Here is a 227,333-nt window from a genome sequence, read left to right as displayed (position 1 = left end):
AACTCATCCAGGTCGCGGCCGAATTTGGTTTGCAGGTTCTCGTCTTCCAGCAGCTCCACGCGCAGGCGCAAGCGGGTAATCGGCGTGCGCAGGTCATGGGAGATCGCGCTGAACAACTGGCTGCGCTCGGTCAAGTAACGGCTGATGCGCTCACGCATGGCGTTGAAGGCACGCCCGACTTCCACCACTTCGCTGCCGCCGCCTTCGGCTACCGGCTCCACATCGGCGCCCAGGGACATGTCCCGCGCCGCCCGCGCCAGGCGCTTGAGCGGCCTGCTTTGCCAGTGCACCAGCAGGCCGATGAACAGCAACAGCAAGCCGCTGGTCAGCACGATAAACCACACCTGCTGGGCCGGCAGGCCCTGCTCCTCCAGGCTGGTGTAAGGCTCGGGCAGCAGCGAGGCGATGTACAGCCACTCACCGGGCGCAAGCTGGATCTGAGTCACCAGCACTGGCGGGTTCACCGGTTCCAGGGTCAGTGCGTAATGCGCCCAGGAGCGCGGCAGTTCATCGAGCTTCAAACCGGCGTTGAAAATCCGCAGGTCTTCGGCACTGACGAACTCCACCGAGATATGCACATCGGCGCCCAGGGTCTGGCGCAGCACTTCATCCACCGCCTCAAGCACGGCCTGTTTGCGCGGCGTCTGCGGCAATATCGCCATGTCCAGCGGCCGGTCATTGAGGGTCACCACGAAACGGGTGCCGCCCATGCTGCGCAGTTGGTCGAGCACCAAAGGGCGATAGGCCACGGGCAACGAGCGGAAGTAACTGACGCTGGCGGTCATCGAATGCGCCAGGCTACGGGCACTGGTGACCAGGCCCTCAAGCTGGGTAGCGCGCAATTGCGAGACCCAGATCACGCTGGACAGTGCCTGGGCAAACAGCACCACGAGCAGGGTCAGCAGCAACATGCGCCCCAGCAGCGAACGGGGCACGGGAAAGCGGATGCGGCGCTCGGCCAGACGCTCAGTGGGCATTGCCGGCAACCACGCTGGCTGCCAGTTGATAACCGCTGCCACGCACGGTGCGGATCAGCCGCGGGGGTTTTTCGGTATCGCGCAGACGCTGGCGCAAGCGGCTGACCGCCATGTCGACGATACGGTCCAGCGGCATCAGGTCGCGTCCACGGGTGGCGTTGCCGATGGTGTCGCGGTCGAGAATCTGTTGGGGGTGGTCAAGGAACAGCTTGAGCAGGGCAAAGTCGGCGCCGGAGAGGATCACCTCCTCGCCATCCACATGAAACAGGCGGTGGCTGATCATGTCCAGCCGCCACTCGTCAAACGCCAGAACGTCACCCGCGCCGCTGCGCTCCTGGCCAAACTGGGCACGACGCAACAGGGCCTTGATCCGCGCTTGCAACTCGCGGGGGCTGAAGGGCTTGCCGATGTAATCGTCGGCGCCCAGCTCCAGGCCGATCACCCGGTCGGCTTCGTCGGAACTGGCGGTCAGCATGATGATCGGCACCTGGGCCTGACGTGGGTGCTGACGAACCCAACGACACAGGCTGAAACCGTCTTCGTCGGGCAGCATCACATCAAGAATCACCAGGTCGCATGGTGCCTCGCTCATGGCCTGGCGGAACCCCGCACCATCCGACACGCCACGGACTTGGAACCCGGCGCGGCTGAGGTAGGTTTGCAGCAATTCGCGGATTTCCTGGTCGTCGTCGACGAGGAGAATCGATTTACTGATTACGCTCACGGGGTCCTCCTTGTAGTTATGGCCAAGCTTGAGTCATGTGTTGCTTAGGGCCACCATCGGGAGCAAGCCCCCTCCCACATTTTGAATGTATTCACACATCGAAGTGTGGGAGGGGCTTGCCCCCGATGAGGCCATCAAGGTCTATGCAAAAGCCTGCTCAAGCGCCACACCCGCCCCGGTCAACCCGGAATACGGCGCGGTCACCAACCACACCGGAATACCTTTGAAGTAGTCGCTCATGCAGCCTTTGTCACTGAAGCTCTTGGTAAAACCACTGTTGATGAAGAAGTCGGCAAACCTCGGGATCACCCCGCCCACGATATACACACCGCCGCGCGCGCCGGTGGTCAGCACGTTGTTGCCCGCTACGCGGCCCAACCAGATGCTGAACTGGTTCAAGACTTCCACGGCCACCGGGTCACCGGCCAACCCCGCCGCCGTAATGGCTTCGGGCGTGTCCAGCACCGGCGTATGGCCATCCACCGCACAGATTGCGCGATAGACACGCGGCAGGCCAGCACCGCTCAGGGCGGTCTCGGCGCTGACGTGGCCGATCTCATTGTGGATGTGCTGCCACAGCTGGGTTTCACGCGGGCTGCTCAGGGGCAGGTCGACATGGCCGCCCTCCCCCGGCAACGCCGCCCAACGGCCGCCACCCAGATCCAGCAACGTACCGACGCCAAGGCCAGTGCCCGGGCCGATCACTACCGCAGGGCGAAACGCTTCCGGCGTGCCTTCGCAGACCACGCGAAATTCGTCGGGCTTGAGCCGTGTCATACCCAAGGCCATGGCCGTGAAATCATTGACCAGCAGCAGGTTATCCACCTGCAGGGTTTTACAGAATGCAGTCTTGCTCAGGCGCCAGTGATTGTTGGTGAATTTAAATTCATCACCGCTCACCGGCCCGGCGACCGACAGGCACACCGCGCCGATGTCGCCGATTTGCAGGCCCTCTTCCTTGAGGTAGACCATGATGGCCGCCTCAGGGCTTGAGTGATCCGCCGTGGCGTGCACCCGGATCGAATGCAGCTCCTGATCCTGCCACAACGCAAAACGGGCGTTGGTTCCCCCGATGTCACCGACCAGCGCAAGCTTCACTTAAGCGTCTCCAAGGCAGAGGTAAAGGCGCTGGCGCCCTGCTCTGCGGAGCTTGCGGCCAAGCGCATAAATGCAAACAGTTCACGACCAGCCCCCACGTTGTTGCCCAACAGGCCCGTGGCAGGCGTGCGCGCTGCGAATTCTTCGGCGTCCACCTTAAGCTCCAAGGTGCCCTTCACGCCATCCACGCGAATGATATCGCCATTCTGCACCCGCGCCAGCGGCCCGCCGCTCTGTGCTTCGGGGTTGACGTGGATCGCGGCGGGGATCTTACCTGAGGCTCCGGACATACGCCCGTCCGTAACCAATGCCACTTTGAAGCCTCGGTCCTGCAGCACGCCGAGGAACGGGGTCATTTTATGCAATTCCGGCATGCCGTTGGAGCGTGGGCCCTGGAATCGCATCACCGCGACAAAGTCCTTTTCCAACTCGCCGGCCTTGAATGCGTCGGCCAGGTCCTGTTGGTCCTGGAACACCACGGCCGGCGCTTCGACGATTTGATGCTCCAGGGCCACGGCCGAGACTTTCATCACCCCACGACCGAGGTTGCCTTCCATCACGCGCAAACCGCCCTCGGCCGAGAATGCACGGGCCACGGGACGCAGGATGGTTTCATCGAGGCTCTCGATCGGGCCGTCGCGCCAGATCAACTCGCCGTCGACCAGGAACGGCTCCTGGGTGTAGCGGCTCAAGCCCTTGCCGGCCACGGTGTTGACGTCTTCGTGGAGCAGGCCGGCCTCAAGCAGTTCGCGAATCAGGAACGACATGCCGCCCGCCGCCTGGAAGTGGTTGATATCGGCCTTGCCGTTTGGATACACGTGGGACAGGGTCGGCACTACCTCGGAGAGATCGGCCATGTCCTGCCAGGTGAGAATGATGCCCGCCGACATGGCGATGGCCGGCATGTGCAAGGTGTGGTTGGTAGAACCGCCGGTCGCGTTGAGGGCAACGATGGAGTTGACGATCGACTTCTCGTCGACGATCTCGCCGATCGGCATGAAATTGCCGTTGGCCTTGGTCAGGCGCGTCACTTGATGCGCCGCTTCACGGGTCAGTGCGTCACGCAGCGGCGTGTACGGGTTGACGAACGAAGCGCCCGGCAAGTGCAGGCCCATCACTTCCATCAGCAACTGGTTGGTATTGGCGGTGCCGTAGAAGGTGCAGGTGCCGGGGCTGTGGTAGGACTTCATCTCCGATTCCAGCAGCTCTTCGCGGGTGGCCTTGCCTTCGGCATAGCGTTGGCGCACATCGGCCTTCTGTTTGTTCGAAATGCCCGACGGCATCGGCCCGCCCGGGACGAAGATCATCGGCAGGTGACCATAGCGCAGCGCGCCCATCATCAGGCCTGGGACGATCTTGTCGCAGATGCCCAGCATCAAGGCGGCGTCGAACATGTTGTGGGACAGCGCTACCGCCGTGGACATGGCAATCACTTCGCGACTGAGCAGGCTCAGCTCCATGCCCGGCTCACCCTGGGTCACACCGTCGCACATGGCGGGGGTACCGCCGGCGAACTGGCCGACCGAGCCGACCTCACGCAGGGCTTGCTTGATCTGTTCAGGGAAATGTTCGTACGGCTGGTGTGCCGAGAGCATGTCGTTATATGAGGAAACAATTGCCACGTTGGCGGCATTCATCAAACGCAGACTATTTTTATCTTCAGCACCGCAGCCGGCTACGCCATGGGCAAAGTTGGCGCATTGCAGCTTACCGCGCATCGGACCGTCGCTGGCGGCGCCGCGAATGAGCGCAAGGTAGGCCTCGCGGGTGGCGCGGCTGCGGGCGATAAGCCGTTCGGTGACCTCAAGAACGCGGGGATGCATGTGTAGAACTCCAGGCTAACGGATGTGGCGACCCTCGTTCCTATGTTGACCAAACGCCCGCAGCTCATGGGATGGCAGGGTGTCGTTCGGATCATCGGACCAGTTGATTCAGGTCACTCGTTGTAGATTGAACAAAATATTGCCACTAAAAAGGCTTGTTTTCTATTTTTATGCGAATAATCTTGTAATTCTTACAACAAATCGACGACAGGCACTTCCCAATGACTCTTCGCATCGCAATCAATGGTTTTGGCCGCATCGGCCGTAATGTCCTGCGCGCACTGTATACCCAAGGCTACCGCCAGGATTTGCAGATCGTCGCCATCAATGATCTGGGCGACAGCGCGATCAATGCCCACTTGCTCAAATACGACACCGTGCATGGCACTTTTGAAGCAGAGGTCGCCCACGATCAGGAAAGCCTGACCGTCAACGGCGACCGGATTGCCGTCAGTGCCATTCGCAACCCGGCCGAACTGCCATGGGCCGCGCTGAAAATCGATGTGGTGTTCGAATGCACCGGCCTGTTCACCGACCGTGCCAAAGCTGCCGCCCATGTTACCGCCGGTGCGCGCAAGGTGATCATCTCCGCACCGGCCAAAGGCGCGGACGCCACGGTGGTCTACGGTGTGAACCACGACATTTTGCGTCAATCCCACCAGATCATCTCCAACGCCTCGTGTACTACCAACTGCCTGGCACCGGTCGCCCAGGTGCTGCATCGCGAGCTGGGGATCGAGAGCGGCTTGATGACCACCATTCATGCCTACACCAACGACCAGAACCTGACCGATGTCTACCACACCGACCCGTATCGCGCGCGTTCGGCCACCCAGAACATGATTCCGAGCAAGACCGGTGCGGCCGAAGCCGTCGGCCTGGTACTGCCGGAACTGGCGGGCAAGCTGACCGGCATGGCGGTCCGTGTACCGGTGATCAATGTGTCGCTGGTCGACCTCACCGTGCAGTTGAAGAAAGAAGCCACCGCCGAGGAAGTCAACGCACTGCTCAAAGAAGCCAGCCAACACTCGAAAATCCTCGGCTACAACACCTTGCCGCTGGTTTCCAGTGACTTCAACCACAACCCGTTGTCGTCGATTTTCGATGCCAATCACACCAAGGTCAGCGGCAAGTTGCTGAAGGTGCTGGCGTGGTATGACAACGAATGGGGTTTCTCCAACCGTATGCTGGATAACTGCCTGGCGCTGTGTAACGCCGAATAAGGCGACCTGCAGGTTCCCACGCTTTGCGTCCCGGCCCCAAGGTCGTGACGCGAAGCGTCACAGGATGAATTCCCACGCAGAGCGTGGGAACGATCAAATACCGCACTTGCCATTTCAGTTGATGATAAGCATTATCATTAACTGCAAATCGGTCTGGTATCACTGTGAGCCAATCTCGCTTCAACCAAGTCTTTCTCACCCAACGGGTGATTCTGCTACGCACCTTGCAGCGGATGGTGAATAACCACAGCACCGCCGAAGACCTGCTGCAGGAAACCTACCTGCGCGTCACCCGTGCCCTCAGCGAGCGGCCGATCGATCACCTCGAACCCTTCGTTTATCAGACGGCGCGCAACCTGGCGCTGGATCATCTGCGTGCGCGCAGGATTCAAGCCCGTACGCTGCAGGAAGATGTCCCACTGGATATCCTGCAAAGCGTCGCCGCCCCCATCAGCACCCCGGAAGATGCAACCCAGGCCGAGCAACTGCTTGAACACCTGAGCGTCAGCCTCGGCCAGTTGAGCGCCCGCCAGCAGCAGATCTTTATCCTCAGTCGCCTGCACGGTTGCAGCTATCAAGAGATTGCCGACCAACTCCACGTGTCCTTGAGCACCGTGCAAAAGGAACTGAAATTGATCATGGCCATCTGTGTAGGTGTGGCCGACCGGCTGGATCAGCCTTAAGCTGCATCCGACAGAAATGTTGATCCAGGCTGTAGGAAAGACCAATAAAACGTGGCGAAGCCCCGAGGAACACCGTGACGGACCCGAATAAACTGCGCCCTCATGAGCTGGCTCATGAGGTGCTGCAAGATGCGGCCATGAACCAGGCGCTCGATTGGCTGATCGCCTTGCAGTGCCCACATCCCGGGCAACAGGCCGAGTTCGACGCCTGGTTGGCCAGCGACCCGGCGCACCCGCACGCCTTCGCCAAAGCCGAGGCGGCGTGGGGTAGCGCGCCGGTGCACAGCGCCGCCGTAGCCCTGGCCGCACCCCGCAAGCCGAGTGCCTGGCGCCGCCTCAAGCCGCATTGGAAACCCTTGACCACCGCCGCCGTGCTGCTGCTCGGACTGTTCAGCTTCAGCAATTTGCCCATGCGCCTGCAAGCCGACCACCTGACCGTCGTGGGCGAACGCCAGCGTCTGCAATTGGACGATGGCTCGAAGGTATTGCTGAATACCAATTCGGCGCTTTCCAGCAGCATCAAGGATCACCAGCGCGTCGCACGCCTGTATCAAGGCGAGGCGTTTTTCGAAGTCGTACCCAGCCGCGGCCTGCCCCTGGAGATTGATGCCGGCCCGGTGCGCGCCAGCGTGCGCGACACCGACTTCGCCGTGCGTTACCTCAATGGCGAAGCGCAGGTGCAGGTGCAACGCGGCGATGTCGACCTGAGCACCACCGCAAACGATGCCCGGGTGCGCCTGAGCGCCGGTGAAAGCATCCGCATCGGCCCCCAGGGCTTTGGCCAACCGGCCAAGCTAGATGCCGGCAAGGACCTGGCCTGGGTCCAGGGCCGACTGGTGTTTGAAAACTGCCCGATGGGCGAAGTACTGGCTGAACTGCGCCGCTATTACCCAGGCTGGATCGTCAACAACAACGACAAGCTCGCCAGCGTCGCCGTCACCGGCAATTACCGGCTTGACCAGCCCTTGGACGTGGTGCGCTCCCTGGCGCACATCACCTCGGCCAAGCTTTCGGAGTACCCCGCACTGGTCATCCTGAACTAAATGAGAATTATTTTTACTCGATAGCCTGCAGTGGTACGTCTCGTCTTAGCCAATGCAACTGATTCCTATTTGGTTCAGTGCGCAACTATAAGATTCGTACCTCCGGAGCGCTCTCGATGTCCTCTCGTTTCAACCGCCGGTCTTCCTCGCCCGTCCTGTCCTTGCTGACCGCTGCCATCCTGCTGGCTGGCGCACCCATGACGGTCGCCATGGCTGCAGAGCCCATCGCCCGCAGCCATGGCAATTACACTTTCAGTATCGAGCAGCAACCCCTGGTCTCAGCGCTGAATGCCTTTAGCGCGGTGACCGGCTGGCAAGTCGGCCTGCCGGCGGAACTGGGCCAGGGCGTATCTTCCCCGGGTGTACGCGGCCCGCTGTCAGCGGAAAAAGCCCTGGACCGGCTGTTGGTGGGGACCAACCTGAGCTACCGCAAACTGGGCAATAACACCATCGTCCTGGAAAAACGCGCAGCTGGCAGCACGCTAAATTTGCAACAGGTGACCATCAGCGCCACCCGTAATGAACAGGACGTCAACAGTGTGCCGAGCACCGTCACGGTGCACGACCGCGAGGAACTGGACCGCCAGAACGTCAACACCATTCGCGAACTGGTGCGTTACGAACCTGGCGTCTCCGTCGGCGGCGCCGGCACCCGCTCCGGCAATGCCGGCTACAACATTCGTGGTATCGACGGTGACCGTATCCTCACCCAGGTGGACGGTGTCGAAGTCCCTGACAACTTCTTCAACGGCCCCTACGCCAAGACGCGGCGCAATTATGTCGATCCGGAAATCGTCAAGCGTGTGGAAATCCTCCGCGGCCCGGCCTCGGCCCTGTACGGCAGCAGTGCGATTGGCGGCGCGGTGAGCTATTTCACCCTCGACCCGGACGACATCATCAAGCCCGGCCAGGATGTCGGTGCCCGCCTGAAAACCGGCTACAGCTCCGCCGACGATAGCTGGCTGACCTCCGGCACCGTCGCCGGCCGCGTGCAGGACTTCGATGGCTTGCTGCACCTGAGCCAGCGCAATGGGCACGAAATGGAGTCCTACGACGGCAACAACGCCACCGGCCTGGCCCGCACCGGCGCCAACCCGGAAGAGGCACGCACCACCAATGTCCTCGCCAAGCTGGGCTGGAACTATGGCGATGACAACCGCCTGGGCCTGACCTACGAGAAGTTCAAGGATGACCGCGACGTCAACCTGAAAAATGCCGTAGGCGGCCCGTTCATCGGCGGACGGGGCTTCAACCTGTACCGTGACCGCCGGGGCAACGACACCATCACCCGTGAACGCTTCGGCCTGGAAAACAGCTTGGCCCTGCAATCGCCGATTGCCGACCGCATCAAGACCAGCCTCAATTACCAGATCGCCAAGACCGACCAGACCACGGCTGAGATCTATCAGTCCGGCCGTCGCGTCCTGCGTACCCGCGACACGCTTTACGAAGAACGCCAGTGGGTGTTCGACGCCCAGTTGGACAAGGCTTTCAGCCTCGGCGAGACCGATCACCAGGTGACCTACGGCACCACGCTCAAGCAGCAGAAAGTCACCGGCTCGCGCGAAGGCTCGGCGACCTGCCTGGCCGTCGGCTCCGGCTGCACCGCCATCGGTGCGCCCAGCCCTTCCGCCGGCGACAGCGTGAAAAAGTCCAGTGACTTCCCGGACCCGACCATCAACACCTATTCGCTGTTCGCCCAGGACCAGATCTCCTGGGACAAATGGACCTTCCTGCCGGCCTTGCGCTACGACTACACCCAGCTCAAGCCCAAGCTGACCCAGGAATTCCTCAACACCGTCAACCCGACCGGCCAGGATACGGTCAACGACAAGGACAAAACCTGGCACCGCGTGACGCCCAAGTTCGGCCTGACTTACGCCCTCACCGATCAATACACCTTGTTCGGCCAGTACGCCGAGGGCTTCCGCACGCCATCGGCCAAGGCGCTGTACGGCCGCTTTGAAAACCTCAACCTGGGTTACACCGTGGAGCCCAACCCAGACCTCAAGCCGGAAACCAGCAAAGGCATTGAAACCGGGATTCGTGGCAAGTTCGACGCAGGTTCCTTCGACATCGCGGTGTTCTACAACAAGTACCGCAACTTCATCGACGAAGACAACGCCGTGGTCGGCGGCACCGTCGAACAGTTCCAGGCCGTCAATATCAAGCGTGCCACCATCAAGGGCGCCGAAGCCAAGGGTCGCCTGAACCTGGATGCTTTCGGCGCGCCTCACGGCCTTTACACCCAAGGTTCGGTGTCCTATGCCTACGGTCGTAACGACGAAACCGGCGAGCCGCTCAACAGTGTCAACCCGCTCAAGGGCGTGTTCGGCCTGGGCTACGACCAGGACAATTACGGTGGCCTGCTGAGCTGGACCCTGGTCAAACGCCAGAACCGCGTCGACAGCAGCACCTTCCACGCACCGGATGGCAACGGCCCGTTCAAGACACCAGGCTTCGGTGTGCTCGACCTGACCGGCTACTACAAAGTCACCCGCGATGTGACCCTCAACGCCGGCCTCTACAACCTGACCGACAAGAAGTACTGGAACTGGGATGACGTACGCAGCTACGACAGCGTCGGCGAAGCCGCGGTGACCGGCCCGGCCAACCTGGACCGCCTGACACAGCCTGGCCGCAACTTTGCGATCAACGTGATCTGGGACATCTGATCGAAGCGCCTCACCTCGCCGGCCTCAGTCGCCGGCAGGTGAGGATTTTTTACTGTGCCGCGTCTTCCTGTTCGTCTAGTTGATAACCGCTCTCTTTAGAGCCACAAGGCGCTCCCCCTCTCAAGGACTTTTTCGATGACCGCTTCCCCTACCGCAGAACGCCCAAGCCTGCGCTCCCAGCGCCTGAACCAGATCACCCACGCCCCACATGCCCAGCTCGACGCGCTGGTCAAAGCCCACGCGCCATTCGAAACCCAGGCCAACTTCGCCCGTTTCGTAGTGGCGCAATACCTGTTCCAGTCGGAATTGGTGGCCCTGTACAACGACCCGCAACTGATCGAGATCTTCCCGGACCTGGCCGAGCGCTGCCGTGCCGAAGCCGCCAGGCTGGACTTGGGCGACCTGGACACCGACGTGCCGGCACCGGTCGCAGGCGCAGTGAAGAACCCCAGCAAAGCCCAAGCCCTGGGCTGGCTGTTCGTGTCGGAAGGCTCCAAGCTGGGAGCCGCGTTCCTGATCAAGCGCGCCGTGGGCCTGGGCCTGAGTGAAACCTTCGGTGCCCGTCACCTGGGTGAACCGGCCGGTGGCCGCGCCGAAGGCTGGAAGCGTTTTACCCGCACCCTCGACGGCCTGGAATTGAACGCCGAAGAAGAGGCTGCGGCAGAAAAAGGTGCAATCGATGCATTCGTGCGCTTCACCGTGCTGCTGGAACAGGCGTACGCTAGCGCCCCCGAACTGGCCTGACGCCTGAATTGAAATGCCATCAACCTGTGGGAGGGGCTTGCTCCCTCCCACAGCTAGATCTCATTGCGCCCTGATTTTCTGTGACCATCCCATCCATGACCGGCAAAACCCAATCCCCCTCGAAAATCGCCCGTATCCTGTTCGGCCTGCTAGCCTACGTCAGCCTGGGCATCGGGTTGGTGGCGATTGTCATACCGGGTTTGCCCACCACCGAATTCATCCTGCTCGCCGCCTGGGCCGCCACCAAAAGCTCGCCACGCCTCAGCGCCTGGCTGGAAAACCACCGGCTGCTCGGGCCGATCCTGTTTAACTGGCGCAATGGCAAGATCATCGCGCGTCGCGCCAAAGTCAGCGCCACGGTGAGCATGCTGTTGTGCGCGGGCCTGATGCTGGTGATGCTCGATCATGGCTGGCCGATCTACCTGGCGATTGCCGGAATGAGCCTGGGCAACTTGTGGATCTGGTCGCGTCCGGAACGCCTCGCAACCCCCGTCTAACGCTGCGTGTAGGGTTTTTCCTACCGCTCATCGCCTGCTCCTCATGAATCATCCGACTGCGCCGATGCTCCGGATATAGCGCCGAATGGATTTGGCTTGCCTTGCTTGCATTCCAACACATTCATTCACGAGTGAACCTATGTTCGACACCCTCTCCATTCGCTTGAAAATCGTGCTGCTGTCCGGCCTGTGTCTGTTGGGGGTGATCGCGCTGGTCGTGAGCCTCAACCTCTATAACACCCACCAAAACGACCAATTAGTCAGCGACTCAAGCTCGCGCATGCTCACCTCCAGCGTTGAGCAGTTGCTGCAAGCCAAGGCTGGCGAACAAGCCGCGCAATTGCAGAAAACCTTCAGCGACAGCCTGGTGGCCATTACCGCACTGGCTGACCAGATCAAGGACCTGCGCAACACCGGCGCCAAGCGCGGGCTGGAGGCTGGGGCATTGCGTGAAGAACTCAATCAGAGCCTGAAGACGGCCTTTGAACGCAACCGTGGCGTGTTGGGTGTCTGGCTCTCGTTCGAACCCAATGCCCTGGATGGCAAAGACAGCGAGTTCATCGATGACAAGGCGCGGGTGTCCAACGAAAAAGGGCGTTTTTCCAGCTATTGGAGCCGCGCCGGCGGTGAAGGCTTGAACACCATCATGGTCGAAGAGGATCTGACCAAGACCACCCTCAACCTCAGTGGCATCCCCTACAACAGCTGGTACACCTGCCCACGAGACAGCCGCAACACCTGCCTGCTTGACCCCTACGAGGACACCGTGGCCGGTAAGCCGGTGCTGATGACCACCATTTCCCTGCCGCTGATCGTAGACGGCAAAGTCATCGGCGTGATCGGCGTCGACATCGCCCTCAACGCCTTGCAAGCCAACACCGACGCCGCGCAGAAAAGCCTGTTCAACGGCGCGGCGCACCTGGAATACCTCTCCAGCACCGGTTTGATCGCAGCCTACAGCGGTGAACCCGCCAAGGTCGGCAAGAACCTGATCGATACCCTGGGTGCGGAAGGCAAGGAGATCGTGCAACTGCTGGCCACCGGCAACCCAATGATCCGCGAACAGGACGACACGATTCGCGCCGTCTACCCGTTCAAACCGATTGCCGACGCCAAGAACTGGGGCGTACTCATCAAACTGCCCAAAAGCGTGATGCTCGCCGATAACATCAAGCTGCAAGCGGTACTCGACGAAGCCCAGGCCAGCAGCCTGATCAAGACCTTACTGATCGCCGCCGCCGCCGCGCTGCTGGGCCTGCTGCTGATCTGGCTGACCGCCACCGGCGTCACCCGCCCGATCAACAACGTGGCAGCCATGCTCAAGGATATCGCCAGCGGCGAGGGTGACCTGACCCAGCGCCTGGCGTACGCCAAGAAAGATGAACTGGGCGAACTAGCGAACTGGTTCAACCGCTTCCTCGACAAGCTGCAACCGACCATCGCGCAGATCAAGCAAAGCATCGCCGAAGCCCGTGGTACGGCAGATCAGTCATCCGAGATTGCCCGCCAGACCAGCGAAGGCATGCAAGTGCAGTTCCGCGAAATCGACCAGGTGGCGACGGCGTCCAACGAAATGAGCGCCACCGCCCACGATGTAGCCAACAGTGCCTCCAGTGCCGCCAATGCGGCACGCGGGGCCGACCAGTCGGCGCGTGAAGGCATGTCGATCATCGAGCAGAGCACCCGCGACATCACCACACTCGCCGAAGAGGTCAGCAAGGCGGTGTCTGAAGTGGAAGCCCTGGCGGTGAACAGCGAGCAGATCGGTTCGGTGCTCGAAGTGATCCGCAGCATCGCCGAGCAGACCAACCTGCTGGCGCTCAACGCCGCCATCGAAGCGGCGCGGGCCGGGGAAAGCGGCCGTGGTTTTGCGGTGGTGGCCGACGAAGTGCGCAACCTGGCTAAACGCACCCAAGACTCGGTAGAGGAAATCCGCCAGGTGATCGAGCGCATCCAGAGTGGCACCCGTGGCGTGGTGGCGACCATGCATTCCAGCCAGCACCAGGCCCAGAGCAACGCCGGGCAGATCCATCAAGCCGTGCAGGCACTGGGCAAGATCAGCGATGCGGTGACGGTGATCAGCGACATGAACCTGCAGATCGCCAGCGCCGCCGAAGAGCAGAGCGCGGTGGCCGAAGAGGTCAATCGCAACGTCTCGGCGATCCGCACCGTGACTGAAGCTCTCACCGGCCAGGCGACCGAATCGGCGGCCATCAGCAGCCAGCTCAATGCGCTGGCCGGTCAACAGATGAAGTTGATGGATCAGTTCAAGGTCTGACCCCATGTAGGAGGGGGCTTGCTCCCGATGGCGGTGTGTCAGTCAACTTATTGATAGCTGACACATCGCTATCGGGAGCAAGCCCCCTCCCACATTTAGATCTGTGACAACCTAAACACCGGTCCAGGCGCTGACAAACGGCGCCACATCTTCTTTCGGCGCGGTACGCGGCGGGTTTTGCGGGGTGCCCAGGTAGAGGAAGCCAATCACTTGCTCATCCGCCGTCAGCCCCAGGCCTTTGGCGACGTGGGCCGAGTAGGACAATTCGCCGGTGCGCCACACGGCGCCAATCCCTTGGGCATAGGCCGCCAACAGAATGCCATGGGCCGCACAGGCGGCTGCCAGCAACTGTTCGGACTTCGGCACCTTGAAGTGTTCCTGCAAGCGGGCAATCACCACCACGACCAACGGGGCACGCAACGGGCCGTTCTGGGCTTTGTCGATGACGGCTTGCGGAGCATCGGCATCTTGCAGGCGGGCGGCTTCGGCCAACAACGTGCCCATTTGCTCACGGGCGGCACCTTCCACGGTAAGGAAACGCCAAGGACGCAACTGGCCATGGTCCGGCGCGCGCATGGCGGCGGCGAACAGCACATCGCGCTGCTCCTGGGTCGGTGCCGGCTCAAGCAAACGCGGCACGGAAACACGGTTGAGCAAAGCGTCGAGAGCCTGCATTGGCCACCTCCAGAAATAAATGTGCGGCCATTCTAGCGGGAATGAATCGGGTTCCACCAAACGATAATTGCTCTTATTCAATCCGCCCTGCCCTGTTAGACTTTGCGGCCTCATTTTCCGCCTTGTTCCAGGAAACTCGATGTTCCGTTCGTTTTTTCGCTTGTCGGCAGCGTTGATGGCCTTGAGCCTGACCGCCTGCGATGCCCCACCCAGGTTTACCCAGGCAGAGCCGGGGGAATCGCGGGCCGGCGGCGCGACGACAGTGAACAAGCGCGACCAGAATGCGTTTTCCCTGCCCTCAGCCAACCTGGCGCCGAGCCGTCGTCTGGATTTCAGCGTCGGCAACAGTTTTTTCCGCAGCCCATGGGTGATCGCACCGTCCACCACCACCGCGCGTGATGGCCTGGGGCCTTTGTTCAACACCAACGCCTGCCAGAACTGCCATATCAAGGACGGCCGTGGGCACCCGCCGCTGCCCGACGCGCCGAATGCAGTATCGATGCTGGTGCGCCTGTCGATTCCGCCTGCGCCGATCGATGCCAAGCTTATCGAGCAACTCGGCGTGGTGCCCGAGCCTGTCTACGGCGGGCAATTGCAAGACATGGCCGTGCCGGGCGTGGTCCCCGAAGGCAAGGTGCGGGTGGACTACACGCCGGTCAACGTCAGCTTCAAGGACGGCACGGTGGTTGAGTTGCGTAAGCCCAACTTGCAAATCACCCAGCTCGGCTACGGGCCGATGCATCCAGATACACTTTTTTCAGCGCGAATCGCACCGCCGATGATCGGCTTGGGCCTGCTCGAAGCCATCAGCGACGCCGACATCCTGCGTAACACCGACGCGAAAACCGCCGACCAGGAAGCCCTCGTCGGCCGCGCCAACTGGGTGTGGGACGACGCCCAGCGCAAGACCGTCCTCGGGCGTTTTGGCTGGAAAGCCGGGCAACCCAACCTTAATCAACAAAATGTTCACGCGTTCTCTGGTGACATGGGCCTCACCACGTCCCTGAGACCCTTTGATGATTGCACGGACGCCCAGATTGCCTGCAAACAGGCCCCCAACGGCAATGGCCCCGATGGCGAGCCGGAAGTCAGCGATAACATCCTGCGCCTGGTGCTGTTTTACACGCGCAACCTTGCGGTCCCCGCACGCTGTGACGTCAATACGCCACAGGTGCTGGCCGGCAAAAACCTGTTTTACCAGGCCGGTTGCCAGGGGTGCCATAAACCGACGTTCACCACGTCCGCCTCTGCGTCCGAACCCGAACTGGCCAACCAGACGATCCGCCCCTACAGCGACCTGCTGCTGCACGACATGGGCGAAGGTCTGGCTGACCAGCGTAGCGAATTCAAGGCCGGGGGCCGCGACTGGCGCACACCCCCGTTGTGGGGCATTGGCCTGACGCAAACCGTGAGTGGCCACACCCAGTTTTTACATGACGGCCGCGCCCGCAACCTGCTCGAAGCCGTGCTGTGGCATGGCGGTGAAGCACAGGCGGCGCAACAACAGGTGTTGTCTTTCAACGCCGAGCAGCGCGCCGCGTTGCTGGCGTTCCTGAATTCTCTATAAGCTTCGCCCCAATTACAGAAGGGAGCTCTACATGTTCCGTCCCAAGTTGTTGTTCACCAGCCTGGCCGCACTCGCTCTCGGCGCCTGCTCGCCCCAGGACCCGCAAGCAGTGACCTCGGCGGCCATCGCCAAGCAAGTCATCCTGCCGACCTACAGCCGCTGGGTTGAAGCCGACCGCCAACTGGCCGTCAGCGCCCTCGCCTATTGCCAGGGCAAGGAAAGCCTGGACACCGCCCGCGCCGATTTCCTCCACGCACAAAAAGCCTGGGCCGAGTTGCAACCGCTGCTGGTCGGCCCGCTGGCCGAGGGCAATCGTTCGTGGCAGGTGCAGTTCTGGCCGGACAAGAAAAACCTGGTGGGCCGCCAGGTCGAACAACTGGTCAGCTCCCAGCCGCAGATCGACGCCGCTGCCCTGGCCAAGTCCAGCGTCGTGGTACAGGGCCTGTCGGCCTACGAATACATCCTCTACGACGCCAAGACCGACGTCGCCGATCCAGCGCAAAAGGCGCGCTACTGCCCAATGCTGGTGGCGATCGGCGAGCGCCAGAAAAGCCTCGCCGAAGAGATTCTCGCCAGCTGGAACAGCACCGACGGCATGCTCGCGCAGATGACCAAGTTTCCCAACCAGCGCTACGCCGATTCCCACGAAGCCATCGCCGACCTGCTGCGTGCCCAGGTGACCGCGCTGGACACCCTGAAAAAGAAACTCGGTACGCCGATGGGCCGCCAGGCCAAAGGTATCCCGCAACCGTTCCAGGCTGACGCATGGCGCAGCCAGTCGTCCCTGCAAAGCCTGGAAACCAGCCTTGCCGCCGCGCAAACCGTCTGGGTGGGGGTCGACAACAAGGGCCTGCGCAACCTGCTGCCGTCGGAGCAAAAGCCGCTGGCCGACAAGATCGACGCCGCCTATGCCGCCGCCCTGAAACTGTTCGCCAGCAACCAGCGCACCCTCAGCGAGTTGTTGAACGATGACGCCGGGCGCCAGCAGCTCAATGACCTCTACGACAGCCTCAACGTGGTCCACCGCCTGCACGAAGGTGAGCTGGCCAAGGCGCTGGGCATCCAGCTGGGCTTCAACGCCAACGACGGTGACTGATGATGCTCAGGCGACAGGCTTTGGCGATTGGCAGCGTGCTGCTCAGCGCGCTCACGTTGGGTGGCTGGACGCTATTCAAGCAAAAGGACAAAAGCCCACTGCTGCTCTCGGCACGCGATGATGCCGAGGGCAAGCACTACGCGGTGGGTTTCCGCCTGGATGGCAAGCAGGTGTTTGCCACCCAGGTCGGCCAACGCTGCCACGACATCATCAACCACCCGGCGCTGCCGATTGCGCTGTTTGTGGCCCGCCGCCCGGGCACCGAGAGTTATCTGATCGACCTGCGTGATGGCGCGCTGCTGCAAACCATCACCTCGAACGCCAACCGCCACTTCTATGGCCACGCGGTGATTCACCAGAGCGGCGAATGGCTGTATGCCACCGAGAACGACACCTCCGATCCCGGTCGTGGCCTGCTCGGTGTTTACCGGTTCGAAGGTGAGCGCCTGGTGCACAGCGGTGAGCTCTCCACCCACGGCATCGGCCCGCACCAGGTGTCGTGGATGCCCGACGGCGAAACCCTGGTGGTGGCCAACGGCGGTATTCGCACCGAAGCCGAAAGCCGCGTGGAGATGAACCTCAACGCCATGGAGCCGAGCCTGGTGCTGATGCACCGCGATGGCACGCTGATCAGCAAGGAAACCCTCGGCCAGCAGATGAACAGCGTGCGCCATATGGGCATCGCCAACGATGGCACTGTCCTCACCGGGCAACAATTCATGGGGCCTTCCCACGAACGCTCGGAACTGCTGGCAATCAAGCGGCCGGGGCAACCGTTCGTGGCGTTCCCGGTGGCCGATGAGCAATTGCACGCCATGGGGCACTACACCGCCAGCGTCGCGGTGCACAGCCAATTGCGCCTGGTGGCGCTGACTGCGCCACGGGGCAATCGGTTTTTTATCTGGGATATCGACAGCGGTGAGCTGCGCCTGGACGGCCCTTTGCCCGACTGTGCCGGCGTGGGGGCAGTGGCGGATGGCTTTGTCGTCACCTCCGGCCAGGGACGCTGCCGGTTCTACGATTGCCGTCAGAACCCATTGGTCGCCACACCCTTGGAGTTACCGGCGGGGCTTTGGGATAACCACCTGCATCTGATTTGAAGGCAAAAAAAAGGGCCTCGCATCGCAAGGCCCTGTTTCGGGGGGGTGAATTTTTTAAGGTTCATCTCAACTCTGTGGCCTCATCCCTTGAGACATCCCGAACATGAACAACAGCAGATCATGATCGGGCCTTGCCTTTACGTTCGCCTTGGCGACACGCGGTAACAGGCATTGCCCGTTACCGTCCACCGTACTGAGCACTTGTGTACGAGGTTGCTCCCACGCAGCCAGGGCCAGGGCTGCAATACCCAACGCACCGACCAGAAACAAACCTCGTGCTATTTCTAGCTTCATCTGGTTAAACCCTTGATAGCGCTGCCAAACGCCGTCTCGTAAAAGTAGCTGAGTTTTTTCCAGTCGGCATCGCTCCACGACGAATGGCGACGCAGTTGCAGCATGTCGTGGGAAGCGGCCCGATAGGCGGTCAAACGCTGGCGACACTTCTCGAAGTCCAGCAGCGCAACTTCCACATTGGCCGAATCACCTTCGCCCGTTACCCGCACAAAGATGTGCTTGATATACAGGCAACCGTGCTGCCAACGGCCCTTGTGCATGCGCGCCAGGGTGCCGGCCAGTTCCTTGAGCAGGCGCTCATGGACAAGCTCGCCGTACTGTTCGCGGCCGCCGGCGGCATACCAGTTTTCGATCTCGTCGAAACCGTCCAGGGACGCCGTGACCAGCAGTGCTTTCCATCGGTGTTCCGGGTCGCGACGTGCTTCGCAAAACACCAGCTCTGGTACGCGTACATCGAGTAAACGCAGGCCCTTGAGGGCGTCACGCTCACGTAGCACGGTCGGGCGTCCGAACGGGTGGAGCCAACTGCGGTAGATGTGCCCGGTCTGGCGTTTGCTGTAGAGCAAGCGCCCATTGGGGCTGATGACCCGCTGCACACCACTTTCACCGCCACGCCGACGATTGGGTTCCTCGACCCATTCCCCTTTCAGGCGCCAGAAATAATCAAACCGCTCCTCGGGAGCTACATGACTACCTGCTACGCACTCAACTGCCATCCTGTCACCTCTTACGCAATACATAGACTCGCCACATGGCATAGAGCGGCATGAAGTCCAGGGATTCCTGAACACGGAAACCGGCCTGCTCAAATTCTGCCTCGACAGTAGCCGCCGGTAACACAAACCGATTTTGGTAACCTTCCTGCTCACCTCTTTCGCGACGCCGGGACTCGGCGCGCTTGCGTCTCCAGGCCTTGAAGTTGCCATCGACCCACAGCGAGAGGATCACGCTGTCGCGCGTCACACGCTGAAACTCCTGCAATATCGCCAGCCTATGCTCCGGATCACCAATGTGGTGCATCAAGCGCATGCAGAAAATGCTGTCGACCGAGTTGTCCGGCAAATCGATATCAAAGGCCGATGTCTGCAAAGTGCGTACCCGTTTCACCACGTCCGCCGGTTGGGCGACTGTGGCGACCTTCAACATCGATGCCGAATTATCAGCGCCGATAATCACACGATTGGGTTTTTCGGCCAGTAATGGCCAGAAGCGCCCGGCGCCGCAGGGCAGGTCCAGGACCAGCCCAGGCTCACCGGCCATGGCCAGCGCACCGCGCGCCAATTGCTCGTCGCGTTTGTGGGACAACCGGCGAGCCAGATTGTCCTGATGCTTGAGCAAATAATTTTGCGCGTGTTGGTCGTCGTACTTTTCGGAAAATTCGAGCTTGATCGGGGAAGGCATCTAAACATCTCCAGTTGCTGATGCCTACAACCTTAAGCAGCAAACTGTGAGCGACAGGTCAACTGGTTGTGAAAAACTTGTCCTGTCCAACCCCATACATTTCAAGACTTTACAGACACAAACGGTGGCCTGGGGCCATCTTCGCCGAAAAGCACGCTAACTGCCGCAGCATAGCGGCAGGCTGGCGAGTCAGGGTTTGACCTGGCTCAACTCGACATGAAAGCGGCAGCCGTTGGGCTCCATGGTGCTCAGGCTGACGCTCCAGCCTTGGCTCTCGCAGATGCGTTGCACCAGCGACAAACCCAATCCCAGGCCCTCACCGCGCTTCTCGCTGCCACGCACAAAAGGCTCGAACATCGCTTCACGTTTTTCTTCCGGTATACCGACGCCGGAGTCTTCGACGATAAAACCGCTCGGCTCCAGGGTGAGGCGGATAAACCCTTGCTCGGTGTAATGCAGCGCGTTGCGCAGCAAGTTACCCATCACCGCATGCAAGAACGTGGTGTTGTAGCGGGTCGCCAAGGGGTTGCCAGGAATGTAGATCAACTCAAGCCCTTTTTGCTCGATGGGCTCGCGCCAGATACCGAGCAAGTCATCGGCCACCTGTTTGAGATTGACCTGCGGCGACATGGCAGCATCATCATGTTTGGCACGGGCGAGCATCAGGAAGGTTTGCACCAGCTCGCGCATTTCCTCACTGGCGCGGGCGATGCGCTCGACCTGGGCACGGCCGCGCTGATCAATCGCCGGGTTCTCCAGCAACAGTTCGCAGGAAGTGGCCAACACCATCAAGGGTGTGCGCAATTCATGGCTCACGTCGCTGGTGAACAATTGCTCACGGGACAACGCCTGACGCAAGCGGCCGAGCGTGGCATCGAAAGCCACCGCCAGTTCACCCACTTCATCGGCCGCATAATCCGGGGCCAACGGCGGCGCCAGGCCCAGCAACTGGTCACGGTGGCGTACCTGGCGGGCCAGGCGTACCACCGGTGCCATCACCTTGCGGGCCAACACCCAACCCAGGAACACCGCCAGCGCCAGGCTGAGCACGAACCCCACCAGCACCACCGCAAACAACACGCGCTCACGCTCTTCAAAGTCGCTCTGGTCTTGCAGCAGGACATAACGCCGACCGTCGACCACTTCGACCATGGCGTGGTACGACAGCGCTTCGCGAAACACCTCATGAAAGCCTGGGTCCAGGTGTCGCAAATCCTTGGGCAGTTCGAAATCGCCGCGCCCACCGCTGAAATAGAACAACTGGTCCGGCTCCGGCCGGTGGCTCCAGTCTTCGACGCTGTCCATCAATAGCAACCGTTGCAGGTCGCCACCCAGGCCCGCCGAGATCAGTTTCTCTTCCACCAGGTGCACGGTCGCAACAATGCCCATGGCGAAAGCCCCCGCCACCAGCGCGCTCATCAAGGCAAAGGCGATGATGATCCGCTGGGCAAGGCTTTGCTTAAACTCCATCACGCCCCTCGGCCAGGCGATAACCGACGCCGTGCACCGTCTGCAGCAATGGCTTGGCGAAAGGTTTATCGATCACCTGGCGCAACTGGTGAACGTGGCTGCGCAGGCTGTCGCTGTCCGGGCAGTCATCGCCCCACAGGGCTTCTTCGAGCACTTCGCGGCGCAACACATGCGGACTCTTCTGCATCAGCACCGCCAGCAACTTCAGGCCCACCGGGTTGAGCTTGAGCAGGCGCCCTTCGCGGGTGACTTCCAGGGTATCCAGATCGTAGAACAACTCGCCCACCTGCAAGGCGCGACGACCACCGCCCTGGGCGCGGCGCAGCACAGCTTCAATGCGCGCAGCCAATTCGGACAAGGCGAACGGCTTGAGCAGGTAATCATCGGCACCCGACTTGAAGCCCTGCAATCGGTCATCCAACTGATCGCGGGCAGTGAGCATGATCACCGGTGTGTCACGGCGCGCGTCTTCGCGCAGGCGTTTGCACAAGGTGTAGCCATCAATGCCTGGCAGCATGATGTCGAGCACGATCAGGTCGTAATGCTCGGTGGCCGCCAGGTGCAGGCCCGACAAACCGTCCTGCGCGCAGTCAACGGTATAGCCCTTGAGCCCCAGGTAGTCCGCCAGGTTGGCCAGAATATCGCGGTTGTCTTCAACCAATAGAATTCGCATGAGCAGTGTCTCCGTACTGTCGTGCCAGCCGTGCTGGCTCGCGCAGCTTAAGGCCTGGCGTGGCTCAGGGATAGACCTGTCGGACTTATCGATTAATCTTCTCAACCAACTTTATGATCTAATGAGTTTTTCACTATAGATTCACAGGCCGCCAACAAGGCCTGGCCGAAGATCATCGCCCATTAATAGAAGGATTATGCTGGACATGGGGTTTCTCAAAACCGCGCCTATGCGCTACCTGCTGCTCGTCACCGGCGCATGGTTGGTTATTTTCCTGCTCACCCGCAGCGTCCTGCTACTGACTCACCTGAGTGAAGTCGGAGGCAACGTACTGCCGGTGTTTGGCGTGGGCTTGCTGTACGACTTGGGCTTCCTGACCTATGCAGCCTTGCCGCTGGGCCTGTATTTGCTGCTTTGCCCACCGGGGCTGTGGCGCCGTCGCGGCCATCGCTGGTTCCTGCAAGCGATGTTGACGGTCAGCCTGTTCGCCATGTTGTTTACCTCGGTGGCCGAATGGCTGTTCTGGGACGAGTTCGGCGTGCGCTTCAACTTTATCGCCGTGGATTACCTGGTGTATTCCGACGAGGTGCTGAACAACCTGCTGGAGTCTTATCCGATCGGCAAGTTGCTCAGCCTGTTGGCGATGCTGGCGGTGGTGCTGAGCGTGGCACTGCGCAAACCTTTCAACGCCGCCTTGAATGCACCGCTGCCGCCGATGCGCGGCCGCTTGCTGAGCGCCTTGAGCCTGTTGATCGCCGCCGGCCTCAGCCTGCAACTGATCAGCCAGGACAGCCCGCGCACCCAGGGCGGCAACGCCTACAAGAACGAACTGGCGAGCAATGGCCCGTATCAGTTTTTCGCGGCATTTCGCAATAACGAGCTGGACTACACGCAGTTCTACAAGAGCCTGCCAACCGAGGTGGTCGCCCAGCAGCTACGCACCGAACTCAGCGAGCCCAACGCGCGCTTTATCGGCAAAGACCCGCTGGATATCCGCCGTGCCATCGAGAACCCCGGCACCTTGCGCAAGCCCAATATCGTGCTGGTGACCATCGAAAGCTTCAGCGCCAAATACATGGGCAGCAACGGTGATGGGCGCAACCTTACGCCCAACCTCGATGCGCTGCGCAAGCAAAGCCTGTACTTCAATAACTTCTATGCCACCGGTACGCGTACCGACCGTGGCCTGGAAGCCATCACCCTGGCCATTCCGCCAACGCCAGGGCGCTCGATCGTCAAGCGCATAGGGCGCGAAAGCGGCTTTGCCAGCCTGGGTCAACAACTCAGCGCCATCGGCTACGACAGTGTGTTTGTCTATGGCGGGCGTGGTTACTTCGACAACATGAACGCGTTCTTCAGCGGCAATGGCTATCGGGTCGTGGACCAGAGCAGCGTGGCCGAATCGGATATCTCGTTTAAAAATGCCTGGGGCATGGCCGACGAAGACCTCTACCGGCAGACCCTGAAACTGGCCGACGCCGACTACGCCAAGCAGCAGCCGTTTCTGCTGCAATTGATGACCACCTCCAACCATCGCCCCTACACCTACCCGGACGGGCGTATTGATATCAAGTCCGGCAAGGGCCGAGACGGTGCGGTCAAATACACCGACTACGCCATCGGCCAGTTCCTTGAGGCCGCACGACAGAAGCCCTGGTTCGATAACACGATCTTCGTGTTCGTCGCCGACCACACGGCCGGCAGCGCGGGCAAGGAAGACTTGCCGATCACCAACTACCAGATCCCCCTGTTCATCTACGCCCCGAAATTGATCGAGGCCCGGGAAACCGCGCAACTGGCCAGCCAGATCGACTTGGCGCCCACTTTGCTGGCCCTGCTCAACCTGAGCTACGAGTCCACCTTCTTTGGTCGCAACCTGTTGCAAGACAGCCCATTGCCGCCACGTGTGGTGGTCGGCAACTACCAGCACCTGGGGTTGTTCGACGGCAAGGACCTGGCGATCCTCAGCCCGCGCCAAGGGTTGCGTCGCCATGATCAGGCGCTGGGTGAAAGCCAGGAGTTACGCGTGGGCAGCGATGATCCGTTGATCCAGCGGGCGATCACCTACTATCAAGCTGCCAGCTACGGTTACACACAACAACTGCTCGGCTGGAAAGCCCCCAAGAACGCGGCACCGGCGCTCACCGCCGACTGATAAACCCACGAAGTGCGCGTCCCGCCCTTGCCTCCTCCCAGGCAAGGGCGTAACACTTGCGGCCTTGCTTCGGCGACGGCCCTTTTTCATGTCCGACACCCTCCTGCTGATTGAAGACGACCGCCCACTGGCCGCGCTGACGGCCGAGTTCCTGCGCGCCGAAGGTTTTACCGTTGCGGTGGAGCACCGTGGCGATCATGCAGCCCAGCGCATTCTCGATGAACAGCCGGCGCTGTTGATCCTGGACGTGATGTTGCCGGGTATCGACGGCTTCACTCTGTGTCGACAGATTCGTGATCACTACCCCGGGCTGATCCTGATGATGACGGCATTGGATGAAAACGCCGAACAATTGACCGGCTTCGATGTGGGGGCGGACGACTATGTGGTCAAGCCCGTCGACCCGCTGCTGTTGCTGGCGCGTATCCGCTCACTGCTGCGCCGCCGTCCGCAAACGCCCCGCGCCACTTACCAATGGGGTAGTTTCCGATTGGACTTGAACAGCCATTTCGCTTGGCTCAAAGAAACCCCTTTGCAGTTTTCGGTGGCCGAGTTCGAATTGCTGGCGATTTTCGCCCGCCATTGCGGCGTGTTGCTGACCCGCGAAAAACTCCTCCAGAGCCTGCGGGGCCTGGAGTACGACGGGGTCAACCGCTCCATCGATATGCGCGTGTCGCGCCTGCGTAAAAAGCTGATGAACCTGGCTTGCCCGGTGACCATCCAGACCATCACGGCCCAAGGCTATCTCTTTGTCGAAATCCCACAGGACGGCCAAGATGCTGTCTAAAGTGCGCCCTTGGATGGCGGTCGTGGCGGGCACCGCTTGGGCGGCCTTGACGTGTTATCTGTTGTGGCTGTGCGCCAACGCTTCGGTGTTTGTCGGTGAAGACAGCTTTCTACGCTTGATGGCTGGGCCGGGCTACCTGGTGGCCGAGCAGCTCAAGGCCTTGCCGGCCGACCAACGCGAATCGCACATGGACACCTTGCGCGCACATTTCCAGTACCCGGTGGCACTGGTCGCGCTGGATGACGTCGAGCTGCCGCCGGAAGCCTTGGTGATGCTGGAACATCAACAGCCGGCGCTCAATAGCGACGAAGACATTACCTACTTCCCGCTGGACGATGACACCGTGATCCAGTTCGGCCCCATGTGGGGCACGGCTGAGGTCGATGACCTGCTGAAATTTCCGATTTACTGGATAACAGCAGGCGTCGCTGGCCTGCCGGTGTTACTGCTGCTCTGGCTCGGCTTACGCGCACACAGCCGGCGCGCCAGCGAACTGGGCAAGCTCAATGCCTGCCTCGGTACACTGGCGCACACGCCGAATGTGATGTTGCCCGCGATGGGCAAGGAATGGGCGCCGTTGCTGCAGACGCTGCAACAACATGCCCAGGCCATCAGCGCCATGGGCGAACGCCACCGCGAAGTCTCCCAAGCGGTGTCGCATGAACTGCGCACGCCCCTGGCACGCATGCGCTTTGCCCTGACCCTGCTGGGCAAAAGTGACGACCCGCCCACGCGCACCCGACTTCAGGAGCGCTTGCTCACCGACGTCGAAGAACTGGAAGCCTTGGTGCGGGCCAGCCTGGCTTTCGCACGAATGGCCGGTTCTGCATCAGACCTGCACTACGAGCCCATCCGCATTCGCGAGTGGCTGCATCAGGAATTTGCCTTGCTGGACGGACATCAGCGCCACCTGAGCCTGGAGACCGACCCACCGGAGCTGGAGCTGATCGGCGACCGTGCGCTGTTGCACCTGATCGTGCGCAACCTGCTGAGCAACGCCATCACCTATGCCCGCGACCAGGTATGTGTCAGCGCGGCCTACCATGGCCAACACCATCTGATACTGCACGTCGACGATGACGGCCCTGGCGTCGTGGCGGAAAACCGTGAAAAAATCTTCGAGCCTTTCGTACGGCTGGCCATGGGCGGTGACGCCCCAGGCGGCTTCGGCCTTGGCCTGGCGCTGGCCAAACGGGCGACGCAGTGGCACCGCGGTGAACTCTCGGTGGCCCGCAGCCCGCGGGGTGGCGCACGCCTGAGCCTGGTCCTGCCGCTGCGCCCACCTCAGTAGCGCATAGCGTGTTACAGCCTGTGACAGCGAACAGTTCGTATCGCCCGTAACCTCGCCACCTGAATTCCAGGTTGGAGAGCCCGCCCATGCGTCCCCCGAAAAAGCACCTGCACCGGCTGATGGGGTCATTGTGCATTGCCGCCAGCTCATTGTTCGTCAGCGATGCCTGGGCTTTTGCCCAAGCGGCGCCTTACCACGCCGGCTCGATCAAGCCAAACCACCTGCCCCAGGCGGTCATGGATCAGCAACTGACCCGGTTCTACACAGAATGGAAGGCGCTTTATCTATCCGCCGAATGCGGCAACGGGCGCTATTTCATCAAGGTCAATGCCGACGGCAAGCCGGTGGGCGGCGGCACCGCCCCGCACACCATTACCGTATCCGAAGCCCACGGCTATGGCATGCTGCTCAGCGTGATGATGGCCGAGCAGGACCCGGACGCGCAGCAGATCTTTGATGGCATGGTGCGCTATTTCAAAGACCACCCAGCCAAATCCGATCCCGGGTTGATGGCCTGGAACCAGGTCGAAGGCTGCGGCAACTCCACTGGCCGGTTCCGCGGCAACGCCAGCGCCACCGACGGTGACCTGGATATCGCCTACGCCCTGCTGCTGGCTGACCAGGCGTGGGGCAGCCAAGGTGCGATTGACTACCGCAGCCAAGCCAACCAAGTGCTGGCGGCGATCATGCACCATGAGGTACACCCGCGAACCCATCATCTGCTGCTCGGCGACTGGGCCGGCACCGATGGCGATTCCGAGCTTGAATACGCCACCCGCAGCTCGGATTTCATGCAGTCGCACCTCAACAGTTTTTTTGCGATGACCGGTGACAGGCGTTGGTTGGCTGTTCGTGACAAAACCTACTCGATCATCCACACCTTCACCGAGCGCTACAGCGCAGGCAGCGCCCTGCTGCCAGACTTCATCAGCCACCTCGACACCTCGATCACACCCGCCCGCGCCGACCTGCTGGAAGGCAAGCACGACGGCGATTACGCGTGGAATGCGGCCCGCTACCCGTGGCGGGTCGGCCTGGACTACCTGATGTACGGCGACGTGCGTGCGCTGGAGGCCCTGACTCCGTTCAACCACTGGGCGCGCACAATCACCGGCGATCAGCCCGCGGCGTTCAACAACGGTTACCGGGTCGATGGCAGCGTATTCGACGAAGACCAGGATGACCTGGTGTTTATTTCCGCCTTGGGGGTCAGCGCCATGATCAGCCCCGGCAACCAGCCATGGCTCAATAACATCTGGGACAACCTGCAACACCGTCCACTCAAGGCCCATGACTACTACGCCAATACCCTCAAGTTGCTGGGGATGGTGGTCATGTCCGGCCACTGGGAACGGCCCAGGCCTGCGCCCCCTGAAAGAACCGCGCACCTGCCTGTTCATCAGCCGCTCGACCAAGCTCTATCGCAACCCATGGCCCTCATGTCGAGTACCCGACTGACCTTGGCACGGGGGTTCACGTTCAAGAAACTGCTGAGGCGCCGCTCAATAGGCTGAGCGCTGGCGCTGCATAAAAAAACCCCGCCTGCATCACTGCAGACGGGGTTTTTCAGGTGCCGGGTAAGGCTGGCTTACATCATGCCGCCCATGCCACCCATGCCGCCCATGTCTGGCATACCGCCGCCAGCTGCGCCTTCTTTCTTCGGTGCATCAGCGATAGCCGCTTCGGTAGTCAGGATCAGACCGCCGATGGAGGATGCCGCTTGCAGCGCGGAACGGGTTACCTTGGTTGGGTCCAGGATGCCCATTTCGATCATGTCGCCGTATTCGCCAGTAGCAGCGTTGTAACCGTAGTTACCTTTGCCGTTCTTGACTTCGTTGACCACAACGCTCGGCTCGTCGCCGGAGTTGGCAGCGATCTGACGCATCGGAGCTTCAACAGCGCGACGCAGAACAGCGATACCGACGTTCTGGTCAGCGTTGTCGCCGGTCAGGCCAGTCAGGGCTTCCAGAGCACGGATCAGCGCAACGCCACCGCCAGGTACCACGCCTTCTTCGACGGCTGCGCGGGTTGCGTGCAGGGCGTCTTCAACGCGGGCTTTCTTCTCTTTCATTTCAACTTCGGAACCAGCGCCAACCTTGATCACTGCAACGCCGCCGGACAGCTTGGCCAGACGCTCTTGCAGTTTTTCACGGTCGTAGTCCGAGGAAGTTTCAGCAACCTGGGCACGGATCTGAGCGATACGGGACTCGATGTCGCCGTCAACGCCAGCACCGTCAACGATGATGGTGTTTTCCTTGGAGATGGTCACGCGCTTGGCGCTACCCAGGTTTTCCAGGGTGGCGCTTTCCAGGCTCAGGCCGATCTCTTCGGAGATAACGGTACCGCCGGTCAGGACGGCGATGTCCTGCAGCATGGCCTTGCGACGGTCGCCGAAGCCCGGTGCCTTGACGGCTGCGACTTTGACGATGCCACGCATGTTGTTCACAACCAGCGTCGCCAGGGCTTCGCCTTCAACGTCTTCGGAAATGATCAGCAGTGGGCGACCGGCTTTGGCAACGGCTTCCAGCACTGGCAGCATTTCGCGGATGTTGGAGATCTTCTTGTCGACCAGCAGGATCAGCGGGCTGTCCAGCTCGGCAACCATGGTGTCCGGCTTGTTGACGAAGTAAGGGGACAGGTAGCCACGGTCGAACTGCATGCCTTCTACAACCGACAGTTCGTTTTCCAGGCCGGTGCCTTCTTCAACGGTGATCACGCCTTCTTTACCGACTTTTTCCATGGCTTCGGCAATGATGTCGCCGATGGAGCTGTCGGAGTTGGCGGAGATGGTACCTACCTGAGCGATAGCCTTGGAGTCCGCGCAAGGCTTGGACAGGTTCTTCAGCTCTTTGACGATGGCGATGGTCGCCTTGTCGATACCGCGCTTCAGGTCCATCGGGTTCATGCCGGCAGCGACGGCTTTCAGGCCTTCGTTGACGATCGACTGAGCCAGAACGGTGGCGGTGGTGGTGCCGTCGCCTGCGTCATCGTTGGCACGGGAGGCAACGTCTTTGACCAGCTGCGCGCCCATGTTTTCGAAACGGTCTTCCAGTTCGATTTCTTTGGCGACGGAAACGCCGTCCTTGGTGATGGTCGGAGCGCCGAAGCTCTTCTCGATGATCACGTTACGGCCTTTCGGGCCCAGGGTCGCTTTTACCGCGTCAGCCAGGACGTTGACACCGGTGAGCATTTTCTTGCGGGCGGAATCGCCGAATTTAACTTCTTTAGCAGCCATGATCGATATTCCTTAAATTCTTTGGAGTAACGGAAAAATGAGCGGGGAAATCAGCCTTCCAGTACGGCGAGAATCTCGTTCTCAGCCATTACCAGGAGGTCTTCGCCGTCAACTTTCACAGTGTTGCTACCGGAGTAAGGGCCGAAAACAACCTTGTCACCGACTTTAACGGCCAGCGCACGTACTTCACCGTTTTCCAGAGTCTTGCCTGGGCCCGCAGCGACGATCACACCGTGGTTGGCTTTTTCAGCAGCCGAACCTGGCAGAACGATACCGCCAGCGGTTTTCTTTTCTTCTTCGCTGCGACGGATTACGACGCGGTCGTGCAGAGGACGAAGCTTCATTGTCGATCTCTCCTAATTGTGTTTTTCATCGGCCGGTATCAATTCCGGCGGGTTAAATTCCGGCGGGGCCGGTCGCGGTTCGCAAAGCAAACCGCTGAAGTCTGTCTGGTGTCGCCACCAGAAACCTTGCGGTGACCGTTACATAAGGGCGCCTGGGCTTATTACAAGGGGCCATGAATGAAATTTTTTGTGTCTACGGTCGGGTAAAAGCAACACGGCACCCGAAGGTGCCGTGCCGATAAAGCGCTTATTTGGAGTCGCGGTGTTCGAACTCGCCTTCGATCACGTCACCTTCACGCCCCAGGGGCTGGCGCGGAGCCGGACCGCCACGGGGTTGCAGGTCATCGGCGAAGGCACGCTGGCGAATCGCAGCCTCTTCGGCGCGCTGGCGCATCTTGCCGGCCAGCAGCTTGCGGGTGAACGGCAGCAGCATGACCAGGCCGACCACGTCGCTGACAAAGCCCGGCAGGATCAACAGACCACCGGCCAGGGCCATCATCAAGCCTTCGAGCATGGTCTGGGCCGGCAACTCGCCGCGATTCAGGCTTTCACGGGCACGCAGGGCCGTAGCCAGACCCGCGACGCGCAGTACCAGGACGCCGAGCATCGAGCCGGCAATAATCAGCAACAACGCCGGGAAAAACCCGATTGCGCTGCTGACTTGAACGAATACGAACAGCTCCAGCACCGGGAACAGCAGAAAGAGCAATAAAAAAGGGCGCATCAAATGGTTCCTCAACGCAAGAATGCCTTGCTAGTCCACCTTAGATGACGTCGCCATTTCGTGAATTCAAGCGCCGGCCGCTGCTTTTTTCGGCCAGACCTCGGCGTGAGCCAATGAAACCAAGGCCTCGCGCACTTGTGTCGGAGTATTACAAGGCTCGGCAAACGGCAACCAATGCAACGTTTGGCCGATGCGCAGGTGCATGCCTTCACTGTCGATACCGACCAATTGCGCAGGCTCGGACGTCGGCAAACCGGCCAGGTCGACGTAATGGGCAATCGCTTTGGTGTGATCGCTGTTCATGTGCTCGATCATGCTGCGCTCAGCCTTGCCCGCGAAGGGGTTGGCCAGGGTCAACTGGTCGACCCAGTGAATCGCGCCAAAACCACCGATATAACGGTGGCGTACCGGCTTGAGTACCCAGAAATCAAAATCATGGGCCTTGTGGTAGTTGGCCGATTCGGGGAAGTAGCGGTAATAACGCTCGGCCGCCGCGTCGATCGCCGCCTGATCGTCCAGTTGCTCGGCTTCGGCCAGGTAGGTCAGGCGCCCGACGGCCTGCACGTCATCGGCCTCGCGCTCACCCACCAGCAGCGAGCATTTCGGGTCCTTGTGCAGGTTATGGGTGTGCTGGGCGATGCGGCTGATCAGGATCAGCGGGCGGCCCTGCTCGTCCAGGCAATAAGGCACGACCGAACCGAAAGGGAAGCCGGGCATGGCTTTGGACAGTGTGGAGAGAGCCCCACGGTATTCCTTGAGCAACAGCTCTCGGGCGTTCTTGGCAACGTGCGCGCTCAACGTATGACTCCTCGGGTATTCGGTCGCCCATGGCACATGGGAATGGATCTCAACACAAGGTAATCAATATCCGCGCAGGTTGCCAGCGCCGCCCCGGCAGCTTTTGCCGTGTGGGTTACCAGGCCACGCCAAAGCCCGCGGTGTAGCGCGTCTTGCTCAAACTGCTTTCCGAATCGCCACTGATAATGTCGCGCTCGGCCTTGAGATTGAGCGAAGCCCACTCGGTGACTTTGTAGCGCAGGCCCATTTGCGCATCCACGGAGTATTCGGACGGCCCGGCCAGCGGCTTGCCCAATTCACCGCTGGTGAAGAACTCAACGGTCTTGCCCACCAGGTAGCGGTTGTAGTTCCACTTCATGGCCAGGGAGTAGAAGTTGTCCTTGCCGCCGTCGGCATATTCGTAATCGGTGCGGTTGACCAGGGAGCCGAGGGAGAATGCGCCCAGCTCATCATCCCAGAACTGGTAGCCGGGGCCGGTACCCACGGTGCGTTGCCGCGCCAGGTCTTCCACCTTGTCGCGCTTGTAGGTCAGGCGGCCCTGCCAGAACCAATGTTCGGTGATGAAGCGGTCCAGGTCATATTCCAGGGCCCAGTTGTCGGTGGTGGTGACGTCGTCCTGGAACTCACGGTTGTACTCACCCTTCCCGGTATGGCGCCACTGGCCGTGACGGGCGGTGGTCTTGAAGTCGATGTCGTAATCGTTGGTGTCTTTGTCGGCACGCTTGTAGTCCAGCGCCAGGTCGACATTACCCTTCCACACCAGGTCCTCGATCACCGGCTTGGGCTTGATGATCTGCTGGATGCTCGCCAGGTCCACGGTCTTGGGCGCTTCACCGTTGGCCAGGACCACCTTTCCATCGTCTGCGGCCTTCAGCGACTTGGCTTTCTCACCGGTATAGGCGTCCTGCTTGACCAGCAATTCCTGATCGCTCTCCAGGGTTTTCACCTGCTTCCAGTCCACCGGGATCGAGCCGGCGTAGTCTGTCTGAATCAGCAATTTGCCGCCGTCAAAGACTTTGATCTTGCCGGTCAGCCGGTCGCCGTTCTTCAACCACACGGTGTCGGCGAGCAAAGGGGTGGAGGCGCTTAAAACAGCAAGGCACAGCAGGGTTCTGGACAACATAAGCAGATTCGGGGCTCAAGGTTGGCGAAAAAAGGGCGCTATCGTGTTAGATAGCTACGACTGACTCAAGGATTTATATTGAGTTCAATTCTCATCGCCATGTTTACAGACGTTTCTTACAAATACGCGAAGATCTCAACGGATATATCCACAGTGAATCCACCTGCCGATACGCCGCAAAGCCCCGCCGAGATGCGCCGTACCGCGCTGTACCTGACGCTGGCGCAAGTCCCGCAAGGTTGTGTCGTGAGTTACGGCGAATTGGCGCGCCTGGCCGGCCTGGGTCGGGCAGCACGCTGGGTGGGACGTACCCTCAGCCAACTGCCCGAAGACACTCGACTGCCCTGGCATCGCGTGCTGGGCGCCGGTGGTCGGATAAGTCTGCCGGTGGGCAGTGCTTCAGGCGACGAACAACGTGCGCGTTTACGCAGCGAAGGTGTCAGCATCCTGAACAATCGCGTTGATATTCAGCGTCATGGCTGGCGCCCGGTAGAGCACAGCGGTTAGAGTGCGCGCTTTGTTTCCGCAAATCTGAGGCAGATTCCAGCCCATGCCCCGTAAAACCTGGCGCGCCGCGCTCGCCGCCTATGCCAGCCCTTCGACGTTGGTGCTGTTGTTGCTCGGCTTCGCCGCCGGCTTGCCTTACATGTTGGTGTTCTCGACGCTTTCCGTATGGCTGCGCGAGGCCGGTGTGGCCCGCGAGACCATCGGTTATGCGAGCCTGATCGGCTTGGCCTATGCCTTTAAATGGGTCTGGTCACCGCTGCTCGACCAATGGCGCCTGCCGCTCCTCGGAAAACTGGGGCGACGCCGCTCATGGTTGGTGCTTGCCCAGTCGCTGGTGATCCTCGGATTGATCGGCATGGGGTTCTGCGACCCGCAAAAACACTTGTCCTGGTTGATCGCCATTGCGGTGATCGTGGCCTTCGCCTCGGCCACCCAGGACATCGCCGTAGACGCCTATCGCCTGGAAATCGCCGACGACAGCCGCCAGGCCGCCCTGGCCGCCAGCTACATGTCCGGCTATCGCATTGCAGCCTTGCTGGCCACAGCCGGCGCGCTGTTCTTTGCCGAAGGTTTCGGCTCTACCGGCTTCAACTATAAGCATTCGGCCTGGACCGGCACCTATGTCATGTTCGGCGTGCTGATGATCCCGGCACTCCTGACCACCTTGTTCATGCGCGAACCCGATGTGCCGCTGCGTACCCAACTGCAGGCCGGCCGCTACAGCTTCTCGCACCAACTGGTCTCGGTATTCGTCTTGATCGTGCTGCTGGTGTCGGTCCCGGCGATGTTCACCCAGCTGTACAACACCGATTTCGCCAGTGTGCTGTTCCACGGCGTCACCCTGTGGGAGCTGTTGATGGAAGATCGCGCCTTCCTGCGTGCCATCCTCTATATCCTGCTCACCACCCTGTGCCTGTCGACCATGGGCCGCCGCGGCCTGGCGCCGGTGCTGACACCGGTCAACGACTTTATCCTGCGCTACCGTTGGCAGGCGTTGCTGCTGCTCGGGCTGATCGCGACCTATCGCATGTCCGACACCGTGATGGGCGTGATGGCCAACGTGTTCTATATCGACCAGGGCTTTACCAAGGACCAGATTGCCGGGGTCAGCAAGATCTTCGGCCTGATCATGACCCTGCTCGGCGCAGGCATGGGCGGCCTGCTGATTGTGCGTTTCGGTATCTTGCCGATCCTGTTTATCGGCGGCGCGGCCTCGGCCGCGACCAACCTGCTGTTCGTGATGCTGGCCGATATGGGCCCGGACCTGCAGATGCTGATCTTCACCATTTCCCTGGATAACTTCAGCTCGGGCCTGGCCACTTCGGCGTTTGTCGCCTATCTGTCGAGCCTGACCAACCTCAAGTTCTCCGCCACCCAATATGCGCTGCTCAGTTCGATCATGCTGTTGCTGCCGCGCCTGATTGGCGGGTACTCCGGCGTGATGGTGGAGAAGTTCGGTTATCACAACTTCTTTATCATCACCTGCCTGCTGGGCGTACCGACGTTGTTCCTGATTGCGTTGCACTGGTTTCAGGAAAGTCGACGGGCGCGGTTGAGTCCTCCTGTAGAAGACTGACAAGCACTCCGTGGCGAGGGCGCTTGCCCCCGGTGGGGTGCGCAGCGCCCTCAAAAAAAAAGCGGGCGACTGCTGCGCAGTCGAACGGGAGCAAGCTCCCTCACTACAGACAGCCCTTTATTCTGATACCTGTACGGCGGCGGCTCACGCCCGTACAATCCCAAGTCATTTCAAGTCCAAGCAACCGACAACGGCCTACCATGCGTACCAGTCAATATTTGCTCGCCACACAGAAAGAAACGCCTTCCGACGCGGTTGTGATCAGCCATCAGTTGATGCTGCGCGCCGGCATGATCCGCAAACTGGCCTCCGGCCTGTACACCTGGCTGCCCATGGGCTTGAAGGTGATGCGCAAGGTCGAAGCCATCGTTCGTGAAGAAATGAACGCCGCCGGGTCTCTGGAAGTGTTGATGCCGAGCACCCAACCGGCTGAGCTGTGGCAGGAATCCGGGCGCTGGGAAGAGTATGGCCCTGAGTTGCTGCGCTTCAAGGATCGCCATGGTCGCGACTTCTGCGCCGGCCCGACCCACGAAGAAGTGATCACCGACCTGATGCGCAACGAGTTGAGCAGCTACAAGCAGCTGCCGCTGAACCTGTATCAGATCCAGACCAAATTCCGTGACGAAATCCGCCCACGCTTCGGTTTGATGCGCGGCCGCGAATTCATCATGAAAGACGCCTATTCGTTCCACGCCGACCAGGCGTCCCTGCAGGTCACTTACGACCGCATGCACACCGCTTACTGCAACGTGTTCACGCGTCTGGGCCTGAAATTCCGCCCGGTTGAAGCCGATAACGGCTCCATCGGCGGTGCCGGCTCCCATGAGTTCCATGTGCTGGCCGAGTCCGGCGAAGACGATATCGTATTCAGCAACGGTTCGGACTACGCGGCAAACATCGAGAAAGCCGAAGCCGTGCCACGCGAAACCTCGCGCCCGGCACCGACTGAAGAACTGCGCCTGGTGGACACCCCGGACACCAAGACCATCGCGGCGCTGGTGGAAAAATTCAATCTGCCGATTGAAAAGACCATCAAGACCCTGATCGTGCGCGCCGAAGAAGAAGGCAAGCTGATTGCGCTGGTGATCCGTGGCGACCACGAACTCAACGAAATCAAGGCGGCCCAGCAACCTGGCGTCGCCAGCCCACTGGTCATGGCCACCGATGCCGAACTGCGCGACGCGATTGGCGCCGGCGCCGGCTCCCTCGGCCCGCTGAACCTGCCGCTGCCGATCATCATCGACCGCTCGGTCGAGCTGATGAGCGACTTCGGTATTGGCGCGAACATCGACGACAAGCACTACTTTGGCGTGAACTGGGAACGTGACCTGCCGGTTCCGACCGTGGCTGACCTGCGCAACGTTGTTGCCGGCGACCCAAGCCCGGACGGCAAGGGCTCCCTGGAAATCAAGCGCGGCATCGAAGTCGGGCACATCTTCCAGCTGGGCAACAAGTACAGCAAGGCGATGAAGTGCGAAGTACTGGGCGAGAACGGTAAGCCGATCACCCTGGAAATGGGCTGCTACGGCATTGGCGTGTCGCGCGTGGTGGCCGCTGCCATCGAGCAGAACAACGACGAGAAAGGCATCATCTGGAGTGACGCCCTTGCGCCGTTCCAGATCGCCCTGGTGCCGCTGCGTTATGAAACCGAGCAAGTACGCGAAGCCACCGACAAGCTGTACGCCGAACTGACGGCGGCCGGCTTCGAAGTGCTGCTGGATGACCGGGACAAGAAGACCAGCCCGGGCATCAAGTTCGCCGACATGGAGCTGATTGGCATCCCACACCGGATCGTGGTCAGTGACCGCGGCCTGGCTGATGGCAATCTGGAATACAAGAGCCGGACCGAAGCCGAAGCCCAACCGTTGCCGGTGGCTGACGTGCTGTCTTTCCTTCAGGCGCGTATTCGTCGCTGAAAACCAGATCAAGAGAAGTCATGTTCAAGCGAAACACCAGAGCCCTGGGGGGCGCCGCCTTGTGCGGCGCCCTGCTGGTCAGCGGCTGTGCCAACCATATGTCGCAGCGCAGTGAGCACGAGGAGCGGATCGAGCGCAAGTTGCTCGACCACAGCCTGCAGATCGATGTAGGCGAGCCCAAAGTGCTGGAACTGCCGCAACGCCGGGTTCGGATTCACGAGCAAAAGACCTTTGAGGTCACCGAATTCGAAGTGACCCGCCGTTACGATCGCTATACCCCCTATCAACCCTGGCGCAAGGTCTACGAGATGCCTTTGGGCGCGGTAGCCCTGGTGGCGGGCGCGGGAGCCAACGTGGCGAACATCTTCGCCCTCGGCAACCTGCCCACCAGCATGACCCGTGACTGGCTGAGCTACGGCGTGGACGGCATCAACCCGTTCATGAACGTGCAATCCCATGGCCGTGCGCAACAGAACCTGGCGGGTATCGATGAAGTCCAGCGCGACAAGCGCCTGGAGTATTCGAGCCTGCCTTGGAGCGAACGCCCGGTACAAGTCACCGCCGGCAAGCAAACCCACGAACTGACCACCGACCGCAACGGCGTCTTGCGCCTGAACCTGTTGGACAGTCCGTTTGCCGAGCAAGACCTGAACCGGATCAGCACCCTGAAAATCAGCGTCGAAGATGGCCAGGACGACGTGCACTCAGACTCCACCTTGGCGATCAGCAGCACTCTGCGCAGCAAGTTGCTCGAAGCCCATGGCCTGATCTACGACGACCTTGAAGACGACGAAGTCAACCAGTGGGTGCATCGCGTCAAGCGTCTGTCAGAACTGGGCCTGGAAGAAGAAGCCAGTGAGCTGGAGCAAAGCCTGATCGAGCTGACCCGCAATGATCCTGAATTGCAGCAGGAATTCCTGCAGGCACTGACCAAGGATGCGGGGCGACTTGTCGCAGATCCTGGGACTCGCTGATATTCCTGGGCCAATGTAGATCCAAATGTGGGAGGGGGCTTGCTCCCGATAGCAGTGTGTCAGCTATGCATAAGCTAACTGATAGACCGCAATCGGGAGCAAGCCCCCTTCCACATGTTGCTCCCGGTGTTTACCAGGAGAACTCTAATTGCTCGTTGCCACCACTCAAGTCCAGTAAGCGCACACCTATACCGAGCAAGCGCACCGGTTTCCCACCCCGATTGAACGCCTGCGTCAGCAGCTGTTGATAACTCTCCAAATCCCGCCCTGCCCCCGCCTGCTCCAAGGTCGTCTGGGTAAAGTCATGAAATTTCACCTTAACGAACGGCTTGCCCGCACGGTAGCTGCTGTCGATGCGCGCCATGCGCCCGGCCAGGGTTTCCATCAGCTCAGGGAGTTTTGCCAGACAACTTGAGAGATCCGGCAGGTCCACATCGTAGGTATTTTCCACACTGATGGATTGCCGACGGCTGTCGTTGTGTACCACGCGGTCATCGATCCCACGCGCAAGGCTCCAAAGCCGCTCACCAAAACTGCCGAATTCGCGCACCAGCGCCAGCTTGTTCCACTCACGTAGTTGCAGGCAGTCCTCAATGCCCAGGCGCGCCAATTTGTCGGCCGTCACCTTGCCCACACCATGCAACTTGTTTACCCGCAACTGGGAAACAAAGTCTTCGACCTGGTCTGGGGTGATCACAAACAGACCGTTGGGCTTCTTCCAATCGCTGGCGATCTTCGCCAGAAACTTGTTCGGCGCTACGCCGGCCGACACCGTGATGTGCAATTGGTTGGAGACGCGGCGACGAATGTCCTGGGCTATACGTGTGGCGCTGCCGCCAAAATGCTGGCTATCGGAGACGTCCAGGTAGGCTTCGTCCAGCGACAGCGGTTCGATCAGGTCGGTGTAGTCACGAAAGATCGCCTGGATTTCCTTCGACGCTTCCTTATAGGCATCCATACGCGGCTTGACGATGGTCAGGTCGGGGCACAATTTCAGGGCGTGGCGTGACGACATCGCGGAACGCACCCCGTACGCCCGAGCTTCATAGTTACAGGTAGCGATCACGCCCCGGCGATCGGCGGAGCCACCCACGGCCAGGGGCTTTTGTGCCAGGCTCGGGTCGTCACGCATCTCAATGGCGGCGTAGAAGCAATCACAGTCGATGTGGATGATTTTGCGCTGCGTCATATAAATGGGGGTGTGGCCCAACGGGTGGCCAGTATCGCATTCGTTACTGTATATAGCACCAGTAGTTTGAAACTTCCGTTTGAGCGGTAGGAAATCGCCCAAAGGAATTTATTTTCTCAATCGAATCCAGCGCCCCAATAGAGCTGAAAGCCTCGGCCAGACTGGCCCCGCGCCCATCCAGAGCTGACTTTTCAGAGCTAACCGATTGAACCACAAGCGCTTTTTTTAGAATCACGGGTTGACACGGTGACATTCCTCTGTAGAATGCCGACCCACAGACGCGGGATGGAGCAGTCTGGTAGCTCGTCGGGCTCATAACCCGAAGGTCGTCGGTTCAAATCCGGCTCCCGCAACCAAACATCAAAAAAGGCTACTCGAAAGAGTGGCCTTTTTTGTGCGTGCTGATTTTTCCTTGTTAAGCCACTACGTGCTGCGGCATAACTCTGTAGTAGTGAGCGGGCTTGCCCCGCGCTGGGTGGCGCAGCCGCCCTAAACCCAGCCACCTCGGTCTTTCTGAAATCGCGCGGCGTCCTTGTTGGGGCGGCTACGCCACCCAGCGCGGGGCAAGCCCGCTCACTACAAAGCGTTTTCAATCGCGGGCTTAGGCCAGCCCGAGCGGCTGATTCACACTTATTTGACTCATTAGCCCATTAACGGTTGACACCTCGTCGCTGGACTGTAGAATGCCGCCCACAGACGCGGGATGGAGCAGCCTGGTAGCTCGTCGGGCTCATAACCCGAAGGTCGTCGGTTCAAATCCGGCTCCCGCAACCAAATATCAAGAAAGGCCACTCGAAAGAGTGGCCTTTTTTGTATCCTGTAAAAAAGTTCTTCTGAAACAATGGCATGGCATCTTTCATGAAACCGTACACGGTTTGCAGAGTCCATGTCATTGCAAGCTATGCTCAGTACTCAAGCAAGACCCTCTACGACCAATGGCCGCAGTCGCCGCTCCCGGCGATACGCGTTAATATTTGTAATTATTTTGTCCATAGGGATTGGTAACTTGGCTCGATACCTCCATCCTGTCGCGCACGATCCACGAGGTGATTGATGCGCGCCAACTCGTCTGAACCACAAGACACCGTCACAGCAGAACAACCGATCCCACCCACCCGCTTGCGCTGGATAGATCTGTTGAGCAAGTACCGCCAACCCATCGGGCTGGCCGTCACCCTGTTGCTGTTCGCAATCGCCCTGATCGCCTGCCGACACCTGTTGCTGGAACTGGACCTGTACGCCCTCCACGACTCGATCCTGGAAGTGCCCAAGCCGGCGCTGCTGGGTGCGTTTGCCGCAGCGGTCGCCGGCTTTATCATTCTATTGGGCTATGAATTTTCCGGCGCACGCTATGCCGGCGTGACACTGCCCGCCAAAACCCTGGCCATGGGCGGTTTCACTGCCTTTGCGATCGGCAATGCCATTGGCCTGTCGATGCTCTCGGGCGGTTCGGTGCGCTATCGTTTATATGCCCGCCACGGTATCGGGGCCTCTGAAGTCGCCCACATGACCGTGTTCGCCAGCCTGGCCCTGGGCACCGCCTTGCCGCCGCTGGCCGCATTGGCCACGCTGAGCAACCTGCCGGCGGCGTCCACCTACCTGCATTTGCCGCAAAGCTTGCTGGGCGGTATTGCCGGCGCGGTGCTGGTGCTGTCGGCGGTGCTGTGCATCGGCATTTATCGCCGCCGCCTGCCCGAACAGCCTTACCCGGACAATCTGCTGGTCAAGGCCGGGCGTCGTACTTTGCGCCTGCCAGGCCGTCGCCTGACCTTCCTGCAATTGATCATTACCGCATTGGACGTCGCCGCTGCCGCGACCGTCCTTTATATGCTGTTGCCAGAAGCCCCGCCGTTTGGCCCGTTCCTGCTGGTGTACCTGCTGGCCCTGGCCGCAGGCGTGCTCAGCCATGTACCGGGCGGTGTCGGCGTGTTCGAAGCCATTCTGCTGGCCGCGTTCGCCGACAAACTCGGCGCGGCACCGCTGGCGGCAGCCTTGCTCTTGTACCGCATGATCTACGTGGTACTGCCGCTGTTGATCGCCTGTATCTTCCTGCTGGTCAACGAAGCCCAACGCCTGTTCCAGACCCAGCAGAGCCTGCGGGTGGCATCCGGTCTCGCGGCGCCCGTACTGGCCGTACTGGTTTTTTTGTCCGGCGTGGTCCTGCTGTTTTCCGGCGCAACCCCGGAAATCGACTCACGCCTGGAAAACATCGGTTTCCTGATTCCCCACCGCCTGATTGACGCCTCGCACTTTGGTGCCAGCCTGATCGGCGTACTGTGCCTGCTGCTCGCCCAGGGCTTGCGTCGACGCTTGTCCGCCGCCTGGATGCTGACCATGGTGCTGCTGTTGACCGGCGCCCTGCTCTCCCTGCTCAAAGGCTTCGACTGGGAAGAAGCCAGCCTGATGATCATGACCGCCGTGCTGCTGGCGATCTTCCGTCGTTCGTTCTACCGCGCCAGCCGCTTGACCGAACTGCCGTTCTCGCCGTTGTACCTGGTGGCCAGCGTGTGCGTGCTGGGGGCCTCGATCTGGCTGCTGCTGTTCGCCTATCAAGACGTACCTTACAGCCACCAGTTGTGGTGGCAATTCACCCTGGATGCCAACGCCCCACGCGGCCTGCGCTCGCTGCTGGGCGCGGCGGTGCTGCTGGTGATCGTCTCGCTGACCTGGTTGCTGCGTACCGCACGCCCGGTCATTCACTTGCCGACACCGGATGAACTGGAACGCGCCACCAGGATCCTGATGGCCTCCTCCCAGCCCGATGGCGGCCTGGCACTGACCGGCGACAAGGCGTTGCTGTTCCACCCCAACGACGAAGCCTTCCTGATGTACGCCCGTCGCGGGCGCAGCCTGGTGGCCTTGTATGACCCGATCGGGCCGACCCAGCCGCGTGCCGAAATGATCTGGCAGTTCCGCGACCTGTGCGACATCCATCATGCCCGCCCAGTGTTCTATCAGGTACGTGCCGAGAACCTGCCGTACTACATGGATATCGGCCTCACCGCGATCAAGCTGGGCGAAGAGGCCCGCGTCGACCTGAAACGCTTTGACCTGGAAGCCAAGGGCAAAGAGATGAAGGACCTGCGCTACACCTGGAACCGTGGCACCCGGGATGGTCTGTCCCTGGAGATCTTCGATCAGGGCCAGGCCCCGATGGATGAACTCAAAGTCATCTCCGATGCCTGGCTGACCGGCAAGAACGTACGGGAAAAAGGCTTCTCCCTGGGACGCTTCAGCGACGACTACCTCAAGCACTTCAGAATTGCGATCGTCCGCTTCGAAGGGCGCCCGGTGGCCTTCGCCAACCTGCTCGAGACTTACAACCACGACCTGGCCAGCCTCGACCTGATGCGCGCCCACCCCGACGCGCCCAAGCTGACCATGGAATTCATGATGGTTGGCCTGATTCAACACTATAAGAACCATGACTACGCCCGCTTCAGCCTCGGCATGGTGCCCTTGTCAGGCTTGCAGCCACGCCGCGGTGCCCCACTGACCCAGCGTCTGGGTTCGATGGTGTTCCGTCGTGGCGAGCAACTGTATAACTTCCAAGGTTTGCGCCGCTTCAAAGACAAGTTCCAGCCCGACTGGGAACCCCGTTACATGGCCGTGCCCGCAGGACTTGATCCGCTGGTGGCACTGGCCGATACCGCCGCCCTGATTGCAGGCGGCTTGACTGGATTGGTGAAACGCTGATGATTCGACGCTCCTGGCGGTATGTATTGGCCATCGTAGTGCTGCTCGTCCTGATTGCAGGCGGTGGCTATTGGTACTGGAACCGCCCTGCCCCGCAACCGATCCTGGAACAATTGCCTCAGGCCGATGGTTCGGTGATGACCCGCGTAACCCCCAACGGCACACCGAAAGCCCGCGTGGCGGTAGCCGTGCTGGCCGATGAAGTCCTGAGCGACAGCCAGCTGATTGCCCTGAGCCAGGGCGGCAAGGCACAAATCGTTCAGGTCATCCTGCCAAAGGGTGACTGCACGTTGCAGGAACAAGCGCTGCAAAGCGCTCTGGGCCAGCTTAAAGGCCCGGCGACCCTGGTCAGCGGTATCGGCCCGGGTGCGGCACTGGCATGGCGCTGGCTCGCCACACAGAACGATGACAAGGCCAACGCTATCTCCGTCGGTTTCGCTTTAGTGCAGGAAGGTTGCAAGGACCCGCTGCCGAAAACCGCCGCCCATGGCAACTGGCTGGTGGCCTGGAACGACAACCCCGACGACGAGAGCGCCAGTTTCGTACGTGATACCCCGCGCGCGACCACCAGCATCAGCGACTACGACATTCACTACCCACAAGTGCTGAACAACGAACTGCGCAAGCAACTGGTGGGTTCGGACAACGGCGGCCTGGCGATTCCCGTGGTTGAAGTGCCGGCCGGCCAAGCCAAGGACACCGTCACCCTGTTCCTCTCCGGTGATGGCGGCTGGCGCGACCTGGACCGCGACGTAGCCGGTGAAATGGCCAAGATCGGCTACCCGGTCGTCGGTATCGACACCCTGCGCTACTACTGGCAGCACAAGACCCCTGAGCAAAGCGCCAAGGACCTCACCGAACTGATGCAACACTACCGGCAGAAGTGGGGCACCAAGCGCTTCGTACTGACCGGCTACTCGTTCGGTGCCGATGTGCTGCCTGCCATCTACAACCGCATGCCGGAAAACGAACAGCAACGGGTTGACGCGATCATCCTGCTGGCCTTCGCGCGTACCGGCAGCTTTGAAATCGAAGTGGAAGGCTGGCTGGGCAACGCGGGCAAAGAAGCCGCTACCGGCCCGGAAATGGCCAAGCTGCCGGCTGACAAAGTGGTGTGCATCTACGGCGCCGAAGAAGTCGACGAGAGCGGCTGCACCGACAAGACTGCCGTGGGCGAAGCCGTGAAGCTGCCAGGCGGGCATCACTTTGATGAGAACTACCCGGCACTGGCCAAGCGCCTGGTGGATATCATCGTGAAGCACCAGGCCAAGGACAAAACCGAGTAATTCCTTTACACCCAACAAACTGTGGGAGGGGGCTTGCTCCCGATAGCGGCAAGTCAGTCACATCATCGTTGACTGACACACCGTAATCGGGAGCAAGCCCCCTCCCACTGTTGTTTTGGGGGTGTTGCTCAGATCTAGCGCGGTTCTATGTGCGCAATCATCAACTGCACTGTTTCATTGCCTCGAAACTCGTTCACATCCAGCTTGTAGGCCAACTCAACCCAACGCACGCTCGGGTTCGGCCAGACCTCTCGGTCCACACCAAACGCAATGCCATCAAGCTTCACCGACCCGCATTCGCTCTTGAGCACTACTTTCAGGTGCCGCTCACCGACCACGCGCTGCTCCACCAACTGGAACACCCCGTGAAACAACGGCTCCGGGAAGTGTTGCCCCCAAGGCCCGGCATGTCGCAGTGCGCGTGCCAGCTCCAGATGAAATTCTTCCACCGCCAGCGTGCCGTCAGACAGCAGGCGCCCCGTAAGGTCTTCCTCACGCAGTTGCCGACGTACTTCAGCATCAAACGCTTGGGCAAACAGTGGGAAATTCGCCTCGGGCAACGTCAGGCCAGCCGCCATCGCGTGGCCGCCGTATTTGGTGATCAGGTTGGGATGCTGGCTCGCCACGACGGCCAGCGCATCACGGATATGAAAACCCTGTACGGAGCGCCCAGAGCCCTTGAGCAGCCCATCACCGGCATCGGCAAAAGCGATGGTCGGGCGGAAATAGCGTTCTTTCATGCGTGACGCCAGAATGCCGATGACACCCTGGTGCCACTCCGGGTCGAACAGACACAAGCCATAAGGCATCGACTCCACCGGCAAGTCCTTGAGCTGAGCCAGCGCCTCGCGCTGCATGCCTTGCTCAATGGATTTGCGGTCCTGGTTCATGCCATCAAGTTGCGCAGCCATTTCCCGTGCCGCGGCAAAGTCGCTCGTGAGCAGGCACTCAATGCCCAGGCTCATGTCATCCAGGCGCCCGGCAGCGTTGAGCCGTGGCCCCAGGATAAAACCGAGGTCGGTGGACGTAATGCGCGCGTGATCACGCTTGGCGACTTCGAGGATCGCCTTGATCCCCGGCCGGGCGCGACCGGCACGGATACGCTCCAGCCCCTGATGCACCAGGATGCGATTATTGGCATCCAACGGCACCACGTCGGCGACACTGCCCAAGGCCACGAGGTCGAGCAATTCACCGATATTCGGTTGCGGCTGGCTGTCGTACCAGCCCAGGCTGCGCAAACGGGCGCGCAGGGCCATCAATACGTAAAAGATCACCCCTACGCCGGCCAGCGCCTTGCTGGGAAACTCGCAGCCCGGCTGGTTCGGGTTGACGATGGCATCCGCCGCCGGCAACTCATCCCCGGGCAAGTGGTGGTCAGTGACCAGCACCTTCAAACCCGCCGCCTTCGCCGCCGCCACGCCTTCGACGCTGGAAATGCCGTTGTCCACGGTAATCAGCAACTGCGGCTGACGCTGCAGCGCCACTTGGACAATTTCCGGGGTCAAACCGTACCCATACTCGAATCGGTTCGGCACCAGGTAATCCACATGGGCCGCCCCCAGCAGACGCAGGCCCAGGGTGCCCACGGTGCTGGCCGTGGCGCCGTCGGCATCGAAGTCACCGACGATCAGGATGCGCTGGCGCTGCTCCAGGGCCGTCACCAACAGGTCTACCGCCGCGTCGATGCCCTTGAGCTGCTGGTAGGGAATCAACCGCGCCAGGCTCTTGTCCAGCTCGGCTTGCGACTGCACCCCGCGTGCGGCGTACAGACGGGTCAACAACGGTGGCAAGTCACCGAGAAACGGCAGGACAGCAGGCAACGGGCGAGGATCGATACGCATGGGACGCTTGGGAAATCTCTTTGGGTAAATGAGGAACTGGCTGGCTTGTTTTCAACCGCGCTCGCCGGCCAGCCATTGCAATTGCACTTCGTGCTGCCCACGGTCGTCGGTGACGAACATCGTGCCTTCGCTGATCATCACATCCCACTTGATAACGCGGGGCATGTCCTTGGCCAGGGTCTCGAGGACGTCCTGCGGCACGGCCGCGATATTTACGTTCTTCAGGTTGTTCGCCACCGGGACCACCTTGCCTTCCCACACACGCAGGCTGCCATAGGCCAAAAGGCTGGTGCGCTCGGTACGGCGTGAACACCAGGTCAGGCGGTCGGCGTCAGGTTGGCCGACTTCTATCCAGTGCAGAACACGGTCATCCAGACTTTTTTCCCACAGGGCCGGCTCGTCTACATCTGACAGACCGCGGCCAAACGTCAACTGCTCGTTGTACCAGAGGGCATAGGCCAGCAGGCGTACAGTCATGCGTTCTTCGGTTTCCGAAGGGTGGCGGGCAATGGTCTGCTTGACGTTTTCGTACACCGAACGGTCAAGGTCGGTGAGGTTGAGTTCGAATTTGTAGGTCGTGGACGGCTGGGCCATGAACGGGCTTCTAGTAGACTGGGAAAGGTTGCCAGTCTACCCGATGCGAGGGCCATTCAACGAATACTGCGCTGCATCATCCTTATCCGTGCGCCGCTCGCCTATGTTAAAAGGCATCACACCACCGTCCTGAGCAGACAAGGAACCTCATGTCGTTTAATGCCAAACCACTCGCCGGCCTGAAAGTCATCGAATTGGGCACCCTGATCGCCGGCCCGTTTGCGTCGCGTATCTGTGCCGAATTTGGTGCAGAGGTCATCAAGGTCGAATCTCCGGACGGCGGCGACCCGCTGCGCAAATGGCGCAAGCTGTATGAAGGCACCTCGTTGTGGTGGTTTGTGCAGGCGCGCAACAAGCAGTCACTGACGCTGAACCTCAAGCATCCGGACGGCCTGGCGATCCTCAAGCAGCTGTTGGCGGACGCCGACATCCTGATCGAAAACTTCCGCCCCGGCGTCCTGGAGAAACTCGGCCTCAATTGGGAAACCCTGCACGCACTGAACCCAAAACTGGTGATGGTGCGTCTGTCCGGCTTCGGCCAGACAGGGCCGATGAAGGACCAGCCGGGTTTCGGCGCGGTGGGTGAGTCCATGGGCGGCTTGCGCTACATCACCGGCTTCGAAGATCGTCCGCCGGTGCGTACCGGGATTTCCATCGGTGATTCGATTGCCGCGTTGTGGGCGGTCATCGGCGCGTTGATGGCGTTGCGTCATCGGGAGGTCAACGGTGGCCTGGGGCAGGTGGTGGACGTGGCGTTGTATGAAGCCATTTTCGCGATGATGGAAAGCATGATTCCGGAGTTCGACGTGTTCGGGTTCATCCGCGAGCGCACCGGCAACATCATGCCGGGCATCACACCCTCCTCGATCCATACCAGTGCCGATGGCAAGCACGTACAGATCGGCGCCAATGGCGATGCGATCTTTAAACGCTTCATGGCCGCCATTGGCCGTGAGGACTTGGCCAACGATCCGCAACTGGCCGGCAACGATGGGCGCGACAGCCGTCGTGATGAACTCTACGGCGTGATTGATCGCTGGGTCAATTCGCTGCCGCTGGCTCAAGTGATAGAAGTCCTGAACCAAGCCGAGGTGCCCGCCAGTCGCATCTACAGCGCTGAAGACATGCTGGGCGACCCACAATTTCTGGCCCGCGAGATGTTCCTCAAGGCACAGCTGCCGGACGGCAAGGACTTCAAGATGCCGGGGATCGTGCCCAAGCTCTCGGACACACCGGGCAGTTGTGAATGGGTCGGGCCGCAGTTGGGCGAGCACAACAACACCGTGCTCAATAAGCTGGGCTACGACGCCGCCGCCATTACCCGTCTGCGTGAGGATGGCGCGATCTGATGACTCGCCGCGCCCTGCGCAGGTTCATGTACGCGTGCCTGGCCAGCGTGATAACCCTCAGTTGGCCCCTATCGGCCAGCGCCGAAGACACACTGACTTGGCTGCTGCGCGACCTGCCACCACTGACTATCTTCGAAGGACCGCAAAAAGATCATGGGGCACTGGACCACCTGATACCGATGCTTGAAGCGCAGCTGCCGGAATATCACCATCAGGTGCTGCACGTGAATCGTGCCCGCGGCATGCAGATGCTGCGCAACCCATCATTGACCTGCGACCCCTCAGTGCTGTGGACCCAGGAGCGAGCAGCGTACGTGGCCTTTTCCGAACAGGCATTCGTGGTACTCAGCAATGGGGTGATGATCCGTCGCAGCCAGCGGGAAGCGATGGCACCGTTTATCGTCGATGGGAAGTTTGACCTGCAGGCATTCCTGCAAACCCCCGACGCCCGCCTTGGGGCCATCGCTGAGCGCAGCTACGGACCGGCGATCGACGAGCGCCTCAAGCAGACCGATTCGCACAAGCTCGCCCTGCATTACGGTAATGACGCCCTGGGCAGCCTGCTGCAAATGCAACGCCTGGGCCGGTTGGAAGCCGTGCTTGGTTACTGGACGGAAATCCGCTACCAGGCCACACGACAGGGCATAGCCCCTGATGACCTGATGTTCCTTGCGATAAAAGGCGCTGCGCCTTACCAACGCATCTACATCGGATGTTCGGACACCGTCGAGGGGCGCCGGGCCATCGCGCGGGTCAATCAGGCACTGGAAGGCCTGCCACAGGCCAATGTGCAGAACGCCTATGCGCTATGGCTCGACCCGCACATGCGCGAGCGGTATTTGAAGGACAACCCGCACTTTTTCCAGGTTTCGCCGCTGCCCTGACAAATTTCAGGCAAAAAGAAACCCCGAGCAGTGGGGAGACAACTCGGGGTTAAACGTGGCCTACAAAGACCAGTACAGCAAGCCACAAACACCGGAGCACAATGTTTGCTCTTGCTGTTAAAAAATCTGACCGAACTTGCTGTGGGAAGTTTCCACAGATGAACAATTCTTCATGCGCAGGCTGTGCTGCGGGTCTGGGCAGCGTTGCGCAAGGCCGCGATCACCGACGGCTCCAGGCGCCCCTCAGCAATCTTCAGGTCACGCAGCAGGCAATCCACCACGTCCACCAGGACGCGCTTATCGGTCAATTGTGCGCGATCGACTTCACGCTCCACCACGATGGCGCCGGCAGGGTTCTTCACAGTGACCAGGCACTCGTCCTGCACACCCGCGGTGGTCAACGTAACCTGATAAGGGCTCAGTGCTTCTTCGAGCAATAGGCTGATACTTTCCATCTCGATCACCACTCAATAGTTCGGGAACAATCGTTTCAACGGGAGCTGCATCTATCCTAAGTGACTGGTTGTGACGTAGGAAAGTTCGCTTTTTCGTCTTTATGGGGCCGTTAGGGTGTGACTTGGACCAGCATGCGCTTGCAACATGACAACGAAAAAACGGCCGCACCTAAGTGCTTACGCACGGGGGACTGTTTTTCGGGGTGTCCGAGGACGCCAGAAACAAAAACGCCGCTGACCCAGGGAAGGGAAAGCGGCGTTTTTGCCTACGTGGTTTGCCTTACAGCGGCTTACCGCGGTTGCCATGCTGGCTGACAAACGCCTGTACAGCCTTCAGGTCATTGGCCAACACCGTGCAACGCTCTTCACGCTCGAACAGGTCAGTCAGGTGCGCCGGCAGTTCCAACGCCTTGCCCACCCCGGCCTTCTCCACCGCTTCCGGGAATTTTACCGGGTGAGCAGTGCCGAGGATCACCATCGGGATATCCAGGCTGCGACGGCATTCACGGGCGGCCTTCACGCCGATGGCGGTATGCGGGTCAAGCAGTTCGCCAGTCTGGGCATAGACTTCAGCGATGGTTTCGCAGGTCTGCGCATCGTCCACGGCCAGGGAGTCGAACAGTTTGCGGGTCTCGGTCCAGCGCTCCTGCTCGACGCTGAAACCACCACCGCTTTTGAAGTTGTCCATCAAGCCGGCAATGGCTGCGCCGTTGCGCCCGTGCATGTCGAACAGCAGGCGTTCGAAGTTCGACGACACCATGATGTCCATGGAAGGCGACAAGGTGGCGTGCAGGGTTTCCTTGACGTACTGGTTGCCGCTCATGAAGCGGTGCAGGATGTCGTTGCGATTGGTGGCGACGATCAACTGGTTGATCGGCAAGCCCATATTGCGCGCCAGGTAACCGGCGAAGATGTCGCCGAAGTTGCCGGTCGGCACCGAGAACGACACCGAACGCGTCGGCCCGCCCAACTGCAGGGAGGCGTGGAAGTAGTAGACGATCTGGGCCATGATGCGCGCCCAGTTGATCGAGTTCACTGCCACCAAGCGGGTGCCTTTCAGGAAGCTCTGGTCGGCGAAGCTGTTCTTGACCATTTCCTGGCAGTCATCGAAATTGCCTTCGATGGCGATGTTATGGATGTTGTCACCCAAAATACTGGTCATCTGGCGACGCTGCACCTCCGACACGCGCTTGTGCGGGTGCAGGATGAAGATGTCGACGTTTTCGCAGTGCTTGCATCCCTCGATAGCCGCCGAGCCGGTATCACCGGAGGTCGCGCCGATAATCACCACACGCTCGCCGCGCTTCTCCAGCACGTAGTCGAGCAGGCGACCCAGCAATTGCAAGGCGAAGTCCTTGAACGCCAAGGTCGGGCCGTGGAACAGCTCGAGTACCCACTCGTTGCCGTTCAGTTGACGCAATGGCGCGATGGCGTTGTGGGAAAACACACCGTACGTCTCTTCCAGGATCTTCTTGAAATCCGCGTCCGGAATGCTGCCGGTAACGAACGGGCGCATCACCCGGAACGCCAGTTCGTGGTACGGCAGGCCGGCCCACGAAGCGATTTCTTCCTGGGTGAAACGTGGCAGGTTTTCCGGCACGTACAGGCCGCCGTCAGTGGCAAGGCCCGCCAGCAAAACGTCTTCGAAATTCAGGGCCGGTGCCTGGCCGCGGGTGCTGATATAACGCATGACTGGCTCCTCTAAAACATTCTCGAACAGAGGCCGCCGCACACACGGGGCCTCTGGATCAAATCGGTTAGCTCAAGTGTTCGACACGAATGCGTACCACCGGGCCGACCACGCCCTGCAGGGCTTCCAGCGCGGTGATGGCATCGTTGATATGCTGCTCGAGCACGCGATGGGTCAGCAGGATCATCGGCACCTGGCCGTTCTGTTCCTCGACTTCCTTCTGCATGATCGACTCGATGTTGATACCGCGCTCCGACAGGATGCTCGCCACCTGGGCCAATACGCCCGGGTGATCCTTGGCCTGGATGCGCAGGTAGTAGGCACTTTCGCAAGCCTCGATCGGCAGGATCGGATGTGCCGACAGCGAATCCGGCTGGAAGGCCAGGTGCGGTACACGGTTTTCCGGGTCGCTGGTCATGGCGCGAACCACGTCCACCAGGTCGGCGATCACCGACGAAGCGGTCGGCTCCATGCCGGCGCCAGCGCCATAGAACAGGGTCGAGCCCGCCGCGTCACCGTTGACCATCACCGCGTTCATCACCCCATTGACGTTGGCGATCAGGCGATCGGCCGGGATCAGGGTCGGGTGTACACGCAACTCGATACCGGCCGCAGTGCTGCGCGCCACGCCCAGGTGCTTGATGCGGTAGCCCAGGGCTTCGGCGTAGTTCACGTCGGCGGTGGTCAGCTTGGTGATCCCCTCGGTGTAGGCTTTGTCGAACTGCAGCGGGATACCAAAGGCGATGGACGCCAGGATGGTCAGCTTGTGGGCGGCGTCGATGCCTTCGACGTCGAACGTCGGGTCGGCCTCGGCATAACCCAGGGCCTGGGCTTCGGCCAGCACGTCTTCGAAGGTACGGCCCTTCTCGCGCATTTCGGTGAGGATGAAGTTGCCGGTGCCGTTGATGATGCCGGCCACCCAGTTGATACGGTTGGCGGAAAGGCCCTCACGGATCGCCTTGATCACCGGGATGCCGCCCGCCACGGCGGCTTCGAACGCAACGATCACGCCCTTCTCGCGGGCCTTGGCGAAGATTTCGTTGCCGTGTACGGCGATCAGCGCCTTGTTGGCGGTGACCACGTGCTTGCCATTCTCGATGGCCTTGAGCACCAGCTCACGCGCCACGGTGTAGCCGCCGACCAGTTCGATGACGATATCGATTTCAGGGTTGGTGGCCACTTCGAAGACATCGTTGGTAATCGCGATACCGGTCGTTTGGAACTGAGGCTTTGGCGAACGCGTGGCAATTTGCGCCACTTCAATCCCACGCCCGGCGCGGCGGGAAATTTCTTCGGCGTTACGCTGAAGTACGTTGAAGGTACCGCCACCGACGGTCCCTAACCCACAGATGCCTACTTTGACCGGTTTCACTGAAGAACTCCCCATGAAACGGCCGACGCTAGGTCGGCCGTGGAAAACAGCCGCACGACTGCGGCTTTCAATTTGATGGCCCGTCGATCTGTCGGCGGGCCATGGTCGTCAAAGGTTCGACGACGCTGATTTACTTGGCGCTCAGAGCCAGTTTGGCAACTTGTGGTGCCGGCTGGTAGCCCGGAATTACCTGACCGTCAGCCAAAACGATGGCCGGTGTACCGTTCACGCCGATTGACTGGCCCAGTGCGAACTGCTTGGAAACCGGATTGGCACATTTGGCCGCCTTGATTTCCTTGCCATCGACCATCTTGTCCATGGCCGCCTTCTTGTCGGTCGAGCACCACACCGCCTGCAATTGCTCGTCACCCGGCGAGCCCAGGCCCTGGCGCGGGAACGCGACGTAGCGGACTTCCACGCCGAGCTTGTTCAGCGCAGGCACTTCGGCATGCAGCTTGTGGCAGTACGGGCAGGTGGTGTCGGTGAATACGGTGATGTGGGTCTTGGTCTCGCCAATGGCCGGGTAGACCACGGTTTCAGCCACCGGGATACCGTTGATCAGCTTGGACACACCCAGGCGCTCGGCTTTTTCGGTCAGGTTGACCGGCTTGCCGTCCTTGAGCTGGAACAGGTAGCCCTGGACGATGTACTGGCCATCGGCACTGGCATACAGCACACGGCTGCCCTTGAGCTTGACTTCATACAGGCCGGCCATGGGGCTGGCGCTGATGCTTTCGATCGGGGTGTCGAGTTGCAGGTTGGCCAGGCTTTTGCGGATGGTCTGCTCGGCGGCGTCATCGGCGAATGCGAAGGTGGAAACCAACGCAATGGCTGCGGCGGCAATAATCTGGGTCAAGCGCATGGGAACTCCTGAAGGCAGATGCAGGGACGGGTGCGGAGCACCGCTTGAAGACACCGGGCTATAAACACAGGCGCCGTCCCCCTTACTAACCGGCAAAGCCTACCACAGTTGGGCCGCAGGGCAGCCCGTAGCCGGATAAATTGGCGGTTTTCAGCCACGCGGGTGATGTTTGGCATGCATGTCCTGCAAACGCGCACGCGCGACGTGGGTGTAGATCTGGGTTGTGGATAAGTCGCTGTGGCCCAGCAACATTTGCACGACCCGCAAATCCGCCCCATGGTTGAGCAAATGGGTGGCAAAGGCGTGACGCAATGTATGGGGTGACAACGCTTTGCCAATCCCGGCCACTTTGGCCTGGTACTTGATGCGGTGCCAGAAGGTCTGGCGGGTCATCTGCTCGCCGCGCAGGCTGGGAAACAGTACATCACTGGGCCGCCCACCGAGCAGTTCGCTGCGGGCATCGCGCATATAGCGCTCGACCCACACGATCGCTTCCTCGCCCATCGGCACCAAGCGCTCCTTGCTCCCCTTGCCCATCACCCGCAATACCCCCTGGCGCAGATTGACCTGCTCCAGGGTCAGGCTGATCAGTTCAGTCACCCGCAGGCCGCAGGCATACAGCACTTCGAGCATGGCGCGATCACGCTGGCCGATGGCCTCGCTGAGGTCGGGCGCGGCGAGCAAGGCATCCACATCGGCTTCCGACAAGGATTTGGGAAGAGGCCTACCGAGTTGCGGCATGTCGACCTGCAGGGTCGGGTCGACAGCGATCAGCTTTTCCCGCAGCAAGTAGCGATAAAAACCACGCACACCAGAGAGAAATCGTGCAGTGGACCGCGGCTTGTAGTTTTGCTCCAGGCGCCAGGCCAGATGATCCAGGATCAACTCGCGACCGGCATTGATCAGTTCGAGATTTTTCTCCTGCAACCAGCCATTGAACAGGGCCAAATCGCTGCGGTAGGCCTGGCGGGTGTTGTCCGACAAGCCTTTCTCCAGCCATAAAGCGTCAAGGAAGCGGTCGATCAGCGGGTGGTCAATGGCAGGCATGGGCACTCAAGCGGCGCAGCACAGGGCTTTGCGCGAATTATTTAGTGAACTGTGACAAGGCCCACTAGTCTTTCATAGCCCGCTATTTCAAGGAACAGGGAGCTTCAATGAACGAACAACAGATCCTGCTGGCACTGGGCGGCATTGGTGTAGCCGCACTGGCCTGCCAATGGCTGGCATGGCGCCTGAAACTTCCAGCCATCCTGTTTCTGTTGTTGAGCGGCATCCTGGCGGGCCCGGTGCTGGGCTGGCTCAATCCCCAGGAAATGTTCGGCCCGCTGCTGATGCCCCTGGTATCCCTGGCCGTGGCACTGATTCTGTTTGAAGGCAGCCTCACCCTGCACCTCTCGGAATGGAAGGAAATCGGCAGCGTCGTCCATCGCCTGGTCACGCTCGGCGCCCTGTCGACATGGGCGGTGATTACCGTTGCCACCCATTGGCTGCTGGGGTTCGACTGGCTGCTCGCCCTCTTGTTCGGCACCCTGACCCTGGTCACCGGGCCCACCGTGATTGTGCCCATGCTGCGGGTGGTGCGCCCCAAGGCGTCCATCGCCAATATCCTGCGCTGGGAGGGCATTGTCATTGACCCGATCGGCGCGCTGCTGGCCGTGGTGGTCTACAGCTTCATCATCGCCCGCGCATCGGGCGACGGCCTCAGCCACAGCCTGCTGACCTTCGGTGGGGTCATCCTGTGCGGCAGCCTGTTCGGTATTGCCGGCGGCTGGGTGCTGGGGCAGATCATGCGTCGGCAATGGCTGCCCGAATACCTGCACAACCTGGCCACACTGGCGGGGGTGTTGGGGATATTCATCGCCGCCAACCTGGTGATGCATGAGTCCGGCCTGCTGGCGGTGACCCTCATGGGCATGTGGATGGCCAATATGAAGGGCGTGGATGTGCGGCACATCCTGCACTTCAAGGAAAACCTCAGCGTGCTGCTGATCTCCGGGCTATTCATTCTGCTGGCAGCGCGCCTGGACCTGAATGCCTTGATCGCCTTGGGGCCGCTGGTGCTGATTCTGTTGCTGGTCATTCAATTTATCGCACGCCCCTTGAACGTCGTGCTTTCAACCTGGGGTTCCGGGCTGAATTGGCGCGAGCGTGCGCTGCTGTCATGGATCGCCCCACGCGGGATCGTGGCCGCAGCGGTTTCAGCGATCTTCGCCATTCGCCTGGATGAGGCGGGCCATGAAGGCGCATTACTCCTGGTTCCACTGACGTTCGCCGTGATCATCGGCACCGTGGTCCTGCAAAGCGCCACGGCACGCCCGCTGGCCCGTCTGCTGAAAGTCGCCGAGCCTGCGCCCAGCGGTTTTCTGATCGTCGGTGCGAATGGCCCGGCGCGCATCCTGGGCAAGGCCCTGCAGCAACTGGGCAGCCGCGTGTTGCTGACCGACTCAAGCTGGGAAAACATCCGCGCCAGCCGCATGGAAGGACTGCCCACTTACTTCGGCAATCCTGCTTCACAACACGCCGAATCGCATCTGGATCTGGTTGGGCTGGGGCACCTGTTGGCACTCTCCCCCTCCGGCGAGCTGAATACCCTGGCCGCCATGCGTTTTCGCCACGACTTCGGCCATCGCCTGTTCGCCTTGGCCAGCAGCCAGGAAAGCCGCCGCACCGATAAACACAAGGCCAGCCACGAGCACCGCGGGCACTTGCTGGGCAGTCAACCCTTGAGCTATACCAAACTCGCCAGCCTGTTGGGCCAGGGCGCCGAGCTATACAGCACGCATCTCACGGAGGGGTTTGGGCTGGAGCAGTACCAGGCACTGCATGGTGATCGCGCGACACTGCTGTTTGCCCGCGATACCAGCGGCTGGGTGCACGTCATCACCCCGGACAGCAGCTTGAAGCCCACCGCCGGCTGGACCTTGCTGGCAGTGATCCAACCGCAAACCTGCGCAGCCGGATAAATCAGTCAACAAACCCAGGCAACACCGGCACCGGGCGTTTGTCGGCATCGATCGCTACAAAGCTGAATACGCCCTGGATCGCCTTCTCGCGGCCATCGGCGCTCATGCTCTCGACGAAGACTTCCACTTCGACCTTGAGACTGGTATTGCCCACTTTGATCACGCGGCCGATCAACTCGACGATGGAGCCGGCCGGTATCGCATGGTTGAAGTCAATCCGATCAGTGGAAACCGTCACCAACGGCAGGCGGCAAAAACGCGTGGCGGTGATGAACGACACTTCGTCCATCCAGGCCAAGGCAGTGCCGCCGAACAAGGTGTTGTGGTGATTGGTGGTCGGCGGGAACACCGCCTTGGTGACGTGAGTGACGGACAGGTCGGTGCGGCGCTGGATTTCTTCGAGGCGGGTGGTCATGGACAATACCGGCAAATAGACAAATTTCAGGCACAAAAAAGCAGCCCGTAGGCTGCTTTTTTCTGCATCGGGAAGCTGGACTTAAGCCAGTTTTTCCTTGATGCGAGCTGCTTTACCGGACAGGTCACGCAGGTAGTACAGCTTGGCTTTACGTACGTCACCGCGACGCTTGACGGCCATGCTGTCGATTTGCGGGCTGTAGGTCTGGAAAGTACGCTCTACGCCAACACCGTTGGAGATTTTACGAACAGTGAAAGCACTGTTCACACCACGGTTACGCTTGGCGATTACCACGCCTTCGAACGCTTGCAGACGCGAACGGTCGCCTTCCTTCACTTTCACCTGAACGACAATGGTGTCGCCCGGGGCAAAGGTAGGGATCTCTTTGGTCATCTGCTCTGCTTCGAGTGCAAGGATGATTTTGTTAGTCATGCTGTGCTCCTAAGGTAAGTCAATGGACCTACCATCGATACGTTGTTAACTATCGTCCCGCGCGAGGATGTATTCCTCGAGCAGCTTCTTCTCTTCTCCAGAAAGCGAGCGGCTTTCCAGAAGATCGGCGCGTCGTTCATAGGTCCGACCAAGGGACTGCTGTAAACGCCAACGCCGGATGTGTGCGTGATTGCCACTTAGCAATACGTCGGGAACACGCTGATCCGCATACACCTCCGGTCGGGTGTAGTGCGGGCAATCCAGCAAACCATCCGTGAAGGAATCTTCCTCCGCAGAGTCCACATGCCCTAAAGCTCCAGGCAGCAGTCGTGTAACCGCATCTATCAGGACCATCGCCGGCAGCTCGCCACCAGACAGGACATAGTCCCCAATCGACCACTCTTCATCGACATGAGCTTCAATAAAACGCTCGTCAATGCCTTCATAGCGACCGGCAATCAGGATCAATGCTTCCTCATTCGCCAGTTCGCGTACCGCAGCCTGTTTCAGCTGACGGCCTTGAGGGGACAGGTAAATTACCTTCGCCTTCTCCCCGGCTGCAGCCTTGGCCTGAACCAACGCGTCTTCCAGGGGCTTGATCTTCATCACCATGCCCGGGCCACCGCCAAATGGGCGATCGTCCACAGTGTGATGTCGATCCGTCGTGTAGTCTCGCGGGTTCCAACAGGTAAGCTGCAACAGCCCCTGTTTCACCGCCCGACTGGTGATGCCGTACTCGCTGATGGCAGAAAACATCTCGGGAAACAAACTGATCACTTCAATGCGCAAATTAGCCACGCTTAGAAGTCCGCGTCCCATTCCACCTTCATCTCGCCTGCGACCAGATCGACGGCCAACACGCATTGCTCCGTATAGGGCAACAGACGTTCGCGATCATCCAGGCTGCCAGCGCAAGGCTTGACCACCATTACATCATTGGCGCCGGTTTCCAGAAGATGATCGATTTTCCCGAGCAGTTGCCCAAGTTGATCAATAACCTTCAGACCTTCCAGCTGGTACCAGTAGTACTCGCCGTCGGTCAATTCAGGGAACAGGTTGCGCGGCACGCAGATCTCATAACCGGCCAGAAGACGAGCTTCTTCACGATCATCAAGACCCTTGAGCTTTGCGACCAGGAACTTATCGCTCCCGCGTCCACTGACCAGCTCGACCTGTTTCACACTCCCTTCGCGCTTGAGCGTCCAGGTTTTGTACTGCAACAGGTTTTCAGTCGGATCAGTAAAGGAATACACCTTCACTTCGCCGCGAACGCCATGAACAGAATAAATCTTGCCGATAACGATCAAATCATCAGCAACAGCTGGCGTCGCGCTCATATTGCTCAGGCCGCGGCCTTAGCCGAGTCCTTCAACAGCTGAGCAACACGCTCAGATGGTTGTGCACCAACGCTCAGCCAGTAGGCTACGCGCTCTTGGTTCACGGACAGACGAACTTCTTGACCACGAGCGATCGGGTTGAAGAAGCCAACTTGTTCCTTGTGAGAGCCGTCACGTGGGTTGCGGCTGTCAGTTACGGTCAAGTGGTAAAACGGGCGCTTTTTGGAGCCGCCAAGGGCAAGACGGATTGTTAGCATGTGAACATCGTTCCTGTAGTCGGTGCTGCAAATCTAAATGCACAGCGGGCATAGGTGCCCGAAAGGCCGCATATTCTAAGGAATATCCGGACTTTTGCAAATGTCTTTTTCTGGCGCCTATCGGCGTGCCATTCAGATCTGCTATAGAGCCGTCGGTTAAAACGGCGAGTCAGCCCCCGCCGATGGCGGGTTTGCTGGAGATCCCACGTCCCTGTGGGTCGGAGCAGGAGCACGCTCCCGCTCGAAACTTTTACATTTTTGGCATGCCGCCGCCGGGCAACATACCGCCCATGCCGCGCATCATCTTGGCCATGCCGCCTTTGGCGGAGAACTTCTTCATCATCTTCTGCATCTGCTTGTGCTGCTTGATCAAGCGACCGATGTCCTGCACCTGGGTGCCGGAACCCATGGCGATCCGGCGCTTGCGCGAACCGCTGATCAGCTCAGGGTCGCGGCGCTCGGCCGGGGTCATGGAGTTGATGATGGCTTCCATCTGCTTGAACTGCTTCTCTGCCGCACCCTGGGCATTGCCCATCTGCGCCAGGTTCACACCGCCGATGTTCGGCAGCTTGTCCATCAGGCCGCCAAGGCCGCCCATGTTCTTCATCTGTTGCAGCTGGTCGCGGAAGTCTTCGAGATCGAAGCCCTTGCCCTTCTTCAGCTTCTTGGCCAGCTTGTCGGCCTTGTCCTTGTCGAGGGTGGCTTCGGCCTGTTCGATCAGGCTGAGTACGTCGCCCATGCCGAGGATGCGCGAAGCAATACGCTCAGGGTGGAACGGCTCGAGCGCTTCGCTCTTTTCGCCCATACCGATGAACTTGATCGGCTTGCCGGTAATGGCACGCACCGACAACGCGGCACCGCCACGGGCATCACCATCGACCTTGGTCAGGATCACACCGGTCAACGCCAGCGCGTCACCGAAAGCCTTGGCCGTGTTGGCCGCATCCTGGCCGGTCATGGCGTCGACCACGAACAGGGTCTCGACCGGGTTGATCGCGGCATGCAGCGCCTTGATCTCGCCCATCATCTCTTCGTCGACGTGCAGGCGACCGGCGGTATCGACGATGACCACGTCGATGAATTTGAGTTTTGCTTCTTTAATAGCAGCGTTAGCAATGTCGACCGGCTTCTGGCTCAGGTCGGACGGGAAGAAGGTCACGCCCACTTCGCCCGCCAGCATTTCCAACTGCTTGATTGCCGCCGGACGGTATACGTCGGCCGACACCACCATGACCGACTTCTTCTTGCGCTCTTTAAGGAAGCGCGCCAGCTTGCCGGCGGTGGTGGTCTTGCCCGCACCTTGCAGACCGGCCATCAGCACAACGGCCGGAGGCACGGCGCTGAGGTTCAGATCTTCGTTGGCCGCGCCCATCAGGCTTTCGAGTTCAGCCTGGACGATCTTCACAAAAGCCTGGCCCGGCGTCAGGCTGCGCGACACTTCGGTGCCGACCGCGCGCTCCTTGACCGAGTTGACGAAGTCCTTGACCACAGGCAAGGCCACGTCGGCTTCCAGCAACGCCATGCGTACTTCACGCAAGGTGTCTTTAATATTGTCCTCGGTCAGCTTGGCCTTGCCGGTAACGTGGCGCAGCGTCTGCGAGAGACGGTCAGTCAAGTTTTCAAACATGCGCGATCCTTTCAGGCCCTATTCATCGAAGTGCAATGGTAGACCGAGGTAATGGCAGCCCAGGCTGTGATAAATCGCTATTAAAAACAGCGCTCGGCGAGCCTGCGGCGTGGGCAGATCGCGGATTATAGCGAAGACTGCGCCCATGCACACCCGCTGTCTGGCCCGGGAGTCTTTCGTGGAACGCGGGGGTATGCCAAACTCAACGCCTTTCGGGCTTGTCTATCAGGATTTATGCTCCCTTTGTCACCCAGCTTGCTACCCAGCCTCGCCGCCGCCATCTTGTACGCCGCTGCGACCCTCTATCAGGGCACTCGTCTGGCCCAAGGCACTAAAGCGGACAAACGTCTGCTCGTGGGCCTTGGCGTCCTGGCCCTGCTGGCCCATGCCACGAGCCTGTTCATCCACCTGATGACACCGGTCGGGCTGGGCCTGGACTTTTTCAGCGCCGCCAGCCTGATCGCCGCCGCCGTCATCGCGCTGACCCTGCTGGCGTGCTACCGCATTCCCGTCGAGAACCTGCTGGTCCTGCTATTCCCGCTGGGAACATTGACGGTACTGCTGGCGCACTTCACGCCGACCGGCACCGTGCAGGTCATTGATGAAGGGCCCGGCATCCTGACTCACATCCTGTTGTCGGTCCTGGCCTACGGCATGTTCACCATTGCGGTGTTCCAGGCTCTGCTCCTGCTGTTGCAGGACCACCAGCTGAAAAACAAACATCCGTCCGGGCTGATCAAGAACTTCCCACCGCTGCAAACCATGGAAAGCCTGTTGTTCGGCTTCCTGTGGGCCGGCTGGACGCTGCTGTCGCTGTCACTGATCTCCGGCTGGCTGTTCGTCGAAAACCTGTTCGCCCAGCACCTGGTGCACAAAACCCTGCTGGCGTGCCTGGCCTGGGTGGTGTTCAGCGTGCTGCTGTGGGGGCGCAACCGCCTTGGCTGGCGCGGGCACAAGGCGATCCGCTGGACCCTGGCCGGGTTCTGCCTGCTGATGCTGGCCTATTTCGGCAGCAAGCTGGTTCGCGAATACATCCTGCATATCTGACGGGCAGCAAAAATGGACAACTTGCCCCTGGGGCCGATGCTCGCGGTAATCGCCCTGCTGATTTTATGGGCGGCGCTGTTTACCGCCATCGAAGCCGCACAACAGCACCTGCTGGCCCTGCGCCCCGGTACACGCCAGGGCGACAAGGCCGCCGCCCGCCTGAGCTTCCCGCGTAACAGCCTGATCCTGTGCAACAGCCTGTGCCGCGCTGGCGTGGTGATTCTCTGCACCTTGCTGGCCATCTACGCCTGGGCGCAGAACGGCCCCTGGCTCGGCTGGCTGATTGCCTGCGCGCTGTTGCTGATACTCGCCGACTACCTGCCCCGCGCCCTGGCCACCCGCCAGCCACAGGCCGTATTGGGGTTTGGCAATGCGCTGCTGGGCATCCCCCTGAAAATCCTCTACCCCCTGGCCTGGCTGCTCAATGGCATCAGCCTGTTGCTGCTGCGCCCGTTCGCGCGTAAATCCGGCGTGGTAAAAAACAGCGACCAGCCGTTGCCCGAGCATGACGATGAGCCGCAACCAGACTCGGACGAAGGCCGAACGCCTGGCTTGCCGGGTATCCACGCGCTGGACAACATCACGGTCAACGACATCCTGGTGCCTCGCAGCGAGGTGGACGGGATCAACCTGGACGACTCGACCGAAGAGATCATTGAACAACTGCGCACCTCCCAGCACACCCGCCTGCCGGTGTTCCACAGCGACATCAACCAGGTCGAAGCCGTGCTCAACACGCGGCAGATCCAGCACTTGTTGCCCGATGCCAGCCTGACCAAGGAAGCGTTGCTCGCCGCCTGCCATGAGCCTTACTTCGTACCGGAAAGCACGCCCCTGCAGCTGCAACTGCTGAACTTCCACAAACAGCAACGCCGCCTGGGCATGGTGGTGGACGAATACGGCGAAGTGCTGGGCATCGTCACCCTGGAAGATATCCTCGAAGAAATCGTCGGCGAATTCGAAAGCGAGCAAAGTTCGGACAACCCGCATATCGAAGCCCAGACAGACGGCCGCTACATCATCGACGGCGCCGCCTCGATCCGCGAGCTGAACAAGAGCCTGGGCTGGCACCTGCCCAGCGACGGCCCCAAGACCCTCAACGGTCTGGTGACCGAAGCGCTGGAGACCATTCCCGACTGCGCGGTGTGCCTGAAAATCGGCCGTTATCGCCTGGAAATCCTCGAGACCGAGGACAACCGCGTCAGCAAAGTGCTGATCTGGCACACCAGCCGGGTGCCGGTCGCCGCCTGACCCTCTTGTTGGAACTGCAACCCCCTTCCTATAATCGGGCGGCTTATCCAAGCCCCGCCCGACCGCGTGCTACCCGCACTGAGCGCGTCCAGGCACCGCACCATCCTGTCTGACCGGTGTTTGCTCCCATCCCGAGCCACTCCGCGCACTGCCCTGAACCCTGGGTGTTCGACCAATAAAAATCCGCGTCCAAACGCGCAATGACTGTCAGGGATACTGCCATGAGCACCACCTACAACGAGGCCGCGAGCGCCGCCCCGAGCAACTCGACCGCACGGGTCGCCACGGCGAGCATCGTCGGCACGGCCATCGAATTCTACGATTTCTACATCTATGCCACCGCTGCGGCGCTGGTGATCGGCCCGGTGTTCTTCCCGCAGACCTCCGGTACCGCCCAGATGCTGGCGTCGTTCCTGACCTTCGGTATCGCTTTTATCGCCCGCCCGCTGGGTTCGGCGCTGTTTGGCCACTTTGGCGACCGCATCGGCCGCAAATCCACGCTGGTCGCGTCCTTGTTGCTGATGGGGGTGTGTACCACGCTGATTGGTTTGCTGCCCGGCTATGACAGCATCGGGGCCTGGGCGCCGATCCTGTTGTGCGTGCTGCGTTTCGGCCAGGGCCTTGGCCTTGGCGGGGAATGGGGTGGCGCAGCGTTGCTGGCCACCGAGAACGCGCCGAAAGGCAAACGCGCCTGGTTCGGCATGTTTCCGCAACTGGGGCCTTCGATTGGGTTCCTGGCCGCCAACGGCTTATTCCTGATTTTGGCCATGAGCCTGAGCGACGAGCAATTTCGCAGTTGGGGCTGGCGCATCCCGTTCATCCTCAGCGCCGCGTTGGTAATGGTCGGCCTGTATGCACGCTTGAAGCTGCACGAAACCCCGGTGTTCGCCAACGCCGTGGCCAAAGAGGCCCCGGTGAAAGTGCCGTTGGTGGAGTTGTTCAGCCAGCATTGGGCGCCAGTACTGCTGGGGGCCGCATCGATGGTGGTGTGTTATGCCCTGTTCTATATCACCACCGCATTTTCCCTGAGCTATGGCGTGTCGACACTGGGCTACAGCCGCGAGACATTCCTCGCCCTGTTGTGCTTTGCCGTGCTGTTCATGGGGTTGGCGACGCCACTGGCGGCCCTGGCCAGTGACCGCTATGGGCGCAAGCCGGTACTGATTGCCGGGGCGATCCTGGCGATTTTGTCGGGTTTCACCATGGAGCCGCTGCTGACCCATGGCTCAACCTGGGCCGTGGCGCTGTTCCTGGCGCTGGAGCTGTTCCTGATGGGCGTGACCTTCGCCCCCATGGGCGCACTGTTGCCGGAATTGTTCCCGACCCGCGTGCGTTATACCGGCGCTTCGGCGGCGTATAACCTGGGTGGGATTGTCGGCGCGTCGGCCGCCCCCTTCTTCGCGACCAAGCTGGTGGCGATGGGCGGGCTGAGTTATGTCGGCGGGTATGTCTCGGCGGCGGCGCTGCTCAGCTTGATTGCGGTGCTGTGCCTGAAAGAGACGCGGGATAATGATTTGAACAAGGTCGCCTGATGATCGTTCCCACGCTCCGCGTGGGAATGCAGACCGGGACGCTCTGCGTCCCAAAGCGTGACGCAGAGCGTCACAAGAGGCATTCCCACGCAGAGCGTGGGAACGATCTGTACGCGATTACAGCTCTACAACCACAGCCTGGGAAGCACGGGTCGCCTTGGCCCGAGCGGCTTCAATCGACTCATCCCGCGCCAACGCCACACCCATGCGGCGCTGACCATTCACTTCTGGCTTGCCGAACAGTCGCAACGCCGTGTCCGGCTCGCTCAGTGCGGCGCCCAGGTTGGCGAATGCGGTCTGGGTCGACTGCCCTTCCACCAGGATGACCGCCGAAGCCGAAGGCCCGAACTGACGGATCAACGGGATCGGCAGGCCCAGAATGGCGCGCGCGTGCAGGGCGAACTGCGACAGGTCCTGGGAGATCAGGGTCACCAGGCCAGTGTCATGGGGGCGTGGCGACACTTCGCTGAACCACACCTGATCACCCTTGATGAACAACTCCACGCCAAACAGGCCACGCCCACCCAGCGCCTCGGTGACCGCCTTGGCGACACGCTCGGACTCCGCCAGGGCAATCGGGCTCATCGCTTGCGGCTGCCAGGATTCCTGGTAATCGCCCTTCTCCTGGCGATGGCCAACCGGCGCGCAGAAGGTCGTGCCGCCGATGTGGCGCACGGTCAGCAAGGTGATTTCGTAGTCGAAGTCGATAAAACCCTCGATGATCACGCGGCCTTTGCCGGCGCGCCCGCCCTCTTGCGCGTAGTCCCAGGCTTTCTGCACGTCGTCAGTGCTGCGCAGCAGGCTCTGGCCCTTGCCCGACGAACTCATTACCGGCTTGACCACGCAGGGGAAGCCCAGGTCCTGGACGGCCTTGCTGTAGTCTTCGAAGGTATCGGCGAAGTGGTACGGCGAGGTCGGCAGGTCCAGCTCCTCGGCGGCCAGGCGACGGATGCCTTCGCGGTTCATGGTCAGCGAGGTGGCACGCGCGGTCGGGATCACGGTGAAGCCTTCGGCCTCCAGTTCCACCAGGGTGGCGGTGGCGATGGCTTCGATTTCCGGCACGATGAAGTGCGGTTTCTCGGCCTCGATCACTGCGCGCAGGGCCGCGCCGTCGAGCATGTTGATCACATGGCTGCGATGGGCGACCTGCATGGCCGGCGCGTTGGCGTAGCGATCCACGGCAATCACTTCAACGCCCAGGCGTTGCAGCTCGATCACCACTTCCTTGCCCAGCTCACCGCAGCCACACAGCAAAACGCGGGTCGCGGTTGGCGACAATGGAGTTCCGATTCGGGTCATCTCAGGTCCTCAGGGGAGCGGATCATGGGGGAGAAAGGCCGGCATTTTACATGAACTGTAAAAATTGGCCTCAGTTGGCGACGGCACGCTTGCGCAGGCGCCACGCCATGACCAGCCACACCACCGTGACCCCGGCAAATTTCGACACCAATGCCGTCCCCACCACCGCCGGTGTGAGCGCACCAATCAGGCCGAAGAAAATAAAGGTATCGAGCGGAATGCTCAGCGCCGAACTTATCCACAGGCGATCGTGGAGGGGGCGCTTGGTGATGGTGAACACCAGCCAGTCAATACACTCGGACACCGCGAACGCCGTGGCACTGGCCAGGGCAATCGCCGGGTCGGACGTCACATATGACAGCACCAGCGCCGCCAGCATGGCGACGATCGCGCCATGACCAAAGCGCGTCTGCACCATGTCGCGCAGGATAAACACCAGGCCACCCCAGGCGGACCAGATGACATCCAGGTGCGGGGCGGTGGAAAAGGCGAAATTGATCAGCACGACGCTGCTGATGTAGGCGATCAGGAAAAGCATGGGAAGGGACCTGTGGGTAATGCCACACAGGGTACACAAATAAAGACATATCGTCTGGGAGTGCCTCTTCGCGAGCAAGCCCGCTCCCACAGTTGACTGTGTTCATCCTGTAGGAACGCGGTCAAAATGTGGGAGCGGGCTTGCTCGCGAAAGCGATCTACCAGGCGCCGGATTTGCCGGGCATCATCCACACCAACCCACTCGCTTTCGCCCGCTCATGGCACAGCCCGAGTACCACCCGCCGCTCGGCATTGTCCATGCGGCTCCAGCGGGTGATTTCATCCACGGTGCGCTGGCAGCCGGTGCAAATATCATCATCATCCAGTGCACAAATGCTCACGCACGGTGAGGCGACGGGGCGTTCAACGGGGTTCATTCTGCCTGCTCGACCAGGTCACGCGCATAGCGTTGCGCGTTATGCACATAGTGTGCGGCACTGGCTTCGAGCATGCGTTTCTGCGCCTCGGTCAGCTCACGCACCACCTTGCCCGGCGAGCCCATCACCAGCGAGCCGTCGGGAATCTCCTTGCCTTCGCCAATCAGCGAGTTGGCCCCGATGATGCAATGCTTGCCGATCCTGGCGCCATTGAGGATCACCGCGTTAATGCCGATCAGGCTGTAGTCGTCGACGGTGCAGCCATGCAGCATGGCGTTGTGGCCGATGGTCACGCCGGTGCCCAGGGTCAGCGGGTAGCCCATGTCGGTGTGCATCACACTGCCGTCCTGCACATTGCTGTTCTTGCCGATCAGGATCAGTTCGTTGTCGCCACGCAATACCGCGTTGAACCACACGTTCGCGCCCTCCTCCAGCTTGACCTTGCCCACCAGCGTGGCATTGGGCGCCACCCAGCTGTGGGGATGGGTCTCGACGCGGGCTTCGCCCAGGCGGTATTTCATGGTGTGTCCTCACGGCGTTGCCACTCAAGCGGTGGCTCAGGTGTTGATGAAACTCTTGGGGGGTTGGTGCAGGCTGATCTGGGCGTCGTCGTACAGCAGGTTGATCAGTTCGACAATCATGATCGCCGTCAGGCCCCAGATCTTGTATTCGCCAAACCGATAACTGGGCACGTACCAACTGCGTCCCTGGTAATCGATTCGGTGGGTATGTTCGCGCGGGTCCTGGCGGAAAAACTCCAGGGGCACGCTGAAGACTGCGGCGATCTCGGCATCGTTGGCCAGGTATTCGACGTAATCCGGGATCACCCCGACGTAGGGCGTGACCCGAATGCCATGCAGGGAAATCAATGGACTCAACGGCCCGATCACCTCCACCAGACCAGGTGGCAGGCCGATTTCTTCTTCGGCTTCGCGCAACGCGGTAAAGATCAGGTCGGGGTCTTCCGGATCGCGGCGCCCACCGGGAAAAGCCACTTCACCGCCGTGGGTCGACAGGCCGCTGGCGCGCAAGGTCAGGATCAGCTCCGGTTCGTCACTGCGGGTAATCGGCACCAGCACGGCGGCCTCGGGGAAACGCCCGTCAGTCTCAAGCGTGTGGGGAGTGTGATTGCTTACCCGGCGAAGTAGCTCGTCCAGCATGAGTCATCTCGGTCTGTTGGCTACCTTGCATCATGCACCAAAGCGGGCAGGCACCCAACCCCAAAACCCGGTGCATGTCGCGAAACGACAACTTGCAGGGCCCTGCCCGCCAAGCCAAGATAGGCCCACTCTCCAGGAACCCCAGCATGAACTTCTGCAGCCAGTGCGGTAAACCGGTCACCCAGCGCATTCCCGAAGGCGACAGCCGCCTGCGCTATGTATGCGACCACTGCTCGACCATTCACTACCAGAACCCCAATATCGTCGCCGGCACGGTGCCGGTGTGGGGCGACAAAGTGCTGCTGTGCCGCCGCGCCATCGAGCCGCGCCTGGGCTACTGGACGCTGCCCGCAGGCTTCATGGAGAACGGCGAGACCGTGGAGCAGGCGGCCATGCGTGAAACCCTCGAGGAAGCCTGCGCCCGCGTACGCAACCTGTGCATCTATACCCTGATCGATGTGCCGCACATCAGCCAGGTGCATATCTTCTACCGCGCCGAACTGCTCGACCTGGATTTTGCCGCAGGCCCCGAAAGCCTTGAAGTGAAGCTGTTCGATGAAGCCGAGATCCCTTGGTCAGAGCTGGCTTTCCGCACGGTCGGGCGTACCTTAGAATGCTTCTTCGCTGACCGCCGCCAACACGTATTCCCGGTGCGCAGCGAGTCGGTGCCGCCCATGAAGCCACCGGCCAAATAACACTCAAGGCGGCATCGTCCACAATGGAAACCGTTTCAATGCGTTGGTTGCTCGCTGTTATCTGCCTGTCATTCGCTACGTTGTCTTCGGCCTCCACGGTGGAAATCATCGGCGGCAAGCCGGTCGAAAAAATCCTGGTGCTCAAGTCTGCCCGTCAGTTGCAGTTGATCAACGACGGCAAGCCTCTCAAGACCTACCGCATTTCCCTGGGCCGCAACCCCAAGGGTGCCAAGCTGATCGAGGGCGACCGCCGCACGCCGGAGGGCCTCTACTGGATCGACTGGCGCAAGACCAGCGACAAGTTCAACCTGTCGATGCACATTTCCTACCCCAACATCAGCGACGCCGCCCGCGCCCGCCGTGAAGGGGTGAAACCGGGCAGCATGATCATGATCCATGGCACTCCCGACAGCGAGGACTACCCGGAGCAGTTGTTCCACACGCTGGACTGGACCGACGGTTGTATCGGCATGCGCAACGTGGACATGCGCGAAGTCTGGAACCTGGTCAAAGATGGCACCCTGATCGAGATTCGTCCGTAATCTCGCACCGTTTGTAAAATAATTCGAAAAAAATCCTGCCCCCCTACAGCGCCTGCCGGTGAATACCAGTTCACCGCGCCGCGCTGCGCCGTTCTGCACGCGGTAAAGACCTCTCTAATACCACTTCATACAAAGCCCCATTACATGGCCTTAAAACCGTGGTTTGCACTGTTTTTGGCGCATTGACATGGTATTTAAGTGGTATTAATTTCCGGCCAATACCGGGCGACAACACTCCAATAACCGCATCGGACACCTGAAAGATGAATGCCATCCAGACCCTGCGCCCCGACGACAAACAATCCACGCCGCTGTACCTGCAACTGGCGCGTAACCTGGAAGCGGCGATCCATGCCGGCCAGTGGAAATCCGAGCAGGCGTTGCCATCGGAACGCGTCCTCAGCGAGCAATTGGGCCTCTCACGGGTCACCGCCCGCAAAGCGCTGGAGGTGCTGCTGGCCCAGGGCCTGATCCGCCGTAGCCAGGGCTCCGGCACCTTTATTACCCCGCGCCTGGAACAGCCGCTGTCACGCCTATCGGGCTTCAGCGAAATGTTAAGGCTCAAGGGCTTTGTGCCCAGCTCCCAATGGCTGGAACGCGAAATCACCCCGCCGACCCACGAAGAGCTGATCCGCCTGGGCCTGTCGCCCACCGACAAAGTGGCGCGCCTCAAGCGTTTGCGCAAAGCCGATGACACCGTAATGGCAATTGAAATGACCGCGATGCCAGCCTCGGTGCTGCCGCAACCGCAGGCCATCGGCAATTCGCTGTACGAATACCTCGAAGGCATCGGCAAACCCATCGTGCGTGCTCTGCAACATATCCAGGCGATCAACGCATCGGACGAGTTCGCCAGGCTGGTGGGCATTGCCCCCGGCACCGCCATGCTGCTGATGACTCGGGTCGGCTACACCGCCGATAACACGCCGATTGAAATCACCGACACCTACTGCCGCAACGACTACTACGACTTCGTAGCCGAGCTGCGCAGGTATGACTTCGCCGCCGAGTTGCGGCCTTAGAGAACTGCCCATGTCCGAAGACAATATCCTCACGCCCGGCGGCTGGATTCGCGGCCGCCTGGTGCACGCACACGGCAAGGTGATCGCCGTCGAAGGCACGCCGTGCGACCCGGCGCAAAACGATTTGCCGTACCTGCTACCAGGTTTTATCGACCTGCACGTACACGGCGGTGGCGGCGCTGACATCATGGAAGGCAGCGACGCCTTCGAGACCATCACCCGCACCCACGTGCGATTTGGGACGACATCGCTGCTGGCCACCACCATGACTGCGCCGGTAGACGAAATCTCTCGCGTGCTGGGCCAGCTCGGCACGTTCTGTGAGCAGCGCCCGACAGGCGCCGCCCGAGTGCTTGGCGTACACCTGGAAGGCCCCTACATCAATCCAGGAAAACTCGGCGCCCAACCCAATTTCGCCCACACCGCGCTGATGGCCGAAGTGGAAGCCTACCTGCGCCTGGCGCCGATCCGCGTGATCACCATCGCCCCGGAAATCGCCGGGCATGACGCGCTGATCCGCGCACTCAGCGAGCGCGGCGTACGCATGCAGATCGGCCACACCCTGGGCAGCTACGAAGAAGGCGTCGCCGCCCTCGCCGCCGGGGCCACCAGCTTCACCCATTTGTACAACGCCATGAGCCCGCTGCATCACCGCGAGCCGGGCATCGTCGGTGCGGCGCTGGCCCACGCCAAGTACGCCGAATTGATCCCGGACCTGCTGCATGTCCACCCCGGCGCCATGCACGTGGCGCTGCGTGCGATCCCATGCCTGTACTGCGTCACCGACTCCACCGCCGCCGCCGGCATGCCCGACGGCGAATACAAGCTGGGCAGCCACACCGTGACCAAATGCCTGGGCGGTGTGCGCCTGCCCGACGGAACCCTCGCCGGCAGCACCCTGACCATGGATCAGGCACTGCGCAACCTGGTGAAAATCGGCCTGCCGATCAGCGAAGCCTCACAACGCCTGTCGCAGTTTCCCGCGGACTACCTGGGCCTGGAAGAACGCGGTCGCCTGCAACCCGGCAGTTTTGCCGACTGCGTGCGCCTGGACCGCTCCCTGCATCTGACCGACGTAATGGTCGAAGGAGAAACCATTGACTTCAAAAATGCTTGAAGAGGCCCTGGCCTCATGTGACGCCGTCGCGGCGCAACTGCAGCGCCTGGATCCGCTGCTGGAAGAAATCGCCGGCCGCCTGCGCCGCCAGCCGCCGCAAGTGGCGATGACTATCGCCCGCGGCAGCTCGGACCACGCCGCCAGTTACTTTGCCTACCTGGCCATGCAGCACGTGGGTATCCCGGTGGCGTCGTTGCCGATGTCGGTGGTGACCTTGTTGCAGGCGCCATTGAAGGTCAGCGGCCAGGTGGCGTTCGGTTTTTCCCAGTCGGGGCAAAGCCCGGACCTGGTCAACAGCCTGCGCCTGTTGCGCAAACGCGGCGCCCTGAGCATCTCGCTGGTCAACGCCGAGGGCTCGCCACTGGAGGCCGCCTGCGAATTCCACGTGCCGCTGTGCGCGGGGCCGGAACAAAGCGTTGCCGCGACTAAAAGCTTTATCGCCACCTTGAGCGCCAGCGCGCTGCTGATCGGCCACTGGAACCAGGAAGAGGCTTTGCTGCAAGCCTGCCGCGCCTTGCCGGACGAGCTGCGTACCGCCGCCCAGCAGGATTGGAGCCTGGCGATAGACGCCCTGCGCGACTGCCGGCAACTGATGGTGATCGGCCGTGGTGCCGGGTTTGCCATCGCCCAGGAAGCCGCGCTCAAGCTCAAGGAAACCTCGGCGATCCAGGCCGAAGCCTTCAGCAGCGCCGAAGTGCGCCACGGGCCGATGGCGTTGATCGACAAGAACTACCCCTTGCTGGTGTTTGCCCCCCGCGGCGCCGAACAGGCCGGCCTGCTGAGCCTGGCCGCCGATATGCGCCAGCGCGGCGCCCGCGTGTTGCTGGCCGCGCCGGATGATATCGGCGAACGCGACCTGACCCTGAGTCGCGCCGAACACCCGAGCCTGGACCCGATCCTGGCGATCCAGAGCTTTTACGTGATGGCCGCCGGCCTGGCGGTGGCGCGGGGCATGGACCCGGACCAACCGCGTCACCTGAGCAAAGTTACCCGCACCCACTGAGTGGTGTGCACCGTTTTCCTGATGAGTACCGTGTCCATGTCCAACAACAATAATGCATTGACCCTCAGCGCCCCCTTAAGCGGACCGGTGCTGAGCCTGGGCAACGTTCCCGACGAAGTGTTCGCCAGCCACGCCATGGGCGATGGGATTGCCATCGACCCGCTGAATGATCGCCTGCACGCGCCGTGTGACGGGGTGATCATCCACGTGGCCCGCACCGGGCATGCACTGACGATCCGTGCCGAGAACGGCGCCGAAATCTTGATGCATGTGGGCATCGACACGGTAGAACTCAATGGCGAAGGCTTTGCGCTGTTGGTTGAAAACGGCGCACGGGTGAAACTGGGCCAGGCGCTGGTGCAGTTTGATCTGGACCGCATCGCGCGCCAGTGCAAAAGCCTGGTCAGCCTGATCATTCTGACCAATGGCGAGCGTTTTGAACTACGCGCGCTCGCAGGGCAAACCGTTGAGGTCGGCCAGCCGTTGCTGCAGATCACCGCGCGCTCGACGTCAGCGCTTGAAACGGCTGTGGATAACTGCGCCTTGGAGGCCAGCGCCAGCGTACGCATTACCCACCGTGGCGGTTTGCATGCCCGCCCTGCTGCGTTGATCCGCAAGACCGCGCAGGGCTTCAGCAGCACCGCCCATCTGCGCTTCGGCGAGAAATACGCCGCGTGTGACAGCCTGATCGGCTTGTTGGGGCTGGGCATCGGCGAAGGCGATGAGGTGCAGGTGACCTGTCGTGGCAAGGACGCCGAGGCGGCTGTGCAAGCGTTGGTCGCCGCCCTGTCCGCCAGCATTAAAGAGGAGCACCACGCGCCAGCCGTCGCCGCGCCGCGTCGGGCCAACACCGAAGCCGGCGTACTGCAAGGCGTATGCGCCGCGCCGGGGCTGGTCTGCGGGCCGTTGTTCCGCCTGGCCGGCATCGAACTGCCGCACGATACCGGCAATCACATCGCCAGTGAACAACTGCGCCGGCTGGACACTGCGCTGGAGCAGGTACGCGGTGAAATCCGCAGTACGCTGGACCACGCCCGCCAGCGCAAGAGCATCGAAGAAGAAGACATCTTCGCCGCCCACCTCGCCCTGCTCGAAGACCCGGCCCTGCTGGAAGCCGCCACTGCCGCCATCGAACAGGGCAGCGCCGCCACCCACGCCTGGCGCGACGCAATCCAGGCGCAATGTGCCGTACTGCTGGCCCTGGGCAAGCCGCTGTTTGCCGAGCGCGCCAACGACCTGCGCGATTTGCAGCAACGTGTGCTGCGTGCGCTGCTGGGCGAAGCCTGGCATTTCGAACTGCCCGCCGGCGCGATTGTCAGCGCCCATGAGCTGACGCCATCCGACCTGCTGCAACTGACTGCGCAGAACGCCGCCGGCATTTGCATGGCTGAAGGCGGCGCCACCTCCCACGTCGCCATTCTGGCCCGTGGCAAGGGGCTGCCGTGTGTGGTCGCGCTGGGCAGTGAAGTCCTCGACGTGCCGCAAGGCCAACGCGTCGTGCTCGACGCCGCCAACGGCCGCCTGGAACTGGCGCCCAGCGAAGCGCGCCACGCCGAAGTGCACCAGATTCGCGACGCACAAAAACGCCGCCGCCAGCAACAACAGGCACAGGCCCGGGAACCGGCATGCACCACCGATGGCGTACGCATTGAAATTGCCGCCAATGTCGCCTCCAGCGCCGAGGCCCAGGTGGCGTTTGAAAACGGCGCCGACGGCGTCGGCCTGCTGCGCACCGAGTTCCTCTTCGTTGACCGCCGCACCGCGCCGGATGAGCAGGAACAACGCCAAGCCTATCAAGCCGTGCTCGACGCGATGGGCGATAAGTCCGTGATTATCCGCACCATCGATGTGGGCGGCGACAAGCAGCTCGACTATTTACCGCTGCCTGTGGAAGCCAACCCGGTGCTGGGCCTGCGCGGCATCCGCATGGCGCAGGCGCGCCCCGAATTGCTCGACCAGCAATTGCGCGCCTTGCTGCAAGTCAACCCGTTGGGACGCTGCCGCATCCTGTTGCCGATGGTCAGCGAAGTCGACGAACTGCTGCAGATTCGCCAGCGCCTCGATGAGTTATGCACAACGTTGGAACTGACCACGCGCCCGGAACTGGGGGTGATGATCGAAGTGCCGGCCGCTGCGCTGATGGCCGAACAACTGGCCGAGCACGCGGACTTCCTGTCCATCGGCACCAACGACCTGTCCCAATACACCCTGGCCATGGACCGCGACCACGCCGGCCTCGCCGCCCGGGTCGACGCCTTGCACCCGGCCCTGCTGCGATTGATCGCCCAGACCTGTGCCGGCGCGGCCCGGCATGGGCGTTGGGTGGGTGTGTGTGGCGCCCTCGCTTCCGACCCGCTGGCCACGCCGGTATTGGTCGGCCTGGGGGTCAGCGAGCTGTCGGTGAGCCCGCTGCAGATCGGCGAAATCAAGGACCGCGTCCGGCACCTGGACGCAGCGCAATGCCGGCAACTGAGCCAGGGCCTGCTCGACCTGAGCAGCGCCAGGGCGGTTCGCCAAGCCTGTCAACACCACTGGCCGCTGAGCTGACAACAACAAGAAAAAAGGAGACACGCCATGTACCAACACTTTATCGAAGGCCTGCAACGCCTGGGCCGTGCCCTGATGCTGCCGATTGCGATCTTGCCGATCGCCGGCCTCTTGCTGCGCCTGGGCGACACCGATCTTTTGAATATCGCGGTGATGCACGACGCCGGTCAGGCGATCTTCGCCAACCTGGCGCTGATCTTCGCCATCGGCATTGCGGTAGGCTTTGCCCGTGACAACAACGGCACCGCGGGCCTGGCCGGCGCGATTGGTTACCTTGTGATGATCTCCACCCTCAAGGTGATGGACACCAGCATCAACATGGGCATGCTCGCCGGGATCGCCAGCGGCTTGATGGCCGGCGGGCTGTACAACCGCTTCAAGGACATCAAGCTGCCGGAGTACCTCGCGTTCTTCGGTGGACGACGGTTCGTACCGATTGTGACCGGGTTCAGTGCGGTCGGGCTGGGCGTGATCTTTGGCTTGATCTGGCCGCCCATCCAGCATGGCATCAACAGTTTTGGCGTGCTGCTGATGGAAAGTGGCAGCCTCGGCGCGTTTGTGTTCGGCGTGTTCAACCGCCTGCTGATCGTCACCGGCCTGCACCACATCCTCAACAATATGGCGTGGTTTGTGTTCGGCAGCTTTACCGACCCGGCCACCGGTGCGGTCGTGACCGGCGACCTTACCCGCTATTTCGCCGGCGACCCCAAAGGTGGCCAGTTCATGACCGGCATGTTCCCGGTGATGCTGTTCGGCCTGCCTGCCGCCTGCCTGGCGATGTACCGCAATGCACTGCCGGAACGCCGTAAAGTCATGGGCGGGATTTTCCTGTCGATGGCACTGACCTCGTTCTTGACCGGGGTGACCGAGCCGATTGAATTCGCGTTCATGTTCCTGGCGCCGTTCCTGTACCTGATCCATGCGCTGCTGACCGGCCTGTCGATGGCGGTCACCAATCTGCTGAATATCCACCTCGGGTTTACCTTCTCCGGTGGGTTTATCGATATGGTGCTGGGCTGGGGCAAGTCCACCAACGGCTGGCTGGTGTTCCCGGTGGGCCTGGCCTACGCGCTGATCTATTACAGCGTGTTCAATTACTGCATTCGTCGGTTCAACCTGAAGACGCCAGGGCGTGAAGATATCCAGGTGGTGCAGGCCGAGGTCATGAGCGACAACCAACGCGCTACGGCTTACATCCAGGCCCTGGGCGGCGCAGAGAACCTGCTGAGCGTCGGCGCCTGCACCACGCGCCTGCGGTTGGACATGGTGGATCGCAACAAGGCGGTGGATGCGCAACTCAAAGCGCTGGGCGCCATGGCTGTCGTGCGGCCGGGCAACGGTGGGAGTTTGCAGGTGGTGGTCGGGCCGATGGCCGACAGCATCGCCGATGAGATTCGCCTGGCCATGCCGTCGTTTGTGCCCAATACGCCGGTGAGCGTTGTGCCTGTGGATAAGCCGATGACGGTGAATGTGCAGGAAGCCGAGAAATGGTTGAATGCGCTGGGTGGTCGGGCCAATGTGCGGCAGTTGGAAACGGTGGCGATGACGCGGTTGCGGGTGGAGTTGGGGGATGATTCAGTGTTATCGGAAACGGACCTGACTGCGCTGGGTTGCCAAGGCGTGAGCCAACTCGATAGCGGTATCTGGCACTTGCTGATTGGTGACAAAGCTTCAGGATTGGGTGAGGCACTGGAACGCTTGGTCAGTGGCCGTGTAGTCAACGCAAGAGCTTAGCTTCTCAGGCGACAGCTGATCATTCCCACCCACACGGGTAGGAATGATCAGTGGTCGTGGCTACGTTACTGTCACCACCCATGGCGCCGAATGATGTGTATCACCTCGCGTCGAAGCCACGAAATTGTAAGTCATTGCCTTCAGGTTAGAGACTTCGAGAGAAAAATCACCATTCACAGGTTCCTTGGAAATCACTAGAACGGGCCCGCCAACGCCATCAGTGATCTTGATGTATTGATTGGCCACCGTTGACTCTCCGACAATTCTGAGCGTTCTAGCAGGCGTCGTGCCGGGGTTCGGGATGGCTGTTCCCCCATCGGCGACTCTGATGATAGAAACTGACATGTCACTTCTCCTTTCCATTAGATGAAAAGCTAGTAAACATGACTGGAACTCCTACCGTAACTGTCAAAGTTAACAGGTGCGCGAGGTATTCCGACAAGTGGAAAAAGGTGTGAACCGTCGATGTCAAAAGCCAGATTAAGCACCGGCGATGGGATTTCACCGTCAACAAAAAACCCGCTGACCAAACTGGCCCAGCGGGTTTCTTGTTTATGCAGCGTGCGAATCAAAAATCCGCTAACTGCCACACCTCATACGCCGGCGTTTCGTACGGATGGCTGAGTTTGAGCGCAGCCACGACAGCCACGATCAACTCATCCGCCACCACCAGCTCAACCTTCCACTCTTCAACCACTTCAACCTGGCCCACCTGCCCGATAAACGGCTGACTGCCGTCCAACGCGCGGAATTGGCCCTGGCCCGGCACTTGCCAGGCGCAGCTGTCGTAGTTGCCGATGCGCCCGCCACCTGCGGCGAAGACGGCGTTTTTTACCGTCTCCACGTGGCTGGCGGGCACAAAGAAGGCGAGCTTGTACACAGCCTTAGTTCACCCACACGCGGGCGTTGCGGAACATGCGCATCCAGGCGCCGTCTTCGTTCCACTCTTCCGGACGCCACGAGTTCTGCACGGCGCGGAACACACGCTCCGGGTGCGGCATCATGATGGTGACGCGACCGTCGCGGCTGGTGAGGCCGGTGATCCCGCGCGGTGAGCCGTTCGGGTTGGCCGGGTAGGCCTCGGTGACCTTGCCGTGGTTGTCGACGAAACGCATGGCCACGCAACCGGACAGGTCGGCTTCAAGCAAGGCTTCTTCGCTGGCGAACTCGGCATGGCCTTCACCGTGAGCGATGGCGATCGGCATACGCGAACCGGCCATGCCTTGCAGGAAGATCGAGTTGGATTCCTGCACCTGCACCATGGCGACACGGGCTTCGAACTGCTCGGAACGGTTGCGCACGAAGTGCGGCCAGAACTCGCTGCCCGGGATCAGCTCGTGCAGGTTGGACATCATCTGGCAACCGTTGCACACACCCAGGGTGAAGCTGTCGTTGCGTTCGAAGAAGCCCTGGAACGCATCGCGGGCACGGCTGTTGAACAAGGCCGACTTGGCCCAGCCTTCACCGGCACCCAGCACGTCGCCGTAAGAGAAACCGCCGCAGGCGACCAGGCCTTTGAACTCATTGAGGTCAACGCGACCGGCGAGGATGTCGCTCATGTGCACGTCGATCGCATTGAAGCCGGCACGGTCGAACGCAGCCGCCATTTCCACCTGGCCGTTGACGCCTTGCTCACGCAGTACGGCAACTTGTGGGCGGATGCCTTTCTTGATGTAAGGCGCGGCGATGTCCTGGTTGACGTCGAAGCTGAGCTTGGTGCTCAGGCCCGGGTTGTCTTCTTCCAGGATCACGTCGAATTCCTGCTGGGCGCAGTCGGCGTTATCACGCAGGCGTTGGATCTGGTAGCTGGTCTCGGCCCACTGGCGCTGCAGCAAGCGGCGCTGACCCGAGAACACCGTATCGCCATCGAAGGAGATATTGATTTCGCCGTTGTTGACCGGCTGGCCAATCACCGCCACGCAGTCGTCCAGGCCGGCGGCGCTGAACTGTGCGAGGACATCCGGGGTAGCGTCCTGGCGAACCTGGATCACCGCGCCCAATTCTTCGTTGAACAGGATGCCGTTGATTTCAGCCGCCGCCTCGGCAACGCTGTCGAGCACGATGTTCAGGCCGCAGTGGCCGGCGAAGGCCATCTCGACAACGCTGGTCAGCAGGCCACCGTCGGAACGGTCGTGGTAAGCCAGCAAGTGGCCGTCGGCGTTGAGGCCCTGGATCACGGCGAAGAAGGCTTTCAGGTCTTCGGCGTCATCGACGTCCGGGGCCTGCTTGCCGAGTTTGCCATGGGTTTGCGCCAGGATGGAGGCACCCATGCGGTTCTGGCCACGGCCCAGGTCGATCAGGATCAGATCGGTGGTGCCCTTGTCCATGCGCAGTTGCGGGGTCAGGGTCTGGCGGATGTCGGTCACGGGTGCGAAGCCGGTGACGATCAGCGACAACGGCGAGGTGACGCTCTTGTCCGTACCGTTCTCGTTCCAGCGGGTGGCCATGGACATGGAGTCCTTGCCCACCGGGATGGTGATGCCCAGCTCAGGGCACAGTTCCATGCCGACCGCTTTAACCGTGTCGTACAGACGTGCATCTTCACCCGGGTGACCGGCAGCGGACATCCAGTTGGCCGACAATTTGATGTCGGACAGCTTGCCGATGCGCGACGCGGCAAGGTTGGTCAGGGTTTCGCCAATGGCCATGCGCCCCGACGCCGGAGCGTCCAGCAGGGCCAGCGGGGTACGCTCGCCCATGGCCATGGCTTCACCGGTGTAGACGTCGAAGCTGGTGGCGGTGACGGCAACGTCGGCCACCGGAACTTGCCACGGGCCGACCATCTGGTCACGCGCAACCAGGCCGGTGATGGTGCGGTCGCCGATGGTGATCAGGAAGCTCTTGCTTGCCACGGACGGGTGGTGCAGCACGCGTTCGATGCTGTCGGCCAGGTCCAGGGGGCTTGGGTCGAAATCGTCGCCCAGCTCGGTTTCACGCACGGCCGAACGGTGCATGCGCGGGGCCTTGCCCAGCAGCACTTCCAGCGGCATGTCCACCGGGCTGTTGCCGAAGTGGCTATCAGTCACGGTCAACTGCGGTTCGGCAGTGGCTTCACCGACCACGGCAAACGGGCAACGCTCGCGTTCGCAGATGGCCTGGAAGCGCGCGAAGTCTTCGGCGCCAACGGCCAGCACGTAACGTTCCTGGGATTCGTTGCTCCAGATTTCGTGCGGGGCCATGCCCGGCTCGTCGTTTGGAATATTGCGCAATTCGAAACGGCCACCCCGGTCGCCGTCGTTGACCAGTTCCGGGAAGGCGTTGGACAGACCACCCGCGCCGACGTCGTGGATGAAGCTGATCGGGTTCTTGTCGCCCAACTGCCAGCAACGGTCGATGACTTCCTGGCAGCGGCGCTCCATCTCCGGGTTTTCGCGCTGTACGGAAGCGAAGTCCAGGTCCGCCGAGCTGGTGCCGGTGGCCATGGAGGAGGCGGCGCCGCCGCCCAGGCCGATCAGCATCGCCGGGCCACCGAGCACGATCAGCTTGGAGCCGACCAGGATCTCGCCTTTCTTGACGTGTTCTTCACGGATGTTGCCCATGCCGCCGGCCAACATGATCGGCTTGTGGTAACCGCGCACTTCATCGCCACGCGGGGTGGTGATGGATTGTTCGAAGGTACGGAAATAGCCGGTCAGCGCCGGACGCCCGAACTCGTTGTTGAACGCCGCGCCGCCCAGCGGGCCTTCGATCATGATGTCCAGTGCGTTGACGATGCGCTCAGGCTTGCCGTACGGCACTTCCCACGGCTGTTCGAAGCCCGGGATCTGCAGGTTCGACACGGTGAAACCGGTGAGGCCCGCCTTTGGCTTGGCGCCACGCCCGGTGGCGCCTTCGTCGCGGATCTCGCCGCCGGAACCGGTGGCTGCGCCCGGGAACGGGGCAATCGCGGTCGGGTGGTTGTGGGTTTCAACCTTCATCAGGATGTGCACCGGCTCCTGCACCGCGCCGTACTGGCGGGTTTCAGGGTCCGGGAAGAACCGGCCGGCGACGGAGCCGACGATCACCGAGGCGTTGTCCTTGTAAGCCGACAGAACGCCTTCGCTGTGCATCACGTAGGTGTTCTTGATCATGCCGAACAGGCTTTTTTCCTGGCTTTCGCCGTCGATGTCCCAACTGGCGTTGAAGATCTTGTGACGACAGTGCTCGGAGTTGGCCTGGGCGAACATCATCAGTTCGATGTCGTGCGGGTTGCGCTTCAAGCCGTTGAAGGCGTTGACCAGGTAGTCGATCTCGTCTTCGGCCAGGGCCAGGCCCAGTTCGGTGTTGGCCTTCTCGAGGGCGGCACGGCCACCGCCGAGCACGTCGATCGCGGTCAGCGGCTTGGGTTCGGCATGGCTGAACAGGCCGGCAGCCTGTTCCAGCTGGCTGACGATGATCTGGGTCATGCGGTCGTGCAGGCTGCTGGCGATCAGCTCGGCTTCGGCCTCGCTGAACTGGCCGGCGACGTAGAAAGCGATACCGCGCTCCAGGCGCTGGATGTTCGAAAGGCCGCAGTTGCGGGCGATATCGCTGGCCTTGCTCGACCAGGGCGAGATGGTGCCGAACCGTGGCAGAACCAGGAACAAGCGGCCGGTCGGCTCTTGAACGGGAACGCTGGGGCCGTACTTCAGAAGGCGTGCGAGCACTTGCTGTTCGTCGGCGGTCAAGACGCCGGTAACGTCGGCGAAGTGAGCAAATTCAGCATACAGGCCTGTAACAGCTGGAACCTTCTGGCTCAGTTGCTCAAGGAGTTTGCTGTGGCGAAAGGCAGAAAGGGCAGGAGCGCCGCGCAGGATCAACATCTTCGGGACAGCCTCGGGAAGGGGGTGTGCTTTGAGGCCGTGCATTCTAGCGTAAACCGCCGCCAACGGCACCCGAAACGCTACGGCCGGCCGCTGCCGAACGTCAGTTGGCAGGTAATGCACGCTCCCGGGGCGTTTTGCCGGGCCGCGCATGCAGTTATTTTAACCGTCATAAACCCTTGCCAACCCGCGTTTCTGCGGGCTGCAGCCCGGTTTTACGGGCGCTAGCAGACAAGTCCCCTGCTGTCGAGATATGGCGCCGAGGGCCGTTTGCGTATACTGCGCCAATGTTCTCCCCAACTGCTTTGCGCCAGCGATGCGCCAAATGGCTCTTCGTCACCGGACTCTTCCTGCTGCTCAGCGCCTGTGTTGATAAACCCAGCACGCTCGAGCGAATCAAGGAGGATGGTGTGTTGCGGGTGGTTACCCGAAACAGCCCGGCGACTTATTTCCAGGATCGCAACGGTGAAACCGGTTTCGAGTACGAACTGGTCAAGCGCTTTGCCGACGAACTGGGGGTGAAGCTGGAAATCGAGACCGCCGACAATCTCGACGACCTGTTCGGCCAGCTGGGCAAACCCAAAGGCCCGGTGCTCGCCGCCGCCGGCCTGGTCAGCAGTGAACAGCGCCAGCGACAGGTGCGGTTCTCCCATCCTTATCTCGAAGTGACCCCGCAGATCATCTACCGCAACGGCCAGTCGCGCCCGACCAACGCGGCTGACCTGGTCGGCAAGAAGATCATGGTGCTCAAGGGCAGCACCCACGCCGAACAACTGGCGGCGCTTAAAAAGCAAAATCCTGCAATCGAATACGAAGAATCCGACGCCGTTGAAGTGGTCGACCTGCTGCGCATGGTGGACGAGGGCCAGATCGACCTGACCCTCGTGGACTCCAACGAAGTGGCGATGAACCAGGTGTATTTCCCCAATGTGCGCGTGGCGTTTGACTTGGGCAACGCCAGCAACCAGAGCTGGGCCGTGGCGGCGGGTGATGACAACAGCCTGCTCAACGAGATCAACAGCTACCTGGACAAGGTCGAGAAGAACGGCACCCTGCAGCGCCTGAAAGACCGCTACTACGGGCATGTCGATGTGCTCGGCTATGTCGGCGCCTACACCTTCGCGCAACATCTGCAGCAGCGCCTGCCCAAGTACGAAAAACACTTTCGCACCTACGCCAAGGAAGAAAAAGTCGATTGGCGCCTGTTGGCGGCCATCGGCTATCAGGAATCCCTTTGGCAACCGGCCGTCACCTCCAAGACCGGCGTGCGCGGCCTGATGATGCTGACCCAGAACACCGCCCAGGCCATGGGCGTGTCCAACCGGCTGGACGCCAAGCAAAGCATCATGGGCGGTGCCAAGTACCTGGCGAGAATCAAGGATGAATTGGACGACAGCATCGCCGAGCCCGATCGCACCTGGTTCGCCCTCGCCGCCTACAACGTCGGCACCGGCCACCTGGAAGATGCGCGCACCCTGGCCAAGCGCGACGGCCTGAACCCGAACAAGTGGCTGGATGTGAAAAAGATGCTGCCGCGCCTCTCGCAGAAGCAGTGGTACAGCAAGACCCGCTACGGCTATGCCCGCGGCGGTGAGCCCGTGCATTTTGTGGCGAACATCCGCCGTTACTACGACATCCTGACCTGGGTAACCCAGCCGCAGCTGGAGGGCAACCAGGTGGTCGAGGGCAACCTGCACGTGCCGGGTATCGACAAAACCAAGCCGCCGGAAGACACCCCGCAGCTATAAGAACGTTGCAAACTGCCATGTGGGAGGGGGCTTGCTCCCGATGGCGGTGAATCAGCTTTGAATAGGCTGGCTGACACACCGCTATCGGGAGCAAGCCCCCTCCCACAGGTGGATCTTCACTTGGTTATAAGCCGGTGAGCAGATGCACCACCCCACCCGCCAACACCATCACGGCGGGCACACCCGCCGCCTTCAACCTCGTCTCATCCAGACGTCCCACATCCTGCAACTGTACCCGCACCCGCGTCAGCGCCACACGCTGCTGCGACTTGAGGTTATCGGCCCCACCCAATGCGCTCAGCACTTCGGCCGACAACAGACTCTGCGTCGGCGCAGTGGCCGTCTCGGCAATCAGATCCGGGGTCAGGGCTTTCCAGAACGCCCGCTGTATTTTCTCGAACATGCTCAGTGCTCCACAACAGGTGAGGTTTCAACGGTAGCCGTGTGGTACAGGCGCAGGGCTTCACGCACTTGGGCGGCTTCTTCCAGGCCCAGTACCTGACGGGCGATGAGCTGGCAGTCAGCCAGGTCCAGATCGCGCACAGTGGCCTTGATGGTCGGGATCAACGGCACGCTGACCGACAGCTCATCCACCCCCAGGCCAATCAACACCGGCACCGCCAGCGCCTCGGACGCCAACGCGCCGCACACCCCTACCCACTTGCCGTGGGCGTGGGCGGCCTTGACGGTGGTGGCGATCAAACGCAATACCGCTGGGTGAAAGCTGTCGGCCTGGCTGGCCAGGCGCGGGTGGTCACGGTCCATGGCCAGGGTGTATTGGGTCAAGTCGTTGGTGCCGATGGAGAAGAAATCCACATGCGGCGCAAACACATCAGCCATCAAGGCGGCAGACGGCACTTCGATCATGATGCCCAGCTTCGGCAGCTCGGTGAGCCCGAGCGCCAGCGCTTCTTCCTGAAGCATCGTGCGGGCCAGGTGCAACTCCGACAGCAGGCTGACCATCGGCAACATGATGTGCAGGCGTGCGAAACCGGCACTGGCAAGGATCGCGCGCAACTGTTCACGCAACAACTGCGGGCGCTCCAGGCACAGGCGAATACCGCGCAAGCCGAGAAAGGGGTTGGCCTCGCTGTCCATCGGTACATAGGCCAATGGTTTGTCGCCGCCCACATCCAGAGTGCGTACCACCAGATTGCGCTCGGTGCCCAAGGCACAGGCAATGGCGGCGTAGGTGCCGGCTTGTTCGTGCGGGCTCGGTGCGCGGTTGCGGTCCAGGTACAGAAACTCCGAACGCAGCAGCCCGACGCCCTCACCACCGAGGGCCAGGGATTGCTCTACCTCCTGCAACGAGGCGACGTTAGCCGTGACTTCGACGTGATGGCCGTCGCGGGTAGTGGCCGGCAAAGCCGCCTGCGCCACGTCACGCTGACGCCTGAGCACTTGCTGCTGGCGCGCCGTTTCCAACTGTTCGATTTCAGCCAGGTTCGGCTCCAGGTGCAGTTCGCCTTGGTCGGCGTCGAGTAGCACCTGCTTGCCGTTGGCCAGCGCCAGTACCTGCACCGGCACGCCGCAGATCGCCGGCAACCCCAACGCCCGCGCAAGAATTGCGACGTGGCTGGTCGCGCCACCGCCGACGGTGACAAAGCCGAGCACCTTGTGCGTGTCCAGGCTGGCGGTTTGCGAAGGGGTCAGTTGTTCGGCGATCAGGATCGTGCGCTCGGGTAAATCCCAGGCGCGGTCCTGAATGCCGAGGATCAACTTCAAGACGCGCTGGCCGACATCGGCCAGGTCAGCCGCACGCTCGGCGAGCAATGTGCTGCCCAGGCCCTGGAATAATTTGCCAGTGGTCACCGTGGCACTGTGCCAGGCAAACGCAGCGCTCTTGCCTTGCGCCAGCAGGTCGTGGGCTTGTTCCAGCAAGCTCGGGTCTTCGAGCAACTCCTGGTGGGCGCGGAAAATCTCGGCCTGGGCACTGCCTGTCGCGTTGTCTTGCAACCTTTGCAGGGCGACGGTCGCCGCCAGCAGGCCACGGTCCAGGGCCGCGCGCTCGAGCGCTTCGCCAGCGCCGGCTTCGGTGATCGTCAGCTCAGGCTCGGCCACCTGCACTACTTGGCCAAACGCCGACCCTGGCGAGGCACAAACGCCGCGCAGCACTGTCGATGACGCCGCAGGCGCCGACGGCTCAGCCACCTCGACCGTCGCCACGCCCGCCTCACCACAGCCCTCATTCAACAACGTCACCAGCGCCTTGATCGCTGCCTCGGCATCTTCGCCAGCGGCGCTCACCTGCAAGGTATCGCCCTGTACGGTTTGCAGCGCCATGATCGCCACCAATGACTTGGCATTGGCGCTCTGGGTTTGCTTGTGCAAGTAAATGCTCGCCTTGAACCCTTTCGCCGCCTGGGCCAACACCGCCGCAGGGCGGGCGTGCAGGCCGTTGGCATTGGGCAAGGTCAACGGCTTGGAGAACAGCGCCTCGCCCTCCTCTTCAACCTCCTCATCAGCGGGTTGAGAGGCTGAAACCCGCAGCAGCGGCTGGCCCACCTCCACTTGTCCGTTAGCCAGGAGCGTGAAGGGTTCGCCGCTGACCACCAACATCAGGGTCAACAAACTACGCGCATTGAGCGCCAAGTAGTCAGCATCGAATTCGATCAGCGGCTGCCCCGGCAGCACCCGCTGGCCTTCCTGCACCAGTCGGTTGAAGCCCTGCCCCGCCAGGTTTACGGTATCCAGGCCAATATGCAGCAGCACCTGGACACCATTGTCGTCGGTCACGCTGACGGCATGCCCACTGTCCTGGATATTGCTGATCACCCCGGCCAACGGCGCGCAGAGGGTCTGCGAGGTCGGGTCGATGCACAGGCCGTCACCGATCAGGCGACTGGTAAACACCGGATCGGGCACCTGATCCAGCGCCAGCAGGACACCGGACAAGGGCGCCAGCAGTTCCAGGGGTTGAGTTGTGGTCATGACTTCACCTGCTGTCTGGTTCTTTAAAAATCATTGGGTGGGAGCTAATCCCATCAGTGACAGGAATCAAATGTGGGAGGGGGCTTGCCCCCGATGGCAGTGGTTCAGCCTGCACATTTGCCACTCGATATACCGCTAACGGGAGCAAGCCCCCTCTCACATGGGGCCACGCTATTTCCACCAGTATTCGACTTGCACACCCACATTCGAGCCATGCCGTGCCGTGCCGTAGGCGCCGGTGTCGGACAACGCCGAACCCGCCGCCAGTTCATTCGCCGCACGCTTGGCCGCCTCGTTCCAGCTTGCATAGGTGTAGTACAAGCGCACCTCCGGTCGTGCCCAGAAGTCCGGGCCTTTAGGCGACCAGGTCGGGGCAAACGTGAATTTGCTCAGTTTGCGCGTGCCACCGCTGGCCTCGACCTGATCATGGCCAAGCTCGGTGACCAGTTTGAATTGTTCGCTGAGCGCATACGCCGGGCGCACGCCGATGGACATCCAGGTCTGGTCCTGGCTGCCGGGACGGATGTCTTTCTGGTACACCGCTTCGACCTGCCCGCCGAAACGCGGGGTCACCTGCCAATCGAAAAACTCCACGGCACGGTAGCTCTTGCTGCTTTTGTCCAGCGCCGTATCGCCGGTATAACCGAGGCCGGTGCCGGGGCCTTCACCGTATTGCAGGGCGAATTTGTTCTTGCCACCCAGGAAAGGTTTTTGCACATGCTGCGCCGTGATCGCCCATCCGCTGTGAGCGTCGCGGCCACCCGCTTTGTCGATGTAGCTCAAGCCGAACTCCAGCTCACCGCCCGGGTTGGTCTTGAAGCCCGCCACGTTGAAGTCGTGACGGGTGGCGTATTCCTTCTGGTACAGATTGTCCTTGCGGGAAATCGCGTAGCTGTATTTGAGGTCGCCGATCAATACGTCCTCGACGCCACCGCCCGTGGCGCTCTGGTTCCAGTAGTAGAAATCGGAGATATGGATATCGTTACGCTTGTAGTAACGCCGCCCCGCCCACAGCGAACCACCATTGAGGCTGGGCAGGTTGGACCACTGCGCATACATCTGCGGCATACGTGCCGAGCCGTTGTCCTCGCCCTGGAACTTCAGGGCACGGTCGTACCGGTTGTAGAGGGACGCCATGGCATCGACGCTCAACACCGAACCGTCATCCAGGGTGAGCAGGTCCTGGCGCAATTCCAACTCGGCGTACTGCTCACATTCATTCCCCAAACGATATTTCGTTTGCGCCCCCGGTAATTGAAAGCACTGCTGTTTGCCACTGCCGGTCGAAGTGCCCGCGCCGCTGCGCAGGTAGCCGGCGAACTCCAGGGCCTGAGCGGCAAAGGGGGCAGTGAGACACGACGCAATAAGGCCCAGCTTGATTGTTGTTTTCATGAAGCACTCCACTTTTTTTATTATGTTTTTTGAAGCGCCCCTGCACTCCCATACAGGGGTTCCAGCCGGTCTCAATCCTTGAGGTGCAGCACGAACGATTCATAGGGGCGTAACACCACCCGGTTCGAACGACGCGGGCAGTCGGGGTAGTTGCTGATCAGCAGGCGTTGCTCAGTCGCCGCGGTGATGAGCGTTTCCGGCAACTGGATTTCGCAGTGCTCGCCGTAGAAGTTGTTGAGCACCAGCAAGCGCTCGCCATGGCCTTCGCGCACATAGGCCCAGACTTGCGGATGGTCTTGCAGCAGTTGGCGGTAAACGCCTGCCTGAATCAGCGGCTCGTGGCGCCGCAGAGCGATCAGCGCACGGTAGTGATGCAGCACCGAATCCGGATCATCCAGCTGGTTGGCAACGTTGACGTGCGCCGCGTTGGCCGGAATGCCGATCCACGGTTCTCCCGTGCTGAAACCGGCATTCGCTTCGTTGCTCCACTGCATCGGCGTGCGGCTGTTATCGCGGGACTTCTGCATGATCGCCGCCATGCTCGAAGCCTCGGACTCTCCGGCATCGCGCTTGAGACGGAAGATGTTCAGGGTCTCCACATCGCGGTACTGCGAGATGTTGTCGAAACCCGGATTGGTCATGCCGAGTTCTTCACCCTGGTACACAAACGGCGTGCCCTGCAGGAAGTGCAACGCAGTACCGAGCATCTTGGCCGAGACCACGCGGTGCTCGCCGTCATCGCCAAAGCGCGAGACCACACGGGGCTGGTCGTGGTTACACCAGAACAATGCGTTCCAGCCACCACCGGCCTGCATGCCCAGTTGCCAGTCGGAAAAGATCTGCTTGAGTTGCAGGAAATCGAAGTCGGCCTTCACCCACTTCTGCAAGTTCGGATAATCGACTTTCAGGTGATGAAAGTTGAAGGTCATCGACAGCTCTTTCGACTCCGGCCGTGAGTAGCGCACGCAGTGCTCCAGGCTGGTGGAGGACATCTCGCCGACATTGATCAGGTCGTGCCCTTCGAAGACTTCGCGGTGCATTTCCTGCAGGTATTCGTGCACGTTCGGGCCGTCGGTGTAGAAGCGCCGGCCATCGCTGTTGTCTTCGGGAAAATCGGCTGGCTTGGAGATCAGGTTGATCACGTCCAGGCGGAAACCGCCCACGCCCTTGTCGCGCCAGAAGCGCATCAGCTTGAACACCTCGGCGCGCACCCGGGGGTTATCCCAATTGAGATCGGCCTGGGTGTGGTCGAACAGGTGCAGGAAGTATTGCCCGGTTTGCGCTTCGTATTCCCAGGCCGAGCCGCCGAACTTGGACTCCCAGTTGTTCGGCTGGTCGCGCCAGATGTAGAAGTCGCGGTACGGATTGTCGAGGCTGCTGCGCGCTTGCTGGAACCACTCATGTTCGATGGAGGTGTGGTTGACCACAATATCCAGCATCAGCTTGATGCCGCGCTTGGCCGCTTCGCTGATCAGCAGGTCGCAGTCGGCCATGGTGCCGTAGCTGGGGTCGATGGCGTAGTAGTCGCTGATGTCGTAGCCGTTGTCGCGTTGCGGCGAACGCAGGAACGGCGTGATCCACAGGCAATCCACGCCCAGCCATTGGAGGTAGTCGAGTTTGTCCACGATGCCCAGCAGGTCACCGGTGGCGTTACCCGCGTGGCTGTGGAAGCTTTTGGGGTAGACCTGGTAGATCACCGAGTGTTGCCAGTCTTGCATGGTGGGTTCCTTCAGTTGATTGGGGGACTGGCCTCTCGGGCCTCATCGGGGGCAAGCCCCCTCCCACACTTGAATGCATTCACACATCAAACAGTGGGAGGGGGCTTGCTCCCGATAGCGGTTGATCAGGCGACGCGATACCCGGGCCGAACAATCTTCATGCTCAACGCACAGGTCAAAACAAACGGCACCACGATCGCGACGACCATCCCAATCACAAACATCGGAATGGCGCTCGGTACGATCGAAATAAAACCCGGCAGCCCCCCTACCCCAATGGCCGACGCCTGCACCTTGTTCAGCGATAGGAAAATGCTGCCCAGCGCCGAGCCCACCAGGGCGGCATAGAACGGAAACTTGAAGCGCAGATTGACCCCGAACATCGCCGGTTCGGTGATGCCGAAGTACGCGGAAATCGCCGAGGTGGACGCCATGCTTTTGTCCCGCGCATTGCGGGTGGTGTAGAACACCGCGAGTGCGGCGCTGCCCTGGGCCAGGTTGGACATGACGATCATCGGCCAGATAAAGGTGCCGCCCTGGGTAGAGATCAGTTGCAAGTCCACGGCGAGAAACATGTGATGCATGCCGGTGATGACCAACGGCGCATACAGCAGGCCGAAAATCGCCCCGCCGATCATCGGTGCCAGATCAAACAGCGTCACCACGCCTTCAGTGATCAGGATGCCCAGGTGACGGGTCACCGGGCCGATGATCGCCAGCGCCAGCACACCGGTCACGACGATGGTGGTGATCGGCACCACGAGCAGTTGAATCGCATTCGGCACCCGCGCCCGCAGCCATTTCTCGATGACGCTCATCACATATGCCGCCATCAGGATCGGCAGGATCTGCCCCTGGTAGCCCACCTTCTCAATCTTGAACCAGCCGAAAATATCGAAGTACGGCAGGCTCTGGCCGTCGAGCCCGGCCACTGCCTTGCCGTAGTTCCAGGCATTGAGCAGGTCCGGGTGTACCAGCATCAGGCCGAGCACGATGCCGAGGATTTCACTGCCGCCAAAGCGCTTGGCCGCTGACCAGCCCACCAGCGCCGGCAGGAACACGAACGAGGTGTTGGCCATCAGGTTGATCAGGCTCCACAAGCCATCCAGGTTCGGATAGGCCTCCAGCAGCGTCTTGCCCTCGATGAACATGCCCTTGGCGCCCATCAGGTTGTTCACGCCCATCAACAGGCCGGCGATGATCAGCGCGGGCAGGATCGGCATGAACACGTCGGAGAACACCCGCACCAGGCGCTGCATGGCGTTGGTCTTGTCGGCGCCCTTCTTCTTCACGTCGGCGATGGTGGCGGCCGCAAGACCGGTCTGCTCGCGCAAGGCGGCGTAGACCTTTTCCACTTCACCGGGGCCGATCACCACCTGGAACAGACCGCCGGTGAAGAACGAGCCCTTGACCAGATCGACCTGGTTCAACGCGCTGCTCTTGACCAGGCTTGGGTCCTTGAGCGCCAGGCGCAGGCGGGTCACGCAGTGGGCAGCTTGCTCAAGGTTTTCGCTGCCCCCGAGGTTTTCGAGAATCTCGCGGGCAATCGTCGAATAGTCGTGGCTCATGCTTGGTTTCCACTTTGATTTTTTTATTGGAGGGCAGTCATTGGCAGCACGCCGAGGGCAAAAGTACTCGTCTGTACGAGTTAAAGCAACAACTCGTACAGACGAGTTACAAATTGTTTACTTTTCCGAACCTTGAGTCAGACATTTCAGCTCTTACGCAGGCCTGCAATGGACAAACCCCACCTCTGCCACTAAGGTTCCTGCCTGAACGCGCAGTCACCTTCATCAGTCGGGCACAGAGCCATCTCCATGAGCAAATACAACCAGATCTATACGGATCTGCTTGCCAGCATCACCACTGAACGCCTGCAACGCGGCACGCGCCTTCCCTCCGAAACCGAATTGATGGACAGCTACCAGGCCAGCCGAGGCACCGTGCGCCGGGCCATCGAGCAGTTGCAGGAACGTGGTTTTGCACAAAAGATCCACGGCAAGGGCACCTTCGTGCTGTCGCCCAACCCGATCGAGTTCCAACTGGGCGGTATCGTCAGCTTCCACGAAACCCACGCCGACCTGGGCGATGACGTACGCACCGAAGTCGTCGAGTTCACCCAGTTCCCATTGGAAGGCACACTGCTGCAACACATCGAAGCAGAGCCCGGCACCCTGATCACCCGCATCAAACGGGTACGGCGCATCGGCGGCAAACGCGTGATCCTGGACATCAACCACTTCGTCGCGGACGTGATCCCGGGGCTGGATCGCGACATTGCCGAACAATCGATCTACGCGTTTATCGAACAGACCCTGCAGTTGCAGATTGCCTACGCCCAACGCACCATCGAAGCCCTGCCGCGCGGCAAAGACGACCAGACCCACCTCGACCTCGAAGGCCAGAGCCATGTGATCGTGGTGAGTAACCAGACGTTTTTACAGGACGGGCGGCAGTTCGAGTACACCGAGTCGCGGCATACGTTGGATAAGTTTTACTTTTCGGATATTGCACGTCGATAAGCCGGAAACAAACATGAAAATCCCAAGCAAATGGCATAGACAATACCCCCATGCACTCATCGAGCAGCAAGCCATCGGCGAGTCACGGGCAGACGTCTTTCGCCTGCGCCAGGATGGCCGCACGGATCTGTTCCTGAAATCAGAGCGGCTCGATGAACACAGCGAGCTGGCAGACGAAATCGAACGGCTTCGCTGGCTGCGGCAAATGGATCTGCCTGCACCTGTGGTCCTGGATGAAGTGCAAGACGACCATCGCCATTGGCTGCTGATGACCGCCGGGCCGGGACAGGACCTGGCCAGTGCCACCGGGCTTTCTGCCGCGCAGGTCATCAACATAATGGCGACGGCGCTGCGGACTTTGCATCAAGTCCCCGTCGCGCTTTGCCCCTTCGACCATTCAGTTGAGCAACGTATCGCACGCGCCCAGAAGCATGTCAGTGCCGGGCTCGTGGACGAGGCGGACTTCGACGATGAGCGACTGGGACGAAGTGCAGAGGACGTGTTTGCCGAACTGCTGTCGACTCGGCCAAAGATCCAAGATCAGGTTGTCACCCATGGCGATGCCTGCCTACCGAACTTCATGACGGCAGACGCTCGCTTCAGCGGCTTCATCGACTGCGGCCGCCTGGGAATCAGTGACCGTTATCAAGACCTGGCCCTGGCAGCGCGAAGTATTGAACGCAACCTGGGGCAGGCATGGGTGAAAGCCTTTTTTGAGCTTTATGGTGTTGAACCCGATGAACAGCGCATGAAGTTCTATTGTTTGCTGGACGAGTTTTTCTGACCTCGCCGGCCACCTGAAACACAAAACCCCGGCATATGGCCGGGGTTTTGTTATTCAGCACTCACCTGCTATTGCAGGATCACTCCCACTCAATCGTCGCCGGCGGCTTGCTCGAAACATCATACGTAACGCGCGAAATGCCTTCGATCTCATTGATGATACGGCCGCTGACCGTTTCCAGCAGTTCGTATGGCAGGTGTGCCCAACGGGCGGTCATGAAGTCGATGGTTTCTACGGCACGCAGGGCCACGACCCACGCGTAACGGCGGCCATCGCCGACAACGCCAACGGACTTGACCGGCTGGAATACCACGAACGCCTGGCTGACTTTGTGATACCAGTCGGCCTTGCGCAGTTCTTCGATGAAGATGTGGTCGGCGCGACGCAGCAGGTCGGCGTATTCCTTCTTCACTTCACCCAGGATGCGCACGCCCAGGCCCGGGCCCGGGAATGGGTGGCGGTAGACCATGTCGTACGGCAGGCCCAGCTCCAGGCCCAGACGACGGACTTCGTCCTTGAACAGTTCGCGCAGCGGTTCTACCAGCTTGAGGTTCATTTCCTCAGGCAGGCCACCCACGTTGTGGTGGGACTTGATCACGTGCGCCTTGCCGCTCTTGGCGCCGGCCGACTCGATCACGTCGGGGTAGATGGTGCCTTGGGCGAGGTACTTGATGTTGTCCAGTTTGTTGGACTCGGCATCAAACACGTCGATGAAGGTGCGACCGATGATCTTGCGCTTCTTCTCCGGGTCGGACTCGCCAGCCAGGTTGTTCAGGAACTGCTCTTCGGCGTTGGCGCGGATCACCTTGACGCCCATGTTCTCGGCGAACATGGCCATCACTTGCTCGCCTTCATGCAAGCGCAGCAGGCCGTTGTCGACGAACACGCAGGTCAGTTGGTCGCCGATGGCCTTGTGCAGCAGCGCTGCAACCACGGAGGAGTCTACGCCGCCGGACAGGCCGAGCAGCACGTTGTCGGTGCCGACCTGGGCGCGAACCTGGGCGATGGCGTCTTCAGCGATCTTCGACGGCGTCCACAGGGCTTCACAGCCGCAGATGTCGAGGATGAAGCGCGACAGGATGCGACCGCCCTGCTTGGTGTGGGTCACTTCCGGGTGGAACTGCACGCCGTAGTAACGACGCTCGTCGTTGAACATGCCGGCGATCGGGCAGCTCGGGGTGCTGGCCAGGATGTGGAAGTCTTCCGGCATCTTGGTGACCTTGTCACCGTGGCTCATCCACACATCGAGGCCGAACAGGCCGTCGGCGTCGATGTGATCTTCGATGCCGTCCAGCAGGCGGCTCTTGCCGACCACGTCCACACGGGCATAACCGAATTCACGCAGCTCGGAACCTTCAACCTTGCCGCCCAGTTGCTCGGCCATGGTCTGCATGCCGTAGCAGATACCGAAGACCGGCACGCCCAGGTCGAATACCGCTTGCGGGCAGCGCGGGCTGTTGGCTTCGTGCACGGACTCGGGGCCGCCGGCGAGGATGACACCCTTGGGGGCGAATTCGCGGATCGCTGCGTCGTCCATGTCGAACGGATGCAGTTCGCAGTACACGCCGATTTCACGCACGCGGCGGGCGATCAGCTGAGTGTACTGGGAACCGAAGTCGAGGATCAGGATGCGGTGGGCGTGAATGTCGAGGGCCATGAAGTCAGTCTCGTCTAATGAATCAGAAACAACTCGGGGCTGAAGAACAGCCCCGGTTACTTAACGTTTTGCTGGAAGCCTCAACCTACGCGGTAGTTTGGCGCTTCCTTGGTGATCTGCACGTCGTGGACATGGGATTCAGCCATGCCGGCGCCGGTGATCCTTACGAACTCTGGCTTGGTGCGCATTTCTTCGATGTTGGCGCTACCGGTGTAGCCCATCGAGGAACGCAGGCCGCCCATCAGTTGATGGATGATGGCGCTCAGCGGGCCTTTGTACGGTACACGGCCTTCGATCCCTTCCGGTACGAGCTTCTCGGCGCCTGCCGAGGAGTCCTGGAAGTAACGGTCGGAAGAGCCTTGTGCCTGGGACATGGCGCCCAGCGAACCCATGCCGCGGTAAGCCTTGTACGAACGGCCCTGGAACAGTTCGACTTCACCCGGGGCCTCTTCGGTACCGGCGAACATCGAGCCCATCATCACGCAGGAGGCACCGGCAACGATGGCCTTGGACAGGTCACCGGAGAAGCGGATGCCGCCGTCGGCGATCAACGGCACGCCAGTGCCTTCAAGGGCGGCGGCGACGTTGGCGATGGCGCTGATTTGCGGCACGCCGACACCGGCGACGATACGGGTGGTGCAGATCGAGCCAGGGCCGATACCGACCTTGACGGCGTCGGCGCCCGCTTCGGCCAGGGCCTTGGCGGCTGCGCCGGTAGCGATGTTGCCACCGATCACCTGCACTTCAGGGAAGTTCTCTTTGACCCAGCGGACGCGGTCGATCACACCTTTGGAGTGACCGTGGGCAGTGTCGACCACCACTACGTCAACACCGGCGGCAACCAGGGCCGAAACGCGGTCGCCGGTATCTTTACCGGTACCGACGGCGGCGCCCACGCGCAGACGACCTTGGTCATCCTTGCTGGCCAGCGGGTAAGCCTTGGCTTTTTCGATGTCGTTGACGGTCATCATGCCTTTGAGGGCGAACTTGTCGTCGACGATCAGCACGCGCTCGATGCGGTGCTTGTGCAGCAGTTCGCGCACATCGTTCTTGTCGGCGCCTTCCTTGACGGTGACCAGACGCTCTTTAGGCGTCATCACTTCGCGGACGGTGACTTCAAGACGGTTCTCGAAACGCACGTCACGGGAAGTGACGATGCCGACCAGGTCGCCATCGTGCAGCACCGGAACACCGGAGATGTTGTGCGTGCGAGTGAGGTCGAACAAGTCACGCACGGTAGCGTCGGCTTCGATGGTGATCGGATCTTTCACCACACCGGCTTCGTAACGCTTGACCTTGCGCACTTCGGCAGCTTGCTGCTCGATGGTCATGTTCTTGTGGATGATGCCAATGCCGCCTTCCTGAGCCATGGCGATGGCCAGACGGGCTTCAGTGACGGTGTCCATGGCAGCGGAAATCAGAGGAATATTCAGCTCGATGCCACGGGTTAGGCGGGTCTTGAGACTGACTTCGTTAGGAAGCACCTCGGAATAACCAGGCACTAGGAGAATGTCGTCGAATGTCAGAGCTTCTTGGCTGATACGCAGCATCGCGGGGGCTCCCGAGCGGGAAAATGGAAGCGCGCCATTATATACACGCACCCTGCCGGGCTCAATGTAAAACTCTGACAAACTTGGTAATACTGATAGATGGAGAAAACCTGTAGCTTTTCAGGTGGGTTACAGCTCGACTTTGACCCAACTGATCTTCTGGTCCAGCCAGTCGGCAAATTCGTCGATAAAGCTTTGCTTGAACCCGGCCTCCGCCCAATTGTTGAAAATGAATCCCAGGTTGGAAAACCCGCATTCCTGCAGGAACAGAAAACCGTTGATGTCATCCTCATGCCCACACAGCGGGCAAGTGAAGTTGTCAGTGTGGCCAGGCATCCAGTCTTCCAGGCTTTCGAACAATGCCTCGCCGACCTCCTTAAGGCATTCCGGGCAGCCGGCTTCTTCGAGAAAACCTTTGGCTGGCGTATAGATGCAACGCTTGTAGATGATCTCCAGGCCGTTGACCGGCTCGTTGAACGGCAGCGCTTCGGGGTGCAGCACCACGGCGCGGGCGCCATCAGCCAGCGCGTAAGCCATGCGGTTGCCGGTACGCCCGCAGGTGCTCAGCTCTTCCTTGATGATGTTCTTACGCACCAGCCAGCGCACGATCGCGCGGGCGCGGGGTTCGTGGACGGGCAAGGTGGAGATTTTCGGGACAAGGATGCTTTGGGAGTTCATGGGAGTCCTGCGGTATGGCCACTGGCCTCATCGGGGACTTGCCCCCGATGAGGCTCTAAAGGCAGGCAGCTTAATCCCTGCCTCACACAGGTCAAGTACTCAAATACCGCCCGATCAAGGCAATACCGCTGGCCAGCACCAGCCAAGTCACCAACCGCACAAAAGCCTCACGGGACATGCGCATCGTCAGCCTGCGCCCACACCACAGCCCGAGCGCCATCGCCGGCAACAAGCACAGCGCCAGCATCAGCAACGGCCCGTCGGCGTACACCCCGGCGATCAGGAACAGGCTCAGGCGCACCACCGTGCTGCAACTGATCAACGCGCTTTGTGTGGCGCGCGCCGCGTCCTTGGGCAAACGACTGTTCAAGTAGATCGCGTATAAAAAGCCGCCACTGCCGAACAGCGCGCCAAACAGACCGCCGACAGTGCCCATGGGCACCGACCAACCCGCCGCCAACTGAGTGGGCCGGGCCTTCACGGCCAGGCTGTAGATCGCATAGGCGCTGATGAACAGCCCCATCAACAGCAGCAACAGATCCGAATGCAGATTGAGCAGAAACACCACCCCGAGTGTGCAGCCCACGGCCATGCACGGCAGCAAGCGCAATAGCTCCGGCTGGTTAACATCACGCCGCGACTGCAGCAGATTGCCAAACGCCGCGACGAAATCCAGCAGCACCAGCAGCGGGATGATCTTCGACAGCGGCATAAACACAATCAGGATCGGCCCCGCCACCAGCGCCGTACCGAAACCGGCAATACCGAACACGATATAGGCCACGACCACGCCCAGGCCGATCACCGCCCAATCGATCCCACCAAACGACCACTGGCTCATCAACTCGACCGGGCTCATGGGTTATTCCTTTAAAGAGAAGGTCATCACTTTAGCCATCGGTGAGAGATGCGACTAATATCTTCAAAGCCCTTCACCTATCTCTAAAAGGCATGACGTGTGATCTCCACCCGCCAACTGCGCTACTTCGTCGAAATCGCCGACAGCGGCAGCTTCAGCGCCGCTGCCGAACGCCTGTTTGTAGCGCAATCGGCCCTGAGCCGACAGATCAAGGAGCTGGAAACCCAGCTGCAAACGCCACTGTTCGAACGCACTGCACGCCAACCTCGACTCACCGCCGCCGGCGAAGCGTTCTATCCACGGGCGCGCAACCTGCTGAGTGAGCTACTCAAGGCCAGCGAAATGGCGACACAAGTGGGTCACGGTCAACTTGGCACGTTGCGCCTGAGCCACTCAAGTACCGTGCCGATGAGCGGCCCATTGTTACAGGGCATCAGCACCTGGCTGGAGCGCTGCCCCGGCGTGTCGGTGGATATCGCCAAACTTTCCTCCGAAGCGCAGTTGGAGGAAATCGCCAACGGCCGCCTGGACGTTGGCCTGTTACGCCTGCCGGTGCTGCGCCAACGTGAAGGCGTGCAGGTGGAACCTCTCTATAGTGAGCAACTGCTGCTGGCGGTGCCGCCGAACCATCCACTTGCCCGCACAGACGGGCCGATCGAATGGGCGCAGCTCAAGGATGAAACGTTTATCTCGATCCCTCATCCCCAGCGTGGCGGCCTGAGTTACCTGTCGGCGGAACTGTGCATGCGTGCTGGTTTTTTCCCCAGGGCGGCGCGGGTGATGTCGCGCAAGACCACCCAACTGCAACTGATCCAGGCCGGTTTCGGTATTGCCTTGTTACCAAAATCCATGCAGGACATTGCGCCACCCAACCTGCACTTTTTGCCCCTCGCCGAACCGGATTGCCTGAGCACCGTGGCCTTGGCCCGCGCACAGGCGCCCAGCGCGCTGGTGGAGCAATTCTGCCAAACCCTGCACGAATGCCTATAAACTGCCGCCATGATTAAAGATCCCTTTGCCCGTCTGGGCCTGGACCGCGAAGTCCTGACTGTCAGCCAGCTCAACGGCCGCGCGCGGGTGTTGCTGGAAGACGTGTTCACCAATATCTGGGTGGAAGGCGAGATCTCCAACCTCGCCCGCCCAGCCTCCGGCCACGTGTACTTCACCCTCAAGGACAGTGGCGCCCAAGTGCGTTGCGCACTGTTTCGCAACAATGCCGCACGGGTGCGCCAGGCGCTGAAGGATGGCTTGGCGGTCAAGGTGCGTGGCAAGGTCTCACTGTTCGAGGGCCGCGGTGACTATCAGTTGATCCTCGACACGGTGGAGCCGGCCGGTGATGGTGCGCTGCGCCTGGCTTTCGATGCCCTGAAGGAAAAACTCAGCGCCGAGGGCCTGTTCAGTGCCGAACGCAAAGTACCGCTGCCGGCGCACCCTCGGCGCATTGGCATTATCAGCTCACCAACCGGTGCAGTGATCCGCGACATCATCAGCGTGTTCCGCCGCCGTGCACCACAGGTGCAATTGACGTTGATCCCCACTGCCGTACAAGGCCGCGAAGCGATCCCGCAGATCGTGCGGGCGCTGAAACTGGCCGACGCCCGCGGCTTTGATGCGTTGATCCTGGCCCGTGGCGGCGGCTCACTGGAAGACCTCTGGTGCTTCAACGAAGAAGCCGTGGCCCGGGCGGTGGATGCCTGCGTCACACCGATCGTCAGCGCCGTCGGCCATGAAACCGATGTATCGATCAGCGATTTTGTCGCGGACGTTCGCGCCCCAACGCCCTCGGCCGCCGCTGAATTGCTGGCCCCGGATGCCAGCCATCTGGTGCGCCAGGTCGAAAGCCTGCACCGAAGGCTGGTGATGCTGATGCGCAACCGCCTCACCCACGACCGCCTGCGCCTGGAAGGCATGGCCCGCCGCCTGCGCCACCCCGGCGAACGCCTGCGCCAGCAAGCCCAGCGCCTGGATGACCTGGACATGCGCCTGCGCCGTGCGTTCGAACGCAGCCTCAATACCCGCCGCGAACGCCTGATCCGCCTGGAAACCCGCCTTGCCGGCCAACACCCGGGGCGCCAACTGGCCTTGTTGCGCCAGCGTCTGGACAGCCTCGCCGAACGCCTGCCCCGCGCCATGCGCGAAGGCCTCAAGGCCCGCCGCCTGCAACTGCAAAGCCAGGTGCAGACGCTGCAGGTGGTCAGCCCGCTGGCGACCCTGGGCCGGGGTTACAGCATTCTGCTGGACGAACGCGGCCAGGCCATCCGCAACGCCGCACAGACCCACACCGGCCAGCGGCTGACCGCGCGTCTTGGTGAAGGTCAATTGCAGGTGCGGGTGGAAGACAACCACCTGACACCCGTCACCCTTTCGTTATTGGATTGATCGATGCCACGTTTACTCAGCCTGTTAATGCTGCTGTGCCTTGCCTTTAATGCCCACGCCGACAGCTACATCACCCGCACCCTGAACAAGCCGGTGCCCGGCGGCGTTGCGGTGGTCGATCTCGGCACTTCGGCAACAGCTCCCAAAGCCACTTACCAAGGCAAACCGGTGCTGGTGGTCAAGGAACAGGACAACTGGCTGGCGATTGTGGGTATCCCGCTGACCGTCAAGCCGGGCAACGAGCGCATCATCAGCGGCGGGCGCAACCTGCCATTTATCGTCGGTTACAAGAAATACCCGGAACAACGCATCACCTTGAAAGACAAAAGCCAGGTCAACCCCGATCCGGCTCAACTCAAGCGCATTGAGGGTGAACTGGCGGTGCAGATCAAGGCATACCGCACCTTCAGTCCCAACCTGCCGAGCAACCTCGTACTGGATAAACCGGTGAATGGGCCGTTGTCGAGCAAGTTCGGCGTGCGCCGCTTCTTCAATGGCGAGGAGCGCAATCCACATTCCGGCCTGGACTTCGCCGTCGGTGCCGGCACCCCGATCAAAACCCCGGCAGCGGGCAAAGTGATCCTGACCGGCAACTACTTCTTCAACGGCAACACCGTGTTCGTCGACCACGGCCAGGGCTTTATCAGCATGTTCTGCCATATGTCGAAGATCGACGTGAAAACCGGCGATCAGCTGGCACGCGGCGCCGTGGTCGGCAAGGTTGGCTCTACAGGCCGCGCGACCGGGCCGCATATGCATTGGAACGTCAGCCTCAATGATGCACGAGTGGACCCGGCGATCTTTATCGGCGCATTCCAACCTTGATCGGCTCGATTGCGCGCTCGCCAAAGGGCGCGCAATAAATACCAGGCTGTAGATAATTACCCACTATAAAATCTCGTTTTCTGAGCCAATAGCAGAACTTCTCTCAATTTTTCTCGACTGCTTGCCATCTTTCACCTCGGCGGTTAGGGTTGAGCTTATGAAAACCTCTCACACCCTCATTCAGCTCCGCCAGCACCGCAGCCTGTGCCTCGTCAGCGCACGACTGCCAGACTGAATCGATCTGCCTCGTCCCCGGTTTTATCCCTAATAAACGCTTTCCGGCAGGCCGCCTCTTCTCGGCCCTACAACAAGGATTTTTCTGATGAGCATGCTCAAAGACCCGTCTTCCAAGTACCGTGCGTTCCCGACTATCGATATCCCGGACCGCACCTGGCCTTCGAAAACCATCACCAGCGCGCCGATCTGGTGCAGTTCCGACCTGCGTGATGGCAACCAGTCGCTGATCGAGCCAATGGACGCGGTTAAAAAGCTGCGTTTCTGGAAGACCCTGGTGGCGGTCGGCGTGAAGGAAATCGAAGCTTCGTTCCCGGCGGCCTCGCAAACCGACTTCGACTTTGTACGAACCCTGATCGAAGACAACCACATCCCCGAGGACACCACCATCCAGGTGCTGACCCAGGGTCGTGAAGACCTGATTGCGCGGACCTTCGAATCCCTGCGCGGTGCCAAGAAGGCCATCGTGCACCTGTATAACGCCACGTCGCCGTCGTTCCGTCGCATCGTGTTCAACCAGGATAAGGAAGGCATCAAGGCCATCGCGGTCAACGCCGCCAAGCTGTTCGTCAAATACGCCGCCCAGCAGCCTGAAACCCATTGGACCTTCGAATACTCGCCGGAGACCTTCAGCGCCACCGAGCTGGAGTTCGCCAAGGAAGTGTGTGATGCCGTGATCGAGGTGTGGAACCCGACACCTGAGCACAAGATGATCCTCAACCTGCCGGCCACCGTTGAATGCGCGACACCGAACATCTATGCCGACCAGATCGAGTGGTTCGGTCGCCATATCAACCGTCGTGACAGCGTGATCATCAGCCTGCACACCCACAACGACCGTGGCACGGGCGTTGCCGCCACCGAGCTGGGCCTGATGGCCGGCGCCGACCGTGTCGAAGGCTGCCTGTTCGGCAACGGCGAGCGTACCGGTAACGTCGACCTGGTCACCGTGGCACTGAACATGTACACCCAGGGCCTCGACCCACAGCTGGACTTCTCCGACATCGACGGCGTGCGTAAAGTCGTCGAGGAGTGCAACCAGATCCAGGTGCACCCACGTCACCCCTACGTCGGCGACCTGGTGCACACCGCCTTCTCCGGCTCCCACCAGGACGCAATCCGCAAGGGTTTCGCCCAGCAGAAGGACGATGCGCTGTGGGAAGTGCCGTACTTGCCGATCGACCCGGCCGACATCGGCCGCAGCTACGAGGCCGTGATTCGGGTGAACAGCCAGTCGGGCAAAGGTGGTATCGCCTACCTGCTGGAGCAGGAATACGACATCAGCTTGCCGCGCCGCATGCAGATCGAATTCAGCCAGGTGGTGCAGGCCGAAACCGACCGCATCGGCCTGGAGATGACCGCACAGCAGATCTACGCCTTGCTGCAACGTGAGTACCTGCAAGCCAACACCCCGTACGCGCTGGTCAGCCACCGCCTGCAGGAAGAGAACGGCAACAGTTCGGTAGAAGTCGAAGTCTCGGGCAAGGGCCAGGGTGAAACCAACCTGCGCTGGCACGGCAAGGGCTACGGTACCCTGGAAGCCCTGGTCGCCGCCCTGCCGATCACGGTGGAGATCATGGACTACAACGAACATGCCATCGGCGCAGGTACCAATGCCAAGGCGGCGGCCTACATTGAACTGCGTGTGAATGGCGAGCGCCCGGTGCACGGCGTGGGCATTGACGAAAACATCACTACGGCGAGCTTCAAGGCGGTGTTCAGTGCGCTGAACCGCTCGTTGAGCCAGCTGGAAGCGAAAGCGGCGTAAGCCCTACCGCTGAAATGCAAAAGGCCCCTGGGTGAGAATCCAGGGGCCTTTTTTGTTTGAGATATCAGGGCGTTCGGTCTGGCCTCATCGGGAGCAAGCCCCCTCCCACACCTGGAATGCATTCCAAATGGTGGGAGGGGGCTTGCTCCCGATGGCGAAATGACAAACAGCGAGAACCGATCAGACAAACTGAAAACTATCGGCATCCAGGTTCGCTGGAAACCGGGTGCGATAATCCGCCAGCTCCGCCGCGACCAGGCACACCTGGAACACCCCATCCGCCTCGCCGGCACTCAGCAAGGTCTCGCCCTGGAAATCCAGCACCTGGCTGTCACCGGTATAGGCAAAGCCTTTGCCATCGGTGCCCACCCGGTTCACTGCAGCCACGTAACACAGGTTTTCGATGGCTCGCGCCGGCAGCAGGCGGTTCCAATGCAGGCGGCGGGCACCCGGCCAGTTGGCGGTGTACAGCAGCAGATCGGTGTCCTGGGCGTCGCGGCTCCACACCGGGAAGCGCAGGTCGTAGCAAATCAGCGGGCGAATACGCCAGCCTTTCAATTCAAACTGTACCTGGCGCTCGCCCGGCGTGTAGTGGTCATGCTCGCCCGCCATACGGAACAGGTGGCGTTTATCGTAATGCAGCACCTCGCCATCCGGGCGCGCCCACAGCAGGCGGTTGCGGTGGCTGCCGTCCGCCGCCTGGATGATGACGCTGCCGGTGATTACCGCGTTGTGCTTCGCTGCCTGGGCCTGGAGCCATTGATGGGTAGGCCCCTGTTCCGGCTCGGCGAGCGTGGCCGACTCCATCGAAAAACCGGTGGTGAACATTTCCGGCAACACGATCAGGTCAGCCCCTGTCACCTGCTCCAGCAACAGCTCGAAGTGTTCAAGGTTGGCCTGGCGGTCATGCCAGGCCAAGTGGGTCTGGACCAGGGCAATATTCAGATTCGGCAATGTACTCAGATCACGCATAGTTTTTCGGCCGCTTGTCGCAGCGTCTCCTCGCGTTTGGCAAAGCACAGGCGCACCAGGCGCTGGCCTTGGGGTGGGTGCTGATAGAACACCGAGACCGGGATGGTCGCCACACCGTGTTCACGGGTCATCCACAGTGACATGGCGACGTCATCCAGGTCCGGGCGAATCTGCGAATAATCCACCAGTTGAAAGTAAGTACCGCTCACCCGGGTAAAGCTCAAGCGCGACGGGGTCAGCAAGTCGCAGAACAGATCACGCTTGGCTTGATAGAACGCCGGCAGTTCGTCGACGTGCTCCGGATGTTCGGCCATGAAGTCGGCCAAAGCATACTGCAGCGGGGTCACTCCGCAGAAGTTGACATATTGATGCACCTTGCGCAGTTCGGCCGTCAGGGCCGGTGGCGCGACGACGTAGCCGGTTTTCCAGCCGGTGACGTGGTAGGTCTTGCCAAAAGAACTGACCACGAACGCACGCGAGTACAGCTCTGCATGGGCCAATACGCTGACGTGGGGCACGCCATCGAATACCAGGTGTTCGTAAACCTCATCACTGACCAGATAAATATCACGGTCGCGGATCAGTTCGGCCAACTGGTCCAGCTCGGCACGACTGATCAATGCGCCAGTAGGGTTGTGCGGGGTGTTGAGGATAATCATGCGCGTGCGCGGCGAAAGTGCAGCCTTGATCTTTTCAAAATCCAGGGCAAAACCGTGCAGGCTCAACTGCACATGGATGCACCGACCGCCGGCGAGTTCGACGGAGGGCTCGTAGCTGTCATAGCAAGGGTCGAACACGATGACTTCATCACCCTGGCGAATCACCGCCTGGATCGCGCAGAAAATCGCCTCAGTGGCGCCGGGTGTGATGGTCACCTCAGTGTCAGCATTGACCGTGGCGCCATAACTGCGGGCGATCTTGGCGGCCACCTGCTGACGCAGCACCGGCAGGCCGGTCATTGGCGCATATTGGTTGTGGCCCAGGGCGATGTGCTTGCCCACCGCGTCGAGCAAACCCTGGGGGCCGTTGAAGTCCGGAAACCCTTGGGACAGATTGAGCGCGCCGGTTTCGGCAGCGAGTTGCGACATGGTGGTGAAAATGGTCGTGCCGACATTCGGCAGCTTGCTGGTGATCATCGAAAGGCCCCTGCAGGTAAGCCTCAAGTTTTAAGCTGCTGGTTGCATCGGGTCAAGGCACAAACCACCGCGCACAAAAAAGGGCTCATCAAGAGCCCTTTTTGCAAGATCGAAATCAGCGCTTATCGCGGCGCTTCTTGTCGGCCTTCTTATGATGGCTCATCAAACGACGCTTCTTGTTCACCTGACGGTCAGTCAAGGTGTTCTTGTTGCCTTCGTATGGGTTCTCGCCACCTTTGAACTCGATACGGATCGGCGTACCGACCAGTTTCAGGACACGACGGTAGGTGTTTTCCAGGTAACGCACATAGGATTTCGGCACCTTCTCGATCTGGTTACCGTGAATCACGATAATCGGCGGGTTGGCACCGCCCAAGTGGGCGTAACGCAGTTTGATCCGGCGGTTGTTGACCATCGGCGGCGCGTGCTCGCCAACGGCGTCTTCCAGGATCTGGGTCAGGCGACTTGTGGGCCAGCGGGTAACCGCAGACCTGAACGAGTTCTGTACGGACGCGTAGAGGTTACCCACGCCGGTGCCGTGCAATGCCGAGATAAAGTGGATATCGGCGAACTCGACGAAGAACAGGCGACGCTGCAGCTCGGTTTTGACGAAATCGCGCTCGCTCGGCGTCATGCCGTCCCACTTGTTGATCGCGATGACCAGTGCGCGACCGGCCTCCAGGGCAAAGCCCAGCAGGTTGAGGTCGTGGTCTACCACGCCTTCGCGGGCGTCCATCACAAAGATCACCACGTTGGCGTCCTTGATGGCCTGCAGGGTTTTCACCACGGAGAACTTTTCAACTTCCTCGTGGATCTTGCCGCGCTTGCGCACACCGGCGGTGTCGATCAGCGTGTACTTTTCCTCGTTACGTTCGAACGGGATGTAGATGCTGTCGCGGGTGGTGCCGGGTTGGTCGTACACGATAACCCGGTCTTCACCGAGCATGCGGTTGACCAGCGTCGACTTGCCGACGTTCGGGCGGCCGATGATGGCGATCTTGATACCGTCTTTCTCGCTCGGGCCTGGAATGCGCTTGGCTTCCTCACCTTCGGCGACGATCTCTTCCTCACCCTCTTCTTCCTCGACATCATCCTTGGGGAAACTGCTCAGGGCAATTTCCAGCATCTGGCTGATGCCGCGACCGTGGGCACCGGCGATCGGGATCGCATCACCCAGGCCCATCGGGCTGAATTCGGCGCGGGCCAACTCAGGATCGATGTTGTCGATCTTGTTGGCGACCACATAGGAACGCTTGTTGCGCTTGCGCAGGTGCTCGCCAATCATCTGGTCGGCAGCGGTATAGCCCGCACGGGCATCCACCAGGAACAACACGACATCGGCTTCTTCGATGGCCAGCAGCGACTGCTCGGCCATTTTTTCGTCCATGCCATGCTCGTCACCGGAAATACCACCGGTGTCGACAATAATGTAGGAGCGCCCTTGCCACTTTGCCTCACCGTATTGGCGATCACGGGTCAGACCGGACAAGTCGCCGACGATGGCGTCGCGAGTCCTGGTCAGGCGATTGAACAAGGTGGACTTGCCGACGTTAGGTCGGCCCACCAGGGCGATTACGGGAACCATGCGGCTCTCCACTTCGTTATTTCAGAAAATACAAAAGCCGCTGCAAGGCAGCGGCTGGTGCTCGACTGTAGGGGCGAGCTTGCTAGCTCCTACAGGTGAAGCTGCTTGAGGGGCTAGCCCCAAGCATAGTTCTTACTTGATGGTCAGGGCTTCCAGCTTGCCGCTGTTGCCGAACACATAAAGCATGTTACCCACGACCAGCGGACGAACACGCAGGCCGTCGCTGTCGATACGCTCGCGACCGACAAAACGACCATCCACCTGGCTCAGCAGATGCAGGTAACCTTCGAAGTCACCTACCGCCACGTAGCTGGAGAACACTTCCGGCGCCGACAGTTGACGGCGAGCCAGAGAGTCATTGCTCCAAAGTGCAGTAGTGGAACGCTCGTCGACACTTTCAACGGTGCCGGACGCCAGGCTTACGTAGACGCTGCCAAAACCTTGGGCGACACCGGCGTAGCTGGAAGCATCACGCTGCCAGTTGATCCGGCCGCTTTGCAGGTCCAGCGCAGCAACGCGCCCCTGATAAGTGGCCACGTAGATCGTCTCGCCCGACAGCAGCAAGCCGCCGTCGATGTCGACCACGCGATCCAGCTCGGAGCGACCTTGCGGGATGGCAACACGGGTTTCCCAGGCCGGCACGCCGTTCTGGGTATCCAGGGCGACCACTTTACCGGTGGACAGGCCCGCAACGGCCAGGTTATTGGTCACAATCGGACCACTGGTACCGCGCAAGGTCAACACCGCCGGGGTGCTGTCATACAACCAGCGCTGGTTGCCGGTGGCGGCATCCAGGCCGATCAGACGGTCATCCTGGGTCTGCACCACGACGATATCGCCGTTGGTGGCAGGCGCGGCGAGGACTTCACTGGTCACGCGAGCGCGCCATTTCTCTTCACCGTTGCTCGAGTCCAAGGCGACCACTTCGCCTTTGAGCGTACCGATCAACACCATGCCGTAGCCGACGCCCACACCACCGGAAACCGGCATGTCGAGGTCTTTCTTCCATTTGACGTCGCCGTTCATGCGGTCCATGGACATAACGACGCCAGTGGAGTCAGTGGCCACAATGTTGTCGCCGTCGATTGCCGGCTGCAACAGGTTGTAGAGATCACCCTGGCCGTCACCGACGGAGCGGCTCCACTGCTTTTGCAGGACCACTTCTTCCTTGAAGCTGGTCAGCTCGGCCGGAGGCAGTTCTTTTTTGCTGTTGCTGCTGCAACCCGCGGCCAGAACGGCCAGAGCCAGCAATGCTGCATGTTTCCAACGGATCACGTCACGCATCCCCTTTGGCCAAGTCGTCCAGCTTGATTTGTAAGCCACCGACCGCCGCTTCATCAGACAGCGCGGCCTTGGCTTTTTGGTACGCAGCATGGGCTTCGTCGGTACGACCCAATTGGACCAACAGGTCGCCCTTGAGCTCTTCACGAGTGGCCACAAATGCCTCGTCAGCATCGCCGTCGAGCAGTTTGAGTGCTTCGTCAGCCTTGTTCTGTGCCGCCAATACCTGTGCCAGGCGCTGACGTGCGATCTCACCCAGGGTCGGGTTGGTCGGCCTGTCGGCGATGGCCTTCAGCTCAACGGCTGCATCATCCAGCTTGCCGGTGTCGACCGCGACTTTCGCGACGAACAGGCTACCGTACTGGGCGTAGGTGCTACCGCCAAATTCGTTTTTCAGCTTGCCGGCCAGGTCGGCAACCTGCGCCGGGTCAGGCTTGCCATTCGGGGTCAGCGTAGTTTCCAGCAATTGCTGATAGAGGATCGAGGCGCCTTGGGACTGGTTGGCCTGATACTTGTGCCAGGCTTGCCAGCCGAACACCACCACTAACGCCAGCAGACCGCCAGTAACCAGGGGCTTGCCGTTACGCTGCCACCAGTCCTTGAACTCGGCCAGTTGCTCATCATCAGTACTCGACACCCCAATACTCCTTAATCGCTAAATTCGGCTGTTCGACAGCTCAACCCTGCACGACGCAGGTGGCCAAGTGCGCGGCAAGCGCATCAAAGGCAATGTTTTGTTGTTCGCCCTGGCCACGCAGGGGTTTGAAACCTATCACTTGCTGGGCCAGCTCGTCATCGCCGAGGATCAGCGCATACAGTGCACCGCTCTTGTCAGCCTTCTTGAACTGGCTCTTGAAGCTGCCGGCACCGGCATTGATCTGCAGGCGCAGGTTCGGCAGTTGGTCGCGTACTTTTTCGCTCAGGGCCAGGGCCGCCAGTTCGGCGGCCTCGCCAAAGGCGCACAGGTACACGTCCACCTGACGGGAAATCTCTTCAGGGATCTGCTCCAGGGTTTCCAGCAGCAGGATCAGCCGCTCGATACCCATGGCGAAACCCACGCCGGTAGTCGGCTTGCCGCCCATCTGTTCAACCAGGCCGTCGTAGCGACCACCGGCACACACGGTACCTTGGGCGCCAAGCTTGTCGGTGACCCACTCGAACACGGTCTTGCTGTAGTAATCGAGGCCGCGAACCAGTTTCGGGTTGATCACGTACGGAATACCGGCGGCATCCAGGCGAGCCTTGAGGCCCTCGAAGTGCGTACGGGACTCGTCGTCCAGGTAGTCGGCCATTTTCGGCGCGTCGACCAGTACGGCCTGGGTGTCGGCGTTCTTGGTATCCAGTACGCGCAACGGGTTGGTTTTCAGACGACGCTGGCTGTCTTCATCCAACTTGTCCAGGTGAGCGGACAGGTACTCGACCAGGGCTTCGCGATAGCGGCCGCGGGATTCGCTGGTGCCCAGGCTGTTGAGTTCGAGCTTGACCGCATCGCGGATGCCCAACTGGCCCCACAGGCGCCAGGTCAGCACGATCAGCTCGGCGTCGATGTCCGGGCCGTCCAGGTTGAAGACTTCGCACCCGATCTGATGGAACTGGCGATAACGCCCTTTCTGTGGACGCTCGTGGCGGAACATCGGGCCGATGTACCAGAGCTTCTGGGTCTGGCCACCACCGGTAATGCCATGTTCGAGCACGGCGCGCACGCACGCGGCGGTACCTTCCGGACGCAGGGTCAGGGAGTCGCCATTGCGGTCTTCAAAGGTGTACATCTCTTTTTCAACGATGTCGGTTACTTCACCGATGGAGCGCTTGAACAGCTCGGTGAACTCGACGATCGGCATGCGGATCTGCTTGTAACCGTAGTTATCCAACAGACGCGCGACCGTGCTCTCGAAGTAACGCCACAGTGGCGTCTGCTCCGGCAGGATGTCGTTCATGCCACGGATGGCTTGCAGAGACTTGCTCACATCTAATCCTTAAATTCGTTCTTAGCCGCGCGCGATCAGCGCTGCGTCAGCCGCGACCTTCTCGGCCGCTTTCTCGCGGATCAGCCTTTCAAGCTCATCCACCAGATTGTCATTCGTCAACTTCTGCGCCGGCTTGCCGTCGATGTAGATCAGGTTCGGTGTGCCACCGGTCAAACCGATGTGCGCCTCTTTGGCTTCACCGGGGCCGTTGACCACACAACCGATCACCGCAACATCCAGCGGCACCAGCAGGTCTTCGAGGCGCCCTTCAAGATCGTTCATGGTTTTCACCACGTCGAAGTTCTGCCGCGAGCAGCTCGGGCAGGCAATGAAGTTGATGCCACGGGAACGCAAATGCAGGGATTTGAGAATGTCGTAACCGACTTTCACTTCCTCTACCGGGTCTGCCGCCAGGGAGATGCGGATAGTATCGCCAATCCCTTCGGCGAGCAGCATACCGAGACCCACCGCAGATTTCACTGTGCCTGAACGCAAACCGCCCGCTTCAGTGATACCCAGGTGCAGCGGCTGCACGATTTCCTTGGCCAGCAAGCGGTAGGCTTCGACCGCCATGAATACGTCGGAGGCCTTTACGCTGACCTTGAAGTCCTGGAAATTCAGGCGTTCCAGGTGTTCAACGTGGCGCAACGCCGATTCAACCAGCGCCGCCGGGGTAGGCTCGCCGTATTTCTTTTGCAGGTCTTTTTCCAGGGAGCCGGCGTTGACGCCGATACGGATCGGAATGCCACGGTCACGGGCCGCATCCACCACCGCACGCACCCGGTCTTCGCGACCGATGTTGCCCGGGTTGATGCGCAGGCAGTCCACGCCCAGCTCGGCGACGCGCAAGGCGATCCTGTAGTCGAAGTGAATGTCGGCGACCAAGGGCACCTTGACCAACTGCTTGATGCGGCCGAACGCTTCGGCAGCGTCCATATCCGGCACGGAAACCCGCACGATGTCGACGCCGGCGGCTTCCAGACGGTTGATCTGGGCAACGGTGGCAGCCACATCGTTGGTGTCGCTGTTGGTCATGCTTTGTACCGCGATGGGGGCATCACCACCCACCGGCACCGAGCCGACCCAGATCTTGCGCGATACGCGACGTTTGATTGGAGATTCGCCGTGCATGACTATTGTCCCAACTTGAGGCGAGCAGTCTCGCCACTGGTGAACGGCGCCACGTCCACAGGCTGGCCGTTGTAGGCCACTTGCGCGCCACGGGCATAGCCCAGACGCAGCGTCAAAGGAGGCTTGCCGCCTTGGTCGAGCGTATCTCCCTTACGCTTCAGACCGCTAAACAGCACTTTGCCATTGCCATCGGTGACTTGTGTCCAGCAGTCAGCGATGAACGTGATCTGAATGTGGCCATCACCGGCGATCAACGCAGGCGTGGTCGGCGCGGAAACCGCCGGAGCAGACGGGGTAGCCGGCACGGCCGCGGCTTGCGCCGGCACCGGTGCGACCGGCACATGAGCCTGGGCAGCTGGAGCGGCAGGCGCAGCAGGTACGGCTGGCGTCGGTACGGCCGCCGTCGCAGCAGGCGGGGTTTGCTCTTGCTGGGCCGGCTGATCGGCGACGGCCGGCGCTTGTGGCGCAGCCTGGGCTTCGGTAACAGCCTGGTCTTCCGGCTCATCCAACGGATGAATCTGGGTGGTGCCGTCGGCACTTTCGACTTCGACGTGCTCCAGGGCGTTACTGGTCAAATCCTTGTTGCGCTGGGAGGTCTGGTCCTGCCACCAGACGAAACCACCGCCGATCACGGCGACCAGCAGCAACAGGCTGACAATACGCAAAATAGTGTGGGATACACGCACGGGCTCTTCGATACGCCCCAGGCCATGGACATTGCTGCCCTGGGAGTCGGTACCGGTGAACTGGTCGAATTCCTGGACCAGCACGGCCTGGTCGATGCCCAGCAACTTGGCGTAGGCACGGATATAGCCGCGGGCGAAGGTATGCCCCGGCAACTTGTCGAACGCGCCGGCCTCCAGATTGGCCAGGGACGTGCTGGTCAAATTGAGCTTGAGGGCCACTTCTGCCAGCGACCAGCCATTGCTCTCGCGGGCCTGACGCAAGGTCTCGCCTGGGTTTACGCGATTAGCTGCTACAACTTCCGGGGGCGCCGCTTTCATCATTACTCCGACAGGTATTGCTGATATTCCGGCGTACCGGGATAGAGTCGTTCGAGTTGCTGGCCAAAACGTGCGGCTGTATCAGGTTCGTCATGAACCGTCGCCAGGCGCACACCGAGCAATAGACTACGTGCATTTTGCCCGCTGAGCAGGCTAAAGCGCTCGTAATAGTCACGTGCCGGCACATAATGCCTGTCTTCGTAAGACAACTCAGCCATTTCGAGCAAGGCCCGTGGCTGGCGACTATTCAAATGCAGGGCTTTTTCCAGTTGCTGGCGGGCATTGTCGCGCTGGCCGAGACGCACCGAAGTGACACCAAGGTTCTCGAATACCCGCGACCGCTCCGGGTAAAGGGTATCGGCGGATGCCTGCTGGAAATAACTTGCGGCCTGGTCATAGCGTTTCTGCTCGAACAGGAAGCTGCCGTAATTGTTCAGCAACCGTGGGTCAGCAGGTCGGGAGGCCAGGGCCTTGAGAAAATACTGCTCGGCCAATTCAGGCTCGGCCTGGGCCTGGAACACCAGGGCCAGGGCGGCATTCGCGTCGGCATCGCCACCGTCCAGTTCAAGGGCCTTTTTCAAGGGCACCTTGGCCTGCTCGCTCATGCCTTGGCGCAGGTAACCCAAGCCCAATTGCACATAGGCAACTCGCGCCTCATCACGGCCTTTACCGGTCTGCAACGGGCGCTCATGGCCCGATGAAACACAACCGGCCGCAAGGCCGGCAACAAGCAAGAGCAGCGCAAGGCGCAAGGGCATAGAGATCCTCTCTCAGATTCGATTCACAGCAATTTGCGGCAAATCATCGGCGGCGTTCAATTCACGCACCGCGATGTAACGCTCGCTGCGGCGGGTGCGGTCCATCACCTGCCCTACCAATTGGCCACAGGCGGCGTCGATGTCCTCGCCACGCGTGGTGCGTACGGTGACGTTGTAACCGGCCTGGTGCAGTTGATCCTGGAAACGACGGATGGCGTTGTTGCTCGGCCGTTCGTAGCCAGAATGAGGAAACGGGTTAAACGGAATCAGGTTGATCTTGCACGGGATGTTCTTGAGCAACTCGATCATCTCGACCGCGTGTTCAACCTTGTCGTTGATGTCTTTGAGCAAGGTGTACTCGATGGTCAGCACGCGCTTTTCGCCCAGGGACGACATGTAGCGCTGGCAAGATTCGAGCAGCATCTTAAGCGGATACTTCTTGTTGATCGGCACCAATTGGTTACGCAATGCGTCATTGGGTGCGTGCAGCGACAACGCCAGGGAGACGTCGATGTGCTTGGACAGCTCATCGATCATCGGTACCACGCCGGAGGTCGACAGGGTCACACGGCGCTTGGAGATGCCGTAGCCCAGGTCGTCCATCATCAGGTGCATGGCCGAAACAACGTTGTCGAAGTTCAGCAGCGGCTCACCCATGCCCATCATCACCACGTTGGTGATGGCACGGTCGACGGTCGCCGGGACGCTGCCAAAGGATTTGTTGGCAATCCACACCTGGCCGATGACTTCGGCGGCGGTGAGGTTGCTATTGAAGCCTTGCTTGCCGGTGGAGCAGAAACTGCAGTCCAGGGCACAGCCTGCCTGGGACGAAACGCACAAGGTGCCGCGCTTGCCCTGGGGAATGTATACGGTCTCGACGCAGCTGCCGGACGCCACGCGCACCACCCACTTGCGGGTGCCGTCGCTGGAGATGTCCTCGCTGACCACTTCAGGACCACGGACTTCGGCAATGGCCTTGAGCTTGTCGCGCAGGGCCTTGCTGACGTTCGTCATGGCATCGAAATCGTCGACGCCAAAGTGGTGAATCCACTTCATTACCTGACCGGCACGGAAACGCTTCTCCCCGATTGAGTCGAAGAATTTTTCCATTTCCTGTTGAGTCAGCCCCAGCAGGTTGGTTTTAACAGTCGATGTAGTCATGGATTCACCCTCACTCTTTAAGCCGATGCTTAGCGAGCGGTTACTTCAGTAGCAGCGAAAAAGTAAGCGATTTCGCGAGCAGCAGCGGCTTCGGAGTCCGAACCGTGAACAGCGTTGGCGTCGATGGACTCGGCGAAGTCAGCACGGATGGTGCCGGCAGCGGCTTCTTTAGGGTTGGTAGCGCCCATCAGCTCACGGTTCAGAGCGATAGCGTTTTCACCTTCCAGAACCTGAACAACAACAGGACCGGAGATCATGAAGGCAACCAGGTCGCCGAAGAAACCACGAGCGCTGTGCTCAGCGTAGAAGCCTTCAGCTTCAGCCTTGGACAGTTGCTTGAGTTTCGAAGCTACAACCTTCAGGCCGGCTTTTTCGAAACGAGTGGTGATCTCGCCGATGACGTTTTTTGCAACAGCGTCAGGCTTGATGATGGAGAAAGTACGTTGAACAGCCATGGTGTAACTCCAGAAACGGTAATTTACGAAAAATTAAACCCGCGAATTATACGCGGGTTATTGGGTATTGCCTAACTGCGTGAGGAAGGCGTCAGTCCTGTTCGTCTTTCCAGGCGGTCTGGATAGCTTCCAGGACCTTTTCGCCGCCACGGTCCCGCTCATCCTCAAACCCCGGCAAAGCCATGACCATGTCACGCAAAGCGACAAAGTTCAGCGAATAAGGGTCCAGATCCGGATAACCATCAGCCAGCAGAATGGCGATTTCTTGTACATCAACCCATTTCAGGCTCATGACATTTCCTTGAATCAATGCGGCGCTTCGGCCGCATGGTTGAGCGAATACTTCGGAATTTCGACAGTGATGTCTTCAGTCCCGACCTTTGCCTGACAGCTTAGGCGCGACTGCGCCTCAAGGCCCCACGCACGATCAAGAAAGTCTTCTTCCAGCTCATCGGCTTCTTCAAGGGAGTTGAAACCCTCGCGGATGATGCAGTGGCAGGTGGTGCAGGCGCAGACACCGCCACAGGCACTCTCGATCTCGATGTGGTTGTCATGGGCAACTTCGAGGATGGACTTGCCGGTCTCAGCCTCCACGACCATACCGTCCGGGCAATGCTCGGCGTGTGGCAGAAAAATGACCTGCGGCATTAATTATTCCTCGATTTCATTCAGGTTGCGCCCGGCCAGTGCGGCTTTCACCGTCTGATCCATGCGGCGGGCGGCAAAAGCATCGGTCACTTGCGACAGGCGCTTGGTCTGTTGCTCGATGGCGTACCCATCGGTGCCTTTCATCAGTTCGGCCAATTCCTGCATCTGCAGGTCGATGACCATGCGCTCTTCGGCATCCAGCAGGCGTTCGCCATCCGCATCGAGGGCGCCCTGCACCGCTTCGAGCAGACGCTGGGCATCCACCTGCTGCTCACGCAAGACACGGGCGACCTTGTCATCACCGGCATATTGGAACGAATCCTTGAGCATCTTGGCGATTTCGCCGTCAGTCAGGCCGTAGGACGGCTTGACCTGGATACTGGCTTCAACCCCCGACCCCAGCTCACGCGCAGCCACATTCAGCAAGCCGTCGGCGTCGACCTGGAAGGTCACGCGAATCTTCGCCGCACCCGCCACCATCGCCGGAATGCCGCGCAATTCAAAGCGCGCCAGGGAGCGGCAGTCGCTGATAAGCTCGCGCTCGCCTTGCAGCACATGAATCATCATGGCCGTCTGGCCATCTTTGTAAGTGGTGAAGTCTTGAGCGCGGGCGACCGGGATGGTGGTGTTGCGTGGAATCACCTTCTCCATCAGGCCACCCATGGTTTCCAGCCCCAGGGACAGCGGAATCACGTCAAGCAACAGCAGTTCGCCGCCGTCACGCTTGTTACCCGCCAACGTGTCGGCCTGGATCGCTGCGCCGATAGCGACGACCTGGTCCGGGTCGATTTCAGTCAACGGCTGACGACCAAAAGCTTCGGCCACCGCCTCGCGGACACGCGGCACGCGGGTAGAACCGCCGACCATCACCACCGCACCGACGTCTTCCAGCTCGACACCGGAGTCACGCACCGCGCGACGGCAGGCTTTCAAGCTACGGGCCACCATCGGCTCGATCAACGCATCGAAGGCTTCGCGAGTCAGCTCGGCCGACCAGTCGCCGTAGGACACTTGCACAGAGGCCGCATCCGTCAGCGCTTCCTTGGCCGCGCAGGCAGCTTGCAGCAGGTTGCGCTGGGCGCCCGGGTCCAGATCGGCGGACAAACCGGCATTGGTGATGATCCAGCCAGCAATAGCGTGATCGAAGTCATCGCCGCCCAGGGCGCTGTCGCCACCGGTAGCCAGCACTTCGAAGACGCCGCCGGTCAGGCGCAGGATCGAGATATCAAAGGTGCCGCCGCCCAGGTCATAGATCGCAACCAGGCCCTCGGCGTGCTGGTCCAGGCCATAGGCCACAGCCGCAGCGGTCGGTTCGTTGAGCAGGCGCAGCACGTTCAGGCCGGCGAGCTTGGCCGCATCCTTGGTGGCCTGGCGCTGGGCGTCATCGAAATAAGCAGGAACCGTGATCACCGCACCGACCAGTTCGCCGCCCAAGGTGTGTTCCGCGCGCTGGCGCAGCACCTTGAGGATATCGGCCGACACTTCCACAGGACTTTTCGGGCCCTGCACGGTGTCGATGAACGGCATGTGCGACTCGCCGCCGACAAAGCGGTAAGGCAACTGGTCGCCCAATTGCTTGACGTCGGACAGACCACGACCCATCAAGCGCTTGACCGACAGCACGGTATTCAAAGGATCGGTAGACGCCGCCAGCTTGGCCGACTCACCGACTTCGGTGCGATCGGCGTGGTAGCGCACGGCGGACGGCAGGATAACCTGGCCGTCAGCGTCGGGCAGCGGCTCGGACAGGCCGCTGCGCAAGGCAGCGACCAGGGAATTGGTGGTGCCCAGGTCAATCCCGACCGCCAGGCGACGCTGGTGCGGTTGAGGGCTTTGGCCGGGTTCGGCGATCTGCAGTAGAGCCATGGTAATCAGGTCTTATCTGTCTATCAGGCGTGCGACACGGGCAGCACTGGGTTAATCGTCGAGGCGCTCTTCTAGCTGGCGCACTTCGTAGGTGAGCTTGTCGAGGAACTGCATGCGCCGCATCAGGCGTTCGGCCTGCTCACGTTGCGCTGCATCATCCCAACAGGCTGCGAAGCTTTCGTTGAGCTCATCCTGGGCCGCTTTCAGACGACGCTTGAAGACCGCGACACCGGCCAGATCGGCTTCGTCCTGCAAGTCTTCAAGCTCTTCGCGCCACTGCATCTGCTGCATCAGGAAGTCCGGATCGTGCACCGTCACTTCCAGAGGCAACTCGCCCCCCTTCATCGCAAGCAGGTAACGCGCACGCTTGGGCGGGCTCTTGAGCGTCTGATAGGCTTCATTGAGGCTGGCAGACTGCTCCAGCGCCAGGCGTTGCTCACGCTCGGAAGCGTCAGCGAAGCGGTCCGGATGTACGCCGCGCGCCAGTTCTCGGTAGCGCGTAGCAAGCTGCTCAAGGTCCAGCCGAAAGCTCGGCTGCAGCTCGAATAAAGCGAAATGACAAGGAGTACCCACGAATAGCCTCAGATGTTGAAGCTTTCGCCGCAGCCACACTCACCGCGCACGTTGGGGTTGTTGAACTTGAAGCCTTCGTTCAACCCTTCCTTGACGAAATCGAGTTCGGTGCCGTCCAGGTAAGTCAGGCTTTTAGGGTCGATGATCACTTTCTCGCCGTGACTTTCGAACACCTGGTCTTCCGCAACCACCTCGTCGACAAACTCCAGCACATAGGCAAGGCCGGAACAGCCCGTGGTGCGCACACCCAGACGAATCCCCTCACCTTTACCGCGCCCATCCAGGGAGCGTCGCACGTGCCGTGCAGCCGCTTCTGTCATGCTGATAGCCATCGTTGACTCCTTACTCGTCGCCAAATGCTTAGATCAAGCCTTTCTTCTGCTTGTAGTCGCGAACGGCCGCCTTGATGGCGTCTTCCGCAAGTACCGAGCAGTGGATTTTCACGGGCGGCAGGGCCAGTTCTTCGGCCAGCTGAGTGTTCTTGATGGTCTCTGCTTCATCCAGAGTCTTGCCTTTCATCCACTCGGTCGCCAGGGAGCTGGAGGCGATGGCCGAACCGCAGCCATAAGTCTTGAACTTGGCATCTTCGATGATGCCCTGCTCATTGACCTTGATCTGCAGGCGCATCACGTCGCCGCACGCCGGAGCGCCGACCATGCCGGTGCCGACATCAGGGTCTTCCGCGTTCATCTTGCCGACGTTGCGCGGGTTTTCGTAGTGGTCGATGACCTTTTCGCTGTAAGCCATGGTACTGAATCCTCACTCATCAGGGCCGCTCTGGAACCCTGTAGAAACGCCTGCGTTTTCCGCCACGTTCCTACAGAGCTTGGGTGGCGGCTTCTATATTTAGTGTGCCGCCCACTCGATCTTGGAGATATCGACACCGTCCTTGAACATGTCCCACAGCGGCGACAGAACGCGCAGCTTGTTGACGGCTTCGCAGACTTTCTGCGCGGCGTAGTCGACTTGTTCTTCAGTGGTGAAGCGGCCGAAGGTAAAGCGGATCGAGCTATGTGCCAGTTCGTCGTTGCGGCCCAGGGCGCGCAGCACGTAGGACGGCTCAAGGGAGGCCGAGGTGCAGGCCGAACCGGACGAAACCGCCAGGTCCTTGAGCGCCATGATCAGCGACTCGCCTTCGACGTAGTTGAAGCTCAAATTCAGGTTGTGCGGTACACGAGCGGTCATGCTGCCGTTGATGTACAGCTCTTCAAGGTTTTCGACCTGCTTGTAGAAGCGATCGCTCAACGCCTTGATGCGCACGTTTTCGGCAGCCATGTCTTCCTTGGCCACACGGAACGCTTCGCCCATGCCGACGATCTGGTGGGTCGCCAGGGTACCGGAGCGCATGCCGCGCTCGTGACCGCCACCGTGCATGGTGGCTTCGATGCGCACGCGAGGCTTGCGGCTCACGTACAGCGCGCCGATGCCCTTAGGGCCGTAGGTCTTGTGGGCAGAGAACGACATCAGGTCGACTTTCAGCTTCGACAGGTCGATATCGACCTTGCCGGTGGACTGGGCAGCGTCGACGTGCAGCAGGATACCTTTGGAGCGGGTCAGCTCGCCGATGGCCGCGATGTCGTTGATGGTGCCGATTTCGTTGTTCACGTGGATCACGGAAACCAGGATGGTGTCTTCACGCAGCGCGGCTTCGATCATGGCCGGGGTGACGATACCGTCGGTGGTTGGCTCAAGGTAGGTGACCTCGAAACCTTCACGCTCCAGTTGGCGCATGGTGTCCAGGACAGCCTTGTGCTCGATCTTGGTGGTGATCAGGTGCTTGCCTTTGGTCGCGTAGAAATGCGCGGCGCCCTTGATTGCCAGGTTGTCGGACTCGGTAGCACCGGAAGTCCAGACGATTTCACGAGGGTCGGCGCCAACCAGGTCCGCGACCTGACGACGAGCGTTCTCGACCGCTTCCTCGGCTTTCCAACCGAAAACGTGGGAACGGGAGGCTGGGTTGCCGAAGTTTCCGTCAACCAGCAGGCATTCGCTCATCTTTTGCGCGACACGCGGATCAACCGGGGTGGTCGCTGAGTAATCAAGGTAAATCGGCAATTTCATGGACTTTCTCCTAAATCAGGCTGGCTGGCGCACCGTTAGCTCTTCGGCTGTCACTCGACGGCGGACGCTTCAATCTTGTCCAGACGCGGCGCCTTGGTGTTGCAACGGCGCTGGTCCTGACGCTGGGCTACTTCTTGCACCTCACGGCGAGTCACAAGATCAGCCAAGCTGATACCACTCAAAAACTCATGGATCTGCAGGCTCAAGTCGCACCACAGGTGGTGCGTCAGGCAGGTGTCGCCGGCATGGCAATCACCCAGGCCCTGGCATTTGGTTGCGTCGACGGATTCGTTGACCGCATCGATCACCTGGGCTACCTGGATGCCCTGCATATCGCGGGACAGTTGGTAGCCGCCACCCGGCCCACGCACGCTGGAAACCAAGTTACTCCGACGCAATTTGGCGAACAGTTGCTCGAGGTAGGACAGGGAAATGCCTTGGCGCTCGGAGATATCGGCCAGGGACACCGGCCCAGTTTGCGCGTGCAAGGCCAAGTCGAGCATGGCGGTCACCGCGTATCGGCCTTTTGTAGTCAGTCTCATGGACAAGTACCAAGGTGTTTCAGAATGGGAGCAAGTATGCGATTCCCGAGTATTTAAGTCAACTATAAGACCTAGTACTTTAGTCAGGATTACCCGTAAAAAGGGCGCGCGAATCATAGCAGGATGGGCAGGGGACGAACAGCGCGAACAAGGCCGCGTAGAAACCCAGGGACCAATGGAGATCAAAATGTGGGAGGGGGCTTGCTCCCGATAGCGGTGCATCAGTCACAAATGTGGCGACTGACACCCTGCCATCGGGAGCAAGCCCCCTCCCACACTGGATTTTTGGGGCTCATAGAGCCTCAGCTGGCCTTGGTAGCGGCTTCGCTCTTGATCTCGGCGAAGTCTTCTTCGCGCAGCTCAGGAAGATCTTTCGCACAGTAGCTGCTACCCAGCTCCTTCAGCGCACCACACATGCCATCCAACTTGCCATCGACCGCCTGCAGGTGGTCGAGCAACTGACCAATGGCACGCGCCACCGGGTCAGGCATGTCTTCGCTGACGCCGTAGGCATCGAAGCCGATTTTCTCGGCCATGGCCTTGCGCTTGGCTTCCTGCTCGTCGTCAGCCTGCGGCTTGACGATGATTCGGCCCGGGATGCCGACAACGGTAGCCCCCGGTGGGACAGCCTTGGTCACCACCGCGTTGGAGCCGACCTTGGCACCGGCACCGACGGTAAACGGCCCGAGCACCTTGGCCCCCGCCCCGACCACCACGCCATCACCCAGCGTCGGGTGGCGCTTGCCTTTATTCCAACTGGTACCGCCGAGCGTCACGCCCTGATAGAGAGTGACGTCATCACCAATCTCGGCCGTCTCGCCAATCACGATGCCCATGCCATGGTCGATGAAGAAGCGGCGCCCTACCTTGGCCCCCGGGTGAATCTCGATACCGGTCAACCAGCGCCCGAAGTTCGAGACCAGTCGCGCCAGCCACTTCCATCCCGCGCCCCACAAGGCGCCGGACAGGCGGTGAAGCCAGATCGCGTGCATGCCCGGATAGCAGGTCAGCACTTCAAAGGCATTGCGCGCCGCCGGGTCACGGTGGAAAACACTCTGGATATCTTCTCGCAAACGCTCGAACATTTTTAATCCTTCCGCTTAATAAGCTCACCACGGGCCGCTTTCTGGGTTTCCGTGAGGATGCCACGCAATATATTCATTTCTGCCCGGCTCACCGAGCTACGCCCGTACAAGCGGCGCAGGCGCGCCATCAAGTGCCGTGGTTTTTCAGGATCGAGGAACTCGATGGCTACCAGGGTTTGCTCCAGGTGCTCATAGAATCGTTCCAGCTCGTCCATGGTGGCCAGTTCGCCACTTTTGGTCGAGGCAACCTCTTCCTTTTCCACTTTGCTCGGCTGGCCGGCAGCCGCCAGCCAGGCCATGCGCACTTCATAGGTCAACACCTGCACGGCCGCCCCAAGGTTCAGCGAACTGAACCCGGGGTCTGATGGAATGTGCACGTGGTAATGACATCGCTGCAGCTCTTCATTGGTCAGGCCGGAGTCTTCACGGCCGAACACCAAGGCGATTTCAGCGCCACCAGCCGCCTCCTCCACCACTTTGGTACCGCATTCACGCGGGTCCAGCAGTGGCCATGGGATACGACGGTCACGCGCACTGGTGCCGAGCACCAGGTTGCAGCCGACCAAGGCGTCTTCCAAGGTGGCAACAACCTGGGCCTTCTCAAGAATGTCATTGGCGCCCGAAGCGCGAGCATCGGCCTCGTGGTGCGGGAACACACGCGGTTCGACCAGCACCAGGCGCGTCAGCCCCATGTTTTTCATGGCTCGCGCCACCCCGCCGATGTTGCCGGGATGACTGGTATTGACCAAGACGACACGAATGTTTTGCAGCAAGGGAGGCGCTCTCGGACACGGGAAAGGGGAGCAAATCTTACAGAACAGCCTAAGGTTATGCCACGAAAGCGAACGTCGTCCTTCACCTGAAGAAAGTTTCTGCTAGAATGCGCGGCTTTCTTTAACAACCTTAGGTGACACATCCATGCAGCCCATGCTGAATATCGCGCTGCGCGCCGCCCGCAGCGCCAGTGAATTGATCTTCCGCTCCATCGAGCGCCTGGATACCATCAAGGTCGACGAAAAAGACGCCAAGGATTATGTATCCGAGGTGGATCGCGCCGCCGAACAGAAAATCATCGACGCGCTGCGCAAGGCCTACCCTACCCACGGCATCCTCGGCGAAGAAACCGGCCTGCACAAAGGTAGCGGCGAAGGTGAAGACTACCTGTGGATCATCGACCCACTGGACGGCACCACCAACTTCCTGCGCGGCATCCCGCACTTTGCCGTGAGCATTGCCTGCAAATACCGTGGCCGCCTGGAACACGCCGTTGTGCTGGACCCAGTGCGCCAGGAAGAATTCACCGCCAGCCGTGGCCGTGGCGCCCAACTGAACGGTCGTCGCCTGCGCGTCAGCGGCCGCACCAGCCTGGAAGGCGCTCTGCTGGGCACCGGCTTCCCGTTCCGCGATGACCAGATGGACAACCTGGAAAACTACCTGGGCATGTTCCGCGCCCTGGTTGGCCAGACCGCCGGCATCCGCCGCGCCGGCGCCGCCAGCCTGGACCTGGCTTACGTCGCAGCCGGTCGTTTTGATGCATTCTGGGAATCGGGCCTGTCCGAGTGGGACATGGCCGCAGGCGCCCTGCTGATCCAAGAGGCCGGCGGCCTGGTGAGCGACTTCACCGGCGGTCACGACTTCCTGGAAAAAGGCCACGTCGTTGCCGGCAACACCAAATGCTTCAAGGCAGTACTGACGGCGATCCAGCCGCACCTGCCGGCTTCGCTGAAGCGCTAAGCCAGCGAGCACAAAAAAAGCACCCCTCGGGGTGCTTTTTTTATGCACTGCGTTTGACCCACACCTGACGACCAGCAACAACCAAATAGCAAATGTGGGAGGGGGCTTGCTCCCGATAGCAGGGTGTCAGTCGCCACATTTGTGACTGATGCACCGCTATCGGGAGCAAGCCCCCCTCCCACACTGGAACTAAACCAGGCTTGGAATTACTGCTGGTTCTGACCCAGGATCAGGCGACCTTCTTTGTCGACCGGAATCTGGCCACCTGGATCGCGATCCATACGCACGGTGCCTTCCTTGCCATCCAGGTTGTAACGCACGTCATACCCGACAACCTTGTCGCTGATGTCGTTGACGGTGTTACAGCGAGTCTGCGTAGTCGTGTAGGTATCACGGTTCTGCATGCCTTCCTGAACCTTGTTACCGGCATAACCGCCACCGACCGCACCGGCCACGGTGGCCAGCTTCTTACCATTACCGCCACCGACCTGGTTGCCCAACAGGCCACCGGCCAAAGCACCGACCACGGTACCGACGATCTGGTGCTGATCCTGTACCGGCCGCTGCCGAGTAACTGCAACGTCCTTGCACACTTCGCGAGGCGTTTTGATCTGGGTTTTGACCGGCTGCACCGCCAACACTTGCGCATACTCAGGGCCGCTTTTAACCAGGCTGTAGGTGGCAACAGCGCCCCCGGCAGTCACACCGACAGCACCCAGTACCGCACCAACCAGCAACGACTTGTTCACGTTGAACCTCCTGACCATCACAAGCGGACCGAAACGTCCGCGCTATACCCAGCCTTGGAGCAAAAAAAAAGGCGCGAGTTCAATACTCACGCCTTCTTTGTAACAGCAGATCAACGAGTACCCATCAAGGGCGGTCGTCGACCTCCTTGCCGGTAGCGGCCGGAGGGATCAAGTCTTCGCTGTTGAGGTTCAGCCAGATCAACACCACGTTGGCGATGTAGATCGACGAGTAGGTACCCGCCAGGACGCCGATGAACAGCGCCAGGGAGAAGCCCCACAGGTTGTCGCCACCGAAGATCATCAGCGCAGCGATCGCCAGCAAGGTGGAGATCGATGTCGCCATGGTCCGCAGCAGCGTCTGGGTGGTGGAGACGTTGATGTTCTCGATCAACGACGCCTTGCGCAGTACGCGGAAGTTCTCACGAACCCGGTCGAATACCACGATGGTGTCGTTGAGCGAGTAGCCGATGATCGCCAGTACGGCGGCCAGTACGGTCAGGTCGAAGGTCACCTGGAAGTACGCCAGGATACCCACGGTCACGATCACGTCGTGGATCAGCGACACAATGGCGCCGACACCGAACTTCCACTGAAAGCGGAAGGCCAGGTAGATCATGATGCCGACCAGCGCCATCAGCATGCCGAGGCCGCCCTGGTCGCGCAGCTCTTCACCCACCTGCGGGCCTACGAACTCGACGCGCTTGACCGAAGCCGGGTTGTCGCCACCAACCTTCTGCAAGGCATCGGCAACCTGGTGACCCAGTTGCGGGTCTTCGCCCGGCATACGCACCAGCAGGTCGGTCGTAGCACCGAAGCTCTGCACGATGGCCTCGTGATAGCCGGCCTTGACCAGTTCGTTGCGCACCAGGGTGACATCGGCCGGCTTCTCGTAGGTCAGCTCGATGAGCGTACCGCCGGTGAAGTCCAGACCGTAGTTCAGGCCCTTATGGAACCAGCTGAACAACGCCAGAACGGTAAGGAGCATGGTGAAGCCGAACGCAACGTTGCGAACGCCCATGAAGTTGATTGTACGTAACATGGCAGCCCCTTAAATCCACAACTTCTTGAAGTCACGTCCGCCAAAGATCAGGTTGACCATTGCGCGGGTCACCATGATGGCCGTGAACATCGAGGTAAAGATACCGAGGGACATGGTGACCGCAAAACCCTTGACCGGGCCGGTGCCCATGGCAAAGAGAATCCCGCCGACCAGCAAGGTGGTCAGGTTGGAGTCGAGAATCGCGGTAAATGCCCGGCCGAAGCCTTCGTTGATTGCACGCTGTACGCTCATGCCCGCCGCGATCTCTTCACGAATCCGCGAGAAGATCAGCACGTTGGCGTCTACCGCCATACCCATGGTGAGCACGATACCGGCGATACCCGGCAGGGTCAGCGTAGCGCCCAGCAACGACATCAGCGCCAGCAGCATCACCATGTTGCCCGCCAGGGCCACGGTGGCGATGATGCCGAAGAAGCGGTAGATGGCGATGATGAACAGCGACACGAACAGCATGCCCCACAAGGCTGCGTCGATACCCTTGGTGATGTTGTCGGCACCCAGGCTCGGGCCGATGGTGCGCTCTTCAGCGAAGTACATCGGTGCAGCCAGGCCACCGGCACGCAGCAGCAGTGCCAGTTCGGACGACTCGCCCTGGCCGTTCAGGCCGGTGATGCGGAATTGAGCACCCAGTGGCGACTGGATGGTCGCCAGGCTGATGATCTTCTTCTCTTCCTTGAAGCTCTGCACCGGTACGTCTTTCTCGACACCGTTGACCACTTGCTTGGTGTAGGTGGTCACCGGGCGCTGCTCGATGAAGATCACCGCCATGCTGCGACCGACGTTGCTGCGCGTGGCGCGGCTCATCAGTTCGCCGCCATGGCCATCCAGGCGGATGTTCACTTCAGGGGTACCGTGCTCGCCGAAACCGGCCTTGGCGTCGGTCACCTGGTCACCGGTGATGATCAGGCTGCGCTCGATCAGGGCTGGAGGACGGTTGCCTTCACGGAATTCGAATTCCTCGGCAGTAGCGCGGGAAGCTCCCGGCTCAGCGGCCAGACGGAATTCCAGGTTGGCAGTTTTACCCAGGATACGCTTGGCTTCAGCGGTGTCCTGTACGCCCGGCAGCTCAACCACGATGCGGTTGGCACCCTGGCGCTGAACGATCGGCTCGGCCACACCCAGCTCGTTGACGCGGTTACGTACCGTGGTCAAGTTCTGCTTGATGGAGTATTCGCGGATTTCCGCCAGCTTGGCCGGGGTCATCGCCAGACGCAGTACAGGTTGACCGTTCAGGTCGGCCGGTACGATGTCGAAATCGTTGAAGTTCTTGCGGATCAGCGCACGGGCCTGTTCGCGGGAAGCTTCGTCAGAGAAGCCCAGCTGGATGGCACCGTTGAGCTGCGGCAGGCTGCGATAACGCAACTTCTCTTTGCGCAGCAGGCTCTTCACGTCGCCTTCGTAGACTTTCAGGCGAGCGTCGAGGGCTTTGTCCATGTCGACTTCCAGCAGGAAGTGCACACCACCGGACAAGTCCAGGCCCAGCTTCATCGGGTGCGCGCCGATCTTGCGCAGCCAGGTAGGCGTGGTCTGTGCCAGGTTGAGCGCGACAACGTAGTCGTCACCCATGGCCTTGCGCACCACGTCTTTGGCCGGCAATTGGTCTTCGGCCTTGGTCAGGCGCAGCAAGCCGCCCTTCGCATCCGCCGACAGTGTTGCCGCCTTGACCTGGATACCAGCGTCGGTGAGCGCTTTGCTCGCGCGTTCCAGGTCAGCCTGATTGACTTGCAGCGAAGTGCTGGCACCGGTGATCTGGATCGCCGGGTCATCAGGATAGAGATTGGGAGCGGAATAAATAAAACCGATCGCCAGCACCGCCAGGATCAGTACGTATTTCCACAGAGGGTATTTGTTCAGCATCACGCCGCCCGCTTATAACGCGGGGCGCCTTGCGCGCCCCGTCGATTGGTAAAGGTTGTTACTTAGATCGCTTTGAGCGTGCCTTTTGGCAGCGTGGCGGCGATAGCGCCCTTCTGGAACTTCATTTCTACAGTGTCGGAGACTTCCAGTACCACGAAAGCATCGGAAACCTTGGTGATCTTGCCGGCGATACCGCCAGTGGTCACCACTTCGTCACCTTTCTGCAGGCTGCCCAGCAGGTTTTTCTGCTCTTTGGCACGCTTGGCCTGTGGACGCCAGATCATCAGGTAGAAGATGACCAGGAAGCCGACCAGGAAAATCCACTCGAAACCACCGCCCATAGGGCCGGCAGCGGCAGGCGCAGCGGCGTCAGCCATGGCGTTAGAGATAAAAAAGCTCATTTAGCACTCCAGTTGCAAATAGTGAATCTTAGGGTCGGAAAACTCAGTCCAAGGGCGGCACAGGCAGCCCGCGCTTGGCATAGAAGGCATCGACGAAGGCGGCCAATGTACCCTGTTGAATAGCCTCGCGCAAACCAGCCATCAGGACTTGGTAATGACGCAAATTGTGGATGGTATTCAACATGCTACCCAGCATTTCTCCGCACTTGTCCAGATGGTGCAGATAAGCACGGGAGAAGTTCTGGCAGGTGTAGCAATCACAGGTGGGATCCAGCGGCGAATCATCATGGCGATGGAACGCGTTACGGATCTTCAGCACGCCGGTGTCGATGAACAGATGCCCATTGCGGGCATTACGGGTTGGCATCACGCAATCGAACATGTCCACCCCGCGGCGCACACCCTCTACGAGATCCTCCGGTTTGCCAACGCCCATAAGGTAACGAGGTTTGTCAGCCGGCATCAGGCCCGGCAGGTAATCCAGCACCTTGATCATCTCGTGCTTGGGCTCGCCCACCGACAGACCGCCGATGGCCAGGCCGTCAAAGCCGATCTTGTCCAGGCCTTCCAGCGAGCGTTTGCGCAGGCTTTCATGCATGCCGCCCTGCACGATACCGAACAGCGCCGCAGTGTTGTCGCCATGGGCATTCTTCGAACGCTGGGCCCAACGCAACGACAGCTCCATGGACACCCGCGCCACGTCTTCGTCGGCCGGGTACGGCGTGCATTCGTCGAAAATCATCACGATGTCGGAGCCCAGGTCGCGCTGCACCTGCATCGACTCTTCCGGGCCCATGAACACCTTGGAGCCATCCACCGGCGAGGCGAAGGTCACGCCCTCCTCCTTGATCTTGCGCATGGCGCCCAGGCTGAACACCTGGAAACCACCGGAGTCGGTGAGGATCGGGCCTTGCCACTTCATGAAATCGTGCAGGTCGCCATGCTTCTTGATCACTTCCGTGCCCGGGCGCAGCCACAGGTGGAAGGTGTTGCCCAGGATAATCTCGGCGCCGGTGGCGACGATATCGCGCGGCAGCATGCCCTTGACGGTGCCGTAGGTGCCGACCGGCATGAAGGCCGGGGTCTCCACCGTGCCACGCGGGAAGGTCAGGCGCCCGCGACGGGCCTTACCGTCGGTGGCGAGCAATTCAAACGACATACGACTCATGGCTGTTCCTCAGGGCCGGCTTCTCCAGGAGCAGTCGGCGCCGGGTTGCGGGTGATGAACATCGCATCACCGTAGCTGAAAAAACGGTACTCGTTGGCGATGGCGGCTTGATAAGCGGCCATGGTTTCCGGGTAACCGGCAAATGCCGACACCAGCATCAACAGCGTGGATTCCGGCAAATGAAAGTTGGTGACCAGGCAATCGACCACATGGAACGGCCGGCCTGGGTAGATAAAGATATCGGTGTCACCGCTGAACGGCTTGAGCACGCCATCACGCGCCGCGCTCTCCAGCGACCGCACACTGGTGGTGCCCACCGCCACGACGCGACCGCCACGGGCCTTGCAGGCGTTGACCGCATCCACCACATCCTGGCTGACTTCCAGCCACTCGCTGTGCATATGATGGTCTTCGATGTTATCCACACGCACCGGCTGAAACGTGCCGGCCCCCACGTGCAGGGTCACATAGGCGGTCTCGACGCCCTTGGCGGCAATCGCCTCCAGCAGCGGCTGGTCGAAATGCAGCCCGGCCGTGGGCGCGGCGACCGCGCCCGGGCGCTGGGAGTAAACCGTCTGATAGCGCTCGCGGTCCGCGTCTTCGTCGGGGCGGTCTATATAAGGAGGCAGCGGCATGTGGCCGACACGCTCCAGCAACGGCAACACTTCCTCGGCGAACTTGAGTTCGAACAGCGCATCATGACGCGCCACCATCTCGGCTTCGCCACCGCCATCAATCAAGATGGCCGAGCCCGGTTTCGGCGACTTGCTGGAGCGCACATGGGCCAGCACGCGATGGCTGTCCAGCACCCGCTCCACCAGAATTTCCAGCTTGCCGCCGGAAGCTTTCTGGCCAAACAGCCGCGCCGGAATCACCCGGGTATTGTTGAACACCATCAGATCGCCTGGGCGCAAATGCTCAAGCAAATCAGTGAATTGACGGTGTGCGAGGGCACCACTGACCCCGTCCAGGGTCAGCAGTCGACTGGCGCGACGCTCGGCCAAAGGGTGGCGAGCAATCAGCGAATCCGGGAGTTCAAAAGTAAAGTCAGCAACGCGCATGATGGGGTTCGTCTAGCAGGGCCGGGAAGTCTAGCGGAAATAGTGAAAATAGACCATGAAACGTGATTGACCAACGGTAATCTCATCTCTATACTTCGCCGCCATTGAGCCCTGATGGCGGAATTGGTAGACGCGGCGGATTCAAAATCCGTTTTCGAAAGGAGTGGGAGTTCGAGTCTCCCTCGGGGCACCATCTTAAAAAAAGACCTTGAAATTCAAGGTCTTTTTTTTCGCCTGTAGAAAAGTGCGCGGCCACCGGAATGACTATTCACAGCCCACTATCCACCTGAAACACGATCCCTTTGTAGGAGCTGGCTTGCCTGCGAAGACACCCGCCCCAACACCTCAAATTCCCCGCCTACACACCACCCGTATCTCCCTCCTCCACCACTCCATTCGGCAACATCCCATTCGCCAAATCATCCACCACCGCCTTCGCCATCTCCCCCAAATAATGCGCCGCCCAGGCGAAGCGATCGGCGCCTGTGTCCATGGCGGCATCCAAGGCGAGCATTTTTGAACAGTGGAGCAGTTCCGAGGCGTGCTCCAGGGCATCGCGGATGGGCACGCCGGAATTGACGCGGAATAGGCGGTGGAGGTTGGGGTGTTTGCCGCAGGTGGAGAAGGTGATGATGCCGAGGGTTTTGTTTGGGGGTGGGTTGATCATTGGCCACCTCCGAGCTGAGCGGCGGTGTCGATTACGGTACTGCGCGGGTACGACCTGTCAGAAACGTTCATTGCTTAAGCTCCTAATGTAGAGGGCTGCCACGTTCGTTTCTCATGCGAATGGGTGGCAGCTATGCGCGGGCTGAGAAACCGGGACAATAGGAACCCGGCAGACCCGAAGGTCTCCCACGCATAGCCGCCATGACACAGACATGCGGGCACAAAAAAGCGCCAACAGTCTAATGGATGGTGGCGCCTATGCGCCTATTGTTTCTCGGATTCTCAAGTCCGGTCGCCGGGTTGGTAGCGACGGGGAGAAGGTAGCGCGGGAGCGACGGGAGATGAAAGTTCGTATCTGTGGCTAGAGATTTCCGGTGGACTGCTTGAGGGTTGCGAGGGTTTGGAGGAAGGAACGTGGCCTGACCCCGATTACATGCAGCTTAGTGAACAGGTGAACCCGGTGAACTCCAGTTCACCTGTGCATTTGCCCTACCGTTTGGGCCCTCTGCGTGCACCATTAACAATACGGTAACGATGCCCTCTTTTCTTCGAGATCCTTTCAATTTCAACATTGAAATTTCAGTAAGCTGGCACGGCTGCCGCTAACGCGGTCCCGCGGGTTTCCGACCCCGTAAGTCTAAGAGTTCTCCAGGGGCCCCGCTGATTTCGCGAGCATCCAACCATGGATACCGGTAAATTACGCGGGCAGCTTCTACTTTTCGTTTCACGTTCACGAGCTTGTGCCATGCCTTGAGCATGTTTTTTTCGAACAACAATTCAATGGTACTAAGGTAAAAACACATGGACTGGTTAGATATCTACAGCCTAGGTAGTAGCACGAAGCTTATTAGAAAGTTTTTAATTGACATCGCCTCAATGGAGACTGACATTGCTTTAACTGGACTACATATTACTAGAAACCTTGAAACATTTGAAAACACCACAGCAGCGATGGACGAATTTCCAGAAACATTCACTTCTATCAAAAGAAATATTGCGCATATCGACAAAGAAACCTACCTCACACTAGAGCACTTAGAAAAAGAAGCCCTATTAGTTGAGCAAATCTCTCTGATCAATTTAAAACTGCAGATGTCTCGAACCCCTACACCAACATCATTTCTCAAAGGGTTCGTAAAGTCATTCATGAACGTTCGCATCTTCTTCCCTTCCGAAACTATTCGTTTATTCGGAGAGGAAAGCATTTCAATAGAGCGAACTATCATTAACTGTGACAAATTGATTTCGACACTTAAAATAGCCGAAGAAATAGTTCGTCACAGAGCGACAATTGATGACGATGTGTTTAAGCCTTCACGAGTAAAAGAAAGCGTTGTTGTAGAAATGATAGACAACGCATCGAAACAGGTAGAAAAATCACGTTCACTGGATTATGAAACAAGGGCCTTAATCGGTGAATACCTAACAGAAATCAAAGCCGAAGCACAGTCGAAGACTCCAAAGTGGCAAAACATCATTGGTTCTCTTATGATCGTTGCCGCGATGACCAGCGGCTTGGCAGATGCCCCAGGAGCAGCCCAAACGCTCCAAGCATTGATCCGGTACATCGTAGAGACATCGGTCATAAAACCTGAGCCACACTACCTGCCGACACCAACCGACCAAAAGACCGAGGATTTAGATTTTTTCAGTGGAATACCAACGTAGAGAGTTTTTTCAGGCTTTGTCCCTTTCACCAGGCGATTGAAATCTGTATCCCTACGTGTATCCCTAAACAAATAATTCGGCTATAACCCCGTTTTGTATAGACCTTTCTAGTCCCTCTCGGATCTTAAAAAGACTTTGAACTCAAGGTCTTTTTTCGCCTGTAGAAAAGTGCACGACTAGCAAAAATGTCCATGCCTTCCTCCCATCCGCCAAATCACCCACCACGCTGTCACCACCTCCCTGAAATTTCGCATCCTTCGACAAATGCCCCCCTCGATGACCACGCTCACCCCCATCCTTATTCTGCTGATGCCATCGCGCCAACGCCTCGGCACCGCCTTCGGCCTGCGCTATCAGCGGAGCTGACACCATCAATACAAGCCCCATGCATAAAGTCAGTTTTCTCATCTCATGTCACCTACGTGGGTTGAAACGCAAATGCGGGCACCACGAACCCCATGCTTGCGCCCCTGAAGCCGGCTGCGATTGCGGGGCGATCCGCTGGGATTGGTAGTGTTCGCGTATCGCTCTAACAACCAGGCCAGGTCCTGATAGCACGCCGCCAAGTGATGGGCGCCGAGCCTCGTCATCGACTTCGACGTTCGTCGTGCCTGGGCCGCACCGATCGACGGGGCATGGGCGTACCGAGAGATCCGTCGTATTCCTGCTTGTGCGCACCTGGCGATGGGGGATGCGGGGTCCACACGGCTCGCCTTGCGCTGTAGCCGTCCCAGTTCACGGCTCAGTTGAAGCGACAGGTAGCCCGCCTGGTAGTCGTGCTGATTGTCCGGGCCGAGCAGATTCTTCAGGGACACCATGCGGTGCTGCTGCTTCGCCTGCCATTTACCCTGATCGATACGCTGCCCGTAGCGGAGCAACAGACGCGTTTCTTTATGCAACGCGCCTTTGAGCGCCAGGATCTGTTTGTTGGCATCCTTGGGCAGGATTTGAAAGGCCAATAAGGAAATGAGCATCGCGGCGAACCAGGCGAGCGCCTGATTGGCAAATTCGGCGAAGTCGTAGTGGGCGGTGCCACCGGTGCTGACCAGCGTATTGAACGCAATCAGGTAGGCGATACCTTGAAGCGTTTGGCGAGGTTGAGTCGTGGCATGAATGCCGAACGACCAGAACATGGCAAGCGTCATGAACAGAAGCGGAAAGCCGTTGATATGCGGCAACAGCAGAAACTTGCACACCGCGGCCGCCAGCACGGCATAGAGCGTGCCCCGGATGAAACCGGAGATGCCGTCGATGGGGGCTGCGGCGACGGCCAGCAAGGTGCAACACGGCCCCAGCACAGCCAGAAGCGTCGGGCCCTGGTCCCAGGCGGTCAGGTACCAGAGCCCGCCGACGGCCAGCGTGGCAAACAGCGCACGCAGGCCGTTGCGTGCCGCGTCCGGATAGTTGCGATGAAAGCCTACGTTGCGCACAGCTACATATGCCTTGCGGTCGAGGCTTGAAAAGCTTTCCAAGGCGTATGCGAAGTCCGCCAGTTGTTCCTGCGAGCGTTCCCTGTGCAACATCGAGTTGGGGTTTAGGCTACTGCCCAGGTCACCATCGCGGCCTATACGTATGCGACCCACCTGATCCGCCGCCGTCGCGAACCCATAGGATGTGTTTGCGATGCCTTCGCCTAAATGCTGCAACGCCCTACCTGCATCGGCGAGGGCCGGTTGGATTTCCAGTTCGGGTTTGCTCAGGGGCGCATTCAGAATCGCGGCTTGAAGTTGCGCGAGGCCGACCTGAATCGCCAGCATCCTGGTGCGAATGAGCGACGACTCTCCCCAGGCTATTCCGAGCAGGTCATCGACCTTGCCGATGTCGATGGCAAGCTGACGTTGCTCCCCAGCCAATTGCGGCGATGGTTCGCCCGAGAACTGCGCCGCGAGCAGCCGGGCAGTGCGGGCGCACACGTCGGACAAGGCACGGCGGACTGTCTGCTCCGAGGTCTTGCGACTGAACAACGTGGCGATCAGGCTCAGGCTGAACACGCCCAGCACCACCGCCGTGCCGCGGGTGATGACGTGGTCAAACCCTTGCTCAGGCGCGACGAGCGCGGGCCCCAACGCCAGGCAGACGGTGTAGCCAGCCACCACCGCCGCCGTGGCCCGGTAGTGTTTCAGTAGGGTCATGGCACCGACGCACAGGCCCAACCATAGGCCGATGCCGAGGATGTACAGCAACATCTGCTGGGCGAATAAACCCGTCAGCACTAAGGCGGCGATCATGCCCACCAGCGTACCAATGGCCCGGTTCAAGCCCTTGCCTACTACCGCACCCTGAGTGGGGTGCACCAACAGCAAGACAGTCGATGCGCCAGAGAACGGCGAATCCAGGTGCAAATAGAAGCCGAGCCATAGGGCCAGCCCCGCAGCAGTAATACTGCGCAGCACGTAGCCGAAGCTAGCGGACGTATAGGGGCGGGGGATCGCGCCCATCAGTCGTATCAGGTGACGGGTCATCACATGAACGCCTGCAACCAGCGAGTGAGCCGCCAGCGAGGTTCGGTCTCCATCACCTCGACACTGGCCGTCATGCCTGCGGCCAGTTCGACGCCGTCGGGCACTTTGTCCAACTCAATACGCACCGGCACGCGTTGCGCCAGCCGTATCCAACTGAAGGTTGGACTCACCTGCGGCAGGCCGCTGTCGCTGCGCAGCTCATTGCCATCGGCGATGCCTCGGCCCATGCTCGCCACGTGCCCGTCGAGCAGCGGGGCGAACCCCATCAACTTGATCGAAACCGGCGCCCCCAGGTGGATGCCCGGCAGCTTGGTCTCTTCGAAATAGCCGGTGACCCAGAAGCTGCGGCTGTCGACCACAAAAACGTTGGTGTTGCCGGCCACCGCATAATCACCGGGTTGCAGGCGAAGCTGGGTCACGTAGCCATCCACCGGGGAGCGGATGACAGTGCGCTCAAGGTCGAGCCGGGCCTGGGCTAACTGGCTTTGTGCTACGTCCAGGCGCGCCTTGGCTACCGCCATAGCCCGCGCCGCGTTGTCGATCTCTTCACGAGCAATCGCATCAGCCAGGCGTGTCCGCCGTTTGAATTGGTCGCTGCGTTGTTCGAAGACGCTGCGGGCCTCAGCCAGCTCAGCCGTGCGTTGCTGCTCCGCCAAACGGTAGGCACGCGAGTCTATGCGGTACAACAGGTCACCCGCGCTGACCCATTGGTTGTCGCCCACCAGCAACTGCTCGACCTGGCCGGACACCTCCGGCGCGATTCGGATCACCTGGGCGCTGACCCGTCCATCCCGGGTCCAGGGTGCCAGGACGTAAGCTCGCCAAAGCTGCATGCAAAACAGCAGCGCCAGTACGCCGAGCGACAGGGTTAACGCGGTCTTTAAAATCTTGACGATAGACATACGTGGCCTCCCTCAGCAGTTCACGATCAAGGCCGAAACGACGATGAGTGAGACGAAAAAACGCGCCAGCGTCGGGTGCCAGGCCCAATCCAGCCAGCGCCGGAAAACCCGCTCGAGAAGTCGGTAAGCAAGGGTCGATACGCCCAGGTAGATCAAGAAGGGAGGGACATAGAGATTGGCGATGGAAACTTCGCTAAGCATGCGTGCACCGGCAGTCGGAGGGTCGTCGCGTTTAGGGGCCGTCTCGCTCTGGCCTTGTTGAAAGCATAAGCAACGAGCATTCGTGCCGATATTGATTACACTGCCAAAATATAATCAAATCCAGCCAACCCTTGGACACCTCTCATGGCCGACATCCATCGCTATCACGTTGACCATTTTGAACTTGACGCGCTCTCACAACCTGCCGTGGCGTTGATGCTGGAAACCCAACGTAACGACAGCGAATCCGTCGAGCATAAACACCGCAAAGGCCAACTGGTGGTGGCGTACCATGGCGGTATCGTGTGCACCGTGGAGGACGGTGTGTGGATGGTGCCCTCCGGGTTCGGCGTATGGATTCCCGGCGGTGTCGCCCACAGCAACCGGGTGACCGCGAATGGGCAGGTATGCTTTCTATTTGTGGAACCGGGCGCCGCCTCTATGCCGGAACACTGTTGCACGCTCGCGCTGTCGTCGCTAATCCTGGAACTGATTCGCCACCTGAGTGGCCTGGTGCAGAACTACCAAGGCCACTGCGCCACCGCCCGTCTGGCCGGTGTGCTGCTCGAACAACTGGAGCAGGCCCCTTCGGAACAGCTCTACTTACCCCTACCCGCTTCCCACCAGTTACGCGCCATCGCTCGTGGCCTGGCGCAAGATCCTTCAAACCGCGCCACTGTGGCCGAGTGGGCACGACATGTGGCAATGAGCGAACGCTCGCTGGCACGCTTGATCAAGGGTGAAACCGGTCTGACCTTCGGTCAATGGCGCAAGCAATGGCAGATCATCGTCGCACTGCAGAGCCTGGCAGAAGGACAATCGGTGCAGCAAACCGCCGAAACGCTGGGTTATGAATCGGTGAGCTCGTTCATCGCGATGTTCCGCAAGACACTAGGCAACCCGCCAGCGCGGTACGTGCGAGGTACGGCGGCGCGCAAATATTGATTTGAGTGCTCTTTAGCGTGATCTCCCCCGCCCTCCCAACTTGCAGGATCGTTCAAGCCCTCCTGCCCCCTCCCTCGCTAACCTGACAGTCCTCACCCACCGGAGCACCCGTCATGGCCCAGCCACAACATCCCGCCCTCCCCATAAACCTCACCCAAAAAGCCTCCCTCATCGACCAACAATGGAGCCCACGCGTCGTCGCCGAGATGAACGACTACCAATTCAAAGTCGTACGCATCGAAGGCGAATTCATCTGGCACTCCCACCCCGAAACCGACGAGGCTTTCCTGGTGCTGGAAGGTACGCTGCGTATCGACCTGCCAGACGGCCCGGTTTATGTAGCGCCGGGCGAGTTGTATGTGGTGCCGCGTGGCGTCGAGCATCGGACGGCTGCCGAAGGGGAAGCCAAGCTGATGATGATCGAGCCACGGGGGATCTTGAATACCGGGCATGAAGGGGGTGACCGTACCGCGGTGAATGATCTGTGGATCTGAGGGCGGGCATTGTCTTGAAGTCGCCGGCCGTCTCAAACCGTTGACCTTGCGTCTGCCCGGAGCGAACAGATGCAGGTCTTCAAGGGCTTTACGGGTGCGCGAGCCTGGCGGTTCGCGGCATTAGGGTCTTTTTTTTCCTGTGCGGAACAGTGATCATCGCCCTCCCCCAAAGCCGTAGGAACCAAGACCATGGAGTTGACGCTGGAAGCCGTTGCGCTGTTTGCACTGAAGCTGGTGCACGAGACGGACGGCGGCAGCCCGCTTCTGCGGGATGATCCAGCGATGGGCGGGTATGAGCGGGAGGTGTTTGGGTTGCTGGTGCGGCAGGGGAACCTGGCCGCTATTCAATCCAAAATAGCGGAGTGCGTCGATCAGGCACTTGAGGCATTGGGCGGTGCCGACACGGTCATGGGCCGCGAATTGCAGCGGTTGTCGGCGGATGTGCAAAACGTAGGTCAGCTGGATGAACTGCGCGAGCCGCTGACTACCCTCAAGCATTACCTCAAAGACATTCAGTGAAACACTGACCCGCTGTGCGGCGACCTACCGCCGCCCTTCCGCCGCCATCCGCACGGCCAGCCCCATCAACACCGAGCCCATCATCCAGCGCTGCACCACCTGCCATCCCGGCCGGGTGACGAAAAACACCGCGATGGAACCCGCCATGGTCGCAATCACTGCGTTGACGCTCACGCTGATCATGATTTGCGTAAAGCCCAGCACCAGTGATTGCATCAGCACACTGCCGTGGCCGTTCGGGTCGATGAACTGCGGCAGCAGCGACAGATACATCACCGCCACCTTGGGGTTCAACAGGTTGGTCACCAGGCCCATGGTGAACAGCTTGCGCGGGCTGTCCTGGGGCAAGTCGCGCACCTGGAACGGCGAGCGCCCACCGGGCCTGACCGCTTGCCAGGCCATATAGGCCAGATACAACGCACCGCCGAAACGCAGCGCGTCATAAGCAAACGGCACCGCCATGACCAGTGCCGTGATCCCCAACGCCGCGCACACCATATAGACCAGAAAACCCAACGCCACGCCGCCCAGGGAAATCAACCCGGCGGTGCGGCCCTGGCAGATCGAGCGAGAAATGAGGTAAATCATATTCGGACCGGGCGTGAGCACCATACCGAGTGAGATCAGCGCATAGGCCAGCCAGTTGGACATTTCAGGCATTGTTGGGCTCCTGGATTGTTATTCGGCCGGCGTGAAATTCTTGGCCTACAGTGCGTTGTTGGCCACCATGTTAGGGCGTCCAAAAGCAGGCTGTTAGATACAGATCTGCGAGCAAAACGTCATACAGGCGCGAGCGCTTATTGCAGTACTTACACAAGGACAGGCACATGATCGACTTCAACAACAAAGGCTTCTTCAAGCTCAAGCAAAACAACGAGTACGCCGAGCGCGTCTCGGCCCTGCTGCTGGATGGCGAGGAAGTGATCGACGCCTACAAGGCCATGCGTGATGGGGTGGTGTTTACCAACAAACGCATCATCGCGGTAAATGTGCAGGGCATTACCGGCAGCAAGAAGGACTTCACGTCGCTGCCGTATAAAAACATCGTGGCGTATTCGGTGGAAACGTCCGGGACGTTTGATCTGGATTCGGAGTTGGAAATTTACTTTTCGTCGTTGGGGAAGGTGAGGTTTGAGTTCACCGGGAAGACGTCGATTGTGGAAATCTCGCGGTTGATTTCCAGGCATCTGCTGGGCTGACCAACAGGAAAAAATAACTTGTATGTTCGAATGTGTCATAAGAAGCGAAAAAAAATAAGCCCCCACAAACTTTTATTAAAAATACAACAACAACAACAACAACAACAAGAGAAGTACACCTATGAAATCTGACCCTCAAAAAAAATCAAATAACGACTCATTCTACTCCGACATCTTGAAAGAGGACGAACTAGGTGCAACCATCCGCGCGCACATTTACATCGAATCTGCTCTCGAAAAATTAATCGAAACATTGACATCTGATTATGCACATGTCAAAAAAATGCAGCTCGACTTCTCTCAAAAGGTAAATCTCGCCGTTGCTATAGGAATGCCAAAAGATTTAGCTCCGGCACTTTTAGCACTTGGAAAAATTCGAAATAAATTCGCTCACAGGCTCGATACAAAAATTGACGAAGAGCTCACCAATAACCTTTACAAACAATTTTCACCAGAGCAGAGAAATACAATACATGCCTCATTCAAAAACACACTTAAAAAACATCAGATCAGAGGATAAACTTTTCTAATCTAAACCCCAGAGAAAAATTTGCGATCTTATCAGTGGCATTAATAATGCAGATCTTCACCCTTACAAATATATACAGCGAATAAAATTCGTAAAACGCGGCAGCTTTAACCAAGGAAACCCCTCCGCAGTTAGGTTTGCACAGTGATATGGATTTTAAAGCATTACCTCATAAGGCCCAAGAACCTTACTAGTCTGCACCAAGCCCTGTCGCATCAACATCTCAATGTAATTCCCCGCCTCCATAGGAGGCCGCTTCAACGCTCGCCTCTGTTTCTGCGCAGCCCCCAACACAGCCGCCTGATCCAGATCCCAAAGGTCTGAAATAAAGTCATCCGGATGCATCGGCTCAATATCATAGGCAGCCAGGATATGCGGCGGAAAGTCTTTCAAATTGAAGGTCACGATAACCTCAGCCTTGCTCCGAATCGCCGCCGCCAGCACGTGGCGATCATCAGGATCAGGCAAATCCAAACCAGAACATAGGTCCTCATATCCCGTCACCAAAGCATCGGGTATCGCCTTGTCCATCAGGGCCGACGTGCAATTAACTTGCTCTACCGTGAGATCAGGTCGGTTCTTGAGCACGTTCCGCTTCCACTCTTCATGAATTTGGTTAGTCCATCTCGCTCGATACAGCCCCGACAAGCCAAGCCACATCAGCAAATCCCGAAGAGCCGCCGGGTAGAGGACACAAGCATCGTATACAGCAGTAAAAGGCGAACACCTCATCCGTCATACCCCATTCCCAACTCTTGGGCTTGTTGCGCCAGCGCTTCCATTGCCTCTTGGCTTTCTTCATCACGTCGCTGCTTGAACGACATCAAATCCGAAAATCGAATTCGCCGATGACGACCCGTTTTTGTAAAGGGGATAGCACCTTCCTCCAGCATCTTGACCAAATGGGGGCGTGAAACATTAAGCAGGTCGGCGGCCTCCTGCGAGGTCAACTCGGCATGAACTGGCACTACTTTGACGGCATTGCCAATAGCCAACTCACCCAGAATATCGACCAGCAGGCGCAGTGCTGAGGTGGGCAGTACCAGGGTGTGGGGTTTGTCTTCTTTGTCGAAAATGTCGATGCGCTGGGTTTCAAATTTGGTCGACAACAAAGACGCTAGCTCGCGCTGGCCTTGCACGGCGGCTTCGACTTCCTTCTCCAGCGGAAGGATCGTTTTGGGAAGGTGGTTAGTCATCATGATGCAACTCCGGCGTCACGTAATTCAGTTGAGAACAACGCTAAACGAAATAAACGAAAATCGCAATATTCGAAAACGCGACCACCCGCTCAAGCATCAGTCCACTTTTCTCACATCAACCACCGAATTAAGCCGACATCAGCCACTGAGCCCCCCTCTTAGGCTCACTCCCTCGCACAAGGAAGTGAGCCGGTCATGTCAGAGCGCTTTTACCCACCCAACGAAGAACAACTACTCAAACATCGGATCCTGATCCCGCAGCCATCGCGTGTGTCGTACTCGCCGGCTGTTGATTTTTTCGAGCCGCCCCCTGCCCCGGCCCCTACGCTAGCCAAGCCTCCTGGCTGCGTTTTCATCAAGCCCTGCCAACTGCCTGACGGTGTCACCCACTACTTCAACCCCACCGGTTACATCCCCTTGGAGCTGATCAAGGAGTACGCCCATTTAAGCCTGCTGGGTGGGCGTGAGGTGGATGGCCGAGGGGCGGTTGCCTTGCGCAAGATCGGCGGCAGCGCACTGCCTGCAGGCTTGGGACAGTTGGCGTTGCGTTCGGCGGTTCTGGAGTCGGCGGCCACTGCCGTCGGGTCTGTCGCGGGAGGCTTGTTGGCAGGGTTGGTGGCACTGGCTTGGCCGTCGGAGCTGGGTGACAGCGCGCTCTACAGCGAGGAGCAATTGCGTTCGATGCAACGGGCGCGTTCGCAGGTGCGCTTGCACATAGAGCAACGCGAGGACGGCACGCTCAAGGGGTATGGGTTTTACACGGGCAACCATGCCGATTGGCAGATGATCGATGTGGTGCAGTTCCAAACCCGTGGCGATCAGTTTGTGGCGGACCTGGATGAAGGCGTGGAGCTGATCTGGACGCCCGCCGTTGACCCAGGTGACACGCTGGGTACTCCCGCCTTGGAGGCTGCGCCGCAGGCGCCGGTGATCTGGATTTACCCACCGACGGAGAAGGCGGCGCAGATTCTGGTGAACCTGATTTACCCGCCGGAGTATCGGGATTTTATTCTGGTATTCCCGGTGGAGTTGGGGGTTCGGCCGCTGTATGTGGTGGTGAATGAGCCACGTAAAGGCTTAAGAAATCCGGATCATGATTACTTTGCAGCGCCAAGGACCGAGGACATTACTGGCTTCCCAGGTTTAATAAAGCAAAAGAGGAAAACCCCAAAAAAGGATGGTAGCGGCCTTCGTGAGCGTTGGAAGGATGCTAAGGGGCGTAGACTTTTTGAGTGGGATTCAGAAAAAGGTGAGCTGGAAGTCTACAGATACAGCGATGTTAAACACCTAGGTTCATTTGACCCCTATACCGGCGAGCGGCGGGGTCCAGCGAAAGATGAACGACGCATTAGAAAATAAACAGAGAGTCAATCATGGTGATGAAGATAAGACTGGAATGGTTTGACAAACAAACCGAAAACTTAGAAGCGGACGAGTACTCTGCAAACCTTGATGAGGACGATGGCATCCTTAAAGCACTGGACCTACATGATGAACCTGAAATCTATGCCGGAGGGTTCGATGTACTCCCAGACTGGATAGCGATTCTCCAACCGCATTTCCGGCATGTTATAGAACCGAGCCGTTTCGACTACCAAATCTCCTTCCGCTACCAAGGCGCCTGGCCACCGCCGCCAAAGCAACCCAAGAAGGCGTCTTGATGCAATGAAACCTACACCGAAAAAGCCCCTCCTCTACCGCTCGGTCAACACCCGAACCCATGGCGTGCGCCACGGCAGTTGTCGGGCTTACCGATATGAACGACACACCAAAAGCGAAAAAGACAAACTGTCAAACCGTGGGTCAATGCACAGCCATCAACAACACGGTTTTGATTACACCCCACTCTTCCGGTTTCTTCTATCCAAGGTCGGCCACCCATGGGATCAGGTTTTCAGCGAAGCCAAAGCCCGCCTGGATCGCCCAGAGCCCATATTCTGGATGGTTGCGCTACATGAAAGCGACAAGCAGGATGACGTGAGAACGGATGAAAACAGCTACTACAGCGGCCTGTGGGTCGACGAAGCCGGGCTGTTGCAAAAGGTCAATCCACAGCTGACGGCTGAGCAGATGGAACCGTCCTGCGACTGCTGTACCCACACCTTCAACGGCGTGGTGTTCGCATAGCCTTTCGCGCGCAAACGGCGAAGGACAGCGATACGAGCATCGGGGCCTGCCAGGCATACCGAGGTGATCCCATCGCAGCCTCGCTGGGGCTCGACAGCTCCCACAGGGGATAGGAGGTGCGGCCGCTTCAGGTGTTCTCAAATACCAACCGCGCGCACAACCCGCCCCGCTCGCGGTTATGCAGCGCCAAGCGGCAGCCGATCTTGCCGACGATCATCTGCACAATCGCCAACCCCAACCCCGCGCCATTGGCATTGCCTCGGCTGTAAAACCGCTCGAACAGGCGCTCCATCTGCGCCTCGTCAATCCCCGGGCCCTGGTCTTTCACGCTCAGGCAATGGCTGCCGATCACGACTTTCACTTCGCTGCCCGCAGGGGAGAAGTTGAGAGCGTTGGTGACCAGGTTCTGGAACGCAATGGCCAGCGCCACCGGTTCGGTGGCGACCCAGCAAGCCTCATTGCCTTCGAGCACCAGGTCCACGCCTTTTTCCAGGGCGAGCGGGGTCAACTCGGCGAGTTCTTCGCGCACCAGTTCGGTCAGTTGCACCCGTTCACATACGGGGTTGTTCAGTTGCGGTTCGATGCGTGCCATGGTCAGCAGCTGGCTACCGATGCGGGTGGCGCGGTCGACGCCGTTGACCAGAAACTCCAATGCCTCGCGCCGTTGTTCTTCAGTGACGGCGCTCTGCGCGTTCTGGGCGTGAATGCGCAGGATCGCCAGCGGCGTGCGCAGTTCGTGGGCCGCGTCGGCGATAAAACGGCGTTCACGGTCCAGCAGTTCATCCACTTGGACCAACAGGCGGTTGAGCGCGGTTTGCATGGGCTCCAGGTCGCCAGGTAAGGGCTTGAGGTGCAAGGGTTGCAAGGTCTCGGCGGTTCGCCCACGGATGGACAGGGCCATGCGGCGCAATGGTTTGAAGCCCCAGCCAATCACCAGCCAGATCAACAGCGCCAGCAGCGGTACGCCGATCAGCGTGGGCCAGAGGGTGTGGCGCACAATGCGCTGGATCAGGTCCTGGCGGATGTCATCGCGCTCGCCCACCCAGATCAACAGGCCCTGCTGCGGGTCGGCCAGGAGGAAGGCGCACCAGTCGTTGCCGCTGTCCATCAGGTCGTGAGAACCGAGGGTCGCGGGCGGCGCCGCCAGCACGGGGGCTTCGGCGGAGCGCACGAGCAATTCACCCGCGCTGTTCCAGACCTGGAACGTCAGACGGGTTTCATAGGGGTGGGCCACGCCATCCTCGCCTACTCGGCTCATGGCCTGGTCAAACGCCTGGTACAGCCGGTCCCAATCCGCTTCGCCGGGGTCACGCTGGCGCAACACGCCTTGCAGCAGGCGCGCACTCTGGGCGAGTTGAGCGTCGTAGACTTCTTCGATTTCGTGGTGGCTGTCACGCAGCACCAACCAACTGATCAGGGCGTCACCCGCCAGGATCAGTAGCAACACAGGGACGAGGATGCGCGCGCGCAGCGAGGTCATGGTTTGAGCGCCAGTACATAGCCAACACCGCGCACGGTGCGGATCAGCTCGGTGGATAACTTTTTGCGCAGGTTGTGGATCAACACTTCCAAGGTATTGCTCTCGACCCGATCCTGCCAGCCATACAGCGCACGGGACAGGCGTTCACGGGTCACCACCTTGCCGGGGCGCACCATCAGTTGGTGCAGCAGTTGGTATTCCATCGGGGTGACGATGATGTCGGCGTCCTGGTAGCGCACCTGCTGGGTCGCCGGGTCGAGGCTGATACCGGCGTGCTCGAGCATCGGTTGCGCACGCCCCTGACTGCGGCGCAACAGAGCGCGCACGCGGGCTTTGAGTTCTTCGACATCGAAGGGTTTGATCAGGTAGTCATCCGCGCCGGCATCCAGCCCGGCGATGCGCTCGGCGGTGCCGTCGCGGGCGGTGAGGATCAGCACCGGGATATCGTGCTGCGCGGCGCGCAATTGCTGCAACAGGTCGAGACCATCGAGGCGCGGCAAGCCGAGGTCGAGCAGCAACAGATCGAAGCTCTCCGTGCGCAGGGCATGCAGGGCCGCGAGGCCATCGTGCAGCCAATCGAGGGTGTAGCCTTCGGCGCCCAACGCCACGCGAATGCCCTGGCCGAGGGCACGATCATCTTCGACGAGGAGTAGGCGCATAGCGAAATCTCTGTAGGAAACGGCCGCATCATGCCGGGTTCTAGCCCTGGCTATTTCGGCAAAGATGTTACGGCGCATTGCCAACTAAGGTTGCGCTAAGGTTGGTTTTGCACTGTGAAACCTCCCACATTTGCTGAGAGCTTTTCCATGCGCAAAATTCTCCTGCTGTCCCTGATTCTCGCCAGCCCCCTGGCCGTCGCCGGCCCGCAGTGCACCACCGCCGAGCGTTCACAGTGGCAAGACGAAAAAGCCTTCCAGGACAAGCTCAAGGCCGACGGCTACACGATCAGCAAATTCAAAGTCACCGACGGCAACTGCTACGAGATCTACGGCTTCGACAAGGACAAGCGCAAGGTCGAGATCTACCACGACCCGGTCACCGGCAAAGCCGTGAAGACTGAGATCAAGGGCTGATATGCCGGGCGACTCCCTGCGTCTGTGGGACCCGCTGGTCAGGCTGTTCCATCTGTCGATCGCCGGGGTCTTCATCGCCAATTACGCCTTGAATGAGGCGGGCGATACCTGGCATGTCTGGCTGGGCTATTACGCCATGGCCTGGCTGCTGGTGCGCACCGTGTGGGGGTTCGTCGGGCCGCGCAGCGCACGCTGGGCAGACTTCTGGCCCACGCCAAAACGGCTGAAGGCCCACGTGCGTTCCCTGCTCAACCGCAACCCGCAACATCGCTTGGGCCATTCGCCGCTGGGTGCGCTGGTGATGGTGTTGATGCTGTCGGCATTGCTGATACTGGGTGTCAGCGGTTTCCTGATGCAGGAAGTGGACGCGCTGTGGGGCGCCGACTGGCCGCTGCAAGTCCACGCGAGCGCCGCCAATGTGTTGCTGGCGCTGGTGTGCGTGCATGTGCTGGCGGCCGTATTTGAAAGTATCCAGGTGAAGGACAACCTGCCGTTATCCATGCTCACCGGCCGCAGGAAGCGCTTGCCGGATGAGCGTGCGCAGTAATCTTTTCCGACAGGTTCTCTATGCGCTCCGCCTTAATCATTTGCAGCCTGCTCGCGGTATTTTTCGCTGCCTGGCAAAGCCATCCGCCGCATACCCTGGCGCCATTTGCCCAAGCCGGCCCGAGCGATACGCCAGCCGCCACGACGCCGCACTACACCAGCCGTTTTGTGTCCTCGCAGCTCACCGACTTTGTGCACTCCTCTTCCGTGACGGCCCTGCCCGGCGGTGATCTGATGGCGGTGTGGTTTGCCGGCTCTCGCGAAGGCGCCGCCGATGTGCAGGTGCGCACTGCGCGGTTTGATGCGCGTAGCGGCGAATGGGGCGCCGAGCAGGTATTGGCCACGCGTGAAAGCACCCGCGATGGCACCCAGCGCTACATTCGCAAGTTGGGCAACCCGGTGATCGCGCTGGGTCCGGATCAACGCCTGTGGATGTTTTATGTGTCGGTGTCGGTCGGTGGTTGGGCCACCAGCGCGATCAACGTGATGGTCTCGCAGGATCTGGGCGCCAACTGGTCGGCGCCTCGCCAACTGGTGACCTCGCCCTTCTTCAACATCAGCACGCTGGTGCGTGCCGCACCGGTGTTTCACGCCGACGGCTCCATCGGCCTGCCGGTTTACCACGAGTTCATGGGCAAGTTTGCCGAGTACTTGTACTTGAGCGCCGACGGTGCGGTAATCGATAAATTCCGCATCAGTCGCGGCAAGCATTCCCTGCAACCGACCATCGTGCCGCAGGATGGCCAACGCGCCGTGGCGATGCTGCGCTATGCCGGTGACACCCATCACCGGGTCCTGGCCAGCCGCACCGAAGATGCCGGGCAAACCTGGAGCGAACCCTACCCACTGGCCCCCGCCAACCCCAATTCGTCGCTGGCAGCCGTCGCCACCCAGGACGATGGCCTGCTGGTAGCCCTCAACGACCTGCAAGACGGTCGCTTCAAGCTCAGCCTCTACGGCACCGACGCCCGCCTCAGCCAGTGGCGCAGCGTGGTCGAGTTGGACCAGTCGCCTGACCCGCAGGGCCAACCGTTCGCCCCCGACGTGTACAAAGAAATCATCGGCGAAGGCTTTCGCGCCTCCAGCGGGGCCCGGCGCCTGCCGCTGGCACAACGTTTCCTGAGCAACCTGGACTACCGCGTGTGCAAGCCCCGTGGCTGTGAATTCGAATATGAATACCCCTACTTCAGCCGCAGCCCGGACGGCATGTACCACCTGGTGTACTCCTGGAATAACACCTTTATCAAACACGTCAGCTTCAACGAAGCCTGGCTCGCGGAGCGTCTGTGATGATGTCGTTGTGGCAAGCCCATTTGAGTTTTGTGCTGCTGGGCTTTGTGCTCTCCAGCACGCTGGGATTCACCCGGCGATGGCGGCCATGGTTGCTACCGATGTGGGCAGGGCTCAGCTTCATTCCCGTGCATGAACTGCCGCTGGCCGCCTACGTGCGCAGCTTCACCGATGACTTGGCCATCAGCACCCTGGTGTTGCTGGCGTGGGTCGCGCTCTGCCGTTTGGGGCTGCGGCAACCGCTTGAACCCAGGCATCAACGGCAACTGCTGATGCTGTTCGGTGGGCTGAGCCTGCTGCTGTATCCGGCCACGCTGGGGCTGACGTATATCGACCCTTACCGTTGGGGTTTCAACCCGCGCCCGATGATCGTGATGCTGGCAGCTGCCGCGTTGTTACTCGCGTGGCTGCGCAATGCCCTGTGCGTCTGGATGCTGGCGCTGGGCACCCTGGCGTTCGCCTTGCGGCTCAAGGCTTCGGAGAACTACTGGGATTATCTGGTCGATCCGCTGTTGGCGGGTTACTGCCTGGTCGCCGGATTATCGCAACTCAAACTGTGGGAGCGGGCTTGCTCGCGATGGCGTCGGCACGGCCAGAGCCGCTTTGGCTGATACACGCTGCATCGATTCAAAAAATGAGGACGAAACATGGGTGCGTTGCAATCACGCCGCCTGCGCTACGGCGTGGGTGCGATCGGGTTGGTGTTTGTGTTGCTGGCGGCACTGCGGCTGGTGTTTGTGGTGGGCTTTTCGGGCCTGGATCTGAACACGCCAGGGCTGATGAAAACCCTGGGCATCGGCCTGCGGTTTGACCTGCGCCTGGCGGTATTGATCCTGTTGCCACTGGCCGTGCTGGCCTGGCTGCCACGCTGGAACCTCACCACGCTGCCGGCCCTGCGCTGGCTGGCACGCGGCTATCTGGTGCTGGTATTGGCGGTGGTCGGCCTGGTGTACATCATCGATTTCGGCCACTACGCCTACTTGGGGACACGCATCAACGCGACCGTGCTTCGTTACCTGCAAGACGCGCAGATTTCTCAACAGATGGTGTGGGAAACCTACCCGGTGCTGTGGATAACTGCCTGTTGGCTGAGCGCCGTGGGGCTGTGGGTGTGGGCGCTGGTCTGCCTGGAACGACTGACCCTGGACCGCAAAGCCCAGCCCATCGGCAAACTGGCGCTGGCCCCTGTCTCAGTGACCGGCGTCATCGCGGTACTGCTGGCCCTGCTCGGCCGCGTGGCTAACCTCAACCTGGAAAACCCGGTGCCCCTGCGCTGGAGCGACGCCTTCTTTTCCGGCAACAGCCAGGTGGCTGCGGTGGGCCTGAACCCGGTGCTGTTTTTGTACGACACGCTCAAGGTCGGCCAGGCGCAATTCGACGAAGCCAAGGTGCGCGAGCTGTACCCGCAAGTCGCCCACTACCTGGGCGTCGACCAACCCGATGCCGAGGGCTTGAACTTTACCCGCGAACAGGCCGTGCAGCCCTATCGCCTGGCCGGAGAGCGGGCGCCCAACGTGATCTTTGTGATGCTCGAATCCCTCGGCACCAGCGCCGTGGGTGCCTACGGTAACCCGCTGAACCCCACGCCGAACCTGGACAAACTGGCGACGCAAAGCTGGTTGTTCAAACACTTCTATGTGCCCGTCACCGGCACGGCGAAAACCGTTTGGGCGAGCATCACAGGCGTGCCCGACGTAACCCGCCGGGAGACCGCCACCCGCAACCCGTTGATCACTCGCCAACACACGTTGATCAACGCGTTCGAGGGTTACCAGAAGTTCTACATGATCGGCGGCAACGCCGGTTGGGCGAATATCAACGCCCTGATCCGCCAGAGCATCGACGGCGTGCAACTGTTTGAGGAAAGCCACTGGCGCTCGCCACGCGTGGACGTGTGGGGTATTTCCGACCTGGATCTGTTCAAGGAAAGCGATCGGCTGCTAAGCGCTGTTCCCAAGAACCAGGCGTTCTTCGCCTACCTGCAAACCTCCGGCAACCACCGTCCCTTCACCATTCCTGAGCAAAACGATGGTTTCCAGGTAAACGACGTCACGCTGGAGCAGGCCCAGGCGGCCGGTTCACGCAGCGTCGAGCAATACCAGGCGGTGCGGCTGCTGGACTACAACATCGGCCGCCTGATGGAAATCGCCAAGGCCGGCGGCTGGTACGACAACAGTATTTTTGTGTTCTTCGGCGACCACAACACGCGCATCAGCCAGATCCCGCACATGGCCCCGGCTTTCGAGCAATTGGGCCTGGAAAGCAACAACGTGCCGTTGCTGATCCACGCGCCCGGCCTTGCGCCTCGCGTGATCGAAGAAGCGGTGGGCCTGGCCGACCTGCTGCCCAGCGTGGCCGGCCTGGCGGGCGTGCCGTTTACCAATGGCGCAATGGGCCGAGATATCCAGCAACCGGCGCCGGAAGGCGAACGCATGGTGCCGTTGGTACTGCAGGAAGGTACATTCCCGATTATTGGCGGGGTCACCCAGCGCTTCCTCCTGCAAATGCAGCACGACGGTAGTTCACCGACGCTGCATGACTTGGCCTCGCCGACGCCTCGCGAAGACGTCGCCCAGCAACATCCCGAAGCGTTCCAGCGTTTACAGGCGCTGACACGGGGGCTGCATGAAAGTGCGCGGCTGATGCTGTTCAGGAATGTGCGCGAGTAATCACTTGGGCTGGAAGGTTTCCAGGTACGCCAGGATGTCCTGGATTTTTTGCGGGTCACTGATGCCCCAGAAAATCATGCGCGTACCGCTGACCACTTTCTTCGGCGCCTCGATATAGGCGGCGAGTTTGTCGCGGGTCCAGACCACGCCGGAGTTTTTCATCGCATCGGAGTACTGATAGTCCGTAGTGGTGCCGGCGGGCCTGTCGATGATGCCGTTGAGCTGCGGGCCGAAACCACCCCGCGCGCCCTCGCCGATGCTGTGGCAGCCGCCGCAGGTCTTGGTGAAGAGCTTGCCGCCCGCCTCGGCATCCCCGGCAGCGAAGGCCGGGCCGGTGGTGAGCATCAGGGCGCAGGTCAATAAGGCGTACTTCATGGGCGACTCCACATCAGGTGTAGCGGGCGATTATGCCTGTTTGTCAGTCGGCCATGCCTTGAGGCGTGCGCGCCGATGACCACTCATCGTTTTGGATAGCCTGGATCGAACCTATTCGAGCCGGTCCCACTCCATCTAGTTGTTATCAGCGGGTGAAGTAAAAATCATGGCTCAGCCAGCAATTTTAGTGTTGGAAGACGACGAAATCATTCGGGCGTTGATGGTGGATGTACTGGAAGATTTCGGTGCACAGGTGACGTCGTTTCCGTCGGCTGATGAAGGCATGATTTATCTGGAACGCGGCGATGCCCCGGTCGACCTGATTGTCAGCGATATCCAGATGCCGGGTTTACTCAACGGGTACGACTTGAGCAAAGTCGTGGCCCATCGCTGGCCCTATGTGCCGGTGGTGCTGACCTCCGGCAATACTCGGTTGGCGGCTGAGTTGGGCAAGTCGGTGAGGTTCCTGCCTAAACCGTGGAGCGTCGAGCATTTGCTTGATTGCGTGCAAACGGAGCTGACGCGGCAAGGTTTTTCGATGCATTAATAGCACCACGCTATCATTTTCAGTGAACTTCACGGTACGTGCCAAGGTCGTTAGTGAAGCTAGGAGCGATTTTTCTGATCCGCCGGTCAGTGTTTTCGCCTTTCGCGCAGAACCCGGCCATGAGTTGTGTAGAATCGTCGCCCATTTCCACGCGTCATTCATGGCCGACAGGCCCACAGTTCGAGCTTATTGAATGCATTCACAGGCCCATGACGTCAGTGCGCCCTCGTTGCTGGAAGCGTTGCGCACAGGCACCGGCTTGTTGCATGTCGCGTTGGAAAAGCGCTTGCCGTTTTTTTCCGAACACCTGGACGCGCAGTGGTATCAGCGCTTGCTCCAGGCGTATTACGGATTTTATGCACCGATGGAAGTCAGCCTGTACGCAAGCGGCCTGATCCCCGCAGGCTTTGACCCGGCACAGCGTGTGAAAACCCCGACACTGGTGAACGACCTGAAAGCCCTCGGCCTGGATGACGAAGCCATAGCGGCCTTGCCCTACTGCCGCCAACTGCCGACCTTCGACACACCCGCCGCGTGCCTGGGCGCCCTCTACGTGCTGGAAGGCGCGACGCTCGGAGGCCAGGTATTGCGCCGGGAAATGGCCCAGCGCCTGGCGGTGAATGCCGACAACGGTGGCGCATTTCTTAACGTCTACGGCGCCGAAACCGGTCGACGCTGGAAAGACTTTCTCGATTACCTGGGTTGCCTGCCACTGGACGCTGACGCCAAAGCGCGCGCGGTCATTGCTGCCCGCTCGACATTCAGCGGCTTTGAGCAATGGCTCGAACGCCAGGAGGTACTGCTATGAAACCCGATGATTTTGAAGAACTGCTGGCCAACTGCGCCGACGAACCGATCCGCTTCCCCGGCGCCATCCAGCCCCACGGCGTACTGCTGACCCTGTCGGAGCCGGGCCTGAATATCATCCAGGTCAGTGCCAACGTCAGCAGCCTGTTTGGTCACGCGCCGGAGTCACTGCTGGGCCAGCCGTTGCACACACTGATCGGGATGGACCACGCCCAGGCCGTGCAATCGATAGCCGAGCACAATACGTTTTTCGACGCGCCGACGCTGCACGTCACCTTCAATGGCGAGCCCTTCGAAGGGTTGCTGCATCGCCACCAGAATGTACTGGTGCTGGAATTCGAACCGCGGCTGGAGCACTTCAAGCCGCGCGCGCTGAATGGCCGCACCAGTGACCTGGGCAAGATGCTAAAACGCCTGCAATCGGCGAAAACCCTGCAGGCGCTGTACGAAATCAGCGTGGCCGAAATCCAGGCCATGACCGGTTACGACCGCGTACTGATCTATCGTTTCGAAGAAGAAGGCCATGGCCAGGTGATCGCCGAAGCCTCGGCACCGTCGATGGAGCTGTTCAACGGGCTGTTCTTCCCGGCGTCCGACATTCCGGAACAGGCCCGCGAACTGTACCGCACCAACTGGCTGCGTATTATCCCGAATGCGGCCTACGAGCCAGTGCCCTTGGTGCCCAAGTTGCGCCCGGACACCGGCCAGCCGCTGGATTTGAGTTTCGCCACCCTGCGCAGCGTGTCGCCGATTCATTGCCAGTACATGCAAAACATGGGCGTGCTGTCGTCCATGAGCATTTCGCTGATGAAGGGCGACAAGCTTTGGGGGCTGATCAGTTGCGGCAATCGCGAGCCGTTGCTGGTGCCCAACGAACTGCGTAGCGCCTGCCAGACCATCGGCCAGGTGTTGTCACTGCAGATCAGCGCGATGGAAGCGTTGGAACTGAACCGGCAGCGCGAAGAAAAAATCGACGCCTTGGCCACCCTCGACAAAGCCATGAAAGCCTGCGACGGCAACGTGTTCGACGGCCTGGCCCAGCAAGGCCAAGTGCTGATGGACCTGACGCTGTCCGGTGGTGTGGCGATCATCGAAGACAGGCAACTGCACCGTTTCGGCAATTGCCCGGAACCGGCACAGATCCGAGCGCTGCATAAATGGCTGCAAGACAGCGGCGAAGCGGTTTTCTCCAGCCATAACCTGGTGTCGGTCTACCCACCCGCCGCAGCGTTTCAACAGGTCGCCAGTGGAGTCTTGGCCATGAGCCTGCCGAAGCCTGTGGATAACGGCGTGTTGTGGTTCCGCCCGGAGGTCATCGAGAACGTCAACTGGAGCGGCGACCCGAACAAGCCCCTCGACCTGGAAAGCTCTGACGCCGGCTTGCGCCTTCGCCCGCGTACGTCCTTTGAAATCTGGAAGGTGGAAATGGCCGGTATCTCCACCAAATGGAGCCATGGCGACCACTTTGCCGCCAATGACCTGCGCCGCTCGGCCCTGGAAAACGACCTGGCCCGCCAGGTTTTGCGTGAACAACAGGCCGTACGCGCCCGTGATGAGCTGGTGGCGGTGGTCTCCCACGACCTGCGTAACCCGATGACCGTTATCTCGATGCTCTGCGGCATCATGCAAAACGCCTTCAGCTCCGATGGCCCGCACACGTCACGGCGGATTTCGTCGGCCATCGACACCATGCAACAAGCCGCCGGACGTATGAATACGTTGCTGGATGACCTGCTCGACACCTCGAAAATCGAGGCGGGGCGTTACGTGGTCAAGCCGGTGGCGCTGGATGTCAGCCAGATGTTCGAGGAAGCCTATGCCCTGCTGTCCCCACTGGCGATGGAGAAAGGTATCGACCTGTCGTTCAACGCCGAGCCGGGACTTCGGATCAACGCTGACCCGGAGCGGCTGTTCCAGGTCCTGTCGAACCTGATCGGCAACGCCATCAAGTTCACCCCGCGCCAGGGCAATATCGGTATCAGCGCCATGAGCCATGGCGAAGAGATCGTGTTTTCGGTACGCGACTCCGGCGAGGGCATCGAACCCGAGCAATTGCCTCACGTCTTCGACCGTTACTGGACCAAGACCGAAAACAACCCCACCGGCACTGGCCTGGGGCTGTATATCAGCCAAGGGATCGTGCAGGCTCACGGCGGCAAGATCGTTGCTGAAAGTGAGGTGGGGCGTGGCAGTGAGTTCCGCTTTACGGTGCCACGCCTCCACGACAACGCTCAGGCCTGACCCAAGCGGTCGGGCGACGCTTGTGCCCGCCCGCTCTTGTTAAGGATGCCGAACGCATTACGCGTGAGCCGGGCCAGCGCATGTTCGCCACGCGCGGCCAGGGAGAAGTGTTCCAACTCTCCCCACAGCTCAATGTCACCCACCAGGTAGACCCGATGCCTGGCGCGGGTCAGCGCCACATTCAGCAGGTTGGGTTTGGAGGCGGCCCATTGCGCGCCTCCCGCGTGGTCCCTGTCCGCGCCCAGGATCATGAACACCGTGTCCTGCTCTTTGCCCTGAAACGTATGCACCGTGCCGACGTTACGCTTGAGCCACTCTTTAAGGTCCGTGCGCCGGGGCTCGGCCCCCGCCCATTTGACTTGCATCAGGTGCTGGCGCAACGCCTGGCGCACGGCCTTGAAGGGCGACACCACATACAATCCGGGCAATGCCTGGTCGCGCTGGAACAGGCACACGATCACCTTCGCCATGAATTCAATCTGCTCGTACACCACTTGTTTGCGGGTCACGTTGCCGCGGATGTCGACCCAGCCGCTGGGCAGGTCGATCAGCGGCGCGTCCGGGGCGTTTCGCTGCGCAAGGCCCAAGACCATCTTGTCGTCATAAGCCATGCGATTGGCCAGGGAAAACATCGGGTCATAGCAACGCCGGTGCACGCGCAACGGGCTGCCAATCCAGAGACGCTGCCCCATCATCGGCGCATAGGTGCCAAAACGGCTGGCTTGATCCGCCAGGCGTTGCACCGACACCTGATGGGGCGCATAGCTGTCGTCCTGGGTAAACGGTGACAGTTGCCCCAAGGCCGTGATCAGTTGCCGTGGCAGGGTAAACACCGGTTCAATTTGCAACGGGTCGCCTACCACCACACAACGTCGGGCTCGCCATAGCGCACCGACCGCCGCCTGGGGCACCGCCTGCCCGGCTTCGTCGATAAACACCCACCCCAGCGCGTCGTGTTGCAAGCCTCGGAACTGATTGGCAAAGGAGGCAAACGTGGTGGACACCACCGGCACGATCATGAACAGGTTTTGCCAGATCGGCAGTACGTGGCCGGCGTCTTCCGGCTGCTTGTTGTTCAGCAGGTTGGAGATGGCCCATAGATTGGAGCGCATGCGGTTTTTGGGCTGCCCGGCCTCATGCAACCAGGCTTGCTGCAATTGCAGGGCAGCCGCGAACAACGCCGAGCGCAGTCGAGCGAACTGAGCGTCATGCCACAGACCGTTGATCTGAAACTGCGGCAACTCCAAGTCAGCCAGGGCGGCAGGCAGCACAGGAACACCCAGGCGTTGCTCAAGTACCGCACGCTCTGCGGTTTTGGTTTCCCAGTCGCGAGACCTTTGCGCCAGGCTGCGCTCACCGGCTTGCCGTTGAGCGTCAAGCTTCGCGAGCTGGCAGGAAAGGGTCACCGCTTCGCTTTTGAGCGCTCTGAGACGAGCATGCGATTCGAGCTGCAACTTGGCATTTTCAGCGCATTGGCCCATGTAGGTCTTGGCAGACTGGGTGCGCCACAACCGCGCCCACCAACCAGGCGAGGTGCGATCGATCAGTCGTTGCTGTTCGACGAGCAACAGGCACTCCTGCCCCTCCACGTGCTGCAGGCGCAGATTCTCGCGTACAGCCGCGTCAGCAGCCTCCACGCCCGCTCGCAATTGCGTATGAGCTTGCTGCGCCTGCGCCACGTAGCTGGCCTGGGTACCATCGCCCAGCTCTTCGAGCAATTGCGCCAGGCGCTCGCGCTCAGCCAGTGCGGCGCTGACGGCCTTGTCGGCCAGGCTGAAAGCGGCGCGAGCCTCAGCAAAACGGGTCGGCTGCGCCTGATCGAACCACTTCCAGAGGGTCTGCGGCCGCTCGGTTTTATCGGACTCGAATTCGTTGAAAAACAGCCCTTCGCGAAAGCGTCGCCGATTACCGGCGTTGCCCAATGCACAGCTGACAAGGCCCCAGGGAACGTCCCGGCCCTCGGGGAAAACCGGGCCGGATTTTTTGACCTTCACGGCCAGGTTATGAGCCACCGGTTGCAGGTAACCGACCGATTGCCAGGCAGCGTCCAGGGCGCTGCGCTTGGTCAAGTCCACCGAGATGTTTTCCACCGCGGCATTATTCGACGATGCCACGACCATCTCGAAACCGGTCAGGGCCTCGATCAAGGGCCACACCTTGCGTTGTTCATCCATGAAACGAACAGTCAGCGGCTGCGTACTGAACGCATCATTGACGCTCGACAGGCCCGACAGCACCCGCGCACGGCGCACGATGTTGTCGGCAAACAGATCTCGCAACAGTGTCGTCTTGCCGGTACCCGGCGGCCCGTTGACCGCAAACAAGCCGCTGTACTGCAAGTCTGCGCCGGCTTGATTGAGCGCGAACTGTTGCATCAGGCTCATCGGGTGCTCGGCGTTGCCCAACCAGTGGCCGATGCTCAAATGGCGCGGCCGCAGCCGTTGGTACAACAGCTCGCGCCCGGCGTTGGAATACAGGTCCAGGCGTTGATCGTCGGCAAGCGGGGTCAGGTACTGCCGCAGGGCGGCGGGCACGTTGCCTGTCCGCACACTGTGCATCGCCCGCTCGAGATCGCCGATGTAAAAGCTGTTGAGGATGTCGAGGTCGTCGACAGGGTCATCCTCATCCTCCTCCTCTTCTTCCTGGAGTGTTGCGGGCTCCTGATCGCTTGCATCATCAGGCGCCTGGGTGGTCCTGGCCTTGGTCTTGACCTCAAGTACGGCAAGCGGCTGGTCAGCCCCTGGGTAAAAACCCGCCCACTGGCACAGGGTCTGGTGCAGCGAAAGCACTTCACTCGCCGTCAGCGGGCCGCTGGCATTATCCACACGGGTGGCGAAGAAGTTGTTGAACCGGTTGACCAAGTCGTCGCGGGCAGACTCGAACTCGGCGGCTCCCAGCGCTCCCAACCCGTGGGACAACGCCTGGCCCAAGGCCCAAGGTGCAGTAGAAATGGAGATGGAGCCGGCGAGGGGGCAACCGGACTTATCCAGGCTGATCCTGGCAAAACAGGTCTGCCCCTCAAGGTCGGCACGCGCCTCTTCCTCGAAGCGCCCGGCGGCACTCAACGGTGCGGGAACCGGTACTAACTTCTCACACAGCGAGAGCACTGCAGACTTGTCGAACACGCCCAGGAAGAGGCTGTAGCTGATGATCTCCTGATCAACAGGGACATCCATGCGATTCCACTGGGTAGAGCCGGCGTCGAGACAGGCTTGCGGCAAGATCACCTTAGATTGCCAGTCCTCCAACTCATCCAGGCGCTGATCCAGGCCATAGGGCACAAAAAATTCGACCTTGTGCCAATAATCCAATATGGCTAAAAGTCTTTGCTGATCAAAGGGTGCCAACGTCCTGTATCCCGAATATCCATAATCGAAGGGTGAGTGTACACGCCCCCTCTTCGCAGCGGAGCAGCGCCATCGCCACGCTCGGTCATCTTTTGACGCGAGACGTTTATAGTCCAGTCGCCCAGTGCTCTGTAGGTTGGGTACGCGTCGACCCGCTCGACACGTTCCCACCAACGGAGATCGCCATGATCGATTTGTTTTTCAGCATTCCGCCCAGCTATGCCTCCCTGCATCCGGATCGCAGTGTCACGCCTGACCGGCCCCCAACCGTAAAACCCAAGCCTGCGCCCGAGCCTGGCCCCGCCATCGATTTCAGCGGGCGCCGAAACAAAGCGGCTCGCCCAGGCAATCTGGATAGCCTTGGAGGCGGAAGCGTTCTTTAAACGCTGCTTGAGATTTTTGGCAGGAGCGAGCTTGCTCGCGAAAAACTCACAGGCGCCGCGCTCATTCAGGCAACCCGCGTTAGCGTTGACGTTTTTCGCGAGCAAGCTCGCTCCTACATCGGCATGAGTGATGGCTCATAGCCACAACTCTAAAGCAGTATTCTCGCCCTATTCAAAGCCCACGGCCCACGAGGTAAAGTAGCGCCAGCCACGGAGTATCGGCGTCAACCATGATTGGCCCTCAGAGCCAATCCAAGCAGGGAGCGCGCATATGGACGATACCTCCGACAACCCGCCGCTGAGGAACGATTTTTCCGACCTCAACAGCGAACTGCTGCACGCGGTCATGGAGTTGGTCAGCGATGGGATCTGGGATTGGAATGCCAATACCGGCTTCGTCTACCGCAACCCCGGCTGGTACGACATGCTCGGCTACCCCCGCCACTCCATGGAGAACAGCGTATTCACCTGGGAGAACGTGATCCACCCGGATGATTACCCGCAAGTCATGACGCTGTTCGATGACTATATTCATCATCGTGCGCCCTTTTACCGAACCGAATACCGCTGCCGCAAGGCCGATGGCACTTACCTGTGGATCGAAGACCGCGGCTACATCATCGCGCGCAATGACGACGGCTCGGTGGCGCGCATGGTCGGTGCCCATCGCGACATCCAGATACGCAAATCCTCGATCGAACAGCTTGAGCGACGTAACCAGTCCCTTGAAGCCCTGGTAGCCGAGCGCACCCGCGAGCTGTCACGGGTCAACCAGCAACTGCAATTGCAACTGGAAGAAAACCGTTCCCTGGCTGAACGCGACGCCCTGACCCACGTGGCTAACCGCTACTGCCTGGAGAAAGTGCTGCTGGAAGAATGCGAGCGCGCCGAACGCTTTCGTTCGCCGCTGGCGCTGGTGGCCATGGATATCGATGACTTCAAGCCGATCAATGATCAGCACGGCCACGCCGTCGGTGACCAGACCCTGGTGCGTGTGGTGGAGAGCCTGTCGGCCTGCGTACGCGAGGGCGACCTGCTGGCGCGCTGGGGCGGCGACGAGTTCATGTGGGTCTTGCCCAAAAGCTCGCTGGCGGTTGCCAGGGCGCTGGCCGAAGAGGCCCGCCGCGCCATGCACGAGGCTCCGGCGGTAGGTGCGTTCGCCCTCACCTTGAGCATGGGGGTGGTCGAACGTCGGCCGGGTGAGTCTCCCGCCGCCCTGGTGGCAAGGGCCGATCAAGCGTTGTATCGGTCCAAGGCGGCGGGAAAGGACAGGGTGTCGGAATAACGATCAGCGCACCGGCGGCGCGTACTGGATGCCGCCTTCACTCCACAATGCATTCAGCCCGCGCTTGATCTTCAATACGCTGCCCTGGCCGATGTTGCGCTCGAACACTTCGCCATAGTTGCCCACCTGCTTGACGATCTGCACCACCCAATCCTTGCGCAGGTTCAAATCCTTGCCATATTCACCGTCGGCGCCGAGCAGACGGGCGACGTCGGGATTGCGGGTGGTCTTGGCTTGCTCTTCGACGTTCTGCGAGGTGATGCCCATTTCCTCGGCATTGAGCATGGCAAACAGCGTCCACTTGACGATGCTGAACCACTCATCGTCGCCCTTGCGTACCAGCGGCCCCAACGGTTCCTTGGAGATCACTTGCGGCAGCACGACGAATTCGTCCGGGTGGGCCATCTTGATGCGCTGGGCGTACAGGCCCGACTGATCGGTGGTCAACACATCGCAACGCCCGGATTCCAGGCCCTTGGCGCTTTCATCGGCGGTATCGAAGGTGATCGGCGTGTACTTCATGCCGTTGGTACGGAAGTAATCGGAGACGTTGAGTTCGGTCGTCGTGCCGGCCTGGAGGCAAATGGTCGCACCGTCCAGTTGCTTGGCGTCGGTCACGCCCAACTTGTGGTTCACCAGAAAGCCGATCCCGTCGTAGTAGGTCACGCCGGTGAACACCAGGCCCATGCCCGAATCACGCGAACTGGTCCAGGTGGTGTTGCGTGAAATCACATCGACTTCACCCGATTGCAGCGCGGTGAAACGCTCCTTGGCGGTCAGCTGGCTGAACTTCACTTTCGAGGCATCGCCAAATACCGCTGCGGCGACGGCATGGCACACATCGACGTCAATCCCCGTCATCTTGCCCTGGCTGTCCGGTACGCCGAAACCCGGCAGGCCGTCGCTGACCCCACACTGGATAAAACCCTTCTTCTGAATCGCGTCCAGTGTTGCGCCCGCGTGCGCGGTGCCGGCCAGGGCCAAGGCTGCAGTGGTGCCGATCACGGCCAAGGTGGTTTTGAATGGGTTCATGCAAGGCGCTCCCTGTCATTCCTTTTTATTCGGCGCTGCACAGCCCGCGCCGGTTTATAGTGATGCCAGGCAGTATCTGCGGGTTTCCCGCCTGCCACAAACGACCTTTCGGCAAAGGCTCCTTCCAATTTGGAATGAACTGCATGATTTCAAAACGCTTGACCCCTTCGATGACCGCCTTGCAATGCTTCGAAGCGGCCGCCCGCCATCTGAGTTTCACCCGTGCCGCTGAAGAACTGCACCTGACCCAAAGCGCAGTGAGCAAGCAGGTGGCGCAACTGGAGGAGATGCTGTGCCACAACCTGTTCGAACGGGTGCGCCAGCGCTTGTACCTGTCACCGGCAGGTTCGCTGTACCTGGCCGAAGTGCACAAGATCTTGACCCAGGTGGATATCTCCAGCCGCTATATCCTCACCTACGGCGGCGAGACCGAAGTACTGCGCATCGCGACCCAGCCAACGTTCGGTGACCGTTGGCTGGTGCCCAAGCTCAAGGATTTCGCGGCCAAACATCCCCGTATCCACTTGGACGTGCGCAACGAGCTGGAGCCTTTTGACGTGCTGCAGGCCAAGGCCGATATCGCGTTTTTCTTCGGCCAGGGCTCATGGCCGGGGGCGACCTGCATCGAGTTGTTTCACGAGGCGGTGGTGCCGGTCTGCGCACCGGGGTTCGTCGCCGAGGGCAGCGATGCCTCTTCGCGCCATACCCTGTTGCAGTGCACATCGCGCCCGGAAGCCTGGCACGAGTGGTTTCTGGAGCAGGGCCTGCACTCGCAGAACAGCTACCACGGGCCGCGTTTCGATACGTTCTACATGTGCATCCGTGCGGCGCAGTCGGGTTATGGCGTGGCATTGGTGCCGCAGTATCTGGTGGCCGAGGAGTTGGCCAGCGGCAGCTTGATGATCCCGTGGAACTACGCAATGCCCAGCGCCGGCGCGCATTTTATTGCCCATGCCGAACATGCCGGCGATATCCCCAAAGTGAAGGCCTTCCTGAACTGGATGGTCGACTACGTCGGCGCACATCCTGACTTTTAATAATGACCCGGCGACTTTATTTCGTTTGCGACAGGGCCGGGCGTGCGGCTTAGATAAAAAACGCCCGCCACTGCAGAGTCCGAGAGTCATGAGCCACGCCACCATCAGCCAGTCGATTTCCATCGTTCACCCGATCAGCCTCAGCCACGGCAAGAACGCCGAGGTGTGGGACACCACGGGCAAACGCTATATCGACTTTGTCGGCGGCATCGGTGTGCTCAACCTCGGCCATTGCCACCCAGGCGTGGTCGAGGCCATTCGGGAACAGGCCACGAAGCTTACGCACTACGCGTTCAACGCCGCGCCCCACGCGCCCTACCTCGAATTGATGGAACGCCTCAGCGCGTTCATTCCAGTGGGTTACCCGGTGAGCGGCATGCTCACCAACAGCGGCGCGGAAGCCGCTGAAAATGCTTTGAAGATCGTGCGCGGCGCCACCGGGCGCACGGTGGTCATCGCCTTTGACGGCGCCTTCCACGGCCGTACCCTGGCCACCCTCAACCTCAACGGCAAAGTCGCGCCCTACAAGCAAAAGGTCGGTGTACTGCCAGGCCCCGTGTATCACCTGCCCTACCCCAGCGCCGACAACGGCGTCACTTGCGCCGAAGCGCTGAAGGCCATGGACCGCTTGTTCAGCGTGGAAATCGACGTCAGTGACGTCGCCTGTTTCATCATCGAACCGGTGCAGGGCGAAGGCGGCTTCCTGGCCCTGGATATCGAGTTTGCCCAAGCCTTGCGGCGCTTCTGCGACGCGAACAACATCCTGCTGATTGCCGATGAAATCCAGTCCGGCTTTGGCCGCACCGGCCAACGCTTTGCGTTCTCGCGACTGGGCATCGAACCGGACCTGATCCTGCTCGGTAAAAGCATCGCCGGCGGCGTGCCCTTGGGCGCCGTAGTCGGCCGTAAACCTTTGCTCGACAACCTGCCCAAGGGCGGCCTGGGCGGCACCTATTCCGGCAACCCCATCGCCTGCGCAGGCGCATTGGCTACCCTCGATGCAATGACGGATGCCCACCTGAAAACCTGGGGTTCACAGCAGGAAGAAGCCATCACCCGCCGTTATCACGCCTGGCGCACACAAGGCGTGTGCGCGTACCTGGGCCGCATGACCGGCGTGGGGGCCATGCGCGGCATCGAGCTGGTCAATGCCAACGGCACGCCGGCCTCCAAACAACTGACCCAACTGCTGGAACTGGCACGGGACGCGGGCTTGCTGCTGATGCCCAGCGGCAAGTCGCGGCACATCATCCGCCTGTTGGCACCACTGACCATCGAGCCTGCGGTGCTGGAGGAAGGCCTGGATATCCTGGAGGCGTGCCTGCGGCAGTTGGCTTAAAGTGATACAAGGAGCACTCTGAAGGCTTCGGAAAACCTGAACCGCTTCAGCGCTACCTGAGCCTTCTGAGAATAAAACCCACACATTTCTGCAAGGACGCACACCATGCTCGACATCCTTCAAGGCACGCCCCTGTGGGTGTACGCCGTTTATGCGTGGATTTGTTACTACGGCATCAAAGCCTGTATGGGTGGCCGTGAGAATCGTCGCTCGCTGATGATTCTGCCGGTGGTTTTGGTGGTGTGGTCACTGACGTCATTGGCGCCGTCAATACTCTCGAGCAGCGCCTGGGCGGGCGGCGCTGTGGTGGGGAGCCTGCTGGGGATGTCGTTGTTCAACGCCAATGGCGCCCGACTGGATGCCAAGGGTGAAACCCTGGTGCTGGCAGGCACATGGAAAACCTTGCTGGTCTCACAGCTGTTTTTTGCAGTGAAGTACTATTTCGGCTACCAGCAGGCGGTGCACCCGCTACTGTTGAGCACGCCACAGATGCTGGCGGTGGTCGGTGGCGTCTCGGGGCTTACCGTTGGTCTGTTCTGCGGACGGGCCGTACGGCTGCAGCGGGCGCTGAACGCTTTGCGTCGCGATAAGGGCATTGTGCTGCCTTGACCTGACTCCCCCGCCCCTTGAAAATGCGCGACGCTTTTTGTCCCGCTTACTGAAGTAGTGAAATTTCAATGTCCGATTCGCACACCGAAGAATCCGTAGTCGCCTTGCACTCCAAAGCTGAATACGAAAACGCCATCAATCTTTCACAGCATGTGCCAGCCGCCAAGATCATCAGCGAGATGGTGTTGGACGCGTTCCACACCTCCAAGGAAAGCGACCAGATCCGCGAACTGCGCGTCGCCATCCGCCAGGCCCACGATGCCTTCGACGATGACAAAGCCTACGACCTGATGGGCCAGCTCAAGCAACTCAAGGACGCCGAAGCCGCCGACAATGCTGCGCTGGAAAACCTCAGCAGCCAGTTTTCGATCAGTCGCATTCTGTCCAGTTTCAAGGACGACCCCGAGTTTCAGGAACTGGTCTATGGCCTGGCCCTCAAGGTGCTGAACCAGAGCCACCAGGCCATCAGCAACCCAAGCGCCGGCAAGGGCAAGGCGGCCCGCGCCAAGAAAGAAGCCGAAGTGTTTGTGATCAGCAAAGACGGCATCAGCGTCACCCTGCCGCTGCGCACGCCACGCTCCAAACTGAACGTGGACCGTGAGGCGCTTGAGTTCCTTGGTTTTGCGTTTGTGGGTGAAGGCAGCGAAGCCGAACTGGAAAGCGAAACCTTCATCGATAACAGCGGCGTGGAGCAGCCGGTCACGCGCAAAAGCATCGTGACAGCCCTGCAACAGCAGAGCGCCTTTGACGGCTACGCCATCGCCGCGCAATAAGGGCGTTCATGCCTGTGGTGAGGGAGCTTGCTCCCGCTGGGCCGCGCAGCGGCCCCAGCTTTGGGTTTGAAAAGACTGGGCCTGCTTCGCAGTCCAACGGGAGCAAGCTCCCTCGCCACAGTCGCAGCGTTGCGCCTTTGGCCGACTAAGCGTTCATCACCTGCCCCGCGAACACTTCACGAAAGCGTTCCATCTCCTGCTGGGTGCCGACTGTCACCCGCACCCACTGCGGCCAGTTTTTCCAGACCCGCCCCACCATCACGTTCTGTGCGGCGAGCCGCTCGATGACGTGCTCGGCGGGCTGTTTCACGTCGATCATGAAGCAGTTGCTCTGCGAGACCGTGCAGGCGAAACCGCGGGACTTGAGCCAGGCCAGCGTTTCTTCACGCACCCGGGCATTGAGTGCCTTGCGCTGCGGCAGCAGCGTGACATCTTCCAGGCTCGCCCGGGCGCCGAGCAAGGAGGACGCGGCCGGTACGTTATCGCCACCGAACAACGCCAGCCGCTCCAGCAACGCAGGGTGGCCGATTGCCAAACCCAGCCGCGCTCCAGCCATACCGTAGATCTTTGAGAATGTGCGCAGCACCAGCAAATCGTCATGGTCCTTGACCCAGCTCACGCAACTGGGGGCATCGGAGAAATCGATATACGCCTCATCCACCACCAGCACGCAGCCTTCGGGTTTGTTTGCCAGCGCTTGGCGGATCGTCGCGCTGGGCGTCAGGGTGCCGGTCGGGTTGTTGGGGTTGCACAGGTAAAGCAGGCCCGCCTGGGGATCAGCGGCGAGCATGGCGGGCACATCATGGGCGTGCCTGGCATCGAGGTTCACTTCGTGCACCGGCGCCTTGTGCGACTCGGCAGCCTGGCGCGGCAGTTCGTAGGACGGCGTGGCCATCACCAGGCTGCGGGCTTCGCTGGTGAACGCCACCACGGCGTAGCGCAGTGCAGCCATGGAGCCGGCAAACACGGCCACATGGTCTTCCGGGATGGCCTGCTGCTGGGCGAATACAGCGGCCAACGCGTACATGTCCGGGTAGGGATAACGCCCGGACGTCACGATCCCACGCTGCATCGCCTCACGAGCAGCGCCCGAGGGGCCGTAGGGGCTTTCGTTGTAGTTGAGCAATACCTTGTCAGACGCTGCCGCCGCCGGGCTGGCGAGCGCCCAATCCAGACGCCCGAGTATCGGCAGGGCCGCGCCGACGGCAAGAAGGGAACGACGACTCACGCTGACCATGGTAACGACTCCTCGTAGGCGGGGATGGATTCGCACAGCTCATACAGAGGAGTATGACGAGGAGAACACCGGCTGATTTAACCGGGCACTGGGCGATCAGCGCTCCAGGTAGTCGATGATTGGGTAGCTCGCACACAACGCCTGCACCTGCGAACGCAGCTGTTCGCGTACCGCAGGGTCCTGCCGGTAATCCTCCTCGCCCAGCGGTGTCACGCTGTCCAGCACCTGGCAAATCAGCGCGACAACCTGCCGGCAGCCCGGCGGGTCGATCATGCGTTGCGCCATGGAACCGGTTCCGATACACACGCCGCTGGTGACCCATGACGAGCGCGTCTCACCCGGTACGCGATGCTTGTTCACCAGCAGGCCGCAGCCCTCCAGCGCCGACTCCGCGATGACGCCGGTCATGGCGCCGCGCAACCGGATCAGCACCGTGTGGTTTTCGCTTCGCCCACCCACGACGTCATAGCCATGTGCCTGAAAAGCGCGGGCCATTTCATCGGCAAGTGTACGAACCCGCTCCATGCAGGCGTCGAATGCCGGCGACTTGGCGTACCCCAGGGCAGCCGCTTTAGCCGCGATCATATTGACTGCCGGTGACCCCTGCATGCGAGGAAAGACGGCCTGGTCGAGGACGCGGCTGAAGGTCGACTTCAAGCCGGGCACCTTGGTATTCGCATCGCGCCCGGACAGGATCAGCCCACCACGAGGGCCGCCCAATTGCTTGTGCGTGCAGGTAATGGTGACATGGGCTGCATTGATCGGGTTGGGATGGCGTCCGGTCACGACCAGCCCGGCAATGTAGGAAATATCAGCGAGCAGGATGGCGCCGGCCTCATCGGCAATTTCGCGAAACCGCTCGAAATCCACCACCCGCGAGTAAGCCTGCGCCCCACAGATGATAATGCGCGGACGATGCGCAAGGGCCAGGCTGCGCACCTGCGCGTAATCGATGAGGCCGTCGGCGGTGGTGCCGTAACGGATGGCTTTGTAATAGGCGCCCGTGAGTACAGCCGGGCTGCCGAGGGCGAGATCGCCGTCATGGTCGTGGGCCATGCCCAGTAAGGTATCGCCCGGTTCAAGCAGCGCTGAGAGGACTTGGGAGATCGCACTGGAGGCTGAGTGCGACTGCACGCTTGCGTAGTGGGCATCGAACAGTTCCCGCGCCCGGCGAATGGCCAGGGCTTCGACTCGGTCGACGTTCTCGCAGCCCGTACGATGACGCCTGCCCGGCATGCCTTCCGCCGTGACATTGACCAAGGCCGAGGCACTGGCCACCAGCGTATGCGGTTTAACGGCGCAGGATGAAGAGACCAGCGATAAGGTGCGGTGCTGTCGCGTGACTTCCGCATCGAGGATGCTCGCCAGCTCAAGGTCTTCAGCGTGCAGATCCGCCAGGCCACGACGCAGCAGGTCGGCCTGGTCTTTCAGTGGTGCGGTATTGAGTGCCATCAGTGCGGTTCCCTTCCAGGGTGTTGCGAGCCGATTCGTCCTGAACCGAGGCATTCAATTAAACAGAAATTTAAACATTTTCCCAATTAAATGTTCATTTCTGCGCGCACAGATGACGGCAAAGCAGCGAGGCAGAGCATGCGGGACTTTATTGTTGTGGCCGACGCGTGCAACACTCGCGACGCCGTGCAACTGGCGGTGTGGAAAACGGACGTTTATACCTAAAGGGAAGTGGTGAGCACGTGATACACAAACGGGAAAAAACCGAGCACTTGAAGAGCAACATCAAGTACTTGATCAAAAGCCGTGGCGAAACCCAGCTTTCGCTAAGCAGTGCCGCCGGCCTGACCAGGACCACCATCTACAACATCCTGGAAGGCAAGGTCGTCAACGTACAGCAGTCGACCATTCGCAAGATCTCCGACTTCTTCGGTATCTCCTACGACGAGATCGAGACCGTCGATTTCGAAGCCAAGGAAATCCTCGAGAGCAGTGTCTCCCCTCTGGGCAACATGAATCCCGCAGCCGTGCCGGTGCTCAAGGAAAGCCAGGTGATGCAGAACCTGGACAAGCGTATTGGCGAACTGGCCACGCGGTATCCGTTGACCTACTACTTCGGCACCTGCTGCAACCTGATCGGCGTGCGCCTGGAGCGCGGCATTCCCGGCATCAACGAAGCGGGTGATTTATTGATCGTGCAAAAAGGCACGTCGAGCCCCGGCAAGGAAAAGTTGGTGTACGACAGGGCCATCCGCAAGCTGTTCATCACCCTTGACGCCTGTAGCGCTTCGGAACGCCTGTGCGTGATCGGCGACATCATCGAGGAGCGCTTCAATGACAACGTATGAAGCGAGCGTTGAAAACAGCAACTACAAGCTGCTGGGGTTTGAGAATGACAAGAGCCTGGCGATCATCATGGTGATTGCCACCGGCAAGGTCATCAAAATGAAACTGAGCGAAGTCATCAACAGCGAAATAATGGACAACCTGAACAAAATGGAAGTCAAGAACCTGTACAAGAAGTTCTATTCGCAGGGAGGCACGCTGACCGCCTATGACTTGAACGATCGTAACGAGAACTCCTGGATGATCTACATCATCCTCAACCTGCTGTTGTTCACCTTCTATATTTTTACCAGCATCGCCGCGACCAAACCCATTTACCTGGAGTCGCTGGGCATCATCGTCACGCCGGGCACCTTCCTGTATCCGCTGACCTTCCTGATCGTGGACCTGCTCAACGAGCAGTTCGGCCTGCGCCTGGCCAGAAGGGCCATTCTGTTTGCGTTTGCCAGTAACGCGATGATCATCATCCTGCTCTATGGCTCGACCTTCCTGCCGGGGCTGCCGGGCTGGAAGCTGGATGGGCCGTACAACGACGTGATCATCCAAGTGTCCTCGGTACTGGTCGCCTCCTCGGTGTCGTTCCTGGTGTCCGAGAACATAAACTCGTACTTGCTGTGCAAGATCAAAGAGCTGACCAACTCCCAGTACCTGTACCTGCGCATCTTCCTCAGCACATTCTTCGCGGTCATCATCGACAGCTTCCTGTTTTGCTTCATCGCCTTCTACGGCGCGATGCAAACCAGCGATATCCTGAGCATGATCTACGTGCAGATCGCGATCAAAGTCGGCTTTGCCTTCTTCAATATCCTGCCTGCCTACGGTGCGCGCGCATTGTTCAAGCGCTGGATCACCGGCACTACGGCAACACTGTAACCTGTGGCGAGGGAGCTTGCTCCCGCTGGGTCGCGTAGCGGCCCCAGCTTTTGGTTTGAAAAGACTGGGCCTGCTACGCAGTCCAGCGGGAGCAAGCTCCCTCGCCACAGGTGAGCGGTTGCTCGCGGGAATTACTTAATTCAGCTGCAACTTCTGCTTCAGGCTCTGCATGACTTCAGCCTTGTTCTGCAGGTAGTCATTCAAGCCCCGTGCACGCAGGTTGCACGCGTCGCAGTTACCGCACCCCGTACCGATGATGCCGTTGTAGCAAGTCAGGGTCTGGTGGCGCACCAGCTCCAACTGGTTGTGATAGTCGGCCAGTGCCCAGGTCTCGGCCTTGTTCAGCCACATCAACGGGGTGTCCAGGTGCAGCTTGTATTCCATGCCCAGTTCCAGCGCCTTGTTCAGCGCCTTGACGAACTCATCGCGGCAATCGGGGTAACCCGAGAAGTCGGTTTCGCAGACGCCGGTAATCACGGTTTCAGCCTTCACCTGGTAGGCGTAGATCGACGCCAGGGTCAGGAACAGAATATTGCGCCCCGGCACAAACGTGCTCGGCAGGCTTTCGCCCGAGCTGTTCACGGTCGGCACCGGGATGTTGTCGCGGGTCAGGCTGCTGATGGCCAGTTCGCCGAGCAAAGACACATCCATCACTTTGTGAACGGTGGCGCCCAACTGCTTCGCAAGCTGCTGGGCGACTTCAATTTCCGCCACATGGCGCTGGCCATAATCGAAGGTAATGCAGTGCACTTCGTCATACCGCGTCAAGGCCTGGATCAGACAGGTCGTCGAATCCTGCCCGCCACTGAAGACCACAACGGCTTTTTTACTCATCTCTGCGCTTCCTGCATTTGTAGAATGTGGGTGTAAGAGCGAGCTTGCTCGCGAAAAACGACAACGATAACGCAGCGAGTCCGGTTTGGCACGACGCCCTCAGGTTTTTCGCGGACACGCCAAAATATAAAAAACCCCGCGCTTCTTTCGAAGGCGGGGTTTTTCGTTGCTCGACGACTCAGTGTGCGTAGGTCAGCAACAGCTCTTTCGGTACTTGGAAATCCAGGGACATCATCACGCTCAGCGCGGTGATGGTGAAGATCGAGAACACGAACAGCTTGCGCGCCCAGACGGTGTCATCCACCGCCTTGTAACCGGTCCAGGCCATGTACAACCAGTACATGCCCATGGCGGCCGCAACGGCGAGGTAGCTCATGCCGGCGTAGCCACTGAAGGTCAACATCAAGGTCGCCAGGAGGAAGGCCAGGATGTAGAGCAGGATGTGTTTCTTGGCCACCTGGATGCCACGCTTGACCGGCAGAACCGGAATCGACGCAGCCAGGTAGTCATTGAAGCGGAAAATCGCGATGGCGTAGGAATGCGGCATCTGCCACAGGCTGAACATCACCAGTAGCGTCAGCGCGGCCATGTCGAAGCTATTGGTCACAGCCACATAACCAATCACCGGCGGCATCGCCCCCGACAGACTGCCCACCAGCGTGCCGTGAACCGACTTGCGCTTGAGGTACAGGCTGTAGAGGCCGACGTAGATGACAAAGCCGATCACGGCAAACAGCGCCGCCAACGGGTTGGCCACCTTGTACAACAGGGCCACACCGGCAACACCCAGGACGGTCGCGTAGACCAGTGCCAGTTTCAGGGAAATAAGCCCCTGCACCAGCACGCGGTTCTTGGTGCGTTCCATCTTGATATCGATGTCACGGTCGATGCAGTTGTTGAAGACACAACCGGAAGCTACCACCAGGGACGTGCCGATCATTGCAGCCAGGAAGATGGCCAGATCGACATGTCCCTTGGAGGCCAGGAAGAAACCGCCCGCCACAGAAAGCACGTTACCGAAAATGATCCCCGGTTTGGTGATTTGGATAAAGTGCTTAAGCGACATCGGGTCTTACCTCACTTCGCCATCATGTAGGTGTGGATGCTGAACATGATCCACAGCGACAGACCAACCAGCAGAACGATCACCAGGCCTGCGAACACGAATGCAATCACGTTCTCACGCTGGGCCGCAGAGCGGTCCAGGTGCAGGAAGTACACCAGGTGAACCAGAACCTGAATCACCGCGAACGCCAAGACGATCATCAAGGTGATCGACTTCGGCAAGGTTGGGTACATCACCAGGCCGAACGGGATCAGGGTCAGGATGACCGACAGGATGAAGCCGATAGCGTAAGACTTGACGCTGCCGTGGCTTGCATCGTGGCTGTCATGGGAGTGTGCATTAGCCATTACAGAGTCCCCATCAGGTAGACAACGGTGAATACGCAGATCCAGACCACGTCCAGGAAGTGCCAGAACAGGCTCAGGCAGCTCAGGCGAGTCTTGTTGGTGTTGGTCAGGCCGTGCTTATTGACCTGATACATCATCACCGCCATCCACAGCAGACCTGCCGACACGTGCAGACCGTGGGTACCTACCAGCGTGAAGAACGCGGACAGGAAGCCGGAACGGTGCGGGCCGTAGCCTTCGGAGATCAGCAGGTGGAACTCGTTGATCTCCATGCCAATGAAGCCCAGGCCGAACAGGAAGGTCAGTGCCAACCAGCTCAGTACGCCTTTCTTGTTGCCCTTGTAGAAGGCCAACATGGCGAAGCCGTAGGTGATCGAACTGAACAACAGCAAGGCGGTTTCGCCGAGCACGTAAGGCAGTTCGAAGATGTCGTGGCCCGACGGGCCACCGGCAGTGTTGTTTACCAGTACCGCGTACACCGCGAAGATCGACGCAAACAAGATGCAGTCGGTCATCAGGTAGAGCCAGAAACCGAAAACGGTCATCGGCCCCGAGTCGTGGTGATGGTCATCGTGCCCATGGTCATCGACATGGGCGTGTCCAGCATTGGTCACTAAGTTCGACATGGTTTAAGCCTGTTCCAACGAGGTTTCTACACGGTTGGCCGGAATCTTCTTCTCGGCTACCAGGCGAGCGTGCTGCTCGGCTTCGATGCGCTCGATCGTCTCGACCGGCACCATGTAGCCTTGATCATCACGGGCAGCGTGAATGATGAAGTAACCGATAGTGCCGACCAGGCTCACGATTGCCAGCCACCAGATGTGCCAGATCATCGCGAAACCGAATACGGTCAACAGGCCGCCCATCACCACGCCAGTGGCGGTGTTGCTTGGCATGTGGATCGGTTCGTAGTGCTTAGGCTTCTGGTACGCAGTACCGTTTTCCTTGGCTTCGGTGAACGCATCAATGGTGTTCGCAGTAGGGATCACGGCGAAGTTGTAGAACGGAGGTGGCGACGAGGTCGACCATTCCAGGGTGTGGCCGTTCCATGGGTCACCGGATTCGCACATGTTCTGCTTGCGATCACGCACGCTGACATACAGCTGGATCAGCTGGCAGGCGATACCCACGGCGATCATTACCGCACCGAACATGGCGACGTACAGGTACGGCACCCACTCAGGGTTGGTAGTGGCGTTCAGACGACGGGTCATGCCCATGAAGCCCAGAGCATAGAGCGGCATGAATGCAACGAAGAAGCCCGAGATCCAGAACCAGAACGCAGCCTTGCCCCAGCCTTCGTGCAGCTTGAAGCCGAACGCTTTCGGGAAGTAGAAGGCGAAACCAGCGATGTAGCCGAATACCGCACCACCGATGATCACGTTGTGGAAGTGAGCGATCACGAACAGGCTGTTGTGCAGTACGAAGTCAGCACCCGGAATGGCCAGCAGTACGCCGGTCATGCCGCCGATGGCGAAGGTCACCATGAAGCCCAGGGTCCACAGAACCTGGCTGGTCATGCGCAGACGACCGTGATAGATGGTGAACAGCCAGTTGAACAGCTTCACCCCCGTCGGGATGGAAATCAGCATCGTGGCCAGGCCGAAGAAGGCGTTGACGCTGGCACCCGAACCCATGGTGAAGAAGTGGTGCAGCCAAACCATGAAGCCCAGGATCGAGATCGCGCCGGAAGCGTAGACCATCGAGTGGTGACCGAACAGGCGCTTGCCGGTAAAGGTCGAGATCACTTCGGAGAAGATACCGAACGCCGGCAGGATCAGGATGTACACCTCAGGGTGACCCCATGCCCAGAACAGGTTCACGTACATCATTGGATTGCCACCAAGTTCGTTGGTGAAAATGTGGAAATCCAGGTAACGGTCAAGCGACAGCAGCGCCATGGTAGCGGCCAGGATCGGGAACGAAGCCACGATCAGGACGTTTGCCCAGGTGCAGGTCCAGGTGAAGATCGGCATGTCCATCAGTTTCATGCCAGGGGCGCGCATTTTCAGGACGGTGGCCAGGAAGTTGACCCCCGTCAGCGTCGTCCCGAGCCCTGATAGCTGTAGCGCCCAGATGTAGTAGTCCACACCCACGCCCGGACTGTACTGAATGCCCGACAATGGCGGATACGCAACCCAACCGGTCTTGGCGAATTCGCCGACGCCCAGAGAAACGTTGATCAGCACCACGCCGGAAACCAGCAGCCAAAAGCTCAGGGAGTTCAGGAACGGGTAGGCAACGTCACGCGCACCGATCTGCAGCGGCAAGGCAAGGTTCATCAAGCCGGTGAAGAATGGCATCGCCATGAAGATGATCATGATCACACCGTGAGCGGTGAAGATCTGGTCATAGTGTTCAGGTGGCAGGTAGCCAGGCGAACCCTCGGTGGCCATGGCCAACTGGGTACGCATCATGATGGCGTCGGCAAAACCACGCAGCAGCATGACCATGGCAACGATGACGTACATGACGCCGATTTTCTTGTGGTCGACCGAAGTCAGCCATTCGGTCCACAGGTAGGACCACTTCTTGAAGTACGTGATACCTGCAACCAGTGCCAGACCACCCAGCGCGATCATGGCGATGGTCACCATCACGATCGGCTCGTGGAACGGGACCGCATCCCAACTTAATTTACCAAACATCGTTTACTCCTCTGCCCCAGCAGTTGAATGCGAGCCCGTGTCAGCACCTTCAACCACGGCCACTTCTTTCTTCTCGTGCTTGACCGGCTTGCCTGGCTTCATACCTTCGTACTTGTCGACGATTTTCTGAAACAGGTTCGGCTCATACGCGGAGTACAGAGCGACTGGGTTGTTCTGGCTTGGTTTGGCCAGGGCGTCGTATTCAGCTTGATCAAGCTGTTTAGGTGCGGCCTTGACTTCGGCTACCCAGGCGTTGAAATCTTCCTGGCTCGTCGAGATCGCTTTGAATTTCATGCCGGTGAAGCCAGCGCCGCTGTAGTTGGCGGAGATGCCTTCCATTTCAGCTTTCTGGTTGGCGATCAGGTGCAGCTTGGTCTGCATGCCTGCCATCGCGTAGATCTGACCGCCCAGGGCTGGGATGAAGAACGAGTTCATCACGGCGTCGGAGGTGATCTTGAAGTTAACCGGGGTGTGCTCCGGGAATACGATCTTGTTGACGGTGGCGATACCCAGGTCCGGGTAGATGAACAGCCACTTCCAGTCCAGCGCGACCACTTCGATGTTGATCGGCTTGGCGTCGGATTCCAGCGGACGGTATGGGTCCAGTGCGTGGGTGGACTTGTAGGTCACATAACCCAGGGCAATGATGATGAGGATCGGGACCAGCCACACCGCGATTTCGATCTTGGTGGAGTGCGACCACTTCGGCGCGTAGGTGGCGCTGGTGTTCGACGCGCGGTATTTCCAGGCGAAGGCGAAGGTCATGATGATCACAGGAACCACGACCAGCAGCATCAGCAGGGTGGCGGTGATGATCAGGTTTCGTTCATCCAGACCGACCTGTCCTTTTGGGTCGAGCAAGGTCCACTTGCAGCCTCCCAGCATTAACAACATGCCAAGCAGCGGCAAAAAGCCTAGTAATCGGGGGTACCTGTTTTTACTCATCTCACGACCTCTAAAGCAGCTTGCGCAATGCAGTTGGGTTTTGATCGCCAACACTTCACCCTGCCAAGGGTTGGCATTTCTCTTCGATTGAATAAGAGCCTGCCCATCACGTCATATATGTACGTTTCACGGACCTGCAGTGAGTTCTTATTCGATTTCGTGGTTAAAGGCCTTGTTACAGACCAATTCCATTTGGTGCGGATAGTTGAAAGGCTGCCGGAACCTGGGGTCGCACAGAGCCTTCCATCTGCTCCTCGACCGCTCCAATGCTCAAATATTGAACAGCACCGGACATTCAGTGCGGGCGATTGTAGTTAGCTAGCGATGTATAAACCATGTCTTATAAAGAAATAATTTTTATCGATTACAGCAATAATCCTTCACCATTCTTGCAACGGTTCGCGATCTTATCGCGTTCGATTCTCAACAAAAACCACAAAAATTGCCGTGTTATTGGGCAAAGGGCCACATCCCTTACAGCCTGTAAGGGCATGCCAAACGCGGGCAAGTGCCCATAAAACAAGGCATTCGCAGACCGCTCCGACACTCGAACGCTGCACGCTTTGCGCGGTCTTACACGCCACGAATTGACAGCACAATTTGCGCGTTTGGCGCAAATTTAATGGCCTGTGGCACGGCTCGGAAACGTCCTGCGACAGCCTCCGTGTGACAACATGTCGCACACTGCGCGCACCTGAAATTGCTCCTTGTCACGGCAGTTTCACAAAATCCCTACAAAGCAAAACGCCCCGGCCTTCCTTCAAGAAGGACCGGGGCGTTTTCGTCAGCGACTCAGTGGTTGCGTTGACGGTTACGGTAAATGCCCAGAGGCACCAGGATCACCGTCAGCACGAACGCCACCAGTGCCCATTGCGCCAGGGACAGGCCGAGGATCGGCGGGTACGGCGTGCTGCAAAAGCCATCGACCTGGAAACCCAGCGGGAACACCTTGGCCAGCGGCAGTTCATCGACAATCGGCTGCAATACATCCACACCGCAGCTGACCTCGGGGAACAACTGGGTGTACACATGATGCCCCGCGGCGGCGACGCCACCCAGCGCACTGAGTACGACCAACCCTTCGAAGAACGTGAGCGCGCCCTTGGTACGCATGGCTGCACCGATGAACGCGAACACCGCGATCAACAGCAAGGCATAGCGTTGCAGGATGCACAGCGGGCACGGCGCCTCGCCCAGCACCACTTGCATGTACAGCGCCCCGCCGATCAGCGCCAGGCAGATGATGCCCAGCAACACCAGAAAGCGTCGCTCCCTGCCTAAACGCAATTCGTCACTCATCCCCGTTTCCCTTTGTCGTTGTGCCAATGGCCGCAAGTTTACACACAGGGAGTGGTTTAAACAGACAAGGGTTAACAGCAGATTAATCTGGGCAAATAGAGATCCAAATGTGGGAGGGGCTTGCCCCCTCCCACACATTGAACAGCGTTGTTCCCGCGAAATTACTCCAGCGCCGCCGCCGGGCCGAAGAATTCATAGCGGCTTTGCTTCTCCGGCACACCCAATGCCTTGAGGTGACGCTTGATCGCCGCCATGAAACCTTTAGGCCCCAGGAAGTAGGCATCCACATCACGCTGCTCAGGCAACCACGCCGCCAGTTGCTCGCGGGTCAGCATGCCGACTTTGTCCGCCGCCGCGCTCACGCCGTCATCCTCGGCATAGCAGTAAAAGCGCTTGAGCTGGGGATGTTGGGCAGCCAGGCCATCCACCCAGTCGCGAAACGCATGCACCCCGCCGTTACGCGCACAGTGAATAAAATGCACCGGCCGCGCTGTCGCCAGGGCCGCTTCGAGCATCGGCAAGGTCGGTGTGATACCCACCCCGCCGCTGATCAGCACCAGCGGCTTGTCGCTGGCCGCCAGGGTGAACTCACCCGCCGGCGGGAACAGCTCGATAGTCGCGCCGACGTGCATCTGGTCATGCAGGTAATTGGAGACCCGCCCATTGGCTTCACGCTTGACGCTGATACGGTACAGGCCCTTATCGGTCAGGGCCGACAGGGAATAGTTGCGGCGCACTTCCTCGCCGTCGAGCAACAGCTTCATGCCGATGTATTGCCCAGGTGCGGCCGCCAGGATCGGGCCGTTATCCGCCGGGGCGAAATAGAAGGAGCTGATCTCATCGCTCTCCTCCACCCGTTTGACCAGGATAAACGGCCGCGCACCGCGCCAGCCGCCCGGGGCCTGGGCTTTCTCGTCGTAGATGGCGGCTTCGGCGCCGATCAGGATGTCCGCCAACTGGCCATAAGCCGCCCCCCAGGCACTGAGCACTTCAGGGGTGGCGATCTCGCTGCCCAGCACCTCGGCGATGGCGCGCAGCAAGCAGCCACCGACGATCGGGTAGTGTTCCGGCAGAATCTGCAAGGCCACATGCTTGTTGATGATCTTCGCCACCAGGTCGCCCAGTTGGTCCAACTGGTCGATATGCCGTGCGTACATCAACACGCCGTTGGCCAAAGCCCGAGGTTGGTCGCCGCTGGCTTGGTGGGCCTGGTTGAACAATGGGCGAACCTGCGGGTATTCGCTGAGCATCATGCGATAGAAATGCGTGATCAGGGCTTCGCCGCCGCTTTCCAGCAGGGGCACAGTGGATTTGACGATGGCACGGTCTTGGGCACTAAGCATGGCTGACTCCTGGGTCTTCTTACTGATTGCCCTTACCTACTCAGCATTCGTGCCAACTTTTTATTGGTTATTTTTCAATTAGTTAAATATTTTGTAGTCAGTATGACCTCCCACAACTTATAGTCATAAGGACTACAAGGAGTCATTATGACTGCGCAATCGTTGCTCACGACCCTGCTGCCTCTGGTCGCCGACTTGTCCCGCGATCTGCCTGAGGGCGAGCGCTACCGCCGCTTGCTACAAGCCATGCGCGCCCTGCTGCCGTGCGATGCCGCCGCGTTGCTGCGCCTGGACGGCGAATGGCTGGTGCCCTTGGCGGTCGACGGCTTGAGCCCCGATACCCTCGGGCGGCGTTTCAAGGTCAGCGAACACCCGCGCTTTGCCGTGCTGTTGAGCAGCCCCGGCCCGACCCGCTTCGACAGCGACAGCGAACTGCCCGACCCTTACGACGGCCTGGTCGATGGCGTGCATGGGCATCTGCAAGTGCACGACTGCATGGGATGCCCGCTGTTTGTCGACGATCACCCCTGGGGCCTGCTGACCCTCGACGCCCTGGATACCGAGCGCTTCGAGCGCGTCGAACTGGATGCCCTGCAAGCCTTCGCCAGCCTCGCGGCCGCCACCGTCAACGTCGCCGCACGTATCGAACACCTGGCCCTGCGTGCCGAAGATGAGCACCAGCGCGCCGAGATTTATCGCCAGGCCAGCGGCCAGCAGCACAAGGAGATGATCGGCCAGAGCAAGGCCCACAAGCGCCTGGAGGAGGAAATCAAGCTGGTGGGCAGCAGCGACCTGACCGTGCTGATCACCGGCGAAACCGGGGTGGGCAAGGAGTTGGTCGCGCAAGCCCTCCACGCTGCCTCGCAGCGCGCCGAAAAACCGCTGATCAGCCTCAACTGCGCGGCACTGCCGGAGACCCTGGTGGAGAGCGAACTGTTCGGCCATGTGCGCGGTGCCTTCACCGGCGCGTTGAACGAGCGCCGGGGCAAGTTCGAGCTGGCCAATGGCGGCACCTTGTTTCTGGACGAAGTGGGCGAATTGTCGCTGAGCGTACAAGCCAAACTGCTGCGCGTACTGCAGAGCGGCCAGTTGCAGCGCCTGGGCTCGGACAAAGAGCACCAGGTGGATGTGCGCCTGATCGCCGCCACCAACCGCGACCTGGCCGAAGAAGTGCGCAATGGCCGTTACCGCGCCGACTTCTACCACCGCCTGAGCGTGTACCCGCTACAAGTGCCGGCGTTGCGCGAGCGTGGCCGCGATGTGCTGCTGTTGGCGGGGTTCTTCCTGGAGCAGAACCGCTCGCGCATGGGCCTGGGCAGCCTGCGCCTGAGCAGCGACGCGCAGGCGGCGCTGTTGGCCTACAACTGGCCGGGCAATGTACGCGAGCTGGAGCATTTGATCGGACGCAGCGCCCTGAAGGCCCTGGGCAACTGTCGCGAACGCCCGAAGATCCTGAGCCTGAGTGCCCAGGACCTGGACTTACCCGACATCAGCACGCCACCTGAGGTCGAAACGCCACCCGCAACGGCCCCCACGGTGACTGGCGACCTGCGCCAGGCCACCGAGCATTATCAGCGCCAGCTGATCAGCGCCTGCCTGGAGCGCCACCAGCACAACTGGGCCGGCGCCGCCCGCGAACTGGGCCTGGACCGCGCCAACCTGGGCCGCCTGGCCAAACGCCTGGGCCTCAAACCGTAGTGAGCGGGCTTGCCCCGCGCTGGGGGGCGAAGCCGCCCCAACAAAGACGCCGCGGTATTTCAGGAGGACCGAGGTGCCTGGGTTTGGGGCGGCTGCGCCCCCCAGCGCGGGGCAAGCCCGCTCACTACTTCAAGCAGTGGCGCGCGCTGGAGTCAATGTCGGCTTGGGCTTTCTGAATACCAGCACATTGCCCAACATCACCAGCACCAACCCCATCAGCGCAGGCGCGGTCCATTGATAGCCCTCGGCAAACGCCGACACGTTCAGCGCCACCACCGGGAACAGCACCGTGCAATACGCCGCGCGCTCCGGCCCCATGCGGCCGACCAGCGTGAGGTAGGCGGTAAAGCCGATCACCGAACCTGGAATCACCAGGTACCCCAGCGCGCCGATGTAACGCGCACTCCAATCCATATCGAATGGGATACCGCGCACGGCACAGTAGGTCGCCAGCATCGCCGAGCCATACGCCATGCCCCAGGCATTGGTGGTCAACGGCTTGAGCCCGGCCTTTTGCTGCAGGCTCGACAACATATTGCCCGCCGAAAAACACATCGTGCCGAGCAACGCCAGGCCCAGGCCGAGCAAGGTCCGCGGGCTGGCGGTATGCCCGACCAGCTCCGGCCAGAACAGCAGGCCCAGGCCCAGTAACCCCAGCGCGCCGCCCATCAATACGTTACGCGCGACCCGTTGGCCGAAGAACACCCGGGCATTCAAGGCGTTCCACAGCGTGGCCGTGGAAAACACCACCGCCACCAACCCGCTGGGAATCCACTGGCTGGCGGTGAGAAAACACATGAAGTTGACGCAGAACAGGCACACCCCCTGGGCCAGGCAAATCAGGTGTCCGCGCCGGTTCATCACCTGCAGCTTGCGGCTGAGCAGCAACAGCGCGAACAACACCAACGCCGCCAGGCCGAAGCGATAGACGATCGACACCGGAATCGCCACTACACCCAACTGCCATTTGAGGGCGATCCAGGTGGTGCCCCAGATCAGCACCGTGAGTAAATACAGGAAAAGGTTCATAGCGGGCTCCGTCGATTGAGCCATAGTGTCGCCGCCTCCCTGGCAACTGCGCTTGCACATTCTTGCGCTTTTGTCGGGCGGTGGGATCACAGCGCCGACCGCCCGGAGTAGGATGCAAGGCGCCGGAGAATACGCCATGCCAACCCTGGAATCGCTGCAGGTCTTTCAGTCCCTTAACCGCTCGCCCAACGCACGCCTGGAAGCCTGCGCCGAGCTCGGTGACGGTTTGTCCGCGGCCTTGTGGAGCAACCACCACGATGCCCAGGATTACCAGGCGCCCGACCATCACACCTTGTCTTGCTACATCGGCGGCGGCACCGGCACGTTCCGGCGTGACCAGCCGGGCACCAAGGGCGGGCCGGACAAGCTGTGCATCCTGCCCGCCGAGCATCAGTCGGCCTGGGTGATCAACGGCGAAATTCGCCTGGCCCATGTGTATTTCAGCGCGGAGCAATTTGCCCTGGGCTGCGTCACCTTGCTTGACCGTGAGCCACGCGCGCTGCAACTGCGCGAAAGCACCTTCCTGGAAGATGCCGCCCAGGCCCGCCGCTTTCACCACTTGATCGCCCTGAACTGGCATGAGCCCGGCGAACGCCTGCTGACCAGCAGCCTGGCCCATGAAATGCTCAGCCACACCCTGCTCAGCCAGGTTGGCGCACGCGACGGGCTGCGGTTGAAAGGCGGGCTGGCGGCCCATCAGCGCCGGCTGTTGATCGAGTACATCGACCAGCATCTGCAAGACCCGATCAGCCTGGGCCAGTTGGCCGGGCTGTGTGCGCTGTCGGAATACCATTTTGCGCGGATGTTCCGCCAGAGTTTCGGCCTGCCGCCCCATCAGTATCTCTTGGCGCGACGCCTGGCGCGTGCGCAAGCCCTTCTGCGCGGCGGCGCGTTGCCCTTGGGTGAGATCGCCTGGATGTGCGGCTTCTCCAGCGCCAGCCACTTCACCCATCGTTTTCGCCAGGCCCTGGGCGCCACGCCCGGTGAATACCGCCAGGCTTTGCGCAGCTAGGCCATCAAGCCCAAGGTCTTGGCTTTGGCCACCGCTTGGGTTCGTCGCTCCACGCCCAGTTTGCTATGGATACGCCGGGCATGGGTCTTGACGGTGTGCAGGGAGATAAACAGTCGGTCGGCGATTTCCAGGTTGGAGTTGCCCAGGGCGATCAACTGCAACACTTCCAGCTCACGCTGACTCAGGGGGTTATCCGCCGCGCCCGCTGGTGACACTGGCGCCTCCAGGCCCAATTCGCTCAACAGCCCAGGCGAGCGCAAACGCAGCTCACGCAGCGCCTGCTGCACCTGGCAACGCTGCGCCAGGTCCTGCCCGGTTTGCAGCGCATGGCGGGCCAGCGCCGGGTCGCCCAACTGCCAGGCCACTTCACCCAGCACCAGGTGCAATTCGGTTTCCAGGCACAGCATGCCGCGCTGGCGAGTGGTCTCGAGCAGGGCATTGAGGCGTGCGATGGGGTGATCGGCGCAACCCAGCTTGACCTCGGCCAGCACCAGCAGGTACTCCAGGCGCGGTACCAGTTCCAGGGTGGCCGGCGGCGCCTGGCGCGCCTGGGGGCCACGAAAGTGACGCAATACCCGACGCACCGCCTCTACCGTCAGTTCGGCACGCCCCTGCTGCAACCAGAAATGCCCGCTGACCAACAACAGCACGGCGCGGTAGACCGTGTCCGGCACATGGCGTTGCTGCATCAGCCGTTCGGCGTCACGCAACTGGATAAAGGCCTGGGCGTAATCGCCATGGTTGGCCGCCAGCAACGCCAAGCCGAGAAATCCATACAGCACGCGCTTGTCGTGGCTGTGCAGGCACAGGTTCAACCCTTCGGTGAAACACTCGGTCGCCAGCACGTCATGCCCTTGGCGCAACGCCAGGTGCCCACGTCGCAGGGCGATACGCCCGGCCAGTGGCCCGGCCTTGAGCCGCTGGCGAACCAGCATGGCCTGTACCGTCTCCAGCAGGCTCTGGGCCCGATAGGGCGCACCGCGCTGCTCCAGCAATTGAGCATGATCCAGCTCAAGCAGGGCCTCCAGGATCAGCGAGCCATGGGCACGGGCCAGGCACAGGGCTTCACGATTCAAGGCTTGAGCCACGTCCAGTTCACCGCGCAGCAAGGCTTGCTGGGTCAGGCCCGACAGGCACATCAAACGTGAGGTCCAAGCGCTGTCGGGCAAGGCTTGCAGCGCTTCCAGAAAATGCTCGCGGGAGTGCTCGGCATCGCCGCCCAAATGCAACAGCCAGCCCCATTGGGCCTGCCAGCGGGCCAGCAAATGGCACTGTTGCGCCGCCGTCGGCTGCGGCGTAAACCGTGCAAGCTGGTCGATACACACGCCTGCTTGTTCAAAGCGCCCGGCAAACAGTAATGCAGCCGTCATCAGCCCGACCCGTTGCGCCGAGCCCAACATCAATTCATCCCCGTGCTGCTCATGCAGGCGCAACAACAGCACGGCGTTTTCCCCGCGGAACAAATCCTCGAAACTGAAATGCTGCAACAGGCTCACCGCCACTTCGTACTCTTCGGCCAGCAGCGCCTGTTCAAAGGCTGCTTGCCAGTCGCTTTCTGCGCTGAACCACTGGCAGGCGCGCCGATGCCAGGAGCGCTTGGCCGGCCAGGGCGTCTCACGCAGCAGTCGCGCCAGAGGCGGGAACACCTGCAGCCAGTCCGGGGTGTCTTCCCAGGGCTGGATGAACGCACCGAGGGCCTGCAACTCGCGCAGGTAGTGGTCACCGTCACCGAAGCCGAACAGGTGCTCACACAACCCCGGATTGAAGCGTGGCATGTGGGCCAGCACGCGCCAGGCTTCGGCCAGTTCAGCAGGCAGGGTGCTGAATAGCTCATGTTGCAGGTAGTCGAGCAAGGTCTTGTCGGGATGACCGTCGCCAAGCAAGGCGATGCGCACCCCGGCGCACCATCCGCCACTGAACTGCATCACACGCTCGAGGGTCGGCCCGTCGCCGAGCAATCGCTGGATTTCCGCTGGGCTGAACAGCAGCTCGTGGCACTCCCACAGTTCATCGTCGAGCAGCAGGCGTGGCCAGTTGCACGCTGGGCGCCGCCGTACGCCCAGCCACCAAGTGAGTGCCAGGCTGGCGGCGCTGAGCAGGCGGTCAAGCAAGGCGTCCAGTTCGGGCGCGGGCACACGGCAAAAATCATCGAGGAACACCCAACCCGGCGGCTGCCAGCGGCCAAGGTCGAGCAACAAGGTAGCTTCGTCGCTAAAGGGCAGGCCCAGGTTCTGCGCCAACCGCCGGCAGAACTCCAAGGGTGTGAGCGCGGCGCCATTGAGGGGCAGCCAATAGACCTGGCAGCCTGTCGGCGCCTGCAAGGCACACTCGGCCAGCAGCGCACTTTTGCCGCTGCCACCGGGCGCGCACAGCAGCTTCACCCGGGCCGACGCGGCCAGCAACGGCTCGGCCAGGCGTGGTCGCAACAGATGATGGGCGGACAGCCGGGGCATGAATCCAGGACGGTCCAGGCAGCGTGTCATGGCAGTCATTGCTGCATCCTGCTTTTTTATTGTTATGCGATCTGGGGCCTACCCTAGTCCTGTGGTGAGGGGTTATTGAAGAAGTATTCAGCACACTGATTGTCAGCCATGCACAAAACCCGATGTGGGAGGGGGCTTGCTCCCGATGGCAGGGTGACAGTCGACTTATAAGTCGACTGATACACCGTCATCGGGAGCAAGCCCCCTCCCACATTTTTATTGCGTTTCAAACAGGCATTATCGAACGCCCTCGGACCTCAACGCCGCCGGGGTGTAATCCGCAGCCTTGGCCGCAAAGCCGAACACGAAGCTGCTCTTCTCCTCGTTCTTCATGCCCAAGGCGATGTAGCGCCCGGCGATGATGTCGTACAGGGTTTCCACGGTATAGGCCGGCACCTGATGGTCGTAGTAGAACTGCGCATGACCTTCGGCGACACGCCACAGCTGGCCACGGCCGTCGTAGTGGTCCACCAGCGCGACCTGCCAACTGTCTTCGTCGATGTACATGTGGCGCTTGGCGTAGATATGCCGCTCACTCGGCTTGACGGTGCCGACCACTTCCCACACGCGGTGCAGTTCGTAGCGGGTGAGGTCCTGGTTGATGTGCCCGGCCTTGATGATGTCGTCGTACTTGAGGGTCGGCGAATCAAGCCTGTAGCTGTTGTAGGGGATGTACATCTCTTTTTTGCCGATCAGCTTCCAGTCATAACGATCCGGAGCGCCGGAGAACATGTCGAAGTTGTCGGTGGTACGCAGGCCGTCGGAGGCCGTGCCCGGGCCGTCATAGGACACCTGCGGTGCACGCCGCACGCGGCGCTGGCCGGCGTTGTAGATCCAGGCCAGGCGCGGTTCCTTCACCTGGTCGAGGGTTTCGTGCACCAGCAGCACGTTGCCCGCCAGGCGCGCCGGCGCGGTCACCGACTGCTTGAAGAAGCTCAGCACGTTGGCCGCTTTGGCCGGGTCGATATCCGGAATCGCTTGGGGCACCGCCACCTCTTCCTCGAAGCGGATCGGCGTGTAGCTGCCGTTGGTCTGCGGGGTGGCCTGGGTGATGATGCGCTTGAGGTTACCGCCGTGGTAACGGGTGATGTGGTTCCACAGCACTTCCACGCCGTTCTTGGGGATCGGGAACGCGTAGTAACGGTTGCCGGTGAAGTTCTCCAGGCCGTTGCCGTCGTTGATGGCGTGCACGTTCAGCGCGCTGCGCTTGATCGACTCGTAGATGTCCGGTGGCAGGTTGACCGTACGGTGGCTGGGGTACACCGGGATCTTGTAGGTTTCGGGGTAGCGCTTGAACATCGCCACCTGGCCATCGGAGAGTTTGTCCTTGTACTTGTCCACCGTCGCTGCGGTGATCACGAACAGCGGTTTTTCACTGGCGAACGGGTCGGCCAGGAAGCCCTTGCTGTCCACCGCTCCGGCATTTTTCGGGATGCCGCCGGTCCAGGCCGGGATCGAGCCATCGGCGTTGCCGGCTTTCTCGGCGCCGACCGGGGTCAGGGTCGTGCCCAGCTTGGCGGCTTCTTCAGGCGACACCGCCGCCATCACGTTGGCGGCCAATACACTCAGCGCCATCACTGCAAATAGCTTACGCATAGGTTCTTGTCCTTCCTTAAAACCAGATCAGAAGTTCACGCCGAAGCTGAGGGCGATAAAGTCGCGGTCGGTCAGGGTGTTGTAGTCGCCACCAAAGAAGTCGGTGTAGCTGAGGCTGGCGGTATAGGTGTTGCGGTAGTCCGCATCCACGCCGACGCTGATCGCCTTGGCGCCTTCGTTGAAAATGCCGTTGGGGCCGTAGCCACTGACGTCATGGGACCACGACAGGTTGGGCTTGAGGTTCACCCCGGCGAACACGTTGTTGTAGTCCAGGATCGCCCGGGCGCGGTAACCCCAGGAGTTGGCGGTGACGAAACCGTCGGTATCGCCCTGGAACCCGTAGGCACCGAACACCGAGTCGCGGCCATAGCGCAGCTTGGTTTTGGCTTCCAGGCCGCCGACGTGCACGAACGCCGCCTCACCCACCAGGGTCAGGCGTTCGGCGCCCAGCACCTGGTCGAAGAACTGGGTCATGGTGCTTTGGATCTGGGTGATTTCCTTGCGGCGGTAGCCTGAGTTGTCAGAGCCGAACGAGCTGCGGATCGGCGAAGCGGTATTACCGGCAATCGGGTTGACCAACGCCAGGGTCAAGTCGGTGGTGTTGAGTTGCACCGGTGCGTTGGGGCGGTAGCTGATCTCTCCGGTCCAGGCGGTGCCGGTGGGCAAGGTGGTGGAGAAGCTGGCGCCGTACAGGCGGATGTCTTCCGGGTAGTCGAGGTAATACTGGCCACGACCGAGCATAGTGCTTTGGGCCAGCCCCGCGCCGGAGCCGGGGGCAATCGCGTTGGCAGCGTTGGCGATACGCCCGATGGTCGCCAGGCTGGTGTTGGCGGTAATCGTTCCCACGGTGGGCGTACGGCTGTGGTAGTTCATGAAGTACAGGCCGTATTCGGTGTCATCCCCCAGCCAGCGCAACGCCGCGCCGAACTGGCCGCCATCGCGGGCGTCACGGTCTTTGGCACGCTGCACCACCACGCCTTCGCGAGTGACCTGGAAGCCCTGGCCGAACGCCGCCGCCACCGGCTGCAACGGCGCGATCGCCGGGCTGCCGACGGTGTAGTTATTGTTGCAGCCATGGGCAACCACGTCGTTGCCGAAGAAGGTGCCGCAGTTATCCACCACGGTGTTTTCCCAGTTCAACTGGTAGAAGCCTTCCACCGACAGTTGATTGGTCAGGCTCTGGGAAGCGAACAGCATGTTGACCGGGATCAGCCCCTCCTTGATTTCAGCGCCCGGACGGCGAAAGGCCGAGACGTCGATGGGGTTGATGCTGTTGATCGAGTTACCGATAAACGTACTCTCGCCCCAGCTCACTACCTGTTTACCGACGCGCACAGCGCCCGGCAGGTCGCCGATGGAGTAGTTGTGATACACGAAGGCATCGAGCAACTCATAGCCGGAAGAGCGCGCGCCCTCGTCGCGGTGGTTATTGCTGATTGGCTTGAATTCGCGGTCTTCGTCTTGCAGTTCGAAGTCGTACCAGTACTTGCCGCGCACGAACACGCCGCTGTCGCCGTACTTGAGCTCCAGGTCGTGAATGCCTTTGAAAATCTTGGAGAAGGTTTCGCCCTTTTTGAAGTTCAGCCGCCCGTCATCCCCCGTGGACGCCTGCCCCGTCCCACCGTTGGAAACGCCGACCAGCTTCTTGTCGGCATCGCGCATGCCCCAGCTGGCGCCGACCGACAGCGAAGAATCGAATTGCCCTTCGACCTCGCCAATATTGAACGAAACCGCCTGGGCCTGGGCACAGCAGCCCAGTGCAACCGCTGCGGCGAGCGCCTGTGGCGTGAAGATGGCGCGCATTGTTGTTTTTGTCATGCGTCTTCCCCGGTGAGTGACAGAAGGCTCCACCCTACTGCCGCTCGCCAGGAGGGATAAGCGCACCAAGGAGGTATTCGCGTTGTCGCTCGAAAGGATGAACAGGCGCTCTGGCCGGGCTGCGGGCAGGGCCATGGATCGGGTAGATGATCCGTTATCAGAGGGATGGATGGCACACCGACAACTGTTGCCAATCCGGTAACAGTCCTTGTCCCGATCCGCTATTACTCATTTAGTTACAACGGATTATTCTAAGCGGGCTTTCAGGGCAAACCGCCCGCTCCCACCTTCGGGAGAAAAGTCTGATTTCAACGGATTGGCTAATATATTCAATCTGTTACAGGTGTTCACCGACGTTGATTTATCGCTCCTTGATCCAACGTCTTACTTCGGCCGCTGCTTTTGCAGCGGCCTTTTTTATGCCCCCAATAAAACGGGGCGCCCTCAGCGCCCCGTTGGATTGTATATTTTTCGAACAATGATCAGAGGCTGAACTTCTGCAAGTTGGCCATCATCTCTTTCAAGGCTTCGATATTGTCCTTGGGGTGCGCGGCGCCTTCAAAGTCGCAGATCTGCGCCCAGTGCGCCGCGACATCCTCGGGTGAGAAGCCGGCATCGGGATCAAAGCCCACCCCGAGGCTGCGCTCCCAGCGGGTTTTGCCGATCCAACCGCCCCCCACTTCGAACAACCCGGCCGTTTCCTGGCAGGCCTCGCTGCCCAAGTAGACCACCAGCGGGCTGACCAGCTCCGGCTTGAGGCGCTCGAACACCTGCGGCGGGATCAGCCCTTCGGTCATGCGCGTGCCGCCGGTGGGGGCAATGGCATTGACCAGGATACTGTTCTTGCGCCCTTCCAGCGCCAGGGTGCGGGTCAAGCCATACAAACCCAACTTGGCCATGCCGTAGTTGGACTGGCCGAAGTTGCCATAGATACCCGAAGTGGAGGCGGTGAAAATCACCCGCCCGTAGCCTTGTTCACGCAGATGCGGCCAGGCGGCGCGGGTGACTTTATAGGCACCTTCGACATGCACCCGATACACCAGGTCCCAATCGCTGTCGTCCATTTTATGGAAGGTCTTGTCGCGCAGGATGCCGGCGTTATTCACCACCACGTCGATCCGGCCGAAGACGTCGAGGGCATTCTGTACGATCTTGTCACCGTCGGTGACGGAGTCATGGTTGGCTTCGGCAATACCCCCTGCCGCACGGATTTCAGCCACCACCCGATCAGCCGCCGAGGCATTGGCGCCTTCGCCCTGGGCCGAGCCGCCCAGGTCATTGACCAATACTCTGGCCCCATGTGCAGCGAACAGCAGCGCATGGGCCCGGCCCAACCCACCGCCGGCACCGGTGACGATCACGACCTTATCCTGGAACTGCACTGATTCACTCATACCGAACTCCGCTGGCGACAATGGGCAATGGACTGAGTGTCAGGCACCCAGCCTCTGGTCACAATAAAGTCGGCCGGGGCTGAATGGTGCGCGATAAGGCAGCGGGATGATTGCGCCGCTCAGGAATAGGCCGCACGCGACTCAGACGGGCCAATACGCTCGCGAAACGCCAAATAGTGTTTGAGCACCTGTACGGGGGCTTCGATCTGCGGATAGTGGCCGATGTTGGCCAGCAACACCGTATCGGCATGGGGCACCAACTGCTCATAACGCGCCACCATGTGGGCGCCGGAGATGGGATCGACCTCGCCGTCGATCACGCGCAGGGGCACCTCGCCACGTTGCATCGCGCCCACCCAGCGCTCACGCAGGCGGCGGCGCTGCGGGATGTAGGCGATCAGCTTGTGCAGGATACGCGGGCCGTCGTTGCAATTGAGCAGGCTCCAGAAATCATCCAGCACGCTTTCACTGGGCCGTGTGTGCGGGCCAAAAATCTGGTTGAAGCTGTTGGCCATCGCATTGCGTCCAAAGGCACGGCCGATCATCCAGCCAAGGGGGCTGAGCAACAATTTCTGCACCAGGGCCGGGCGGTGGGTCTCCGGGAACAACCCGCCATTGAGGAACACGCAGCTGGCCATCTGAAACCGACCTTCGTAGTGGCGGGCGAGCAATTCCTGGGCGACGCTGTCGCCATAGTCATGCGCCAACACATGCACGGGTTGCTCTATTCCCAAGTGTTCGAGCAATGCCTGCTGCAGATCCGCCTGCTCCAACAGGCAATAGTCGTGGTCCAGGGGTTTGGCCGAATCGCCAAAGCCCAGCATGTCGCAGGCGATCACCAGGTTGCGCTGCGCCAGGGGCTGCCACAGGTAATGCCAGTCCCAGCTACCGGTGGGGAAGCCATGGATCATCAGGAGCGGTTCGCCCTGCCCGGCCACCCAATAACGAATCGAGTAGCCACGAAAGACGAACTCCTGGCTACGTTTGCGCCAGGCTCTGAGGGGGATTTCGGCAAGAGGCATCAGCTTTTATACCCAGGGTCCTGCAGGTCCAATTTACGCAACAAGGCCGGCCAGGCCAGTGCACCGCCCATACCTTGTGCGCTCTTTGTGACAGCTGCCACCATCGCCTTGGCCCCGGCAAGGATCTGCGGCTCGATGGCAATCAATTCGGCACCGCCGTTTTGCGCCAGGACCTGGATATCGCAGGCGCGCTGGAAGGTGAACATCATCAGGAAGGTGTCGGCAATGCTGCTGCCGCAGGTGAGCAGACCGTGGTTGTGCAGCATCAGGAAATTGTTCTCGCCCAGGTCGGCCTGCAGGCGGGCCTTTTCCTCGTGGTTCAGCGCCACACCTTCATAGGCGTGATACGCCAGGCTCGACAACACGAACAACGATTGCTGGCTGATGGGCAACACGCCCTGCTTCTGCGCAGCGACGGCAACACCGGCCGCAGTGTGGGTGTGCAATACGCACACCACGTCGTGGCGCACCTCATGAATGGCACTGTGGATGGTGTAGCCCGCGGGGTTGATCTCGTAGGGGCTGTCCATCCGCTTGTTGCCGGCCTGGTCGACTTTGACCAGGCTCGACGCCGTGATTTCGTGGAACATCAGCCCGTACGGGTTGATCAGGAAATCATCGGTGCCCGGCACCTTGGCCGAAATATGCGTGAAGATCAGATCATCCCAGCCATGCAACGCCACCAGGCGATAGCAAGCCGCAAGGTCGACACGGGTCTGCCATTCGGCAGCGCTGACCTGATCTCTGACATTCTGTGGCGCTTGAACAGGGGCTAGGCTCACGGCAACGACCTCCTTGGTGCATTTCTTATTATTTTTTGAGTGAGGGGCCAGTCTAGTCAGGCGTCGTGGCGTGCGGAGTCGCCTTGCCAGCCAGCTTGATGACTGAACGAGTCAGCCATGAGAATAGTACAAGTCGTGTCAGAGAACCGCCGCCAATAAAGGCGCGGCGGACGCTGGCATTGTTGCGCGCTTGCAATCAGCCGCGCAGTGCGATGATCAACTCGGCCAACCACGGTTCGGCGTCGGCTTCCGGGGTCACGCTTTCGCTGGCGTCCAGACGCAGCATCGGCAGTACCTCACGTACGCCCAGTTCGCCGAACAGCTCGCGCATTTGCTCGCCACCGCCGCAGAAGGTGTCGCCATAACTGGCGTCGCCCAGGCCGATCACGGCACCGGGCAGGCCACGCCAGGCCGCCGGCAGTTGGTCGCGAATGCTCGAATACAGGGGTTGCAGGTTGTCGGGCAATTCCCCCATGCCGGTGGTGGAGGTCACCGCCAGAAACGCCTGGGGGGCAAACGCCTGCACATCGGCCAGGGTGGCGCGAGGGTTGTGCCAGGCTTCAAAACCGGCCGCGTTGAGGATGCCGACGGCGTGGCGGGCGACTTCTTCAGCCGTGCCGTACACCGAGCCGGAAAGGATGGCGACTTTCATCAATCTGATCCTGTCATTGAGCGAAAGCGTGGGATATTAGCAGTAGGCGCAAATTTTTCAGCGCGCCACGTGCAACATTCAAGACTTGCCATAAACTCCAAACTCCAGAACACGCCACGGACCGCTCGATGATTAACGCCAAGCTGATGCAAATGGTGGTCAACGCTTCCAACGACGGTATCGTCGTCGCCGAACGCGAAGGCAAGGACAAGCCGCTGATCTACGTCAACCCGGCGTTCGAACGCCTGACCGGCTACGCGCTGGACGACATCCTGTATCAGGACTGCCGTTTCCTGCAGTCGGGTGACCGCGACCAACCCGCCCTGATGGCCATTCGCGAAGCCCTCGACAACGGCGGTGCCTGCCGCGAAATCCTGCGCAACTACCGCAAGGACGGCACCCACTTCTGGAACGAGTTGTCGCTTTCCACGGTGTACAACGAAGCGGATAAGCAGACCTACTTCGTCGGCGTGCAAAAAGACGTCACCACCCAAGTCAAAGCCCAGCAGCGCGTGACACAGCTGGAGGCCGAGGTGGCCGAGCTTAAACGCGAGCTGGCGGCGCTCAAGGCGACGAGTGGATTTAACAAACTGTAAAAAATGCAGTCTTTAGAGCGATAATGGCTTTTTAATGCCTCACCCTTGAGCTACATCAATGCACCGCGACGCTCTCTTGACGCAGGACGAACTGGATTTCATCCAAGATATGCAACATAACCCGCAACTCAACTTGCGGGATGCCGGGTCGAGCCTGACCGTCAATGGCGGTGCACAGATCCGCGATTTGCTCACGCGGCTGGCCGCCCATGACCATGTCACCATCCAGGCGCAGTTCGACAACCAGCAGCTCACCTTTCCCCTGCAATTGGTTGAAGACGAGTTTCATGCGGTGCATCTGCGCCTGGGCGTGCCGAGCATTTTCGAAGATGGGCCGATGGTCCGCCCCTGGCGCCTGGCCCTTGAAGCACCGGTGCCGCTGGAAAACGTACGCGGTAACCCGGGAGCGCTCTGGGTACATGAGGTGTCATTCAAGGGTGTGCTGGTGGAGTTTCGTGGCCGGGCCAAGCCGCCGAAAACCTTTTCCCTGTGGTTCAGCCCGTCAGGTTACGAACGCATTGCCTTGCGTGGCGCGCTGGAGCGGGAAACCGCCCGGGGCTTGTTCGCTTATCGCTTGAACCAGAGTAACGCGGATGAAATCGAGCGCTTGCGCCAGTTCATCCTGCATCAGCATCGCCTGGTCCACCCCCACGTACATGCCTGACTTCAGGTATCCAACTGCCCGTTGAGGAACTGCTGCAAGCGGCGCTGCATCAAGCGCCCTTCGTTGCCCAGGCAGCCGATGGAGGAGCCTGCGAGGTCGTCTTCGGCCAGTTCCGAAGCCGCACCGGCCAGAAACAGCGGGCAATCGAGCGTCAACGCCAACCGGTTCAGACGCTTGTGCAGGTCATGCCGTTGTGAATGGTTGGAGAAGACAACGAGCGCACGCGGATGGGTCTTCTCACAGATCAGTGTCAACTCATCAAAAGGCTGGCCCATCGCGAGCACCTTGATGGCCAAGTCATCACGACTGATCAGTAATGCCGCGACCAGCAACTCCAATTTACGACACTCGCCGGGAATCGCGGCCATCACCACCCGCGGCGCCGAAGAGGTGCAGGCCACCTGCAGGCGCTGCAGGGCCTGCACGCGCAGGAAGGCATCGTAGAACAGCCATTCGCTGGCCTGACCGAACTGGTTCTGATGATGCAGCAGCTCGCCCCAAAGCGGCATCAGGATGTTCTGGAACGCCACACTGAGGGGGTAGGTGCCCAGGATCTGGCCATACAGCTGCTCCAGCACGTGATCGTCGAAAACACTGACGGCCTGCATCAGACGTGCCTGCCATTGCGACCATTCTGCGTTTTCGACCGTGCCCTGCTCGGAACGTACGACTTTTGCCTGCTGCTCGTCACGCGCAAGGATCTTGCCCACCTTGCTTACTGCCACACCGCGTTCGACCCAATCGAGAATGCGATGAACGGTTTCAATATCGCTCCTGGAGTAGAGCCGATGCCCACTTTCGGTGCGCGTGGGCTGAATCAGGCCATAACGGCGCTCCCAGGCGCGCAGCGTGACCGGATTGATGCCTGTCAATCTCGAGACTTCACGAATCGGAAATAGCTGGTCTGAATCGGTCGAATCTAGAAGCGAAGTGCTATCTATCGGAGCAGTATTCACGGGCATTTTGAACAAAAACCAACGGTAACTGGGCGTTCATTTAACGCCTTTAGAACTGTCTTTTTCAAGGTGTGTGCCCTTCAGACCAATGTCACTGGCGCATTTTTGCAAAACAGGAATAATCCTTGCCTGTTTTTTCCACGTGGCTGCAACACCCCCGCAGCTTCGTTCGTGCGCCACCTACCCGGTGCCGCGCACCCGTTATCTGGAGATACACAATGTCTACCTCCCCCGTTACCTTGATGGTCGCGCGTCGCGTGGCCAAAGGACGCTACGAAGAGCTGATGGCCTGGCTGCGCGAAGGCGAGCAACTGGCCACCGACTTCCCGGGTTACCTGGGCTCCGGCGTACTGGCCCCGCCACCCAACGATGACGAATTTCAGATCATCTTCCGCTTCGCCGACGAAAAAACCCTGCATGCCTGGGAGTTCTCCGCTTCGCGCAGTGCCTGGCTGAGCCGTGGCAGCGAGCTGTTTGCCGACCCGTCCGAACATCGCGTCAGAGGTATTGACGGCTGGTTCGGCGCCGCGGGCGCACGCCCTCCCCGCTGGAAACAGGCGGTGGCTATCTGGCTGGCGTTTTTCCCGGTGTCACTGCTGTTCAATTTCGGCCTTGGGCCATTGCTCAGCGAGCTGGACCTGTTCAGCCGCGTGCTGGTCAGCACGGCCGCACTCACGCCATTGATGGTTTACTGCTTTATTCCGTTGTCGACCCACCTGCTGGCAAACTGGCTACATCCCACGCCACCGCGCAAGGCCGCTGAAGCCGCCGCGTGAGTACAGGGGGCCGGTCGCTGGTATCATTTCAACCTGCCAGCGATTTGAGTCCCCCCATGACTGCAACCAACGCCCCGATCCTGATCACCGGCGCCAGCCAGCGCGTCGGCCTGCACTGCGCCGAGCGCCTGCTGGATGACGGTTACCCGGTGATGTTCAGCTACCGCAGCGAGCGCGAAGGCATCCAGACGTTGCGCGAGCGTGGCGCGATCGGCCTGTTTGCCGATTTTTCCAGCGAAGCCGGGATTCTTGCGTTTATCACGCAGTTGAAGACTCACACCGACAGCCTGCGTGCGATCGTCCACAACGCCTCGGCATGGATCGCGGAGACGCCGGGCGATGAAAGCCGCGCCTTGCAGGACATGTTCAGCGTGCACATGCTTGCGCCCTACCTGATCAACCTGCATTGTTCAGCGTTGCTGCAGCGCTCGACGCCTGCCGATATCGTGCATATCAGTGATGATGTGGTGCGCAAGGGCAGTCGCCAGCACATTGCCTACTGCGCCACCAAGGCCGGGCTCGACAGCCTGACGCTGTCGTTTGCCGCGCAGTTCGCGCCGCTGATCAAGGTCAACGGCATCGCCCCGGCAATGGTAATGTTCAACGAGGACGACGACGCCGCCTACCGCGCCAAGGTGTTGGCCAAGTCCGCTCTGGGCATCGAACCCGGGCCGCAGGTGATCTACCAGAGCCTGCGTTACCTGCTGGACAACCCCTATGTCACCGGAACCACCCTGACCGTCAACGGTGGGCGGCATATCAAGTAAGCCGTTTTTGAGGATGTCGTATGACCTTATCCCTGCCCCACCATTACCGCGAGATCCTCAAGGGCCTGGGCGAAGACCCGCAGCGCGAAGGCTTGCTCGACACGCCCAAGCGCGCCGCCAAGGCCATGCAGTACCTGTGTCACGGCTACGAGCAGAACCTGGACGAGATCGTCAATGGCGCACTGTTCGCGTCCGATAACGACGAGATGGTGATCCTCAAGGACATCGAGCTGTATTCACTCTGCGAGCACCACCTGCTGCCCTTTATCGGCAAGGCCCATGTGGCCTATATTCCAACCGGCAAGGTGCTCGGCCTGTCGAAGCTGGCGCGCATTGTCGACATGTATGCGCGGCGCCTGCAGATCCAGGAAAACCTCACGCGGCAAATTGCCGACGCGATCCAGCAGGTCACCCAGGCCGCCGGCGTGGCGGTGGTGATCGAAGCCAAGCACATGTGCATGATGATGCGCGGTGTGGAGAAACAGAACTCAACCATGAACACTTCGGTGATGCTCGGCGCGTTCCGCGAGTCGAACACCACGCGCATGGAGTTCCTGCAACTGATTGGACGGAGCAAATAGCAATGCCACAACTTCAACCAGGCATGGCGCGCATCCGGGTCAAGGACCTGTGCCTGCGCACATTTATCGGTATCAACGAGGACGAAATCCTCAACAAGCAGGATGTGCTGATCAACCTGACGATCCTGTATGCCGCCCAGGAAGCCGTGCGTGACAACGACATCGACCACGCGCTGAACTACCGCACCATCACCAAGGCCATCATCGCCCACGTCGAAGGCAATCGCTTCGCCTTGCTGGAGCGCCTTACTCAGGAACTGCTGGACCTGGTGATGAGTAACGAATCGGTGCTGTACGCCGAAGTCGAAGTGGACAAGCCGCATGCGCTGCGTTTTGCCGAATCGGTGTCGATTACCCTGGCGGCCAGCCGTTAACCTCCCCTGAATCTGCGTGAACCCTATGACCGATCAACAACGTCTCGAACTCGAAGCCGCCGCCTTCCGCCGTTTGGTGGCCCATCTGGACAGCCGCAAGGACGTGCAGAACATCGACCTGATGAACCTCGCCGGCTTCTGCCGTAACTGCCTCTCCAAGTGGTACAAGGCCGAGGCTGACGAGCGCCGGATCGAGCTGAGCCTCGATGACGCCCGGGAAGTGGTGTACGGCATGCCGTATGCCGAGTGGAAAGCCCAATACCAGAAAGAAGCCAACGCCGACCAACAAGCGGCGTTCGCCAAAGGAAAACCCCATGACTGATTTGAATACCCTGCGTGCCAGCCTCAACAGCGGCGAACATGCTTTTGCCGATACCTTGGCGTTTGTCGCTGCCGGTTATGACTACCAGCCGCAAGCGTTCACCAACGGCAACGTGGAAAACGCGGCCGGGCAGAACGAAGGGTCTTGCAAGACGCTGGGTTTGGCCCTGCTGGAAGGCTTGAGCGATCAGGAAGCACTGCTGGCATTTGGTGAGCATTACCGCTCGGTGGTGGCGACGCCTGAGGGCAGCGACCATGGCAACATCCGTGCGTTGATCGCCAATGGCTTGGCCGGTGTGAAGTTCAGCGCGCAGCCACTGACTCGCCGCGCCTGAGCCAGGCATTAAGCAAAATTTGGGAGGGGACAAGCCCTAATGCCAGTCAGTTAAGCGATAGAGCGGACGATGGTTAACATGTGGGAGGGGGCTTGCTCCCGATGGGCCGCGAAGCGGCCCCAGCTTTGGGTTTGAAAAGGCTGGGCCTGCTGCGCAGGCCATCGGGAGCAAGCCCCCTCCCACACTGTTTTGCGGCGCTGGTTAGAACGAAGCGTCCTTCAAGCCGTCGAGGTAGCGCTCGGCATCCAGGGCCGCCATGCAACCGGCACCGGCCGAGGTGATGGCCTGGCGGTACACGTGGTCGGCCACGTCACCGGCAGCGAAGATACCTTCAATGTTGGTCGCAGTCGCATTGCCTTCACGGCCGCCTTGCACCACCAGGTAGCCATCTTTGGCTTCGAGCACGCCTTCGAACAACGAAGTGTTCGGCGTATGGCCGATGGCAATGAACACGCCGTCGACTTTCAGCTCGTCGAAGCTGCCGTCGTTATTCTTCAAGCGCGCACCGGTCACGCCCATGTTGTCGCCCAGGACTTCGTCCAGGGTGGCGTTGAGCTTGAGGATGATCTTGCCTTCAGCGACACGGGCATGCAGCTTGTCGATCAGGATTTTCTCGGCGCGGAAGGTTTCGCGGCGGTGAATCAGGGTCACGGTGCTGGCGATGTTGGCCAGGTACAGCGCCTCTTCAACGGCCGTGTTCCCGCCGCCGACAACGGCGACCGGTTTATTGCGATAAAAGAAACCGTCGCAGGTCGCGCAGGCGGAAACGCCTTTGCCCATGAACGCTTCTTCGGACGGCAGGCCCAGGTAACGGGCGCTGGCGCCAGTGGCGATGATCAAGGCGTCACAGGTGTAGACACCGCTGTCGCCGGTCAGGCTGTAAGGCTTCTTGGAAAAATCGACCTGGTTGATGTGATCGAACACGATCTCGGTTTCAAAACGCTCGGCGTGTTCTTTCATCCGCTCCATCAGCGCCGGGCCGGTCAGGCCGTGGACATCGCCCGGCCAGTTGTCGACTTCAGTGGTGGTGGTCAACTGACCGCCCGCCTGCATGCCGGTGATCAGCAGCGGCTTGAGGTTGGCCCGGGCAGCGTAGACGGCAGCGCTGTAACCGGCAGGGCCGGAACCGAGAATAATCACTCGCGAATGACGGGTATCAGACATGACTCACTCCTGTCGACCGCCCGGACAACAAGGCGGCTGGAATAAAAAAGGACCGCGAAGCACTTGGGGAAGGCTTGAACTCGCAGGCCCTGAAAAATAATGGGTGCAGCGTATCGAGGGGGGCAAGATTAAGGAAATACGGAATAACAATCCAGCTCATAGGTGGTCTCTATGCAGTCGACTCGGTTGATCGAGACGTTTGTTACTGCTGATGTCGCCGCTTTCGCCCAACCGGCAAAGCCGGTAAGGTCGGCGCGTTTGTCCCACTGCTCGGAGTTCTCCATGCCCGCCCCTGCTCTTTCCGGCCCGCAATACCTGCGCGAGGGCCTCAAACTGGTGTTGAGCCCCGGCCTGCGCCTGTTTGTGCTGCTGCCGCTGGCAATCAACCTGGTGCTGTTCGTCGGCTTGATCTATTTCGCCGGTCATCAGTTCAGCCTGTGGGTCGATAGCCTGATGCCGACGCTGCCCAGTTGGTTGAGCTTCCTCAGCTATATCTTGTGGCCGCTTTTTGTGGTGCTGGTGGTGTTGATGGTGTTTTTTACCTTCACCATGCTCGCCAATATCATCGCGGCACCGTTCAACGGTTTTCTCGCAGAAAAAGTTGAAGTGGTGGTGCGTGGCACCGATGACTTCCCGCCGTTCAGTTGGGGTGAGCTGGCCGCGATGGTGCCGCGCACCCTGGCTCGTGAGATGCGCAAACTGGGCTACTTCCTGCCACGCGCCATCGGCTTGTTTATCCTGTCGTTCATCCCGGTGGTCAACCTGATCGCGGCGCCGTTGTGGCTGCTGTTCGGTGTGTGGATGATGGCGATCCAATACATCGACTACCCGGCCGACAACCATAAGCTGGGCTGGAACGAAATGCTCGCCTGGCTGCGCCAGAAGCGCTGGCAGAGCATGAGCTTCGGCGGCATCGTCTATCTGGTGCTATTGGTGCCGGTGGTCAACCTGCTGATGATGCCGGCGGCCGTGGCCGGGGCCACGTTGTTCTGGGTACGCGAGCAAGGCGCCGAGGCGATGACGCGGCAAAACATGGCCAAGTCATAAATCCATCATCCCAATGACACAATGACGACATGGCCCGCAGAGACACTGTGGGTCATGACGACAGCCTCGCTTCACATCACCTTAATTACCGAAACCTTCCCGCCGGAAATCAACGGGGTGGCCAATACCCTTGGGCGCCTGTGCGAGGGTTTGCGTGCGCGTGGCCATCAAGTCGAGCTGGTACGCCCTCGCCAGGGCACCGACCAGAGCCGCCCCAGCGACGACCAACTGCTGCTGTGCCGCGGCTGGCCGCTGCCGGGTTACCCGGGCCTGCAGTGGGGCCAGTCGTCGATGCACAAATTGCTGCGGCGCTGGACGCGCCAACGCCCCGATGTGCTGTATATCGCCACGGAAGGGCCGTTGGGGCTATCGGCCCTGCGTGCGGCACGGCGCCTGGGTATCAGTGTGGTCAGCGGTTTCCACACCAATTTCCAGCAGTATTCGAACCAATATGGCTTGAGCGTGCTGAGCCGCATGGTCACCCATTACCTGCGCTGGTTTCATAACCGCTCGACCTTGACCCTGGTGCCGAGCGCTAGCCAACGCCTGGAGTTGGAACGCCGCAATTTCGAACGCCTGGGAATGCTGGCGCGCGGGGTCGACAGCCAATTGTTCCACCCGGCCAAACGCGATAACGCACTGCGTGAAAGCTGGGCGTTGAACAGTGAACAGATCGCCGTGTTGCATGTAGGCCGCCTGGCCCAGGAAAAAAACCTGGGGCTGCTCAAACGTTGTTTCGAAACCCTGCAAGACAGGTATCCACTGCATCAGATGAAACTGGTCATCGTCGGCGATGGCCCACAGCGCGCAGCGATGGAAAAAGCACTGCCCGAGGCGATTTTCTGCGGCACTCTGCGCGGTGAAGAATTGGCCCGGCATTACGCGTCGGGCGACCTATTCCTGTTCCCCAGCCTGACCGAAACCTTCGGCAACGTTGTGCTGGAGGCCATGGCTTCAGGGTTGGGGGTAGTGGCATACGATCAGGCGGCGGCGACCCAGCACATCCGCCACGGCTACAACGGTGTGACTGCGATGCCGGGGGATGAAGAAGCCTTCTGCGATGCGGCCAACTGGTTGCTTGAAGAGCGCGAGACCTTGCGCAGGGTGCGCCTGAATGCGCGTCAGCATGCCAGTCGCCAAGGCTGGCCAGCCATTATCGAGCAATTCGAGAACCAGTTACGTGGTGTGTGCGCGCAGGGTTTTACCCCATCCAAACCCGCCACACCTGCGCTGAACGATCTGCGAGTGCCGTAAGTCGGTTCACCACGTCTCCCGGCACGCCCCCTAAAACCGGTTCCAATCTTCGCAATCGTCTCTGCGTACCCCCCGAATCACCGAGCTACAACGGCATATTTCGGGAACGTCGCGCTGCCAGTCACCACCCACATGACACCTGCTATCGAAGGTGTTTTCCTGTTGGATCACCCCGAATCAGGCAGGTATTTCTCACGAAAAATTGATAGAGAGCGTTATGTCGACACTGATCAATGGGCCAATGGCTCCGCAATTGCTGCACCACAACACGCAGACCCAGAACACTGCACAGGCTCCCGAATTGAGGCGATCCGGCGGCGGATATGAAATGGCGATGTATGGAAAGGAAACCCCGCCCAATTGGGGCCAACCACGGCCTGAACGTCCGGATTACGGCTGGAATCAGCCACTGCCTACCCACCCGGATTACGGCAGTTACCGTCCGCGTCCTACCCGCCCGGAATACGACAATCACCACCGTCCGTACGCAACCCGCCCGGACTATGACAATCATCGTCCTTACCCAGCCCGCCCGGACTACGACAATCACCGTCCTTACCCAGCCCGCCCGGACCACGACGATCACCGTCCTTATCCACCCCGCCCGGACTACGATAATCACCGTCCTTACCCAACCCGCCCGGACTACGATAATCACCGACCGCAATACACCCGACCTGATTATGGCTGGAACCGCCCGCTACCTACCCGACCGGATTACGACAGTCACCGTCCGCACTACCCCCGCGCGGATGACGGCTGGAACCAGCCGCAACATACCCGCCGGGGGGAACAACCCATACCGCGACCTGTGACAGGACAACGCAGTAAATAGCTGAAACAAAACGGGAGGCAGGGTCTTCCACCCCTTGCCTCCCGTTGAAAACCGCATGTTTACCTGCCATTCAAACCAGGGTCGTCAATGCCTCACGACTGAACGGCAGGATGTCACTCTCGCGTCCTTCGCGCACCTTCACCGCCCAATCCGGGTCCACCAGCAGTGCGCGCCCTACGGCTACCAGGTCAAACTCCTCGTTGTTCAGGCGCTCCAGCAGTTTTTCCAGGCTCGCCGGCTGTGCAACTTTATCGGTGTTGACCATGAACTGCAGGAACTCGCCATCCAGGCCGACGCTCCCGACGGTGATGGTTGGCTTGCCGGTGAGCTGGCGGGTCCAGCCGGCCAGGTTGAGGTCGGAGCCTTCAAACTCCGGCTCCCAGAAGCGACGGGTAGAGCAGTGGAAAATATCCACACCGGCGTCGGCCAACGGCTTGAGGAATTCTCCCAGCGCCTGCGGGGTGTGCACCAGGCGCGCGGTGTAGTCCTGCTGCTTCCATTGGGAGAAACGGAAAATGATCGGGAAATCAGGGCCGACAGCGGCGCGGGTCGCCTGGATCAACTCGATGGCAAAGCGCGAACGGTTGGCCAGGCTGCCACCATATTCGTCGCTGCGCTGGTTGCTGCCTTCCCAGAAGAACTGGTCCACCAGGTAGCCGTGGGCACCGTGGATCTCCACGCCGTCCATACCGATGCGTTGGGCATCCTTGGCGGCTTGGGCGAAGGCATTGATCACGTCTTTGATGTCTTGGGTGGTCATGCCATGGACAACGACGGCGCCATCCTTGAGTTTTTCCATCGGGCCATATGCCGGCACGCTGGCGTCCGGTTCGGTGCCGATGCGGCGCACACTGCCCACATGCCACAGCTGCGGGACAATCTTGCCCCCTTCTGCGTGTACGGCGTCGACCACTTTTTTCCAACCGGCCAGTGCGGCATCACCGTAGAAATGCGGAACATTCGGGTAGCCGTTGGACGCTTGATGCCCCACCACGGTGCCTTCGGTAATGATCAGCCCCACGCCGGCGGCAGCGCGGCGGCGGTAGTACTCGATGACCTTGGAATTGGGCACGCCACCTGGGGAGAACGAGCGGGTCATCGGCGCCATCACTACGCGGGTCGACAGCGTCAGTGCACCGAGCTGGAACGGTTTGAACAAGGCTTGGACAGGCATGGGAGCGCTCCACGTGAGACTGGATTTATGATGCCGATAATATGGTGAGATCAGGGTGCTTCATAGCACTATTGATCTGGGTGATTAAGGGCTAAAAGCGAAGGCCGCTAACCTGTGGCTAGGGAGTTTGCTCCCTGGCCACAAGTAAGGGAGATGTTCAGCTCAGGGCTTTTTCGATGGCATGGACGATCGTTGGATCGTCCGGCGCGGTGCGCGGCGAAAAGCGTGCAAGCACTCGCCCATCCTTGCCCAGCAGGAATTTTTCGAAGTTCCAGGTGATATCTCCAGGAAACTCTGCGCCCTCGCCCGCCAACAAGCGGTAGAGCTGATGGCGATCATGGCCATTCACATCAAGCTTGCTGCCCAATGGAAACGTCACGCCGTAGTTGAGGCTGCAGAACGCCTGGATTTCTTCCTCGGTGCCCGGTTCCTGGCCTGCAAACTGGTTGCAAGGCAGGCCAAGCACGGTAAACCCCTGGTCCTTATACTGCTGATAGAGGTTTTCCAACGCCGCGTATTGCGGGGTCAGGCCACATTTGGAGGCCACGTTGACCACCAGTACCACTTGCCCCTTGAAAGGCGCCAGCGGCAGCTCATGTCCGTCTAAAGCTTTGAGTTTCAGGTCGTGGAAAGCGCTCATGACGAACTCCAGATATCCCATGTTCTTCGCATTGCGGCTCTGCGAGATTACAACCCGCAAGCCTGCAATCATAGACGCCGATTGCAAAACTCGCCTGCGAGTTACTGAGCGGTAGGCCAGGGCAAAATCGGAATCGCGGTCACCGCATTCTGCGGGCTGCCTTCGATCAAACGGTCGCTGTAGACCAGGTAAACCAGGGTATTGCGCTTCTTATCGAGAAAGCGCACCACTTGCATGGTCTTGAACACCAGGGAGGTGCGCTCCTTGAACACTTCGTCGCCGTCCTTGAGCTCGCCCTTGAAGCGAATCGGCCCGACCTGGCGGCAGGCAATCGAGGCTTCGGCGCGGTCTTCGGCCAGGCCCAGGCCGCCTTTGACACCGCCGGTCTTGGCGCGGGACAGGTAGCAGGTCACGCCATCAACCTTGGGGTCGTCAAACGCCTCGACCACAATGCGGTCGTTGGGGCCGACGAACTTGAACACCGTCGACACCTGGCCGATTTCTTCTGCGCTGGCCAGCAGCGGCATGGCCAACAGCAGGCCGAGCAATCCCTTCATTACGCGCATCGTGTATTCCTTTGGTTAAACCAGGATCAGGTTATCGCGGTGAACCAGTTCCGGTTCGGCCATGTAACCCAATAGTCCGACAATCGCGTCAGACGATTGCCCAATGATTTTCTGCGCTTCCAGCGCGCTGTAGTTGGCCAGGCCGCGGGCGATCTCACGGCCGTCCGGCGCGACGCACACGACCATCTCGCCACGGCGGAAACTGCCTTGCACCAGCTTGACGCCCACCGGCAGCAGGCTCTTGTTGCCTTGAGACAAGGCCGACACAGCGCCATCGTCCAGCACCAGGGTGCCACGGGTTTGCAGATGGCCGGCCAGCCACTGTTTGCGCGCAGCCAGCATGCCGCGCTCCGGCGACAGCAGCGTACCGATACGTTCACCAGCCTTGAGGCGGTCCAGCACACGCTCCAGGCGCCCTCCGACGATAATGGTGTGCGCACCGGAACGCGCAGCCAGGCGTGCGGCACGCAGCTTGGTCTGCATGCCACCACGGCCCAGGGCGCCACCGACGCTGCCGGCCACGGCGTCCAGAGCCGGATCATCGGCACGGGCTTCGTAGATCAATTGCGCGTCGGGGTTATTGCGCGGGTCGGCGTCGAACATGCCGTCGCGGTCGGTGAGGATCACCAGCAGGTCGGCCTCCACCAGGTTGGCTACCAGGGCGGCCAGGGTGTCGTTGTCGCCGAAGCGGATTTCGTCGGTGACCACCGTGTCGTTTTCATTGATCACCGGGATGACCTTGAGCTCCACCAGCGCACGCAGGGTACTGCGGGCGTTGAGATAGCGCTTGCGGTCGGACAGGTCGTCGTGGGTCAGCAGGACCTGCGCGGTGTGGCGGCCGTGCTCGGCGAAGCTGGATTCCCAGGCTTGCACCAGGCCCATCTGGCCGATGGCGGCGGCGGCTTGCAGTTCGTGCATCGCGCTGGGTCGCGCGGTCCAGCCGAGGCGGCTCATCCCGGCGGCAACCGCCCCGGACGACACCAGCACCAACTCGACACCGGCCTCATGCAAGGCCACCATTTGCTCGACCCAGACGCTCATGGCTGCGCGATCGAGCCCCTTGCCATCCGCTGTCAGCAACGCACTGCCGATCTTCACGACCCAGCGCTGCGCACCTGTCACTTTGCTCCGCATCATCTTCAACCTTAAAGTGAGGGCCGCGCGACCCAGCGCCGCCCATAACGTTATACCCGGATACCAAAACGCCGCTCTATAAGGAGCGGCGTTCAAGTTTATCGCAACGAATCAGTCGCGCACGTAAATGATTTCCGGGCCATCTTCATCATCCACGTCTTCTTCGTCCCAATCATCGTCGCCGATGTCATGGACCGACTTCACGCCGCTGCGGCGCAGGGCACGCTGGTCATCCAGGGCCTGCAGCTGAGCACGGGCTTCGTCTTCGATGCGCTGGTCGAGCTCGGCCAGTTCGGCCTTGTACACCGGGTCGGCCGCCAGACGGTCGGCGCGGTCTTCGAGGTAGCGCATGATGTCGCGGGTCAGGCGCTCGGTGCCTTCTTTGGCGATGGCCGAGATCACATAGACCGGGCCTTCCCACTCCAGGCGGTCGACGATTTCCTTGACGCGGGCCTCGTGTTCTTCTTCGAGGATCTGGTCGCACTTGTTCAGTACCAGCCAGCGATCACGCTCAGCCAGGGACGGGCTGAACTTGGTCAACTCGTTGACGATCACTTCGGCGGCGTCCGGCGCGCTGGTGTCATCCAGCGGGGCCATGTCGACCAGATGCAGCAGCAAACGGGTACGCGACAAGTGCTTGAGGAAGCGGATGCCCAGGCCAGCGCCATCGGAAGCACCTTCGATCAGGCCGGGAATGTCGGCGATCACGAAGCTTTTCCAACGGTCGACGCTGACCACGCCCAGGTTCGGCACCAGGGTGGTGAACGGGTAGTCAGCGACTTTCGGCTTGGCCGCCGAGACCGAGCGGATGAAGGTACTTTTACCGGCGTTCGGCAGGCCCAGCAGGCCCACGTCGGCGAGTACTTTCATTTCCAGCTTCAGGTCACGCTGCTCGCCCGGCTTGCCCGGTGTGGTCTGGCGCGGTGCACGGTTGGTACTGGACTTGAATCGGGTGTTACCCAGACCGTGCCAGCCGCCCTGCACAACCATCAGCTTCTGGCCGGCCTTGGTCAGGTCGCCAATCACTTCCTGGGTCGCGGAGTCGATGATCGTGGTGCCGACCGGTACGCGCAGTACCAGGTCCTCGCCTTTTTTACCGGTGCAGTCGGTGCTGCCGCCGTTGGAGCCACGCTCGGCGTCGAAGTGCCGGGTGTAACGGTAGTCGACCAGGGTGTTGAGGTTTTCGTCGGCCATCATGTAGATGGAACCGCCGTCACCGCCATCACCGCCGTTGGGGCCACCGTTTTCGATGAATTTTTCGCGACGGAAACTCATGCAACCGTTACCGCCGTCGCCTGCTTTTACTCGGATGGAAACTTCATCAACGAACTTCATAACAAAACGCCTCTCGCCTCTTGGACGAGCTTAAGAAACCAAGACATAAGACTCTTGCAAAAATGAGCGCAGCGACCTCAAGCAACGACCGCAAATCTTGCTGCTCTCGCCCATTACAAACAGCTTTGCAAGAGACTCACTCCACAAACGAAAAAGCCCCGTCGCAAGACAGGGCTTTTCCAGCGATCTCGCGATTAAGCTGCGACAACGCTCACGTAACGGCGGTTGAAAGCGCCTTTTACTTCAAACTTGATCACGCCTTCGATTTTCGCGAAGAGGGTGTGATCTTTACCCATGCCTACACCGTAACCGGCGTGGAATTGGGTGCCGCGCTGACGCACGATGATGTTGCCCGGAATGATTTTCTGGCCGCCATACATCTTCACGCCAAGGCGTTTGGCTTCTGAGTCGCGACCGTTACGGGTACTACCACCAGCTTTTTTGTGTGCCATGAGTCAATTCTCCTAGTGAGGAATTAGGCTGAAATTAAGCCTGAATACCGGTGATTTTGATCTCGGTGTACCACTGGCGGTGGCCCATACGCTTCATGTGGTGCTTACGACGACGGAACTTGATGATGCGGACTTTATCGTGACGACCTTGGGAGATCACTTCAGCCACAACGGTAGCGCCAGCAACAACTGGAGCGCCGATGTTCACGTCATCGCCATTGGCGACCAACAGAACGCGATCAAAAGTAACGGATTCGCCGGTAGCGATTTCCAGTTTTTCGATCTTCAGGTATTCACCTGGGGCGACCTTGTATTGCTTGCCACCAGTAACAATTACTGCGTACGACATGGTATTTCTCCGATAATCCTGCTCACCCAGCTCTTTATAAGAAGAGGTATTGGCTGGCATGGCTGCATGGGATGGACGTCCCGAATGCAATTGCGTAAGGCAGGTGCTGCCCAGGAAGTTCAGGGTGCGCGATTGTACGCAAGCTATAGAGGCCTTGCAAGTGGCCGTCCATCGCGCCTTGACACTGCGGGGTCAGGGTCCTAGCATGCCGCGCAACCCTTCTGGAGCGACTGTCGCTGATGCAACCCCAAGCTTTCTACCGCGCGGTCGCGGACGATTTTAGCGCCGTCGACGGCATCATCAAGCAGCAGCTGACGTCTAAAGTGCCGCTGGTCTCCAAAATTGGCGACTACATTACGTCGGCGGGCGGTAAACGCCTGCGTCCTTTATTAGTGTTGCTGTGCGGCAAGGCCCTGGGCCGCCAAGGCGATGACCTGCGCCTGCTGGCAGCAACTATCGAGTTCCTGCACACCGCCACCCTGCTGCATGACGACGTGGTCGACATGTCCGGCATGCGTCGGGGTCGCGAAACCGCCAATGCCATGTGGGGCAACGCTCCCAGCGTCCTGGTGGGCGATTTCCTTTACTCGCGCTCGTTCGAAATGATGGTCGAACTGGGTTCGATGCCGGTGATGAAAATTCTTTCACAAGCCACGCGCATCATCGCCGAAGGCGAAGTATTGCAGCTGTCGAAGGTTCGCGACGCCAGCACCACCGAAGAAACCTACATGGAAGTGATTCGCGGCAAAACCGCGATGCTCTTCGAAGCTTCGACCCATAGCGCAGCCGCCCTGTGCGGCGCGACCGCCGCACAGGCCGAAGCCCTGCGCACCTTTGGCGACCACCTGGGCGTGGCGTTCCAACTTGTGGATGACCTGCTCGACTACCGTGGCGACGCAGAAACCCTGGGCAAGAACGTCGGCGACGACCTGGCCGAAGGCAAACCGACCCTGCCGCTGATCTACACCATGCGTGAAGGCACGCCGGAACAGGCTGCGCTGGTACGCAAGGCGATCCAGAAAGGCGGGATCGAAGACCTGGAAGCCATCCGTGCAGCCGTTGAAGCCTCGGGCTCCCTGGATTACACCGCGCAACTGGCGCGCGACTTCGCGGCCCGTGCCATCGCGTGCCTGGAAGCCCTGCCGGCCAGCGAATACCGGGACGCCCTGGTCGAACTGAGTGAGTTCGCGGTCGCGCGTACACACTGAAATACCTGCATGTGGGAGCCCCCCTCCCACATTCAAGCCTATTACCAATTCCCGCCCCTGGCCCAATTCCCTATATAATGTGCGACTTTTAGCCCTCCTGACTTTCAAGGAACTTTAGTGAGCACGTTGCCACCCTGCCCAAAATGCAATTCCGAATACACCTACGAAGACGGCGCCCAGCTGATCTGCCCGGAATGCGCCCATGAGTGGTCCGTCAACGGCGAAGCCGAAGCGGCCAGCGACGAAACCGTGAAGAAAGACTCTGTGGGCAACGTCCTGCAAGACGGCGACACCATCACCGTAATCAAGGACCTCAAGGTCAAAGGCACGTCCCTGGTGGTCAAGGTCGGCACCAAGGTCAAGAACATCCGCCTGTGCGACGGCGACCACGATATCGACTGCAAGATCGACGGCATCGGCCCGATGAAACTCAAGTCCGAGTTCGTCCGCAAGGTCTGAATCTGCTGGTTCCATCCCGCGCCCGCCGCGGGGTGGCGTTTCGCCATCTCCTTTGACCGAACGCAACGGTCCCTCCAGAAAACCCAGAAAACCGCCAATAGACACTTGCTATTCGACGAATAAGAATTATTCTCATTGAAACCCATCAAGGAGAATGAACCATGACTTATTTGATCGATGCCTGGCTGGACCGCCCACACCCCTACCTGCGGATTCTGCATCGGGAAACCGGTGAGGTTTGCGCAGTACTGGAAGAAGAAGCGTTGAACGAACTGCAGGATCAGGGTGACCTGGACGTCAACGGCTTGAGTTCAAGTGAACCCGGTGTGCTGAAAGAGGTGGTGAGAAACCTGTTTCTATTCTGCTATGCCCGAGCGTTGCGCCCGGCGACGGAGCTCAATGGCAAGTTCCATCCATGAACACACCCGCAAAACTCTGTGGGAGCGAGCACGCTCGTTCCCACAGATAATCAGCAGATCTTACAGAACGTCGAGCAGCTCGACGTCGAATACCAGAACGCTGTGCGGTGGAATGCTGCCAACGCCTTGAGCGCCGTAAGCCAGTTCGCTCGGCACGTACAGACGCCACTTGCTGCCGGCATTCATCAGTTGCAGGGCTTCGGTCCAGCCGGCGATCACACCCCCTACCGGGAATTCTGCAGGCTGACCGCGCTCGTAGGAACTGTCGAACACAGTGCCGTCGATCAGGGTGCCGTGGTAGTGGGTACGTACTTGATCTTCACGGGTTGGCTTGGCGCCGGTACCGGCAGTCAGCACTTCAAATTGCAGACCGGAAGCGAGGGTGGTGATGCCATCACGCTTGGCGTTTTCCGCCAGGAATGCCAGGCCGGCGCCAGCAGCGGCTTCAGCCTTGGCAGCGGCTTCGGCTTGCATGATCTCGCGGATGACTTTGAAGCTTGCAGCCATTTGCTCCTGGTCCACACGGCTTGGCTTACCGCCGAAGGCGTCGGTCAGGCCGGCCAGGATCGCGTCCAGGCTCACGCCCGGTGGTGGGTTGTCGCGCAGTTGGTCGCCCAACTGACGGCCGATACCGTAGCTGACGCGGGTTTCGTCGGTGGACAGATTAACTTCGGACATGAAGAGGCTCCGCTGTAGGGCCACACAGGAAAACGCCGTTTCCCGCGCCGCCCAGAACTAAAAGGGCCAGCAGACTAGCACACATGCGTCGTCTGTGATGAGCCCTGCGCACGTACCTATCTACCGCCGTCGTTCCAAGCCGGCATCTCATGCTGAGGCTCCTTCCATCACATTGGAGACGGTGCCATGAGCACACCCTCTGCATCCCAACTTGAGCAACTGCACGCGCAGTTGCTTGAGATTGATCCGAGCCTGCGCAGCCAAGTCAGCAAGCCTGCCCCACCGCCCCAGGAGCTGACTGACCTGGAAAAATTGAACGCCACGCTCAAGCAAGCCAACCACACTTTCCTCGACCAGGCACGCGCGCTCTATCAGGACCTGGCCCAAGTCGACCTCAGCCAAACTGGCGGCAAGGCGTTGTTGACCCGCCTGCGGGCCAAACTGAACGAACAGTTGCAAGACCTTGATGACACCAGCTCCGTCACCGGTCAAGGCCGTCAGACCTTCATGCGCTACGCCGCCGGCAGCACGGCACTGGAACGGGAGGCCAGCCTCAATATCAAGGACCATCTGCTGAACCCGGTCGACCTGCGCATGCTTGAGGATTGCTCACGCGTGCCGTCGTTGCGACCGGGCATCTATGCATTGACGTTCACCTATCAGGAGCAAAGCGTCGAATTCGCCGGCGCATTTGTATTGACGCGCCAGCCGAGCCCGGTGGTCGATAGCCTGACCAGCGATGCCGCGCTCGGCCCGGTACTGCTCTTTACGCCATCGGCGGGCCTGTATGGGTTCGATACCCTGCTCGAACTCGACCAGAGCCTGAAAGCGAACATAGCCGAGCGCGGAGAAATCCTCCGGCACTTGCCGGTGCGTTATCAACACTTGGGCGTCGCCGACATCTGGCCGCTGGAGCTGCGGCCGATCGACGACCTGCTGGTGTTCGAACACAGCTACCAGGCGCTGCTCGACAAACGTCGCCTGGACATCGACCTTGCGCTGAGCCTGGTCAATAACCCGCGAACTGACAGTGCACAGTTGATCGAAGAGCTGGACGCCGCTATCAGTGCGGCCCTGCCCGACCTGTCCCAGCGCCTGGCAATGCGGCGCCAGCGCCTGCTGGAGTGGGCGTTGCATAAAAGCTTGCCCGACTGGTTCCGTAACGCCGATGGCGCGAAGCAAGCCAACCTGACGGACTGCATCGTCCAGTACAACCAGGCCCGGCAGATATTTCTCGAACTGTTCGGCCCCTGGATAACCCCTGGCGCCCTGGCCCATTACCAGTTGCTCGAACAATTGGCCGACCAGTTGGAGATCCATGACCTCGACCCGCAGCAACTGCTCGTCACCACCCGCCGCGAAGTGGCGGATGTGGGCGCTTACGTGCAACAGCGCAGCCTGGTGGATGTTGCCCTCGCGGGTTTGCACAGCGACGACCGTCTGCCCGGCTCAGCCTTTCTCAAGCACACCACCCTGAGCTACGCCGGCGCACCGTTGCAAGGTCGCCACGCGCACCTCACGCCACAAAGCCTGCTCGACCTGTTGCAACCGCTGGACCCGCGCCTGGAGTTTGCCGCCCAGCAGAAAAAAGCCATGGCTACGCCCGAAATCCGCCAGGCGACCAAGGCCATGCTCGATCGACGCCTGGCACTGTTGGCCTATACCGCCAACCTGCAAGGCCACTTGAGCGCCGCCGACTATCAATTGTTTGAACAATTGCGCAGCACGCCCGGCTCGGCGCTGCGTGCGCAGACCGTGCTGCTGCATGGCGCGCAGCTCAAGGACTTGTGGCTGCTGCGCGAGAACGACACCAACGGGCAACCCAAACGCTTGCTGCTGTGCACTCCCGACTCACCAAGGGGGCAAATGTTTATCGGCTTCAACAGCCTGCGCGAATGCCAGACGCACATTCTCGCCTGGGCGGCGGACACGACCCGGCATAACGGAAAAACCATGGTCGACTACCTGCTGGAGCAAGTGCCACAGCGCTTTCGGCCGACCATGCGCATTGTCGCCAGTAAGCTGGGTTTTCGACCGGATGCCATGGAGCACGAGGAAGTCACCCTGGGTACGCCCTGCACGCACAATGCCTGCCTGGACGCCATGGTCGAGCACCTGATGGCGCAATTGATCGACGACTATGAATACAGCAGCCCGCTCTGGCTGCGTTCCGCCTCTCAAACTGAGCGCATCCGCCTGACAAGCCTTGCCGAAGATGCCGAAGGCGCCTTACGCACCTACAACGCCCGGCCGGATGCGGAGGCCAACTTCCCGACCTTTGCCGCGTATGTGCATGAACAGGCCACCCTCAGCCTCAACAAGCTGTTGGGCCGGATGCACAACAAGGTCGACCCGGACCTGGTTTTTGCCTACACCCCCAAACCGTTGTTGGGCCAAGGGCCGAAACCTGTGTCCTATACCGAACTGTATCGCGACGGGTACGCGGACAACGTGGGGTTTATCAACGAAGACTTTTCCAGCTCTGCGACGTTTCGTGGCCCGCCCGGTGTCGACCTGAGCGCGCTGACCTCGCAGAAGGTCGCGGCCGCGGTAAGAGGCGCATGGATCGGCAAACGTTACACCGACCTGGTACACACGCAATTGCAGGCCGCCAGCAGCCCGGGCTATACCGAAAGGCGCAATGCCACGCTGAAGATCACCCAGTTGCAAATGCAAAATGCCGCTCTGCAATCACGCCTCGAAGGGCATATCGCCAATGTCGACCTGAGCTGGTTGACCCAGGCGATCAGCAGCCTGGGCCAGAGTGCAGTGACCCAGCGCACCACTTACAAAATACATCGCCTGTTTATCGACGGCAGTTGGGTCATGGGCGTTTACCTGTTCAGCCACGCGGATAACCCGGTGCTGCTGTACACCCCGAATGCCCCGGATGGCATCAGTTTTCGTGAAGCGAAACTGTTCAACTACCTGCTCAAGACCCTCGATGGTGCGGTGGAATATTTCTGTAGCCGCACCGCGCAGCAGTCCCAGGCACGTATCCGGGATGTACTCGAAACCGCCAAGAAGGGCCTGCCCGACGACATCAACCGCACCAGCCCCAGCCGCCCCCATTACGACAGCATCGAGCGCGTCACGCCCTTGACCGACCTGCGTCACGAATTCTACAACATGGTATTGCAACGCCGGATCGACGACGTCCACGCCACTACGGTGAACCGTACGCAGATGATCATGGGCATTGTCTGGACCTGCGTCGAATGGGTCACTGCCATCGCGACCATTCCCTTTCCGATTCTCAGCCTGACCCTGGGCGGGTTGCTCGCCTTCAAGGATGCGCTGCTCGCGCTCAACGCGTGGCACCAGGGTGACCGCGACGGTGCATTGCTGCATTACATCGGGTACCTGGCCAACCTGGGCGGTGCGCTGCTGTTTGACTTGAGACCTGCCTTTCGCGGGCCGTTCAACGCACTGCGTCCGACACTCAAAACCGGCAAACAGGCGGCTGACAGCGCACTGCTCAAACAACTCGAACCCACCAGCCCGCCAGACATGCAACCGCTGCTGTTCGATGGCCAGCCCTACTGGGTCAAGCCCACCCCGGACGCCCTGGGCCGTCACCTGCTCTACCGCCAGGACCCGGCCTCCGGCCAGATGCGCTCGACCGCACGCTTGGTCAACCAGGATACCGAGGGTCGCTGGGTGCGTTCCGGCGTGACCGGTGGCGGGCGCAAGAAATATGAGCTGCTACCCGAAGAGGTCGACGACTCTCTGGCGAAATACGAGATTTCGCCCAGCGAAGGTAAATATTTCCGAGCCGTACTCGATGAAGGCTTCAAAGCCCGGCTGGTCACCAATTGGGATCCCGACGTCATCGGCGCTACCCAGCGCTACGTCTACGACCAGTTGCAGCCGCTACGCAATGCCTACGTCGGCCAGATCGAGCAACTGACGAAGGATGCCGAGGCTTTCTTCCTGCGTCCCCGCGTACACCCCATCAAGCCGCAAGTCCCCCCAGTGGCCGCAGAAACCGCGCACGCCGAACTGCTCAAGCTTTTGTTCTCGCCGGGTAAACAGCTGCTCATCGGCGCCCATAATGCGTCCATCGCCAGCAAACAATTGTTGATCGAAAACATGCAGTCCCTGGCCGAGCAAGGGCTCAAGCGGCTGTACATCGAAAACCTGCCGGTTGACGTGTTTCGCAGCAAACTGAAGATCCTCAACCGCGAAGTCGAAGGCAATGTCGCGGTGGCACTTGAACGCATCACTGAGCATCTGGCCAGGGTCGATCAGGCCTTGGGGTTCGCTGCCGATGCGCCTTTCAGTTTCCGCAAGCTGGTGCTTGAAGCGCACAAACACAACGTGATCATCGATGGGCTGGATGCGTCGAGCTCCTACCACATGGAGCACGTGCTGGCCCTGGGCGACGGCGAGCGGCTTATCCCACGCTCGAGCCGGCTGCGAAATTTCTATTCGCACCAGGCAATTGCGCGCAACGTGAAAAATCGCCCCGGGGAAGGCTGGATCGCCCTGGTCGAACAGGACCGCATGGGAAGCCACGCGATGACCACCGGCCTGGCCGATCTGCAAAACACCTTGGCGCTGCGCGTTCAAGACGTGGCACCTGACCAGCCCGTGGGCGTCTGGGTCGACACCTTGCCTGCGACGCAGTCCAGGGGGCACCTCACGTTGTCGCTGTCGACGAACCTGCACGTGCGCGCCCAACCGGCAGTGGCGCAGGCCCCTGCGGTCACGGCCGGCGCCACGCACTTCAACGAGTTCGACATGCCCCACGCCATGAAGAAGCAGGCCGGGCAATTGGCAGCGTCTCATCGTGGCCTGGATACACGCTACGCCTTGCATCAGGGCGACCCTCGCCAGGCCACGTTCGCTGAGTTCATGCGTATTCGCGAGCGCTTGATCGAACGCGCCGAAGCCTTTTTTGCCGGGTACACAGCGCCACGACGCAGTGCCCTGGCTTACCTGGCCAACCTTGCGAGCGAAGAGGACCTGATCAAGCGCCTCTTTCAACAAAAACTCGGGCTTGTCATCGGAGAAGCGCACTCGGCGCAGTCGAGTAAGGAGTTCCTGATCAAGCACATGAAACTGTTGAAGAAACAGGGGGTAAAAACGCTCTATGTCGAACACCTGCTGACCGACCTGCACCAGCACGAACTGGATATCCTGCACGACACGCTGAAAATGCCCAGCGGCTTGCAGGCCTACCTGAATGCCCAGGACCAGGGCCATATGCTCATGTACACCGGGCCGAACACTTATACCAACGTGATCAAGGCCGCCAACAAATACGGGCTGCGCGTGCGCGCCCTGGATTGCACTGCCAGCTACCACACCAAAGGGGCCAGGGGCAGCAGCCCGCGCAACACGCTGTTCAGTTATTTCGCCAACGAAGTGATCAAGGCCGACCAGGCGGCGTTCGGGCCCCATAAGTGGGTGGCGTTCATGGGCAGCGGGCACACCGATATGAACCTGTTGGTGCCCGGTATTGCCCAGTTGCAGGATGCCGTCAGCCTGCATGTGCGCGATGCCGCCGCCGGCACTGCACGCACCCTGCAACAGGGCGGCTGGATCGTAGATGAGACCAGCTCATTGGCCTTGCGCAGCGACTTCACACTGCAGGTCGGTGTCGCCGGCAGGCGCGCCATGCGTCCACCCGCACCGCCAAGCCGCGAGCGGTTGCGCCTCAAAGGGCACTTCATCATCGAGCGGCCATCGGCCTACGAGACGAACCTGGTGCACCATTCCAACAGTGGCGACATCGTGGTCACGCCGATTCAGATCGATGACATGGGCCAGTTCTTCATCGATCGGTGGGAGGGGATTCGCGACAAGCGTTTTGTCTATCAAAGCCAGTTGATCGAAGCGCTCAAGTACGAGATCCATCTGACACCGGCACCGTGATGCCTCAGGGGCTCCTGCCCGCCCGTCGGCTGGGGGCCCCTTTCGATCTACCGGACAAAAGACATTTCAGATTCTGGCCGTGCTGCCGATATGGCCTACATACCTCAGCTGGCTCAAACAACAACACCGCCCAGCATTCAGATCACACTTTGCGGAGCTTTCAATGAACAGCTGGTTCGGTAACATCAGCGTCAACCTCAAACTGGGCCTGGGCTTCGGCCTGGTGCTTGTCCTCACCTCGATCCTGGCATTGACCGGCTGGACCAGCCTCGGCGGCCTGATCGACCGCAGCAACTGGATGAGCGACATTACCCAGCTCAACGCCTCGCTGACCAAACTGCGCATTGCGCGCCTGCAGTACATGCTCGCCAACGGCGACGAAACCGTGGCCCAGAACGTACAAGCCAACCTGGATACGTTCGCCGCCCAGCAACAGAAGCTGCTGGACAGTTTCAAGAGCCCGGAAAACCTCAAGCTGCTCAACGAGCAGAAAGCCGTCATTACCGCCTATCAACAGTCCCTGAACAAGATGCGAGAGGCCTACCGTAACGGCAACGCCTCACGCCAGGTGATGGGCGACAAGGCCGATATCGCCAACGCCCAGATCAACGCGTTGGAAGCCTCGGTGAAGCAAATGCCTGACAGTTCGGAGCACCTGGCCCAATTCCAGGCCGTGGCCGAAGCCAAGATGCAATTCCAACTGGCGCGCTTTGAAGTGCGCGGCTACACCGGCGATGTCAACCCAGACACCGAAGCCCGCGCCGTCGCACAGATTGAAAAAGCCATTACCGGCCTGAAAGACCTCAACAGCGTCTTCGGCGCCAGCCAGCAAAGCGCACTGAGCGCGCTGGAAACCGCGCTCGGCGCCTACCGCAGCGCCCTGCAGAACTACAAGGCCGCTAACGCCAATATCGTCGCTGCCCGCGCCGAAATGACCACCCAGGGTGCCGACATCGTCACGCTCAGTGACAAGCTGTATGACATCCAGCTCACTCGTCGCGATGCCGAAAGTACCCAGGCGCGCAGCCTGCAACTGATCAGCACCCTGCTGGCGTTGCTGGTTGGCATCATCGCTGCCTGGGTGATCACCCGGCAGATCACACGCCCATTGCAAGACACCCTGGCGGTGGTCGAGCGCATCGCCTCCGGCGATCTGAGCCACAACATTCAGATCACCCGCCGGGATGAACTGGGCGTGCTGCAACAAGGTATCCAGCGTATGGGCACCACCCTGCGTGAATTGATCAGCGGCATCCGTGACGGTGTGACGCAAATCGCCAGTGCCGCCGAAGAGTTGTCGGCCGTTACCGAACAGACCAGCGCGGGCGTCAACAGCCAAAAGGTCGAGACCGATCAGGTCGCCACCGCCATGCATGAAATGACCGCGACGGTGCAGGAAGTCGCGCGTAACGCAGAGCAAGCCTCCCAGGCGGCCTCCGACGCTGACGGCCAAGCTCGCGAGGGTGACAAGGTGGTCGCCGAAGCTATCGCCCAGATCGAGCGCCTGGCTGACGAAGTGGCGCGCTCCACCGACGCCATGTCGCACCTGCAACAAGAGAGCAACAAGATCGGCAGCGTGATGGACGTGATCAAGGCCGTGGCCGAGCAGACCAACCTGTTGGCCCTCAACGCCGCCATTGAAGCCGCCCGTGCCGGTGAAGCCGGGCGTGGCTTTGCCGTGGTCGCCGATGAGGTGCGCGGCCTTGCCCAGCGCACGCAGAAATCCACCGAGGAAATCGAAGGCCTGGTCGCCGGTTTGCAGAACGGCACCCAGCAGGTGGCCAACGTGATGAACAACAGCCGCAGCCTCACCGACAGCAGTGTCGAGCTGACCCGCAAGGCCGGCGCCTCCCTGGAAAACATCACCCGTACGGTCTCGAACATCCAGTCGATGAATCAGCAGATCGCGGCGGCCGCCGAACAGCAAAGTGCCGTTGCTGAAGAGATCAGCCGCAGCATCGTGAATGTGCGTGATGTGTCGGAGCAGACGGCGACCGCCAGCAACGAGACCGCCAAGTCGAGCGTGGAACTGGCGCGATTGGGGAGCCAGTTGCAGCAGATGGTCAGTCATTTCCGGGTGTAAATAGCGCTATCACTGTGGCGAGGGAGCTTGCTCCCGCTGGGCCGCGAAGCGGCCCTGATCAAGTTGATGCCGATTCGGACTTGAAAGCCCAGTGAATGCTTTGGGGGCTGCTACGCAGCCCAGCGGGAGCAAGCTCCCTCGCCACAGGCAAACTTAGACATACTCGGCCCTCCGTGAGTTGGGCCTTACCTCCAGCGCACTTACCGGAACACGTAAGCCTTGGGACGCAGGTCGAATGCGTCCTTTGAGATAGCAACCCCGGCTACTCACTGGGTTTGCAAAAAAAAACCGCCCTACTAAGGCGGTTTTTTATTGCCTGCGATAAAACGCATGACAACGCCCCCCGTGGAAGCAACCCCACTACAGAGACGAAAACCCACCGCCCAGCGCCCCGCTACGCGCCAGGAAACGCCCCGAGCGCTGACCATTGGCCTGCCCCTCGCTGTAGCTCAACACGCCATTGACCCACACCCGCTCAATCCCCTGCGCCGCCCGCTGCGGCTCCTTGAAATCCGCCACATCCCGTACGCGCAATGGGTCGAACAACACCAGGTCAGCCCAATACCCCTCAAGAATCTCACCACGTTCGGTCAGGCCAAACCGCGCCGCCGACAGGCCGGTCATCTTGTGCACCGCCGTGTGCAGCGGGAACAGCCCTACGTCCCGACTGAAATGCCCCAGCACACGGGGAAACGCGCCCCACAAGCGCGGATGAGGGAACGGGTCTTCAGGCAACCCATCGGACCCCACCATCGACAGCGGATGCGCGAGGATGCGTCGCACATCCGCCTCATCCATCCCGTAGTACACCGCGCCAGCCGGTTGCAGGCGACGGGCCGCGTCCATCAGCGAAAGCCCCCATTGGGCGGCAATGTCCTGCAGATCGCGCCCGCCCACTTCCGGGTGCGGCGTCGACCACGTGATGGTAATGCGAAACGCATCGGTGACTTGCTTCAAGTCCAGGGTCGATGAGCTGGCCGCATAGGGATAACAATCACACCCTACCGGATGGGTTTTCGCCGCCTGCTCCAGCGACGCCAGCAATTGCGGACTGCGCCCCCAGTTCCCCGCACCGGCGCATTTGAGGTGAGAAATGATCACCGGCGCCTTGGCGTGCCGACCAATCAGAAACGCCTCATCCATGGCCTCCAGCACCGGTTCGAATTCGCTGCGCAAATGGGTGGTGTACGCCGCACCGAAGGCCGTCAGCTCTTCACTCAGTTGCAGCACCTCATCGGTCGTTGCATTGAACGCGCTGGCGTAGGCCAGGCCTGTGGATAAGCCCAGGGCACCCGCCTCAAGGCTCTCCTGCAACTGCCCACGCATGGCAGCAATTTCATCCGGTGTGGCGGTACGCTGCAAATCGTCCATGTGGTTGCTGCGCAGCGCCGTATGGCCGATCAATGCAGCCACGTTGACGGCCGGCTGGGCGCCTTCGACTGCAGCGCGATAATCGGCAAAGCGCGGGTAAGTGAACGCAGCACGCGTGCCCAGCAGATTCATCGGGTCCGGCGGATCGCCGCGCAAACTCACCGGCGCGGCGCTGATGCCACAGTTGCCGACAATCACCGTCGTCACGCCCTGGCTGAGCTTGGGCAGCATCTGCGGATGGCGGATCACCACCGTGTCATCGTGGGTGTGCACATCGACAAACCCCGGCGCCAGCACCAGGCCACGGGCATCGACTTCATGTGCGGCGGTGACCGTTGCCAGATCACCGATCGTCTCGATACGCCCAGCCAACACCCCCACATCGGCGAGATAGCCCGGCGTGTTGCTGCCATCAATGATCAGCGCCTGACGTATCAACGTGTCGTACTTCATCTCAATCTCCAAGGGGCAGGCTGTCGGGGCCGCCGCGATAATCGTCCAGAGCCAGCTTGATCCGGCGCAGCCGCTCCTGGTTGTCGTCCGGCTGGGCCAACGCCAGCTCGGTGGCAAGCAGATCTATGGCCAGCAGCATGCCGTAGCGCGCTGCGGTGGGCTTGTAGATAAAACTGGTTTCGGCCGGTTGCAGCGCCAGCACGACGTCCGCCAACTGCGCCAATGGCGAGTTGGCCAGGGTGATCGCGATGATGCGTGCCTCGTAGTTGCGCGCCAGTGCGACCACGTCGAGCAATTCAGGGGTCAACCCCGTGAGCGAGCAGACGATCAGCGCCTGTTCCGGTCCCAGTGTCGCCGCCGTGACACGCATCATCACCGGGTCATGGCTGGCGGCAATCGAATAACCCAGGCGCACCAGACGCACCTGCAACTCATCGCTGCACAGGCTTGATGGGCCGCCCATACCGAAGGCATGGATCATCCGCGCCTTGCTCAACACACTGACCGCATCGGCAAAACTCGCCTGGCTGAACCCTGACAGGTGCTGACGCAACGTGGCCTCGATATCGCCCAGGATCTGTCGATGAAAGGCCGATTGCTCCGGCAACCCCGCCGGGTCCAGGAAGCGGCTGCCGACACCGCTGGCCTGCGCCAGTTGCAGGCGCAGGTCACGCAAGTCGCGGCACCCCACACTGCGTGCAAACCGCGATAACGTGGCCGTGCTGACCTCGGCCCGCAACGACAACGCCTCCAGGCTGGCCGACGCCGCAAAGCCCACATCATCGAGCATCAGCTTGGCGATACGCCCTTCACCGGCACTGAATGAATCCTGGCGGGCGCGAATCTGGTAAAGGATGTCCATGGTGGCTCCGGGTTACACAATCAGGCTCATAGGACCAGAGACAAGCCGTAGGTCAGGCCGAACGCAATCACCGAAATCAGCGTCTCCAGCACGGTCCAGGTCTTGAAGGTCTGGATGACCGTCATATTGAAGTATTCCTTGATCAGCCAGAAGCCGCCGTCATTAACGTGGGAAAAGATCACCGAACCTGCGCCGGTAGCCAGCACCAGCAACTCGGGATGTGGATAACCCAGGCCCATGGCAACCGGTGCCACCACGCCGGACGCGGTGGTCATGGCAACGGTGGCCGAGCCCGTGGCAATACGCATCAACGCAGCAAACAGCCAGCCCATCACCAGCGGCGACAGCTGGAAAGCATGGGCCAGGCCGAGAATTTCATGGGTGACGCCTGCGTCCACCAGAATCCGATTCAAACCGCCGCCCGCCCCCACCAGCAAGGTGATGCTCGCAGTCGGCGCCAGGCATTCGTTGGTGAACTTGAGGATCGATTCGCGGTTGAAGCCTTGGGCAATCCCCAAGGTCCAGAAGCTGACAAGGGTCGCCACCAGCAGCGCGATCACCGAGTTGCCGATAAACAACAGGAACTGATTGAACCCGGTGCCCGGCGTGGAAAGCACGTTGGCCCAGCCGCCGATCATCATCAGCACCACCGGCAACAGGATGGTGCCCATGGTCAGCGTGAAACTCGGCAAGCGCGTACGCGGTTCGCGCTCGATGAACTGACGTTCCAGCGGGTTTTGCGCCGGCAACTGAATACGCGGCACGATGAATTTGGCGTAGACCGGGCCTGCAATGATCGCCGTCGGAATACCGATCAGGATCGCATACAGCACGGTCTGCCCCACCGATGCGTTATACGCCAGCACCGCCATCATCGCCGCCGGGTGCGGGGGCACCAGCGCATGCACCACCGACAGGCCGGCCACCATCGGCAGGCCGACCATCAGGATCGACACGCCCACCCGCCGCGCCACGGTAAACGCGATGGGCACCAGCAACACAAACCCGACCTCGAAAAACAGCGGCAACCCCACCAGGAACGCAATACACACCATCGCCCAATGCGCGTTACGCTCGCCGAAGCGGTTGATCAACGTACGCGCCACCTGCTCGGCGCCACCGGACTCGGCCATCATCTTGCCGAGCATGGTGCCCAACGCGACCACCAGCGCAATATGCCCCAGGGTTTTACCAACGCCCGCTTCATACGAGCCCATGATCGTGTCCGCCGGCATCCCGGCCATCAGCGCCAGGCCGATGGACACCAGGGTGATGACGATAAACGGGTTGAGTCGGTAACGTGCAATCAGCACGATCAAAGCAATGATGGCGATGGCAGCGTATGCCAATAGCCCGAAGCCCGGTGATGCGGCCATGCGGTACTCCTCGGAAAGGGTCACGTCGAATAGGTTGTGAAACTCATAAATCATTCCCCAGTGGTATTTTCAATTTTTATGAAATTAATTTTCGCCCACGGATAAGCGCCGTCGCGTTGGGATATGCCCAACACCCGTGCATGAAAATCCGGGGGGTGTTCTTACATGAAGGTCAGAGAACAACGGAAACTCAGGCGCCCGCCCCAAGTCATAGAATGCGCATTCACTCACGCCCAGGAAAACCGACCATGATTCGCCCATCCCTCGCCGCCTGCGCCCTGCTGCTCGCCCTGTGCGGCACAGCTTCAGCTGCCGATAACGCCGTGTTGAACAAGTGCATGGACAGCGCCAACACCACCGCCGACATGGTCGGTTGCAATACCCAGGCCGCCAAAGTGCAGGATGAACGCCTGAACAGAGCTTACAAGACTGCGCTTGCCGCTCAGGACGGCCCACGTAAACAGCAACTGCAAGACGTGCAGCGCCTGTGGATAAAGTACCGTGACGCCAATTGCGCCTTCGCCGGCAGCGCAACCGGCGGCAGCATCGATCAGGTCAATGGCTCGGGCTGCGTGGTGGACATGACCCAGACCCGCGCCCAGGAATTGGAAGACCTGGTCGGGCCTTGATCAATCCGGTTGAACGCGGGCACGCTTGAGCAGCTTCTTGCAGCGCTCCGACAAATGCAGCACCCGCAGGTGCTTGCCCGCCTTGGCGTAACGCTCGCGCAAAGTCATCAACGCGGCAATCGCCGAATAGTCGACAAAGCTCAGGTGACGGCAATCCAGCGTCACCTGGGCCGGGTCATTGGCCGGGTCGAACTGGTTCAGAAACGGCGTGGTCGAGGCGAAAAACAATGTGCCGTGCAGGCGGTAGAGTTTGCTGCCATCGGCCTCCAGCGACTCATCGGCGTACAGCTCACGCGCCTGTTGCCAGGCGAAGTTGAGCGCCGCAATCACAATGCCGCATAACACAGCGGTCGCCAGGTCAGTGAACACCGTGATCACCGTCACCGCGAGAATCACCAGCACATCGTTGAACGGCACCTTGTTGATCACCCGCAGCGACGCCCAGGCGAAGGTCTGCTGGGACACCACGAACATCACCCCGACCAGCGCCGCCAGCGGAATCCGCTCGATCAACGGCGACAGAAACAGAATGAACAACAGGATCATCACCCCGGCAAACACGCCGGAAAACCGCCCGCGCCCGCCCGAGCTGAGGTTGATCACGGTTTGCCCGATCATCGCGCAACCGCCCATGCCGCCGAACAGTCCCGAGACCATATTCGCGGCGCCCAGGGCCACGCTTTCGCGGTCAGGGTAGCCACGGGTTTCGGTGATTTCGTCGGTGAGGTTCAGGGTCAGCAGGGTCTCCAGCAGCCCGACCATGGCCATCAGGAACGCATAGGGCGCGATGATGCCGAGGGTTTCCAGGGTCCAGGGGATTTGCGGCAGCGCGAAGGTCGGCAGGCCGCCGGCAATGTGGGCCATGTCGCCCAACGTGCGCGTCGGCAGGCCAAGCAGGTACACCGCCAGGCCCACGCCAAGAATCGCCACCAAGGCAGGCGGCACCGCACGGGTCAGGCGTGGCAGCAGGTAGACGATGGCCATGGTGACCAGCACCAGCCCCGCCATCACGTACAACGGTGTGCCGCTGAGCCAGGTGTCACCGCTCTTGAAATGCTCCAACTGCGCCAGCGCGATGATGATCGCCAAGCCGTTGACGAAGCCGAGCATCACCGGGTGCGGCACCATGCGCACCAGCTTGCCCAGGCGCAGGACGCCAAAGGCAATCATGATCAGCCCGCCCAGCAACACCGTCGCCAGCAGGTACTCCACGCCGTGCTGCACCACCAGTGCGACGATCACCACCGCCATTGAGCCGGCGGCGCCCGAGACCATACCCGGCCGGCCACCGAACAACGCGGTGAGGGTGCAGATGATAAAGGCGCCGTAGAGCCCCATCAGCGGGTTGAGGTGGGCCACCAGGGCAAAGGCGATGCATTCGGGCAGCAGCGCGAAAGACGTGGTGAGGCCGGCCAGGGCATCGGCGCGCAGACGGGAGAGCTTCATGAGGTACCAGGGCATTGCGGGGATAAGGCGGGGAATGGTACGGAAATGAGGCGGGTGGGGATAGCCTTATGGACCGCGTCGTGCCTATCGGGAGCAAGCCCCCTCCCACAATTGACCGCGTTCCAGCTTTGGAATGCAGGCAACTGTGGGAGGGGGCTTGCTCCCGATAGGCAGCGACCCGGTGTCAAGCGAACATCAAACCATCTCGTGACGAATCCACTCGATCACCGACTGACGCTTTGGCTCCCATCCCAACAACTCACGGGCCTGTTTGCCCCGCACCCGGCTGTTGGAGCCCAGGCCATAGTTGGCCATTTCATAGCCCCACTCGGCTTCAGCTTCGGCCAATGGCCAATCCTGGGGTTGACCCAGCTTCAGGGCTTCGGCCATGGCGCGGGTCATGTCGGCAAACGCCGCTTCGCCGCTTTCTACAAAGTAGAAAGTGCCCGGTACGTTCCGGGTCAGGGCCAGCAGGTACAGAGCCACCACGTCTTCAATATGCACGTTGGACCAAATGTTCTGCCCCGGGCCGACATGGCGCACCACCCCACTCTTGCGCGCCTGCTTGAGCAAACGCGGCAATTGCACGCTGTCACGCTTCACGCCCAGGCTGTGTCCGTAGATCAGGGTGTTGCAGATCACCGCCGAGTTGACGCCCTCTTGGGCGGCAGCGAGGATCAGATTGTCGATGGCCACCCGCGCGGCCTTGTCGACCGTCGGCTCCGGCAGGTTGTCTTCAAAATAGATCACATCGCTGGCCTTGCCGCCCGACGCATCACCCACGATGCTCGAACCGCTGGTGTGCAGGAACGGCTTGTTCGAGCCTTTCAAGGCGGCGAGCAACGTTTCTACAGCGCCACGATGGTCGCTGCTGGCGGCGTTGATCACTGCATCGGCTTGTTGAGCCTGCGTGGTCAACAGCGCGGCATCCTCGAGCGTGCCGATCACTGGGGTGATGCCCAGGGCGGTCAGTTCAGCCGCCTGTTCGGCGCTGCGTACCAGACCGGTCACGGTGTGGCCGGCCTTGACCAGGCCGGTGGCGATGGAGCCGCCGATAAAACCGGCTGCACCGGTTACGAATACGTTCATGGAGTGTGCTCCTGACGAGATCAATGTGGGAGCCAGTATCTGCCCCCCCTCCCCGTCGAATAAGCCCTCCGCACCCAATTCACTCTTGCGCTCAAGTCACGAATCAGCGGGCATACCGCGCCAGCTTGGCCTGGATAAAGTCCAGGAAGCACTGGATGCGCAGCGCCAGTTGCGAGTTGCGGTAAAACACCGCGTTGATCGGCTGGCGGTAACCACTGTTGAATGTTTCCAGCACCGGCACCAGGCGCCCGGCGTGGATGTCTTCGAAGGTCATGAAGTTGGACAGGCAGCAAATGCCCTGCCCTTCCAGCGCCAGATGCCGCAGGGTTTCACCGCTGGAGGCGGCGATGCCGGGCCGGATCAGCCAGCGGTCGCCTTCCACGTGGCGCAGCGGCCAATGGTTGAGGGTTTCGGTCTGGGTGAACCCCAGCAAGGTGTGATCCGCCAATTCGGCCACCGTGCTCGGTGTGCCGTACTGCTTGAGGTAGGTGGGGCTGGCCAGGATGTGCAACGGCGACCAGCCCAGGGAGCGCGCATGCAGGGTCGAATCGGCCAGCGTACCGATGCGGATGGCAATGTCGGTGCTCTGTTCCAGCAGGTCGATGATCAGATCATCGCTGTTCAGTTCCAGCTGGATATCGGGGTAGAGGCTGCGAAATTCGGCGATGTACGGCAATATCCCATGCAGCATGAACGGTACGGCAGCATTGATGCGCAAGCGCCCGGCAGGTTTTTTCTGGCGTGACGACAGGCGTTCTTCCAACTCATCCATCTGCGCCAGGATCACCTTGGCCTGCTCAAAGAAGTACTTGCCCTCTTCGGTCAGGTCCATGCGCCGCGTGGTGCGATTGATCAGCGTCGTCTCGAGCTTGGCTTCCAGGCGCGACAAGGTGCGGCTGACCGCCGACGGCGTCTGCCCGACCTGCTCCGCCGCAGCGGAAATCGAGCCGCATTCAATCACGCTGACGAAGGTTTGTAGCTCATCGGATCGGGCTTTCACAGACTGTCCTCTTTTCGGGTCCCTGCAAAAATACCCTTAACGGGAACGCACGAATAAGCCTTTTCAACCGCCAACCAGCAAATGACCGCCCAATAGCGCCATGCCGACAAAAAACACGCGCTTGAACACCGCCGCACTGATGCGTTGGCGCACGACCTGGCCGAGCCACATCCCCAGCAACGCAGGCAACATGGCCAACAGTGACGCATTGATTTCCCCAGCGCCCAACGTGCCACGCCAAAGTAGCCCGGCCGCCAGTGCCAGTGTAGAAACGCTGAACGACAGCCCCAGCGCCTGCACCAGTTGATCGCGATTCAAGCCCATGGCCTGCAGATACGGCACCGCCGGGATCACGAAGACGCCAGTGGCCGAAGTGATGACGCCGGTGATCAGCCCACACACCGGGCCCAGCCAGCGTTCGGTCTCGGGCTTGACCTTGAACGTGGGCAAGCACAACCCGCTCAGTGCATACACCAGCAACGCAGCGCCCAACGCACGCACCGCCCCATGGCCACCGTCCATTCCCAGCCACTGCGTGCCGAGCCCGGTGCCGAGGAAAATCAGCAGCAGCATCGGCCACAGGCGCTTGAGCAAGTCACTCAAATGGCCGCCAAAGGCCAGTTGCCAGAGGTTGGTGACCATCGAGGGAATGATCAGCAATGCCGCAGCCTGTGCCGGTAACATAGCCAGGCCGAGCAATCCCATGGCCACCGTGGGCAGGCCGAGGCCGATCACGCCCTTGACGGTACCGGCCAGCAAAAACGTGCCGACCACCCACAATGTCAGGGCCGGGCCTATGTTCTGGTAGAACGCGAGGAAAGTATTCATGCCGCGATTGTGGCGTTTTTCGAGCTGGCCGAAAATTCGCCATATACTGAGGAAGACTCTTGTTTTGCCGTAGGCAGATGCCATGCACTTTGACCTGATCGACCTGCGCCTCTACTTGCATATCCTCGACACCGGCAATATCACCGCAGGCGCGGCGCGCAGCCATTTATCGCTGGCGGCGGCCAGCGCACGCATCCGCGCGATGGAAGCGTCGCTGGGGATCGCGTGCCTTGAGCGCGGCCGTCGCGGTGTCACGCCCACCGCCGCCGGCAAAGCCCTGGCCCGGCATGCCCGCTTGCTGTTGCAACAGGCCGAGCACTTGCAACAGGACCTGGCGGAATACGCCAAGGGGATCAAGGGCCAGGTGCGCCTGTTGTGCAACACCACGGCCCTGAGCGAATACCTGCCGGAATTGCTGGCGGACTTTTTGCGCGAACACCCCAACCTCGAGATCGACCTGCAGGAACTGCCGAGCCTGCGTATCACCCAGTCCTTGCGCCAAGGCACGGCAGACCTGGGGATCATCTCCGACGCGGTGGATACCCACGGCCTACAAACCCTGGCGTTTCGCGATGACCCGCTGGTGTTGATCCTGCCCCTCGAGCATCCCTTGGCAGCCGGCACCGTGAGTTTTATCGACAGCCTGCAACACGACTTCGTCGGCCTGAGCGCCGACAGCGCGCTGTCGATCTACCTGGAGGAACAGGCGCTGCACAGCGGGTTTCGCTTGCAGACGCGCATCCGTGCCGAAGGGTTTGAGGGGGTGATGCGCATGGTCGCCCGCGGTGCCGGCCTGGGCATCGTGCCCCAGGCCGCCCTGGACCGCTGGCCGTCGCAACATCGCTTCAAGGCCCAACCATTGCGAGAAGCGTGGGCCTGCCGACAGCTGCTGCTGTGCGCACGCTCGTTCGAACATCTACCGGGTTACGCCAAGGCTTTGTTCGATGCCTTGGCCCTGCCCTTGCGGAAAAACCCGTAGTACACCGCCGACAGAATCAGCAGGAACGGCACGCCGAACACCAGGGTCATCTTGAACGCCTCGGTGAAGTACGTGGTGATCATCACCGCCCCCATCAGCACCAGGCCCAGCAAAGTGCTGTAGGGAAACAGCCGCAGTTGGAACGACAGCTTCGGCCCGCCATGGCGTTGGCGATAGCGGCGGAAGAACAGGTGCGTGAGGAAGATCATGAACCAGGTGAAGATCGCACCGAACATCGAAATCGCCATCATCAGGGTGAACGAGCTTTCCGGGTACACCACGTTCAACAAGGTCGCCAAGGCAATCCCCGAGCTGGACAACAGCAAGGCATTCAGCGGAATGCCGCTCTTGCTCAACGCCCCCATGGACTTGGGGGCAAACCCTGCACGCGACAGGCTGAACAGCATGCGCGTGGTGATGTAGAGCTGGCTGTTCATCGCCGACAGCGCCGCGATCAGGATCACGAAATTCATCACGCCGGTGGCGCCGGGAATACCGATGGTCTGCATCACCGTGACAAACGGACTCTGGGTTTGCCCGGCCTGGCTCCACGGCACGATGGCAAGCATCAGGGCCAGGGTCAGCAGATAGAACACCACCAGGCGCACGATGGTCGCACGGAAGGCCTTTTTCACTGCCTGCTCGGGGTCTGCCGCCTCACCGGCGGCGACTGCGATCATCTCCACGCTCAAATAGCTGAAGATCGACACGATCACCGCGATCCACATACCGCTCAGGCCATGCGGGAAAAAACCGTCGTGAGACGTGTAGTTGTGCACGCCGTATTCCGGGTTGCCGGAGCCGAACACCACGTACACCGCGAGGATGATGAAGCCGACGATGGCGCTGATCTTGATCGTCGAGAACCAGTACTCGAAGTTGCCGAAGGTTTTCACGCTGATCGCATTGAGCAGGATCAGCACACTGGAAAACGACACGATCCACACCCACTCCGGCACATTGGCGAACCAGTACTTCATGTACATCGCCACAGCCGTGACCTCGGCACCCACCGCCAGCACAATCGCCGCCCAGTACGCATAGCGCACGAGGAAACCGGCCAGCGGGCTGATGTAGAACTCGGCATAGGCGCCAAAGGAGCCCGAGGTGGAGTGAGCCACCGTCATCTCCGCCAGGCAGCCCATCAACAGCAAGGTGATCAACGCGCCGATGGCGTAGCTCACCAGCACACTGGGCCCGGCGTAGCCGATGGCATAGGCGCTGCCCATGAACAGCCCTGTGCCGATGGCGCCACCGATGGCGATCATGCTCATCTGGCCGGAGGTGAGCTGGCGCCTCAGGCCCAGTTCGCGGTGGGTGATCTCTGCAAAGCCGTGGTCTGGCGTGGTCACGTGGTGTGCCCCTTTATTATTGTGATTGCACAGTGGGTGTGGTGTTGGCGCAGTTACTGTGGGAGGGGGCTTGCTCCCGATGGCGGTCTGAAGTCAAAGCATTGGGTGACTGACACACCGCTATCGGGAGCAAGCCCCCTCCCACATTTAGACCTGCATGCCTGTCAGGTGACGCTGTTGCGCACCTTGAATTGCGGCTGGTCCCAGGTGCGGTTGTCGAGGATTTCGCCAAGGATCTGCACGGCGTCAAATACCTCGGTAAAGCCGGTGTAAAGCGGGGTAAACCCAAAGCGCATGATGCGCGGCTCGCGGTAATCGCCGATCACGCCACGGGCGATCAACGCCTGGATCACCGCATAGCCTTCTGGGTGTTCGAAACTCACATGGCTGCCACGCCGGGCATGCTCACGGGGCGTGATCAACACCAGGCCGTGGGCGGCGCAACGGGTTTCAACCAATGCGATAAACAGGTCGGTCAACGCCAGGGATTTTTTGCGCAGGCTGGCCATATCGGTCTGGGCAAAAATCTCCAGGCCGCATTCCACCATGGCCAGCGAAGTGATCGGCTGGGTGCCGCACAGATAACGCGCGATGCCGACGCTGGGGGCGTAGGTCGATTCCATGGCGAACTGTCGGGTATGCCCAAACCACCCCGACAACGGCTGGCGCACCACATCCACCAGCGCCGGGTTGACCCACACAAACGCCTGGGAACCCGGCCCACCGTTGAGGTACTTGTAGGTGCAGCCAATCGCGTAATCGGCCTCGGCCTGGTGCAGATCAATGGGGACTGCACCCGCAGAGTGAGCCAGGTCCCAGAGGCTCAGCGCGCCGCATTCGTGGCTCAAGGCAGTGAGCGCCTGCATGTCGTACATGTAGCCGGTCTTGTAGTTGACGTGGGTGAGCATCACCACCGCGACATCCTGGTCGATGGCCTGGGGCAGTTCAGCCGGGCTGTTCACCAGGCGCAGGCAATAGCCCTGCTGCAGCAACTCGGCCAGGCCCTCGGCGATATACAAATCAGTTGGGAAGTTGCTCGCCTCGCTGACGATGACCTTGCGCTGAGGCTGGCGTTGGCGCTGCACGCTCAACGCGGCGCTGAGCACCTTGAACAGGTTGATGGACGTGGTATCGGTGATCGCCACTTCGCCCTCCCGTGCGCCGATCAATGGTGCCAGGCGATCGCCCAGGCGCAGTGACAACTGTGCCCAACCGGCGCTGTTCCAACTGCGAATCAAGCCATCGCCCCATTCCTCGGCGATCACCTGTTGCGCACGCTCAAGGGCCGCCACCGGGCGGGCGCCGAGGGAATTGCCGTCGAGGTAGATCACCCCCGCAGGCAGGGCGAACCGGTTGCGCAACGGGGCAAGGGGATCCTCGGCATCGAGGGCTTGGCAGTGGCTTCGAGTGGTCATGGGCGGTCCTGGTTTTTATAAGTGACGTTGAGCCAAATAATGAACGAAGTTTTAGAGAATTTTCGTGCAAAGTGCCGCGCAACAGGCTAATTAAGCTGTAGGAAATTCGAATTTAACCCCCAAACACGCGGATTTATTCTAAGCATGATTCTCGACACCACCGACCTGCGCCTCCTGCATTTCCTGCAACAGGATGGCCGTATCAGCAACCAGGAACTGGCGGAAAAAGTCGCGCTGTCGCCGTCCGCCTGCCTGCGCCGTTTGCGCCTGCTGGAGAGCGAGGGAATCATCAGCGGCTACCGCGCCGTATTGAATGCCGAGCGGTTGGGCATCGAGCTGGAAGCCATCGTGCACCTGTCGCTGCGCCAGGATGTGGAGGACTGGCATGAGACGTTCATCAAGAAGGTGCAAGGCTGGCCGGAGGTGGCCAGTGCATACGTGATTACCGGAGCGAGCAACTATGTGTTGCGCGTGCAGGCGCGCAACCTCAAGCACTTTTCGGACTTTATCGTGAACCACCTGAACCGCACGGCGGGGGTGATGGATATACGTTCGGAGATTGTGTTGCAGAAGATCAAGGATCGGGACGAAGTGCTCGACCTGGTAGTGCGCAAATAACAGCAACACCACAAAACCCTGTGGGAGGGGGCTTGCTCCCGATCGCGGTGCATCAGTCGACATATCAGCCACTGACACACC

209 protein-coding genes, 3 tRNA genes and 1 pseudogene (1 of these 213 running past the window's edge) are annotated in these 227,333 nt (G+C 60.5%); 90 read left to right on the top strand and 123 right to left on the bottom strand.

What is annotated here, in order from left to right; genetic code table 11:
- The 4 genes from ACQRBV_RS13350 to edd all read right to left on the bottom strand — a co-directional run.
- Positions 1-935, bottom strand: the 5' portion of a protein-coding gene (locus ACQRBV_RS13350; RefSeq protein WP_199777944.1) for an ATP-binding protein. The gene continues 493 nt to the left of window position 1, outside the view; the window shows 935 of its 1,428 coding nt (coding positions 1-935); it begins with the start codon at positions 933-935; its stop codon lies beyond the left edge, outside the window.
- Between the two features lie 31 nt (positions 936-966).
- Positions 967-1,701: a response regulator gene (locus tag ACQRBV_RS13345; protein WP_060754230.1), complete on the bottom strand. Its 735-nt coding sequence runs from the start codon at positions 1,699-1,701 to the stop codon at positions 967-969.
- Positions 1,702-1,842: 141 nt separating this feature from the next.
- On the bottom strand, positions 1,843-2,799 hold the full coding sequence (locus ACQRBV_RS13340) for a glucokinase (protein ID WP_060754231.1): 957 nt from the start codon (positions 2,797-2,799) through the stop codon (positions 1,843-1,845).
- Positions 2,796-4,622, bottom strand: a complete 1,827-nt coding sequence (edd, locus tag ACQRBV_RS13335; protein WP_205344693.1) for a phosphogluconate dehydratase — start codon at positions 4,620-4,622, stop codon at positions 2,796-2,798. Before edd ends, ACQRBV_RS13340 begins: the two co-directional genes overlap by 4 nt.
- A gap of 221 nt (positions 4,623-4,843) precedes the next feature.
- Here edd and gap point away from each other — a divergent pair, with 221 nt between their 5' ends.
- From gap to ACQRBV_RS13300, 7 genes are all read left to right on the top strand, one after another.
- A complete protein-coding gene (gene gap / locus ACQRBV_RS13330; RefSeq protein ID WP_090368816.1) occupies positions 4,844-5,845 on the top strand; it encodes a type I glyceraldehyde-3-phosphate dehydrogenase in 1,002 nt (333 codons plus the stop codon).
- 164 nt (positions 5,846-6,009) lie between these two features.
- Positions 6,010-6,528, top strand: a complete 519-nt coding sequence (locus ACQRBV_RS13325) for an RNA polymerase sigma factor (protein WP_060754234.1) — start codon at positions 6,010-6,012, stop codon at positions 6,526-6,528.
- A 74-nt stretch (positions 6,529-6,602) separates the two neighbouring features.
- Positions 6,603-7,571 carry a FecR family protein gene (locus ACQRBV_RS13320; protein ID WP_411984798.1) on the top strand — a complete coding sequence of 323 codons (969 nt, stop codon included), beginning with the start codon at positions 6,603-6,605 and terminating at the stop codon, positions 7,569-7,571.
- A 116-nt stretch (positions 7,572-7,687) separates the two neighbouring features.
- Positions 7,688-10,246, top strand: a complete 2,559-nt coding sequence (locus ACQRBV_RS13315) for a TonB-dependent receptor (protein ID WP_411984799.1) — start codon at positions 7,688-7,690, stop codon at positions 10,244-10,246.
- A 135-nt stretch (positions 10,247-10,381) separates the two neighbouring features.
- Entirely contained in the window at positions 10,382-10,990 is a 609-nt protein-coding gene (locus ACQRBV_RS13310) for a biliverdin-producing heme oxygenase (protein WP_060754237.1), read from the top strand.
- Positions 10,991-11,085: 95 nt separating this feature from the next.
- The gene (locus ACQRBV_RS13305) at positions 11,086-11,487 is read left to right on the top strand and encodes a YbaN family protein (RefSeq protein ID WP_411984852.1); all 402 of its coding nucleotides are present in this window, start codon (positions 11,086-11,088) and stop codon (positions 11,485-11,487) included.
- 139 nt (positions 11,488-11,626) lie between these two features.
- Positions 11,627-13,765: a methyl-accepting chemotaxis protein gene (locus ACQRBV_RS13300; RefSeq protein ID WP_090368810.1), complete on the top strand. Its 2,139-nt coding sequence runs from the start codon at positions 11,627-11,629 to the stop codon at positions 13,763-13,765.
- A gap of 111 nt (positions 13,766-13,876) precedes the next feature.
- On the opposite strand, the gene ACQRBV_RS13295 is transcribed toward ACQRBV_RS13300, so the two are convergent.
- Positions 13,877-14,440, bottom strand: a complete 564-nt coding sequence (locus ACQRBV_RS13295; RefSeq protein ID WP_090368808.1) for an NAD(P)H nitroreductase — start codon at positions 14,438-14,440, stop codon at positions 13,877-13,879.
- Between the two features lie 139 nt (positions 14,441-14,579).
- Here ACQRBV_RS13295 and ACQRBV_RS13290 point away from each other — a divergent pair, with 139 nt between their 5' ends.
- The 3 genes from ACQRBV_RS13290 to ACQRBV_RS13280 are packed head-to-tail and all read left to right on the top strand — an operon-like array spanning position 14,580 to position 18,203.
- On the top strand, positions 14,580-16,007 hold the full coding sequence (locus tag ACQRBV_RS13290) for a di-heme oxidoredictase family protein (RefSeq protein WP_411984800.1): 1,428 nt from the start codon (positions 14,580-14,582) through the stop codon (positions 16,005-16,007).
- A 31-nt stretch (positions 16,008-16,038) separates the two neighbouring features.
- Positions 16,039-17,103, top strand: coding sequence for an imelysin family protein (locus ACQRBV_RS13285; protein ID WP_411984801.1), 1,065 nt, complete (start codon positions 16,039-16,041; stop codon positions 17,101-17,103).
- A 2-nt stretch (positions 17,104-17,105) separates the two neighbouring features.
- Complete coding sequence (locus ACQRBV_RS13280) at positions 17,106-18,203, top strand: DUF1513 domain-containing protein (RefSeq protein ID WP_411984853.1); 1,098 nt, start codon at positions 17,106-17,108, stop codon at positions 18,201-18,203.
- A gap of 66 nt (positions 18,204-18,269) precedes the next feature.
- Here the strand turns inward: ACQRBV_RS13280 and ACQRBV_RS13275 are convergent, their stop codons facing one another.
- From ACQRBV_RS13275 to colR, 5 genes are all read right to left on the bottom strand, one after another.
- Positions 18,270-18,497 (bottom strand): hypothetical protein, encoded by a 228-nt coding sequence (locus tag ACQRBV_RS13275; RefSeq protein WP_060754244.1) that lies wholly within the window; start codon positions 18,495-18,497, stop codon positions 18,270-18,272.
- A complete protein-coding gene (locus ACQRBV_RS13270; protein ID WP_060754245.1) occupies positions 18,494-19,213 on the bottom strand; it encodes a lipopolysaccharide kinase InaA family protein in 720 nt (239 codons plus the stop codon). Before ACQRBV_RS13270 ends, ACQRBV_RS13275 begins: the two co-directional genes overlap by 4 nt.
- Positions 19,214-19,217: 4 nt before the next feature.
- On the bottom strand, positions 19,218-19,898 hold the full coding sequence (locus ACQRBV_RS13265) for a class I SAM-dependent methyltransferase (RefSeq protein ID WP_060754246.1): 681 nt from the start codon (positions 19,896-19,898) through the stop codon (positions 19,218-19,220).
- 189 nt (positions 19,899-20,087) lie between these two features.
- Positions 20,088-21,368, bottom strand: coding sequence for a sensor histidine kinase (locus ACQRBV_RS13260; RefSeq protein WP_060754247.1), 1,281 nt, complete (start codon positions 21,366-21,368; stop codon positions 20,088-20,090).
- Positions 21,358-22,041 (bottom strand): two-component system response regulator ColR, encoded by a 684-nt coding sequence (colR, locus tag ACQRBV_RS13255; protein WP_198760547.1) that lies wholly within the window; start codon positions 22,039-22,041, stop codon positions 21,358-21,360. Before colR ends, ACQRBV_RS13260 begins: the two co-directional genes overlap by 11 nt.
- A gap of 205 nt (positions 22,042-22,246) precedes the next feature.
- Here colR and ACQRBV_RS13250 point away from each other — a divergent pair, with 205 nt between their 5' ends.
- From ACQRBV_RS13250 to ACQRBV_RS13235, 4 genes are all read left to right on the top strand, one after another.
- Positions 22,247-24,196, top strand: a complete 1,950-nt coding sequence (locus ACQRBV_RS13250; RefSeq protein WP_411984802.1) for an LTA synthase family protein — start codon at positions 22,247-22,249, stop codon at positions 24,194-24,196.
- Between the two features lie 88 nt (positions 24,197-24,284).
- Positions 24,285-24,983, top strand: coding sequence for a response regulator transcription factor (locus ACQRBV_RS13245; RefSeq protein ID WP_090368799.1), 699 nt, complete (start codon positions 24,285-24,287; stop codon positions 24,981-24,983).
- Positions 24,973-26,274 carry a sensor histidine kinase gene (locus tag ACQRBV_RS13240; RefSeq protein WP_161549398.1) on the top strand — a complete coding sequence of 434 codons (1,302 nt, stop codon included), beginning with the start codon at positions 24,973-24,975 and terminating at the stop codon, positions 26,272-26,274. Before ACQRBV_RS13245 ends, ACQRBV_RS13240 begins: the two co-directional genes overlap by 11 nt.
- 86 nt (positions 26,275-26,360) lie before the next feature.
- A complete protein-coding gene (locus tag ACQRBV_RS13235; RefSeq protein ID WP_411984803.1) occupies positions 26,361-27,788 on the top strand; it encodes a glycosyl hydrolase family 8 in 1,428 nt (475 codons plus the stop codon).
- Between the two features lie 74 nt (positions 27,789-27,862).
- Here ACQRBV_RS13235 and groL read toward each other — a convergent pair whose 3' ends face one another.
- The 5 genes from groL to ACQRBV_RS13210 form a co-directional block, all read right to left on the bottom strand.
- Entirely contained in the window at positions 27,863-29,509 is a 1,647-nt protein-coding gene (gene groL / locus ACQRBV_RS13230; RefSeq protein ID WP_060754252.1) for a chaperonin GroEL, read from the bottom strand.
- A gap of 50 nt (positions 29,510-29,559) precedes the next feature.
- Positions 29,560-29,853 (bottom strand): co-chaperone GroES, encoded by a 294-nt coding sequence (locus ACQRBV_RS13225; protein ID WP_003227685.1) that lies wholly within the window; start codon positions 29,851-29,853, stop codon positions 29,560-29,562.
- Between the two features lie 247 nt (positions 29,854-30,100).
- Positions 30,101-30,577, bottom strand: coding sequence for an FxsA family protein (locus ACQRBV_RS13220; protein WP_060754254.1), 477 nt, complete (start codon positions 30,575-30,577; stop codon positions 30,101-30,103).
- Positions 30,578-30,643: 66 nt separating this feature from the next.
- Positions 30,644-31,375, bottom strand: a complete 732-nt coding sequence (locus tag ACQRBV_RS13215) for a HugZ family protein (RefSeq protein ID WP_060754255.1) — start codon at positions 31,373-31,375, stop codon at positions 30,644-30,646.
- Positions 31,376-31,490: 115 nt separating this feature from the next.
- Positions 31,491-32,498: a DUF481 domain-containing protein gene (locus ACQRBV_RS13210; protein WP_090368791.1), complete on the bottom strand. Its 1,008-nt coding sequence runs from the start codon at positions 32,496-32,498 to the stop codon at positions 31,491-31,493.
- A 192-nt stretch (positions 32,499-32,690) separates the two neighbouring features.
- Between ACQRBV_RS13210 and ACQRBV_RS13205 the strand changes: the two genes are divergently transcribed.
- From ACQRBV_RS13205 to ACQRBV_RS13190, 4 genes are all read left to right on the top strand, one after another.
- Positions 32,691-33,005: an MGMT family protein gene (locus ACQRBV_RS13205; RefSeq protein ID WP_232965689.1), complete on the top strand. Its 315-nt coding sequence runs from the start codon at positions 32,691-32,693 to the stop codon at positions 33,003-33,005.
- 43 nt (positions 33,006-33,048) lie between these two features.
- On the top strand, positions 33,049-34,581 hold the full coding sequence (locus ACQRBV_RS13200) for an AmpG family muropeptide MFS transporter (protein WP_060754258.1): 1,533 nt from the start codon (positions 33,049-33,051) through the stop codon (positions 34,579-34,581).
- A gap of 200 nt (positions 34,582-34,781) precedes the next feature.
- Positions 34,782-36,497, top strand: coding sequence for a proline--tRNA ligase (locus ACQRBV_RS13195; RefSeq protein WP_411984804.1), 1,716 nt, complete (start codon positions 34,782-34,784; stop codon positions 36,495-36,497).
- Between the two features lie 20 nt (positions 36,498-36,517).
- Positions 36,518-37,471, top strand: coding sequence for a hypothetical protein (locus tag ACQRBV_RS13190; RefSeq protein WP_060754260.1), 954 nt, complete (start codon positions 36,518-36,520; stop codon positions 37,469-37,471).
- A 130-nt stretch (positions 37,472-37,601) separates the two neighbouring features.
- On the opposite strand, the gene dinB is transcribed toward ACQRBV_RS13190, so the two are convergent.
- Entirely contained in the window at positions 37,602-38,660 is a 1,059-nt protein-coding gene (gene dinB / locus ACQRBV_RS13185; RefSeq protein ID WP_060754261.1) for a DNA polymerase IV, read from the bottom strand.
- A 279-nt stretch (positions 38,661-38,939) separates the two neighbouring features.
- Here dinB and ACQRBV_RS13180 point away from each other — a divergent pair.
- The 4 genes from ACQRBV_RS13180 to ACQRBV_RS13165 all read left to right on the top strand — a co-directional run bounded on the left by ACQRBV_RS13180 (position 38,940) and on the right by ACQRBV_RS13165 (position 43,642).
- Positions 38,940-39,016: transfer RNA gene (locus ACQRBV_RS13180), tRNA-Met, on the top strand.
- Between the two features lie 341 nt (positions 39,017-39,357).
- Positions 39,358-39,434, top strand: a tRNA-Met gene (locus tag ACQRBV_RS13175).
- Between the two features lie 279 nt (positions 39,435-39,713).
- Positions 39,714-42,356, top strand: a complete 2,643-nt coding sequence (gene mprF, locus ACQRBV_RS13170) for a bifunctional lysylphosphatidylglycerol flippase/synthetase MprF (RefSeq protein ID WP_244385143.1) — start codon at positions 39,714-39,716, stop codon at positions 42,354-42,356.
- Complete coding sequence (locus ACQRBV_RS13165; protein WP_060754263.1) at positions 42,356-43,642, top strand: virulence factor family protein; 1,287 nt, start codon at positions 42,356-42,358, stop codon at positions 43,640-43,642. Before mprF ends, ACQRBV_RS13165 begins: the two co-directional genes overlap by 1 nt.
- 134 nt (positions 43,643-43,776) lie before the next feature.
- Here ACQRBV_RS13165 and recJ read toward each other — a convergent pair whose 3' ends face one another.
- Positions 43,777-45,486 carry a single-stranded-DNA-specific exonuclease RecJ gene (recJ, locus tag ACQRBV_RS13160; protein ID WP_060754264.1) on the bottom strand — a complete coding sequence of 570 codons (1,710 nt, stop codon included), beginning with the start codon at positions 45,484-45,486 and terminating at the stop codon, positions 43,777-43,779.
- A gap of 51 nt (positions 45,487-45,537) precedes the next feature.
- Positions 45,538-46,080: a YaeQ family protein gene (locus ACQRBV_RS13155; protein ID WP_090368781.1), complete on the bottom strand. Its 543-nt coding sequence runs from the start codon at positions 46,078-46,080 to the stop codon at positions 45,538-45,540.
- A gap of 149 nt (positions 46,081-46,229) precedes the next feature.
- Between ACQRBV_RS13155 and ACQRBV_RS13150 the strand changes: the two genes are divergently transcribed.
- Complete coding sequence (locus ACQRBV_RS13150; RefSeq protein ID WP_090368779.1) at positions 46,230-47,429, top strand: CaiB/BaiF CoA transferase family protein; 1,200 nt, start codon at positions 46,230-46,232, stop codon at positions 47,427-47,429.
- Entirely contained in the window at positions 47,429-48,313 is an 885-nt protein-coding gene (locus ACQRBV_RS13145; RefSeq protein WP_411984805.1) for a TIGR02285 family protein, read from the top strand. The genes ACQRBV_RS13150 and ACQRBV_RS13145 overlap by 1 nt, the downstream gene beginning before the upstream one ends.
- Positions 48,314-48,483: 170 nt before the next feature.
- Here the strand turns inward: ACQRBV_RS13145 and ACQRBV_RS13140 are convergent, their stop codons facing one another.
- The 5 genes from ACQRBV_RS13140 to xerD all read right to left on the bottom strand — a co-directional run bounded on the left by ACQRBV_RS13140 (position 48,484) and on the right by xerD (position 53,739).
- Positions 48,484-48,768, bottom strand: a complete 285-nt coding sequence (locus tag ACQRBV_RS13140; protein ID WP_060754268.1) for a DUF3509 domain-containing protein — start codon at positions 48,766-48,768, stop codon at positions 48,484-48,486.
- A gap of 280 nt (positions 48,769-49,048) precedes the next feature.
- Complete coding sequence (thrC, locus tag ACQRBV_RS13135; RefSeq protein WP_060754269.1) at positions 49,049-50,458, bottom strand: threonine synthase; 1,410 nt, start codon at positions 50,456-50,458, stop codon at positions 49,049-49,051.
- 67 nt (positions 50,459-50,525) lie between these two features.
- Positions 50,526-51,830 carry a homoserine dehydrogenase gene (locus ACQRBV_RS13130; RefSeq protein WP_060754270.1) on the bottom strand — a complete coding sequence of 435 codons (1,305 nt, stop codon included), beginning with the start codon at positions 51,828-51,830 and terminating at the stop codon, positions 50,526-50,528.
- 130 nt (positions 51,831-51,960) lie between these two features.
- Positions 51,961-52,692 (bottom strand): thioredoxin fold domain-containing protein, encoded by a 732-nt coding sequence (locus ACQRBV_RS13125; RefSeq protein ID WP_060754271.1) that lies wholly within the window; start codon positions 52,690-52,692, stop codon positions 51,961-51,963.
- A gap of 150 nt (positions 52,693-52,842) precedes the next feature.
- Positions 52,843-53,739, bottom strand: a complete 897-nt coding sequence (gene xerD, locus ACQRBV_RS13120) for a site-specific tyrosine recombinase XerD (RefSeq protein ID WP_090368769.1) — start codon at positions 53,737-53,739, stop codon at positions 52,843-52,845.
- Between the two features lie 107 nt (positions 53,740-53,846).
- On the opposite strand from xerD, the gene ACQRBV_RS13115 reads away from it, so the two are divergent.
- Entirely contained in the window at positions 53,847-55,655 is a 1,809-nt protein-coding gene (locus ACQRBV_RS13115) for a cation:proton antiporter (RefSeq protein WP_161549404.1), read from the top strand.
- A gap of 1 nt (position 55,656) precedes the next feature.
- Here the strand turns inward: ACQRBV_RS13115 and ACQRBV_RS13110 are convergent, their stop codons facing one another.
- The 6 genes from ACQRBV_RS13110 to ffh all read right to left on the bottom strand — a co-directional run bounded on the left by ACQRBV_RS13110 (position 55,657) and on the right by ffh (position 59,723).
- On the bottom strand, positions 55,657-56,070 hold the full coding sequence (locus ACQRBV_RS13110; RefSeq protein WP_003193963.1) for an acyl-CoA thioesterase: 414 nt from the start codon (positions 56,068-56,070) through the stop codon (positions 55,657-55,659).
- Positions 56,071-56,151: 81 nt separating this feature from the next.
- Positions 56,152-56,502 (bottom strand): 50S ribosomal protein L19, encoded by a 351-nt coding sequence (rplS, locus tag ACQRBV_RS13105; RefSeq protein ID WP_003175895.1) that lies wholly within the window; start codon positions 56,500-56,502, stop codon positions 56,152-56,154.
- Between the two features lie 45 nt (positions 56,503-56,547).
- Positions 56,548-57,321 (bottom strand): tRNA (guanosine(37)-N1)-methyltransferase TrmD, encoded by a 774-nt coding sequence (gene trmD / locus ACQRBV_RS13100; protein ID WP_174554031.1) that lies wholly within the window; start codon positions 57,319-57,321, stop codon positions 56,548-56,550.
- A complete protein-coding gene (gene rimM / locus ACQRBV_RS13095) occupies positions 57,303-57,839 on the bottom strand; it encodes a ribosome maturation factor RimM (RefSeq protein WP_060754274.1) in 537 nt (178 codons plus the stop codon). Before rimM ends, trmD begins: the two co-directional genes overlap by 19 nt.
- Positions 57,840-57,844: 5 nt before the next feature.
- Positions 57,845-58,096 (bottom strand): 30S ribosomal protein S16, encoded by a 252-nt coding sequence (gene rpsP / locus ACQRBV_RS13090; protein ID WP_025854836.1) that lies wholly within the window; start codon positions 58,094-58,096, stop codon positions 57,845-57,847.
- A 250-nt stretch (positions 58,097-58,346) separates the two neighbouring features.
- Entirely contained in the window at positions 58,347-59,723 is a 1,377-nt protein-coding gene (gene ffh, locus ACQRBV_RS13085) for a signal recognition particle protein (protein ID WP_411984806.1), read from the bottom strand.
- 234 nt (positions 59,724-59,957) lie between these two features.
- Here ffh and ACQRBV_RS13080 point away from each other — a divergent pair, with 234 nt between their 5' ends.
- From ACQRBV_RS13080 to ACQRBV_RS13070, 3 genes are all read left to right on the top strand, one after another.
- A complete protein-coding gene (locus ACQRBV_RS13080) occupies positions 59,958-60,770 on the top strand; it encodes a cytochrome C assembly family protein (RefSeq protein WP_060754276.1) in 813 nt (270 codons plus the stop codon).
- A gap of 12 nt (positions 60,771-60,782) precedes the next feature.
- On the top strand, positions 60,783-62,021 hold the full coding sequence (locus tag ACQRBV_RS13075; RefSeq protein WP_060754277.1) for a transporter associated domain-containing protein: 1,239 nt from the start codon (positions 60,783-60,785) through the stop codon (positions 62,019-62,021).
- A gap of 221 nt (positions 62,022-62,242) precedes the next feature.
- Positions 62,243-63,553, top strand: a complete 1,311-nt coding sequence (locus ACQRBV_RS13070) for an MFS transporter (RefSeq protein WP_060754278.1) — start codon at positions 62,243-62,245, stop codon at positions 63,551-63,553.
- Between the two features lie 117 nt (positions 63,554-63,670).
- On the opposite strand, the gene purT is transcribed toward ACQRBV_RS13070, so the two are convergent.
- The 5 genes from purT to ACQRBV_RS13045 all read right to left on the bottom strand — a co-directional run bounded on the left by purT (position 63,671) and on the right by ACQRBV_RS13045 (position 66,926).
- Entirely contained in the window at positions 63,671-64,852 is a 1,182-nt protein-coding gene (gene purT, locus ACQRBV_RS13065; RefSeq protein ID WP_019817237.1) for a formate-dependent phosphoribosylglycinamide formyltransferase, read from the bottom strand.
- 70 nt (positions 64,853-64,922) lie between these two features.
- Complete coding sequence (locus ACQRBV_RS13060) at positions 64,923-65,390, bottom strand: VUT family protein (protein ID WP_090368762.1); 468 nt, start codon at positions 65,388-65,390, stop codon at positions 64,923-64,925.
- 157 nt (positions 65,391-65,547) lie between these two features.
- On the bottom strand, positions 65,548-65,766 hold the full coding sequence (locus ACQRBV_RS13055) for a DUF1289 domain-containing protein (RefSeq protein ID WP_411984807.1): 219 nt from the start codon (positions 65,764-65,766) through the stop codon (positions 65,548-65,550).
- Positions 65,763-66,287 carry a gamma carbonic anhydrase family protein gene (locus ACQRBV_RS13050; protein WP_104994727.1) on the bottom strand — a complete coding sequence of 175 codons (525 nt, stop codon included), beginning with the start codon at positions 66,285-66,287 and terminating at the stop codon, positions 65,763-65,765. Before ACQRBV_RS13050 ends, ACQRBV_RS13055 begins: the two co-directional genes overlap by 4 nt.
- Positions 66,288-66,323: 36 nt before the next feature.
- Positions 66,324-66,926 carry a CoA pyrophosphatase gene (locus ACQRBV_RS13045; protein ID WP_060754282.1) on the bottom strand — a complete coding sequence of 201 codons (603 nt, stop codon included), beginning with the start codon at positions 66,924-66,926 and terminating at the stop codon, positions 66,324-66,326.
- A gap of 146 nt (positions 66,927-67,072) precedes the next feature.
- Here ACQRBV_RS13045 and ACQRBV_RS13040 point away from each other — a divergent pair, with 146 nt between their 5' ends.
- From ACQRBV_RS13040 to nagE, 7 genes are all read left to right on the top strand, one after another.
- A complete protein-coding gene (locus tag ACQRBV_RS13040) occupies positions 67,073-67,621 on the top strand; it encodes an NUDIX hydrolase (RefSeq protein ID WP_060754283.1) in 549 nt (182 codons plus the stop codon).
- Between the two features lie 38 nt (positions 67,622-67,659).
- Positions 67,660-68,163: a L,D-transpeptidase family protein gene (locus ACQRBV_RS13035; RefSeq protein ID WP_060754284.1), complete on the top strand. Its 504-nt coding sequence runs from the start codon at positions 67,660-67,662 to the stop codon at positions 68,161-68,163.
- A 263-nt stretch (positions 68,164-68,426) separates the two neighbouring features.
- Positions 68,427-69,185: a GntR family transcriptional regulator gene (locus tag ACQRBV_RS13030; protein WP_060754285.1), complete on the top strand. Its 759-nt coding sequence runs from the start codon at positions 68,427-68,429 to the stop codon at positions 69,183-69,185.
- A gap of 10 nt (positions 69,186-69,195) precedes the next feature.
- Complete coding sequence (nagA, locus tag ACQRBV_RS13025; RefSeq protein WP_060754286.1) at positions 69,196-70,302, top strand: N-acetylglucosamine-6-phosphate deacetylase; 1,107 nt, start codon at positions 69,196-69,198, stop codon at positions 70,300-70,302.
- Positions 70,283-71,305 (top strand): SIS domain-containing protein, encoded by a 1,023-nt coding sequence (locus tag ACQRBV_RS13020; protein ID WP_104994728.1) that lies wholly within the window; start codon positions 70,283-70,285, stop codon positions 71,303-71,305. The genes nagA and ACQRBV_RS13020 overlap by 20 nt, the downstream gene beginning before the upstream one ends.
- A 36-nt stretch (positions 71,306-71,341) precedes the next feature.
- The gene (gene ptsP, locus ACQRBV_RS13015) at positions 71,342-73,852 is read left to right on the top strand and encodes a phosphoenolpyruvate--protein phosphotransferase (protein WP_104994729.1); all 2,511 of its coding nucleotides are present in this window, start codon (positions 71,342-71,344) and stop codon (positions 73,850-73,852) included.
- Positions 73,853-73,879: 27 nt separating this feature from the next.
- Complete coding sequence (gene nagE / locus ACQRBV_RS13010) at positions 73,880-75,586, top strand: N-acetylglucosamine-specific PTS transporter subunit IIBC (RefSeq protein ID WP_411984808.1); 1,707 nt, start codon at positions 73,880-73,882, stop codon at positions 75,584-75,586.
- A gap of 60 nt (positions 75,587-75,646) precedes the next feature.
- Here the strand turns inward: nagE and ACQRBV_RS13005 are convergent, their stop codons facing one another.
- The 3 genes from ACQRBV_RS13005 to purL form a co-directional block, all read right to left on the bottom strand.
- Positions 75,647-75,931, bottom strand: a complete 285-nt coding sequence (locus tag ACQRBV_RS13005) for a hypothetical protein (protein ID WP_060754290.1) — start codon at positions 75,929-75,931, stop codon at positions 75,647-75,649.
- 223 nt (positions 75,932-76,154) lie between these two features.
- A complete protein-coding gene (locus ACQRBV_RS13000) occupies positions 76,155-76,466 on the bottom strand; it encodes a hypothetical protein (protein ID WP_060754291.1) in 312 nt (103 codons plus the stop codon).
- Between the two features lie 4 nt (positions 76,467-76,470).
- Positions 76,471-80,367 carry a phosphoribosylformylglycinamidine synthase gene (gene purL, locus ACQRBV_RS12995; RefSeq protein WP_060754292.1) on the bottom strand — a complete coding sequence of 1,299 codons (3,897 nt, stop codon included), beginning with the start codon at positions 80,365-80,367 and terminating at the stop codon, positions 76,471-76,473.
- A 287-nt stretch (positions 80,368-80,654) separates the two neighbouring features.
- Between purL and mltF the strand changes: the two genes are divergently transcribed.
- The gene (mltF, locus tag ACQRBV_RS12990) at positions 80,655-82,115 is read left to right on the top strand and encodes a membrane-bound lytic murein transglycosylase MltF (protein ID WP_060754293.1); all 1,461 of its coding nucleotides are present in this window, start codon (positions 80,655-80,657) and stop codon (positions 82,113-82,115) included.
- A gap of 124 nt (positions 82,116-82,239) precedes the next feature.
- Here the strand turns inward: mltF and ACQRBV_RS12985 are convergent, their stop codons facing one another.
- The 5 genes from ACQRBV_RS12985 to treP form a co-directional block, all read right to left on the bottom strand.
- Positions 82,240-82,518, bottom strand: coding sequence for a PTS glucose transporter subunit IIB (locus tag ACQRBV_RS12985; protein ID WP_411984809.1), 279 nt, complete (start codon positions 82,516-82,518; stop codon positions 82,240-82,242).
- A 2-nt stretch (positions 82,519-82,520) separates the two neighbouring features.
- Positions 82,521-85,046, bottom strand: a complete 2,526-nt coding sequence (gene ptsP / locus ACQRBV_RS12980) for a phosphoenolpyruvate--protein phosphotransferase (protein ID WP_411984810.1) — start codon at positions 85,044-85,046, stop codon at positions 82,521-82,523.
- Between the two features lie 171 nt (positions 85,047-85,217).
- The gene (locus tag ACQRBV_RS12975; protein WP_411984811.1) at positions 85,218-86,438 is read right to left on the bottom strand and encodes a maltoporin; all 1,221 of its coding nucleotides are present in this window, start codon (positions 86,436-86,438) and stop codon (positions 85,218-85,220) included.
- Between the two features lie 71 nt (positions 86,439-86,509).
- Positions 86,510-88,156: an alpha,alpha-phosphotrehalase gene (treC, locus tag ACQRBV_RS12970; protein ID WP_411984812.1), complete on the bottom strand. Its 1,647-nt coding sequence runs from the start codon at positions 88,154-88,156 to the stop codon at positions 86,510-86,512.
- A gap of 125 nt (positions 88,157-88,281) precedes the next feature.
- Positions 88,282-89,724: a PTS system trehalose-specific EIIBC component gene (gene treP / locus ACQRBV_RS12965; protein ID WP_104994736.1), complete on the bottom strand. Its 1,443-nt coding sequence runs from the start codon at positions 89,722-89,724 to the stop codon at positions 88,282-88,284.
- Positions 89,725-89,973: 249 nt separating this feature from the next.
- On the opposite strand from treP, the gene treR reads away from it, so the two are divergent.
- Together treR and ACQRBV_RS12955 are read left to right on the top strand one after the other, a co-directional pair.
- A complete protein-coding gene (gene treR / locus ACQRBV_RS12960) occupies positions 89,974-90,678 on the top strand; it encodes a trehalose operon repressor (protein ID WP_060754299.1) in 705 nt (234 codons plus the stop codon).
- Positions 90,679-90,691: 13 nt separating this feature from the next.
- Positions 90,692-91,462, top strand: coding sequence for an APH(3')-II family aminoglycoside O-phosphotransferase (locus ACQRBV_RS12955; RefSeq protein ID WP_411984813.1), 771 nt, complete (start codon positions 90,692-90,694; stop codon positions 91,460-91,462).
- Positions 91,463-91,541: 79 nt separating this feature from the next.
- Here ACQRBV_RS12955 and guaA read toward each other — a convergent pair whose 3' ends face one another.
- The 4 genes from guaA to ACQRBV_RS12935 form a co-directional block, all read right to left on the bottom strand.
- Positions 91,542-93,119, bottom strand: coding sequence for a glutamine-hydrolyzing GMP synthase (gene guaA / locus ACQRBV_RS12950; RefSeq protein WP_060754301.1), 1,578 nt, complete (start codon positions 93,117-93,119; stop codon positions 91,542-91,544).
- A gap of 80 nt (positions 93,120-93,199) precedes the next feature.
- Positions 93,200-94,669, bottom strand: a complete 1,470-nt coding sequence (gene guaB / locus ACQRBV_RS12945) for an IMP dehydrogenase (RefSeq protein WP_060754302.1) — start codon at positions 94,667-94,669, stop codon at positions 93,200-93,202.
- A 129-nt stretch (positions 94,670-94,798) separates the two neighbouring features.
- Entirely contained in the window at positions 94,799-95,347 is a 549-nt protein-coding gene (locus ACQRBV_RS12940; RefSeq protein ID WP_060754303.1) for a hypothetical protein, read from the bottom strand.
- Positions 95,348-95,438: 91 nt separating this feature from the next.
- Complete coding sequence (locus ACQRBV_RS12935) at positions 95,439-96,206, bottom strand: sulfite exporter TauE/SafE family protein (RefSeq protein WP_104994739.1); 768 nt, start codon at positions 96,204-96,206, stop codon at positions 95,439-95,441.
- Between the two features lie 99 nt (positions 96,207-96,305).
- Here ACQRBV_RS12935 and ACQRBV_RS12930 point away from each other — a divergent pair, with 99 nt between their 5' ends.
- The 4 genes from ACQRBV_RS12930 to leuA all read left to right on the top strand — a co-directional run bounded on the left by ACQRBV_RS12930 (position 96,306) and on the right by leuA (position 101,412).
- Positions 96,306-97,196 carry a LysR family transcriptional regulator gene (locus tag ACQRBV_RS12930; protein WP_411984814.1) on the top strand — a complete coding sequence of 297 codons (891 nt, stop codon included), beginning with the start codon at positions 96,306-96,308 and terminating at the stop codon, positions 97,194-97,196.
- Between the two features lie 9 nt (positions 97,197-97,205).
- Complete coding sequence (gene xseA / locus ACQRBV_RS12925; RefSeq protein WP_060754306.1) at positions 97,206-98,585, top strand: exodeoxyribonuclease VII large subunit; 1,380 nt, start codon at positions 97,206-97,208, stop codon at positions 98,583-98,585.
- A gap of 3 nt (positions 98,586-98,588) precedes the next feature.
- The gene (locus ACQRBV_RS12920) at positions 98,589-99,410 is read left to right on the top strand and encodes a peptidoglycan DD-metalloendopeptidase family protein (protein ID WP_411984815.1); all 822 of its coding nucleotides are present in this window, start codon (positions 98,589-98,591) and stop codon (positions 99,408-99,410) included.
- A 322-nt stretch (positions 99,411-99,732) separates the two neighbouring features.
- Positions 99,733-101,412: a 2-isopropylmalate synthase gene (gene leuA / locus ACQRBV_RS12915; protein WP_244385132.1), complete on the top strand. Its 1,680-nt coding sequence runs from the start codon at positions 99,733-99,735 to the stop codon at positions 101,410-101,412.
- Between the two features lie 180 nt (positions 101,413-101,592).
- Here leuA and ACQRBV_RS12910 read toward each other — a convergent pair whose 3' ends face one another.
- The 21 genes from ACQRBV_RS12910 to trmJ form a co-directional block, all read right to left on the bottom strand.
- The gene (locus ACQRBV_RS12910) at positions 101,593-102,384 is read right to left on the bottom strand and encodes an amidohydrolase (RefSeq protein ID WP_090372311.1); all 792 of its coding nucleotides are present in this window, start codon (positions 102,382-102,384) and stop codon (positions 101,593-101,595) included.
- Complete coding sequence (locus tag ACQRBV_RS12905) at positions 102,372-103,520, bottom strand: pyridoxal phosphate-dependent aminotransferase (RefSeq protein WP_161550253.1); 1,149 nt, start codon at positions 103,518-103,520, stop codon at positions 102,372-102,374. Before ACQRBV_RS12905 ends, ACQRBV_RS12910 begins: the two co-directional genes overlap by 13 nt.
- Before the next feature lie 115 nt (positions 103,521-103,635).
- Positions 103,636-105,105: a ribosome biogenesis GTPase Der gene (der, locus tag ACQRBV_RS12900; RefSeq protein ID WP_090368723.1), complete on the bottom strand. Its 1,470-nt coding sequence runs from the start codon at positions 105,103-105,105 to the stop codon at positions 103,636-103,638.
- Positions 105,106-105,237: 132 nt separating this feature from the next.
- Positions 105,238-106,389, bottom strand: a complete 1,152-nt coding sequence (gene bamB / locus ACQRBV_RS12895) for an outer membrane protein assembly factor BamB (protein WP_060754312.1) — start codon at positions 106,387-106,389, stop codon at positions 105,238-105,240.
- Positions 106,382-107,023 (bottom strand): YfgM family protein, encoded by a 642-nt coding sequence (locus ACQRBV_RS12890; protein ID WP_411984816.1) that lies wholly within the window; start codon positions 107,021-107,023, stop codon positions 106,382-106,384. Before ACQRBV_RS12890 ends, bamB begins: the two co-directional genes overlap by 8 nt.
- Before the next feature lie 40 nt (positions 107,024-107,063).
- The gene (gene hisS / locus ACQRBV_RS12885; protein WP_060754314.1) at positions 107,064-108,353 is read right to left on the bottom strand and encodes a histidine--tRNA ligase; all 1,290 of its coding nucleotides are present in this window, start codon (positions 108,351-108,353) and stop codon (positions 107,064-107,066) included.
- 21 nt (positions 108,354-108,374) lie between these two features.
- Positions 108,375-109,484: a flavodoxin-dependent (E)-4-hydroxy-3-methylbut-2-enyl-diphosphate synthase gene (gene ispG, locus ACQRBV_RS12880; protein WP_060754315.1), complete on the bottom strand. Its 1,110-nt coding sequence runs from the start codon at positions 109,482-109,484 to the stop codon at positions 108,375-108,377.
- 2 nt (positions 109,485-109,486) lie between these two features.
- Complete coding sequence (locus tag ACQRBV_RS12875) at positions 109,487-110,488, bottom strand: RodZ domain-containing protein (protein WP_060754316.1); 1,002 nt, start codon at positions 110,486-110,488, stop codon at positions 109,487-109,489.
- Between the two features lie 2 nt (positions 110,489-110,490).
- Positions 110,491-111,246, bottom strand: coding sequence for a type IV pilus biogenesis/stability protein PilW (pilW, locus tag ACQRBV_RS12870; protein WP_060754317.1), 756 nt, complete (start codon positions 111,244-111,246; stop codon positions 110,491-110,493).
- A gap of 12 nt (positions 111,247-111,258) precedes the next feature.
- The gene (gene rlmN / locus ACQRBV_RS12865) at positions 111,259-112,407 is read right to left on the bottom strand and encodes a 23S rRNA (adenine(2503)-C(2))-methyltransferase RlmN (protein ID WP_060754318.1); all 1,149 of its coding nucleotides are present in this window, start codon (positions 112,405-112,407) and stop codon (positions 111,259-111,261) included.
- 29 nt (positions 112,408-112,436) lie between these two features.
- The gene (gene ndk / locus ACQRBV_RS12860; RefSeq protein WP_060754319.1) at positions 112,437-112,862 is read right to left on the bottom strand and encodes a nucleoside-diphosphate kinase; all 426 of its coding nucleotides are present in this window, start codon (positions 112,860-112,862) and stop codon (positions 112,437-112,439) included.
- A 91-nt stretch (positions 112,863-112,953) separates the two neighbouring features.
- A complete protein-coding gene (gene iscX, locus ACQRBV_RS12855; RefSeq protein WP_411984817.1) occupies positions 112,954-113,154 on the bottom strand; it encodes a Fe-S cluster assembly protein IscX in 201 nt (66 codons plus the stop codon).
- A gap of 14 nt (positions 113,155-113,168) precedes the next feature.
- The gene (fdx, locus tag ACQRBV_RS12850) at positions 113,169-113,510 is read right to left on the bottom strand and encodes an ISC system 2Fe-2S type ferredoxin (RefSeq protein WP_032890689.1); all 342 of its coding nucleotides are present in this window, start codon (positions 113,508-113,510) and stop codon (positions 113,169-113,171) included.
- A 3-nt stretch (positions 113,511-113,513) separates the two neighbouring features.
- Positions 113,514-115,376, bottom strand: a complete 1,863-nt coding sequence (hscA, locus tag ACQRBV_RS12845; RefSeq protein WP_060754321.1) for a Fe-S protein assembly chaperone HscA — start codon at positions 115,374-115,376, stop codon at positions 113,514-113,516.
- A 51-nt stretch (positions 115,377-115,427) separates the two neighbouring features.
- Positions 115,428-115,949, bottom strand: coding sequence for a co-chaperone HscB (gene hscB / locus ACQRBV_RS12840; RefSeq protein WP_060754322.1), 522 nt, complete (start codon positions 115,947-115,949; stop codon positions 115,428-115,430).
- An 8-nt stretch (positions 115,950-115,957) separates the two neighbouring features.
- A complete protein-coding gene (gene iscA / locus ACQRBV_RS12835) occupies positions 115,958-116,281 on the bottom strand; it encodes an iron-sulfur cluster assembly protein IscA (protein WP_010565230.1) in 324 nt (107 codons plus the stop codon).
- A 28-nt stretch (positions 116,282-116,309) separates the two neighbouring features.
- Positions 116,310-116,696: a Fe-S cluster assembly scaffold IscU gene (gene iscU / locus ACQRBV_RS12830; protein WP_007929523.1), complete on the bottom strand. Its 387-nt coding sequence runs from the start codon at positions 116,694-116,696 to the stop codon at positions 116,310-116,312.
- A gap of 99 nt (positions 116,697-116,795) precedes the next feature.
- Complete coding sequence (locus ACQRBV_RS12825) at positions 116,796-118,010, bottom strand: IscS subfamily cysteine desulfurase (protein WP_078738990.1); 1,215 nt, start codon at positions 118,008-118,010, stop codon at positions 116,796-116,798.
- Positions 118,011-118,060: 50 nt separating this feature from the next.
- Positions 118,061-118,552, bottom strand: a complete 492-nt coding sequence (gene iscR / locus ACQRBV_RS12820) for a Fe-S cluster assembly transcriptional regulator IscR (protein ID WP_003194020.1) — start codon at positions 118,550-118,552, stop codon at positions 118,061-118,063.
- A gap of 302 nt (positions 118,553-118,854) precedes the next feature.
- Positions 118,855-119,637: a serine O-acetyltransferase gene (gene cysE / locus ACQRBV_RS12815; protein WP_060754324.1), complete on the bottom strand. Its 783-nt coding sequence runs from the start codon at positions 119,635-119,637 to the stop codon at positions 118,855-118,857.
- Positions 119,638-119,639: 2 nt separating this feature from the next.
- A complete protein-coding gene (gene trmJ / locus ACQRBV_RS12810; protein WP_060754325.1) occupies positions 119,640-120,410 on the bottom strand; it encodes a tRNA (cytosine(32)/uridine(32)-2'-O)-methyltransferase TrmJ in 771 nt (256 codons plus the stop codon).
- A gap of 145 nt (positions 120,411-120,555) precedes the next feature.
- Between trmJ and suhB the strand changes: the two genes are divergently transcribed.
- A complete protein-coding gene (gene suhB, locus ACQRBV_RS12805) occupies positions 120,556-121,371 on the top strand; it encodes an inositol-phosphate phosphatase (protein ID WP_005791195.1) in 816 nt (271 codons plus the stop codon).
- Positions 121,372-121,577: 206 nt separating this feature from the next.
- Here suhB and ACQRBV_RS12800 read toward each other — a convergent pair whose 3' ends face one another.
- From ACQRBV_RS12800 to queA, 6 genes are all read right to left on the bottom strand, one after another.
- A complete protein-coding gene (locus ACQRBV_RS12800) occupies positions 121,578-122,120 on the bottom strand; it encodes a glycine zipper 2TM domain-containing protein (RefSeq protein ID WP_090368706.1) in 543 nt (180 codons plus the stop codon).
- Positions 122,121-122,244: 124 nt separating this feature from the next.
- Complete coding sequence (gene secF / locus ACQRBV_RS12795) at positions 122,245-123,159, bottom strand: protein translocase subunit SecF (RefSeq protein ID WP_090368705.1); 915 nt, start codon at positions 123,157-123,159, stop codon at positions 122,245-122,247.
- Positions 123,160-123,168: 9 nt separating this feature from the next.
- Positions 123,169-125,037, bottom strand: a complete 1,869-nt coding sequence (secD, locus tag ACQRBV_RS12790; RefSeq protein WP_090368703.1) for a protein translocase subunit SecD — start codon at positions 125,035-125,037, stop codon at positions 123,169-123,171.
- A gap of 62 nt (positions 125,038-125,099) precedes the next feature.
- A complete protein-coding gene (yajC, locus tag ACQRBV_RS12785) occupies positions 125,100-125,438 on the bottom strand; it encodes a preprotein translocase subunit YajC (RefSeq protein WP_003175975.1) in 339 nt (112 codons plus the stop codon).
- A gap of 43 nt (positions 125,439-125,481) precedes the next feature.
- Positions 125,482-126,597, bottom strand: a complete 1,116-nt coding sequence (gene tgt / locus ACQRBV_RS12780) for a tRNA guanosine(34) transglycosylase Tgt (protein WP_010565220.1) — start codon at positions 126,595-126,597, stop codon at positions 125,482-125,484.
- Between the two features lie 5 nt (positions 126,598-126,602).
- Positions 126,603-127,667, bottom strand: a complete 1,065-nt coding sequence (gene queA, locus ACQRBV_RS12775) for a tRNA preQ1(34) S-adenosylmethionine ribosyltransferase-isomerase QueA (RefSeq protein ID WP_244385126.1) — start codon at positions 127,665-127,667, stop codon at positions 126,603-126,605.
- Between the two features lie 108 nt (positions 127,668-127,775).
- Here queA and ACQRBV_RS12770 point away from each other — a divergent pair.
- Positions 127,776-127,860 (top strand) — tRNA-Leu (locus ACQRBV_RS12770).
- A gap of 165 nt (positions 127,861-128,025) precedes the next feature.
- Here ACQRBV_RS12770 and ACQRBV_RS12765 read toward each other — a convergent pair.
- Positions 128,026-128,334 carry a DUF3077 domain-containing protein gene (locus tag ACQRBV_RS12765; RefSeq protein ID WP_411984818.1) on the bottom strand — a complete coding sequence of 103 codons (309 nt, stop codon included), beginning with the start codon at positions 128,332-128,334 and terminating at the stop codon, positions 128,026-128,028.
- 800 nt (positions 128,335-129,134) lie between these two features.
- On the opposite strand from ACQRBV_RS12765, the gene ACQRBV_RS12760 reads away from it, so the two are divergent.
- Entirely contained in the window at positions 129,135-130,001 is an 867-nt protein-coding gene (locus ACQRBV_RS12760) for a hypothetical protein (RefSeq protein WP_411984819.1), read from the top strand.
- Positions 130,002-130,405: 404 nt separating this feature from the next.
- Here ACQRBV_RS12760 and ACQRBV_RS12755 read toward each other — a convergent pair whose 3' ends face one another.
- From ACQRBV_RS12755 to ACQRBV_RS12745, 3 genes are read right to left on the bottom strand one after another with little or no spacing between them, the layout of a single operon-like run.
- Positions 130,406-132,463 (bottom strand): FUSC family protein, encoded by a 2,058-nt coding sequence (locus ACQRBV_RS12755; RefSeq protein ID WP_411984821.1) that lies wholly within the window; start codon positions 132,461-132,463, stop codon positions 130,406-130,408.
- Positions 132,463-133,365 carry an efflux RND transporter periplasmic adaptor subunit gene (locus ACQRBV_RS12750; protein ID WP_090368689.1) on the bottom strand — a complete coding sequence of 301 codons (903 nt, stop codon included), beginning with the start codon at positions 133,363-133,365 and terminating at the stop codon, positions 132,463-132,465. The genes ACQRBV_RS12755 and ACQRBV_RS12750 overlap by 1 nt, the downstream gene beginning before the upstream one ends.
- Positions 133,366-133,377: 12 nt before the next feature.
- A complete protein-coding gene (locus ACQRBV_RS12745; protein WP_060754331.1) occupies positions 133,378-133,566 on the bottom strand; it encodes a DUF1656 domain-containing protein in 189 nt (62 codons plus the stop codon).
- Positions 133,567-133,710: 144 nt separating this feature from the next.
- Here ACQRBV_RS12745 and ACQRBV_RS12740 point away from each other — a divergent pair, with 144 nt between their 5' ends.
- The 3 genes from ACQRBV_RS12740 to ACQRBV_RS12730 all read left to right on the top strand — a co-directional run bounded on the left by ACQRBV_RS12740 (position 133,711) and on the right by ACQRBV_RS12730 (position 135,524).
- On the top strand, positions 133,711-134,511 hold the full coding sequence (locus ACQRBV_RS12740; RefSeq protein WP_060754332.1) for an AraC family transcriptional regulator: 801 nt from the start codon (positions 133,711-133,713) through the stop codon (positions 134,509-134,511).
- Positions 134,512-134,624: 113 nt separating this feature from the next.
- Positions 134,625-135,005, top strand: coding sequence for a cupin domain-containing protein (locus tag ACQRBV_RS12735; RefSeq protein WP_060754333.1), 381 nt, complete (start codon positions 134,625-134,627; stop codon positions 135,003-135,005).
- A gap of 189 nt (positions 135,006-135,194) precedes the next feature.
- Positions 135,195-135,524 carry a hypothetical protein gene (locus ACQRBV_RS12730; protein ID WP_411984822.1) on the top strand — a complete coding sequence of 110 codons (330 nt, stop codon included), beginning with the start codon at positions 135,195-135,197 and terminating at the stop codon, positions 135,522-135,524.
- 24 nt (positions 135,525-135,548) lie between these two features.
- Here ACQRBV_RS12730 and ACQRBV_RS12725 read toward each other — a convergent pair whose 3' ends face one another.
- The gene (locus ACQRBV_RS12725) at positions 135,549-136,184 is read right to left on the bottom strand and encodes a LysE family translocator (RefSeq protein WP_060754338.1); all 636 of its coding nucleotides are present in this window, start codon (positions 136,182-136,184) and stop codon (positions 135,549-135,551) included.
- Positions 136,185-136,351: 167 nt separating this feature from the next.
- On the opposite strand from ACQRBV_RS12725, the gene ACQRBV_RS12720 reads away from it, so the two are divergent.
- Together ACQRBV_RS12720 and ACQRBV_RS12715 are read left to right on the top strand one after the other, a co-directional pair.
- Complete coding sequence (locus tag ACQRBV_RS12720) at positions 136,352-136,723, top strand: PH domain-containing protein (protein ID WP_244700511.1); 372 nt, start codon at positions 136,352-136,354, stop codon at positions 136,721-136,723.
- Positions 136,724-136,844: 121 nt separating this feature from the next.
- The gene (locus ACQRBV_RS12715) at positions 136,845-137,243 is read left to right on the top strand and encodes a hypothetical protein (protein ID WP_411984823.1); all 399 of its coding nucleotides are present in this window, start codon (positions 136,845-136,847) and stop codon (positions 137,241-137,243) included.
- 165 nt (positions 137,244-137,408) lie between these two features.
- Here the strand turns inward: ACQRBV_RS12715 and ACQRBV_RS12710 are convergent, their stop codons facing one another.
- Both ACQRBV_RS12710 and ACQRBV_RS12705 read right to left on the bottom strand, forming a co-directional pair.
- On the bottom strand, positions 137,409-137,984 hold the full coding sequence (locus ACQRBV_RS12710) for a PIN domain-containing protein (RefSeq protein WP_244700515.1): 576 nt from the start codon (positions 137,982-137,984) through the stop codon (positions 137,409-137,411).
- Entirely contained in the window at positions 137,981-138,451 is a 471-nt protein-coding gene (locus ACQRBV_RS12705) for a helix-turn-helix domain-containing protein (protein WP_244700517.1), read from the bottom strand. The genes ACQRBV_RS12710 and ACQRBV_RS12705 overlap by 4 nt, the downstream gene beginning before the upstream one ends.
- Before the next feature lie 195 nt (positions 138,452-138,646).
- Between ACQRBV_RS12705 and ACQRBV_RS12700 the strand changes: the two genes are divergently transcribed.
- From ACQRBV_RS12700 to ACQRBV_RS12690, 3 genes are all read left to right on the top strand, one after another.
- Positions 138,647-139,810, top strand: a complete 1,164-nt coding sequence (locus ACQRBV_RS12700; RefSeq protein ID WP_411984824.1) for an S-type pyocin domain-containing protein — start codon at positions 138,647-138,649, stop codon at positions 139,808-139,810.
- A 14-nt stretch (positions 139,811-139,824) separates the two neighbouring features.
- A complete protein-coding gene (locus ACQRBV_RS12695; RefSeq protein WP_161550063.1) occupies positions 139,825-140,112 on the top strand; it encodes a colicin E3-like toxin immunity protein in 288 nt (95 codons plus the stop codon).
- Positions 140,113-140,257: 145 nt separating this feature from the next.
- Positions 140,258-140,578, top strand: coding sequence for a hypothetical protein (locus ACQRBV_RS12690; RefSeq protein ID WP_305988033.1), 321 nt, complete (start codon positions 140,258-140,260; stop codon positions 140,576-140,578).
- Between the two features lie 127 nt (positions 140,579-140,705).
- Here the strand turns inward: ACQRBV_RS12690 and ACQRBV_RS12685 are convergent, their stop codons facing one another.
- Together ACQRBV_RS12685 and ACQRBV_RS12680 are read right to left on the bottom strand one after the other, a co-directional pair.
- Entirely contained in the window at positions 140,706-142,058 is a 1,353-nt protein-coding gene (locus ACQRBV_RS12685) for a sensor histidine kinase (protein ID WP_411984825.1), read from the bottom strand.
- Positions 142,055-142,717 (bottom strand): response regulator, encoded by a 663-nt coding sequence (locus ACQRBV_RS12680; protein ID WP_060754342.1) that lies wholly within the window; start codon positions 142,715-142,717, stop codon positions 142,055-142,057. The genes ACQRBV_RS12685 and ACQRBV_RS12680 overlap by 4 nt, the downstream gene beginning before the upstream one ends.
- Positions 142,718-142,864: 147 nt before the next feature.
- Here ACQRBV_RS12680 and ACQRBV_RS12675 point away from each other — a divergent pair, with 147 nt between their 5' ends.
- The 5 genes from ACQRBV_RS12675 to ACQRBV_RS12655 are packed head-to-tail and all read left to right on the top strand — an operon-like array spanning position 142,865 to position 147,636.
- Positions 142,865-143,131: a PepSY domain-containing protein gene (locus ACQRBV_RS12675; protein ID WP_060754343.1), complete on the top strand. Its 267-nt coding sequence runs from the start codon at positions 142,865-142,867 to the stop codon at positions 143,129-143,131.
- Between the two features lies 1 nt (position 143,132).
- Positions 143,133-143,678, top strand: coding sequence for a cytochrome b/b6 domain-containing protein (locus tag ACQRBV_RS12670; protein WP_411984826.1), 546 nt, complete (start codon positions 143,133-143,135; stop codon positions 143,676-143,678).
- 20 nt (positions 143,679-143,698) lie between these two features.
- Entirely contained in the window at positions 143,699-144,967 is a 1,269-nt protein-coding gene (locus ACQRBV_RS12665; protein WP_161550059.1) for a sialidase family protein, read from the top strand.
- Positions 144,967-145,578, top strand: coding sequence for a hypothetical protein (locus ACQRBV_RS12660; protein WP_411984827.1), 612 nt, complete (start codon positions 144,967-144,969; stop codon positions 145,576-145,578). The genes ACQRBV_RS12665 and ACQRBV_RS12660 overlap by 1 nt, the downstream gene beginning before the upstream one ends.
- A 36-nt stretch (positions 145,579-145,614) precedes the next feature.
- Positions 145,615-147,636, top strand: a complete 2,022-nt coding sequence (locus ACQRBV_RS12655) for an LTA synthase family protein (protein ID WP_411984828.1) — start codon at positions 145,615-145,617, stop codon at positions 147,634-147,636.
- Here the strand turns inward: ACQRBV_RS12655 and ACQRBV_RS12650 are convergent, their stop codons facing one another.
- Positions 147,637-148,011: a c-type cytochrome gene (locus tag ACQRBV_RS12650; RefSeq protein ID WP_060754348.1), complete on the bottom strand. Its 375-nt coding sequence runs from the start codon at positions 148,009-148,011 to the stop codon at positions 147,637-147,639.
- 166 nt (positions 148,012-148,177) lie between these two features.
- On the opposite strand from ACQRBV_RS12650, the gene ACQRBV_RS12645 reads away from it, so the two are divergent.
- The 3 genes from ACQRBV_RS12645 to ACQRBV_RS12635 all read left to right on the top strand — a co-directional run bounded on the left by ACQRBV_RS12645 (position 148,178) and on the right by ACQRBV_RS12635 (position 151,606).
- The gene (locus ACQRBV_RS12645; RefSeq protein ID WP_060754349.1) at positions 148,178-148,558 is read left to right on the top strand and encodes a response regulator; all 381 of its coding nucleotides are present in this window, start codon (positions 148,178-148,180) and stop codon (positions 148,556-148,558) included.
- Positions 148,559-148,751: 193 nt separating this feature from the next.
- Complete coding sequence (locus ACQRBV_RS12640) at positions 148,752-149,366, top strand: biliverdin-producing heme oxygenase (protein ID WP_060754350.1); 615 nt, start codon at positions 148,752-148,754, stop codon at positions 149,364-149,366.
- Positions 149,363-151,606 (top strand): ATP-binding protein, encoded by a 2,244-nt coding sequence (locus ACQRBV_RS12635; RefSeq protein ID WP_411984829.1) that lies wholly within the window; start codon positions 149,363-149,365, stop codon positions 151,604-151,606. The genes ACQRBV_RS12640 and ACQRBV_RS12635 overlap by 4 nt, the downstream gene beginning before the upstream one ends.
- Here the strand turns inward: ACQRBV_RS12635 and ACQRBV_RS12630 are convergent.
- Together ACQRBV_RS12630 and ACQRBV_RS12625 are read right to left on the bottom strand one after the other, a co-directional pair.
- On the bottom strand, positions 151,597-154,917 hold the full coding sequence (locus ACQRBV_RS12630; RefSeq protein ID WP_411984830.1) for a DEAD/DEAH box helicase: 3,321 nt from the start codon (positions 154,915-154,917) through the stop codon (positions 151,597-151,599). The genes ACQRBV_RS12635 and ACQRBV_RS12630 overlap by 10 nt on opposite strands.
- 5 nt (positions 154,918-154,922) lie before the next feature.
- Positions 154,923-155,441 (bottom strand): hypothetical protein, encoded by a 519-nt coding sequence (locus ACQRBV_RS12625; protein WP_411984831.1) that lies wholly within the window; start codon positions 155,439-155,441, stop codon positions 154,923-154,925.
- Between the two features lie 166 nt (positions 155,442-155,607).
- On the opposite strand from ACQRBV_RS12625, the gene ACQRBV_RS12620 reads away from it, so the two are divergent.
- Complete coding sequence (locus ACQRBV_RS12620; protein ID WP_090368645.1) at positions 155,608-156,621, top strand: sensor domain-containing diguanylate cyclase; 1,014 nt, start codon at positions 155,608-155,610, stop codon at positions 156,619-156,621.
- Between the two features lie 3 nt (positions 156,622-156,624).
- Here ACQRBV_RS12620 and ACQRBV_RS12615 read toward each other — a convergent pair whose 3' ends face one another.
- Complete coding sequence (locus ACQRBV_RS12615) at positions 156,625-157,653, bottom strand: amino acid ABC transporter substrate-binding protein (RefSeq protein WP_411984832.1); 1,029 nt, start codon at positions 157,651-157,653, stop codon at positions 156,625-156,627.
- Positions 157,654-157,796: 143 nt separating this feature from the next.
- Here ACQRBV_RS12615 and ACQRBV_RS12610 point away from each other — a divergent pair, with 143 nt between their 5' ends.
- The 4 genes from ACQRBV_RS12610 (at position 157,797) to ACQRBV_RS12595 (ending at position 161,411) form a co-directional block, all read left to right on the top strand.
- Positions 157,797-158,690, top strand: a complete 894-nt coding sequence (locus ACQRBV_RS12610) for a LysR substrate-binding domain-containing protein (protein WP_411984833.1) — start codon at positions 157,797-157,799, stop codon at positions 158,688-158,690.
- Between the two features lie 88 nt (positions 158,691-158,778).
- Positions 158,779-160,029 carry a 2-aminoadipate transaminase gene (locus ACQRBV_RS12605; protein ID WP_411984834.1) on the top strand — a complete coding sequence of 417 codons (1,251 nt, stop codon included), beginning with the start codon at positions 158,779-158,781 and terminating at the stop codon, positions 160,027-160,029.
- 105 nt (positions 160,030-160,134) lie between these two features.
- Positions 160,135-160,638: a DUF6622 family protein gene (locus ACQRBV_RS12600; RefSeq protein ID WP_244385108.1), complete on the top strand. Its 504-nt coding sequence runs from the start codon at positions 160,135-160,137 to the stop codon at positions 160,636-160,638.
- 68 nt (positions 160,639-160,706) lie between these two features.
- Positions 160,707-161,411: a hypothetical protein gene (locus ACQRBV_RS12595; protein WP_060754358.1), complete on the top strand. Its 705-nt coding sequence runs from the start codon at positions 160,707-160,709 to the stop codon at positions 161,409-161,411.
- Positions 161,412-161,556: 145 nt separating this feature from the next.
- Here ACQRBV_RS12595 and ACQRBV_RS12590 read toward each other — a convergent pair whose 3' ends face one another.
- Both ACQRBV_RS12590 and glyA read right to left on the bottom strand, forming a co-directional pair.
- On the bottom strand, positions 161,557-162,648 hold the full coding sequence (locus tag ACQRBV_RS12590) for a pyridoxal phosphate-dependent aminotransferase (RefSeq protein WP_411984835.1): 1,092 nt from the start codon (positions 162,646-162,648) through the stop codon (positions 161,557-161,559).
- Between the two features lie 96 nt (positions 162,649-162,744).
- Entirely contained in the window at positions 162,745-164,100 is a 1,356-nt protein-coding gene (gene glyA / locus ACQRBV_RS12585) for a serine hydroxymethyltransferase (RefSeq protein WP_411984836.1), read from the bottom strand.
- Positions 164,101-164,342: 242 nt separating this feature from the next.
- Here glyA and ACQRBV_RS12580 point away from each other — a divergent pair, with 242 nt between their 5' ends.
- A complete protein-coding gene (locus ACQRBV_RS12580; RefSeq protein ID WP_081087003.1) occupies positions 164,343-164,948 on the top strand; it encodes a helix-turn-helix transcriptional regulator in 606 nt (201 codons plus the stop codon).
- Complete coding sequence (locus ACQRBV_RS12575; RefSeq protein ID WP_060754361.1) at positions 164,935-165,819, top strand: queuosine precursor transporter; 885 nt, start codon at positions 164,935-164,937, stop codon at positions 165,817-165,819. Before ACQRBV_RS12580 ends, ACQRBV_RS12575 begins: the two co-directional genes overlap by 14 nt.
- Before the next feature lie 135 nt (positions 165,820-165,954).
- Here the strand turns inward: ACQRBV_RS12575 and queC are convergent, their stop codons facing one another.
- From queC to hmpA, 8 genes are all read right to left on the bottom strand, one after another.
- On the bottom strand, positions 165,955-166,653 hold the full coding sequence (gene queC / locus ACQRBV_RS12570; RefSeq protein ID WP_090368631.1) for a 7-cyano-7-deazaguanine synthase QueC: 699 nt from the start codon (positions 166,651-166,653) through the stop codon (positions 165,955-165,957).
- A 178-nt stretch (positions 166,654-166,831) separates the two neighbouring features.
- On the bottom strand, positions 166,832-167,719 hold the full coding sequence (cyoE, locus tag ACQRBV_RS12565; protein ID WP_060754363.1) for a heme o synthase: 888 nt from the start codon (positions 167,717-167,719) through the stop codon (positions 166,832-166,834).
- 11 nt (positions 167,720-167,730) lie between these two features.
- On the bottom strand, positions 167,731-168,066 hold the full coding sequence (gene cyoD / locus ACQRBV_RS12560) for a cytochrome o ubiquinol oxidase subunit IV (RefSeq protein ID WP_060754364.1): 336 nt from the start codon (positions 168,064-168,066) through the stop codon (positions 167,731-167,733).
- Complete coding sequence (locus tag ACQRBV_RS12555) at positions 168,066-168,692, bottom strand: cytochrome o ubiquinol oxidase subunit III (protein ID WP_060754365.1); 627 nt, start codon at positions 168,690-168,692, stop codon at positions 168,066-168,068. The genes cyoD and ACQRBV_RS12555 overlap by 1 nt, the downstream gene beginning before the upstream one ends.
- A 3-nt stretch (positions 168,693-168,695) precedes the next feature.
- A complete protein-coding gene (gene cyoB, locus ACQRBV_RS12550; protein ID WP_060754366.1) occupies positions 168,696-170,714 on the bottom strand; it encodes a cytochrome o ubiquinol oxidase subunit I in 2,019 nt (672 codons plus the stop codon).
- 3 nt (positions 170,715-170,717) lie between these two features.
- Positions 170,718-171,659: a ubiquinol oxidase subunit II gene (gene cyoA, locus ACQRBV_RS12545; protein ID WP_090368627.1), complete on the bottom strand. Its 942-nt coding sequence runs from the start codon at positions 171,657-171,659 to the stop codon at positions 170,718-170,720.
- A 792-nt stretch (positions 171,660-172,451) separates the two neighbouring features.
- Complete coding sequence (locus tag ACQRBV_RS12540) at positions 172,452-172,958, bottom strand: disulfide bond formation protein B (RefSeq protein ID WP_060754368.1); 507 nt, start codon at positions 172,956-172,958, stop codon at positions 172,452-172,454.
- Between the two features lie 161 nt (positions 172,959-173,119).
- A complete protein-coding gene (gene hmpA, locus ACQRBV_RS12535) occupies positions 173,120-174,301 on the bottom strand; it encodes an NO-inducible flavohemoprotein (protein WP_060754369.1) in 1,182 nt (393 codons plus the stop codon).
- Positions 174,302-174,448: 147 nt separating this feature from the next.
- On the opposite strand from hmpA, the gene norR reads away from it, so the two are divergent.
- Positions 174,449-175,999 (top strand): nitric oxide reductase transcriptional regulator NorR, encoded by a 1,551-nt coding sequence (norR, locus tag ACQRBV_RS12530; protein ID WP_411984837.1) that lies wholly within the window; start codon positions 174,449-174,451, stop codon positions 175,997-175,999.
- Between the two features lie 129 nt (positions 176,000-176,128).
- Here norR and ACQRBV_RS12525 read toward each other — a convergent pair whose 3' ends face one another.
- Complete coding sequence (locus tag ACQRBV_RS12525; RefSeq protein WP_411984838.1) at positions 176,129-177,028, bottom strand: DMT family transporter; 900 nt, start codon at positions 177,026-177,028, stop codon at positions 176,129-176,131.
- 136 nt (positions 177,029-177,164) lie between these two features.
- Between ACQRBV_RS12525 and ACQRBV_RS12520 the strand changes: the two genes are divergently transcribed.
- Positions 177,165-178,040 carry a helix-turn-helix domain-containing protein gene (locus ACQRBV_RS12520; RefSeq protein WP_411984839.1) on the top strand — a complete coding sequence of 292 codons (876 nt, stop codon included), beginning with the start codon at positions 177,165-177,167 and terminating at the stop codon, positions 178,038-178,040.
- On the opposite strand, the gene ACQRBV_RS12515 is transcribed toward ACQRBV_RS12520, so the two are convergent.
- The 7 genes from ACQRBV_RS12515 to ACQRBV_RS12485 all read right to left on the bottom strand — a co-directional run bounded on the left by ACQRBV_RS12515 (position 178,037) and on the right by ACQRBV_RS12485 (position 187,787).
- Positions 178,037-180,532, bottom strand: coding sequence for a LuxR C-terminal-related transcriptional regulator (locus tag ACQRBV_RS12515; protein WP_411984840.1), 2,496 nt, complete (start codon positions 180,530-180,532; stop codon positions 178,037-178,039). The genes ACQRBV_RS12520 and ACQRBV_RS12515 overlap by 4 nt on opposite strands.
- Positions 180,533-180,760: 228 nt before the next feature.
- Positions 180,761-182,119, bottom strand: coding sequence for a DUF1329 domain-containing protein (locus ACQRBV_RS12510; RefSeq protein WP_411984841.1), 1,359 nt, complete (start codon positions 182,117-182,119; stop codon positions 180,761-180,763).
- Between the two features lie 27 nt (positions 182,120-182,146).
- Positions 182,147-183,937, bottom strand: a complete 1,791-nt coding sequence (locus ACQRBV_RS12505) for a DUF1302 domain-containing protein (RefSeq protein WP_161550043.1) — start codon at positions 183,935-183,937, stop codon at positions 182,147-182,149.
- Positions 183,938-184,419: 482 nt separating this feature from the next.
- Positions 184,420-185,331, bottom strand: coding sequence for an SDR family oxidoreductase (locus ACQRBV_RS12500; RefSeq protein ID WP_411984842.1), 912 nt, complete (start codon positions 185,329-185,331; stop codon positions 184,420-184,422).
- A gap of 119 nt (positions 185,332-185,450) precedes the next feature.
- Entirely contained in the window at positions 185,451-186,353 is a 903-nt protein-coding gene (locus ACQRBV_RS12495) for an alpha/beta fold hydrolase (RefSeq protein ID WP_198762552.1), read from the bottom strand.
- Positions 186,353-187,135 carry a class II aldolase/adducin family protein gene (locus ACQRBV_RS12490; protein WP_060754377.1) on the bottom strand — a complete coding sequence of 261 codons (783 nt, stop codon included), beginning with the start codon at positions 187,133-187,135 and terminating at the stop codon, positions 186,353-186,355. Before ACQRBV_RS12490 ends, ACQRBV_RS12495 begins: the two co-directional genes overlap by 1 nt.
- Positions 187,136-187,331: 196 nt before the next feature.
- On the bottom strand, positions 187,332-187,787 hold the full coding sequence (locus tag ACQRBV_RS12485; protein WP_060754378.1) for a flavodoxin: 456 nt from the start codon (positions 187,785-187,787) through the stop codon (positions 187,332-187,334).
- Between the two features lie 128 nt (positions 187,788-187,915).
- Between ACQRBV_RS12485 and ACQRBV_RS12480 the strand changes: the two genes are divergently transcribed.
- Together ACQRBV_RS12480 and ACQRBV_RS12475 are read left to right on the top strand one after the other, a co-directional pair.
- Positions 187,916-188,383 carry a PAS domain-containing protein gene (locus ACQRBV_RS12480; RefSeq protein WP_244385099.1) on the top strand — a complete coding sequence of 156 codons (468 nt, stop codon included), beginning with the start codon at positions 187,916-187,918 and terminating at the stop codon, positions 188,381-188,383.
- Between the two features lie 58 nt (positions 188,384-188,441).
- Positions 188,442-189,047: a hypothetical protein gene (locus ACQRBV_RS12475; protein WP_060754380.1), complete on the top strand. Its 606-nt coding sequence runs from the start codon at positions 188,442-188,444 to the stop codon at positions 189,045-189,047.
- Positions 189,048-189,049: 2 nt separating this feature from the next.
- Here the strand turns inward: ACQRBV_RS12475 and ACQRBV_RS12470 are convergent, their stop codons facing one another.
- Positions 189,050-190,009, bottom strand: coding sequence for a MerR family transcriptional regulator (locus ACQRBV_RS12470; RefSeq protein ID WP_411984854.1), 960 nt, complete (start codon positions 190,007-190,009; stop codon positions 189,050-189,052).
- Positions 190,010-190,221: 212 nt separating this feature from the next.
- Here ACQRBV_RS12470 and ACQRBV_RS12465 point away from each other — a divergent pair, with 212 nt between their 5' ends.
- From ACQRBV_RS12465 to ACQRBV_RS12440, 6 genes are read left to right on the top strand one after another with little or no spacing between them, the layout of a single operon-like run.
- The gene (locus tag ACQRBV_RS12465) at positions 190,222-190,779 is read left to right on the top strand and encodes an antibiotic biosynthesis monooxygenase (protein ID WP_104994784.1); all 558 of its coding nucleotides are present in this window, start codon (positions 190,222-190,224) and stop codon (positions 190,777-190,779) included.
- Between the two features lie 56 nt (positions 190,780-190,835).
- A complete protein-coding gene (gene folM / locus ACQRBV_RS12460) occupies positions 190,836-191,546 on the top strand; it encodes a dihydromonapterin reductase (protein ID WP_104994785.1) in 711 nt (236 codons plus the stop codon).
- A gap of 20 nt (positions 191,547-191,566) precedes the next feature.
- The gene (folE, locus tag ACQRBV_RS12455; protein WP_090368599.1) at positions 191,567-192,127 is read left to right on the top strand and encodes a GTP cyclohydrolase I FolE; all 561 of its coding nucleotides are present in this window, start codon (positions 191,567-191,569) and stop codon (positions 192,125-192,127) included.
- A gap of 2 nt (positions 192,128-192,129) precedes the next feature.
- Positions 192,130-192,501 carry a dihydroneopterin triphosphate 2'-epimerase gene (gene folX / locus ACQRBV_RS12450; protein WP_003194073.1) on the top strand — a complete coding sequence of 124 codons (372 nt, stop codon included), beginning with the start codon at positions 192,130-192,132 and terminating at the stop codon, positions 192,499-192,501.
- Positions 192,502-192,526: 25 nt separating this feature from the next.
- Positions 192,527-192,823 (top strand): DUF1244 domain-containing protein, encoded by a 297-nt coding sequence (locus tag ACQRBV_RS12445; RefSeq protein ID WP_060754384.1) that lies wholly within the window; start codon positions 192,527-192,529, stop codon positions 192,821-192,823.
- Positions 192,816-193,157 (top strand): HopJ type III effector protein, encoded by a 342-nt coding sequence (locus tag ACQRBV_RS12440; protein WP_060754385.1) that lies wholly within the window; start codon positions 192,816-192,818, stop codon positions 193,155-193,157. Before ACQRBV_RS12445 ends, ACQRBV_RS12440 begins: the two co-directional genes overlap by 8 nt.
- 201 nt (positions 193,158-193,358) lie before the next feature.
- On the opposite strand, the gene trxB is transcribed toward ACQRBV_RS12440, so the two are convergent.
- Entirely contained in the window at positions 193,359-194,321 is a 963-nt protein-coding gene (gene trxB, locus ACQRBV_RS12435; RefSeq protein WP_034115064.1) for a thioredoxin-disulfide reductase, read from the bottom strand.
- A gap of 282 nt (positions 194,322-194,603) precedes the next feature.
- On the opposite strand from trxB, the gene cysZ reads away from it, so the two are divergent.
- From cysZ to ACQRBV_RS12420, 3 genes are all read left to right on the top strand, one after another.
- The gene (gene cysZ, locus ACQRBV_RS12430; RefSeq protein ID WP_060754386.1) at positions 194,604-195,368 is read left to right on the top strand and encodes a sulfate transporter CysZ; all 765 of its coding nucleotides are present in this window, start codon (positions 194,604-194,606) and stop codon (positions 195,366-195,368) included.
- A gap of 54 nt (positions 195,369-195,422) precedes the next feature.
- Positions 195,423-196,622 carry a glycosyltransferase family 4 protein gene (locus ACQRBV_RS12425; RefSeq protein WP_411984843.1) on the top strand — a complete coding sequence of 400 codons (1,200 nt, stop codon included), beginning with the start codon at positions 195,423-195,425 and terminating at the stop codon, positions 196,620-196,622.
- A 217-nt stretch (positions 196,623-196,839) separates the two neighbouring features.
- On the top strand, positions 196,840-197,457 hold the full coding sequence (locus ACQRBV_RS12420) for a hypothetical protein (protein WP_411984844.1): 618 nt from the start codon (positions 196,840-196,842) through the stop codon (positions 197,455-197,457).
- A 70-nt stretch (positions 197,458-197,527) separates the two neighbouring features.
- Here ACQRBV_RS12420 and ACQRBV_RS12415 read toward each other — a convergent pair whose 3' ends face one another.
- From ACQRBV_RS12415 to rplU, 7 genes are all read right to left on the bottom strand, one after another.
- Positions 197,528-198,631 (bottom strand): NADH:flavin oxidoreductase, encoded by a 1,104-nt coding sequence (locus ACQRBV_RS12415; protein WP_411984845.1) that lies wholly within the window; start codon positions 198,629-198,631, stop codon positions 197,528-197,530.
- A gap of 157 nt (positions 198,632-198,788) precedes the next feature.
- The gene (locus ACQRBV_RS12410; RefSeq protein WP_060754390.1) at positions 198,789-199,271 is read right to left on the bottom strand and encodes a glutathione peroxidase; all 483 of its coding nucleotides are present in this window, start codon (positions 199,269-199,271) and stop codon (positions 198,789-198,791) included.
- A gap of 101 nt (positions 199,272-199,372) precedes the next feature.
- Complete coding sequence (locus tag ACQRBV_RS12405; RefSeq protein ID WP_015885841.1) at positions 199,373-199,837, bottom strand: CreA family protein; 465 nt, start codon at positions 199,835-199,837, stop codon at positions 199,373-199,375.
- A gap of 15 nt (positions 199,838-199,852) precedes the next feature.
- Positions 199,853-200,971: a glutamate 5-kinase gene (gene proB / locus ACQRBV_RS12400; protein WP_060754391.1), complete on the bottom strand. Its 1,119-nt coding sequence runs from the start codon at positions 200,969-200,971 to the stop codon at positions 199,853-199,855.
- Positions 200,972-201,082: 111 nt separating this feature from the next.
- Positions 201,083-202,306 carry an Obg family GTPase CgtA gene (gene cgtA / locus ACQRBV_RS12395; protein ID WP_060754392.1) on the bottom strand — a complete coding sequence of 408 codons (1,224 nt, stop codon included), beginning with the start codon at positions 202,304-202,306 and terminating at the stop codon, positions 201,083-201,085.
- A gap of 194 nt (positions 202,307-202,500) precedes the next feature.
- The gene (gene rpmA / locus ACQRBV_RS12390) at positions 202,501-202,758 is read right to left on the bottom strand and encodes a 50S ribosomal protein L27 (protein WP_003176049.1); all 258 of its coding nucleotides are present in this window, start codon (positions 202,756-202,758) and stop codon (positions 202,501-202,503) included.
- 34 nt (positions 202,759-202,792) lie between these two features.
- Positions 202,793-203,107: a 50S ribosomal protein L21 gene (gene rplU / locus ACQRBV_RS12385; RefSeq protein ID WP_003176051.1), complete on the bottom strand. Its 315-nt coding sequence runs from the start codon at positions 203,105-203,107 to the stop codon at positions 202,793-202,795.
- Between the two features lie 239 nt (positions 203,108-203,346).
- On the opposite strand from rplU, the gene ACQRBV_RS12380 reads away from it, so the two are divergent.
- The 3 genes from ACQRBV_RS12380 to ACQRBV_RS12370 all read left to right on the top strand — a co-directional run bounded on the left by ACQRBV_RS12380 (position 203,347) and on the right by ACQRBV_RS12370 (position 205,193).
- Positions 203,347-204,315 carry a polyprenyl synthetase family protein gene (locus ACQRBV_RS12380; RefSeq protein ID WP_060754393.1) on the top strand — a complete coding sequence of 323 codons (969 nt, stop codon included), beginning with the start codon at positions 203,347-203,349 and terminating at the stop codon, positions 204,313-204,315.
- Positions 204,316-204,432: 117 nt separating this feature from the next.
- Positions 204,433-204,774, top strand: coding sequence for a zinc ribbon domain-containing protein YjdM (locus ACQRBV_RS12375; RefSeq protein WP_060754394.1), 342 nt, complete (start codon positions 204,433-204,435; stop codon positions 204,772-204,774).
- Positions 204,775-204,935: 161 nt separating this feature from the next.
- Positions 204,936-205,193 (top strand): hypothetical protein, encoded by a 258-nt coding sequence (locus tag ACQRBV_RS12370; RefSeq protein WP_003194088.1) that lies wholly within the window; start codon positions 204,936-204,938, stop codon positions 205,191-205,193.
- Between the two features lie 60 nt (positions 205,194-205,253).
- Here ACQRBV_RS12370 and ACQRBV_RS12365 read toward each other — a convergent pair whose 3' ends face one another.
- Positions 205,254-205,871: an FKBP-type peptidyl-prolyl cis-trans isomerase gene (locus ACQRBV_RS12365; protein ID WP_060754395.1), complete on the bottom strand. Its 618-nt coding sequence runs from the start codon at positions 205,869-205,871 to the stop codon at positions 205,254-205,256.
- A gap of 186 nt (positions 205,872-206,057) precedes the next feature.
- Between ACQRBV_RS12365 and ACQRBV_RS12360 the strand changes: the two genes are divergently transcribed.
- The 3 genes and pseudogenes from ACQRBV_RS12360 (at position 206,058) to ACQRBV_RS12350 (ending at position 213,834) form a co-directional block, all read left to right on the top strand.
- On the top strand, positions 206,058-211,751 hold the full coding sequence (locus ACQRBV_RS12360) for a toxin (protein ID WP_411984846.1): 5,694 nt from the start codon (positions 206,058-206,060) through the stop codon (positions 211,749-211,751).
- Positions 211,752-211,914: 163 nt separating this feature from the next.
- Positions 211,915-212,931, top strand: a pseudogene (locus ACQRBV_RS12355) (methyl-accepting chemotaxis protein); the annotation flags it as partial.
- A 39-nt stretch (positions 212,932-212,970) separates the two neighbouring features.
- The gene (locus ACQRBV_RS12350; protein WP_372241717.1) at positions 212,971-213,834 is read left to right on the top strand and encodes a methyl-accepting chemotaxis protein; all 864 of its coding nucleotides are present in this window, start codon (positions 212,971-212,973) and stop codon (positions 213,832-213,834) included.
- Between the two features lie 360 nt (positions 213,835-214,194).
- Here the strand turns inward: ACQRBV_RS12350 and ACQRBV_RS12345 are convergent, their stop codons facing one another.
- The 3 genes from ACQRBV_RS12345 to ACQRBV_RS12335 are packed head-to-tail and all read right to left on the bottom strand — an operon-like array spanning position 214,195 to position 217,950.
- Positions 214,195-215,658 carry an N-acyl-D-amino-acid deacylase family protein gene (locus ACQRBV_RS12345; protein ID WP_411984847.1) on the bottom strand — a complete coding sequence of 488 codons (1,464 nt, stop codon included), beginning with the start codon at positions 215,656-215,658 and terminating at the stop codon, positions 214,195-214,197.
- 1 nt (position 215,659) lies between these two features.
- Positions 215,660-216,520 carry a MurR/RpiR family transcriptional regulator gene (locus ACQRBV_RS12340; protein WP_060754399.1) on the bottom strand — a complete coding sequence of 287 codons (861 nt, stop codon included), beginning with the start codon at positions 216,518-216,520 and terminating at the stop codon, positions 215,660-215,662.
- 26 nt (positions 216,521-216,546) lie between these two features.
- Positions 216,547-217,950: a gluconate:H+ symporter gene (locus ACQRBV_RS12335; protein WP_060754400.1), complete on the bottom strand. Its 1,404-nt coding sequence runs from the start codon at positions 217,948-217,950 to the stop codon at positions 216,547-216,549.
- 194 nt (positions 217,951-218,144) lie between these two features.
- Between ACQRBV_RS12335 and ACQRBV_RS12330 the strand changes: the two genes are divergently transcribed.
- Positions 218,145-218,525 carry a lysozyme inhibitor LprI family protein gene (locus tag ACQRBV_RS12330; RefSeq protein WP_411984848.1) on the top strand — a complete coding sequence of 127 codons (381 nt, stop codon included), beginning with the start codon at positions 218,145-218,147 and terminating at the stop codon, positions 218,523-218,525.
- Here the strand turns inward: ACQRBV_RS12330 and ACQRBV_RS12325 are convergent, their stop codons facing one another.
- From ACQRBV_RS12325 to ACQRBV_RS12310, 4 genes are all read right to left on the bottom strand, one after another.
- A complete protein-coding gene (locus tag ACQRBV_RS12325) occupies positions 218,526-219,971 on the bottom strand; it encodes a SulP family inorganic anion transporter (RefSeq protein WP_090368565.1) in 1,446 nt (481 codons plus the stop codon). It lies immediately after the preceding gene.
- A 195-nt stretch (positions 219,972-220,166) separates the two neighbouring features.
- Positions 220,167-221,060: an NAD-dependent epimerase/dehydratase family protein gene (locus ACQRBV_RS12320; protein WP_411984849.1), complete on the bottom strand. Its 894-nt coding sequence runs from the start codon at positions 221,058-221,060 to the stop codon at positions 220,167-220,169.
- A 103-nt stretch (positions 221,061-221,163) separates the two neighbouring features.
- Positions 221,164-222,060, bottom strand: coding sequence for a LysR family transcriptional regulator (locus ACQRBV_RS12315; protein WP_060754404.1), 897 nt, complete (start codon positions 222,058-222,060; stop codon positions 221,164-221,166).
- Between the two features lie 63 nt (positions 222,061-222,123).
- The gene (locus ACQRBV_RS12310) at positions 222,124-222,888 is read right to left on the bottom strand and encodes a sulfite exporter TauE/SafE family protein (RefSeq protein ID WP_411984850.1); all 765 of its coding nucleotides are present in this window, start codon (positions 222,886-222,888) and stop codon (positions 222,124-222,126) included.
- 82 nt (positions 222,889-222,970) lie between these two features.
- Here ACQRBV_RS12310 and ACQRBV_RS12305 point away from each other — a divergent pair, with 82 nt between their 5' ends.
- Positions 222,971-223,867, top strand: a complete 897-nt coding sequence (locus tag ACQRBV_RS12305) for a LysR substrate-binding domain-containing protein (RefSeq protein WP_060754406.1) — start codon at positions 222,971-222,973, stop codon at positions 223,865-223,867.
- Here ACQRBV_RS12305 and ACQRBV_RS12300 read toward each other — a convergent pair.
- Together ACQRBV_RS12300 and kynU are read right to left on the bottom strand one after the other, a co-directional pair.
- Positions 223,813-225,219: an amino acid permease gene (locus ACQRBV_RS12300; protein ID WP_060754407.1), complete on the bottom strand. Its 1,407-nt coding sequence runs from the start codon at positions 225,217-225,219 to the stop codon at positions 223,813-223,815. The two genes, ACQRBV_RS12305 and ACQRBV_RS12300, sit on opposite strands and share 55 nt — an antisense overlap.
- A 164-nt stretch (positions 225,220-225,383) precedes the next feature.
- A complete protein-coding gene (gene kynU, locus ACQRBV_RS12295; RefSeq protein ID WP_090368550.1) occupies positions 225,384-226,634 on the bottom strand; it encodes a kynureninase in 1,251 nt (416 codons plus the stop codon).
- Positions 226,635-226,778: 144 nt separating this feature from the next.
- On the opposite strand from kynU, the gene ACQRBV_RS12290 reads away from it, so the two are divergent.
- Entirely contained in the window at positions 226,779-227,252 is a 474-nt protein-coding gene (locus tag ACQRBV_RS12290) for an Lrp/AsnC family transcriptional regulator (RefSeq protein WP_090368548.1), read from the top strand.
- The last annotated feature ends 81 nt before the right edge of the window (positions 227,253-227,333 follow it).

The organism is Pseudomonas sp. R11F, from assembly GCF_050312575.1.
Lineage (GTDB): Bacteria > Pseudomonadota > Gammaproteobacteria > Pseudomonadales > Pseudomonadaceae > Aquipseudomonas > Aquipseudomonas palleroniana.
This window is presented reverse-complemented; position numbering and strand designations above follow the sequence as displayed.

What these genes read in the sequence shown, in the direction of transcription:
- ACQRBV_RS13045 (WP_060754282.1), bottom strand. Translation starts at nt 66,926, where the DNA reads ATGCTGGACGAGCTACTTCGCCGGGTAAGCAATCACACTCCCCACACG.
- glyA (WP_411984836.1), bottom strand. Translation starts at nt 164,100, where the DNA reads ATGGCACTCAATACCGCACCACTGAAAGACCAGGCCGACCTGCTGCGT.
- ACQRBV_RS12555 (WP_060754365.1), bottom strand. Translation starts at nt 168,692, where the DNA reads ATGTCGAACTTAGTGACCAATGCTGGACACGCCCATGTCGATGACCAT.
- treC (WP_411984812.1), bottom strand. Translation starts at nt 88,156, where the DNA reads ATGCAAGACTGGCAACACTCGGTGATCTACCAGGTCTACCCCAAAAGC.
- rlmN (WP_060754318.1), bottom strand. Translation starts at nt 112,407, where the DNA reads ATGACTACATCGACTGTTAAAACCAACCTGCTGGGGCTGACTCAACAG.
- ACQRBV_RS12475 (WP_060754380.1), top strand. Translation starts at nt 188,442, where the DNA reads ATGCACCGCGACGCTCTCTTGACGCAGGACGAACTGGATTTCATCCAA.
- ACQRBV_RS12675 (WP_060754343.1), top strand. Translation starts at nt 142,865, where the DNA reads ATGCGCAAAATTCTCCTGCTGTCCCTGATTCTCGCCAGCCCCCTGGCC.
- ACQRBV_RS12905 (WP_161550253.1), bottom strand. Translation starts at nt 103,520, where the DNA reads ATGATCACCAGCAAGCTGCCGAATGTCGGCACGACCATTTTCACCACC.
- proB (WP_060754391.1), bottom strand. Translation starts at nt 200,971, where the DNA reads ATGCGGAGCAAAGTGACAGGTGCGCAGCGCTGGGTCGTGAAGATCGGC.
- ACQRBV_RS13250 (WP_411984802.1), top strand. Translation starts at nt 22,247, where the DNA reads ATGGGGTTTCTCAAAACCGCGCCTATGCGCTACCTGCTGCTCGTCACC.
- ACQRBV_RS13260 (WP_060754247.1), bottom strand. Translation starts at nt 21,368, where the DNA reads ATGGAGTTTAAGCAAAGCCTTGCCCAGCGGATCATCATCGCCTTTGCC.
- ACQRBV_RS12720 (WP_244700511.1), top strand. Translation starts at nt 136,352, where the DNA reads ATGATCGACTTCAACAACAAAGGCTTCTTCAAGCTCAAGCAAAACAAC.
- ptsP (WP_411984810.1), bottom strand. Translation starts at nt 85,046, where the DNA reads ATGACCACAACTCAACCCCTGGAACTGCTGGCGCCCTTGTCCGGTGTC.
- ACQRBV_RS12875 (WP_060754316.1), bottom strand. Translation starts at nt 110,488, where the DNA reads ATGAAAGCGGCGCCCCCGGAAGTTGTAGCAGCTAATCGCGTAAACCCA.
- rimM (WP_060754274.1), bottom strand. Translation starts at nt 57,839, where the DNA reads ATGAGCGCGACGCCAGCTGTTGCTGATGATTTGATCGTTATCGGCAAG.
- iscU (WP_007929523.1), bottom strand. Translation starts at nt 116,696, where the DNA reads ATGGCTTACAGCGAAAAGGTCATCGACCACTACGAAAACCCGCGCAAC.
- edd (WP_205344693.1), bottom strand. Translation starts at nt 4,622, where the DNA reads ATGCATCCCCGCGTTCTTGAGGTCACCGAACGGCTTATCGCCCGCAGC.
- hmpA (WP_060754369.1), bottom strand. Translation starts at nt 174,301, where the DNA reads ATGCTTAGTGCCCAAGACCGTGCCATCGTCAAATCCACTGTGCCCCTG.
- ACQRBV_RS13225 (WP_003227685.1), bottom strand. Translation starts at nt 29,853, where the DNA reads ATGAAGCTTCGTCCTCTGCACGACCGCGTCGTAATCCGTCGCAGCGAA.
- ACQRBV_RS12660 (WP_411984827.1), top strand. Translation starts at nt 144,967, where the DNA reads ATGATGTCGTTGTGGCAAGCCCATTTGAGTTTTGTGCTGCTGGGCTTT.
- ACQRBV_RS13220 (WP_060754254.1), bottom strand. Translation starts at nt 30,577, where the DNA reads ATGCGCCCTTTTTTATTGCTCTTTCTGCTGTTCCCGGTGCTGGAGCTG.
- ACQRBV_RS12715 (WP_411984823.1), top strand. Translation starts at nt 136,845, where the DNA reads ATGAAATCTGACCCTCAAAAAAAATCAAATAACGACTCATTCTACTCC.
- ACQRBV_RS12725 (WP_060754338.1), bottom strand. Translation starts at nt 136,184, where the DNA reads ATGCCTGAAATGTCCAACTGGCTGGCCTATGCGCTGATCTCACTCGGT.
- ACQRBV_RS13155 (WP_090368781.1), bottom strand. Translation starts at nt 46,080, where the DNA reads ATGGCCCAGCCGTCCACGACCTACAAATTCGAACTCAACCTCACCGAC.
- ACQRBV_RS12380 (WP_060754393.1), top strand. Translation starts at nt 203,347, where the DNA reads ATGCAACCCCAAGCTTTCTACCGCGCGGTCGCGGACGATTTTAGCGCC.
- ndk (WP_060754319.1), bottom strand. Translation starts at nt 112,862, where the DNA reads ATGGCTGTTCAACGTACTTTCTCCATCATCAAGCCTGACGCTGTTGCA.
- ACQRBV_RS12700 (WP_411984824.1), top strand. Translation starts at nt 138,647, where the DNA reads ATGTCAGAGCGCTTTTACCCACCCAACGAAGAACAACTACTCAAACAT.
- ACQRBV_RS12470 (WP_411984854.1), bottom strand. Translation starts at nt 190,009, where the DNA reads ATGCCCGTGAATACTGCTCCGATAGATAGCACTTCGCTTCTAGATTCG.
- fdx (WP_032890689.1), bottom strand. Translation starts at nt 113,510, where the DNA reads ATGCCGCAGGTCATTTTTCTGCCACACGCCGAGCATTGCCCGGACGGT.
- ACQRBV_RS13285 (WP_411984801.1), top strand. Translation starts at nt 16,039, where the DNA reads ATGTTCCGTCCCAAGTTGTTGTTCACCAGCCTGGCCGCACTCGCTCTC.
- guaB (WP_060754302.1), bottom strand. Translation starts at nt 94,669, where the DNA reads ATGCTGCGTATCAGCCAAGAAGCTCTGACATTCGACGACATTCTCCTA.
- ACQRBV_RS13280 (WP_411984853.1), top strand. Translation starts at nt 17,106, where the DNA reads ATGCTCAGGCGACAGGCTTTGGCGATTGGCAGCGTGCTGCTCAGCGCG.
- ispG (WP_060754315.1), bottom strand. Translation starts at nt 109,484, where the DNA reads ATGCACGGCGAATCTCCAATCAAACGTCGCGTATCGCGCAAGATCTGG.
- bamB (WP_060754312.1), bottom strand. Translation starts at nt 106,389, where the DNA reads ATGCGTGACGTGATCCGTTGGAAACATGCAGCATTGCTGGCTCTGGCC.
- ACQRBV_RS12350 (WP_372241717.1), top strand. Translation starts at nt 212,971, where the DNA reads ATGGGCACCACCCTGCGTGAATTGATCAGCGGCATCCGTGACGGTGTG.
- ACQRBV_RS13075 (WP_060754277.1), top strand. Translation starts at nt 60,783, where the DNA reads ATGGACAACTTGCCCCTGGGGCCGATGCTCGCGGTAATCGCCCTGCTG.
- ACQRBV_RS12655 (WP_411984828.1), top strand. Translation starts at nt 145,615, where the DNA reads ATGGGTGCGTTGCAATCACGCCGCCTGCGCTACGGCGTGGGTGCGATC.
- ACQRBV_RS12365 (WP_060754395.1), bottom strand. Translation starts at nt 205,871, where the DNA reads ATGTCCGAAGTTAATCTGTCCACCGACGAAACCCGCGTCAGCTACGGT.
- ACQRBV_RS12765 (WP_411984818.1), bottom strand. Translation starts at nt 128,334, where the DNA reads ATGATCAACCCACCCCCAAACAAAACCCTCGGCATCATCACCTTCTCC.
- ACQRBV_RS13270 (WP_060754245.1), bottom strand. Translation starts at nt 19,213, where the DNA reads ATGGCAGTTGAGTGCGTAGCAGGTAGTCATGTAGCTCCCGAGGAGCGG.
- iscX (WP_411984817.1), bottom strand. Translation starts at nt 113,154, where the DNA reads ATGAGCCTGAAATGGGTTGATGTACAAGAAATCGCCATTCTGCTGGCT.
- ACQRBV_RS12510 (WP_411984841.1), bottom strand. Translation starts at nt 182,119, where the DNA reads ATGCGTAAGCTATTTGCAGTGATGGCGCTGAGTGTATTGGCCGCCAAC.
- mprF (WP_244385143.1), top strand. Translation starts at nt 39,714, where the DNA reads ATGCGCGCCAACTCGTCTGAACCACAAGACACCGTCACAGCAGAACAA.
- ACQRBV_RS13240 (WP_161549398.1), top strand. Translation starts at nt 24,973, where the DNA reads ATGCTGTCTAAAGTGCGCCCTTGGATGGCGGTCGTGGCGGGCACCGCT.
- cyoD (WP_060754364.1), bottom strand. Translation starts at nt 168,066, where the DNA reads ATGGCTAATGCACACTCCCATGACAGCCACGATGCAAGCCACGGCAGC.
- iscR (WP_003194020.1), bottom strand. Translation starts at nt 118,552, where the DNA reads ATGAGACTGACTACAAAAGGCCGATACGCGGTGACCGCCATGCTCGAC.
- rplS (WP_003175895.1), bottom strand. Translation starts at nt 56,502, where the DNA reads ATGACTAACAAAATCATCCTTGCACTCGAAGCAGAGCAGATGACCAAA.
- ACQRBV_RS12415 (WP_411984845.1), bottom strand. Translation starts at nt 198,631, where the DNA reads ATGCCTGTCCAAGCCTTGTTCAAACCGTTCCAGCTCGGTGCACTGACG.
- ACQRBV_RS12405 (WP_015885841.1), bottom strand. Translation starts at nt 199,837, where the DNA reads ATGCGCGTAATGAAGGGATTGCTCGGCCTGCTGTTGGCCATGCCGCTG.
- ACQRBV_RS12340 (WP_060754399.1), bottom strand. Translation starts at nt 216,520, where the DNA reads ATGGACATCCTTTACCAGATTCGCGCCCGCCAGGATTCATTCAGTGCC.
- nagE (WP_411984808.1), top strand. Translation starts at nt 73,880, where the DNA reads ATGTACCAACACTTTATCGAAGGCCTGCAACGCCTGGGCCGTGCCCTG.
- ACQRBV_RS13080 (WP_060754276.1), top strand. Translation starts at nt 59,958, where the DNA reads ATGCTCCCTTTGTCACCCAGCTTGCTACCCAGCCTCGCCGCCGCCATC.
- guaA (WP_060754301.1), bottom strand. Translation starts at nt 93,119, where the DNA reads ATGGCCCTCGACATTCACGCCCACCGCATCCTGATCCTCGACTTCGGT.
- queC (WP_090368631.1), bottom strand. Translation starts at nt 166,653, where the DNA reads ATGAGTAAAAAAGCCGTTGTGGTCTTCAGTGGCGGGCAGGATTCGACG.
- ACQRBV_RS12465 (WP_104994784.1), top strand. Translation starts at nt 190,222, where the DNA reads ATGTCTACCTCCCCCGTTACCTTGATGGTCGCGCGTCGCGTGGCCAAA.
- gap (WP_090368816.1), top strand. Translation starts at nt 4,844, where the DNA reads ATGACTCTTCGCATCGCAATCAATGGTTTTGGCCGCATCGGCCGTAAT.
- ACQRBV_RS12600 (WP_244385108.1), top strand. Translation starts at nt 160,135, where the DNA reads ATGCTCGACATCCTTCAAGGCACGCCCCTGTGGGTGTACGCCGTTTAT.
- ACQRBV_RS12735 (WP_060754333.1), top strand. Translation starts at nt 134,625, where the DNA reads ATGGCCCAGCCACAACATCCCGCCCTCCCCATAAACCTCACCCAAAAA.
- ACQRBV_RS12940 (WP_060754303.1), bottom strand. Translation starts at nt 95,347, where the DNA reads ATGAACTCCCAAAGCATCCTTGTCCCGAAAATCTCCACCTTGCCCGTC.
- leuA (WP_244385132.1), top strand. Translation starts at nt 99,733, where the DNA reads ATGAGCATGCTCAAAGACCCGTCTTCCAAGTACCGTGCGTTCCCGACT.
- ACQRBV_RS12605 (WP_411984834.1), top strand. Translation starts at nt 158,779, where the DNA reads ATGAGCCACGCCACCATCAGCCAGTCGATTTCCATCGTTCACCCGATC.
- ACQRBV_RS13290 (WP_411984800.1), top strand. Translation starts at nt 14,580, where the DNA reads ATGTTCCGTTCGTTTTTTCGCTTGTCGGCAGCGTTGATGGCCTTGAGC.
- ACQRBV_RS12590 (WP_411984835.1), bottom strand. Translation starts at nt 162,648, where the DNA reads ATGGTCAGCGTGAGTCGTCGTTCCCTTCTTGCCGTCGGCGCGGCCCTG.
- iscA (WP_010565230.1), bottom strand. Translation starts at nt 116,281, where the DNA reads ATGGCTATCAGCATGACAGAAGCGGCTGCACGGCACGTGCGACGCTCC.
- ACQRBV_RS13275 (WP_060754244.1), bottom strand. Translation starts at nt 18,497, where the DNA reads ATGAAGCTAGAAATAGCACGAGGTTTGTTTCTGGTCGGTGCGTTGGGT.
- cgtA (WP_060754392.1), bottom strand. Translation starts at nt 202,306, where the DNA reads ATGAAGTTCGTTGATGAAGTTTCCATCCGAGTAAAAGCAGGCGACGGC.
- ACQRBV_RS12410 (WP_060754390.1), bottom strand. Translation starts at nt 199,271, where the DNA reads ATGAGCGCTTTCCACGACCTGAAACTCAAAGCTTTAGACGGACATGAG.
- ACQRBV_RS12705 (WP_244700517.1), bottom strand. Translation starts at nt 138,451, where the DNA reads ATGATGACTAACCACCTTCCCAAAACGATCCTTCCGCTGGAGAAGGAA.
- ACQRBV_RS12695 (WP_161550063.1), top strand. Translation starts at nt 139,825, where the DNA reads ATGGTGATGAAGATAAGACTGGAATGGTTTGACAAACAAACCGAAAAC.
- ACQRBV_RS13310 (WP_060754237.1), top strand. Translation starts at nt 10,382, where the DNA reads ATGACCGCTTCCCCTACCGCAGAACGCCCAAGCCTGCGCTCCCAGCGC.
- cysZ (WP_060754386.1), top strand. Translation starts at nt 194,604, where the DNA reads ATGCCCGCCCCTGCTCTTTCCGGCCCGCAATACCTGCGCGAGGGCCTC.
- ACQRBV_RS13165 (WP_060754263.1), top strand. Translation starts at nt 42,356, where the DNA reads ATGATTCGACGCTCCTGGCGGTATGTATTGGCCATCGTAGTGCTGCTC.
- ACQRBV_RS13210 (WP_090368791.1), bottom strand. Translation starts at nt 32,498, where the DNA reads ATGTTGTCCAGAACCCTGCTGTGCCTTGCTGTTTTAAGCGCCTCCACC.
- ACQRBV_RS13050 (WP_104994727.1), bottom strand. Translation starts at nt 66,287, where the DNA reads ATGAAATACCGCCTGGGCGAAGCCCGCGTCGAGACCCATCCCCACAGC.
- purL (WP_060754292.1), bottom strand. Translation starts at nt 80,367, where the DNA reads ATGTTGATCCTGCGCGGCGCTCCTGCCCTTTCTGCCTTTCGCCACAGC.
- ACQRBV_RS12425 (WP_411984843.1), top strand. Translation starts at nt 195,423, where the DNA reads ATGACGACAGCCTCGCTTCACATCACCTTAATTACCGAAACCTTCCCG.
- hscA (WP_060754321.1), bottom strand. Translation starts at nt 115,376, where the DNA reads ATGGCTCTACTGCAGATCGCCGAACCCGGCCAAAGCCCTCAACCGCAC.
- ACQRBV_RS12740 (WP_060754332.1), top strand. Translation starts at nt 133,711, where the DNA reads ATGGCCGACATCCATCGCTATCACGTTGACCATTTTGAACTTGACGCG.
- ACQRBV_RS12445 (WP_060754384.1), top strand. Translation starts at nt 192,527, where the DNA reads ATGACCGATCAACAACGTCTCGAACTCGAAGCCGCCGCCTTCCGCCGT.
- ACQRBV_RS12495 (WP_198762552.1), bottom strand. Translation starts at nt 186,353, where the DNA reads ATGCCTCTTGCCGAAATCCCCCTCAGAGCCTGGCGCAAACGTAGCCAG.
- ACQRBV_RS12500 (WP_411984842.1), bottom strand. Translation starts at nt 185,331, where the DNA reads ATGAGTGAATCAGTGCAGTTCCAGGATAAGGTCGTGATCGTCACCGGT.
- ACQRBV_RS13295 (WP_090368808.1), bottom strand. Translation starts at nt 14,440, where the DNA reads ATGCAGGCTCTCGACGCTTTGCTCAACCGTGTTTCCGTGCCGCGTTTG.
- purT (WP_019817237.1), bottom strand. Translation starts at nt 64,852, where the DNA reads ATGACCCGAATCGGAACTCCATTGTCGCCAACCGCGACCCGCGTTTTG.
- ACQRBV_RS12730 (WP_411984822.1), top strand. Translation starts at nt 135,195, where the DNA reads ATGGAGTTGACGCTGGAAGCCGTTGCGCTGTTTGCACTGAAGCTGGTG.
- thrC (WP_060754269.1), bottom strand. Translation starts at nt 50,458, where the DNA reads ATGCGTTATATCAGCACCCGCGGCCAGGCACCGGCCCTGAATTTCGAA.
- ACQRBV_RS12360 (WP_411984846.1), top strand. Translation starts at nt 206,058, where the DNA reads ATGAGCACACCCTCTGCATCCCAACTTGAGCAACTGCACGCGCAGTTG.
- pilW (WP_060754317.1), bottom strand. Translation starts at nt 111,246, where the DNA reads ATGCCCTTGCGCCTTGCGCTGCTCTTGCTTGTTGCCGGCCTTGCGGCC.
- ACQRBV_RS13245 (WP_090368799.1), top strand. Translation starts at nt 24,285, where the DNA reads ATGTCCGACACCCTCCTGCTGATTGAAGACGACCGCCCACTGGCCGCG.
- ACQRBV_RS13235 (WP_411984803.1), top strand. Translation starts at nt 26,361, where the DNA reads ATGCGTCCCCCGAAAAAGCACCTGCACCGGCTGATGGGGTCATTGTGC.
- ACQRBV_RS12615 (WP_411984832.1), bottom strand. Translation starts at nt 157,653, where the DNA reads ATGAACCCATTCAAAACCACCTTGGCCGTGATCGGCACCACTGCAGCC.
- ACQRBV_RS12690 (WP_305988033.1), top strand. Translation starts at nt 140,258, where the DNA reads ATGCACAGCCATCAACAACACGGTTTTGATTACACCCCACTCTTCCGG.
- ACQRBV_RS12480 (WP_244385099.1), top strand. Translation starts at nt 187,916, where the DNA reads ATGATTAACGCCAAGCTGATGCAAATGGTGGTCAACGCTTCCAACGAC.
- ACQRBV_RS12750 (WP_090368689.1), bottom strand. Translation starts at nt 133,365, where the DNA reads ATGTCTATCGTCAAGATTTTAAAGACCGCGTTAACCCTGTCGCTCGGC.
- ACQRBV_RS12610 (WP_411984833.1), top strand. Translation starts at nt 157,797, where the DNA reads ATGATTTCAAAACGCTTGACCCCTTCGATGACCGCCTTGCAATGCTTC.
- ACQRBV_RS13150 (WP_090368779.1), top strand. Translation starts at nt 46,230, where the DNA reads ATGTCGTTTAATGCCAAACCACTCGCCGGCCTGAAAGTCATCGAATTG.
- trmD (WP_174554031.1), bottom strand. Translation starts at nt 57,321, where the DNA reads ATGGGACGCGGACTTCTAAGCGTGGCTAATTTGCGCATTGAAGTGATC.
- mltF (WP_060754293.1), top strand. Translation starts at nt 80,655, where the DNA reads ATGTTCTCCCCAACTGCTTTGCGCCAGCGATGCGCCAAATGGCTCTTC.
- ACQRBV_RS12345 (WP_411984847.1), bottom strand. Translation starts at nt 215,658, where the DNA reads ATGAAGTACGACACGTTGATACGTCAGGCGCTGATCATTGATGGCAGC.
- ACQRBV_RS13110 (WP_003193963.1), bottom strand. Translation starts at nt 56,070, where the DNA reads ATGACCACCCGCCTCGAAGAAATCCAGCGCCGCACCGACCTGTCCGTC.
- rpsP (WP_025854836.1), bottom strand. Translation starts at nt 58,096, where the DNA reads ATGCTAACAATCCGTCTTGCCCTTGGCGGCTCCAAAAAGCGCCCGTTT.
- yajC (WP_003175975.1), bottom strand. Translation starts at nt 125,438, where the DNA reads ATGAGCTTTTTTATCTCTAACGCCATGGCTGACGCCGCTGCGCCTGCC.
- kynU (WP_090368550.1), bottom strand. Translation starts at nt 226,634, where the DNA reads ATGACCACTCGAAGCCACTGCCAAGCCCTCGATGCCGAGGATCCCCTT.
- ACQRBV_RS13115 (WP_161549404.1), top strand. Translation starts at nt 53,847, where the DNA reads ATGAACGAACAACAGATCCTGCTGGCACTGGGCGGCATTGGTGTAGCC.
- ACQRBV_RS12645 (WP_060754349.1), top strand. Translation starts at nt 148,178, where the DNA reads ATGGCTCAGCCAGCAATTTTAGTGTTGGAAGACGACGAAATCATTCGG.
- ACQRBV_RS12520 (WP_411984839.1), top strand. Translation starts at nt 177,165, where the DNA reads ATGCCAACCCTGGAATCGCTGCAGGTCTTTCAGTCCCTTAACCGCTCG.
- ACQRBV_RS12290 (WP_090368548.1), top strand. Translation starts at nt 226,779, where the DNA reads ATGATTCTCGACACCACCGACCTGCGCCTCCTGCATTTCCTGCAACAG.
- ACQRBV_RS12975 (WP_411984811.1), bottom strand. Translation starts at nt 86,438, where the DNA reads ATGAAAACAACAATCAAGCTGGGCCTTATTGCGTCGTGTCTCACTGCC.
- recJ (WP_060754264.1), bottom strand. Translation starts at nt 45,486, where the DNA reads ATGCGTATCGATCCTCGCCCGTTGCCTGCTGTCCTGCCGTTTCTCGGT.
- ffh (WP_411984806.1), bottom strand. Translation starts at nt 59,723, where the DNA reads ATGTTTGAAAACTTGACTGACCGTCTCTCGCAGACGCTGCGCCACGTT.
- ACQRBV_RS13145 (WP_411984805.1), top strand. Translation starts at nt 47,429, where the DNA reads ATGACTCGCCGCGCCCTGCGCAGGTTCATGTACGCGTGCCTGGCCAGC.
- groL (WP_060754252.1), bottom strand. Translation starts at nt 29,509, where the DNA reads ATGGCTGCTAAAGAAGTTAAATTCGGCGATTCCGCCCGCAAGAAAATG.
- ACQRBV_RS12320 (WP_411984849.1), bottom strand. Translation starts at nt 221,060, where the DNA reads ATGAACGTATTCGTAACCGGTGCAGCCGGTTTTATCGGCGGCTCCATC.
- cysE (WP_060754324.1), bottom strand. Translation starts at nt 119,637, where the DNA reads ATGTTCGAGCGTTTGCGAGAAGATATCCAGAGTGTTTTCCACCGTGAC.
- treP (WP_104994736.1), bottom strand. Translation starts at nt 89,724, where the DNA reads ATGAGCCACGACTATTCGACGATTGCCCGCGAGATTCTCGAAAACCTC.
- ACQRBV_RS13140 (WP_060754268.1), bottom strand. Translation starts at nt 48,768, where the DNA reads ATGGAAAGTATCAGCCTATTGCTCGAAGAAGCACTGAGCCCTTATCAG.
- ACQRBV_RS12325 (WP_090368565.1), bottom strand. Translation starts at nt 219,971, where the DNA reads ATGAAGCTCTCCCGTCTGCGCGCCGATGCCCTGGCCGGCCTCACCACG.
- tgt (WP_010565220.1), bottom strand. Translation starts at nt 126,597, where the DNA reads ATGTCGTTTGAATTGCTCGCCACCGACGGTAAGGCCCGTCGCGGGCGC.
- ACQRBV_RS12305 (WP_060754406.1), top strand. Translation starts at nt 222,971, where the DNA reads ATGCACTTTGACCTGATCGACCTGCGCCTCTACTTGCATATCCTCGAC.
- ACQRBV_RS12505 (WP_161550043.1), bottom strand. Translation starts at nt 183,937, where the DNA reads ATGACAAAAACAACAATGCGCGCCATCTTCACGCCACAGGCGCTCGCC.
- colR (WP_198760547.1), bottom strand. Translation starts at nt 22,041, where the DNA reads ATGCGAATTCTATTGGTTGAAGACAACCGCGATATTCTGGCCAACCTG.
- ACQRBV_RS12755 (WP_411984821.1), bottom strand. Translation starts at nt 132,463, where the DNA reads ATGACCCGTCACCTGATACGACTGATGGGCGCGATCCCCCGCCCCTAT.
- ACQRBV_RS13005 (WP_060754290.1), bottom strand. Translation starts at nt 75,931, where the DNA reads ATGTCAGTTTCTATCATCAGAGTCGCCGATGGGGGAACAGCCATCCCG.
- suhB (WP_005791195.1), top strand. Translation starts at nt 120,556, where the DNA reads ATGCAGCCCATGCTGAATATCGCGCTGCGCGCCGCCCGCAGCGCCAGT.
- ACQRBV_RS12745 (WP_060754331.1), bottom strand. Translation starts at nt 133,566, where the DNA reads ATGCTTAGCGAAGTTTCCATCGCCAATCTCTATGTCCCTCCCTTCTTG.
- ACQRBV_RS12335 (WP_060754400.1), bottom strand. Translation starts at nt 217,950, where the DNA reads ATGATTTATGAGTTTCACAACCTATTCGACGTGACCCTTTCCGAGGAG.
- ACQRBV_RS12825 (WP_078738990.1), bottom strand. Translation starts at nt 118,010, where the DNA reads ATGAAATTGCCGATTTACCTTGATTACTCAGCGACCACCCCGGTTGAT.
- ACQRBV_RS12525 (WP_411984838.1), bottom strand. Translation starts at nt 177,028, where the DNA reads ATGAACCTTTTCCTGTATTTACTCACGGTGCTGATCTGGGGCACCACC.
- folX (WP_003194073.1), top strand. Translation starts at nt 192,130, where the DNA reads ATGCCACAACTTCAACCAGGCATGGCGCGCATCCGGGTCAAGGACCTG.
- cyoE (WP_060754363.1), bottom strand. Translation starts at nt 167,719, where the DNA reads ATGTCGCTTAAGCACTTTATCCAAATCACCAAACCGGGGATCATTTTC.
- ACQRBV_RS13300 (WP_090368810.1), top strand. Translation starts at nt 11,627, where the DNA reads ATGTTCGACACCCTCTCCATTCGCTTGAAAATCGTGCTGCTGTCCGGC.
- der (WP_090368723.1), bottom strand. Translation starts at nt 105,105, where the DNA reads ATGGTTCCCGTAATCGCCCTGGTGGGCCGACCTAACGTCGGCAAGTCC.
- ACQRBV_RS12955 (WP_411984813.1), top strand. Translation starts at nt 90,692, where the DNA reads ATGAAAATCCCAAGCAAATGGCATAGACAATACCCCCATGCACTCATC.
- ACQRBV_RS12710 (WP_244700515.1), bottom strand. Translation starts at nt 137,984, where the DNA reads ATGAGGTGTTCGCCTTTTACTGCTGTATACGATGCTTGTGTCCTCTAC.
- rplU (WP_003176051.1), bottom strand. Translation starts at nt 203,107, where the DNA reads ATGTCGTACGCAGTAATTGTTACTGGTGGCAAGCAATACAAGGTCGCC.
- norR (WP_411984837.1), top strand. Translation starts at nt 174,449, where the DNA reads ATGACTGCGCAATCGTTGCTCACGACCCTGCTGCCTCTGGTCGCCGAC.
- ACQRBV_RS12670 (WP_411984826.1), top strand. Translation starts at nt 143,133, where the DNA reads ATGCCGGGCGACTCCCTGCGTCTGTGGGACCCGCTGGTCAGGCTGTTC.
- ACQRBV_RS13265 (WP_060754246.1), bottom strand. Translation starts at nt 19,898, where the DNA reads ATGCCTTCCCCGATCAAGCTCGAATTTTCCGAAAAGTACGACGACCAA.
- trxB (WP_034115064.1), bottom strand. Translation starts at nt 194,321, where the DNA reads ATGTCTGATACCCGTCATTCGCGAGTGATTATTCTCGGTTCCGGCCCT.
- ACQRBV_RS13060 (WP_090368762.1), bottom strand. Translation starts at nt 65,390, where the DNA reads ATGCTTTTCCTGATCGCCTACATCAGCAGCGTCGTGCTGATCAATTTC.
- queA (WP_244385126.1), bottom strand. Translation starts at nt 127,667, where the DNA reads ATGCGCGTTGCTGACTTTACTTTTGAACTCCCGGATTCGCTGATTGCT.
- ACQRBV_RS13040 (WP_060754283.1), top strand. Translation starts at nt 67,073, where the DNA reads ATGAACTTCTGCAGCCAGTGCGGTAAACCGGTCACCCAGCGCATTCCC.
- ACQRBV_RS12620 (WP_090368645.1), top strand. Translation starts at nt 155,608, where the DNA reads ATGGACGATACCTCCGACAACCCGCCGCTGAGGAACGATTTTTCCGAC.
- ACQRBV_RS12575 (WP_060754361.1), top strand. Translation starts at nt 164,935, where the DNA reads ATGACAACGTATGAAGCGAGCGTTGAAAACAGCAACTACAAGCTGCTG.
- ACQRBV_RS13070 (WP_060754278.1), top strand. Translation starts at nt 62,243, where the DNA reads ATGAGCACCACCTACAACGAGGCCGCGAGCGCCGCCCCGAGCAACTCG.
- ACQRBV_RS12640 (WP_060754350.1), top strand. Translation starts at nt 148,752, where the DNA reads ATGCATTCACAGGCCCATGACGTCAGTGCGCCCTCGTTGCTGGAAGCG.
- ACQRBV_RS13055 (WP_411984807.1), bottom strand. Translation starts at nt 65,766, where the DNA reads ATGAACCCCGTTGAACGCCCCGTCGCCTCACCGTGCGTGAGCATTTGT.
- rpmA (WP_003176049.1), bottom strand. Translation starts at nt 202,758, where the DNA reads ATGGCACACAAAAAAGCTGGTGGTAGTACCCGTAACGGTCGCGACTCA.
- ACQRBV_RS13200 (WP_060754258.1), top strand. Translation starts at nt 33,049, where the DNA reads ATGCCCCGTAAAACCTGGCGCGCCGCGCTCGCCGCCTATGCCAGCCCT.
- folM (WP_104994785.1), top strand. Translation starts at nt 190,836, where the DNA reads ATGACTGCAACCAACGCCCCGATCCTGATCACCGGCGCCAGCCAGCGC.
- ACQRBV_RS13195 (WP_411984804.1), top strand. Translation starts at nt 34,782, where the DNA reads ATGCGTACCAGTCAATATTTGCTCGCCACACAGAAAGAAACGCCTTCC.
- ACQRBV_RS13190 (WP_060754260.1), top strand. Translation starts at nt 36,518, where the DNA reads ATGTTCAAGCGAAACACCAGAGCCCTGGGGGGCGCCGCCTTGTGCGGC.
- cyoA (WP_090368627.1), bottom strand. Translation starts at nt 171,659, where the DNA reads ATGAGTAAAAACAGGTACCCCCGATTACTAGGCTTTTTGCCGCTGCTT.
- treR (WP_060754299.1), top strand. Translation starts at nt 89,974, where the DNA reads ATGAGCAAATACAACCAGATCTATACGGATCTGCTTGCCAGCATCACC.
- xerD (WP_090368769.1), bottom strand. Translation starts at nt 53,739, where the DNA reads ATGCCTGCCATTGACCACCCGCTGATCGACCGCTTCCTTGACGCTTTA.
- nagA (WP_060754286.1), top strand. Translation starts at nt 69,196, where the DNA reads ATGTCCGAAGACAATATCCTCACGCCCGGCGGCTGGATTCGCGGCCGC.
- ACQRBV_RS12935 (WP_104994739.1), bottom strand. Translation starts at nt 96,206, where the DNA reads ATGAGCCCGGTCGAGTTGATGAGCCAGTGGTCGTTTGGTGGGATCGAT.
- cyoB (WP_060754366.1), bottom strand. Translation starts at nt 170,714, where the DNA reads ATGTTTGGTAAATTAAGTTGGGATGCGGTCCCGTTCCACGAGCCGATC.
- ACQRBV_RS12310 (WP_411984850.1), bottom strand. Translation starts at nt 222,888, where the DNA reads ATGAATACTTTCCTCGCGTTCTACCAGAACATAGGCCCGGCCCTGACA.
- ACQRBV_RS13205 (WP_232965689.1), top strand. Translation starts at nt 32,691, where the DNA reads ATGCGCCGTACCGCGCTGTACCTGACGCTGGCGCAAGTCCCGCAAGGT.
- ACQRBV_RS12540 (WP_060754368.1), bottom strand. Translation starts at nt 172,958, where the DNA reads ATGAGTGACGAATTGCGTTTAGGCAGGGAGCGACGCTTTCTGGTGTTG.
- ACQRBV_RS13035 (WP_060754284.1), top strand. Translation starts at nt 67,660, where the DNA reads ATGCGTTGGTTGCTCGCTGTTATCTGCCTGTCATTCGCTACGTTGTCT.
- ACQRBV_RS13125 (WP_060754271.1), bottom strand. Translation starts at nt 52,692, where the DNA reads ATGCGCTTGACCCAGATTATTGCCGCCGCAGCCATTGCGTTGGTTTCC.
- secF (WP_090368705.1), bottom strand. Translation starts at nt 123,159, where the DNA reads ATGTTACGTACAATCAACTTCATGGGCGTTCGCAACGTTGCGTTCGGC.
- ACQRBV_RS13315 (WP_411984799.1), top strand. Translation starts at nt 7,688, where the DNA reads ATGTCCTCTCGTTTCAACCGCCGGTCTTCCTCGCCCGTCCTGTCCTTG.
- folE (WP_090368599.1), top strand. Translation starts at nt 191,567, where the DNA reads ATGACCTTATCCCTGCCCCACCATTACCGCGAGATCCTCAAGGGCCTG.
- ACQRBV_RS12330 (WP_411984848.1), top strand. Translation starts at nt 218,145, where the DNA reads ATGATTCGCCCATCCCTCGCCGCCTGCGCCCTGCTGCTCGCCCTGTGC.
- ACQRBV_RS12420 (WP_411984844.1), top strand. Translation starts at nt 196,840, where the DNA reads ATGTCGACACTGATCAATGGGCCAATGGCTCCGCAATTGCTGCACCAC.
- ACQRBV_RS13030 (WP_060754285.1), top strand. Translation starts at nt 68,427, where the DNA reads ATGAATGCCATCCAGACCCTGCGCCCCGACGACAAACAATCCACGCCG.
- ACQRBV_RS12985 (WP_411984809.1), bottom strand. Translation starts at nt 82,518, where the DNA reads ATGTTCGAGAAAATACAGCGGGCGTTCTGGAAAGCCCTGACCCCGGAT.
- ACQRBV_RS12685 (WP_411984825.1), bottom strand. Translation starts at nt 142,058, where the DNA reads ATGACCTCGCTGCGCGCGCGCATCCTCGTCCCTGTGTTGCTACTGATC.
- ACQRBV_RS13305 (WP_411984852.1), top strand. Translation starts at nt 11,086, where the DNA reads ATGACCGGCAAAACCCAATCCCCCTCGAAAATCGCCCGTATCCTGTTC.
- ptsP (WP_104994729.1), top strand. Translation starts at nt 71,342, where the DNA reads ATGTCCAACAACAATAATGCATTGACCCTCAGCGCCCCCTTAAGCGGA.
- ACQRBV_RS12440 (WP_060754385.1), top strand. Translation starts at nt 192,816, where the DNA reads ATGACTGATTTGAATACCCTGCGTGCCAGCCTCAACAGCGGCGAACAT.
- ACQRBV_RS12635 (WP_411984829.1), top strand. Translation starts at nt 149,363, where the DNA reads ATGAAACCCGATGATTTTGAAGAACTGCTGGCCAACTGCGCCGACGAA.
- ACQRBV_RS12515 (WP_411984840.1), bottom strand. Translation starts at nt 180,532, where the DNA reads ATGACTGCCATGACACGCTGCCTGGACCGTCCTGGATTCATGCCCCGG.
- ACQRBV_RS12920 (WP_411984815.1), top strand. Translation starts at nt 98,589, where the DNA reads ATGCCACGTTTACTCAGCCTGTTAATGCTGCTGTGCCTTGCCTTTAAT.
- secD (WP_090368703.1), bottom strand. Translation starts at nt 125,037, where the DNA reads ATGCTGAACAAATACCCTCTGTGGAAATACGTACTGATCCTGGCGGTG.
- dinB (WP_060754261.1), bottom strand. Translation starts at nt 38,660, where the DNA reads ATGACGCAGCGCAAAATCATCCACATCGACTGTGATTGCTTCTACGCC.
- ACQRBV_RS12680 (WP_060754342.1), bottom strand. Translation starts at nt 142,717, where the DNA reads ATGCGCCTACTCCTCGTCGAAGATGATCGTGCCCTCGGCCAGGGCATT.
- ACQRBV_RS12910 (WP_090372311.1), bottom strand. Translation starts at nt 102,384, where the DNA reads ATGCGTGATCTGAGTACATTGCCGAATCTGAATATTGCCCTGGTCCAG.
- ACQRBV_RS12650 (WP_060754348.1), bottom strand. Translation starts at nt 148,011, where the DNA reads ATGAAGTACGCCTTATTGACCTGCGCCCTGATGCTCACCACCGGCCCG.
- ACQRBV_RS12760 (WP_411984819.1), top strand. Translation starts at nt 129,135, where the DNA reads ATGGACTGGTTAGATATCTACAGCCTAGGTAGTAGCACGAAGCTTATT.
- xseA (WP_060754306.1), top strand. Translation starts at nt 97,206, where the DNA reads ATGATTAAAGATCCCTTTGCCCGTCTGGGCCTGGACCGCGAAGTCCTG.
- ACQRBV_RS12665 (WP_161550059.1), top strand. Translation starts at nt 143,699, where the DNA reads ATGCGCTCCGCCTTAATCATTTGCAGCCTGCTCGCGGTATTTTTCGCT.
- ACQRBV_RS12370 (WP_003194088.1), top strand. Translation starts at nt 204,936, where the DNA reads ATGACTTATTTGATCGATGCCTGGCTGGACCGCCCACACCCCTACCTG.
- ACQRBV_RS12595 (WP_060754358.1), top strand. Translation starts at nt 160,707, where the DNA reads ATGTCCGATTCGCACACCGAAGAATCCGTAGTCGCCTTGCACTCCAAA.
- ACQRBV_RS12485 (WP_060754378.1), bottom strand. Translation starts at nt 187,787, where the DNA reads ATGAAAGTCGCCATCCTTTCCGGCTCGGTGTACGGCACGGCTGAAGAA.